This is a genomic window from Amycolatopsis sp. CFH S0740, from assembly GCF_004522315.1.
GTDB lineage: Bacteria > Actinomycetota > Actinomycetes > Mycobacteriales > Pseudonocardiaceae > Amycolatopsis > Amycolatopsis nivea.
Genome location: NZ_SDLS01000003.1, coordinates 56,975 through 285,775, shown reverse-complemented (window position 1 = coordinate 285,775; position 228,801 = coordinate 56,975). Strand labels below are relative to the sequence as shown.

General features: G+C 69.1%; 212 protein-coding genes and 4 tRNA genes (1 of these 216 running past the window's edge). 126 read left to right on the top strand and 90 right to left on the bottom strand.

Translation table 11 applies throughout. The features are described 5' to 3' along the window. The 3 genes in view from EIZ45_RS07575 to EIZ45_RS07565 are tightly spaced (each overlapping or abutting the next) and all read left to right on the top strand, a layout consistent with a single transcriptional unit that may run on beyond the window. Positions 1-298, top strand: partial view of an AI-2E family transporter gene (locus tag EIZ45_RS07575; RefSeq protein WP_134664185.1) — the end only. Its footprint begins 932 nt before the window's first position; 298 of the gene's 1,230 nt are visible here — the last part of the coding sequence; its start codon lies beyond the left edge, outside the window; its stop codon occupies positions 296-298. Further along, positions 295-1,431: a MacS family sensor histidine kinase gene (gene macS, locus EIZ45_RS07570; protein ID WP_134664183.1), complete on the top strand. Its 1,137-nt coding sequence runs from the start codon at positions 295-297 to the stop codon at positions 1,429-1,431. The genes EIZ45_RS07575 and macS overlap by 4 nt, the downstream gene beginning before the upstream one ends. Beyond that, positions 1,428-2,084: a response regulator transcription factor gene (locus EIZ45_RS07565; RefSeq protein WP_037809091.1), complete on the top strand. Its 657-nt coding sequence runs from the start codon at positions 1,428-1,430 to the stop codon at positions 2,082-2,084. Before macS ends, EIZ45_RS07565 begins: the two co-directional genes overlap by 4 nt. Positions 2,085-2,086: 2 nt before the next feature. On the opposite strand, the gene EIZ45_RS07560 is transcribed toward EIZ45_RS07565, so the two are convergent. Continuing rightward, positions 2,087-3,136, bottom strand: a complete 1,050-nt coding sequence (locus EIZ45_RS07560) for a hypothetical protein (protein ID WP_167756369.1) — start codon at positions 3,134-3,136, stop codon at positions 2,087-2,089. 72 nt (positions 3,137-3,208) lie between these two features. Here EIZ45_RS07560 and EIZ45_RS07555 point away from each other — a divergent pair, with 72 nt between their 5' ends. Then, entirely contained in the window at positions 3,209-3,871 is a 663-nt protein-coding gene (locus tag EIZ45_RS07555; RefSeq protein ID WP_134664181.1) for a DUF1707 domain-containing protein, read from the top strand. Between the two features lie 59 nt (positions 3,872-3,930). On the opposite strand, the gene ptsP is transcribed toward EIZ45_RS07555, so the two are convergent. The 3 genes from ptsP to EIZ45_RS07540 are packed head-to-tail and all read right to left on the bottom strand — an operon-like array spanning position 3,931 to position 7,229. Further along, positions 3,931-5,604: a phosphoenolpyruvate--protein phosphotransferase gene (ptsP, locus tag EIZ45_RS07550; RefSeq protein ID WP_134664179.1), complete on the bottom strand. Its 1,674-nt coding sequence runs from the start codon at positions 5,602-5,604 to the stop codon at positions 3,931-3,933. Beyond that, on the bottom strand, positions 5,597-6,328 hold the full coding sequence (locus EIZ45_RS07545) for a hypothetical protein (RefSeq protein WP_134664177.1): 732 nt from the start codon (positions 6,326-6,328) through the stop codon (positions 5,597-5,599). The genes ptsP and EIZ45_RS07545 overlap by 8 nt, the downstream gene beginning before the upstream one ends. Positions 6,329-6,356: 28 nt before the next feature. Continuing rightward, positions 6,357-7,229: a ribokinase gene (locus EIZ45_RS07540; protein WP_134664175.1), complete on the bottom strand. Its 873-nt coding sequence runs from the start codon at positions 7,227-7,229 to the stop codon at positions 6,357-6,359. Positions 7,230-7,571: 342 nt separating this feature from the next. On the opposite strand from EIZ45_RS07540, the gene EIZ45_RS07535 reads away from it, so the two are divergent. Further along, complete coding sequence (locus tag EIZ45_RS07535; RefSeq protein WP_037809097.1) at positions 7,572-8,309, top strand: TetR/AcrR family transcriptional regulator; 738 nt, start codon at positions 7,572-7,574, stop codon at positions 8,307-8,309. Here the strand turns inward: EIZ45_RS07535 and EIZ45_RS07530 are convergent. The 4 genes from EIZ45_RS07530 to EIZ45_RS07515 all read right to left on the bottom strand — a co-directional run bounded on the left by EIZ45_RS07530 (position 8,306) and on the right by EIZ45_RS07515 (position 13,723). Then, positions 8,306-9,043, bottom strand: a complete 738-nt coding sequence (locus tag EIZ45_RS07530) for an SDR family oxidoreductase (protein WP_037809098.1) — start codon at positions 9,041-9,043, stop codon at positions 8,306-8,308. The genes EIZ45_RS07535 and EIZ45_RS07530 overlap by 4 nt on opposite strands. 180 nt (positions 9,044-9,223) lie before the next feature. Continuing rightward, positions 9,224-9,454, bottom strand: a complete 231-nt coding sequence (locus tag EIZ45_RS07525) for a hypothetical protein (protein WP_205670002.1) — start codon at positions 9,452-9,454, stop codon at positions 9,224-9,226. A 51-nt stretch (positions 9,455-9,505) separates the two neighbouring features. Next, positions 9,506-12,394: a leucine--tRNA ligase gene (leuS, locus tag EIZ45_RS07520; protein WP_240690699.1), complete on the bottom strand. Its 2,889-nt coding sequence runs from the start codon at positions 12,392-12,394 to the stop codon at positions 9,506-9,508. Positions 12,395-12,553: 159 nt separating this feature from the next. Beyond that, positions 12,554-13,723: an esterase-like activity of phytase family protein gene (locus EIZ45_RS07515; RefSeq protein ID WP_205670001.1), complete on the bottom strand. Its 1,170-nt coding sequence runs from the start codon at positions 13,721-13,723 to the stop codon at positions 12,554-12,556. 65 nt (positions 13,724-13,788) lie between these two features. Between EIZ45_RS07515 and EIZ45_RS07510 the strand changes: the two genes are divergently transcribed. Continuing rightward, the gene (locus EIZ45_RS07510) at positions 13,789-14,208 is read left to right on the top strand and encodes an SdpI family protein (protein WP_037809107.1); all 420 of its coding nucleotides are present in this window, start codon (positions 13,789-13,791) and stop codon (positions 14,206-14,208) included. Here EIZ45_RS07510 and EIZ45_RS07505 read toward each other — a convergent pair. Next, positions 14,205-14,786, bottom strand: coding sequence for a YqgE/AlgH family protein (locus EIZ45_RS07505; protein WP_037809108.1), 582 nt, complete (start codon positions 14,784-14,786; stop codon positions 14,205-14,207). The genes EIZ45_RS07510 and EIZ45_RS07505 overlap by 4 nt on opposite strands. Positions 14,787-16,073: 1,287 nt before the next feature. Here EIZ45_RS07505 and EIZ45_RS07500 point away from each other — a divergent pair. The 5 genes from EIZ45_RS07500 (at position 16,074) to EIZ45_RS07480 (ending at position 23,392) form a co-directional block, all read left to right on the top strand. Further along, complete coding sequence (locus tag EIZ45_RS07500; protein WP_134664172.1) at positions 16,074-17,372, top strand: MFS transporter; 1,299 nt, start codon at positions 16,074-16,076, stop codon at positions 17,370-17,372. Between the two features lie 80 nt (positions 17,373-17,452). After that, positions 17,453-17,755 (top strand): hypothetical protein, encoded by a 303-nt coding sequence (locus tag EIZ45_RS07495; protein WP_037809111.1) that lies wholly within the window; start codon positions 17,453-17,455, stop codon positions 17,753-17,755. 20 nt (positions 17,756-17,775) lie between these two features. Then, positions 17,776-19,146, top strand: coding sequence for a TNT domain-containing protein (locus tag EIZ45_RS07490; RefSeq protein ID WP_167756368.1), 1,371 nt, complete (start codon positions 17,776-17,778; stop codon positions 19,144-19,146). Then, positions 19,147-21,375 carry an ADP-ribosylglycohydrolase family protein gene (locus EIZ45_RS07485; RefSeq protein ID WP_134736035.1) on the top strand — a complete coding sequence of 743 codons (2,229 nt, stop codon included), beginning with the start codon at positions 19,147-19,149 and terminating at the stop codon, positions 21,373-21,375. A gap of 124 nt (positions 21,376-21,499) precedes the next feature. After that, entirely contained in the window at positions 21,500-23,392 is a 1,893-nt protein-coding gene (locus EIZ45_RS07480; protein ID WP_037809114.1) for a TNT domain-containing protein, read from the top strand. Here the strand turns inward: EIZ45_RS07480 and EIZ45_RS07475 are convergent. The 3 genes from EIZ45_RS07475 to EIZ45_RS07465 form a co-directional block, all read right to left on the bottom strand. After that, on the bottom strand, positions 23,378-24,211 hold the full coding sequence (locus EIZ45_RS07475; protein ID WP_134664167.1) for a class I SAM-dependent methyltransferase: 834 nt from the start codon (positions 24,209-24,211) through the stop codon (positions 23,378-23,380). The genes EIZ45_RS07480 and EIZ45_RS07475 overlap by 15 nt on opposite strands. After that, positions 24,196-25,521: a sensor histidine kinase gene (locus EIZ45_RS07470; protein WP_134664165.1), complete on the bottom strand. Its 1,326-nt coding sequence runs from the start codon at positions 25,519-25,521 to the stop codon at positions 24,196-24,198. The genes EIZ45_RS07475 and EIZ45_RS07470 overlap by 16 nt, the downstream gene beginning before the upstream one ends. Before the next feature lie 112 nt (positions 25,522-25,633). Further along, on the bottom strand, positions 25,634-27,079 hold the full coding sequence (locus tag EIZ45_RS07465; RefSeq protein ID WP_043831411.1) for a CCA tRNA nucleotidyltransferase: 1,446 nt from the start codon (positions 27,077-27,079) through the stop codon (positions 25,634-25,636). Between the two features lie 101 nt (positions 27,080-27,180). Here EIZ45_RS07465 and EIZ45_RS07460 point away from each other — a divergent pair, with 101 nt between their 5' ends. The 9 genes from EIZ45_RS07460 (at position 27,181) to EIZ45_RS07420 (ending at position 38,359) form a co-directional block, all read left to right on the top strand. After that, complete coding sequence (locus tag EIZ45_RS07460; protein WP_037809118.1) at positions 27,181-27,687, top strand: NUDIX hydrolase; 507 nt, start codon at positions 27,181-27,183, stop codon at positions 27,685-27,687. Between the two features lie 14 nt (positions 27,688-27,701). Then, positions 27,702-29,864: a DUF6049 family protein gene (locus EIZ45_RS07455; protein WP_134664164.1), complete on the top strand. Its 2,163-nt coding sequence runs from the start codon at positions 27,702-27,704 to the stop codon at positions 29,862-29,864. 690 nt (positions 29,865-30,554) lie between these two features. Next, a complete protein-coding gene (gene murJ / locus EIZ45_RS07450; RefSeq protein WP_235146700.1) occupies positions 30,555-32,333 on the top strand; it encodes a murein biosynthesis integral membrane protein MurJ in 1,779 nt (592 codons plus the stop codon). Between the two features lie 79 nt (positions 32,334-32,412). Continuing rightward, positions 32,413-34,011 carry a protein kinase family protein gene (locus EIZ45_RS07445; protein WP_037809120.1) on the top strand — a complete coding sequence of 533 codons (1,599 nt, stop codon included), beginning with the start codon at positions 32,413-32,415 and terminating at the stop codon, positions 34,009-34,011. 31 nt (positions 34,012-34,042) lie between these two features. Next, positions 34,043-34,708, top strand: a complete 666-nt coding sequence (gene sigM / locus EIZ45_RS07440) for an RNA polymerase sigma factor SigM (RefSeq protein ID WP_043831404.1) — start codon at positions 34,043-34,045, stop codon at positions 34,706-34,708. After that, positions 34,705-35,502, top strand: coding sequence for a hypothetical protein (locus EIZ45_RS07435; protein ID WP_134664685.1), 798 nt, complete (start codon positions 34,705-34,707; stop codon positions 35,500-35,502). The genes sigM and EIZ45_RS07435 overlap by 4 nt, the downstream gene beginning before the upstream one ends. A 95-nt stretch (positions 35,503-35,597) precedes the next feature. Beyond that, positions 35,598-36,590: a thioredoxin-disulfide reductase gene (trxB, locus tag EIZ45_RS07430; protein WP_037809124.1), complete on the top strand. Its 993-nt coding sequence runs from the start codon at positions 35,598-35,600 to the stop codon at positions 36,588-36,590. Between the two features lie 28 nt (positions 36,591-36,618). Continuing rightward, the gene (gene trxA, locus EIZ45_RS07425) at positions 36,619-36,942 is read left to right on the top strand and encodes a thioredoxin (protein ID WP_009085330.1); all 324 of its coding nucleotides are present in this window, start codon (positions 36,619-36,621) and stop codon (positions 36,940-36,942) included. A 268-nt stretch (positions 36,943-37,210) separates the two neighbouring features. Next, complete coding sequence (locus EIZ45_RS07420) at positions 37,211-38,359, top strand: N-acetylmuramoyl-L-alanine amidase (protein WP_037809125.1); 1,149 nt, start codon at positions 37,211-37,213, stop codon at positions 38,357-38,359. Between the two features lie 795 nt (positions 38,360-39,154). Here the strand turns inward: EIZ45_RS07420 and EIZ45_RS07415 are convergent. Continuing rightward, positions 39,155-39,799, bottom strand: coding sequence for a GNAT family N-acetyltransferase (locus EIZ45_RS07415; RefSeq protein WP_106961273.1), 645 nt, complete (start codon positions 39,797-39,799; stop codon positions 39,155-39,157). Between the two features lie 182 nt (positions 39,800-39,981). Between EIZ45_RS07415 and EIZ45_RS07410 the strand changes: the two genes are divergently transcribed. Both EIZ45_RS07410 and EIZ45_RS07405 read left to right on the top strand, forming a co-directional pair. Continuing rightward, entirely contained in the window at positions 39,982-41,301 is a 1,320-nt protein-coding gene (locus EIZ45_RS07410; RefSeq protein WP_037809126.1) for a PLP-dependent aminotransferase family protein, read from the top strand. A gap of 30 nt (positions 41,302-41,331) precedes the next feature. Then, the gene (locus EIZ45_RS07405; protein WP_009085339.1) at positions 41,332-42,282 is read left to right on the top strand and encodes a D-alanine--D-alanine ligase; all 951 of its coding nucleotides are present in this window, start codon (positions 41,332-41,334) and stop codon (positions 42,280-42,282) included. A 131-nt stretch (positions 42,283-42,413) separates the two neighbouring features. Here EIZ45_RS07405 and EIZ45_RS07400 read toward each other — a convergent pair whose 3' ends face one another. The 8 genes from EIZ45_RS07400 to rpmH all read right to left on the bottom strand — a co-directional run bounded on the left by EIZ45_RS07400 (position 42,414) and on the right by rpmH (position 48,311). Further along, a complete protein-coding gene (locus EIZ45_RS07400) occupies positions 42,414-43,424 on the bottom strand; it encodes a ParB/RepB/Spo0J family partition protein (protein WP_134664683.1) in 1,011 nt (336 codons plus the stop codon). After that, positions 43,421-44,344, bottom strand: coding sequence for a ParA family protein (locus tag EIZ45_RS07395; RefSeq protein ID WP_037809129.1), 924 nt, complete (start codon positions 44,342-44,344; stop codon positions 43,421-43,423). The genes EIZ45_RS07400 and EIZ45_RS07395 overlap by 4 nt, the downstream gene beginning before the upstream one ends. An 86-nt stretch (positions 44,345-44,430) precedes the next feature. Next, entirely contained in the window at positions 44,431-45,111 is a 681-nt protein-coding gene (gene rsmG / locus EIZ45_RS07390; RefSeq protein ID WP_134664681.1) for a 16S rRNA (guanine(527)-N(7))-methyltransferase RsmG, read from the bottom strand. A gap of 539 nt (positions 45,112-45,650) precedes the next feature. Next, positions 45,651-46,190: a R3H domain-containing nucleic acid-binding protein gene (locus EIZ45_RS07385; protein WP_037809133.1), complete on the bottom strand. Its 540-nt coding sequence runs from the start codon at positions 46,188-46,190 to the stop codon at positions 45,651-45,653. Between the two features lie 28 nt (positions 46,191-46,218). Continuing rightward, positions 46,219-47,376: a membrane protein insertase YidC gene (gene yidC, locus EIZ45_RS07380; RefSeq protein ID WP_037809135.1), complete on the bottom strand. Its 1,158-nt coding sequence runs from the start codon at positions 47,374-47,376 to the stop codon at positions 46,219-46,221. Positions 47,377-47,380: 4 nt separating this feature from the next. Further along, entirely contained in the window at positions 47,381-47,707 is a 327-nt protein-coding gene (gene yidD, locus EIZ45_RS07375; protein WP_037809137.1) for a membrane protein insertion efficiency factor YidD, read from the bottom strand. Positions 47,708-47,713: 6 nt separating this feature from the next. After that, positions 47,714-48,145, bottom strand: a complete 432-nt coding sequence (rnpA, locus tag EIZ45_RS07370; RefSeq protein WP_037809139.1) for a ribonuclease P protein component — start codon at positions 48,143-48,145, stop codon at positions 47,714-47,716. Positions 48,146-48,167: 22 nt separating this feature from the next. Further along, complete coding sequence (rpmH, locus tag EIZ45_RS07365) at positions 48,168-48,311, bottom strand: 50S ribosomal protein L34 (RefSeq protein WP_037363527.1); 144 nt, start codon at positions 48,309-48,311, stop codon at positions 48,168-48,170. Positions 48,312-48,911: 600 nt separating this feature from the next. Between rpmH and dnaA the strand changes: the two genes are divergently transcribed. The 13 genes from dnaA to EIZ45_RS07300 all read left to right on the top strand — a co-directional run bounded on the left by dnaA (position 48,912) and on the right by EIZ45_RS07300 (position 63,810). After that, the gene (gene dnaA / locus EIZ45_RS07360; protein WP_134664679.1) at positions 48,912-50,603 is read left to right on the top strand and encodes a chromosomal replication initiator protein DnaA; all 1,692 of its coding nucleotides are present in this window, start codon (positions 48,912-48,914) and stop codon (positions 50,601-50,603) included. A gap of 909 nt (positions 50,604-51,512) precedes the next feature. Next, positions 51,513-52,646 (top strand): DNA polymerase III subunit beta, encoded by a 1,134-nt coding sequence (dnaN, locus tag EIZ45_RS07355; RefSeq protein ID WP_037809143.1) that lies wholly within the window; start codon positions 51,513-51,515, stop codon positions 52,644-52,646. Positions 52,647-52,695: 49 nt separating this feature from the next. Further along, the gene (gene gnd, locus EIZ45_RS07350; RefSeq protein ID WP_134664677.1) at positions 52,696-53,586 is read left to right on the top strand and encodes a phosphogluconate dehydrogenase (NAD(+)-dependent, decarboxylating); all 891 of its coding nucleotides are present in this window, start codon (positions 52,696-52,698) and stop codon (positions 53,584-53,586) included. A gap of 18 nt (positions 53,587-53,604) precedes the next feature. Beyond that, the gene (gene recF, locus EIZ45_RS07345; RefSeq protein ID WP_037809147.1) at positions 53,605-54,759 is read left to right on the top strand and encodes a DNA replication/repair protein RecF; all 1,155 of its coding nucleotides are present in this window, start codon (positions 53,605-53,607) and stop codon (positions 54,757-54,759) included. A gap of 109 nt (positions 54,760-54,868) precedes the next feature. Next, positions 54,869-55,504, top strand: a complete 636-nt coding sequence (locus EIZ45_RS07340; RefSeq protein ID WP_037809148.1) for a DciA family protein — start codon at positions 54,869-54,871, stop codon at positions 55,502-55,504. Positions 55,505-55,701: 197 nt separating this feature from the next. After that, complete coding sequence (gene gyrB, locus EIZ45_RS07335) at positions 55,702-57,669, top strand: DNA topoisomerase (ATP-hydrolyzing) subunit B (protein WP_037809150.1); 1,968 nt, start codon at positions 55,702-55,704, stop codon at positions 57,667-57,669. Between the two features lie 48 nt (positions 57,670-57,717). Next, on the top strand, positions 57,718-60,330 hold the full coding sequence (gene gyrA, locus EIZ45_RS07330; protein WP_037809152.1) for a DNA gyrase subunit A: 2,613 nt from the start codon (positions 57,718-57,720) through the stop codon (positions 60,328-60,330). 35 nt (positions 60,331-60,365) lie between these two features. Continuing rightward, positions 60,366-61,016, top strand: coding sequence for a DUF3566 domain-containing protein (locus tag EIZ45_RS07325; protein WP_037809154.1), 651 nt, complete (start codon positions 60,366-60,368; stop codon positions 61,014-61,016). Positions 61,017-61,066: 50 nt separating this feature from the next. Next, positions 61,067-61,140, top strand: a tRNA-Ile gene (locus EIZ45_RS07320). An 89-nt stretch (positions 61,141-61,229) separates the two neighbouring features. Beyond that, a complete protein-coding gene (locus EIZ45_RS07315) occupies positions 61,230-62,609 on the top strand; it encodes a hypothetical protein (protein WP_134664675.1) in 1,380 nt (459 codons plus the stop codon). Next, on the top strand, positions 62,606-63,376 hold the full coding sequence (locus EIZ45_RS07310) for a phosphotransferase (RefSeq protein ID WP_134664673.1): 771 nt from the start codon (positions 62,606-62,608) through the stop codon (positions 63,374-63,376). The genes EIZ45_RS07315 and EIZ45_RS07310 overlap by 4 nt, the downstream gene beginning before the upstream one ends. A gap of 160 nt (positions 63,377-63,536) precedes the next feature. Then, on the top strand, positions 63,537-63,707 hold the full coding sequence (locus EIZ45_RS07305; protein WP_020663676.1) for a DLW-39 family protein: 171 nt from the start codon (positions 63,537-63,539) through the stop codon (positions 63,705-63,707). A gap of 30 nt (positions 63,708-63,737) precedes the next feature. Beyond that, positions 63,738-63,810, top strand: a tRNA-Ala gene (locus tag EIZ45_RS07300). A gap of 43 nt (positions 63,811-63,853) precedes the next feature. Here EIZ45_RS07300 and EIZ45_RS45995 read toward each other — a convergent pair. Next, on the bottom strand, positions 63,854-64,009 hold the full coding sequence (locus EIZ45_RS45995; RefSeq protein ID WP_167756367.1) for a hypothetical protein: 156 nt from the start codon (positions 64,007-64,009) through the stop codon (positions 63,854-63,856). Positions 64,010-64,444: 435 nt separating this feature from the next. On the opposite strand from EIZ45_RS45995, the gene EIZ45_RS07295 reads away from it, so the two are divergent. Next, positions 64,445-65,140, top strand: a complete 696-nt coding sequence (locus EIZ45_RS07295) for an antibiotic biosynthesis monooxygenase (RefSeq protein WP_205670023.1) — start codon at positions 64,445-64,447, stop codon at positions 65,138-65,140. Between the two features lies 1 nt (position 65,141). Here the strand turns inward: EIZ45_RS07295 and EIZ45_RS07290 are convergent, their stop codons facing one another. Beyond that, positions 65,142-65,573, bottom strand: a complete 432-nt coding sequence (locus EIZ45_RS07290) for an ester cyclase (protein WP_134664671.1) — start codon at positions 65,571-65,573, stop codon at positions 65,142-65,144. A gap of 72 nt (positions 65,574-65,645) precedes the next feature. Here EIZ45_RS07290 and EIZ45_RS07285 point away from each other — a divergent pair, with 72 nt between their 5' ends. Then, entirely contained in the window at positions 65,646-66,278 is a 633-nt protein-coding gene (locus tag EIZ45_RS07285; RefSeq protein ID WP_134664669.1) for a TetR/AcrR family transcriptional regulator, read from the top strand. On the opposite strand, the gene EIZ45_RS07280 is transcribed toward EIZ45_RS07285, so the two are convergent. Beyond that, positions 66,275-67,333: an ankyrin repeat domain-containing protein gene (locus EIZ45_RS07280; RefSeq protein ID WP_134664667.1), complete on the bottom strand. Its 1,059-nt coding sequence runs from the start codon at positions 67,331-67,333 to the stop codon at positions 66,275-66,277. The genes EIZ45_RS07285 and EIZ45_RS07280 overlap by 4 nt on opposite strands. Before the next feature lie 39 nt (positions 67,334-67,372). Next, entirely contained in the window at positions 67,373-67,846 is a 474-nt protein-coding gene (locus EIZ45_RS07275; protein WP_134664665.1) for a MarR family winged helix-turn-helix transcriptional regulator, read from the bottom strand. A 55-nt stretch (positions 67,847-67,901) separates the two neighbouring features. On the opposite strand from EIZ45_RS07275, the gene EIZ45_RS07270 reads away from it, so the two are divergent. From EIZ45_RS07270 to EIZ45_RS07260, 3 genes are all read left to right on the top strand, one after another. After that, a complete protein-coding gene (locus EIZ45_RS07270; RefSeq protein WP_134664663.1) occupies positions 67,902-68,732 on the top strand; it encodes an LLM class flavin-dependent oxidoreductase in 831 nt (276 codons plus the stop codon). Positions 68,733-68,810: 78 nt separating this feature from the next. Continuing rightward, positions 68,811-69,905, top strand: a complete 1,095-nt coding sequence (locus EIZ45_RS07265) for an alpha/beta hydrolase (RefSeq protein WP_134664661.1) — start codon at positions 68,811-68,813, stop codon at positions 69,903-69,905. Positions 69,906-70,010: 105 nt separating this feature from the next. Continuing rightward, positions 70,011-70,658 carry a hypothetical protein gene (locus EIZ45_RS07260; RefSeq protein WP_134664659.1) on the top strand — a complete coding sequence of 216 codons (648 nt, stop codon included), beginning with the start codon at positions 70,011-70,013 and terminating at the stop codon, positions 70,656-70,658. A 69-nt stretch (positions 70,659-70,727) separates the two neighbouring features. On the opposite strand, the gene EIZ45_RS07255 is transcribed toward EIZ45_RS07260, so the two are convergent. Further along, entirely contained in the window at positions 70,728-71,351 is a 624-nt protein-coding gene (locus EIZ45_RS07255; protein WP_134664657.1) for a TetR/AcrR family transcriptional regulator, read from the bottom strand. A 64-nt stretch (positions 71,352-71,415) separates the two neighbouring features. On the opposite strand from EIZ45_RS07255, the gene EIZ45_RS07250 reads away from it, so the two are divergent. Beyond that, positions 71,416-73,479: an AAA family ATPase gene (locus EIZ45_RS07250; RefSeq protein WP_240690715.1), complete on the top strand. Its 2,064-nt coding sequence runs from the start codon at positions 71,416-71,418 to the stop codon at positions 73,477-73,479. Here the strand turns inward: EIZ45_RS07250 and EIZ45_RS07245 are convergent. Continuing rightward, a complete protein-coding gene (locus tag EIZ45_RS07245; RefSeq protein WP_134664655.1) occupies positions 73,461-74,660 on the bottom strand; it encodes a glycosyltransferase 87 family protein in 1,200 nt (399 codons plus the stop codon). The two genes, EIZ45_RS07250 and EIZ45_RS07245, sit on opposite strands and share 19 nt — an antisense overlap. A 21-nt stretch (positions 74,661-74,681) precedes the next feature. Then, positions 74,682-75,500: an AraC family transcriptional regulator gene (locus EIZ45_RS46720; RefSeq protein ID WP_134664653.1), complete on the bottom strand. Its 819-nt coding sequence runs from the start codon at positions 75,498-75,500 to the stop codon at positions 74,682-74,684. 100 nt (positions 75,501-75,600) lie between these two features. On the opposite strand from EIZ45_RS46720, the gene EIZ45_RS07235 reads away from it, so the two are divergent. Then, positions 75,601-76,998, top strand: coding sequence for an amidase (locus EIZ45_RS07235; protein ID WP_167756366.1), 1,398 nt, complete (start codon positions 75,601-75,603; stop codon positions 76,996-76,998). On the opposite strand, the gene EIZ45_RS07230 is transcribed toward EIZ45_RS07235, so the two are convergent. Genes EIZ45_RS07230 through EIZ45_RS07220 form a run of 3 tightly spaced genes read right to left on the bottom strand, consistent with a single transcriptional unit; the run spans position 76,995 to position 80,281 of the window. Beyond that, positions 76,995-79,373 carry an excinuclease ABC subunit UvrA gene (locus EIZ45_RS07230; RefSeq protein ID WP_134736034.1) on the bottom strand — a complete coding sequence of 793 codons (2,379 nt, stop codon included), beginning with the start codon at positions 79,371-79,373 and terminating at the stop codon, positions 76,995-76,997. The two genes, EIZ45_RS07235 and EIZ45_RS07230, sit on opposite strands and share 4 nt — an antisense overlap. A gap of 43 nt (positions 79,374-79,416) precedes the next feature. After that, positions 79,417-79,827 carry a VOC family protein gene (locus EIZ45_RS07225; protein ID WP_037809456.1) on the bottom strand — a complete coding sequence of 137 codons (411 nt, stop codon included), beginning with the start codon at positions 79,825-79,827 and terminating at the stop codon, positions 79,417-79,419. A 10-nt stretch (positions 79,828-79,837) separates the two neighbouring features. After that, the gene (locus tag EIZ45_RS07220; protein WP_009085513.1) at positions 79,838-80,281 is read right to left on the bottom strand and encodes a helix-turn-helix transcriptional regulator; all 444 of its coding nucleotides are present in this window, start codon (positions 80,279-80,281) and stop codon (positions 79,838-79,840) included. Positions 80,282-80,388: 107 nt separating this feature from the next. Here EIZ45_RS07220 and EIZ45_RS07215 point away from each other — a divergent pair, with 107 nt between their 5' ends. Then, complete coding sequence (locus EIZ45_RS07215; protein ID WP_167756365.1) at positions 80,389-81,273, top strand: hypothetical protein; 885 nt, start codon at positions 80,389-80,391, stop codon at positions 81,271-81,273. Here EIZ45_RS07215 and EIZ45_RS07210 read toward each other — a convergent pair. Both EIZ45_RS07210 and EIZ45_RS07205 read right to left on the bottom strand, forming a co-directional pair. Then, complete coding sequence (locus tag EIZ45_RS07210; protein WP_037809175.1) at positions 81,270-81,908, bottom strand: pyridoxal 5'-phosphate synthase; 639 nt, start codon at positions 81,906-81,908, stop codon at positions 81,270-81,272. The genes EIZ45_RS07215 and EIZ45_RS07210 overlap by 4 nt on opposite strands. Before the next feature lies 1 nt (position 81,909). Then, positions 81,910-82,581 carry a hypothetical protein gene (locus tag EIZ45_RS07205; RefSeq protein ID WP_134664711.1) on the bottom strand — a complete coding sequence of 224 codons (672 nt, stop codon included), beginning with the start codon at positions 82,579-82,581 and terminating at the stop codon, positions 81,910-81,912. Between the two features lie 95 nt (positions 82,582-82,676). Between EIZ45_RS07205 and EIZ45_RS07200 the strand changes: the two genes are divergently transcribed. Both EIZ45_RS07200 and EIZ45_RS07195 read left to right on the top strand, forming a co-directional pair. Continuing rightward, complete coding sequence (locus tag EIZ45_RS07200; RefSeq protein ID WP_199817341.1) at positions 82,677-83,204, top strand: DUF2020 domain-containing protein; 528 nt, start codon at positions 82,677-82,679, stop codon at positions 83,202-83,204. A gap of 141 nt (positions 83,205-83,345) precedes the next feature. Then, entirely contained in the window at positions 83,346-83,798 is a 453-nt protein-coding gene (locus EIZ45_RS07195) for a hypothetical protein (RefSeq protein ID WP_037809176.1), read from the top strand. A gap of 109 nt (positions 83,799-83,907) precedes the next feature. Here EIZ45_RS07195 and EIZ45_RS07190 read toward each other — a convergent pair whose 3' ends face one another. Further along, positions 83,908-84,540 (bottom strand): hypothetical protein, encoded by a 633-nt coding sequence (locus tag EIZ45_RS07190; RefSeq protein WP_205670022.1) that lies wholly within the window; start codon positions 84,538-84,540, stop codon positions 83,908-83,910. Between the two features lie 206 nt (positions 84,541-84,746). Between EIZ45_RS07190 and EIZ45_RS07185 the strand changes: the two genes are divergently transcribed. Both EIZ45_RS07185 and EIZ45_RS07180 read left to right on the top strand, forming a co-directional pair. Then, positions 84,747-85,271, top strand: coding sequence for a peptidylprolyl isomerase (locus tag EIZ45_RS07185; protein ID WP_009085526.1), 525 nt, complete (start codon positions 84,747-84,749; stop codon positions 85,269-85,271). Between the two features lie 43 nt (positions 85,272-85,314). Next, positions 85,315-86,277 (top strand): rhomboid family intramembrane serine protease, encoded by a 963-nt coding sequence (locus EIZ45_RS07180; protein ID WP_134664645.1) that lies wholly within the window; start codon positions 85,315-85,317, stop codon positions 86,275-86,277. On the opposite strand, the gene EIZ45_RS07175 is transcribed toward EIZ45_RS07180, so the two are convergent. Together EIZ45_RS07175 and crgA are read right to left on the bottom strand one after the other, a co-directional pair. After that, on the bottom strand, positions 86,263-86,691 hold the full coding sequence (locus EIZ45_RS07175) for a PH domain-containing protein (protein WP_037809179.1): 429 nt from the start codon (positions 86,689-86,691) through the stop codon (positions 86,263-86,265). The two genes, EIZ45_RS07180 and EIZ45_RS07175, sit on opposite strands and share 15 nt — an antisense overlap. 85 nt (positions 86,692-86,776) lie before the next feature. After that, positions 86,777-87,043: a cell division protein CrgA gene (gene crgA / locus EIZ45_RS07170; RefSeq protein ID WP_037809181.1), complete on the bottom strand. Its 267-nt coding sequence runs from the start codon at positions 87,041-87,043 to the stop codon at positions 86,777-86,779. Positions 87,044-87,644: 601 nt separating this feature from the next. Here crgA and EIZ45_RS07165 point away from each other — a divergent pair. The 3 genes from EIZ45_RS07165 to EIZ45_RS07160 are packed head-to-tail and all read left to right on the top strand — an operon-like array spanning position 87,645 to position 89,739. Continuing rightward, positions 87,645-88,598: a class E sortase gene (locus tag EIZ45_RS07165; RefSeq protein WP_200864287.1), complete on the top strand. Its 954-nt coding sequence runs from the start codon at positions 87,645-87,647 to the stop codon at positions 88,596-88,598. After that, positions 88,598-88,756 (top strand): hypothetical protein, encoded by a 159-nt coding sequence (locus tag EIZ45_RS45990; RefSeq protein WP_162836037.1) that lies wholly within the window; start codon positions 88,598-88,600, stop codon positions 88,754-88,756. Before EIZ45_RS07165 ends, EIZ45_RS45990 begins: the two co-directional genes overlap by 1 nt. After that, the gene (locus EIZ45_RS07160; RefSeq protein ID WP_240690714.1) at positions 88,708-89,739 is read left to right on the top strand and encodes an LLM class flavin-dependent oxidoreductase; all 1,032 of its coding nucleotides are present in this window, start codon (positions 88,708-88,710) and stop codon (positions 89,737-89,739) included. The genes EIZ45_RS45990 and EIZ45_RS07160 overlap by 49 nt, the downstream gene beginning before the upstream one ends. 103 nt (positions 89,740-89,842) lie before the next feature. Here EIZ45_RS07160 and EIZ45_RS07155 read toward each other — a convergent pair whose 3' ends face one another. From EIZ45_RS07155 to EIZ45_RS07145, 3 genes are all read right to left on the bottom strand, one after another. Continuing rightward, entirely contained in the window at positions 89,843-90,229 is a 387-nt protein-coding gene (locus tag EIZ45_RS07155) for an SCO5389 family protein (protein ID WP_043831500.1), read from the bottom strand. Positions 90,230-90,321: 92 nt separating this feature from the next. Continuing rightward, positions 90,322-91,047, bottom strand: coding sequence for an ABC transporter permease (locus EIZ45_RS07150; RefSeq protein ID WP_134664643.1), 726 nt, complete (start codon positions 91,045-91,047; stop codon positions 90,322-90,324). A gap of 12 nt (positions 91,048-91,059) precedes the next feature. Next, positions 91,060-91,770 carry an ABC transporter ATP-binding protein gene (locus EIZ45_RS07145; protein WP_134664640.1) on the bottom strand — a complete coding sequence of 237 codons (711 nt, stop codon included), beginning with the start codon at positions 91,768-91,770 and terminating at the stop codon, positions 91,060-91,062. A 167-nt stretch (positions 91,771-91,937) separates the two neighbouring features. Between EIZ45_RS07145 and EIZ45_RS07140 the strand changes: the two genes are divergently transcribed. Beyond that, positions 91,938-93,740 (top strand): sensor histidine kinase, encoded by a 1,803-nt coding sequence (locus EIZ45_RS07140; protein ID WP_134664638.1) that lies wholly within the window; start codon positions 91,938-91,940, stop codon positions 93,738-93,740. Further along, complete coding sequence (locus EIZ45_RS07135; RefSeq protein ID WP_134664636.1) at positions 93,680-94,336, top strand: response regulator transcription factor; 657 nt, start codon at positions 93,680-93,682, stop codon at positions 94,334-94,336. Before EIZ45_RS07140 ends, EIZ45_RS07135 begins: the two co-directional genes overlap by 61 nt. On the opposite strand, the gene EIZ45_RS07130 is transcribed toward EIZ45_RS07135, so the two are convergent. Beyond that, positions 94,329-94,922, bottom strand: coding sequence for a TetR/AcrR family transcriptional regulator (locus EIZ45_RS07130; RefSeq protein WP_240690713.1), 594 nt, complete (start codon positions 94,920-94,922; stop codon positions 94,329-94,331). The genes EIZ45_RS07135 and EIZ45_RS07130 overlap by 8 nt on opposite strands. Before the next feature lie 62 nt (positions 94,923-94,984). Between EIZ45_RS07130 and EIZ45_RS07125 the strand changes: the two genes are divergently transcribed. Then, positions 94,985-95,878, top strand: coding sequence for an NADP-dependent oxidoreductase (locus tag EIZ45_RS07125; RefSeq protein WP_134664632.1), 894 nt, complete (start codon positions 94,985-94,987; stop codon positions 95,876-95,878). Here the strand turns inward: EIZ45_RS07125 and EIZ45_RS07120 are convergent. Continuing rightward, positions 95,875-97,191 (bottom strand): FAD-dependent oxidoreductase, encoded by a 1,317-nt coding sequence (locus EIZ45_RS07120; protein ID WP_134664705.1) that lies wholly within the window; start codon positions 97,189-97,191, stop codon positions 95,875-95,877. The genes EIZ45_RS07125 and EIZ45_RS07120 overlap by 4 nt on opposite strands. Before the next feature lie 111 nt (positions 97,192-97,302). Here EIZ45_RS07120 and EIZ45_RS07115 point away from each other — a divergent pair, with 111 nt between their 5' ends. The 4 genes from EIZ45_RS07115 to EIZ45_RS07100 all read left to right on the top strand — a co-directional run bounded on the left by EIZ45_RS07115 (position 97,303) and on the right by EIZ45_RS07100 (position 99,831). Further along, positions 97,303-97,947: an aminodeoxychorismate/anthranilate synthase component II gene (locus EIZ45_RS07115; protein WP_134664629.1), complete on the top strand. Its 645-nt coding sequence runs from the start codon at positions 97,303-97,305 to the stop codon at positions 97,945-97,947. A gap of 14 nt (positions 97,948-97,961) precedes the next feature. Further along, complete coding sequence (locus tag EIZ45_RS07110; RefSeq protein WP_167756379.1) at positions 97,962-98,765, top strand: ATP-binding cassette domain-containing protein; 804 nt, start codon at positions 97,962-97,964, stop codon at positions 98,763-98,765. Then, a complete protein-coding gene (locus tag EIZ45_RS07105; protein WP_134664625.1) occupies positions 98,753-99,397 on the top strand; it encodes a hypothetical protein in 645 nt (214 codons plus the stop codon). Before EIZ45_RS07110 ends, EIZ45_RS07105 begins: the two co-directional genes overlap by 13 nt. A gap of 104 nt (positions 99,398-99,501) precedes the next feature. After that, the gene (locus EIZ45_RS07100; RefSeq protein WP_134664623.1) at positions 99,502-99,831 is read left to right on the top strand and encodes a hypothetical protein; all 330 of its coding nucleotides are present in this window, start codon (positions 99,502-99,504) and stop codon (positions 99,829-99,831) included. Between the two features lie 69 nt (positions 99,832-99,900). Here EIZ45_RS07100 and pknB read toward each other — a convergent pair whose 3' ends face one another. The 7 genes from pknB to EIZ45_RS07065 all read right to left on the bottom strand — a co-directional run bounded on the left by pknB (position 99,901) and on the right by EIZ45_RS07065 (position 109,250). Then, complete coding sequence (gene pknB, locus EIZ45_RS07095; RefSeq protein ID WP_134664621.1) at positions 99,901-101,892, bottom strand: Stk1 family PASTA domain-containing Ser/Thr kinase; 1,992 nt, start codon at positions 101,890-101,892, stop codon at positions 99,901-99,903. Next, a complete protein-coding gene (locus EIZ45_RS07090) occupies positions 101,889-103,133 on the bottom strand; it encodes a serine/threonine-protein kinase (RefSeq protein ID WP_037809201.1) in 1,245 nt (414 codons plus the stop codon). Before EIZ45_RS07090 ends, pknB begins: the two co-directional genes overlap by 4 nt. 3 nt (positions 103,134-103,136) lie before the next feature. Beyond that, positions 103,137-104,600 (bottom strand): penicillin-binding protein 2, encoded by a 1,464-nt coding sequence (locus EIZ45_RS07085; protein WP_134664619.1) that lies wholly within the window; start codon positions 104,598-104,600, stop codon positions 103,137-103,139. Beyond that, positions 104,597-106,084, bottom strand: a complete 1,488-nt coding sequence (locus EIZ45_RS07080) for an FtsW/RodA/SpoVE family cell cycle protein (RefSeq protein WP_134664617.1) — start codon at positions 106,082-106,084, stop codon at positions 104,597-104,599. The genes EIZ45_RS07085 and EIZ45_RS07080 overlap by 4 nt, the downstream gene beginning before the upstream one ends. Next, positions 106,084-107,460 carry a PP2C family serine/threonine-protein phosphatase gene (locus tag EIZ45_RS07075; protein WP_037809208.1) on the bottom strand — a complete coding sequence of 459 codons (1,377 nt, stop codon included), beginning with the start codon at positions 107,458-107,460 and terminating at the stop codon, positions 106,084-106,086. Before EIZ45_RS07075 ends, EIZ45_RS07080 begins: the two co-directional genes overlap by 1 nt. Further along, positions 107,457-107,918 (bottom strand): FHA domain-containing protein, encoded by a 462-nt coding sequence (locus EIZ45_RS07070; protein ID WP_037718919.1) that lies wholly within the window; start codon positions 107,916-107,918, stop codon positions 107,457-107,459. The genes EIZ45_RS07075 and EIZ45_RS07070 overlap by 4 nt, the downstream gene beginning before the upstream one ends. Positions 107,919-108,020: 102 nt before the next feature. Further along, on the bottom strand, positions 108,021-109,250 hold the full coding sequence (locus EIZ45_RS07065; protein ID WP_037809472.1) for a DUF3662 and FHA domain-containing protein: 1,230 nt from the start codon (positions 109,248-109,250) through the stop codon (positions 108,021-108,023). A gap of 130 nt (positions 109,251-109,380) precedes the next feature. Between EIZ45_RS07065 and EIZ45_RS07060 the strand changes: the two genes are divergently transcribed. The 4 genes from EIZ45_RS07060 (at position 109,381) to EIZ45_RS07045 (ending at position 112,887) form a co-directional block, all read left to right on the top strand. Then, positions 109,381-109,466: transfer RNA gene (locus EIZ45_RS07060), tRNA-Leu, on the top strand. 421 nt (positions 109,467-109,887) lie between these two features. Further along, positions 109,888-110,313, top strand: a complete 426-nt coding sequence (locus EIZ45_RS07055; protein WP_134664614.1) for a hypothetical protein — start codon at positions 109,888-109,890, stop codon at positions 110,311-110,313. Between the two features lie 20 nt (positions 110,314-110,333). Further along, a complete protein-coding gene (locus EIZ45_RS07050; RefSeq protein ID WP_037809211.1) occupies positions 110,334-110,792 on the top strand; it encodes a hypothetical protein in 459 nt (152 codons plus the stop codon). Positions 110,793-110,832: 40 nt separating this feature from the next. Then, on the top strand, positions 110,833-112,887 hold the full coding sequence (locus EIZ45_RS07045; RefSeq protein WP_134664613.1) for a hypothetical protein: 2,055 nt from the start codon (positions 110,833-110,835) through the stop codon (positions 112,885-112,887). On the opposite strand, the gene EIZ45_RS07040 is transcribed toward EIZ45_RS07045, so the two are convergent. Further along, positions 112,849-114,381 carry a hypothetical protein gene (locus EIZ45_RS07040; RefSeq protein ID WP_134664612.1) on the bottom strand — a complete coding sequence of 511 codons (1,533 nt, stop codon included), beginning with the start codon at positions 114,379-114,381 and terminating at the stop codon, positions 112,849-112,851. The two genes, EIZ45_RS07045 and EIZ45_RS07040, sit on opposite strands and share 39 nt — an antisense overlap. 255 nt (positions 114,382-114,636) lie before the next feature. On the opposite strand from EIZ45_RS07040, the gene EIZ45_RS07035 reads away from it, so the two are divergent. After that, positions 114,637-116,646: an NB-ARC domain-containing protein gene (locus EIZ45_RS07035; protein ID WP_167756364.1), complete on the top strand. Its 2,010-nt coding sequence runs from the start codon at positions 114,637-114,639 to the stop codon at positions 116,644-116,646. Here the strand turns inward: EIZ45_RS07035 and EIZ45_RS07030 are convergent, their stop codons facing one another. The 5 genes from EIZ45_RS07030 to EIZ45_RS07010 form a co-directional block, all read right to left on the bottom strand. Beyond that, the gene (locus tag EIZ45_RS07030; RefSeq protein WP_134664609.1) at positions 116,647-118,224 is read right to left on the bottom strand and encodes a hypothetical protein; all 1,578 of its coding nucleotides are present in this window, start codon (positions 118,222-118,224) and stop codon (positions 116,647-116,649) included. 48 nt (positions 118,225-118,272) lie between these two features. After that, positions 118,273-118,608, bottom strand: coding sequence for a hypothetical protein (locus EIZ45_RS07025; protein ID WP_037809218.1), 336 nt, complete (start codon positions 118,606-118,608; stop codon positions 118,273-118,275). Positions 118,609-118,644: 36 nt separating this feature from the next. After that, positions 118,645-119,379, bottom strand: a complete 735-nt coding sequence (locus tag EIZ45_RS07020) for a trypsin-like serine protease (RefSeq protein WP_037809220.1) — start codon at positions 119,377-119,379, stop codon at positions 118,645-118,647. A 124-nt stretch (positions 119,380-119,503) separates the two neighbouring features. Continuing rightward, positions 119,504-120,262 (bottom strand): trypsin-like serine protease, encoded by a 759-nt coding sequence (locus EIZ45_RS07015; protein ID WP_134664607.1) that lies wholly within the window; start codon positions 120,260-120,262, stop codon positions 119,504-119,506. 122 nt (positions 120,263-120,384) lie between these two features. Then, a complete protein-coding gene (locus EIZ45_RS07010) occupies positions 120,385-120,759 on the bottom strand; it encodes an FKBP-type peptidyl-prolyl cis-trans isomerase (protein ID WP_134664605.1) in 375 nt (124 codons plus the stop codon). Between the two features lie 163 nt (positions 120,760-120,922). Between EIZ45_RS07010 and EIZ45_RS07005 the strand changes: the two genes are divergently transcribed. From EIZ45_RS07005 to EIZ45_RS06985, 4 genes are all read left to right on the top strand, one after another. Next, positions 120,923-124,138, top strand: coding sequence for a penicillin acylase family protein (locus tag EIZ45_RS07005; protein WP_134664603.1), 3,216 nt, complete (start codon positions 120,923-120,925; stop codon positions 124,136-124,138). A 146-nt stretch (positions 124,139-124,284) separates the two neighbouring features. Then, the gene (locus tag EIZ45_RS07000; protein WP_134664601.1) at positions 124,285-125,316 is read left to right on the top strand and encodes a PLP-dependent aspartate aminotransferase family protein; all 1,032 of its coding nucleotides are present in this window, start codon (positions 124,285-124,287) and stop codon (positions 125,314-125,316) included. 237 nt (positions 125,317-125,553) lie between these two features. Next, positions 125,554-126,276, top strand: a complete 723-nt coding sequence (locus tag EIZ45_RS45985) for a hypothetical protein (protein ID WP_037809479.1) — start codon at positions 125,554-125,556, stop codon at positions 126,274-126,276. Further along, positions 126,276-126,875 carry a class F sortase gene (locus tag EIZ45_RS06985; protein ID WP_037809225.1) on the top strand — a complete coding sequence of 200 codons (600 nt, stop codon included), beginning with the start codon at positions 126,276-126,278 and terminating at the stop codon, positions 126,873-126,875. The genes EIZ45_RS45985 and EIZ45_RS06985 overlap by 1 nt, the downstream gene beginning before the upstream one ends. Position 126,876: 1 nt before the next feature. On the opposite strand, the gene EIZ45_RS06980 is transcribed toward EIZ45_RS06985, so the two are convergent. Further along, on the bottom strand, positions 126,877-127,614 hold the full coding sequence (locus tag EIZ45_RS06980; protein ID WP_037809227.1) for a FadR/GntR family transcriptional regulator: 738 nt from the start codon (positions 127,612-127,614) through the stop codon (positions 126,877-126,879). 77 nt (positions 127,615-127,691) lie between these two features. On the opposite strand from EIZ45_RS06980, the gene EIZ45_RS06975 reads away from it, so the two are divergent. Genes EIZ45_RS06975 through EIZ45_RS06940 form a run of 8 tightly spaced genes read left to right on the top strand, consistent with a single transcriptional unit; the run spans position 127,692 to position 136,006 of the window. Continuing rightward, positions 127,692-129,182 (top strand): ABC transporter substrate-binding protein, encoded by a 1,491-nt coding sequence (locus EIZ45_RS06975; RefSeq protein WP_134664597.1) that lies wholly within the window; start codon positions 127,692-127,694, stop codon positions 129,180-129,182. Next, positions 129,179-130,123, top strand: a complete 945-nt coding sequence (locus tag EIZ45_RS06970) for an ABC transporter permease (RefSeq protein WP_134664594.1) — start codon at positions 129,179-129,181, stop codon at positions 130,121-130,123. The genes EIZ45_RS06975 and EIZ45_RS06970 overlap by 4 nt, the downstream gene beginning before the upstream one ends. Next, a complete protein-coding gene (locus EIZ45_RS06965; protein WP_167756363.1) occupies positions 130,123-130,938 on the top strand; it encodes an ABC transporter permease in 816 nt (271 codons plus the stop codon). The genes EIZ45_RS06970 and EIZ45_RS06965 overlap by 1 nt, the downstream gene beginning before the upstream one ends. Next, positions 130,935-131,669 carry an ABC transporter ATP-binding protein gene (locus EIZ45_RS06960; RefSeq protein ID WP_037809233.1) on the top strand — a complete coding sequence of 245 codons (735 nt, stop codon included), beginning with the start codon at positions 130,935-130,937 and terminating at the stop codon, positions 131,667-131,669. The genes EIZ45_RS06965 and EIZ45_RS06960 overlap by 4 nt, the downstream gene beginning before the upstream one ends. Then, positions 131,666-132,433: an ATP-binding cassette domain-containing protein gene (locus EIZ45_RS06955; protein ID WP_043831298.1), complete on the top strand. Its 768-nt coding sequence runs from the start codon at positions 131,666-131,668 to the stop codon at positions 132,431-132,433. Before EIZ45_RS06960 ends, EIZ45_RS06955 begins: the two co-directional genes overlap by 4 nt. Then, entirely contained in the window at positions 132,426-133,850 is a 1,425-nt protein-coding gene (locus EIZ45_RS06950; protein ID WP_134664592.1) for an aldehyde dehydrogenase family protein, read from the top strand. The genes EIZ45_RS06955 and EIZ45_RS06950 overlap by 8 nt, the downstream gene beginning before the upstream one ends. Continuing rightward, positions 133,847-134,605, top strand: coding sequence for an SDR family NAD(P)-dependent oxidoreductase (locus EIZ45_RS06945; protein ID WP_037809250.1), 759 nt, complete (start codon positions 133,847-133,849; stop codon positions 134,603-134,605). The genes EIZ45_RS06950 and EIZ45_RS06945 overlap by 4 nt, the downstream gene beginning before the upstream one ends. Before the next feature lie 15 nt (positions 134,606-134,620). Further along, the gene (locus EIZ45_RS06940) at positions 134,621-136,006 is read left to right on the top strand and encodes an amidase (protein WP_134664590.1); all 1,386 of its coding nucleotides are present in this window, start codon (positions 134,621-134,623) and stop codon (positions 136,004-136,006) included. A gap of 5 nt (positions 136,007-136,011) precedes the next feature. Here the strand turns inward: EIZ45_RS06940 and EIZ45_RS06935 are convergent, their stop codons facing one another. Genes EIZ45_RS06935 through EIZ45_RS06920 form a run of 4 tightly spaced genes read right to left on the bottom strand, consistent with a single transcriptional unit; the run spans position 136,012 to position 139,761 of the window. Continuing rightward, entirely contained in the window at positions 136,012-136,683 is a 672-nt protein-coding gene (locus tag EIZ45_RS06935; RefSeq protein ID WP_134664588.1) for a DUF4276 family protein, read from the bottom strand. Continuing rightward, the gene (locus EIZ45_RS06930; protein ID WP_134664586.1) at positions 136,676-137,794 is read right to left on the bottom strand and encodes an AAA family ATPase; all 1,119 of its coding nucleotides are present in this window, start codon (positions 137,792-137,794) and stop codon (positions 136,676-136,678) included. Before EIZ45_RS06930 ends, EIZ45_RS06935 begins: the two co-directional genes overlap by 8 nt. Before the next feature lie 39 nt (positions 137,795-137,833). Next, positions 137,834-138,694 carry a CoA ester lyase gene (locus EIZ45_RS06925; protein WP_134664584.1) on the bottom strand — a complete coding sequence of 287 codons (861 nt, stop codon included), beginning with the start codon at positions 138,692-138,694 and terminating at the stop codon, positions 137,834-137,836. Beyond that, on the bottom strand, positions 138,691-139,761 hold the full coding sequence (locus EIZ45_RS06920) for a CoA ester lyase (protein WP_037809257.1): 1,071 nt from the start codon (positions 139,759-139,761) through the stop codon (positions 138,691-138,693). The genes EIZ45_RS06925 and EIZ45_RS06920 overlap by 4 nt, the downstream gene beginning before the upstream one ends. A 419-nt stretch (positions 139,762-140,180) precedes the next feature. On the opposite strand from EIZ45_RS06920, the gene EIZ45_RS06915 reads away from it, so the two are divergent. The 3 genes from EIZ45_RS06915 to EIZ45_RS06905 are packed head-to-tail and all read left to right on the top strand — an operon-like array spanning position 140,181 to position 142,479. Then, positions 140,181-140,843 carry a hypothetical protein gene (locus EIZ45_RS06915; RefSeq protein ID WP_037809258.1) on the top strand — a complete coding sequence of 221 codons (663 nt, stop codon included), beginning with the start codon at positions 140,181-140,183 and terminating at the stop codon, positions 140,841-140,843. Between the two features lie 41 nt (positions 140,844-140,884). After that, complete coding sequence (locus EIZ45_RS06910; RefSeq protein WP_134664582.1) at positions 140,885-141,535, top strand: SDR family oxidoreductase; 651 nt, start codon at positions 140,885-140,887, stop codon at positions 141,533-141,535. Then, complete coding sequence (locus EIZ45_RS06905; RefSeq protein ID WP_134664580.1) at positions 141,535-142,479, top strand: ribose-phosphate pyrophosphokinase; 945 nt, start codon at positions 141,535-141,537, stop codon at positions 142,477-142,479. Before EIZ45_RS06910 ends, EIZ45_RS06905 begins: the two co-directional genes overlap by 1 nt. 12 nt (positions 142,480-142,491) lie before the next feature. Here EIZ45_RS06905 and EIZ45_RS06900 read toward each other — a convergent pair whose 3' ends face one another. Continuing rightward, positions 142,492-143,793, bottom strand: coding sequence for a D-arabinono-1,4-lactone oxidase (locus tag EIZ45_RS06900; protein WP_134664578.1), 1,302 nt, complete (start codon positions 143,791-143,793; stop codon positions 142,492-142,494). 100 nt (positions 143,794-143,893) lie between these two features. Between EIZ45_RS06900 and EIZ45_RS06895 the strand changes: the two genes are divergently transcribed. Then, a complete protein-coding gene (locus EIZ45_RS06895; protein ID WP_134664576.1) occupies positions 143,894-145,081 on the top strand; it encodes an amino acid deaminase/aldolase in 1,188 nt (395 codons plus the stop codon). 4 nt (positions 145,082-145,085) lie between these two features. Here EIZ45_RS06895 and EIZ45_RS06890 read toward each other — a convergent pair whose 3' ends face one another. Beyond that, positions 145,086-145,745: a TetR/AcrR family transcriptional regulator gene (locus EIZ45_RS06890; RefSeq protein WP_037806876.1), complete on the bottom strand. Its 660-nt coding sequence runs from the start codon at positions 145,743-145,745 to the stop codon at positions 145,086-145,088. A 114-nt stretch (positions 145,746-145,859) separates the two neighbouring features. On the opposite strand from EIZ45_RS06890, the gene EIZ45_RS06885 reads away from it, so the two are divergent. Genes EIZ45_RS06885 through EIZ45_RS06870 form a run of 4 tightly spaced genes read left to right on the top strand, consistent with a single transcriptional unit; the run spans position 145,860 to position 149,353 of the window. Beyond that, positions 145,860-147,182, top strand: a complete 1,323-nt coding sequence (locus EIZ45_RS06885; protein ID WP_134664574.1) for a GH1 family beta-glucosidase — start codon at positions 145,860-145,862, stop codon at positions 147,180-147,182. Continuing rightward, complete coding sequence (locus EIZ45_RS06880; RefSeq protein ID WP_037806877.1) at positions 147,175-148,434, top strand: MFS transporter; 1,260 nt, start codon at positions 147,175-147,177, stop codon at positions 148,432-148,434. The genes EIZ45_RS06885 and EIZ45_RS06880 overlap by 8 nt, the downstream gene beginning before the upstream one ends. A 41-nt stretch (positions 148,435-148,475) precedes the next feature. Then, complete coding sequence (locus EIZ45_RS06875; RefSeq protein ID WP_037806878.1) at positions 148,476-148,940, top strand: MerR family transcriptional regulator; 465 nt, start codon at positions 148,476-148,478, stop codon at positions 148,938-148,940. Further along, positions 148,937-149,353: a carboxymuconolactone decarboxylase family protein gene (locus EIZ45_RS06870; protein WP_134664572.1), complete on the top strand. Its 417-nt coding sequence runs from the start codon at positions 148,937-148,939 to the stop codon at positions 149,351-149,353. The genes EIZ45_RS06875 and EIZ45_RS06870 overlap by 4 nt, the downstream gene beginning before the upstream one ends. 43 nt (positions 149,354-149,396) lie before the next feature. Here the strand turns inward: EIZ45_RS06870 and EIZ45_RS06865 are convergent, their stop codons facing one another. From EIZ45_RS06865 to EIZ45_RS06855, 3 genes are all read right to left on the bottom strand, one after another. After that, positions 149,397-154,559, bottom strand: a complete 5,163-nt coding sequence (locus EIZ45_RS06865; RefSeq protein WP_134664570.1) for an RHS repeat-associated core domain-containing protein — start codon at positions 154,557-154,559, stop codon at positions 149,397-149,399. A gap of 539 nt (positions 154,560-155,098) precedes the next feature. Continuing rightward, complete coding sequence (locus EIZ45_RS06860; RefSeq protein WP_134664568.1) at positions 155,099-155,521, bottom strand: hypothetical protein; 423 nt, start codon at positions 155,519-155,521, stop codon at positions 155,099-155,101. 14 nt (positions 155,522-155,535) lie between these two features. Beyond that, a complete protein-coding gene (locus EIZ45_RS06855) occupies positions 155,536-155,892 on the bottom strand; it encodes a hypothetical protein (protein WP_037806886.1) in 357 nt (118 codons plus the stop codon). Positions 155,893-156,313: 421 nt separating this feature from the next. On the opposite strand from EIZ45_RS06855, the gene EIZ45_RS06850 reads away from it, so the two are divergent. Together EIZ45_RS06850 and EIZ45_RS06845 are read left to right on the top strand one after the other, a co-directional pair. After that, positions 156,314-157,621, top strand: coding sequence for a helix-turn-helix transcriptional regulator (locus EIZ45_RS06850; protein ID WP_167756362.1), 1,308 nt, complete (start codon positions 156,314-156,316; stop codon positions 157,619-157,621). 16 nt (positions 157,622-157,637) lie between these two features. Continuing rightward, on the top strand, positions 157,638-158,528 hold the full coding sequence (locus tag EIZ45_RS06845) for a phosphotransferase family protein (RefSeq protein ID WP_205670021.1): 891 nt from the start codon (positions 157,638-157,640) through the stop codon (positions 158,526-158,528). 170 nt (positions 158,529-158,698) lie between these two features. Here the strand turns inward: EIZ45_RS06845 and EIZ45_RS06840 are convergent, their stop codons facing one another. From EIZ45_RS06840 to EIZ45_RS06825, 4 genes are all read right to left on the bottom strand, one after another. After that, positions 158,699-159,727, bottom strand: a complete 1,029-nt coding sequence (locus EIZ45_RS06840; protein ID WP_134664566.1) for a copper resistance D family protein — start codon at positions 159,725-159,727, stop codon at positions 158,699-158,701. After that, entirely contained in the window at positions 159,724-160,287 is a 564-nt protein-coding gene (locus tag EIZ45_RS06835; RefSeq protein ID WP_167756361.1) for a copper resistance CopC family protein, read from the bottom strand. Before EIZ45_RS06835 ends, EIZ45_RS06840 begins: the two co-directional genes overlap by 4 nt. After that, positions 160,287-161,036 (bottom strand): YcnI family protein, encoded by a 750-nt coding sequence (locus EIZ45_RS06830; RefSeq protein WP_037806894.1) that lies wholly within the window; start codon positions 161,034-161,036, stop codon positions 160,287-160,289. The genes EIZ45_RS06835 and EIZ45_RS06830 overlap by 1 nt, the downstream gene beginning before the upstream one ends. A gap of 72 nt (positions 161,037-161,108) precedes the next feature. Further along, positions 161,109-161,654, bottom strand: coding sequence for a hypothetical protein (locus EIZ45_RS06825; protein ID WP_134664564.1), 546 nt, complete (start codon positions 161,652-161,654; stop codon positions 161,109-161,111). 280 nt (positions 161,655-161,934) lie between these two features. On the opposite strand from EIZ45_RS06825, the gene EIZ45_RS06820 reads away from it, so the two are divergent. The 4 genes from EIZ45_RS06820 to EIZ45_RS06805 are packed head-to-tail and all read left to right on the top strand — an operon-like array spanning position 161,935 to position 165,512. Beyond that, positions 161,935-162,582: an ABC transporter permease gene (locus EIZ45_RS06820; RefSeq protein WP_037806896.1), complete on the top strand. Its 648-nt coding sequence runs from the start codon at positions 161,935-161,937 to the stop codon at positions 162,580-162,582. Beyond that, a complete protein-coding gene (locus tag EIZ45_RS06815) occupies positions 162,569-163,765 on the top strand; it encodes an ABC transporter ATP-binding protein (RefSeq protein ID WP_051728580.1) in 1,197 nt (398 codons plus the stop codon). Before EIZ45_RS06820 ends, EIZ45_RS06815 begins: the two co-directional genes overlap by 14 nt. Next, positions 163,762-164,541 carry an ABC transporter permease gene (locus tag EIZ45_RS06810; protein WP_037806898.1) on the top strand — a complete coding sequence of 260 codons (780 nt, stop codon included), beginning with the start codon at positions 163,762-163,764 and terminating at the stop codon, positions 164,539-164,541. Before EIZ45_RS06815 ends, EIZ45_RS06810 begins: the two co-directional genes overlap by 4 nt. Continuing rightward, complete coding sequence (locus EIZ45_RS06805) at positions 164,541-165,512, top strand: glycine betaine ABC transporter substrate-binding protein (protein WP_134664562.1); 972 nt, start codon at positions 164,541-164,543, stop codon at positions 165,510-165,512. The genes EIZ45_RS06810 and EIZ45_RS06805 overlap by 1 nt, the downstream gene beginning before the upstream one ends. Positions 165,513-165,570: 58 nt before the next feature. Here EIZ45_RS06805 and EIZ45_RS06800 read toward each other — a convergent pair whose 3' ends face one another. After that, a complete protein-coding gene (locus EIZ45_RS06800) occupies positions 165,571-166,050 on the bottom strand; it encodes a DUF6474 family protein (RefSeq protein WP_037806899.1) in 480 nt (159 codons plus the stop codon). A 106-nt stretch (positions 166,051-166,156) separates the two neighbouring features. Here EIZ45_RS06800 and EIZ45_RS06795 point away from each other — a divergent pair, with 106 nt between their 5' ends. After that, positions 166,157-167,803: a TM0106 family RecB-like putative nuclease gene (locus tag EIZ45_RS06795; RefSeq protein WP_167756360.1), complete on the top strand. Its 1,647-nt coding sequence runs from the start codon at positions 166,157-166,159 to the stop codon at positions 167,801-167,803. A 184-nt stretch (positions 167,804-167,987) separates the two neighbouring features. Here EIZ45_RS06795 and EIZ45_RS06790 read toward each other — a convergent pair whose 3' ends face one another. Then, on the bottom strand, positions 167,988-168,326 hold the full coding sequence (locus EIZ45_RS06790; RefSeq protein ID WP_134664558.1) for a MerR family transcriptional regulator: 339 nt from the start codon (positions 168,324-168,326) through the stop codon (positions 167,988-167,990). A gap of 700 nt (positions 168,327-169,026) precedes the next feature. Between EIZ45_RS06790 and EIZ45_RS06785 the strand changes: the two genes are divergently transcribed. Both EIZ45_RS06785 and EIZ45_RS06780 read left to right on the top strand, forming a co-directional pair. After that, positions 169,027-169,662, top strand: a complete 636-nt coding sequence (locus EIZ45_RS06785; RefSeq protein WP_134664556.1) for a PadR family transcriptional regulator — start codon at positions 169,027-169,029, stop codon at positions 169,660-169,662. Positions 169,663-169,817: 155 nt separating this feature from the next. Further along, positions 169,818-170,498, top strand: coding sequence for a class I SAM-dependent methyltransferase (locus EIZ45_RS06780; RefSeq protein ID WP_134664554.1), 681 nt, complete (start codon positions 169,818-169,820; stop codon positions 170,496-170,498). Positions 170,499-170,552: 54 nt separating this feature from the next. Here EIZ45_RS06780 and EIZ45_RS06775 read toward each other — a convergent pair whose 3' ends face one another. Beyond that, positions 170,553-171,311, bottom strand: coding sequence for an SDR family NAD(P)-dependent oxidoreductase (locus EIZ45_RS06775; RefSeq protein WP_134664552.1), 759 nt, complete (start codon positions 171,309-171,311; stop codon positions 170,553-170,555). A 171-nt stretch (positions 171,312-171,482) separates the two neighbouring features. Between EIZ45_RS06775 and EIZ45_RS06770 the strand changes: the two genes are divergently transcribed. Together EIZ45_RS06770 and EIZ45_RS06765 are read left to right on the top strand one after the other, a co-directional pair. Continuing rightward, positions 171,483-172,790 carry a UDP-glucose/GDP-mannose dehydrogenase family protein gene (locus EIZ45_RS06770; RefSeq protein WP_081685096.1) on the top strand — a complete coding sequence of 436 codons (1,308 nt, stop codon included), beginning with the start codon at positions 171,483-171,485 and terminating at the stop codon, positions 172,788-172,790. A 136-nt stretch (positions 172,791-172,926) separates the two neighbouring features. Further along, entirely contained in the window at positions 172,927-173,307 is a 381-nt protein-coding gene (locus EIZ45_RS06765) for a VOC family protein (protein WP_037806911.1), read from the top strand. A gap of 27 nt (positions 173,308-173,334) precedes the next feature. On the opposite strand, the gene EIZ45_RS06760 is transcribed toward EIZ45_RS06765, so the two are convergent. From EIZ45_RS06760 to EIZ45_RS06745, 4 genes are read right to left on the bottom strand one after another with little or no spacing between them, the layout of a single operon-like run. Next, a complete protein-coding gene (locus EIZ45_RS06760) occupies positions 173,335-173,718 on the bottom strand; it encodes a hypothetical protein (RefSeq protein WP_043837928.1) in 384 nt (127 codons plus the stop codon). Between the two features lie 52 nt (positions 173,719-173,770). Then, on the bottom strand, positions 173,771-174,664 hold the full coding sequence (locus EIZ45_RS06755) for a VOC family protein (RefSeq protein WP_134664548.1): 894 nt from the start codon (positions 174,662-174,664) through the stop codon (positions 173,771-173,773). Continuing rightward, a complete protein-coding gene (locus EIZ45_RS06750) occupies positions 174,657-175,181 on the bottom strand; it encodes an RNA polymerase sigma factor (protein ID WP_043837924.1) in 525 nt (174 codons plus the stop codon). Before EIZ45_RS06750 ends, EIZ45_RS06755 begins: the two co-directional genes overlap by 8 nt. A gap of 45 nt (positions 175,182-175,226) precedes the next feature. Then, complete coding sequence (locus EIZ45_RS06745; RefSeq protein WP_134664546.1) at positions 175,227-176,669, bottom strand: MFS transporter; 1,443 nt, start codon at positions 176,667-176,669, stop codon at positions 175,227-175,229. A gap of 103 nt (positions 176,670-176,772) precedes the next feature. Between EIZ45_RS06745 and EIZ45_RS06740 the strand changes: the two genes are divergently transcribed. Next, on the top strand, positions 176,773-177,618 hold the full coding sequence (locus EIZ45_RS06740; protein WP_037806921.1) for a helix-turn-helix transcriptional regulator: 846 nt from the start codon (positions 176,773-176,775) through the stop codon (positions 177,616-177,618). Here the strand turns inward: EIZ45_RS06740 and EIZ45_RS06735 are convergent. Continuing rightward, positions 177,579-178,187, bottom strand: a complete 609-nt coding sequence (locus tag EIZ45_RS06735) for a dihydrofolate reductase family protein (protein WP_134664544.1) — start codon at positions 178,185-178,187, stop codon at positions 177,579-177,581. The two genes, EIZ45_RS06740 and EIZ45_RS06735, sit on opposite strands and share 40 nt — an antisense overlap. Positions 178,188-178,322: 135 nt before the next feature. Between EIZ45_RS06735 and EIZ45_RS06730 the strand changes: the two genes are divergently transcribed. Both EIZ45_RS06730 and EIZ45_RS06725 read left to right on the top strand, forming a co-directional pair. Beyond that, positions 178,323-179,444, top strand: a complete 1,122-nt coding sequence (locus EIZ45_RS06730; RefSeq protein ID WP_107050858.1) for a sensor histidine kinase — start codon at positions 178,323-178,325, stop codon at positions 179,442-179,444. Further along, positions 179,441-180,118 carry a response regulator transcription factor gene (locus EIZ45_RS06725; RefSeq protein WP_037806926.1) on the top strand — a complete coding sequence of 226 codons (678 nt, stop codon included), beginning with the start codon at positions 179,441-179,443 and terminating at the stop codon, positions 180,116-180,118. Before EIZ45_RS06730 ends, EIZ45_RS06725 begins: the two co-directional genes overlap by 4 nt. A gap of 80 nt (positions 180,119-180,198) precedes the next feature. On the opposite strand, the gene EIZ45_RS06720 is transcribed toward EIZ45_RS06725, so the two are convergent. Beyond that, positions 180,199-181,761, bottom strand: a complete 1,563-nt coding sequence (locus EIZ45_RS06720) for an acyltransferase (protein WP_134664542.1) — start codon at positions 181,759-181,761, stop codon at positions 180,199-180,201. A gap of 194 nt (positions 181,762-181,955) precedes the next feature. On the opposite strand from EIZ45_RS06720, the gene EIZ45_RS06715 reads away from it, so the two are divergent. Then, complete coding sequence (locus EIZ45_RS06715) at positions 181,956-183,107, top strand: hypothetical protein (RefSeq protein WP_134664540.1); 1,152 nt, start codon at positions 181,956-181,958, stop codon at positions 183,105-183,107. A gap of 19 nt (positions 183,108-183,126) precedes the next feature. Here the strand turns inward: EIZ45_RS06715 and EIZ45_RS06710 are convergent, their stop codons facing one another. From EIZ45_RS06710 to EIZ45_RS06700, 3 genes are all read right to left on the bottom strand, one after another. Further along, complete coding sequence (locus EIZ45_RS06710) at positions 183,127-186,801, bottom strand: FkbM family methyltransferase (RefSeq protein ID WP_134664537.1); 3,675 nt, start codon at positions 186,799-186,801, stop codon at positions 183,127-183,129. Next, complete coding sequence (locus tag EIZ45_RS06705) at positions 186,794-187,969, bottom strand: hypothetical protein (protein ID WP_134664534.1); 1,176 nt, start codon at positions 187,967-187,969, stop codon at positions 186,794-186,796. The genes EIZ45_RS06710 and EIZ45_RS06705 overlap by 8 nt, the downstream gene beginning before the upstream one ends. A gap of 134 nt (positions 187,970-188,103) precedes the next feature. After that, a complete protein-coding gene (locus EIZ45_RS06700) occupies positions 188,104-189,669 on the bottom strand; it encodes a hypothetical protein (protein ID WP_134664532.1) in 1,566 nt (521 codons plus the stop codon). A gap of 143 nt (positions 189,670-189,812) precedes the next feature. On the opposite strand from EIZ45_RS06700, the gene EIZ45_RS06695 reads away from it, so the two are divergent. The 4 genes from EIZ45_RS06695 to EIZ45_RS06680 all read left to right on the top strand — a co-directional run bounded on the left by EIZ45_RS06695 (position 189,813) and on the right by EIZ45_RS06680 (position 192,161). Then, the gene (locus EIZ45_RS06695) at positions 189,813-190,304 is read left to right on the top strand and encodes a hypothetical protein (protein ID WP_134664530.1); all 492 of its coding nucleotides are present in this window, start codon (positions 189,813-189,815) and stop codon (positions 190,302-190,304) included. A gap of 76 nt (positions 190,305-190,380) precedes the next feature. Next, a complete protein-coding gene (locus EIZ45_RS06690; protein ID WP_037806945.1) occupies positions 190,381-191,001 on the top strand; it encodes a hypothetical protein in 621 nt (206 codons plus the stop codon). Positions 191,002-191,223: 222 nt separating this feature from the next. Beyond that, entirely contained in the window at positions 191,224-191,733 is a 510-nt protein-coding gene (locus EIZ45_RS06685) for a DUF2716 domain-containing protein (RefSeq protein ID WP_078870229.1), read from the top strand. Positions 191,734-191,759: 26 nt separating this feature from the next. After that, a complete protein-coding gene (locus tag EIZ45_RS06680; protein WP_134664528.1) occupies positions 191,760-192,161 on the top strand; it encodes an Imm7 family immunity protein in 402 nt (133 codons plus the stop codon). A gap of 178 nt (positions 192,162-192,339) precedes the next feature. Here EIZ45_RS06680 and EIZ45_RS06675 read toward each other — a convergent pair. Further along, a tRNA-Gly gene (locus EIZ45_RS06675) sits at positions 192,340-192,412 on the bottom strand. A gap of 210 nt (positions 192,413-192,622) precedes the next feature. On the opposite strand from EIZ45_RS06675, the gene EIZ45_RS06670 reads away from it, so the two are divergent. The 9 genes from EIZ45_RS06670 (at position 192,623) to EIZ45_RS06630 (ending at position 202,656) form a co-directional block, all read left to right on the top strand. Continuing rightward, positions 192,623-194,287 (top strand): sigma-70 family RNA polymerase sigma factor, encoded by a 1,665-nt coding sequence (locus tag EIZ45_RS06670; RefSeq protein ID WP_134664526.1) that lies wholly within the window; start codon positions 192,623-192,625, stop codon positions 194,285-194,287. Positions 194,288-194,356: 69 nt separating this feature from the next. After that, on the top strand, positions 194,357-194,797 hold the full coding sequence (locus EIZ45_RS06665; protein ID WP_009085725.1) for a DUF983 domain-containing protein: 441 nt from the start codon (positions 194,357-194,359) through the stop codon (positions 194,795-194,797). A 38-nt stretch (positions 194,798-194,835) separates the two neighbouring features. After that, a complete protein-coding gene (locus tag EIZ45_RS06660) occupies positions 194,836-195,696 on the top strand; it encodes a DNA-formamidopyrimidine glycosylase family protein (RefSeq protein ID WP_037806953.1) in 861 nt (286 codons plus the stop codon). A 1,094-nt stretch (positions 195,697-196,790) separates the two neighbouring features. Then, a complete protein-coding gene (locus EIZ45_RS06655; protein WP_037806955.1) occupies positions 196,791-198,095 on the top strand; it encodes a sensor histidine kinase in 1,305 nt (434 codons plus the stop codon). A gap of 18 nt (positions 198,096-198,113) precedes the next feature. After that, positions 198,114-198,959 carry a S49 family peptidase gene (locus tag EIZ45_RS06650; protein WP_134664525.1) on the top strand — a complete coding sequence of 282 codons (846 nt, stop codon included), beginning with the start codon at positions 198,114-198,116 and terminating at the stop codon, positions 198,957-198,959. 85 nt (positions 198,960-199,044) lie between these two features. Then, positions 199,045-199,878, top strand: a complete 834-nt coding sequence (locus EIZ45_RS06645) for a LytTR family DNA-binding domain-containing protein (RefSeq protein ID WP_037807605.1) — start codon at positions 199,045-199,047, stop codon at positions 199,876-199,878. A gap of 6 nt (positions 199,879-199,884) precedes the next feature. Continuing rightward, a complete protein-coding gene (locus EIZ45_RS06640; protein WP_134664523.1) occupies positions 199,885-200,394 on the top strand; it encodes a hypothetical protein in 510 nt (169 codons plus the stop codon). A 70-nt stretch (positions 200,395-200,464) separates the two neighbouring features. Then, entirely contained in the window at positions 200,465-202,255 is a 1,791-nt protein-coding gene (locus tag EIZ45_RS06635; protein ID WP_037806961.1) for a cation acetate symporter, read from the top strand. Positions 202,256-202,299: 44 nt separating this feature from the next. After that, positions 202,300-202,656 carry a rhodanese-like domain-containing protein gene (locus EIZ45_RS06630; RefSeq protein ID WP_134664521.1) on the top strand — a complete coding sequence of 119 codons (357 nt, stop codon included), beginning with the start codon at positions 202,300-202,302 and terminating at the stop codon, positions 202,654-202,656. Between the two features lie 441 nt (positions 202,657-203,097). Here EIZ45_RS06630 and EIZ45_RS06625 read toward each other — a convergent pair whose 3' ends face one another. Beyond that, entirely contained in the window at positions 203,098-203,487 is a 390-nt protein-coding gene (locus EIZ45_RS06625) for a hypothetical protein (RefSeq protein ID WP_167756357.1), read from the bottom strand. Positions 203,488-203,493: 6 nt separating this feature from the next. Between EIZ45_RS06625 and EIZ45_RS06620 the strand changes: the two genes are divergently transcribed. Continuing rightward, a complete protein-coding gene (locus tag EIZ45_RS06620) occupies positions 203,494-204,432 on the top strand; it encodes a DUF4328 domain-containing protein (protein ID WP_167756376.1) in 939 nt (312 codons plus the stop codon). Here the strand turns inward: EIZ45_RS06620 and EIZ45_RS06615 are convergent. Then, complete coding sequence (locus EIZ45_RS06615) at positions 204,429-205,031, bottom strand: TetR/AcrR family transcriptional regulator (RefSeq protein WP_134664517.1); 603 nt, start codon at positions 205,029-205,031, stop codon at positions 204,429-204,431. The genes EIZ45_RS06620 and EIZ45_RS06615 overlap by 4 nt on opposite strands. Positions 205,032-205,127: 96 nt before the next feature. On the opposite strand from EIZ45_RS06615, the gene EIZ45_RS06610 reads away from it, so the two are divergent. Together EIZ45_RS06610 and mca are read left to right on the top strand one after the other, a co-directional pair. Beyond that, positions 205,128-206,477 (top strand): DHA2 family efflux MFS transporter permease subunit, encoded by a 1,350-nt coding sequence (locus tag EIZ45_RS06610; RefSeq protein ID WP_134664515.1) that lies wholly within the window; start codon positions 205,128-205,130, stop codon positions 206,475-206,477. Further along, the gene (gene mca / locus EIZ45_RS06605) at positions 206,474-207,289 is read left to right on the top strand and encodes a mycothiol conjugate amidase Mca (protein WP_134664513.1); all 816 of its coding nucleotides are present in this window, start codon (positions 206,474-206,476) and stop codon (positions 207,287-207,289) included. The genes EIZ45_RS06610 and mca overlap by 4 nt, the downstream gene beginning before the upstream one ends. Before the next feature lie 51 nt (positions 207,290-207,340). Here mca and EIZ45_RS06600 read toward each other — a convergent pair whose 3' ends face one another. Continuing rightward, on the bottom strand, positions 207,341-208,495 hold the full coding sequence (locus EIZ45_RS06600; RefSeq protein WP_134664511.1) for a cytochrome P450: 1,155 nt from the start codon (positions 208,493-208,495) through the stop codon (positions 207,341-207,343). Positions 208,496-208,571: 76 nt separating this feature from the next. On the opposite strand from EIZ45_RS06600, the gene EIZ45_RS06595 reads away from it, so the two are divergent. The 5 genes from EIZ45_RS06595 (at position 208,572) to EIZ45_RS06575 (ending at position 212,048) form a co-directional block, all read left to right on the top strand. Further along, on the top strand, positions 208,572-209,447 hold the full coding sequence (locus EIZ45_RS06595) for a DUF5926 family protein (RefSeq protein WP_134664509.1): 876 nt from the start codon (positions 208,572-208,574) through the stop codon (positions 209,445-209,447). A 55-nt stretch (positions 209,448-209,502) separates the two neighbouring features. After that, a complete protein-coding gene (locus EIZ45_RS06590) occupies positions 209,503-209,856 on the top strand; it encodes a DUF952 domain-containing protein (protein WP_037806979.1) in 354 nt (117 codons plus the stop codon). A 124-nt stretch (positions 209,857-209,980) separates the two neighbouring features. Further along, positions 209,981-210,544, top strand: a complete 564-nt coding sequence (locus EIZ45_RS06585; protein WP_238603636.1) for a SigE family RNA polymerase sigma factor — start codon at positions 209,981-209,983, stop codon at positions 210,542-210,544. Next, complete coding sequence (locus tag EIZ45_RS06580) at positions 210,541-211,368, top strand: hypothetical protein (protein WP_134664507.1); 828 nt, start codon at positions 210,541-210,543, stop codon at positions 211,366-211,368. The genes EIZ45_RS06585 and EIZ45_RS06580 overlap by 4 nt, the downstream gene beginning before the upstream one ends. Positions 211,369-211,463: 95 nt before the next feature. Continuing rightward, positions 211,464-212,048: a dihydrofolate reductase family protein gene (locus tag EIZ45_RS06575; RefSeq protein WP_134664505.1), complete on the top strand. Its 585-nt coding sequence runs from the start codon at positions 211,464-211,466 to the stop codon at positions 212,046-212,048. Positions 212,049-212,117: 69 nt separating this feature from the next. On the opposite strand, the gene EIZ45_RS06570 is transcribed toward EIZ45_RS06575, so the two are convergent. The 3 genes from EIZ45_RS06570 to EIZ45_RS06560 form a co-directional block, all read right to left on the bottom strand. Further along, positions 212,118-212,669 (bottom strand): ferritin, encoded by a 552-nt coding sequence (locus EIZ45_RS06570; RefSeq protein ID WP_043837874.1) that lies wholly within the window; start codon positions 212,667-212,669, stop codon positions 212,118-212,120. Between the two features lie 320 nt (positions 212,670-212,989). Continuing rightward, positions 212,990-214,186: an arginine deiminase gene (locus tag EIZ45_RS06565; protein ID WP_134664693.1), complete on the bottom strand. Its 1,197-nt coding sequence runs from the start codon at positions 214,184-214,186 to the stop codon at positions 212,990-212,992. 61 nt (positions 214,187-214,247) lie between these two features. Beyond that, on the bottom strand, positions 214,248-215,081 hold the full coding sequence (locus EIZ45_RS06560; protein WP_051728584.1) for a CPBP family intramembrane glutamic endopeptidase: 834 nt from the start codon (positions 215,079-215,081) through the stop codon (positions 214,248-214,250). A gap of 22 nt (positions 215,082-215,103) precedes the next feature. Here EIZ45_RS06560 and EIZ45_RS06555 point away from each other — a divergent pair, with 22 nt between their 5' ends. Beyond that, a complete protein-coding gene (locus tag EIZ45_RS06555) occupies positions 215,104-215,571 on the top strand; it encodes a PPOX class F420-dependent oxidoreductase (RefSeq protein ID WP_037806990.1) in 468 nt (155 codons plus the stop codon). Positions 215,572-215,574: 3 nt separating this feature from the next. Here EIZ45_RS06555 and EIZ45_RS06550 read toward each other — a convergent pair whose 3' ends face one another. Next, the gene (locus EIZ45_RS06550) at positions 215,575-216,375 is read right to left on the bottom strand and encodes a DUF2470 domain-containing protein (RefSeq protein WP_134664502.1); all 801 of its coding nucleotides are present in this window, start codon (positions 216,373-216,375) and stop codon (positions 215,575-215,577) included. A gap of 241 nt (positions 216,376-216,616) precedes the next feature. On the opposite strand from EIZ45_RS06550, the gene EIZ45_RS06545 reads away from it, so the two are divergent. Both EIZ45_RS06545 and EIZ45_RS06540 read left to right on the top strand, forming a co-directional pair. Next, positions 216,617-217,471 (top strand): hypothetical protein, encoded by an 855-nt coding sequence (locus tag EIZ45_RS06545; protein WP_268744717.1) that lies wholly within the window; start codon positions 216,617-216,619, stop codon positions 217,469-217,471. Then, positions 217,468-218,103: an IclR family transcriptional regulator gene (locus EIZ45_RS06540; protein ID WP_043837868.1), complete on the top strand. Its 636-nt coding sequence runs from the start codon at positions 217,468-217,470 to the stop codon at positions 218,101-218,103. Before EIZ45_RS06545 ends, EIZ45_RS06540 begins: the two co-directional genes overlap by 4 nt. On the opposite strand, the gene EIZ45_RS06535 is transcribed toward EIZ45_RS06540, so the two are convergent. Together EIZ45_RS06535 and EIZ45_RS06530 are read right to left on the bottom strand one after the other, a co-directional pair. Next, positions 218,100-218,768 (bottom strand): DUF998 domain-containing protein, encoded by a 669-nt coding sequence (locus tag EIZ45_RS06535; RefSeq protein WP_043837866.1) that lies wholly within the window; start codon positions 218,766-218,768, stop codon positions 218,100-218,102. The genes EIZ45_RS06540 and EIZ45_RS06535 overlap by 4 nt on opposite strands. Positions 218,769-218,875: 107 nt before the next feature. Beyond that, a complete protein-coding gene (locus EIZ45_RS06530; RefSeq protein WP_037807003.1) occupies positions 218,876-219,475 on the bottom strand; it encodes a TMEM165/GDT1 family protein in 600 nt (199 codons plus the stop codon). Positions 219,476-219,648: 173 nt separating this feature from the next. Here EIZ45_RS06530 and cutA point away from each other — a divergent pair, with 173 nt between their 5' ends. From cutA to EIZ45_RS06505, 5 genes are all read left to right on the top strand, one after another. Then, a complete protein-coding gene (cutA, locus tag EIZ45_RS06525) occupies positions 219,649-219,969 on the top strand; it encodes a divalent-cation tolerance protein CutA (protein ID WP_037718964.1) in 321 nt (106 codons plus the stop codon). 132 nt (positions 219,970-220,101) lie between these two features. Further along, on the top strand, positions 220,102-221,601 hold the full coding sequence (locus EIZ45_RS06520) for a cytochrome ubiquinol oxidase subunit I (RefSeq protein ID WP_134664500.1): 1,500 nt from the start codon (positions 220,102-220,104) through the stop codon (positions 221,599-221,601). A gap of 291 nt (positions 221,602-221,892) precedes the next feature. Then, positions 221,893-222,900, top strand: a complete 1,008-nt coding sequence (cydB, locus tag EIZ45_RS06515; protein ID WP_037807007.1) for a cytochrome d ubiquinol oxidase subunit II — start codon at positions 221,893-221,895, stop codon at positions 222,898-222,900. A 44-nt stretch (positions 222,901-222,944) separates the two neighbouring features. Next, positions 222,945-226,487, top strand: coding sequence for a thiol reductant ABC exporter subunit CydD (gene cydD / locus EIZ45_RS06510; RefSeq protein ID WP_134664498.1), 3,543 nt, complete (start codon positions 222,945-222,947; stop codon positions 226,485-226,487). Positions 226,488-226,557: 70 nt separating this feature from the next. Next, positions 226,558-227,739 carry a GAF domain-containing sensor histidine kinase gene (locus EIZ45_RS06505; protein ID WP_134664496.1) on the top strand — a complete coding sequence of 394 codons (1,182 nt, stop codon included), beginning with the start codon at positions 226,558-226,560 and terminating at the stop codon, positions 227,737-227,739. Positions 227,740-228,801: the final 1,062 nt, after the last annotated feature.

Below are 228,801 nucleotides of genomic sequence, written 5' to 3'. Positions count from 1 at the left end.
TGTGCTGCAGCCGTTGCTGCTCGGCCGCGCGGTGCGGCTGCACCCGCTCGCGGTGGTGCTGGCGATCGCCATCGGCCTGGTCGCCGCGGGGATCGCGGGCGCGCTGCTCGCGGTGCCGCTGCTGGCCGTGCTCAACGCCGGGGTCCGGTCCCTGCTGCACGAACACGATCCGGATCCGGCGACCGTCGACGCGCTGCACAGCCAAGCCGCCAACCCGAACGACGATCCGGAAGAGGGCGCGGACGACAAGGAGTCCGGCTCCGGCAAAGACACAGAAAGCACAGAAGACAAGAAGTGACTGTTCGACCTTCCCGAGATCCGGCGGCACCGCTGTGGCGCGGTGTCGTGGTGCTGCGCGTCGTCACGTGGTTGTTCGCGCTGGCAGTGGCGATCGCGCACCACAACGGCTTCCAGCGGCCGTGGCTGGGATGGGTCGTCATCGGAGTGATGGCCGTGTGGTCGGTCGTGTCGAGTCTGGCGTACGTGCGCGAGAACGGACGGCGCCGCTGGCTGGTGATCTTCGACCTCGTCCTCACCACAGCGCTCCTGCTCACGTCGCCGTGGATCCTGTCGGAGGCGCAGTTCGACAACGCGACCACGCCGTTGATCACCACGGTCTGGGCGGCAGTAGCACCGATCGCGGTGGCAACGCGTTTCGGCGCGCGCTTTGGCGTATCGGCGGGCCTCGTCGTGGCAGTAAGCACTGGTGTCGCGCGCGCGAACGTCGACATCGACGTCATCCGTGACGGAGTGCTGTTGTGCGCGAGCGGTCTCCTTGTCGGCATGGCGGCGACGCTCGCGCGTAGCTCCGCCGAAGCGCTCGCGCGCGCACTTCGCACCGAAGCAGCGACAGCCGAGCGCGAACGGCTCGCGCGCTCGATTCACGACAGCGTGCTTCAGGTACTCGCGCGCGTACGGCGTCGCGGTCTCGAAGCAGGCGGTGAAGCAGCGGAGCTGGCGAGGCTCGCGGGCGAGCAGGAGGTCGCGTTGCGCGCGTTGGTGAGCACCGAGCCGACGCGGTCCGGCGACACTGTGGACCTCCGTTCGGCGTTGCAGTTGCTGTCGACCACATCGGTGCAGGTCTCGACGCCGGCCGGAACCGTGGACCTGCCCGCGCACGTCACCGAGGAACTCGTCGCGATCACCCGCGAAGCACTGGCCAACGTGGAGAAACACGCTGGTCCGGACGCGCACGCCTGGGTCCTGCTCGAAGACCTCGGCGACGAGGTCGTGGTGAGCGTCCGCGACGACGGCCCGGGGATCGCGGGCGGCAGGCTCGAACAGGCGGCGGCCGAGGGCAGGCTCGGGGTGGTGAAGTCGATTCGCGGCCGGGTGGACGACCTCGGCGGGACCGCGGTGCTGGACAGCGCTCCCGGACGCGGCACGGAGTGGGAAGTGCGGGTGCCAACCACGATGAGGGACGGGCGATGACGGAACGGACGATCTCCGTGATGGTGGTCGACGACCACCCGATGTGGCGCGACGGCGTGGCCCGCGACCTCAGCGAGAACGGGTTCGAGGTGGCCGCGACCGCCCCGGACGCCCCGGCGGCGATCCGGATCGCGCGCGCGGTGCGGCCGGACGTGGTGCTGATGGACCTGAACCTCGGCGGCACGTCCGGCGTCGAAGCGACCCGCGAGATCACCGCGGCCGCGCCGGACACGCGGGTGCTGGTGCTCTCGGCCAGCGGCGAACACAACGACGTGCTGGAAGCGGTGAAGGCGGGCGCGTCGGGTTACCTGGTGAAATCGGCGTCCGCGGCGGAGCTGGTGGACGCGGTGCGCCGCACGGCCGACGGCGACCCGGTGTTCACCGCCGGACTGGCCGGACTGGTGCTCGGCGAGTACCGGCGGATGGCCGACGTCCCGGACGGCGCGCCGGAGCCGCCGCGGCTCACCGACCGGGAGACCGACGTGCTCCGGCTGGTCGCGAAGGGACTGACCGCGCGGCAGATCGCGGAGCGGCTGGTGCTGTCGCACCGGACGGTGGAAAACCACGTGCAGTCGACGTTGCGGAAGCTCCAGCTGCACAACCGGGTCGAGCTGGCGCGCTACGCGATCGAGCACGGCCTCGACGAGGACTGACCTCAGGAGGTCGCGACCCCGGCCGCCTGCTGTGCCGCGGCGAGTTTCGCCTTCCCCAGTCGCCAGGCCGGTTCTCCTGGATGCCACGCCGCGACCGCCCCGTCGTCGATGACCAGGTCGCCGGCTTCCGTCCAATCCAGACCGGAATGCTTCAGGTTCTCCGTCGAATACGGCATCGAGGGAGCCTGCTGCCAGCTGCCGTCGCGCAGGTTCAGCAGCCACAGGTCCCGGGTCTGCGTACCGGTTCCGGGGAACGACGGGGTGCCGAAATCGACCGCGGCGACATCGCCGCCCCGGCTCGGCAGGACGTACGGGTTGGGCGCGGGCACCGGCAGGGCCACCGGTTTCCGCGCTCCGCTGCGCAAATCGAGCACGGTCAGGTCGGTCAGCCCGCCAAGGACGAGCCGATCACCGGCGGCGGCGAGAATGCGCGGCGACTGCTGCACGGACCGCCCGGTGGCCGGGTCGATCAGGACGTCGACGGTTTCGGCGGTGCCGCTGCCGACGGTGATCAGCAACCCGTGCGAGGTCTCCACCCGGACGAGCGTGTGGCACGACGCCACGGTGCCCCGGCCGAACGAAGTGCCGGTGAGCGCGACGTGCTCCAACCGGCAGAGGTCCGGACCGTCCTCGCGGATCAGCCACACGCTGGTGCCGTCCGCGCCGGGAGCCGCGCTCACCGCTTTGCCGAGCGACCGCGGGGTCGAAAGTCCCAGGTAGACGTACACCTCGGCCGGGTCGCAGGAGGACTGCTGGCAGGTCGGCGCGGTCAGCACGACCGGGGTGTGGCCGACGCGCAGCACGGACACCGTCCGCTGCCCGCCAGGGACGCCAGGCAGGGTTGCGCGCACACCCGAATCGGCGTCGAACACCGTCGGCGGCGACGTGGCCAGCAGCAACTCCACGCCGATGCCGCCGGTGGCGACGAGCCCGTCGAGGCCGGTCGGCGGAGGGGTGGTCGGAGCGGGCCGCGCAGAACTCACCGGGGCGGGCGCGGGAGCCTCGCTCGTACACGAGGTCAGCAGACAGCAGGCCGCGGCAAGGGCGACCATCGCGCGAAGTACGGGTCCGTTCAGGGTTTTTCCCCGATCTGCCAGCGGAAATCGAGTTCTACCATCGATGCCATGGCCGAGGAAGAGACGATCGCCGCGCAGCCCGCGACCGAGACCAAGCCGTTGACCGCGCGCGACATCCGGGTGTCCGACGACGAACGCGAGCACGTCGTGGGCGTGCTGCAGAAAGCCATCGGACAGGGGATGCTCACCCTCGACGAGTTCACCGAACGCACCGACCAGGCGCTCGCGGCCCGCACCCGGGGCGACCTCAACGCGGTCCTCGCCGACCTGCCCGGGCTGGTGCACCCCGGCGCGGCTCCGCAGTACGCGCCGACGCCCGAACCGCCCGGCTACGGGCCCAACTACGGGCTGGGCCAGCGGCTCGAGCTCAACGCCAAGTACTCGTCACTGCAGCGCAGCGGCCCGTGGCAGGTCCCGGCCGCGATGGTGGTGCGCAACAAGTACGGCAGCACCAAACTCGACTTCACCGAGGCCCGCGTCGCCACCCCGGTGGTGCAGATCGAACTCGACTCGAAGTGGGGTTCGGTCGAGCTGATCATCCCGCAGCACGCGGCGGTGGACTACAACTCGATCACCGAGATCAAGTTCGGCTCGCTCGACGACAAGACCGGCAGCAACGGCCGCGCGGGCACCCCGCGCTACGTGCTGACCGGGCGCATCCACGGAGGCTCGCTGGTCATCCGCCACCCTCGGCGGGGCATCTTCGGCTGACCAGCGCCCGGCGCCGGATCCGGTTACCCCATCTCTCACCCGGATCCGGCGTCCCTCGGCTAGGAAAGAGCGTCCGCGACGGCCTTGCGCGCCGCGGCCGGATCGGCGGTGGCGAGCGCCGCCGCCGCGACCTCGCGGGACTTCTCCCTCGACACCGTCGCCAGGCTCGCGCCGACCGCGCGGACCGCCGGTGCGTTCATCGACAGGCTCGTCAGGCCGAGCCCGGCCAGCACCAGCGCGAGCCGCGGGTCGGCCGCTGCCTCGCCGCACACGCCCGCCGGTTTGCCGGTCGCTTCCGCCGCGTCGCCGATCAGCTTCAGCAGGCGCAGCAAACCGGGCTGCCACGGGTCGTTCAGTTTTGCCACCGCGCCGAGCTGGCGGTCGGCGGCGAAGGTGTACTGGGCCAGGTCGTTCGTGCCGACGGACACGAAATCGACCACGCCGAGGATCTCCCGCGCCAGCAGCGCGGCGGCGGGGATCTCGATCATCACGCCCGCGCGCGCGATCCCGGCGGCGCGCACGCGTTCGGCGAACCACGCGGCTTCCTCGACGGTGCCGACCATCGGGGCCATCACCGAAACTTCCGCGCCGGAGTCCTCCGCCGCGCCCGCGATGGCTTCGAGCTGCCGGTCGAGCACCTCCGGCCGGTCGAACGCGATCCGCACGCCGCGCACGCCGAGCGCCGGGTTGGGTTCGTCGTCCGGGGACAGGAACGCGAGCGGCTTGTCCGCGCCCGCGTCCAGCGTGCGCACGATGACCGGCTTGCCGCGGAATGGCGAAAGCACTGCGGCATAAGCTTTTCGCTGCTCTTCGACGGACGGCTCGGCCGGTGCGTCGAGGTAGCAGAATTCGGTGCGGAACAGCCCGACGCCCTCGGCGCCCGCGTCCGCGGCGGCCTGCGCGTCGGCCGGGGAACCGACGTTGCCGTACACCTTCACCCGATGCCCGTCGGACAGTTCGCCGACGCCGTTCCACTCGGCCGGCCCAGACGCGGCGGCGGTGACGATCGGCGCGGACGGGTCGACCGCCTCGATCACGCCGGTGTCGCCGTCGACCGACAGCGCCTTGGCGTCGGAAGCCAGCAGCCCGCGCACCGCGACGACCGCCGGAATCCCCAGCGCCCGCGCGAGAATCGCGGTGTGGCTCGTCGGACCGCCCTCCTCGGTGACCAGCGCGAGCACCTTCGCCGGGTCGAGCCCCGCGGTGTCGGCGGGGGCGAGGTCGCGGGCGACGAGAACGCTCGGCGACGTCAGTTCGGGCACCCCGGGCGGGGCGATGCCGAGCAGTTCGGCGACGAGCCGGTCGCGCACGTCCCGGACGTCGCGGACCCGCTCAGCCATGTACCCGCCCGCGGCCGCCAACGCGTCGGCGAATCCTTCGGCGGCCTGGTAGACGGCGCGGGCCGCGGGTAGGTTCCGCGCCGTCACCAGCTGTTGGGCCTGAGACGCGAGCGCCGGGTCGGCGGCCATCGCGGCGGTCGTGACGAGGATCGTCGCGGCTTCCCCGGTCGCGGCCTCGGCCTGCGCTTCGAGCCGCGCGGCGACCGCCTGCGCGGCGGGTTCGATCCGGGCCGCCTCCGCCGCCGGATCGTCCGGCGCGGGCGTGCTGGCGGGTTCCCCGAGCGGCTCGGCGACCCGGACGACGGGTCCGCTCGCGCGTCCGGGGCTCACCGCGACCCCGGTCAGCGAGGAACCGGCAGCGGACTCGGCCGGAGCGGCAGCACTCTCAGACATGGTCTAGACCATAGCTCACGTAGACCGCGATCTCTCGCGGCGCCGCGACTGATTCCCGATTTCGCACCCGTTCGACCACCGGACGCACCTCCTCGTGCCACCACGCGCAGGCCAGTTCCGCGCGATCGCGCAGCACCCGGCCCCGCAAAGTCTGCCGGAAACCCCAGGCCTCCGCCGAGTCCGCGAGCCGGAACCAGTCCGCCGGGTCGTCCAGCCACAGGTCGGTCCGGTCGGCGTCGGCGAGCGGGACCCGCTCCAGGAACATCCGTTCGGCCCGCTTCGACGGCAGGTCCGCCAGTGTCAGGCAGCGCATCGCGAACGCGACCGTGCAGACCGACCGCACCTCGGCGAGCACCGCCTCCGCCCCGCGCGCCCTGGCCAGCGCGATCCGATGGTGCCCGTCCTCCACGAAGTACATGTCGCCCAGCCGCACGAGCCGCACCGGCGGAAGCTCCCCGACCGCGTCGGCGATCGCGCGCCAACGGTCCCGCAGCGCACGGTTGCGGGGCCGGAACAGCCGGTCGAAATCCTCGGCGCGCGCGAGGGAGCCCACTACGCCGTCGACCGGGACTTTGCGCAGGCCCTCGTAGGTTTCCGCGGTGCGGCCCAGCGCGGCGAGCGTCTCGTCGAGCGGCATCAACGCCAGCGGATCACGCGCTGCCGCGATCCTCCGCAACCGGGTCGCGTACCCCTGCCACCACGCCGAACCGAACGAATCGCCCACGTGACCTGCAACACGGCCCAGACGTGGCTCATTCCAGCTCGGCCGCCGTCGGATACGACGGCTGGGCGCCATGCCGGGTCACGGTCACCGCAGCGACTTTCACTGCCCGATGGGCGGCTTCGACCAGGTCAGCGCCATCGGCGAGAGCCGCCGCCAGGGCACCCGCGAACGCGTCGCCCGCGCCCGTCGTGTCGACCGCTTCCACCTTGGGCGACTCGACGGTTGTCGACTTGTCGCCTTCGAGCACCGCCGCACCCTTGGCCCCGAGCGTGACCACGGCCGCGCGCGGGCCGAGCTCGAGCAGCTTGCGCGGGTCAGCGTCGTCCGAACCGAGCAGGTAGGCGGCCTCGTGCTCGTTGACCAGCAGGACGTCCAGCGCGGCCAGCGTTTCCGGCGACACCTCGGCCGCCGGCGAGAGGTTCAGCAGCACCCGCACGCCGTTTTCCCGCGCCCGCACCACGGCGCGTTCGATCGTCGGCAGCGGCACTTCCAACGAGGCGACGAGCACCCGTACGCCGTCCAGTGCTTCGTCGGTGATGTCGCCGGGCTCCAGCGCGGAGTTCGCGCCGGGGGAGACGAGGATTGAGTTTTCCCCGTCCGGAGTCACGGTGATGTAAGCGATTCCGGTAGGCCGATCGACAGTCCGAACGAATTGCGTATCGACACCCGCATTCGACAACGAATCCCGCAGCAATCGACCGTAGGGGTCGTCGCCGACCGCACCGAGCAACGCGACGTCCGCGCCGAGTTTTCCCGCCGCGACCGCGGTATTCGCGCCCTTGCCGCCGGGGGACAACGCGGTGTCGCCGCCCAGCACCGTCTCGCCGCCGCCGGGACGACGGTCGACCGGGACCACCAAATCGGCATTCGCGGACCCGACTACCAGCACCGCAGCACTCATGCCGCCACTCTGCCATGGCCCTTCCTTTCCGCCGTCGGTGCCCGAAAGTGAAAGCGTTTGTAACTTTCTTGGCGCTCAGTGCGACAATCAGGCGGAACAGCGGCTGTCCGTCACTCGATCGGGGGATCCGTATCCCCCAGGCGTCACTTCTGCGACGGGCTTCGCTCTTCTTCGAGCGTCACCGGACTTGAGCCGATGACGTTGCCCCGACCGGAAGCGCACCGGAGAGGGCATCGGGTCGCCGGCGCCGATCACGTAGCCCCCCGAGTGATCGGCGTCGGCGGCGCCCCGGTTCTCCCGCCAAGTGCCGAAATCGGTGTCCAGACCACCTAGACTGCCCAGATGAGCAGCCCCACACGCAGGGGTCGCGCGCGAGCGGCTACCGAATCCGACATCCGCCGGACCGCGCGGAACCTGCTGGTAGGCCAGGGCCCGGAAGCCGTCACGCTGCGGGCCATCGCCCGGGAGCTGGGGATCACCGCACCGGCTCTCTACCGCTACTACGAATCCCGCGACGACCTGCTGGAAAGCCTCCGCCTCGACGTCTGCACCGACCTCGCCGCCGAGATCGCCGAGGACATCGCGGAACTGCAGGACGAGGGCCTGCTGCAGCTGTTCCAGATCTGCAAGGGGTTCCGCCGCTGGGCGCTGACCCACACCAAGGAATTCACCCTGGTGTTCGCGTCGCCGACCGGGGCCACCGGGACCGCGACCGGCAGCGCGCTGCGCAGGCTCGACGAGCCGTTCGGGAAGATCTTCCTCGCCGCGGCGGGCCACGTGCTCGCCCAGCACGACCTGGTCATGCCGCCGAACGACGTGGTCCCGCCCGAACTCCGCGACGACCTCACCGCGTTCCAGCAGGATCTGCTGACGGTGCTCAAGGAGTCCGGGCGGGAAATCCCGCCGGAGAAGCTGGACCTCGGGCTCACCTACCTGATGATCACCTTCTGGGCGCGGCTCTACGGCCACGTGACCCTCGAGGTGTTCGGCAACTACCCGATCCCGGTGTCCAAACCGGACGTCCTGTTCGAGGCCATGCTCACCGACCTAGCCCGCGACGTCGGCCTCTACCGCGATTAGGCCGCGTGCCCGCCGTCGACCGACAGGGTCGCGGCGGTGATGTAGGCGCTGTCCGGCGACGCCAGGAAGGCCACCGCGTCCGCGACTTCCGCCGGATTGCCGTACCGGCCGGCCGCGGTCATCGATGCCTGGTCCGCCGCGTACGGGCCGTCGGCCGGGTTCATTTCCGTGTCGGTCGGCCCCGGGTGCACCAGGTTCACCGTCACGCCGTTCGCCGCCAGTTCGCGGGCCAGCGCCTTGGTCAGCCCGACCATCGCGGACTTGCTGACCGCGTACAGCACCATCCCCGGACCCGGCACGCGATCGGTCACGCAGCTGCCGATCGTGATCACCCGGCCGCCTTCGCGCAGGTGCTTGGCCGCCGCCTTGGTCGCGGCCAGCACGCCGCGCACGTTCACCGCCAGCACGCGGTCGACGTCGTCCATCCCGGTCTGCTCCAGCGGACCGACGAAACCAACGCCCGCGTTGTTGACCAGCACGTCCAGCCGCCCGAACTCGGCGACCGCCGCTTCCACCGCGGCTTCGACCGCCGCCGCGTCCGCGTTGTCCGCACCGACCGCGAGCGCACGCCTGCCGAGCGCCTTGATCCGGTCGACCACGGTCGCGGCCTGCTCGGCGTTCACCGCGTAGGTGAGCACTACGTCCGCCCCGGCCTCGGCGAGCCGCAGTGCCGTCGCCGCACCGATTCCGCGGCTCCCGCCAGTCACCAGCGCCACTTTGCCGTCGAGGTTCATGCCCGTCCCTTCCGTTTGTTTCGCTTTCAACCATCGAAGCGCGAGCCGACGGGCGAAGCTGGCGTCTTTCGGTCGTGACGGTTCGATTCCGCACCCGGGCGGCCACAGCGTGTGACAGACTCCAGCCAGCGAAAAGGGGGAGGGGGACGGGTTGCTGCACGTACAAGAGCTGGTGAAGGTCTACATCGGCGAACTGCCGCCGAGGGCGCCCAGCAACTCGGGATTCTTCTCGAACTGCGAACAGTCGCCGGGGAACAGCTTCGGCCTGCTCGTGATGACCGGCAGCGTGTCGTAAGCGATCGAATCCGCCGGCAGCCGCGGCGCGGGTTTCCCCGGCGGCGGAGCGGGCGCGACGGCGCACCCCGACAGCAAGGCCGCGGCAGCTATCGCGGTGATCGCTCGGTTACGCACGGAAAGCACAGTACCGGCCCGGGATCGCCTCCCGGGCCGGAACTCGCTTTTTCACAGCACGATGTTGACCAGCCGGCCCGGCACCACGATCACCTTGCGCGGCGTCTTGTCGCCGACCAGCGCGGCGATCTTCTCGTCCGCCAGCGCGGTCGCCTGCACCGCGTCGTTCTTCGCGTCCGCGGCCACGGTGATCCGCGAGCGGACCTTGCCGTTGACCTGGATCGGGTACTCGACCGAGTCCTCGACCAGGTACTTCTCGTCCACGACCGGGAACGGCCCGTGTACCAGCGAATCGGCGTGGCCCATCCGGTGCCACAGCTCCTCGGCCACGTGCGGGGCCAGCGGAGCCAGCAGCAGCACCAGCGGTTCGGCCAGTTCGCGCGGGGTCGCCGCGGCCGAGCCGTACGCCTTGGTCAGGTGGTTGTTCAGCTCGATCAGCTTCGCGCCCGCGGTGTTGAACCGCATCTCCGCGTAGTCCTCGCGGACCCCGGCGATGGTGCGGTGCAACAGTTTCCGGTCCGCCTCGGTCGCCTCGTCCGCGGAAACCCGCAGCTCGCCGGTCTGCTCGTCGACCACCAGCCGCCACAGCCGCTGCAGGAACCGGTGCGCGCCGACGACGTCCTTGGTCGCCCACGGCCGCGACATGTCCAGCGGGCCCATCGACATCTCGTACAGCCGGAAGGTGTCCGCGCCGTAGGTGTCCGACATTTCGTCCGGAGTCACGGCGTTCTTCAGGCTCTTGCCCATCTTGCCGTATTCCTGCTTGACCTCTTCGTCGCCGAAGAAGAACTTGCCGTCGCGCTCGACGACGTCCTCAGCAGGCACGTACACGCCGCGCTTGTCGGTGTAGGCGAACGCCTCGATGTAGCCCTGGTTGAACAGGCGGCGGTACGGCTCCTTCGAGGACACGTGGCCCAGGTCGTACAGCACCTTGTGCCAGAAGCGGGAGTACAGCAGGTGCAGCACCGCGTGCTCGACGCCGCCGACGTACAGGTCGACGCCACCCGGGTCGTCCACGCCGTGCTCGGCCGGGCGCGGGCCCAGCCAGTACGCCTCGTTCTCCGGCGCGCAGAACACGTCCTGGCTCGCCGGGTCGACGTAACGCAGCTGGTACCAGCAGGAACCAGCCCACTGCGGCATGACGTTGGTGTCGCGGCGGTACTTCTTCGGCCCGTCGCCCAGATCCAGGGTGACCTCGACCCAGTCCTTCGCACGCGACAGCGGCGGCGACGGCTCGGAGTCGGCGTCGTCCGGGTCGAAGGTCTTCGGCGAGTAGTCGTCGACCTCCGGCAGCACGACCGGCAGCTGGTCCTCGGGCAGCGCGATCGGCAGGTTGTTCTCGTCGTAGACGATCGGGAACGGCTCGCCCCAGTAGCGCTGGCGGGCGAACAGCCAGTCGCGCAGCTTGTACTGCACGGTGCCCTCGCCCGCGCCGCGGTCCTCCAGCCAGGCGATGATCGTCTTCTTGGCGTCGGCGACGCCCATGCCGTTCAGGTCGACGGTGTCGTTGGCGGAGTTGATCGCCGGGCCGTCGCCGGTGAACGCCTCGCCCTCGAAGCCCTCGCCGGGGTCGACCGTGCGGACGATCTCCAGCTCGAACTTCTTCGCGAAGTCGTAGTCGCGCTGGTCCTGCGCGGGCACCGCCATGATCGCGCCGGTGCCGTAGCCCATCAGCACGTAGTCGCCGACGAAGACCGGGATTTCCTTGTCGTTGACCGGGTTCACCGCGTAGGTGCCGGTGAAGACGCCGGTCTTCTCCTTGTTCTCCTGCCGGTCCAGATCGGACTTGCGGGAGGCGGCGGCCCGGTACGCGGCGACGGCCTCGGCGGGCGTCTTCGCGCCGCCGGTCCAGCTTTCCGGGTGCTCGCCCGGCCACTGCGCCGCGGTCAGCTTCTCGACCAGCGGGTGCTCCGGCGCGATCACCATGTAGGTGGCGCCGAACAGGGTGTCCGGACGGGTCGTGAAGACCTCGATCTTCTCGCCGCCCGCGGCGAACGAGACCTTCGCGCCCTGCGACCGGCCGACCCAGTTGCGCTGCATGGACTTGACCTTCTCCGGCCAGTCCAGCAGCTCCAGGTCGTCGACCAGGCGGTCGGCGTACGCAGTGATCCGCATCATCCACTGGCGCAGGCTCTTGCGAAACACCGGGAAGTTGCCGCGGTCGCTGCGGCCGTCCGCGGTCACCTCCTCGTTCGCCACGACAGTGCCCAGGCCGGGGGCCCAGTTCACCGGAGCCTCGGAGATGTAGACCAGCCGGTGGTCGTCGATGATCTTGCGCTGCTCGACGGTGCTCAGCTCAGCCCACGGACGGCCGTCCGGCGTCGTGCGCTCATCCGCCGCGTAGGCCTTCTCCAGCTCCTCGATCGGACGCGCCTTGCGGGCGTCCTCGTCGTAGTAGGAGTTGAAGATCTGCAGGAAGATCCACTGGGTCCACTTGTAGTAGTCCGGGTCGATCGTCTCGATCGAGCGGCGCTCGTCGTGGCCCAGCCCCAGCCGCTTCAGCTGGCGGCGCATCGTGGCGATGTTCTGCTCGGTCGTGGTGCGCGGATGCGTGCCGGTCTGCACCGCGTACTGCTCGGCCGGCAGGCCGAACGCGTCGTAGCCCAGCGTGTGCAGCACGTTCCGGCCGATCATCCGGTGGTACCGCGCGTAGACGTCGGTGCCGATGTAGCCCAGCGGGTGCCCGACGTGCAGGCCGGAACCGGACGGGTACGGGAACATGTCCTGCACGAACAGCTTGTCCGAGGGCACCGGCTCGCCCGCTTCCGCGAGCGGGCCGACCGGGTTCGGCGCGTGGTAGGTGCCGTGGTCGGACCAGTGGTCCTGCCAGCGCTGCTCGATCTGCCCGGCCAGCTCCGCGGTGTAGCGGAACGGCGGGGCGTGCTCAGCGTCCGCAGCACTCTTCGCCGCGGCCCCGGTGGCCTCGTCAGACCCTGTCATCGCCGTCTTCCTCCGTGTCGAGCCACTCCCAGAAACAACTCGACCCCCCAAGCCAGAAGGCATGAGGGGTCGCCGCGCCGAGCCGGTCATCGGACCAGGTCAGCGCGGCAGGCCAAGGAGCAGCCGAGCCGTGTTCATGCACTCATCGTAACGCGCTGGTCAAAGCCGTTCCGACGGGACCGCCAAAGCGACGACCTGGGTGACTTGCGACGCGGAGAAGTTGTTGTCGCTCACGAGCACGAGCGTGCGTTCCCCGGACGGCAGCGCCGGGCCCCAGGTCATCCCCTCGATGTTGTCCACAGTGGAGAGCGGCAGGTCGGAGAGGTCGGCGAGCAGCTTCTTTTTCACCGGCTTGACGTGCTTCGCAGCGGTCAGGGACGGGGTGTGGAGGACGTTCGTCGCGCCGGTGGTGTCGATCTCGAAGATGCGCACCTTGTTGCCGACGCCGGTGACGAAGGACCGCTCCATCATCAGGAACTTCGTCGGGTCGGCCTGGTTCACCGCGAGCATCGAGGAAACCCCGGTGTCGGCGAACCCGGTGGCGGGCTTGGGCTCGGCGAAAAGCTTCTCCTGCGGGTACGCGTACTGCGCGAGCACGGGCCCGAAGCGGCTCTGCAGGGTGATCCGCGACAACGCACCCGACGTCGGCGTGGGTGGCGGCCCGTCCTGCAGCAGCGGGGCCTCGACCTCGCTGGCCAGCAACGTGCCGAACCCGGTGTAGGCGAGGCCTTCGAGAACGTAATTGCGGCGCGGACCGGCATCCGGCGTCATCCGCTCGTTGGCGGGCAACGGCAGGTCACGGACGTAGTGCCCGTCACGGGTGGCCTCGCGGATCGACGGCTGGATCAGGTGCTGGTCGGCGAGCCGATCGCCTTCCTGCGACCAGACGTAATGCCCGGTCCACGGGTCGACGCGCAATTCCTCGGGGTCGATCGTCTGCTCGTTCTGGGGAGCGGCCGGGTCGTTCTTCGCGAGCGGCGGATACGGCGTGCCGTCCGGGCGCAGCAGCGGATGCGTGCCGGTGAAGGTGACCGGACCCACACCGTCGGCGCCGACGTCGAACTTCGCGGTGTAGAAGCGGGCCGGGTTGATCGCGGACCGGTCGTCGCTGATGAAGGCGTAACCGCCGGTGCGCGGATCGAAGTCGACGGACGACAATCCGCCGACCGTGGTGCCCTGGAACTGCAGATTGTGCGGCACACGCTGCTCGCCGAGCAGGCGGACCGGCCGCTGCGCGGCAGCAGCGGCAGTCCCGGTTCCGGGGACGAGCAAGGACAAGGTGACGATCCCGGCGGCAGCCAGCAGCCGGTGTCGCGTGGACGAAGACATGGCCCGTAGCACAGCCGACGAGGGTATCCGGGACATTGCCGCGAGGTCACGCTTATCCTCAGAGGGTGTTCGCTATCGCGCTCGTTCCGATCGTCCTTGGTGTCGTCGTCGGCTGGGGTGGCTTCCTCGGCGTGCGCGGACGGCTGAGCAGGGCGAGCGGGGCCGGAGTCCGGACCGAAGCCTCGATGCGCAGCGAAGAGGCGTTCAAGCTCGCCAACCGGGTGGCCGGCATCCCGACCCTGGCCGGAGGCGCGGCCGCGGTCGTCTGCGGACTCGCCGGTCTCGCGATCCCCGCCACCGCGGGCCTGGTCGCCGCCGCGATCGTCGGACTGCTCGGCCTGCTGGTGATGGTCGTCGCCGGAGCCCGGATGGGCGCGCGAGCGGCCCTGACCGTGCCCGCCCCGTCGCCGGCCCCGGCCGGCTGCAGCGGCTGCGCGTGCGGCGCCGGCGGCTGCGGAGTCCTGCAGAAGTCCAGCGAGGCCTAGTTCCGCTGCAAATCGCCAGGGTGGGTGGCCAGCAACGCGAGCGGCACCCCCTGGCGGCGCAGCACCTGACCCCACAGGTCACGGCTGGGCGGCGCGAGAATGTCGCTCGGCAACGCGGGGACGATCACCCAGTCCTCGCGCTCGATCTCGCCCGCGAGCTGCCCTGAATCCCACCCGGCATAGCCCGCGAACACGCGCACGCCCCGCACCTTCGGCACGAGCACCTCGGGATCGCTGTCCAGATCGACCAGCGCGACCGGCCCCCGCACGGCAACCACGCCCGGAACGCTGGAAGCGGTCTCCCCAGTCCGCAACGCGGCGAGACAAAGCGCGGTCTTCTTGTCGACCGGCCCGCCGACGAACACCGACTGCGGCTCCGCGACATGCGCGCCCCACCCCGGCAGGACGTCATTCACCGGAACATCGGACGGCCGGTTCAAGACCACCCCGAGCGTGCCCTCCGCCCGATGATCGATCACGAACACCACTGTCCGCTTGAAGTTCGGGTCGAACATCGTGGGTGCGGCGACCAGGAGCGTTCCCGGTTCAACCTCGGCGTCCGCTGGCACGCCACCCATGATCCCATCACCCGCCGAGGGAAATCCTCCCGGCACGGGAACACCAGCACCACCCGCCCCGTTGAGAACAATGAGCCGGCGCACTCGTGTCCCCCGGGCTCACTGAAGAACCGCCTTTGTGGAATACCGGTCCGGCCGGAGCCACACTGCGCCAAGCCGCCGAGAGGCGAAACGAGTGCGCCGGTGTTCTCGAGTCCTGTTCGGTGCTTCGCACCTTCCCCATCCACCGGCGCCGTGTACCCGGGGGGCCGAGCCCCCCGGACCCCCGCGGTGCCTTTGGCTGCGGTTTTCGGGGTGGGCGGGGGCGGAGCCCCCTTTGTTTTGGCAACCGTTGCTGGTCAGGTTTGTTGCTTCCGGGGTGTGGCTAGGACCGTTCGTTGGTCGGCGAGCTGGCTCGGGTGCGGCGGTGGCTTTTCCGGTGGTGAGATGCCGTGGCTCGCTCCGGGGCTCCGGCTCGACTTGGCTGGATGTGGGTTGGCTTTGTTGTCTCGGGCCGTTGCAGGCTGGGCAGGCCAACTCGCCGCCCAATGACCTCTCCCACCAATGTGGGTGGGCCTTTGTTTCTGCGGGGCCGCTCCTGGCTGGACAACCTCGCCCCACCAATGTGGGTGGGGCTCTGTGCTTCGAGGCCGTTGGTGGCTGGGCAGGCCAACTCGCCGCCCAGCGACCTCGACCCAGCCAATGTGGGGGAGCCTCTGTGCTGTGGGTCCGCTGCTGGCTGGACAGGCCAGCTCGCCGCCTCGTGACCTGACCCAGCCAATGTGGGTCGTCGTTGTTTCGGGGCGTTGTTGGCTCGCCGGGCCAACTCGCTGCCTGGCGGTCTGATTCGGTCAGGTGCGGGTGGGCTTTTGTTGCCTCGGGCTGCTGCGGGCTCGCTGGGCCAGCTCGTCGCCCAGCGATCTGGCTCGGGTGGGCCTGGGTGGGCCTTGTTGCTCGGGGCCGCTGTTGGCTGGGCAGGCCAGCTCGCCGTCCGGCGGTCTGATTCGGTCAGGTGCGGGTGGGCCTTTGCTGCCTCGGGGCCGCTGCAGGCTTGCCGGGTCAACTTGTCGCCCGGCGATCTGGCTCGGGAGGGCGTGGTTGGGCTTTGTTGCGTCGGGGTGGCGTTGGCTCGCCGTCCAGCGGCTTGGGTCGAGCGAGTGCGGGTTGGGCGTTTGCTTCGGGGGCGCTGTCGGCTGGGCTAGTTCGGGAGCCAGGGGTGACGCGCCGCGATCTGCCCCTAGCCAGCCCTGCGCGCTTGACTGTCGATTTGTCGTCTTTTTGGGGTACTGGGGTGGTCAGTAGGGTTGTGTGGTGCGGGTGGGGGAGTGGGTCGTTCGGGAGCCGTTGTTTCGGCGGTTGTTGTTTACGCGGTTCGCGGCTCAGTGGGGGGACGGGGTCTTTCGGGCTGGGCTGGCTGGGGCCGTCCTGTTCAATCCGGAGCGGGCGGCTGATCCGTTGGCCATCGCGGAGGGGTTCGCTGCTCTGCTGCTGCCGTATTCGCTGGTGGGGCCGTTTGCTGGGGCGTTGCTCGATCGGTGGGACCGGCGGCGGGTGCTGGTGTTCGCCAATCTGGTGCGGGCCGTGGCGATCTTGGCGTCCGTTGTTGCGGTGGGGGCTGGGGTCGGCGGGATCGGGTTGTTTTCGCTCGCGTTGCTTGCGGAGGGGATCAGCCGGTTTATCGGGTCTGGGTTGTCTGCTGCGTTGCCGCATGTAGTGGAGCCGTCGGCGGTGGTTTCGGCTAATGCGGTCGCGGCGACGCTCGGGTCGGCGATCGCGGTCGTCGGTGGCGGGTGTGCGATCGGGTTGCGGACGGTGTTCGGGGCCGGGGATGTCGGGTCGGCGGAGACCACTGCGTTTGCTGCGGTCGGGGCGTTGGTGTCCGCCGTGCTCGCGCATCGGTTCGCGAAGGGTGTGCTCGGGCCGACTGTGGTTGACGAGCCGACTAATCCGGTGGTGGCGGTCGCGCGCGGGCTGGCTGATGGGGCTCGACATGCGTGGCGGGCGCCTCGGGTTACGGCTGGGTTTGTCGCGTTGTTCGCGCATCGCGCGGCGTATGGGATTTCGTTGCTGCTCAGCGTGTTGCTGATGCGCAATTACTTCGCTGACGACGGGATCTTTCGCTCGGGACTGCCCGGGCTCGGCCAGATGGTCGCTTGCGCGGGGGCGGGAATTCTCGTCGCGGGGCTGGTGACGGCGCGGCTGATTCGGTCGCTCGGGCGGACATGGGCGGTGCTCGGGTCGCTGCTCGTTTCGGCGGTCGCGCAGGCCGCGTTCGGGTTGCCGATGTTGCTGCCGTTGGCGTTGATCGCGTCGTTCCTGATCATGGGGACCGGTCAGGTCGTGAAGCTGTCCGTCGACTCGTCGGTGCAGCTGGATGTCGCGGACGAGGCTCGCGGGCGGGTCTTCGCGCTGTACGACACGCTGTTCAACATCACCCAGGTGGTGGCGGTTTCGCTCGCGGCGCTCTTCGTCAAGGACAACGGGTACTCGCCCGAGCTCATGGTGGTCGCGACCGCGCTCTATCTGCTGGGCGGGGGCGGATACCTGCTGGCCCGTCGGCGGCGCGGCGATTCGCTGCCGCAAACCGTTGAACCCAAACGGGGGTAGTAACTCACCGTTGGGCATTAGGGTGACTTGTGACCCGGTCGAGTTAATCTCGGCACGCGCAACCGACACGGGGGGCCACCGTGAGCACCATCGGCGACGACCGTGCCCGTCTCGACGCCGCGCCGGCTGTCCTGACCTCGCCCGACGGGCTCGTCCGCGCGACCGCGGGACCGGCCGGCACGCTCGGCAGGCTTGAGTTCGCCCCGGACGCCTTCGAGCGGACGACTCCCGCGCAGCTCGCGTCGACCGTCCAGGCTCTCGTGCAGCACCTGGCCGACGCACCCGAACCGCAGCACAGCTCCTCGATGCCCGCCCCGCGGCCGACCCCGCGTCGTGTCCGTCCGCGCGGAACCGTTCCGCAGAACCGCCGTCGCGGGTCCTGATGTCGTCCGCTCCGGACGCAATGATTCACGTGGAACCAACGGGTACCGGTCAGCAGGTGCTCGTCGAGATCGGTCGGCTGATCAAGGCGCACCGGGCCGATCCGGACGCGCTGGCCGGCATCGGATTCGCCCAGCTCGGCGACCATTACGAGGTGCAGGCCCGCAACACCGTCGCCACTACCGAGATGGTCCAGCGGCTCACCGACTTGCGCGCCGAGATGTACCAAGCGGGCCGCGGCACCTGGGTTCAGGCGCGCTACGTGCTCACCCCGGACGGCGCGTTCGACTTCGACTACTTCACCGACGACGAGCCCCCATGGACGACGCCACCCGATTCGTCCGCCTACCTCGCCGAACTCACCACCTTTCCCCGCGACGACGAGCACCTTCCCGACTGGTGGCGGCTGCACGTCGGGCTCCCGCTCGGAGTCGTCTTCCGGCATGCCACCGCCGGAACCGGCGAACCGTTGTCGCAGGAAGAGCTGCCGCTCGTGCTGCGGTACCTCGAACGCGAGGCCGCGGTCGGAGAGAGGCACCGCACTGACGGCACCTGGATTTGGCCGGTCGAGGTGGCCGAGCGCTTGAGAGAACACGGCACAGCTCCCGAGCCCGAACTGCTCCAGCACATCCGTGACCTGGGCTTTCACCCGCCGTACGTCGACCATCTGGTGCGCCGAACAGCGGAAGCCGACCTGGCCGGGAAACCCCGTCCGCGACCCACGCCGGACGACCTCCAGCGGACCGCGGGCGACGTTGCCGCGGAACGGGAAACCAACCCGGACCCGGTCCTGTCCGACGCCGAACTCCTGACCCACCTCGAACACCGGCTCGACTCGTTCGGCGTGTGGGCCGACGTCCGCTGCCTCGGCGGGCGGGAAGCCGGGAAATGGAGCCTCTACCAGGTCAAAGCCGGGTGGGCGGTCGTCGCGCCGGACGGTCGGGAGCAGGTTTTCGCCCGCCTCGAAGACGCCGCGCACCACCTGCTCGGCGCACTCCTGCTGCATCCCGCCCGCGCGACCGGCGGCCGCGAAACCCCGCTGGAAACGGCGCGGGAGGTCGCCGACTGGCCGGTCCAGCCCGTGCCGGGTGACCCTCCCCTCACGCTGCTGCGGAACAAGAGACTCACTCGGTTGGCGGAAGGTACCGTCGTTCTGCGATTCGGCGAAGAACCCGGCAACCTGGTCCACCACCAGGCGGTACGGTTCGCGACGACGTCCCTGCCACTCGAACGGGAGCGCATGACCAGCACTTTTCGCCTCCGAAGATCACTCCACGTGATCACCGGGGTGACGGTGCCCTGGGCGAACCTTCCCGGCGGCGCGGTGGCGTACGTCTTGCCCAAGCCGATCGCGGAGCACGAGTCCGACGGAAGCCTGGAGAGGATCGAGTAGGTGGAAGCGGCGGAAGCGGTGGAGAAGGTCGGGAAGTGGTTGCGCGCCGTGCACGGCCCCGAGGTCTCCGGGCCGGGCGGCCTCCGGGTCGACCACGACCGCGTGCTGCGGGTCCCCGAAGGCTGGTCGATCCCCTACAACACTGTCGCGTTCCTCGACGACGGCCGTCCGGACAAAGAGCTGTTCCCCGCCCCGTCGGTGCTCGTGCGCGAGCCGGACGGCGAACTGCGCCAGGCGCATCCGCATCCGGGCGGGCTCAGCACCCCGGTCGCTTATCCGGGACAGGAGAGCTGGCGCGAGGTCGTCGACCCGGAGTACGCGAAGGCCGGGCTGGGCGAGCTCGGCGTGCCGCTGCCCGCGGTCGCCGGCTGGGTGAAGGTCGACAACGACGGGCACCAGACCGGTGACGAACGCGAAAACCCCGAGTACAAGGCCGGTCCGATCCGCCGCGGCTACCCGAAGCCGGAAAATCCGCTGGAAACCCTCCTCGCGTTCGCGAGCGTCGGCTGGCTCTCGCGCGAGCAGCTGCTGATCGGCCTGCTGCGCTGCGAAGTCTTCGTTCCGTTCGACCTCAAAACCGGCGCGACCGACCGGTTCTACTTCTCCGAGGAACGCAACGAGCTCCGCGTCTTCAGCTCGACCCGGCATCTGCCTGCCCGCGAGCACGCCTGGTGGCGAGTCGACTTGGCGACATTGGCCGAGTTCGAACACCCGCCGAACCTGGTGATCAACGGCGGTCCGGCGACCTTCGAGGACGTCGCCGGCGCCGAGTTGACCACAATCGCGAAGCGGTTTCCCCGCCAGGAACCGCGGGTGGACGAGAACGGCCGCTGCCCGGAGATCGAAGAAGACCTGGAGAAGTTCGCCGTCGAAACGGCCGCCAGGATCGGGCTGGAGAAGCCGGTCGACATCCCGAAGGCGGCCGCGGAACGCGCACGGCGGCACGGGTTCGAGCTGACCGCCGACGAATGCCGCAAGACCGTCCTCGGCCGGTCGTGGCTGCGCCGGTTCGAACAGCCGGAGCCGAGCCGCTCGCGGCCGAACGACCTGCGCGCCAACGGTCTCGTGCCGTCCTGGGACAACGACGGCCGGATCGTCCCGAAGCTCGACACCTTCGGCAAATACCCCGAGATCAGCCTGGAGAACTTCCGTTACGGCTGGCAGCGGGTCGTCGGCGCGTGGGTCGGCTTCGCGCTGGGCGAGGCGCTCGGCTCGGCCGTCGACCGGATGCGGCTGGACGAGATCGTCTCGACCTACGGTCCGGACGGCGTCCGCGACCTGCCGCTCGCGTTCGACCAGCCGGGCCGGATCGGCTCGATGACGCAACGGCTGCTGTTCCTGACCGAGGCCGTGATCCGCAGCCCGCACCGCGAACAGCCGGAATCGCGCGACGTCGAAAAGCTGTTCCCCGGCGTGGTCCGCGGCGCGCTGGGCCGCTGGCTGCACACGCAGGGCGCGGCGATCCAGAACCCCGACGGTTTCCTCGTCAAGGTGCCGGAGCTGCACGCCCGCCGCGCTATCGACGACGCCGAGCTCAACGCGTACCACGCGCTGGTTACCGGCGATCCGCAAGCCGCGCCGATGTCGGGTCCGGCCGCGCTGCTCGGCGCGCTGCCCGCGGTGCTGACCGCGGCGGGTCCGGGCACCGGGTTCAGCGGCGGCATCGGCCAGGTCGTGCGCGATCTCGCCGGAGTGACCCACCAGCCGGACGACGTGGCCGCCGCGACCTACCTGGCGTGGGTGTTCGAGAAGGCGCTCACCAAGGATTCGTTCAGCTATCCGGTGTGGAATCTGTCCCGCGAGGTCCTCGAGGAACACGACGGCCCGGAGTGGGGGCCGGTGCGCGACCTGGTGGCCGAGGCGGTGCCGTTCTTCGGCGAGCACGGCCTGCCGGACCTGCGGATGCCGGAGCTGATCGGCGACGGACACAGCACGCTGTCCGTCCTCGGCCGCTCATTCGCCGCGTTGTCCGGCTTCGAGAATTACCCGGAACAGGCCATGCTGCGCGCGGTGAACCACTCCGGCCGCAGCGCGCTCACCGGCGCGTTGACCGGTGCGCTGCTCGGCGCGCGGGTGGGCGTTCCCGGGTTGCCCCGGAAGTGGGTCGAACAGCTTGAACTGCATCACCTGATCGAACAGGTGGCGACCGACGCGCTGTGGCATTTCGACCGCCATTCAGCGCGGAACGCACTCGGCGACGCCTGGGTGCAGCGCTACCCACGGCACTGATCGGTCACCCGAGCAGGTATTTGTGGGCGCATATTCTCCCGTCTCCGGTGACCGATGGTCGGGTCGTGACACGGTCAGATAGGTTCGTTGCGGCTACACGGGGGACTTCGGGGAGGAACCAGACGTGCGGTACCGGGTGGAATCGGGAGAACGCCCAGACGGCCTGTACGCGACGCTCGACGATCGCACTTTCGCGGCACAACGCTCGACCACCGACGGCACACTGCTGCTGACCGTCGTCGGCGACGAGGAAGCGCCGGAAGGGTTCGACCGCGAGCACGAGGGGAAGCCGGCGCGGGTCGTGCTCGCGAACGAGGTGCCCGCGACGTTCGATCTGCGCACCTACGTCGAATACGACGACGAACTGTTCGAGGTCGCGCCAGGCGACCAGCCGAACCTGACCCTGCGCTGGACGCGGCACGATCCGGTGCGCGCCGCGCAACTCGGACTCACCGATTTCTCGGTGACCGTCCCGGGCAAGCAGCTCACCGGGCTCTGGCTGACCCGGCACGACTACGGCGAGCCGAAGGCCGAGACCGAGGGTGGCGACCAAACCCGGATCCTGCGGGGGATCGGCCGCACGCTGCGTCAGGTGCCCGGCGGGTGGACGCGGGTGGCGGCGCAGTTCCGGCAGGTCGGCGACTACTCCGAGCTGGAGGTCCGCGCGGTCGGCGACGAGAACGGCCCGGTTTCGGTGGCGCTGCCCGGCACGCCGCAGCTGAGCACGCTGTTCTCCCAGCTGCGCGCCGCGATGTACCAGCCGGAGACCGGCACCTGGTTCCAAGGCACCTTCACGCTCGACGCCGACTCGCAGTTCGATTTCGACTTCGACGCCGACCAGGAGCCGGACTGGCGGCTGCCGCCCAACGACGGCGGCGAGCCGGCCCGCGAGTCCTATCTCGTGGAGCTGACCCGTTTCCCACGCCCGGACAAGCACCTGCCGGACTGGCTCGGCGCGAAAGCCGGGCTGCCGCTGACCGTCGGGTTCCGCCAGGCGCGGCCGGTCGACGCGCACAACGAGGGCGAGCGCCCCGTGGTGAACCGCCCGCCGGTGCCGCCGGACCAGGTCCGCGGCGTCCTCGACTACCTGTTCCGCTCGCCCGTCGTGCTGCACCGGCCCGTGCCGCAGCCGGACATCTTCGCGCCCGGCGCGCCGCCGGACGTACCGCAGGCCTTCCACACCGACGGCACCTGGATCTGGCCCGCCGCCGTACCGCACTACCTTCGCAAATACGGTGTTCCGCCGGAGCCGGAGCTGGTCGAGCACATCCGCGCCGCCGGGTTCCGCCCGCCGATCGTGCGCGACCTGGTACGCGCGACCGCCGAAGCCGACGTGCTCGGCAAACCGCGCCCGGGCCGTACCGAGGCCGACATCCCGGACGACAGCTCGCTCGCCCGCGCGGTCCGCGGCGAGCCGACCCTTGGCCTGCGCGGTGCCGAAACGCTGTCGCTGTTGCAGCAGCGGCTCGTCGAACACGGCGTGCCGTCGTCGGCGTACCGGATCGGCGCGAACGAGGTGCCCGCCGAAGGCGTGTGGACGTTGCGCCGCGCGGAAAACGGCTGGGAGGTGTCGCGTCCGCCCGCAGTGGAGCCGGTCGCGTTCGCCAACCTCGCCGACGCGGCCCGGTTCCTCCTCGGCACGCTGCTGATGCTGCCGCCGCAGGCCCCGGACGAATCCGATCAGCCCGCGGACTGGCCGATCCTGCCGATGCGCGGCGAGCCGCCGTTGTCGTTCTTCCGCGGCAAGCGGATCGTCGTGCTGCCCGCCGGAACCACGGTGGTCCGCTTCGGCCCCGAGACCGGGAACCTGGTCCACGCGAATTCGGTGCGGTTCCTGGAAACCTCGCTGACGCCGGACCGCGAACGCGACCGGCACGAGTACCGCGTGCAGCGCACGATCCGGGTGCTGACCGGCGTTACCGCGCCGTGGGCGCAACAGCCCGGCGGGGCCACCGCGTACCTGCTGCCGCGCCCGATCGCGCAGCACCTCGAGCAGGGCGCGCTATCCCGGCTGTGAAGCCGTGATCAGGACGGCGGGCGACCACCAGTAGTCCGCGAGCGGTTCCACTGTCACGTCGGCGAACCCGGCGGCCTCGAGCTGCCGGGTCCACTGCGCGGCCGGATGTTCCCAGTTCGTCCGTGCCGTCCCGGCGGCGACGCCGAGCAGCACCGGCAGCAGAAATCCTTGTGCCACCAGGGAAGCCTGCTCGCCGTATTCGGCGACGCCGCGTTCGTACCGGCGCACGAGCGACTCCAGGTCGGCGGTGTCCGGCACGTCGAATTCGGCCAGCACCAACCGTTCCGTCCGCGTCCGCAACGCACTCAGCACCTCAGCGCGGACGGAGGGCTCGATCGACTGCAGCGCGAACGTCGACTGCGTGAGGTTCCACGTGGAACCATCCGCGGCGAGAAAGTCCTGTGCGGTCAACGAAAACCGGCGCGCACCAGGCACTTCGACGTCCGCGAGCAGTGCCTCCGACGGCTCCACCAGGTCGATCCGCTCCGGCCGGAACGAGGCCCGCGCCAACGCCGGTTCGATCGCCAACCCGTCGCCGCACCCGAGATCCAGCAACGCGGCCGGACGCCAGGAGTCGTACCGCGCGGCCAGTTCTTCGCTCAACCGCCGGTACAACTCGACGTTGCCGCCACCGCGGATGAACGCCGTGAACGCGGCGGGCTGGTCGTACACCGGACCGCTCGAACCCGCCGCGAGATACCTCGCCAACTCGGCGCCCAACGGCGTTCCAGCCTCAACAGCAAGCGCACCCGCTCGCTCGACCTCGCCGTCCCGGTACGCCGCCAGCGCACCCGCCACCCCGCTCACAGCGGCACCCACAACGTCACCCTCGTTCCGCTCCCCGGACTCGATTCGACCAGCGAGGTCCCGCCGACCTCGGACAACCGCGCGGTGATCGACTCGCTGATGCCGAACCCGGCCGGCCGGTCCGCCGGACTGAACCCGGTGCCGTGATCCCGCGTGATCACCGCGATCCCGCCGTTGCGTTCCTCCACGCGTACCACGACCTTGTCCGTCTCCGCGTGCTTCATCGTGTTGCGCATGGCTTCCCGCACCGCGTCGCGGATCGCGATCTGCCGGACCTCGGACAGCGTGTCGTCGTCCAGTTCGGCGATCACCAGCTGCGCGCGCAGCCCGTCCCGTGCCATCTCCGCGGCCAGCGCCGCGAGCTTCTCGCCGAGCGGCCGCGCGCCCTCCTCAGCCCGCTGCGCCGCGGCGGTCTCGATCGTCTGCCGCAGTTCGATCGCCTGCGCCCGGGCCAGCCGCTGCACCTCGACCAGCCGCTGATCCGAATCGCCCGGACCGCCGAGCGCGATCGCTTCCAGCGTCTGCAGCACCGTGTCGTGCAGCATCCGGTGCTGCCGCGCGCGTTCGGCGAGCCGTCCGTTGCGAATCCCGTACGCCAGCGCCAGCCGGATCCCGAGGCCGAGCAGGATCAGCGCGCCGACCGCGGTGAACAGGACGCCGAACATCGTCGGGTACAGCGACGCGGCCTGCGCGAAATCGAACGTGCCGTGGTTGAGCAGGTCCGACAGCAAGCGCACCGGCAGGCTGAGCGCCGCCAGCCCGATCCCGGACGGGATGCCGACGGCGAGGGTGAGCAGGGCGACGCTGCCGAGCAGGTGTTTGTCCGCGACGCCGACCGCGTCGTGGAAGACCGCGGGCGACACCGTCGCGCCGATGAACAGCTCGAACGCGAGCGTGGCGACGAGGTCGATCAGCAGCAACCGGCCCGCGAGATCACTGCGGAACGGGGCTCGGCGCATCATCCAGAACAGGCCGAACGCGCTCAGCGCCACCGAGCACACCGCGACGATCGCGACCGACGCCAGCCCTGCCGACCCGTGCCTGACCGCGTACGACCCGAACGTCGCGGGCACCATCAGCAGCCGGTAGACCAGCGGAACCAGCACCACGTACCGAGCCGCGCGCAGGAGCAGCCCGTCGCGCTGCCGCTCGTCGACCGGACCGGCCATCCGCGAGATCCGCTGCAACGCGCGCACCGGGGTCGGATCGCCGATCTCGTCGGTCAGCCCGGTCGTCGCCGTGGCCAGCGCGGGCGTGCCGCGCCGCAGCAGCATGACGAGAAAGCTGGCTCCGCGCCGGTCCCCGTCCTGCTGCCGCGTCATCGATCCCCCCCGGTTCGGTTCGAGACAGGGAGTATCTCGGCTGCCCGGGCGATGATCCAGAGGCCAAAGGGGGATCGTGGTGAACCCGCGATCCCGAATTCATTTCTTGGGGCTATTCGCCCGAACCGAGGCCCTCCGCCGCCGCCCACTTCTTCAGCTCGGCGACCGCCTCGTCGTGTTCCAGCGGACCGCGGTCCAGCCGCAGTTCCTTGAGGAACTTCCAGGCCTGCCCGACCTGCGGGCCCGGCGGGAGGCCGAGCAGCCGCATGATCTCGTTGCCGTCGAGGTCCGGCCGGACCCGGTCGAGGTCCTCCTGCTCCTTGATCCGCGCGATGCGGGCCTCGAGATCGTCGTAGGTCGCCTGCAGCGCGGCCGCCTTGCGCTTGTTGCGCGTGGTCGAATCGGCGCGGACGAGCTTGTGCAGCCGGGTCAGCAGGTCGCCGGCGTCGGTGACGTAGCGGCGGACCGCCGAATCGGTCCACTCGCCGCCGCCGTACCCGTGAAACCGCAGGTGGAGGAACACGAGCTGGGAGACCTGCTCGATGATCTCCTTCGAGTACTTCAGCGCCCGCAAACGTTTGCGGGCCATCCGTGCGCCGACCACCTCGTGGTGGTGGAAGCTCACGCCGCCGCCCTGGGTGAACTCGCGGGTGGCCGGTTTGCCGATGTCGTGCAGCAGCGCGGCCAGCCGCAGCACGAGGTCCGGCTCGCTGGTCGGTTCGTGCGATTTCTCCAGCTCGATCGCCTGCGCGAGCACGGTCAGCGAATGCTGGTAGACGTCCTTGTGCTGGTGGTGCTCGTCGATCGCCAGCCGCATGCCGGGCAGTTCGGGCAGCACCCGGTCGGCCAGCCCGGTGTCGACCAGCAGCTCAAGGCCCGGCCGCGGGTCGGGGGCCAGCATCAGCTTCGACAGCTCGGTCTGGACCCGTTCGGCGGTGATCCGGTCGATCTCCTCGGCCATCGACGTCATCGCCTCGACCACGCGCGGCGACGCGGTGAAGCCGAGCTGCGCGGAGAACCGGGCCGCGCGCATCATCCGCAGCGGGTCGTCGGCGAACGACTCCTGCGGCAGCGCCGGGGTGTCGAGCACCTTCAGCCGGAGCGCGTCCATGCCGTCGTGCGGGTCGATGAACGTCTTCCCGACCAGGTCGATCGCCATCGCGTTGACGGTGAAGTCGCGGCGGAGCAGGTCGCCCTCGATGGTGTCGCCGAAGGTGACCTCGGGGTTGCGGCCGACGCGGTCGTAGCTGTCCGCGCGGAACGTGGTGATCTCCAGCGTCGTGCCGTTCTTGGTGACGCCGACGGTGCCGAACGCGATGCCGACGTCCCAGACCGCGTCACCCCATTCGCTCACGATCTGCAGCACCCGGTCCGGGCGCGCGTCGGTGGTGAAGTCGAGGTCGTTGGACAGCCTGCCGAGCAGCGCGTCGCGCACGCTGCCACCGACCAGGTACAAGCTGTGGCCGGCGCGGGCGAAGCGCTCGGCCAGCTCGTCGGCCAACGGGGACACTCGCATCAGTTCCGTCACCGCGTTCTGCTGGGCGACCAGGTTGTTCACTCGAATCCCACCACGAAAATGGCGCCGCCACCGCGGACGCCGCCGGACACGGACACGGAGAGCCAGAGTACCCGGGCGACCGTTTGCTCTAGCATCGCAGCATGTCTGGATCCGCCGGTCGCGCCGGGCCGCCGACGCCGCGCCGGCGGCGACGGCGCCACCGCGGCAGGCGGCTGACCACGGTCGACGAGACCTCGGCGGGCGGCCTGGTGGTCGACCCGGAGCGCGAACACGCGGTGCTGATCGGGCGGCTCGACCGACACGGCAGACTGCTGTGGTCGCTGCCGAAGGGCCACATCGAGGACGGGGAGACGGTGGAGCAGACCGCGGTGCGCGAGGTGAAGGAGGAAACCGGCATCTCCGCGCGCGTCCTGCACCCGCTTGGCGCCATCGATTACTGGTTCGTCGCGCAGCAGCGCCGGGTGCACAAGACCGTGCACCATTTCCTGCTCGAAGCCACCGGTGGCGAACTGTCGGACGAGGACGTCGAGGTGACCGAGGTCGCCTGGGTTCCGCTGGCCGAGCTGGAGACCACCCTCGCCTACGCGGACGAGCGCAAGCTGGTTCGCGGGGCAGCAGAACTTTTCGCGCCCGACGAGCGCGGCTGAGAGGGAGCACCCGAGTGAAGCGGCCCGCCGCCTTCTTGCTGTCTTTGCTGATCGTCGCCGCCACCGCGTTGTTCGGTGCGCCGGCGGGCGCGCAGGAGAATCCGTCTCCGGAACCGGCCCGGCTGCGGCTCGACCTCGGCCAGTTGACCCCGCGCGTGATTTCCAGCGCGGACCAGGCGATCACGGTGGCCGGGACGGTCACCAACACCGGATCCCGCCGGATCGTCAAGCCGATGGCCCGGCTGCAGATCGGCGAACGCCTCGCCAGCCCGCGCGCGATGGACTCGGTGCTCGCCGGGACCCCGGTGCAGGACACCCCGCTGACCGAGTTCACCACGCTCGCCGAGGACCTGGAGCCTGGTCAGAGCGCCCGGCTGAACATCACTGTGCCGCTCACCGGGCCGCGCGGCGCTGGCCTCCGGCCGGGCGTGTACCCGCTGCTGGTGAACGTGAACGGCACCCCGGAGTACGGCGGCCCGGCCCGGCTCGCCGCGGTGAGCTTGCTCATGCCGGTGCTGTCGACGCCGGGCCACGCGAACAACCAGGCGACGCAGCGGCATTCGAAACTGGCCGTGCTGTGGCCGATCACCGACAGCACCCCGCACGTCCAGTCCGCCCCGTTCGGCGTGCCGATGACGCTCACCGACGATTCGCTCGCCGACCAGCTGAGCCCCGGCGGACGGCTGTATTCGCTGGTCTCGGCGGCGCGAGCGGCGCAGGAGACGAATCCGAAGATCGGCGGCTCGCTCTGCTTCGCGCTCGATCCGGACCTGCTGCGCACCGTGGACGCGATGAAGAACGGCTACCGGGTCAGCGGCGGAGCGACGGGCAAGGGCGCGGACGCCGCGTCGAACTGGCTGGCGGCGCTGCGTGCGCTGGTCACCGGCCGGTGCGTGATCCCGCTGCCGTTCGCCGACGCCGACCTCACCACGCTGGGCAAGATCCGCGGCGCCGACGGCAACCCGGACGCCGGCCTCATGACCACGGCGCTGAACGGCACCGCGACGATCCGCCAGGTGCTCGGCGTCGAGTCGAAGAGCGGCGTGCTGTGGCCGGGCGGGACGCCTGACGACAAGGCGCTGTCGGCGATTTCGTCGGGCGGTTTCCAGACCGTGCTCACCGACAGCGGCAAACTGCGGGCGGGCGGTGACGACGAGACGGTCACCAGCGCGGCGACCCTGTCCGACGGCCTGCGCGCGCAGCCGACCAACTCGATGGCCACCGCCGGTCTCACCGGATTCACGCCGAGCCCGCAGGCGCCGACCACCTACAGCGGAGCGTCGCAGCGCGCGGTCTCCACGCAGAACGGTCTCGCCTCGGTCGCGTTCGAAGCCGGGCTCGGCCGCACCGAAGGAACCACCGGCGGGCCGCTGCTCATCGCGCCGCCGCGGCGCTGGGACGCCACCACCGACGAGCTGAACGCCTTCCTGTCCGGGCTCGGCAAGCTCACCACCGCGGGCGTGACGGCCGGTTCGACGCTTGACGACCTGCTGGGCACCGCGCCGGAAGGCAGCGCTTCGCTGGCCGCGGACACCCATTCGGACGGCGGCGCGGCGGTCGCCGGCCAGCTGTCCGGCCTCGACCAGGACGCCACCGGCCTGGTGTCGGCGATGCAGGTCGACCAGCGGAACCAGGTCGAACCGAAGGCCGTCGTCGGTCCGGTGCGCGACGCGCTGGTCCGCGGCAGCTCGACCGCGTTCGGCCCGTCGGCGGTGGCGTCCGCCTCGGCGAACGCCACCGCGGAACTCGCCGCGATCCGCGACCAGGTGACCGTCGAACAGCCGAAGCAAACGTTTGCGCTCGCGTCCGGGTCCTCGCCGCTGCCGGTGTATGTGCACAACGACCTGCCGGTCGGCGTCACCGCGCAGATCGTGCTGCGGAACAACATGGGCGTCCGGCCGGAACAAGCGGGCAAGAACCTGCTTTTCCCGGCGAAGGGCGGGCAGACCAAGTACGTGCAGATCGAGGCGCTGCGGGCCGGCCGGCTGTCGGTCGATGTGTCCTTGACCACCCCATCGGGCACGGATCTCGGCGCGACCGCGCGGTTCGAGCTGACCTCGACCGAATACGGCCCGATCACCATCATCGTCACCGTCGTCGCTGGTTGCGCGCTGCTTCTGCTGGCGTCCCGGCGGATCTACCGGCGGATCAAGGAAAGCCGCGGCGGCACGCCCTGACAGGCCAAGGGGCCGGGTGCTCGCGCCCGTTCCCGATTACCCTGAGTCCGCGCTGCCACAATGGCAGGGGCAAGGGGACCGCCGAGGATTGGGCACGCGTTGGACAAAGAGCCGGGTCAACCACCCGAGCGTGCGGGTCGTCCTCGGCGGGACGGCGCGGCGCCGAGGCGGAGCGACCAGCCTCGCCGCGCGGTGCGGGACGCCCGTCGCCAGCCGCCTCCTCCGCCGCCGCCCGCCGACCGCAGGCAGCCGCCGCCCAACGGCACCCGCCGGATGCCGTTGCCCGACGAACGTCCGCCCGCCGACCGCGCGCCCTCCGACCGAGCCCAGCCGCGCCGGATCGACCCGCGCCGCGGCGACCCCCGCGAACCTCGTGAACCCCGCGACCCCCGGGACCGCGCGCCGCGCCGGGTCCCGCCGCCGCCGAACGGCCAGCGTCTGGCCCCGACCAGGGCCGCCATGCCGCCGGTGCGCAGGCCGCCCCCGCCGAGGCAGTCCGGGCCGCCGTCCGGCCCGCAGCAGCTCCCGCCGTCGGGTCCGCAGCCGATCCCGCCGAACCAGCCGCCGAACCGCGGCCAGCTCCCGCAGCCGACCCCGCCGCCCGCGAACGTGCCGGGCCCGCAGGCGCCGGTGCACCGCGGCCGCGGCCCGCGTCCCGGCACGCCGATCCGGCCGTGGCAGGAAGAGGCGATGCGGGACCCGGACGCCACCCGGTTCATCCCGCGCACCGCGGGCGTTCCGCTGGCGGCCCCGTCGCGCTGGCCGACCGCCGACCCGGACGTGCTGCGCCCGTACGACGCGCTGGCCACCCAGGTCATGCCGCGGATCAAGGACGCGCCGCTCGCGCGTCCGGCCGAGGCGCCCGAACAGCCGAAGGACGAGGGTCCTTCGGTCGCGAAGGAATCCGGCCGGATGGCGATCGCGTCGCTGATCAGCCGGATCACCGGGTTCCTGTGGAAGGTGCTGCTCGTCGCGGCGATCGGCAACGGGATCGCGACCGACTCGTTCAACGTCGCGAACACGATGCCGAACATCATCTTCGAGCTGCTGCTCGGCGGCGTGCTCACCAGCGTGGTGGTGCCGCTGCTGGTGCGCTCGCAGGACGACCCGGACCACGGCCAGGCCTACGCGCAACGGCTGCTGACCACCGGCGTCACCGTGCTGTTCATCGGCACCGTGATCGCGGTGATCGCGGCGCCGGCGTTCACGTCGCTGTACATCGATTCGTCCGGCAACGCGAGCGCGGGCCTGACCACCGCGTTCGCCTATCTGCTGCTGCCGGAGATCTTCTTCTACGGCGTGTTCGCGCTGGTCTCGGCGATGCTGAACGCCAAGCACGTGTTCGGTCCGACCGCGTGGGCCCCGGTGATCAACAACCTGGTGGTCATCTTCACCATCCTCGTGGTGTGGCTGATGCCCGGTTCGATCGACACCGGCAACCCGTCGCTCACCGATCCGAAGGTGCTCACGCTCGGCCTCGGCGTCACCGGCGGCATCGCCGCGCAGGCGCTCATGCTGATCCCGCCGCTGCTGCGGTCCGGCTTCCGCCCGCGCTGGCGCTGGGGCCTGGACAGCCGGATGAAGGAGTTCGGCGGGCTGGCCCTGTGGGTCGTCGGCTACGTCGCGGTCAGCCAGGTCGGCCTCACGATCACCACTCGCGTGCTCACCAAGGGCACCTCGGGCGGCGTCACCGCCTACAACTACGCGTGGCTGCTGTTCCAGCTGCCCTACGGCGTGCTCGGCGTCTCGCTGCTGACCGCGATCATGCCGCGAATGAGCCGCGCCGCCGCCGACGGCGACACGAAGAAGCTGGTCAGCGACCTGTCGTATGCCTCGCGGATCTCGACGGTGACCCTCGTCCCGATCTCCGCGGTGATGACGATCGTCGGCTCGTCGATGGGTGTCGCGCTGTTCGCGCTGGGCAAGGGCTCGCTGGAAGGCGCCGAGCGGATGGGCCAGGCGCTGGCGATCACCGCGTTCGCGCTGCTGCCGTACGCGCTGGTGATGCTCCAGATGCGGGTGTTCTACGCGATGAAGGACGCCCGCACGCCGACGTTGATCATGATCGTGATGACCGTGGTCAAGGTGCCGCTGCTGTTCCTGTGCCCGGTGCTGTTGAACCCGGAGAACGTCGTGCTCGGCGTGATGATGGTGAACGCGCTGACCTACGTGATCGGCGCGATGCTCGGCCAGGTGTGGCTGTGGGTGACGCTCGGCAACCTGCGCAGCAAGCGGGTGATCGGGGTGATCCTGTTCACGGTCGTGGCGAGCGTCCTCGGGGTCGGCGCGGCGTGGGTCGTCGGGCTGATCGTGCCCTCGTCCCTCGGCCCGGTTCTGCACGCCTGGATCAAGCTCGTCCTGCAGGGACTCGTCGGGATCGTGGTCTCGTTCGGGGTGCTCATGGCGCTGAAGGTCGAGGAGCTGAAGCCCGTAACATCGAGATTCACCCGATTGATCAAGCGCGGGTAACGATTGATTCACGACTCACGACGCTTCTACGGCTGATGATCCGGGTACCCTCGGTGCCGGGAGCGAAGCGGGAGAGAGCGTGGACACGAGACGAAGCGAGCAGGCGGGGGACGCCGCGGGCATTCGCGCCCGGGGCGGATCGCTCGCGCCCGGACGCGTCGTAGGGGACGGCCGGTATCGCCTGCTTGCCCAGTTCGGGGTAGACGAGCGGGCCGCCGCGCACCTCTGGCGCGCGCGGGACGGGCAGCTCAAACGGGACGTCGCACTGACGCTGCTGGTCGGCGATCCGGCCGATCCGGAGGCGGCGCGGCAGGCGAGGCGCACCCTGGAACGGGCCGCGCACGCGTCGAAGTTCGGGCACGGCGGCGTCGCGCGGGTGCTGGACGTGCTCAGCCTCGGCAGCGGCGTCACCTCCAGCGAGGGACTGCTCGGCGTCGTGGTGGCGGAGTGGACCAAGGGCAGCGACCTGGTGGACCTGGTCGCGCAGCGCCCGGTGGCCCCCGCGGCGGCCGCGCGGATGGTGCAGGCGCTCGCCGAAGCGGTCGACCACGCCCACCAGAACGGTCTCGTCCTCGGCCTCGACCACCCGCAGCGGCTGCGGCTCACGCCGGGCGGCGCGCTCAAGCTCGCCTTCCCCGGCCCGCTGCCCGAAGCCACTCTCCGCGACGACGTCAAGGCGCTCGGCGCGGTGCTGTATCTGCTGCTCACCGGACGCTGGGCGCTGCCGGGCGGACCGCCCGCGATCCCCGCGGCACCGCTCACGCCGCAGGGGCACGTCGTGCCGCCGCGGTCGCTGGTGCCGGCGGTGCCGCCGGAGCTGTCCTCGCTGGCCGTGCGCACGATCGAGGACGGCGGCAGCGGCGGGATCCGCACCAGCTCGGCCATTCTGCGCGTGCTCGGCCAGGTCGCCGAGCAGGAGGAACGCACCCAGCTGATCAACGCGGTCGGCAAGGACGATCCGGCGGCGGAGACCGACGGCACGATCTGGACCACGAAGAAGCCGGTGAAGGACGTCGCGCGGCGGCGGAAGCTGGCCTTCGGCGTCACCGTGCTGGTGGTCGCGACCGTGGTCATCCTCGCGTGGGGCGGGCTGATGCTGATCAACCTGTTCCAGGGCGACGGCAAGCCGACCGGTCCCACGATCAACGTCGCGGCCCCGCCGAGCAGTGCTCCGGCGAAACCGGGCAACCCGGCGCCACCGCCGGGCAACCAGCCGCCCGCGGCGCCGAAGATCGGCGACCCGGTGGCCCCGAAGTCGGCGACGCTCTACAACCCGCAGGGCTCCGGCGACAACGCGGGCCGGGCGAAGAACACGATCGACGGCGACCCGGGCACGGTCTGGAAGACCGACCAGTACCAGCAGCAGCTGCCCGCGCTGAAGCCCGGCGTCGGCATCGCGGTCTCGTTCGACAACCCGGTGAACCTCGCGCAGGTGAAGATCAGCGCGGACAGCCCGGGCACGAAGGTCGAGATCCGGTCGGCGGACAGCAAGAATCCGCAGCTCGACGACACGAAGGTGGTCGGGAGCGGCGACCTGAACGGGCCGGACACCACGATCACCCTGCAGCAGCCGACGCAAAGCCAGTACTTCATCGTCTGGATCACCCAGCTGGGCGACAACGGCGGCGACGGCTTCCTGAGCCAGATCGGAGAGCTGAGCTTCCTGCCTGCGGCGTGAGCTGCGAGCACGACTCAGTAGGCTCTGCCGGGTGACGGCTGCAGCTCCCACGGATGCGGATCTGATCGCGGCGCACGCCGCGGGCGATCCGCATGCGTTCAGTGAACTGGTCCGGCGGCATCGAGACCGCATGTGGGCGGTAGCGCTGCGCACGCTGCGCGATCCGGAAGAGGCGGCGGACGCGCTGCAGGAGGCGTTCATCTCGGCCTTCCGCGCGGCGGGCAAGTTCCGCGCGGAGTCGCAGGTCACGACCTGGCTGCACCGGATCGTGGTGAACGCGTGCCTCGACCGGATCCGGCGGAAGCAGGCCCGGCCGACCGTGCCGCTGCCCGAGACCGGCGAGTACAACGAACCGGCCGCGCCCGGCGACTCGATGGCCGAGAAGGAGACCAGCCTGCTGGTCCGCAAAGCGCTCGACGAGCTGCCCGAAGACCAGCGCGCGCCGATCCTGCTCGTCGACGTCGAGGGCTATTCGGTGGCCGAGACGGCGAAGATGCTCGGCATCGCCGAGGGCACGGTCAAGAGCCGGTGCGCGCGCGGGCGGGGAAAACTCGCGAAGGTTCTCGGGCATCTGCGGAACCCGGACGGGGGTGGCGACGTCCCAACTAACGAAAGCAAACGCAAGCACGCCACTTCGGAGGGGTCCCGGAGTGCCGGGCGAGCCCAGCGCTCGCCGGGGAACGGGGAGGGACGATGACGGACGAGAGCCGGGGGGCAGGCGGAACCATCGGGCCGCCCTGGTCTGTCGACCTGCTCGCCGACCTCCACGCCGGGGTCCTCGACGACCAGGAGGCATCGCAGCTGTGGCCGCGGGTGAACGCGGATCCGGAGGCGCGCGCGATCATCGAGGCCCTGGAGGCGACCACCGCCGACCTGTCCGCGCTCGCCGCGGAACCGGCCCCGCCGATGCCCGCGGAGTTCGCGGCCAGGCTCGACGCCGCGCTCGCCGCGGAGTCGGCGGCCCGGCAGGAGGCGACGTTTCCGGCGGCCGCACCGGAGCCCGCTGAAGCACCGGTCGCGCCGGTGGTGGACCTGTCGGCGGCGCGGAAGCGGCGGAACCGGCAGCTCGGCTGGGGCGCCGGGATCCTGACCGCCGCCGCGGCCGCCGCGGTAGCGATCACGCTGACCGTTCCCGGTGCGACCAAGACCGATACGTCCGGTGTCGCCGCGCCCGCGCCGTCTTCGGCAAGCGGCCCGTCCGTCGGCAGCGACGGCAGCGGTGCGGAAGCGCTGCTGGGCGGCGGTCTCGGCGTGCGGAACTACGGTCCGCTGCAGGACTCGAAACGCTTCGACGCGTGCGTCGCCGCGGCCGGCATGGACCCGGCGGTGCGGCCGGAGGGCGTGCGGCCGGTGACCGTCGAGGGCAAGCCGGGCGTGGTGGCGATTTACACCACCGGCAAGCTCGCGCAGTTCCGGCTGGTCGCGTTCGGCGCGGACTGCAGGCCGGGGAACCCGGACAAGCTGTTCGACAAGGTGGTCGGCAAGAAGTAGCGGGCAGGACGTAGCGGGCGTCACCGCCGGGAACACCTCCACCTACGATCGTGTTGAGCCTGGAGCACAGGTCATGACGAGCGGAGGGTTGACGGGTGGCTGCCGAGGAAATCAGGAACCTGATCGTCGTCGGGTCGGGTCCTGCCGGTTACACCGCAGCGGTCTACGCGGCGCGCGCACAGCTCGAACCGCTGGTGTTCGAGGGCACGCAGTTCGGCGGCGCGCTGATGACGACCACCGAGGTCGAGAACTTCCCGGGCTTCCGCGACGGGATCCAGGGTCCGGACCTGATGGAGGAGATGCGCAAGCAGGCCGAACGGTTCGGCGCGGAGCTGCGCGCGGAGGACGTCGAGTCGCTCGAGCTGACCGGCGACGTGAAGTACGTCGTCGCGAACGGCAAGCGCTACGCCGCCCGCGCCGTCGTGCTGGCCATGGGCGCCGCCGCGCGGTACCTGAAGGTGCCGGGCGAGCAGGAGCTGCTCGGCCGCGGCGTGTCCGCCTGTGCGACCTGTGACGGTTTCTTCTTCCGCGACCACGACATCGCGGTGGCCGGCGGCGGCGACTCGGCGATGGAGGAGGCGACCTTCCTGACGAAGTTCGCCAAGTCCGTCACGATCGTGCACCGCCGCGACGAGTTCCGGGCGTCGAAGATCATGCTCGAGCGCGCTCGCGCGAACGACAAGATCAAGTGGCAGCTGAACTCGCAGATCACCGGCGTCGAAGGCGACGGGACCGTGTCCGGCCTGAAGGTGCGCGACACGCAGTCCGGCGAGGAGAAGACGCTCGACGTGACCGGGTTCTTCGTCGCGATCGGCCACGATCCGCGCAGCGAGCTGGTGCGCGGTCAGGTGGACGTGGACGAGGACGGCTACGTGCTCACCCAGGGCCGCACGTCGTACACGAACCTGCCCGGGGTGTTCGCCGCCGGCGACCTGGTGGACCGCACATACCGGCAGGCGATCACCGCGGCCGGTTCCGGCTGCAGCGCGGCGATCGACGCGGAACGATGGCTCGCGGAGCACGGCGAGGCCGAGGCGAACGAAGCACCGGAACTGGTCGGCGGCGGCTACGGCGCCGGCGAGCACTGACTTTCCCACCGAGTTGAAGGAGCAAGCGATGTCCGAACCCGTGAAGGTGACCGACAAGTCGTTCGTGGACGACGTCCTGACCAGCGAGAAGCCCGTTCTCGTCGACTTCTGGGCGACCTGGTGCGGGCCGTGCAAGATGGTCGCCCCGGTGCTCGAGGAGATCGCGAAGGAAAACGGCGACAAGATCACCGTCGCGAAGCTCGACATCGACGAGAACCCGAACACGGCGCGTGACTACCAGGTGATGTCGATTCCGACGCTGATCCTGTTCCAGGGCGGCAAGCCGGTGAAGCAGATCGTGGGCGCGAAGCCGAAGGCCGCGCTGCTGTCCGATCTCGCCGACGTGCTCTGAGCGGTCCACCTGCTGAGAACCCGGGCCAGCGGCTATCGACTCGCCGGTCCGGGTTCTCGCACGTTCGGGAACCACCCGCACGGGGGTGGGCACGCAGGTGCACTCGGCGTGTCCGCCGCGCGGCGACGCACCCGCCGGTGGCGCACCGACCGGGCCTGCGTCCTTACCGAGAGTTCACAGGGCACAATAGGTGCCTGGGTACACCCCCTACCCGGGTTTCTGTTTCGCATCGAGCCGGTTTCGGTGCCTGAGGAAGAGCGAGGAGTGCATGCGGGTACTCCGCCGCGGTGACGCTGGTCCCGACGTCGCCGAGATCAGGTCGATCCTTGCCGGGATGGATCTGCTCCCGCCGGTGGCGGGGACCGAGCGGTACAACACGTTCGACGTCGCGGTGGAGCAGGCCGTGCGCGCGTTCCAGCAGCGCCGCGGGCTCATCACCGACGGGGTGGTGGGCCCGGCGACGTACCAGGCGCTCAAGGGCGCGAGCTATCACCTCGGGAGCCGCCCGCTCCAGTACCTTTTGTCGTCGCCGGTGCACGGCGACGACGTTTTCACTCTTCAGGAGCGGCTCACCGAACTGGGCTTCGACGCGGGCCGCCCGGACGGCTATTTCGGCCCCCAGACCGAACGCGCCCTGCGCACGTTCCAGCGCGACATGCGGCTGACGTCGGACGGCATCTGCGGCCCGGCCACCATCCGCGAGCTGCACCGCCTGTCCTCGCCGCGTGCTCGCGGCGGACGCCCGGTTTTCCTGCGCGAGCAGGAGCAGGTGCGCCAGGCGGGCCCGCGGCTGCGCGGCAAGCGCATCGTGATCGACCCGGGCCACGGCGGCGAAGACCTCGGTGTCGTCGCAGGGGGCCTGCGCGAGGCGGACATCGCCTGGGATCTGGCGCGGCGGCTCGAGGGCCGGATGCAGGCCACCGGCATGGAGGCCCTGATCAGCCGGGGCCCGAACCACAGCCCGACCGATTTCGAACGCGCCCGTTTCGCCAACGACGCCGGCGCGGACCTGTTCTTGTCGCTGCACAGCGACGGCAACCCGTCGCCGCGCGCACAGGGCGTCGCGAGCTTCCACTTCGGCACCGGCAACGGCACGACCTCCACCGTCGGCGAGCTGCTGGCCGGCTTCATCCAGCGCGAGGTCGCGGCCCGTACCGGCCTGCTGGACTGCCGCACGCACTACAAGACGTGGGAGATCTTCACCCGCACGCGCTGCCCGGCCGTCCGCGTGGAAATCGGCTACCTGACGAACCCGGACGACGCCGCCCGCCTTGGCGACCCCGCCTTCCGCGACGTCGTGGCCGAGGGCATCCTCATCGCGGTCAAGCGCCTCTACCTCCTCGGCGAAGGCGACCAGCCCACCGGCACCTTCACCTTCGCCGACGTACTGGCCCACGAACTGGCCAAGGCCGAATAGCCCTCTCGCTATTCGCCCCCTCCAGTTCTTCCTGCCTTACCCCTAGCCCCACCCTGATTCGCCCTGCCCCGGCCTTTCCCCGCGAAGACCGCCCAGGGCCCCACTCAGCGCGCCCCGCCGCCGCACCGCCCTCTCAGCCCGTGTTTACCCGTGCTGACCCGCCCGCACCCCGAGCAACCACTACCCACAGTCACCACCAGCCGCCGCCCCCTCGGCGACCCCTCCCGAGCACCGCCACCCCCGAACCAACCGCGCCCTCACCCCCAAACAACCGGAGCCCCCACACCGCTTAACCGGCGCCACAAGAACTTGCGCCGAACTGCCACACCACCCACCACACCTGGGGGCAGCCCCCACCCTTCCCGGGGGGCGTCCCCAGATCCATTCTATCCATCCACAGCTTTTCCACGGCCTCTATCTGCAATCTGTGGATAACTCGGGGACTCTTCCACAGTTGTGCACAGGTACCGGGAGTGGGTGTTTTCCCTGCGGATTCGAGGTGGTATGGGGCTCGTCGGACTCGGTCCTGGGGCATCCGAGGTCGACCCCCGGCGGCGGCGAACAGGCCGGGGCTGACCTCGGGCGATGCTGGTCGAGCGGCCGCACAACCCGGTCGGGAATGAGGGCCGCGGTGAGCAGTAAAGCGGGCGAGCGGCGGTAGTTGTCGCAAAGGTGGGCACGGAGAGTGACCGGAAAACCGGGGAGTGATGGAGTACTGCGGGCTAGCCGGGCGGGGCGTTCATGGTGGGTGCCAGCGAGGTCATTCTGGCTGACCTGCCTGAGGCACGAAGCCGGTCAGGCGCGGCCGAGGCTCGGTTCCGCGGTCGTGATCGTCACTTGGCCCAGCAGACGTTCGAGTGCCGCTTCGACGTCTTCCTTCCAGGTGATCGCCGAGCGCAGTTCCAGGCGCAGGCGCGGGTACTTCGGGTGCGGGCGCACCGTTTTGAAGCCCACGCTCTGCAGGAACGCCGCGGGGAGCACGCACGAGTGCTGGCCCAGCGGGTCCTCGTCGTCAGGGGTGGCGTCGCCGAAGGATTCGATCGCGCGGACGCCGCGTTTGGTCAGGTCCTTCGCCACGGCCTGCACCAGCATCCGGCCGAGGCCGCCGCCGCGGAATTCCGGCAGGACCTGGAAGGCGGTGAGCAGGACGGCGTCGGCGCTCGGCGGCGACGTCGGGAAGGCGAGCGAGCGCGGCACCGCGTTCGGCGGGGCGTAGAGCACGAACCCGACCGGCAGCGTGTCGCTGTAGACGATGCGGCCGCAGGAACCCCATTCCAGCAGCACGCTGGACACCCAGGCTTCCTTCTCGACCTCGGTGGAGCCGTACTCCTCGGCCTGCGCCTTCAGATGCGGCGCGAGCTCCCAGTACACGCACTGCCGGCAGTTCTTGGGAAGGTGCTCGAGATTGTCCAGGGTGACGCCCACCACGCGACGTGACACCTGAAACCTCCCTGGACCCCGCAACTCCGGCCATCGCGCCCGCAAGAGCGCAGGCAGCACCGGAAGAACCACCCCGAGGATAGGCCGATGTGACAAGCGCCGGAAGAGCGGGGAGCCGGAAGAGGCCGCGGTTACACTCGATGGATCTACCAGCAGGTACCCACCGAGCCCTCAGGTGTCCGATGACCGAGAACCGCCCCGCCAAGCCGCAGACCGGCCGCCACAATCTCGACCCGCACCTCGACCGGTACGCAGCACGTACCGCCGGGATGACCGCATCCGAGATCCGCGCGCTTTTCGCAGTGGCAAGCCGGCCGGAGGTCGTCTCGCTCGCCGGCGGCATGCCGAACCTCGCCGCGCTGCCGCTCGACACCCTCTCGGCTCAGGTCGGCGAGATCATCGCCGAGGAGGGCCTCGTCGCCCTGCAGTACGGGTCCGCGCACGGGATTCCCGCGCTGCGTGACCAGATCTGCGAAATCATGGCTCTCGAGGGGATCAAGGCGCACCCCGACGACGTCGTGGTCACCGTCGGTTCCCAGATGGGCCTCGACATGGTGACCCGGCTTTTCTGCGACCCGGGTGACGTCGTGATCGCCGAGGGCCCGTCGTACGTCGGCGCGCTCGGCTCGTTTTCCGCTTACCAGGCGAACGTCGTGCACGTCGCGATGGACGAGCACGGTCTCGTGCCCGAAGGGTTGCGGGAAGCCTTGCGCCAGGCTGAAAAAGCCGGGCAGCGGGTCAAATTCCTTTACACGATCCCGAATTTCCACAACCCGGCCGGCGTGACGCTGTCGGTCGACCGGCGGCCGGAAATCGTCGAGATCTGCCGCGAGCACGGCGTGCTGATCATCGAGGACAACCCATACGGCCTGCTCGGTTTCGACGGCCAGACCTACCCGGCGCTGCGCTCGCTCGACCCGGACAACGTCGTGTACCTCGGCTCGTTCTCGAAGACGTTCGCCTCTGGGCTCCGCGTCGGCTGGGTGCTCGCGCCGCACGCGGTGCGCGAAAAGCTCGTGCTGGCAGCGGAATCCGCGACGCTGTGCCCGCCGACCTTCAACCAGATGATCGTCTCGCGCTACCTCGCGACGCACGATTGGAAGGGCCAGATCAAGAAGTTCCGGGAGAACTACCGCGAACGCCGCGACGCGATGTTGTCGGCGCTGCAACAGTATTTGCCTCCCGGCTGCTCCTGGACCCACCCCGACGGCGGCTTCTACGTGTGGGTCACCGTGCCGGAAGGCGTTGACACCAAAGCGATGTTGCCGCGTGCGGTCACCGCTCGGGTCGCGTACGCGTCCGGCACCGGTTTCTACGCCGACGGTTTCGGCTCCCGCCAGATGCGGTTGTCGTACTGCTATCCGACGCCGGAACGCATCCGCGAGGGCGTGCGCCGGCTCGCCGCCGTGCTCGAGTCCGAAATGGACCTCAACCGCACCTTCGGTAGCGTGAAGGCGCGCACCATCCCGGGGCCCGAGACCCCGTCTCCGGACACGGTCTGACCGGCCCAGCAACACTAAGGAGTTCCCACGGTGGTCGACCGTACCGTTGCCGTGCTCGCCGGCGGGCTTTCCCACGAACGCGACGTTTCGCTCCGCTCCGGGCGCAGGCTTTCCGCCGCGCTGCGGGCCGAGGGCCTCACGGTGGAGGAGTGGGACACCGACGCCGGGCTGCTGGAACGGCTGCGCACGCAGCGTCCGGACGCGGTTGTCGTCGCCCTGCACGGCGGTGAGGGCGAGAACGGCTCGGTGCAGACCGTGCTGGAGATGCTCGACGTGCCGTTCGTCGGCACCCACTCGCAGGGCTGCCGCCGCGCCTGGGACAAGCCGACCGCGAAGGCGTTCGTGCAGCAGGCCGGGTTCTCGACGCCGGACTGGATTGTGTTGCCGCACAGCACTTTCCGCGAACTGGGCGCGCAGTCGGTGCTCGACGCGATGGTCGAGCGGCTCGGTCTGCCGCTGATCCTCAAGCCGGATCAGGGCGGGTCGGCGCTCGGCACGCAGGTGGTCCGGGAAGCGGCGGAGCTGCCCGCGGCGATGGTCGGCTGCTTCGCTTACGGCGACACCGTGCTCGCGGAACGGTTCGTAGACGGCGTTGAAGTGGCCGTCACGGTCATCGAAGGGGAGAACGGGGCCGAGGCCCTGCCCGCGGTAGAGATCGTGCCGGAGAGCGGCGTCTACGACTACACCGCGCGCTACACCGCGGGGCTCACCGACTTCTTCACCCCGGCCCGGATTTCCGACGAGGCCGCGAAGGCGGTCAGTGAACTCGCCGTCGGCGCGCACCGGTGGCTCGGGCTGCGCGACATCTCGCGCACCGACGCGGTGATCACGCCGGACGGGGGAGTCCACTTCCTCGAAGTGAACCTCTCGCCGGGTCTCACCGAAACGTCGACGGTGCCGATGGCGGTCGAAGCCGCCGGCACCACGCTCGGTTCAGTTTTCGCGGACCTCGTCGCGCGCGCCGTCGCTCGCGCGAACTGAAAACTGGCGGACGGGGGCGGGCGGCGGACTGCCGCCCCTCCCCGCGCCGATCGATTCCGGCGGCCACTCCGCGTGACCGTGGCCGCCTCGATCCGCAATCATCACCGTGACGAAACGCCCCTGGGTGATCCCTAATCGGTTTCGTCGCTCTGATTCGCCGATTTTTCCCCGGAATTCGCGTCGATGATCCCGACGATCCGCTCAAGATCGTCAACCGACCCGAACTCGAGAACGATGCGCCCCTTGCGCCGGCCGAGGTCGACCTTCACCCGGGTGTCGAACCGATCGGACAGCCGGTTCGCGAGTTCCTGCAATCCGGGCGCCTGGATCTGCTTTCGGGGAGCGGCCTTCGGCTTCGCCGGCTTCTCGCTCTTCTTCAGCGTGACGGCTTCCTCGGTGGCCCGCACCGACATGCCCTCCGCGACGATCCGCGCCGCCAGTTCCTCCTGGCTTTCCGGATCCTCCAACGACAGCAGCGCCCGCGCGTGCCCGGCGGACAGCACGCCCGCGGCCACCCGCCGCTGCACGGGGAGGGGGAGCTTGAGCAACCGGATGGTGTTCGTGATGACCGGACGGCTGCGGCCGATGCGACCGGCCAGCTCCTCGTGCGTCACCGCGAACTCGTCGAGCAGCTGCTGATAGGCCGCCGCCTCTTCGAGCGGGTTCAGCTGCACGCGGTGGATGTTCTCCAGCAGCGCGTCCCGCAGCATCGACTCGTCGGCGGTCTGCCGCACGATCGCCGGGATCGCCTCGAGCTCCGCCTGCTGCGAGGCGCGCAGCCGGCGCTCGCCCATGACGAGTTCGTACTCGTCGTCGCCGAGTTCGCGGACGACGATCGGCTGCATGAGCCCGAACTCGCGGATCGAATGCTCGAGTTCGGCGAGTGCTTCCTCGTCGAAAACCTGACGCGGCTGCTTCGGGTTCGGCTTGACCGAGCTGACCGGGATCTCGCGGTACACCGCGCCGGCGACCTCGCCGCTGGGCTGGCCCGCGGCGCCGTTCGCCGCGAACCAGCCCTTGTCCTCGCGTACCGCTTTCTCCGCGGGCGTGCTGGCCACGGTCGCGGCCGGAGGAGGCGTCGCCGGTCCGGTCGGGATCAGGGCCGCCAGTCCGCGGCCGAGCCCTCCTCTGCGCTCAGTCATGCGGTGCTGCTCCTCTCGTTCACACCCCGCTCGGCGATCTCCTTCGCCGCGTCGAGATAGCTCATGGCGCCACGTGAACCGGGGTCGTAGGAGAGGACGGTCTGGCCGTAGCCAGGCGCCTCGGACACCTTCACGCTGCGCGGGATGACGGTCTTCAGCACCGTTTCGCCGAAGTGGTTCCGGACCTCGTTGGTCACCTGGTCGGCCAGTTTGGTGCGACCGTCGTACATGGTGAGCAGAATCGTCGACACGCTGAGTTCGCGGTTGAGGTGCTGCTGCACGAGTTCGATGTTGCTGAGGAGCTGCCCGAGACCTTCGAGTGCGTAGTACTCGCACTGGATCGGGATGAGCACTTCCTGCGCCGCCACCATCGCGTTGACGGTGAGGAGACCGAGCGACGGCGGGCAGTCGATGAAGACGTAGTCGACGCCGATCTCGTCGAGCGCGCCGGACGACAGCGCCTCCTTGAGCCGCGTCTCGCGGTTCGCCATGGAGACGAGTTCGATCTCGGCACCGGCGAGGTCGATCGTCGCGGGCACGCAGTAGAGGTTGGGGGACTGCTCGCTCTGCTGCGCGGCCTCGGCGATTGAGACCTCGCCGATGAGCACCTCGTAGATCGACGGCGTCCCGGAGCGATGGTCGATGTCGAGCGCGGTGCTGGCGTTGCCCTGCGGGTCGAGGTCGATCACCAACGTTTTCAGCCCGTGCACGGCGAGCGCCGCGGCCAGGTTGACGGTGCTCGTCGTCTTGCCGACCCCGCCCTTCTGGTTGGCGACGGTGAGCACGCGGCGACGAGAGGGTCGGGGGAGTACCCCTTCCTTGGGGTGGAGCACGCTCGCGGCGCGAACGGCTTCTTCAGCGATCGGCGTCCAGCCCATCTCCTGGCTGGCCTCCGCGGAGTCGGACGGCGGGGGATTCACCGGTCTCGACACCTCCTCCTGGTAGACGATTCGGGGGCGTTCACACCGCGATGTTTCACGTGGAACGGCGCGGCTGTTGTCGTTCGCTAGCTCCGCCTGCCGCGTGGCCGGTTCGGCTTCGGCGGCAGGCGACGGATCAGGACCACCGTGCTGGGGACTTCGAGTACTGCCTTCCCGCATTCCGCGACCTGTGGTTCGGCCCCACCGGCCTTGCGCACCGCGTCGCGGTCGCGGGAGATCTCTTCGGCGGCGCTGGCGCCTTTGAGGGCAACCAGTCGACCTTCGGGACGAACCAGGGGAAGGCACCAGCCCGCGAGCCGAGCAAGAGGGGCGACCGCGCGGGCGGTGACGACGTCTGCGCCACTCAGCTGCTCGCGTACGGACCGCTCCTCGGCGCGTCCACGGACGATGGTGATCGGGAGTTCCAGCTTCTCGGCGACCTCGGCCAACCAGTCAACCCGGCGAGCCATGGGTTCCAAGAGCACGATATCGAGGTCCGGTCGAGCGATCGCCAGCGGTACTCCCGGAAGCCCCGCGCCCGACCCGACGTCGACCACGCGCGCCTCGGACGGGATCTGCTCACCGATCACCGCGGAGTTCAGCACGTGCCGCTCCCACAGCCGGTCGACCTCACGCGGTCCGATCAACCCTCGCTCGACCCCATGAGTCGCCAGCAGCTCCACGTACCCGGCGGCTTGCTCGACGCACTCCCCGAACACCTCCACCGCCGCGGTCCGGACCGTCCCGGTGGCGCCGTCCAAGCTCACTACTCGCACTCCTCGCTCCGCGCGTTTCACGTGAAACGCGCTCGATTGATTGTCCCTGATGCCGACGCCAAATCGAGCCGACAGACCGCAACTGTGGACAAGTCCACTCGAGTCGCCGAGCGATCCACAGGTCGTTTCACGTGAAACGCGATCGGCCGGGGGAGGAGGCGGCGAGTTTCACGTGAAACGCCACGCTTGTAATTCGCGGCGGCGTCGAGTCGGAGCGATGACGATCCTCGGGCGACTGCAGGCTCGGGCGTCACTCGTCGCGTGCCGGGGCGCCGGGCGGCGGCTGATGAACATGACGGCAGTCGTCCTTGCCTAACCGCTGCCTAGAACATGACAGGGGACAGGAGCGTCGCCAACGGACGACGCGCGACGCGGCATCGCCCAGAGGCCAGGGTCTGCTCGGCGGGTTCGGCAGGCACGGTGCCGGTCGTACTCGCGGTGCCGAGGGACCGCGTCAGAAGGAAGGCATAAAAGAAGCGGCCCACCGGAGTGAATCCGGTGGGCCGCTTCCGCTCAGTGCTTCCGAGGGCTCAGTCCTCGGGGAAGATCACCACGCGCCGCTTCGGGTCTTCGCCCTCGCTCTCGCTCGTGACGCCCTTGACCGTCGCGACCGCGTCGTGGACGACCTTGCGTTCGAACGGGCTCATCGGCTGCAGGCGAACCCGCTCGCCGCTCGACAGCACCGACTCCGCGGTGGACCGGCCGAGTTCGCGGAGCTCCTCGCGGCGGTCCGCGCGCCAGCCGGCGATGTCCAGCATCAGCCGGCTGCGCGAGCCGGTCTCCTGCTGGACCGCGAGACGGGTCAGCTCCTGCAGCGCTTCGAGCACCGTGCCGCGGGGGCCGACCAGCTTTTCGAGGTCGTCGCCGCCGTCGATGCTGACGATCGCGCGGCCCGCTTCGACGTCCAGGTCGATGTCGCCGTCGTAGTCGAGCAGGTCCAGCAGACGCTCGAGGTAGTCGCCGGCGATGTCGCCCTCTTGCACGAGAGCGTCGTCACCGCCCGCCTTCGGCTCGGCCGCCGCACTCGTCTCTTCCTGATCGGCGTCGATCGTGTCGACCGTCTCCGACATCTTCAGTCTCCTCTCCGAACCCGAAGCGTCAGCGACGCTTCCGGCCCGACTTCCTGTTCGAGTCCTTGAGGAGCCCGGGCACTCCGGTGCCGTTCTCCTTCGATCCGTTCTGGGTCGACGTCTGCTCCGGCGCGCTCTCCGCCGCCTCGGCTGTCTCGGCTGCCTTCTTCGGCGAGGAAGCGACACCGCCGGACTTGCCGCTGGAGGACGAGGTCTGTGCGAAGCCGTGCGCCGAACCCGCCTTGGTCACCTTGCCCTGCTGACCCTGCTGCTGGTTCTTCTTCTGCTGCACCGGCTTCTGCCCGACCTTCGGCGCGGTCGGCTTCTGGCCCGGCTTCGGGCCGAGCGACGCGCGCTTCTCGGCCGCCTCGGCCTTGCGGGCTTCCTCTTCCTTGTCGATCTTCGTGTAGACGAGGCGCTGCTGCATGAGCGTCCAGCCGTTGTTCGCCAGCCAGTAGAAGAGCAGGCCGAGCGGGAAGAACGCACCGAAGACGAGCACACCGAGCGGGAAGACGTACATGGTGAGCTTGTTCATGATCGCGGTCTGCGCGGTGCCCGCGGCCGACGCGTTCTGCCGGGAGACCGAGTGGCGCGCGGTGAGGTGCGTGGCGATCGAGGCGATGATCATCAGCGGCAGCGCGACCGGGAGGACCTCCCAGTGCCACCCGCCGTTCGCGACGTGCCCGGCGACGGCGCCGACACCGTTGTTGACCGCCTCGCCCAGGTTGACGCCGAAGAGCTTCGCGCTGACGTAGGAGTTCACGTCATGGGCGTTGAAGAAGTAGTTCTCGGTCTTCGGGCTGCCGTCGGCGGGCTTCATGGTGAACGCGCGCAGCACGTGGTTCAGGCCGATGAAGACCGGGATCTGAAGGATCATCGGAAGGCAGCTGCCGAGCGGGTTGACGCCGTGCTCGCGCTGGAGCTTCTGCATCTCCTGCGCCTGGCGCTGCCGGTCGTTCGCGTACTTCTTCTGGATCTTCTTCATTTCCGGCGCGAAGTCTTGCATCTTCTTCATCGACCGGACCTGGTTCACGAACGGCTTGAACATGATGCCGCGGACGGTGAACGTCAGGAAGATGATGCCGAGGATCCACGAGATCGCGGTCGCTTCCCCGAAGACGAACCCGAAGACCTTGTGCCAACACCACAAGATGAAGGACACGGGGTAGTAGATGAAATCGAGCACTGAGCTACTCCTCGATCGGTGTTTCAGGCGTGCGGTGCCGCCACGAGAACTTCTCGGGCACCGGGTCGCGGCCGGGCGGGGTCCACGGGCCGCAGCGAAGCAGCCGGCGCAGCGCGAGGTAGGAGCCCTTGGCCGCGCCGTGGCGGGTCAGTGCTTCGACTGCGTACGCGCTGCAGCTCGGGTAGAACCGGCAGGCCGGAGGAAGAAAGGGCGAAATCGCCTTGCGGTAGAACCGCACGGGGAGGAGCAGCACCCACGCGACCGGTCCAGGCCGGGGCGGCGACTCGTCCTCGGGTACTTCGGTGGTGCTGTGTTCGGAGGTGGCGTCCATAGCCGTTTACACCGCTGATCCGTGGTCGGGTGCCGTGCCCTGCTGGCGCGGCTGCCGGGGAGCATCGGCCCCGGCCGGGCGGCCGGACGGCGCGAGGCCGAGCCGGCGCAGTGCGGCGTCGAGATCCGCGGCGAGCTCAGCGCTCGACGCGGACGCGGCCGGAGGCAATGCCCGTACCACCAACGAGCTGCCCGCGGGCAGTGTTCCGAGACGCGCGGAAACCAGGTGCCGCAACCGCCGGGTCACCCGGTGGCGCACCACCGAGTTCCCGACGGCCTTGCTCACCACAAAACCCGCCCTGGCCGCGAACGAAGCGGCCACGGACGGGTCCGTGGTCAACGCGTGGACGACGAGGCGGCGCCTGCCGGCTCGGGACCCCCGGCGGAGGACGACCCGGAAGTCCTCGCTCCGCCGCAGACGTGCGCCAGCGGGCAGCACGACGCGGTCCGGCTGAGCCGGATCAGGCGGACAGCTCGGCGCGGCCCTTGCGACGGCGCGCCGCGAGGATCGCGCGGCCCGCACGGGTCCGCATGCGCAGGCGGAAACCGTGGGTCTTCGCGCGACGACGGTTGTTCGGCTGGAAGGTGCGCTTGCCCTTGCTCACTGCTTCTCCTGTGTCTCGGCCGTCGGGCGACGGCGGATTCCCCGGCGCCCGGCGTGTCGTGCGGGTCGCACGGAAGTTCGTGCTGTCTCCTACCACCGGGTGGCCTCGTCACGACGAGCGACGACATACGTAGGCACGCGAAACGCACCCGTCGCATACGGGAGACCTTACGAGGGTACGCACCCCGGTCGTGAACGCTGCAGGCGCCCCTCCGGCGCCCTCGGCGACCGACCGGCGAGACTGCCTTCCGGCACGGCGCGGCACCGAATGGCAACACGCCGTACACCGTGAAATGCTTGCGCAGCACCACGTCTTGTGGCATCGAGCAGGGCTTGTTAGCGTGCCTCTCTCGGCCTCCGGGCAGGACTGATTCGGCCTCGCCGACGCCGGGGGGTGTGGAGGCGCCCGGGGAGTACGCCGAGCCCGCAGGTCGCGTGGCTGCGGACGGCCGTACATTAGTGCACAGCTGTGGACAACTTTGTGGATATCGCTGTGCCGTCGCGCGGGTGAGTCCGGACCGCGTGCTCGAGGCGAGCTTCCAGGACGTGCTCGGGGCGGGTCCGAGGCGTGCGCGCCGACGAGGGGAGGGGAGTCAGACCGGTGTCGGAGCACCAGCACAATCTGGGCGTCATCTGGGAGCAGGTGGTGCGGGAGCTGTCCGACGGCACCCTCTCCCCGCAGCAACGAGCCTGGATGCGGGTGACCCGCCCGATCGGTCTCCTCGACGGCACCGCGCTGCTCGCCGCGCCGAGCGATTTCGCGAAGGAAGCCATCGAACGCGCGCTGCGCACCTCGATCACCGAAGCACTGTCGCGGCGGCTCGGCCGTCCGGTGTCGCTCGCGGTGAAGGTCGACAGCACCGAACCGGTCGCGCCCGCCCCCCGCTATGCGGCGTCACCCGCCCGGGTGGAAAACGATGTCCCGCGGCCGGAGCCGGTGCCGCAGGCGAGCCCGCACCTGGAGAACGGCCAGGCCGACCACGTGCGCCCGGAGCGCCCGAAGCCGAAACCGCCGCCGCGCCGGCCTCAGGTCGAAGCGGCCGGTCTTCCGCCGGCCCGGGTCGACCCGCCGCCGCCACCGCCTCCTCAGCAGCCGATGCACCCGGTCCACCCCGGCCTGGACGACATCGAGGACCCGGACGAAGAAGTCGACGAAGAGGGCGAAGCGCTGGCGACCGCCAACGAGATCTGGCCCCGGTTCGCCGGGCAGCCGATCGCGGGCCAGCCCTACACCGCTCCCGCACAGCCGCAGACGTCGAAGACGAAGCTGAACGAGAAGTACAACTTCGACACCTTCGTCATCGGCGCGTCCAACCGCTTCGCGCACGCCGCCGCGGTCGCCGTCGCCGAAGCGCCCGCCCGCGCGTACAACCCGCTGTTCATCTGGGGCGAGTCCGGGCTCGGCAAGACGCACCTGCTGCACGCGGTCGGGCACTACGCCCAGCGGCTCTTCCCCGGCATGCGCGTGCGCTACGTCTCGACCGAAGAGTTCACGAACGACTTCATCAACTCGCTGCGCGACGACCGCAAGGTGGCTTTTCAGCGCCGCTACCGCGACGTCGACATCCTGCTGGTGGACGACATCCAGTTCCTGGAGGGCAAGGAAGGCACCCAGGAGGAGTTCTTCCACACCTTCAACACGCTGCACAACCAGAACAAGCAGATCGTGGTCAGCTCCGACCGGCCGCCCAAGCGGCTGGAAACGCTGGAGGACCGGCTGCGGACGCGGTTCGAGTGGGGCCTGATCACCGACATCCAGCCGCCTGAGCTGGAGACCCGGATCGCGATCCTGCGTAAGAAGGCGGCTCAGGACCGGCTCGCGGTGCCCGGCGAGGTGCTGGAGTTCATCGCGTCGCGGGTCGAGGCGAACATCCGCGAGCTGGAGGGCGCGCTGATCCGCGTCACCGCGTTCGCGTCGCTGAATCAGCAGCCGGTGGAAGTCGGGCTCGCCGAGATCGTGCTGCGCGATCTGATCCCGGATTCGCACACGCCGGAGATCACCGCGCCGACCATCATGGGCGTCACCGCCGAGTTCTTCGACGTGACGCTCGACGAGCTGTGCGGCCCGGGCAAGACCAAGGCGCTCGCCACGGCCCGCCAGATCGCGATGTACCTCTGCCGCGAGCTGACCGAGATGTCGCTGCCGAAGATCGGCCAGACGTTCGGCGGCCGCGACCACACGACCGTCATGCACGCGGACAAGAAGATCCGCAAGGAGATGGCCGAGCGCCGGCGGATTTACGACCAGGTGCAGGAGCTGACCTCGCGCATCAAACAGCGCGCTCGGCAGTAGCCGACTGCCGCGTTTGGACACTCGCTTGTAGACGGTCTGGTTTCGACGCCAAGGGCACCACGGATCCCCGTGGTGCCCTTTTTGCTGCCATGACTGGCTTCTCGCGCGTACGCAGCCGAAGCGCGCGTACGGATCAGCAGCGGAGCGAAGCACGCGTACGCATCCACAGACGTCCACAGCCTGTGTACAGAGAATTTCCCAAACTCATTGATACACAAGGGGTTTTCCCCAGGGTGTGTGCAGTTTGCCCACAGTGCCAACGAATCCCAGACCTGCGGCGACCCGGATTTGATCCACATCCCGTTCACACCGGATCCACAGGTTGTCCCCAGGGTTGTCCACGCGGATTCCCCAGGTTGCCCACAGGTCATCCACAACTGTGGGTCGTCACTCACCAGGGCGATCCCGGCCGCTTCGGCTGCCCCCAGAGCCTGGGTACAACTCGGTCCCAACCTGGGGACAACTGTGGGGATAACTGGGGACAACTGTGGATGAATCCGGGACGGCTCGAAACCATCCACGGATCGCCCGAACCATCCACCGATCCGCCACCAGGGCTGCCCACAGGCCGACGCACGCCACGACCAGCGCGAACGAGCGCTGTCCACACAATCCACAGCCCCTATTACTGCTACTGGTTTTTCATCTCTTCTAAGAAAGAACAGAACAAAAACAGGCGGAGGACGAAACTGGGGACAAGCCGAGATTCGTGTCGTCTTGTCGACAAAGTGAAGGGGAGGCCGAGGTGACGGCACCCCTGGCGACGGCCTAACGTGGATGTCTGCAGCTGGTCCGTTCCCGCGCGGGGCGGACCGGACCGGCGGGGACCCGGTCGCGCGCGGTGCTCACGACTGGCGCCCGGCGACCCCTTCACGAGCCGAGGGGCTCGGCTGTCGAAAGGAAGCGCGCATGAAGATCCGCGTCGAGCGCGACGGGCTCGCCGACGCCGTCGCGTGGGTGGCCAGAAGCCTCCCCTCCCGGCCTCCGGTGCCGGTGCTGGGCGGTGTTCTCCTCGACGCGGGCGCGGACGGGGAGTCCGACGCGCTCACGGTCTCCGGCTTCGACTACGAGGTCTCGGCCACGGTCGGCGTTCCCGCGACCATCGCCGACGGCGGACGGCTGCTCGTCTCCGGCCGCCTCCTCGCCGACATCACCAAGGCGCTCCCCGCGCAGCCGGTGGAGATCTCCGTCGACGGCGCCCGCGCCACCATCACGTGCGGCAGCGCCCGGTTCAGCCTCCCGACCATGCCGGTCGAGGACTACCCGCAGCTGCCGTCCCAGCCCGCGCACGCGGGCGAGCTCACCGGCGACGTCTTCGGCCAGGCGGTCACCCAGGTCGCCACCGCGGCGGGCAAGGACGACACGCTCCCCATGCTCACCGGCATGCGGCTGGAGATCTCCGGCGAGACGCTCACGCTCGTCGCCACCGACCGGTTCCGGCTCGCCATGCGCGAGTTCACCTGGAAGCCCGCCGAGGGCCTGTCCGACGCCGCGGTGCTCGTCCCGGCGCGCACGCTCGCCGAGGCGGCCAAGACGCTCGGCGGCGCGGGCACCACCGTGCAGCTCGCGCTCGCTTCCGGCGACGGCCTGCTCGGCCTGTCCGGGGCCGGCCGCTACACGACCACCCGGCTGCTCGACGCCGAGTTCCCGCCGTATCGCCAGCTGCTGCCCGCGAACCACACCTCGCGCGCGGTCATCGAGGTCAGCGCGCTCACCGAGTCGATCAAGCGCGTGTCGCTGGTCGCCGAGCGCGGCACCCAGGTGCGGCTCGAATTCGGCGACGGCTCCCTGCGGCTGTCCGCGGGCGGCGACGACGAGGGCAGCGCCGAGGAAGAACTCCAGGTCGACTACGAGGGCGAGCCGGTCACCATCGCGTTCAACCCCGGCTACCTCGTCGACGGCCTCGGCGCGCTGCACAGCGACCGGGCCGAGCTGACGTTCACCACGCCCAACCGCCCGGCGCTGATCAAGCCAGCCGACGCCGAGGGCAACGTCGTCCCCGGGTATCTCTACCTGCTCATGCCGGTCCGGCTGCCGGGCTGAGCGGCGCGCGTCCAACCGAGGAAAACCGATCCAATCCAAAGGGGATCTCATGGTTCAGCTGGGTCTCGTCGGCCTGGGCAAGATGGGCTTCAACATGCGCGAGCGGCTGCGTGCCGCCGGGCACGAGGTGGTCGGCTACGACCGCAACCAGGACGTCAGCGACTCGACGTCGCTCGAAGACCTGGTGTCCAAGCTGTCCGGTCCCCGGATCGTGTGGATCATGGTCCCGGCGGGCGAGCCGACCCGGCAGACCGTGACCGAACTCGGGCAGCTGCTGTCCGAGGGCGACCTGGTGATCGACGGCGGGAACTCGAAGTTCACCGACGACAAGCTGAACGCTGATCTGCTCGCCGCGCACGGCGTCGGCTACCTCGACTGCGGCGTCTCCGGCGGTGTGTGGGGCAAGGACAACGGCTACGGCCTGATGGTCGGAGGCGCGGCGTCGGACGTCCAGCGCGCGATGCCGATCTTCGACGCGCTCCGTCCGGAGGGCCCGCGCGAGGAAGGCTTCTCGCACGCCGGCTCGGTCGGTGCCGGGCACTACGCGAAGATGATCCACAACGGCATCGAGTACGGCATCATGCAGGCCTACGCCGAGGGCTTCGAGCTGCTCGAAGCCGCGAAGACCGTCGACGACGTGCCCGCCGTGATCAAGGGCTGGCAGCGCGGCACCGTGGTCCGCTCCTGGCTGCTCGACCTGCTGGTGCGCGCGCTGGACGAGGACCCGGAGCTGGACGACCTCGAAGGCTACGTCGAGGACTCCGGCGAAGGCCGCTGGACGCTGGAGGAAGCGGTCAACAACGCGGTGCCCGCCCCGGTGCTGTCGGCCGCGCTGTTCGCCCGGTTCTCCTCCCGGCAGAAGGACTCCGCCGCGATGCGTGCCGTCGCCGCGCTGCGCAACCAGTTCGGCGGCCACGCTGTGAAGAAGGCCGGGAGCTAGCTCCCGCGGTCCCCGCCCGTGTATCTGCGACATCTCCAGGTCACCGACTTCCGGTCCTGGCCGCTGGCCGACCTCGCCCTCGAACCGGGGCCGGTCGTGCTCGTCGGCCAGAACGGCCGGGGGAAGACGAACCTGCTCGAAGCGATCGGCTACGTGGCGACCCTCGGTTCGCACCGGGTCGCCACGGACGCCCCGCTCGTCCGGCACGGCTGTGAGCGCGCGCTCGTCCGGGTCGCGGTCGTCAACGAAGACCGCGAGCTGACGGTCGAACTCGAGATCACGCCCGGCCGCGCCAACCGCGCGCGGGTGAACCGTGGCGCGGTCGGCAAGCCGCGCGACGTGCTCGGCATTCTGCGTACGGTGCTGTTCTCTCCGGAGGACCTCTCGCTGGTGCGCGGCGATCCGAGCGAACGCCGTCGGTTCATGGACGAACTGCTCGTGCTTCGCGCGCCTCGGTACGCAGGCGTGCGCGCGGACTACGAGAAGGTGCTTAAGCAGCGCAACGCGCTTCTCAAGACCGCGGGCAAACGCCGTACTGGTCGCGAAGACCCGTACGCGCTGTCGACGCTCGACGTCTGGGACGACCATCTTTCAGTGGCTGGCGCGCAGCTGCTGGCGGCACGGCTGAACCTCATCGCGGACCTCGCGCCGTACACGGCCGACGCCTATATGGGGGTCGCGCCCGACTCTCGCCCGGCGAAGATCGCGTACAAGTCTTCGCTCGGCGAAGCGCTTCCGCCGTCGTACGGAGTGCCTGGCGGAGAGCGTGCCGAGGCAGAGGTACTGCGCGAGTTGTTGCTGAAGGCGCTGGCGGACACGCGTCGGCAGGAGCTGGAGCGAGGGATCAGCCTGGTCGGCCCGCATCGGGACGAACTGGAGCTGATTCTCGGCGAAGCGCCGGCGAAGGGGTACGCGAGCCACGGCGAGTCGTGGTCGTTCGCGCTCGCGTTGCGGCTCGGAAGTTACGAACTTCTGCGCGCCGAAGCGGGCGAACCGGTCTTGTTGCTGGACGATGTGTTTGCCGAACTCGACCGCAAGCGCCGGGCGCGGCTGGCCGAGGTCTCCGCGAGCGCCGAGCAGGTGCTCATCACCGCGGCGGTGGCCGAGGACGTGCCCGAGGAGCTCGCCGGTGCGAGGTTCACGGTGGCCGACGGGGAGGTGAACCGTGCCTGAACAGCCACGACGACCACGCGGGGTGACCGGGGTCACGCGGGTTGCCCACCGATCTGGGGACAAACCTGTGGACAGTGTGGATAAACCCGGAGCCGCGTTATCGCCGCGAGTGACGAACCGGCCGGATGGCGGTCTTGACACCCCGGCAGCGGGCGACACTTCCGGAAATCCCGCGCGTGGCGCGACTGAGCGTGACAGTTCCACTGGGCCGAACGAGACGGCCGCTGGGGACAAACCGAGCGGCCGCGACCTCGCGCACGCCGCGCTCGAAGCGGCGAAGGCGAAAGCCCGCGAACGCGGAGCCCCGCCGAACCTCCGGCGCGGCCGGATCAACGGGGGCGGCGGGCAGAACCGGGCGCGGCGGCGCTGGTCCGGTCCCGGCGCGGATCCGCGCGACCCGCAGCCGCTCGGCAGGCTCGTCTCGCGGCTGATCTCCGACAGCGGCTGGCAGGACACGATGACGAACGCGCGCGTGTTCGGGCAGTGGGCCCGGCTCGTGGGCGAGGACGTCGCCGAACACGCCCAGCCGGTCGCGCTGAAAGACGGCGAGCTGACCGTTCGCGCGAGTTCCACCGCGTGGGCGACGCAGTTGCGGTTGCTGCAGGGCAAATTGCTGGCGAAGATCGCCGCGGGCGTCGGGAACGGCGTGGTCAAGCGGATGCGGATCCAGGGTCCGACCGCTCCGAGCTGGCGGAAAGGGCCCCGGCACGTGCCTGGTCGCGGGCCGCGTGACACGTACGGCTGACGGGGGTTGCGCTCCGGCGGATGAGTTCCCCGAGGACCGGGCCGCGCAGCTTCGGATACGAGATGACTCAACTGAGGGTGATTTCGTCCCTCTGCGACCGGCTGAGGGGTGTCCTAGCCGCATGTGAGCGCGTGCGGGCAAGTACACTGTTGTAGTAGCGGGCGTCCGCTCGGGCGAGACGAGGAGAAACAACGCCGGTGACCGAGAACAAGAGCGAGTACAACGCGTCGTCCATCACCGTGCTCGAAGGCCTCGAAGCAGTTCGCAAGCGCCCCGGCATGTACATCGGTTCCACCGGTGAGCGCGGCCTCCACCACCTGGTCCAGGAGGTGGTGGACAACTCCGTGGACGAGGCGATGGCGGGGTACGCCACCAAGGTCGAGGTTACCCTGCTCGCGGACGGCGGGGTGCGCGTCGTCGACGACGGCCGCGGCATCCCGGTCGACATGCACCCCAAGGAGAAGAAGCCGACCCTCGAGGTCGTGCTGACCATCCTGCACGCGGGCGGCAAGTTCGACAGCGACTCCTACGCGGTGTCCGGCGGTCTGCACGGCGTCGGCGTCTCCGTGGTGAACGCGCTGTCGACGAAGCTGCTCGCCGAGATCAAGGTGAACGGCCGCAGCTGGCGCCAGGAGTACACCAACCAGGTCCCCGGTCCGCTCGAGGACCTCGGCCCGGCCAGCGACACCGGCACCACCATCACCTTCTGGGCCGACGGCAGCATCTTCGAGACCACCACCTACAACTTCGAGACCATCTCGCGCCGCCTGCAGGAGATGGCGTTCCTCAACAAGGGCCTCACCCTGTCGCTGCGCGACGAGCGCGTCGCTGACGAGGAGACCGAAGAGGACGCCGCGGGCAAGCAGGCCAGGGTCAAGGAAGTCGTCTACTGCTACCCGGGCGGGCTCGAGGACTTCGTCAAGCACATCAACGGCAGCAAGGACCCGATCCACGAGAGCGTCATCTCCTTCGACGCCAAGGGCGCCGGCCTCGAGGTCGAGGTCGCGATGCAGTGGAACACCGGGTTCACGCCGTCGGTGTACACCTTCGCCAACACGATCAACACGCACGAGGGCGGCACGCACGAAGAGGGCTTCCGCGCCGCGCTCACCCGCGTGGTCAACGCGTACGCGCGCGACAAGAAGCTGCTCAAGGAGAAGGACGCGAACCTGACCGGCGACGACGTGCGCGAGGGTCTCGCCGCGATCGTGTCGATCAAGCTGTCCGAACCGCAGTTCGAGGGCCAGACCAAGACCAAGCTGGGCAACAGCGAGGCCAAGACGTTCGTGCAGCAGCAGTCGAACGAATGGCTCGGCGACTGGTTCGAGCGCAACCCGAGCGAAGCCAAGACGATCATCAACAAGTCGATCTCGTCGGCGCAGGCCCGGCTCGCCGCCCGCAAGGCGCGCGACCTGGTGCGGCGCAAGGGCGCGCTGGAGATCGGCGGTCTTCCCGGCAAGCTCAAGGACTGCCGTTCGAACGACCCCGGCGAGTGCGAGCTCTACATCGTGGAGGGCGACTCGGCCGGCGGTTCGGCCAAGGAAGGCCGCGACTCGATGTACCAGGCGATCCTGCCGATCCGGGGCAAGATCATCAACGTCGAGAAGGCCCGCATCGACCGCGTCCTCAAGAACACCGAGGTCCAGTCGCTGATCACCGCGCTCGGCACCGGCATCCACGACGATTTCGACATCTCGAAGCTGCGGTACCACAAGATCGTGCTGATGGCCGACGCCGACGTCGACGGCCAGCACATCACCACGCTGCTGCTCACCCTGCTGTTCCGGTTCATGACGCCGCTGATCGAGCACGGCCACGTGTTCCTGTCGCGGCCGCCGCTGTACAAGATCAAGTGGCCGCGGTCGGAGCCGGAGTACGCGTACTCCGACAAGGAACGCGACGCGGTCATCCAGGCCGGCGTCGAGGCGGGCCGCCGTCTTCCGAAGGACGACGCGATCCAGCGGTACAAGGGTCTCGGCGAGATGAACGCCGAGGAGCTGTGGGAGACCACGATGGACCCGGCGAACCGGCTGCTCGGGCAGGTCACCCTCGACGACGCCGCACAGGCCGACGAACTGTTCTCCGTGCTGATGGGCGAGGACGTGGAAGCCCGCCGTTCGTTCATCACGCGCAACGCCAAGGACGTGCGCTTCCTGGACGTGTAGGCGTCCCCTTCTCACCCGCTTCCCAGGACTGCTCACAAGAAGGACCCCATGACGGAAACCTTGCCGCCGGAACACGACCGGATCGAGCCGGTCGACATCCAGCAGGAGATGCAGCGCTCCTACATCGACTACGCGATGAGCGTCATCGTGTCGCGGGCGCTGCCGGACGTGCGCGACGGCCTCAAGCCGGTGGCGCGCCGGATCCTGTACTCGATGTTCGACTCCGGGTTCCGCCCGGACCGCGGGTACAACAAGTGCTCCCGCGTCGTCGGCGACGTCATGGGCAACTACCACCCGCACGGCGACTCGGCGATCTACGACGCGCTCGTGCGGCTCGCCCAGCCGTGGTCGCTGCGCTACCCCTTGATCGACGGCCAGGGCAACTTCGGCTCGTCGGGCAACGACCCCGCGGCCGCGATGCGGTACACCGAGTCCCGGCTCGCGCCGCTCGCGATGCAGATGCTCGCGGACATCGAAGAGGACACCGTCGATTTCCGCGACAACTACGACGGGCGCACCCAGGAGCCCGACGTTTTGCCGTCGCGGTTCCCGAACCTGCTGGTCAACGGCGGTTCCGGGATCGCGGTCGGGATGGCGACGAACATCCCGCCGCACAATCTGCGCGAGGTGTCCGAAGGCGTCGTGTGGGCGCTGGAGAACCCGGAAGCGACCGACGACGAACTGCTGGCCGCGCTGCTCGTGCGGATCAAGGGCCCGGACTTCCCGACCAAGGCGATGATCCTCGGCACCTCCGGGATCGAGGACGCCTACCGCACCGGTCGCGGTTCGATCCGGATGCGCGCGGTCGTCGAGGTCGAGGAGGACGCGAAGGGCCGCACCATCCTGGTCGTGTCCGAGCTGCCCTACCAGGTGAACCCGGACAACCTGGTGGAGAACATCGCCCACCTGGTGCGCGACGGCAAGATCACCGGCATCGCGGACATCGCGGACGAGTCCAACAGCCGTTCCGGCATGCGGATCGTCATCACGATCAAGCGCGACGCGGTGGCGAAGGTCGTGCTGAACAACCTGTTCAAGCACACCCAGCTGCAGCAGAACTTCGGCGTGAACATGCTGGCGCTGGTCGACGACGTGCCGCGCACGCTGCGGCTCGACCAGATCATCCGGCACTACGTGAAGCACCAGGTCGACGTGATCGTGCGGCGGACCCGGTACCGGCTGCGCAAGGCCGAGGAACGGGCCCACATCCTGCGCGGTCTGGTCAAGGCGCTCGACATGCTGGACGAGGTGATCGCCCTGATCCGGCGGTCGCCCTCGGCCGACGAGGCCCGGCCGGGCCTGATGTCGCTGCTCGAGATCGACGAGATCCAGGCGACCGCGATCCTGGACATGCAGCTGCGCAGGCTGGCCGCGCTGGAGCGGCAGCGGATCATCGACACCCTGGCCGAGATCGAGCTGGAGATCGCCGACCTCAAGGACATCCTGGCGAAGCCGGAGCGGCAGCGGTCGATCATCCGCGACGAGCTGATGGAGATCGTCGACAAGTACGGCGACGACCGGCGTACGCAGATCATCCCGTTCGACGGCGACGTGTCGGTCGAGGACCTGATCGCGCAGGAAGACGTCGTCGTCACCATCACCCGCACGGGCTACGCCAAGCGGACGAAAACCGATCTGTACCGGTCGCAGAAGCGCGGCGGCAAGGGCGTGCAGGGCGCGACGCTGAAGCAGGACGACATCGTCCAGCACTTCTTCGTGTGCTCCACGCACGACTGGATCCTGTTCTTCACGAACAAGGGCCGGGTGTACCGGGCGAAGGCCTACGACCTGCCCGAGGCCAACCGCAACGCGCGCGGCCAGCACGTGGCGAACCTGCTCGCGTTCCAGCCGGACGAGCAGATCGCCCAGGTCATCGAGATCCCGAACTACGAGGTCGCGCCGTACCTGGTGCTCGCCACGCAGCGCGGCCTGGTGAAGAAGACGAAGTTGACCGACTTCGACTCCAACCGCGCGGGCGGGCTCATCGCGATCAACCTGCGCGAGGGCGACGAGCTGATGGGTGCGGTGCTGGCCGCGGCCGAGGACGACCTGCTGCTGGTGTCGGCGGGCGGCCAGTCGATCCGCTTCCACGCCACCGACGAGGCGCTGCGCCCGATGGGACGGCCGACCTCGGGCGTGCTGGGCATGCGGTTCAACGAGGGTGACGAGCTGCTCGGCATCAGCGTGGTCAAACCGGACAAGTTCCTGCTGGTCGCCACGGACGGCGCGTATGCGAAGCGGACGCCGATCGAGGACTATCCGGTACAGGGCCGCGGCGGCAAGGGCGTGCTCACCATTCAGCACGACAGCAAACGTGGCAGGCTGGTGGGGGCACTCATCGTCGACGAGGACGACGAACTGTTCGCCATCACGTCCAGCGGCGGGGTCATCCGCACGCCGGCGCGGGACGTGCGCAAGGCGGGCAGGCAGACCAAGGGCGTTCGGCTGATGAACCTGGGTGACGGAACCACTCTTCTCGCGGTCGCACGCAACGCGGACGAGGGTTCGGACGTCGCCAATGGTGGCGAGGACTCCGCCGAGGAAGCCCCCGAGATTTCGGGGACTCCGGAAGACTCGGCCTCCGAGACGGTTTCGGAGGACGCGGCGGAGGCTACGCCAGAGGAGCCCACAGCAGAAGACGGCACGGCGCCGGAGCAGTGATCGGCGCCCCACGCACGGGTAAGGACTGACTCAACGTGGCACCATCCGACAAGGCCGACGACGCGTCGGCCAACCCGCCCTGGCAGCGCACCGCCAAGGACGGCGGCGGCGACTCCGAGGCCATGGCCACGGCGCGGATCGCGACCGAGGACGTGCCCACCGCGGCTCCCGAACCGGCCGCGCCCGAGAACGACTACCCGGTGACCGGCTCGGCGGCGCCCCGGCTCTTCGGAGGCGAGGCGCCACCGCCGGCGGCGGACGTGCCGGCCGCGGGCCGCACCCGGCCGACGCCGAGCGCGCTGCGCCGCCCCGGCCGGGGCCCGCGGCGGGCGAGCCTGCAGATCAAGCGGTTCGACCCGTGGTCGGTGCTGAAGCTGGCACTGGTGCTCGGCGTCGCGATGTTCTTCGTCTGGCTGGTCGCGGTCGGCGTGCTCTACACGGTGCTCGACGGCATGGGCGTGTGGGACAAGCTGAACGGCACGTACTCGTCCCTGGTCGGCGGCGAGGGCGCGAACGCGTCCGCGGAACCGCTGATCAGCGCCGGTCGCGTGTTCGGCATCGCGGCTATCCTCGGAGCGATCAACATCGTGCTGGTGTCCGCGCTGGCCACGGTGAGCGCCTTCATTTACAACGTGTCGGCGGACCTGGCGGGCGGCCTGGAGGTCACGCTCTCGGAGCGAGAGTAACCCGGTTGCAAGGGCGGATGGGGAGTCCGGTAGAGTTCTCCTCGTTCGACGGGCCCATAGCTCAGGCGGTTAGAGCGCTTCGCTGATAACGAAGAGGTCGGAGGTTCAAGTCCTCCTGGGCCCACATTTCCGGAAGGCCGGTTCGCAGTCGCGGACCGGCCTTTCTGGTATTTCGGATGACTGCGCGGCGGGGTTCTCGCCAGAATCAGCGGCATGCAGACTCCCGCGCAGATCCGTGCGCAGCTGAGCCTCGGCCGTGATCAGTCTGGTCTGGCCGAAACCGAGGCATGGCTCGCGTCGGCGACCGCGCGCGAGCTGCTGCGGATCGACCACTACGCCCGCCAGGCTCGTTATCCGGTGCCTCTGCTGGGACGGGCAAGCAGCTGGAAGCTGAAGAATGCCGCCCCGGTGGTCGCGGCGCTGGCTTCGATGCATCCCGACGGTCGTCTTCGCGAGCAGGCCGTTCGCGTGTTGTGCGAGTTGGCTGGTGCGTTGAGCGATCGGGCGTTGACGATCCGGGTTGCCGATCACGTCGAGGTCGTCCGCTCGGTGGCCGAAGAAGAGGTGTTGCGGCGTACGACGTTGGCGCAAGCGGAGCGGATCGTGCCGGTGGTGCAGCGGATTTCGCAGCGCGGTCGGGGTTCGCAGGTGCAGGCGCGCTATCTGCGGGCGCTGGTCGACGCGCATGGCGAGGCGTCGGTGTGGGCGTGCTTGCGAGGTTCCGGGGACGTCGATGTGCGGCGGAGCGCGTTCCGGCACAGTTTCGAGACTGGGTTGCTCGGCTCGGTGGATGCGGTCCGGTTGCTGCCTCGGGAACGGGACCAGGGCGTTCGTCGGAAGTTGATCCAGGTGATTGCCGAGACGGCGACGCCGGAGGTCATCGCCGAGACGTTGCTTCCTGGCCGGTCCGCGGAAAGCCGGGTGCTGGGGTTGGTGAAGCTGACCGCGGCGCAGCTCGATCCCGTTGCGGTGGAACAACTTCTGCTCGACCGGTCGGTGCTGGTGCGGTTGTGGGCGCGGTTGCGCTGGCAGGAAATGGGCCGGGATGCGGGCGAGGTTTATGCCGCGGTCGCGCGTTCTGCTGCCAAGCCGGTGGTGCGGGCTCGTGCGTACGCCGGGCTCGCGGAAACCGGGGCTGAGTTTGACCGGGCCGAGGTTGTCGAACTCGCGCAGAGCGCGGATTTGGCGTTGAAGAAGACCGGGTTGTCGTTGCTGCGCGGCAAAGTTGTCGCAGCGGACGTGCCTTGGCTGCTGCGGGAGATGACCGGGGAGGACTCCCGGGTGGCCCGGCTGGCGGGAGACGTGCTGAGCGGTAGTCCGCAGTTGTGGTCGTTGGCGGATTTGGGTGTGCTGAAGGATTCCGCGGATGTCGTGATTCAGCGTCGGGGATGGTGGCTGCACCGCAGTCTCGGCGGTTGGGAGGCGGTGATCGCCGACCTGGAGTCCGGAGCGTTCCGGGATCGGCTGGAGCTGCCGATGTATGTTCGGCCGACTGTCGCGCAGCAGCAACGGATCGCGGACCTGCTCGGCACGCTTTCCCTTGGCCTTGATCAGGTTTCGGGGATCGCGTTCGCGGCTGGGCTTCCGCGGTGAGCGGCGAGGAACTGGGCGAGGGCTGGGACAGCGTCGCGACGCTCGTCGACGGGCGGTGGGTCGAGCGACGGCCCAAACGGGACGAGGTGCGCGCGTGGCTGCTGCGCGAGACGCGGGTGCTGCCCTGGCTGGCTCCGCAGTTGCCGTTGACGGTGCCGATTCCGTTGGTGTGGCGGGAAAATCCGTTGGTGATCCGGCATGAACTGGTGCCGGGCGAGCCGGGTGAACTGACCGCTGACGACGGTCGGGTGCTCGGCCGGTTCCTCCGCGCGTTGCACAGTGCGGACGTCGCCAAGGCGCGTGAACTCGGTGCCGCGACGGAAGTACTGGCGCTGGACGCGGTCCCGCCGTTGCTCGGTCCGCTCGCTGATCGCGGGTGGGCGCTGCTGGCGGAAGTCCGGGGTTATCCAGCAAACACGGTCATCCATGCCGACCTGGGACCGGAGCATGTGCTGAAGCAGGACGGCCGGGTGAGCGGGGTGATCGACTGGACCGACGTGTCTGTCGGCGACCCCGCGCGGGACCTGGCGTGGCTGCTGCACGGGACCTCGGCGGAGTGCGTCGCGGGGTTCTCCGCGGAGTACGAGGTCACGCCGGAACTGCGCCGGCGCGCTGGGGCGTGGAACCGGCTGGGACCGTGGTACGAGGTGACGTACGGGCTGGAGAACGACCGGCCTGACCTGGTCGAATCGGGCCTCGCCGGCACCCGCGCGCGGCTCGCGGAGACGAGTCAGCCCTGCCGGGAAGAGAAGGACCGGCAGGGCTGAGTTGTGCGTGGCCGCTGGGACCGCCTGTTTCAACGGACCGCTCACTCCGGATATTCCCCGGTGTTCCACGTGGAACGAGCGAGACGGAACCGCTGGACGGGAAGCGCGGCGGGTCCGGTAGCATCGTGGGGTAGCGCAAGCACTCAGAAGGGGGCTTCAGGTGAAGAAGCTGTTGGCACTCGCGGTCGTCGCGGGCGGCGTCCTGTTCGTCGTCAAGCGCAACAAGGCGGCCAAGGCCGAGGCTGACCTGTGGCGGGAAGCCACCACGCCTGCCGCCCCGTCGGCGAACGGCAGCGCGCCGGCCAAGGCCGCGGACGCGTCGCGCAACTGACGTAGTACTTAGCGGACCTCGGTCCGCGCCGGGCCTGTAGCTCAATTGGTAGAGCACCGCCTTTGCAAGGCGGGGGTCAGGGGTTCGATTCCCCTCAGGTCCACCCGCACTCCCCGTTCGGCCGAAGCTGGACGGGGATTTGTGCGTCAGAGGCTCTGCTTCAGGCGGTCGATGATCTTGAAAATGGCCTCGCCGAACACCTGGTTGAGCGCCGGCTCCTGGTGGTCCTCGCTGCGGAAAGTCGAGTTCGTGACCACGCGGCGGCCCACTTTGAACGACAGATCCTCGTGACCCGGGGGCATCGGAATTCAGCAGATCTCGCCGTCGCCCACCTTCCTGTTCGAGGTGGCTTCCTTGGGCTGACCGCCCGGACCGGCGACGCGGGTGGCAGTTGCCGTGGTTCGTGCGGAAGCAACCGCTCCACTGCCAAGGTCCCTTGCCGTGCTCGCCGGGATCGGCGCTCAACTGGGACGGCTGTACGGAGGATTGTTCCTCGGCCCGGCCGGAAACCGTGTCGTTGGTGAACGAAAGTCCCCAGTCCTCGGCTTTGTAGATCTCGTAGATCTGCAGGTCGCCGCGGGGTTAGCCCGCGACTACGGATGCTGCATCCGGCTGCCAACAGTGCCGACACCGAGACAGCCCATCATCTTGGCGTGCTTGGAAACTATCAAGAGCCCCTGCCCTCGTAGCCGTCAGAGTAACGAGAGTCGTGGTTGATGGCTTGACTTCAACTTCCCTTGAAGTTCGATCCTTCAAGAGTCGTCATCGATCTTGGAAGGACCCTTATGACTGTCAATCGCGTTGCGCGCCCTGACTTTGTGCGCACGGACGTCGACGCTGTGCTGGTTGCCGAAACGACCGTCGAGGCGGCGGAGGTGCTTGCCCGGCTGGAGAAAGAACCATGGCCGGTCGGGCTGATTTCGTTCAATACCTTGGCCAGTACCGAGGGCGAGGGCACGCTGGTCTATACCCAGTGGGCCGAGGGAGCAGCTGATCCCGGTCTGGTGCAACGGGTTTCCGCGAGTGATCCGGTCGAATATCGGTTGTATCGCAGCGGAAATCGGGACAACGTGACCGTTCCGGGGTGCATTGTCGTGGTGAGCGTTGAGTTCGACGGTGCGGACGCGCAGCGCCAGCGGCGTTGGGTGGATACCGTGTTCGGCGCGTTGGCCAGTGAGGAGAAGCCCGCGCCGGGCGGGCTGTCCGGGCACTTCCATGTCAGCACCGACGGGACGCGAGTGCTCAACTACGCGGAGTGGACCGACGAACAGTCGCATCGCGACGCGTTGGCGCGGTCCGGCCGGGGGACGGTCGGGGTGTCCGACGAATGGCAGAAGGTGCAGGAATTCCCGGGCGTGCGCGGCGGCGGGTTCCGCCGGTATCGGATGGTGCGCAGTCTTTCGCTCGGACTGTCCGCGAAAGAGCCAGCCTGATTCAGGCGTCTTGCGGAGCGAAGTCGGGCGCGGGCAGCGTGCCGAGCTGGATGCGGGCGCCGAGTTCGTCCCGGACGCCCCAGTGTTCGGCGAGCAAAGTGCCTTCGGTGCGGTAAATGTGCACCGTGGTCATCTGGTACGGCTTGCCTGCGCTGCCCGCGCCGTGCACCGCGTCTACTCCGGTTCCGGTGGCGGTCGCGCGGACGACGATGCGGTCGTCAGTGTCGAAGATGTCGTCGATCGCGTATCTGATGTTCAGCACGTGGTGCACGAAGGTAAGGATCTGCCGGTAGCCCGCGGGTCCGGGCGGCAGCGGGAACGGGGACCCGTGGTCGACGAAGTCCGGGGTGACCAGGTCGTCGAGGACGGAAAGCTCTCCGGTGTTGATCGCGTCGAACACGGCAAGGGCGGCGGTGCGTGCGGGGTTGGTCACGACTAAGCTCCTCTTCGAACTTGACTGGAACCTAAATCCAGTGGAATCAGAATCTAGCGGATTGGGAGGGCTGTGGCAAGGCAATACAGCGCCCCGCAGCGCGAGGAGAAGGCCCAGGCCACCCGCGCGCACATCGTGCGGACGGCGCGCGGGCTGCTCCTCGGCGGTGGCGGTTACGCGGGCATGACGATCACTGGCCTCGCCGAGGCGGCGGGGGTCAGCCCCCAGACGGTGTACAACTCCGTCGGTGGCAAGGCCGAGGTCATCAAGGCGGTCTATGACGTGATGCTCGCCGGCGACGAGGACCAGACGCCGATGAGCGAACGTCCCGAATTCCGCCGGGTGGCCGACGCGACCGACGTGCCGTCCTACGCGGCCGCGTATGCCGCTTGGGTACGCGCTATCTCCGACCGGGTCGGGCCGCTGCTCGGGGTTCTGGTCGAACACGGTCCCGGCGGCGACAAGGTGCTCGAGGACTTCGTGGCGACCATCGACTCCGAACGCAGAAAGGGCAACACGAACAGCCTGCGCGGCCTCGCGGAACGCGGGCACCTGCCGTCGCAGCGATTCGACGAGGCGGTCGACGCGGTCTGGACGCTCACCGCGCCCGAGGTGTACGACCGGCTCGTCCGGCGCTGCGGATGGACATCGGCCGCCTTCGAACGATGGCTGGCCAACCAGCTGGGCGCGGTGCTGTCCGGTTAACGGTGGTAGTCCGGCGAGGTCATCGGCAACGGGGTGGGGTTGAGCCGGACCCACGCGACGGCGAGTTCGGACAGCCGAGCCAGTTCGTCGTCGGTTCCGTTGCCGGAGCGGATGCGCTTGGCGAGGGTCTGCGCTTCCTGAAGTTCGGGCAGCGGGGTGCCCGACGCGAAGCAGGCGGGGAGCGCGTCGGCCATCGCGCGGAACGAGTGGTCCCAGTTGATGCTGCCGTTGTCGAGGATCTCGTGCGCAACTTTGCCGGAGAGGCGGATTGCTTCTCCCTGCACGGTTTTCGCCGCGCCGGAGGGCGGTACGAGCAGCTCCCACAGGTGGTCATGCTGCTTCTGCCAGGTTCCGTCGGGCACCGCGATCGGGGAGGTTCCGTCGTGGATCAGCCGCGGCGGGACCGGTTCGACGTCGAACAACCGGTACAGCTCGTGCAGTCCGGCGTCGGTCGCGTCGAGGAGATCGTGGCTGAAATTCGGGCGGTGGAACTCGAATTTGGCTCCGATCCGGCGGACCAGCTCTCGCGCCTCGTCCGGTACGGGAGCGCCGGCTTCGAGGAGCAGCGCGGCAGTTTCGGCCATCCCGGCGATCCCGATGTTCTCGGTGAGCCGCAAGCCGTGCAGGAGCGGGGTGCGGCCTGGTTTGCCGTCGATCGTCGCGTGCACATCCGCGCCTTGCTCGATCAGGACTCGCACGGTCTCCGGTCTTTGCCTGCCGGCCGCGCCGTGCAATGGAGTACCGCTGTGCGCGCGTGGCCGTTCGATGTCCGCGCCGAGTGAAAGCAGCAGCGGGATTTGCGCAGCCGCGCCTCTCGCGGCTCGTGTCCACAGTGGAGTCTCGCCGTACTGGTTGGCGGTATCCACGTCGAGGCCTTGCTCGACTAGCCAGACGATGAGTTCGTCGGGACACTCGAGAAAGCCGATCGCCGTTTCCTTGCCGTATCCGCCGCGCGCGGCCAACTCGGTGCGCTGGAACACTGCCTGGAGTTCTGCGAGCGATGCGGAGGACAGCAGTTCGCTAAAATTCTTCGGCAGCGTTTTTCGCTTGCGCATCGAGGGTTTCTCCTTGGCGTGGCATCCGGCGACGCCAGCTTAGGCCAGTTCGGACCGCAGACGATGGCGCAGCTCGATGAGCGTCTGCCGGGCCAGTTCGAGGCGTTCCAGGTCCAAGCCGTCGGTGGTGCGGAGGGCCAGATCTTCGTACGCCGCTTGCATTCGGTGCAAAGCCGTACGTCCGGCTGGGGTCGCTTCGAGCAGTTTGGCGCGTTGGTGCGCGGGGTTCGGGCGATAGCAGGCGAGGTCGTCGTCGACGAGCAGGTCGGCGACTCGTTGGACGCTTTGTCTCGTGTGGCCCAGCTGCGAGGCGATGGTTCCGACCGGGGCGGCTTCCGCTTCGACCGCGGCCAGCACCTGGTACCGCGCGACGCTCAACCCCGTCGGGCGGGCGATGCCGTTGCCGACTGCTTCCAGGACGTCGGAGAGCCGGATGACCTCGTCCATCAGGTCGTTGTAGGAGTCGCAGGCCTTCTTGACAGCATGCTGTCGTATCGCTAACTTATCGGACATGACAGCATGCTGTCATTGAGAGCCGGGTCAGGCAACAGTTCGAGAGGATCATCGAGTGCGAATCGGCATCGGGCTTCCGAATCAAGTGCGCGACGTCGACCCCGCGGTCGTGCCGCGGTGGGCGGCGAGGGCGGAGGAGGCGGGCTTTTCCTCGCTGGCGACGATCGGCAGATACGCGTATCCGGGGGTGAGCGACACGGTTTCGCTGGCCGCCGCGGCCGGGGCGACGACGCGGATCGGTCTGCTGAGCGGTGTGTTGCTCGCGCCGACGTGGCCCGGAGCGTTGCTGGCCAAGGAAATCGCGAGCATCGACGGGGTTTCCGGGCATCGGCTGACATTCGGGGTCGGGGTGGGGCTTCGGGAGGAGGAGTTCACCGTGCCTGGGCTCGGCGCACGGGGCCGGGGCGTTCGGTTTGATGCTGACCTGGAGACTTATCGGGAAGTCTGGGGCGGCAAGAACGCGGCGGTGCCGAGCGGGACCCGGCAGGTGCCGATGTTGTTCGGCGGCTACACCGAGCAGGCGTTGCGGCGGATGGTGCGGTGGGGCACCGGATATATCGCCGGTTCGGGCTCGGTGGCAGCGACCGCTCCTCGGTTCGAAGCGGCGAAACGTGCTTGGCGCGAGGGCGGCCGGGCCGGGGAGCCGCGGCTGGTTTCGTTGGCGTACTTCGTTTTGGGAGACGTCGACGCCGGGTTGGCGAATGTCCGGGACTTCTATCGGTTGGCTCCTAAGGAAGTCGCGGACAGTGTCGTGCCCTGTGTGTCTCCGGAGATGGTTCGGAAATGCATCGCGGAGTTTGCCGAGTTGGGCGCGGACGAGCTGGTCTTCGTGCCGACGACTGACGACGTCGACGAAATCGCCCGGCTGGCGGACGTCGTCAGCTGAGCATCGTCCTGGAAGATGACTTCGCTATCGGGGGCATCACCGATGCTGCCGGGGGTCGCGCGGCTCCAAGCTGGAGTCATGAGACTACGCGTAATTGCGATCGTCGCGGCGATGCTCGCCGTGGTCGGGGCGGGGACAGCGCAGGCGGCACCGAGATTGGCGTTGCCGCGGCCTGGCGGGGCCAGCCCGGTCGGGACTACTGCCTTTCACTTCACCGACACTTCCCGCGCGGATCCGTGGGTTCCTTCGCAGCGGCGGGAAATGATGGTGACGCTGTGGTATCCGGCGCAGTATCCCGGATGGCGGCCCACGCAGTACCTCACTCAGCGAGAGTCGGAGCTGATGGTGAAGGAGCTGGGCGATAAGTCAGTGCCGGAGGACGCGCTGACGAAGGTGCGGACACATTCCACTGTGGACGCTCTGCCGCAGTTCCGGCGGATGCCGTTGGTGGTGTTGTCGCCTGGGTTCACGTTGCCGCGCGCGACGTTGTCGTCGTTGGCGGAGGAGCTGGCCAGCCGCGGGTATGTCGTGGCGGGGCTCGGGCACAACTACGAGTCGACGGCGATCACCTTCCCGGACGGGCATACGACGGAATGCGTGGCATGCGCTGCGAAGGACTGGGTGAAACTTGTTCAAACCCGGGCGGCGGACGTGTCGTTCGTACTCGATCGGCTCGTGGGCCGGAATCCGGTGTGGGGCGGCGGGCGGCTGATCGACGCGCGGCGGATCGCGATGGTCGGGCATTCGATCGGCGGAGCCAGCACGGCACCGGCGATGCTGGCCGACCGGCGGATCCGCGCCGGGGCAATGCTGGACGGCATGTACTACCTCCCGGTGACCGGGCTGGATCGGCCGTTTCTGCAGTTCGGAGCGCCGGTGCACGAGCCGGGCGGGACGGTCGATCCGTCGTGGGACTCGGCATGGAGAGAGATGACCGGATGGAAACGGTGGATCACCGTCGACGACGGGGAACACAGCATGTTCACTGATCAGCTGCTGCTCTGCCAGCAGGCCGGGGTGCCGGTGCCGGGACTGAAGATCGATCCGCTGCGGGCGGTCCGGGTCAGCGAGGCGTACCTGACCGCGTTCCTGGACGAGCACCTGCGCGGGGTGCCCCAGCGGCTGCTGGACGGGCCGTCGCCGCGGTACCCCGAAGTGCGGTTTTGGGGCTGAGGCGCTTTCCCGACGAAGTCCGCGGAATTTCTTCGCAACCCCCTCCAGCGGTGTGCGTCTCTATAGGCAAAGGGAAAGCCAAGCGCTGGTCAGGGGAGAATTGAAATGCTCAGGAAGACTGTCAAATTGGCCACCGTCGGAGCGGCTCTCGGTGCGGTCGCACTGCTTTCCGCGTGCTCTGGCCAGAATTCGGCAGCCCCGGCGAGCAACCAATCCGCCCCGGTCAACGTCGCGGCGAAAAGCCAGGTGCAGCAGCCGGAAACGCCAGTGAAAAAGGGCGGCAGCGGCGGTGGCGGGGCCAGTGCGGAGGACGTTAATTGCAGCACCCTCGGTGGACCGGTCGGACCGCGCAAGGTTGATTTGATCGCGGACGAAACCAAGGCAGGTACCGTTGGTTGCGTCGAAGCGTTCAATGTCATCACCGAATACTTCGACAATATCGACAAGGCCGTCGGATCCAACTACATGCTGACTGTCCGGGGCTGGCAGTGCCTGACCGACACCGGCGCGGAGGGCACGCACGAGATCCGCTGCGCGAAGGACGGTTTCAAGCTGCACACCACGCCGCTCAAGGACGAGAACACTCCGGACCCGCAGGACCAGGGCACGGGGTACAACGGGGTGCCGATCGACCCGCCCGCCGACCAGGACCAGGGCACCGGCTACCACGGGGTTCCGGTGGACCCGCCGAACGCGCAGGACCAGGGGACTGGGTACCAGGGCGTGCCGGTCGACAGCCCGGATCAGAACTGAGCGAGCGCGAGCTGCGGAAGGGGCCAGGCCTTGCGAGGTCTGGCCCTTTCGCGCGGCCCCCGGACTGAGTCACAGCACCGAAGCCAGACCCTCCCGCAACATCCGATACGCCGCCTCCGCCCGGGCAACAGCATCCGGATAAGTCTCATCAGCGCTTCGCCCACCGCGGATCTCCCGGGCGTTGTGGAAGCCCAAGATTCGCTGCGCCCCGAAGATCTGCGCAGCCACCAGCCGTGCGGTGAACTCGTCCGAGACACCGCACGACGCGCGCAGTTCCTCGACCAGCTCCTGTTCCTTCTCCAGCAGGTACGTGGCAAGCCGCGCCAGTAGCGCAGGCGTTGAGTACAGCAGCGTGTGGCACGTGATCGCGTCCGGCGAGTCGTTCAGGCCGGTCAGGGGGTCGCGAGCGGCCAGGCGGTCCAGGAAAGACCGTTCCAGCGCGGACAGTGCCGACACCTCAGGCAGCCGCGCACGGACGATTTCCGCGGGGCCGTTTTCGTCGACGAACTGGTGGATGACCAGGTCTTCCTTCGTCGGGAAGTACGCGAACAGCGTCGGCTTCGAGATCTCGGCCTCGGCGGCGATATCGGCCACCGACACCCCGTCGAAGCCGGATTCGCGGAACAGGCGCAGGGCCGCCGAGGCGATGGCTTCCCTCGTGCGGCGGCGTTTGAGCTCGCGCAGTCCTGACACGGCCGCCAGCCTAACCGGAACTCGAACCAGGATAAAAACTTGACTCGGTTGTATATTTAACCCAGTGAAGATACTGGAACCAGAGATCCGGGTAGAGCGCGAGTTTCTCCAGGCCTGTCACGCCGAGCTGGACCGCATGCGGGCAGAGATCAAGACCGCGATCGCGACGGGAATGGGCGAGGGCGACGCGGTCGACGACAAGTACTTCAACCACGTCCTCAGGCAGTTTCGCATCGAGATCGCCGAGGAGCTAGCGGATATCGACGACGCGCCGCTCTTCTTCGGCCGCCTCGACTATCCGCCGGGCGAGGTCTACGAGGCGGCGCGCGGGTCGCATACCCGGTCGCCCGAACATGACCTCGTTTACCTGGGCCGCAGAGGGATTCGTGACGACGACGGCGAACCTCTGGTGATCGATTGGCGGGCGCCGCTCGCGAGGGCGTTTTACGAAGCCGATCACGATCATCCGATGGGCGTGCGGGTCCGGCGGCGCTACGGATTCGACCAGGCCGGAGTGCTCAGCGCGTACGAGGACGAGCCGCTCGATCGGCCAGGCTCGTCAGAGAATCGGCTGCTCACCGCAGAGATCGAGCGGCCTCGGCAGGGGCCGATGCGCGACATCGTCGCGACGATCCAGCCGGACCAGATGCGGCTCGTTCGCGCGCCGGTCGACCGGACGATCTGCATCCAGGGCGCACCGGGCACCGGCAAAACCGCGGTGGGGCTGCATCGGCTGGCGTACCTGCTCTACACCGAGCGGGTGCGGCTGCAGAAGGCCGGCGGGGTCGCGGTGATCGGGCCGAACCGGTCGTTTCTCGCGTACATCGCGGGCGTGCTTCCGGCCCTCGGCGAGGTGGCGGTTTCCCAAGCCACGATTGACGAACTGACCGGGGCGGGCCAGTCAGCCGAGTACGTCGACGATCCGCGGACGGCGCGCATCAAGGGCGACGTCCGGATGGCGGAGGTCGTCCGGCGGCACGTGTGGGCGCGGATCCGGCCGGTCGACCGGACGCTCGAGGTGAAGTACCAGCACCGGACCTGGCGGTTGTATCCCGAGGACATCGCCGAGGAACTCACGGAAATCCTCAGCCGCGGCGCGGATTACAGCGCGGGGCGCGAATTGCTGGCCCAGCGGCTCGCCCATCGGGTCCTGCGCGAGATGGAGCGGTCCGGCGGCACGAGCGCGACCCTCCATCAGCTTCGCCGCAATGCCGCGATCAACAAGGCGGTCCGGGACATGTGGCCTGCCGTCGAGCCCGCGCGGTTGGTCTACGACTTGCTAACCGATAACGCACTTCTCGCCGAAGCGGCCGACGGAATCCTTAGTGCTGAGGAACAGGAAGCGCTCATCCGTCCGCGTCCGCGCAGTCGCAAGGCGATGACCTGGTCGACGCTCGATCTCGCGTTGCTGGACGAGGTCGCGGCGCTGATCGAGCGGCCGGCGAAGCTCGGGCACGTCGTGGTCGACGAGGCGCAGGACCTCAGCCCGATGCATCTGCGGGCGATCGCACGCCGGCTGGCTGGTGCGTGCACGGTTCTCGGCGACGTCGCACAGGCGACCAGTCCGTCCGCGGTCCGCGATTGGACGACCGTGCTGACCCATCTAGACCGGCCCGGCGGGCGGATCGAAGAACTCACGCACGGCTACCGCGTTCCGGCGGATGTCCTCGACTTCGCTGCCCGGCTGCTCCCGCACATCGCGCCGGAGCTGCGGAGTCCCACGTCGTTCCGGCATTCCGCAGATGCCTTGCACCTGACCGAAACCGACGAGACGATCGCCGCTGCGGCCGATGCTTGCGAGACGGCCCTGCAGCAGGAAGGGTCGATCGGGCTGCTGGCCGCCGACGCGGACATCCCCGAATTGCACCGCGTCCTCACCGAGCGCGGGCTGGACCACACGGTGTTGGGTACCGAGGGGACAGCCCGGATCACGCTGGCACCGGTGAGTTTGGCGAAGGGACTGGAGTACGACACGGTCCTGGTGGTCGAACCGGCGCGCATCGTGGCGGCGGAAGAGCGTGGGCTGCAACGGTTGTACGTCGCGCTCACCCGGGCGGTCAGCACCTTGCACGTACTCCACGCGGACCCGTTGCCGGAGCCGTTGCTGGCTCAGACCGCGGCGGTCTGACGGCGCGTCGAGTAGCACTGCCAGCCCAGAAAACCCAGGGCCAGCAGCAAGTAGCTGTTGCCGATCACGTGCTCGACCGGTCCCCAGGACAGCTCCAGGTATCCGTTCTTCGGCAGCCACGAATGCGGGGCGATCACGAAAATCGCCGCCACGGCAGCCAAACCGGCGACCGCGGTCCGGGTGTGCGCGCGAGCGGCGAACAGCACGATCGCGGGCACGATCCACACCCAGTGGTGCGACCACGAAATCGGCGAACACACCAGAATCGCCGCCGCGTTGAGCAGGAACGCCATCGACGGGTCGGCGCGCAGCATGGCGGGAACGGTCAGCGCGAGCGCGGCCAGGGTCAGCACCGCGACCAGGATCAGCGTCGGCGTTTCGGCGAGCCCGAACCGGTGCACCGCGCCCTGGATGGTCTGGTTTGTCGCGAAAATCGATCCGCTCATCCCGGACGCGCCGGTCAATCCGCCGCCGAACCAGTACTTCATCGACGCTTCCGGCGCGATCACGAACCCGGCCGCGCCGGCGAGCACGAACGTGACCACCGTGGTCAGTGCCGCCCGGAAGTCCCTTTTCAGCAGGAAGAACAGCAGGAATCCGGCCGGGGTGATCTTCATGGCGGCGGCGAGGCCCAGCAGGACGCCGCGGGGCAGCCGGGTCCGGGGGCCGAGGCAGTCGATCACCACGAGAGCCATCAGCAGGAGGTTGATCTGCCCGAACCACAACGTCTCGCGGACCGGTTCGAACGCCAGCGAACCAGCCCCGATCACGAGTGCCGCCAGCATCGCGGTCCGCCGCCCGGCATGGGGCCGGACCACGACGTAGACCGTCCCGCACAGGCACGCCAGTGAGACGGCGAGCATCAGCATCGCGCCCAACGGCAACGGCATCGCGGCGAACACCAGGAACACGACGGCCGCGAACGGCGGGTAGATGAACGGCAGGATCAGCCCGGCGCGGGTCGGCGGGAGCGGACCGTAGACGTCCTCACCCTGGGCCAGCGCCCGCGCGCCGGACCGGTAGATCTCCAGGTCGAGCGGCCACATCGTGCAGACGAGCCACAGAATCGTCACTGCCACCGCCACCGAGGCGAGGACCAGCAGGAACACCGCCGGACGACGGGTGCCGGCGTCGTCTAGCCACCGGCGCAGCGCGACAGCGGGGGGCCGGATGGAAGTCACTCCGCGATCATGCCGGTGCGATCACCCGTTCGCGCAGTGGGGGCGAGACCAGGCGACCTCGTCGACCGCGAGCCACGGCGCGTTCGCGGCGGCGGAGGGGGTGACCCCGGCGAAGGCTTTGACCTCGTGGTGCAGGTGCGACTGGTCGACGTAGCCGCTCTCCGCCGCCACCAAAGCGGGACTTTCGCCCGCGGCGAGCCGGTGCACCGCGTGGTCGAACCGGACCAGTTGCGCCGCGCGTTTCGGGCTGAGCCCGAACTGGCTCCGGAACCGGGACCACAGACGTTTCCGGCTCCATCCGGTCTCGTCGGCCAGCTGCTCGATCCGCACCTGACCGTGGTGCGCGTCCATCCGCCGCCAGGCGAAGGCAACTTCCGGATCGACCGTGCGACCGGCCTCGTACCGCTTGCCCAAAGCGGCTTCCACCAGGGCGAACCGGTCGTTCCAGGAGTCGAGCGCGCGCAGCTGGCCGGACAGTTCGGTGGGCCAGACGTCCTCGAGGGACACGACCTCGCCGCTCAACTCCGTCCCGAGCACCGCGTGTGCGACCTCGGGCGACAGCCGGATCTGCACGCATTCGATGTCCTGCCCGCGCACGCGCATCCCGTGCGGCACAAGTCCGGCGACAACGCTGCCGCGCGCCACGTCGTTGACGAGCAGCTTTTCGCGCAGGTTGAGAAACAGCGTGACGGCCGGGTACGGGACCACTGTCAGGTCCACCTGGTCGACGGTGTCGCCGACGAATCCGGCCATCCGCACCCCGGGGAGCCGGAGCGGCCGGGACGGCACGGCGATGCCCCACACCGCTGGTCCGTCGCGAGCCCACTCGGCTGGTCGCATGCCGCCATCGTAGACAAATTCGCCTGCGCGACATTTCTCCAAGACCGGCCGCCACTGCCCCGACCAGGCTGAACGGGTACCGGAAAGGGGATCCGTGATGATGAATTCCGCTGTTGAACTCGCCGCCGCGATCCGCGCGAAGGAGGTGAGCCCGGTCGAGGTCGCCGAGTGCTACCTCGCCCGCATCGCCGAGCTGGATCCGAAGTTCAACGCCTTCTGCTTCCGCGCCGACGACGAGGTCCGCGCCGCGGCGAAAGCCGCCGCCGACGCTGTGGTGCGGTGCGCGCCGGAGGAACTGCCGCCGTTCCACGGGGTTCCGCTGCCGATCAAGGACCTCGTCAACGTCGCCGGCTGGCCGACCACTTACGGTTCGCTGGCCACCGACCGTTCCCCGCAGCCCAAGTCGGACCCGATCGTGCAGCGGTTCACCGACGCGGGTTTCCTCCCGCTCGGCAAGACCACGACGTCGGAATTCGGCGCGGTGCCCTTCACCGAGAGCGAGGCGCAGGGCATCTCGCGCAACCCGTGGGACCCGGACCGCACGCCCGGCGGTTCGTCGAGCGGCGCGGGGGTCGCCGTCATCGCCGGAATGGCCCCGGTCGCGCACGCGGAGGACGGCGGCGGGTCGATCCGCATCCCGGCGTCGTGCACCGGTCTCGTCGGGCTGAAGCCGACCCGCGGCCTGGTCACGAACGCCGTGGTGGAGGTCGAGGGCTTCGCGACCAGCGGCGTCGTCAGCCGGACGCTGGCCGACACCGCGGCCGCGCTGGACGTCCTCACGCGGCACGACCCGGGCGCGTGGTGGTCGCAACCGACGCCCGCCCAGTCGCTTGCCGACGCGCTGAACACCGAACCCCCGGCTCGCCTGCGGATCGGTGTCCTCACCACCTCGCTGATCGACGGCATCGAGGTCGACCCGGCCTGTCTGACCGCGGTCGACAAAACCCTTCGCGCGCTGGAGGAAGCCGGACACCACATCGTCGACAAGCCGCTTCCGCTGCCGACGTCCGCGGAGCTGCTTTCGACATTCCTGAAAGTCTGGAACGTCGCCAGCGCAGGTGTCCCGGTAATCGACCCGGACCGCATCGAACCGCACAACCGGGCACAGCGCGAAGCCGCGAAGTCGGTCGATTCCTGGACGTACGCGGAGAGCGTGCACCAGACCCAGGTGTTCTCCCGCCGCATTGTCGAGGCCTTCGTCGGCAGCTTCGATCTGCTGGTCACGCCGACCATGGCGTGTCTCCCGCCGAAGGTCGGCGCGTGGCGAGCGAGCGGAAATCCGGTGGTGGCCGCGTATCCGATGGGCGTGTTCACGTCGCTGTTCAACGTGACCGGCCAGCCCGCGATCTCCCTCCCGCTGCACCACGACGCGGCCAGCGGCCTGCCGGTCGGCGTCCAACTGGTGGCCGCGCCCTGGCGGGAAGACCTGCTGCTGCAGGTCTCCCGCACCCTGGAACAGGCGCTGCCCTGGACCGACCGGCGGCCGCCGCTCGACTAGCCCACGTAGGCGGCCAGGTGCTTCCCGGTCAGCGTCCGCTTCTTCTTCACCAGCTCGGCGGGCGTCCCCTCGAAGACCACCTGGCCGCCGTCGTGGCCGGCCCCGGGGCCGAGGTCGATGATCCAGTCGGCGTGCGCCATCACGGCCTGGTGGTGCTCGATGACGATCACCGACTTGCCCGATTCGACGAGGTGGTCCAGCAGCCCGAGCAGCTGTTCCACGTCGGCGAGGTGCAGGCCGGTGGTCGGCTCGTCGAGGATGTAGACACCGCCGTTCGACCCCATGTGCGTGGCCAGCTTCAGCCGCTGCCGCTCGCCGCCGGACAGCGTGGTCAGCGGCTGGCCGAGGGTCAGGTAGCCGAGTCCGACCTGTTCCATCCGTTCGAGAATCCGGTGCGCGGCCGGGGTTTTCGCGTCGCCGTCGGCGAAGAACGCGGTGGCCTGGGCGACCGACATCGCGAGCACCTCGCTGATGTCCCGTCCGCCGAAGTGGTACTCCAGCACCGAGGCGTCGAACCGCTTGCCCTCGCAGACCTCGCAGGTGGTGGCCACTCCGGCCATCATCCCGAGGTCGGTGTAGATGACGCCGTTGCCGTTGCAGTTCGGGCACGCGCCCTCGGAGTTGGCGCTGAACAGCGCGGGCTTCACGTTGTTGGCCTTGGCGAAGGCCTTGCGGATCGGTTCGAGCAGCCCGGTGTAGGTCGCCGGGTTGCTCCGCCGCGAACCGCGGATCGGGGCCTGGTCCACCGACACGACGTCATCGGATTCCCGGATCGACCCGTGGATCAGCGAGCTCTTGCCGGATCCGGCGACCCCGGTGATCACGCACAGCACGCCGAGCGGGATGTCGACGTCCACGTCCTGCAGGTTGTGCGTGTTCGCGCCGCGGATTTCCAGCACGCCCGTGCGCTCCCGCACCGACGGCTTGAGCGAGGCACGGTCGTCCAAATGCTTGCCGGTCAACGTCTTGCTCGCGCGCAGACCGTCCACAGTGCCCTCGAAACACACCGTGCCGCCGTTCGTGCCCGCGCCCGGCCCGAGGTCGACCACGTGGTCGGCGATCGCGATCGCCTCCGGCTTGTGCTCCACCACGAGGACGGTGTTTCCCTTGTCCCGCAAGCGGAGCAGCAGGTCGTTCATCCGCTGGATGTCGTGCGGGTGCAGGCCGATGGTGGGCTCGTCGAAGACGTACGTGACGTCGGTGAGCGACGAGCCGAGGTGCCGGACCATCTTCACCCGCTGCGCCTCGCCGCCGGACAGCGTGCCCGCCGGCCGGTCCAGCGACAGGTAGCCGAGACCGATCTCCACGAACGATTCGAGCGTCTCGTGCAGCGATTTGAGCAGCGGCGCGACCGACGGGTCGGACAGCTTCCCGACCCAGTCGGCGAGGTCGCTGATCTGCATCGCGCATACGTCGGCGATGCTCATCCCGTCGATCTTGGACGACCGCGCCAGCTCGCTCAGCCGCGTCCCGTCGCATTCCGGGCACGTCGCGAAGGTGACCGCGCGGTCCACGAACGCGCGGATGTGCGGCTGCATCGCCTCGACGTCCTTGGACAGATACGACTTCTGGATCCGCAGCACCAGACCCTCGTAGGTCATGTTGATGCCTTCGATCTTCATCCGCGTCGGTTCCTTGTACAGGAAGTCCTGCAGCTCGCGCTTCGTGTACTTGCGGATCGGCTTGTCCGGGTCGACCAGCCCGGACCCGGTGTAGAGCCGGTAGTTCCAGCCGCCCGGGGTGTAGCCGGGGATGGTCAGCGCGCCCTCGGCGAGCGACTTCGAGTCGTCGTACAGCTGGGAGAGGTCGATGTCGTTGATCGAACCGCGGCCCTCGCAGCGCGGGCACATGCCGCCGGTGACGCTGAAGCTGCGCCGCTCCTTGATCTCCTTCCCGGCGCGCCGCACGGTGACCGCGCCCGCGCCGCTGATCGAGGCGACGTTGAACGAGAACGCCTGCGACGACCCGATGTGCGGGGTGCCGAGCCTGCTGAACAGGATCCGCAGCATCGCGTTGGCGTCGGTGGCGGTGCCGACCGTCGAGCGCGGATCGGCCCCCATCCGCTGCTGGTCGACGATGATCGCGGTGGTCAGCCCGTCGAGCACGTCGACCTCGGGACGGGCCAGCGTCGGCATGAAACCCTGCACGAAACTGCTGTAGGTCTCGTTGATCAGCCGCTGCGATTCGGCCGCGATCGTGCTGAACACCAGCGAGCTCTTGCCCGAGCCGGACACCCCGGTGAACACCGTCAGCCGGCGCTTCGGGAGTTCGACGCTGACGTCCTTGAGGTTGTTCACGCGGGCGCCCTGCACGCGGATCAGGTCATGGCTGTCCGCGGCGTGCCCCGGCGTGGTCTTCCCCTTGGCCTTGGTCATCTCTCTCCCAGTTTCTTTTCCCGGCGGTCCGGCTCGGACTGCTTCAGCTCGCTTGCTGGATGCGGATGAGGTTCCCGGCCGGGTCGCGGAACGAGCAGTCCCGGACGCCGTAGGGCTGGTCGGTGGGCTCCTGCACGACCTCGGCGTCGCTGGCCTGCAACCGGTTGAAGGTCGCGTCGACGTCCTTCGTGGCCAGGTTCAGCGCGGCGTAGGTGCCCTTGGCCATCATTTCGGTGATCATCCGGCGTTCGTCGTCGGTGAGGCCGGGGAACGCGGCGACCGGCTGCAGCACGAGCGAGGTGTCCGGCTGCCCGGGCGGGCCGACGGTAATCCAGGCCATGTCGCCGTACTTGACGTTGTTGCGCACCTCGAAGCCGAGGACGTCGCGGTAGAAGGTCAGCGTCGCTTCCGGATCGGTGTGCGGGAGGAAGCTCGCGTGAATCGTCATGTCCATGCCGATCACACTAGGTTCGCGCCGAACGGGGTGCTTCTCGATTCCTGATCGGTCGGGTGACCTGTTTGGCGACGCACGGTGCCATGCCCTCGGTCGCCCCGGTCTCCTCCTGGCGGTACACGCTCGGCGGCTTTCCGACCAGCTCGGTGAAGCGCGTGCTGAACGTCCCCAGCGACGAGAACCCGACCTCGAAACACACCTCGGTGACGCTCAGGTCGCCGCGCCGGAGCAACGCCATCGCGCGCTCGATGCGGCGGGTCATCAGATACGAATACGGCGACTCTCCGTAAGCGGCGCGGAACTGCCGGCTCAGGTGCCCGGCGGACACGTTGACGCTCCGCGCGAGCGCCTCGACGTCCAGGGGACGCGCGTACTCGCGGTCGATCCGGTCGCGCACCCGGCGCAACCGTGCGAGATCGGCCAATCGCTGCGCGTCGTCCGGTTTGCTGGTCACTTCCGAATCGTGCCACGGCGATCGCCCGAGCCCCAGCAATCCGCTCTTTCGGGCTGGTGGCCGATTCGTTCAAGACCCGCGCGCCGGACTCGTGCGACGGTTTCCGGGTGACTGTGAACTTGGAGGCCGTCGCCCCGTTCCTCGCCGGGCACGGCAGGGTGCTGGACCAGCGGCGGTTCGAGCTGCTGAACGGAAACGGACGGGCCGAGGAGGTGCTCGCGGCGGTCGCTGCCTACCGGAATCCGGACGGCGGATACGGCTGGGGTCTGGAACCGGACTTGCGCGCGCCGGAAAGCCAGCCGGGCGGCGCGCTGCACGCGTTCGAGGTGTTCGCCGATGTCGCGCCGGTGACCACGCCGCACGCGGTGCAGTTGTGCGACTGGCTGGAATCGGTGTCGTTCACCGACGGCGGGCTGCCGTTCGCGTTCCCGGTCGCGGACCCGGCCGCGTGCGCTCCCTTTTGGACCGGAGCCGATCCGACGGTGTTCTCCTTGCAGAGCACCGCGTTCGTCACGTCCGCGGCGTGGCGGGTCGCCGAACACGACCCGTCGGTCGCGGCGCATCCGTGGCTCGCGCGGGCGACCGAGACGTGCCTGCGGGCGATCCGGGAGCTCGAGGAGATGCCGCACGTCATCGAGTTGAGCTTCGCGATCCACCTGCTCGACGCCGTGCACGGCAGGTATCCGGAAGCCGATGAACTCCTGACGAAGCTGGGGAAGTTCTTGCCGGAGAGCGGAATCGTCCCGGTGCAGGGCGGTTCCGAAGGCGAGGTGCTGCGTCCGCTGGACTTCAGCCCGGTGCCCGGCCCGTCCCGGCGGCTGTTCACCGCGGAGGCGGTCGAAGCGGATCTGACCCGGTTGGAACAGGGCCAGCAGCCCGACGGCGGCTGGACGGTCGACTTCGCCAGCTTCTCCCCGGCGGCCGCGCTGGAATGGCGCGGTTACGCCACCGTCGGCGCGATCGCCAAGCTGCGCGCCAACTCGCGGCTCTAGGGCCAGAGGCGTTCGCGGACCCAGCCCGCGGGTTCGCGGCGGTAGCGGACCCGGAGGTGCTGCCGGTCGTGCGAGGCCTGCCAGAACTCCACCGATTCCGGCTGGATCAGGTAGCGCGTCCACGTTTCCGGTGCCACATCCGGGTTCTCCGCTACCCAATCCGCAGCCGCCGCGGCCGCTTCGACGAGCTTCGCCGGATCGGAAAGCACCTCCGACTGATGCCCGACGTACGCCTCGGCCCGCGACGCGGGCGGCCGAGCGAGGAAGTCGTCGGCGGACACCTCGGGCGCGGCCGGCACCACCAAGCCGCGCACCCGGACCTGGCGTCCGCGGCCAGGCCAGAAGAACGTCAGCGCCGCGCGCGGATTCGCCGCCAGCTGCTGGCCCTTCGGGCTTTCCGAACTCGTCGCGACCGCCCAGCCGTCCGCGTCGACGTTCTTCAGGATCACTACGCGAGCGTCCGGAGCCCCGTCGGCGTCCACTGTGGACAGAGTGACGGCGTGCGGGGCCAGCACGTGCTCGCCCGCCTCGGTCAGCCAGGCGAGGAACAGCTCCTCGGGCGTTTCCGGGGTGTGGTCCGGGTCGAATTCCGGGAGCTGTTCGGGAAACGACTGCCAGCCGCGCAACGAAACCATGTCACCGACCGTACGGCGGTTGCCCCGGCGGCGGGTAGTGCGGCGGCTGCGGCCCGGCCGGTCCGGCGGCGGGCGGGGGACCGGTCTGCGGCATCGGCCCGGACGGGATCTGCCCCGGGAATCCGCCGGGACCCGGTTGCGGGGGCTGACCGTAGGCGGCCTGTTGCTGCTGCCATTGCACCTGCTGGAGAGCCTCGCCCGGCTGCGGGAAACAGAACGTCAGCTTGGCCCTGATCGCGCCGTGCATCGCCGCGCCCCAGAGCTTCCCGCCGGTGAACGCGTAGGTCGCGCCCGCCTGCGGATCCACCGCGACCATCCGGGTTTCGCCGCCGAACTGGTTGCTCGTCTTCGCGCTCGCCAGCTGCGCGGCGTCCGGGTGCACGCGGCCGACGAGCCCGCAGATCACCACCGACGCGGCGGTCCAGCCGATCGTGCCCTGCACGTTGGCGCGGGCGTGCTGCGTCGCCATGCCGGTGAACTGCTGCAGCGTCGCCGCGTCGATCTCCGGATAGGCCCCGGCGACCACGCAATAGTTCATGGTGGACAGCATGATCGACTCGGTGAACAGGCCGACCGCGCACGTCACCGGTCCGATCTGGACGGTGTTGAGCCTGCCGCCGCTGCGCACCACGCGTTCGGCGACCACCTGCAGGTACTGCTCGGGCGTGAGCACGTCCGCGACCTCCCCGGGCTGAGCGGAATCCGACGTCATCGTCGCACGCGCCGCCTTCGCACGGACTTCACCGGGCATGGTTGACTGTGCCCGCCATGCGCCGACTTCTCGTTCTCGCCCCAGCCCTGGTCCTGCTCGCCGGCTGCAACCCGTCGAGCCCGGCGAAGGAGACTCCGTCTTCGGCGCCGGCGAGTTCCGCTTCGGCCTCCGCGGCGCTGCCGCCGGATCCGCAGCCCGCGCGCACCGCGGAGTGTCCGTACCTGTCCAACGAGACGGTGCAGGACGCGAACGGACAGCACGTCACCAAGGTGAGCGTGTCCGACGACGAGCCGCATCCGACGTGCTTTTTCTACCGTCCGGACGGCAGCCTCCAGCTGACCGTGCGGGTGTACGTGGGCAAGAGCGACGTCGCGACCGCGCTGGTCAACAAGGCCGCGCCGGTCGACACGTCGAACCCGGCTTCGGAGCCCGCGGGGTGGAAGGGCGGCTACCAGCCGGCCGGGGACGGAGTGGTCTACGCCGTCGCCAAGGGCGAGGCCGCCGTCATCGTGACGAGCAACCAGAAGCAGAGCATCAAAGCACGCACAGTGGCGAAAAAGGCTATCGCTGCCCTGAAGCTCTGAGTAACGGGCTCCGCACGGGTGAGTGAAGTTGATCTTGTATTACTCTAAGCAGCACGCGCGGTTCCCCCAACACTCGCGCGGCGGGTGCCCGTCCGGCACCGAATACTTTGGTTACCCCTTTTCGACGACAAGGACAGATTCGTGGCTGACACCCTCAAGGAAATCCTGCTTGACTCGAGCCGTCGCCCCACCGTGGTCGCCGACTTCGCGGAGCTCGTGGACGCCGAGGTCGCCGACAAGGGCGGGGTCTCCGGCGCGGTCGTGAAGACCGGCTTCGCCGCCGTGAAGAAGATCAAGCCGGGCATCATCCCGTCCGCGATCGACAGCCTCCTGGACGACTTCTCCGCCGCCCTCGAGCCGTTCTACAGCGACTTCCGCGCCCAGGGCGGCAACGACTTCGGCGCCTACCTGACCAGCCGCTCGGACGAGGCGTCGGACGCGCTGCTCGGGGTCACCGACGCCCGCGCCGAGCGCAGCAGCCGCGACAGCATCAAGAAGGTCTACTCGAAGCTGCGCCCGAACGGCAAGAAGAACGTCGAGGAGGCGCTGCCGCGTCTCGGCCAGCTGATCGACAAGCACGCCGCCGCGGCCTGATCCGGCCAGGCTCCGCCCGGCTTCCGGCCACTGGCCGGATCGGCGGAACCGCTTAAGCGATACGAAAAAGGGCCCCGGGACGCACTTCCCGGGGCCCTTTTTCGCGCGTTCAGTTCTTCTTCTCGGCGGCCGACGGGCTCGGCGCCTTGCCGTTCGTCTTCGGCTCGCCCGGCTTGGCGTCCTTCGCCTCGGCGGCCGGCTTCGCGGGCGGAGCCGGGGGAGCAGGCGGGGTGGCCTTCGGCGGCGCCGGGGCGACCGGCGGCTCCTGCTGCCGCGACTTCAGCGCGACGGCGGTGCCGACCGCGACCGCGCCGAGACCGAGGATCCACGGCCAGCGGCGACGCTTGCGGGTGCCCTTGGCCGCGCTCTTCGCCTCCTCCAGAGCGGCGCGGAACTCCTTCTTCGCCGCCTTGAAGTCCTTCTTGCCGCGGCGCTTCGACTCGCCCGCCGACGCGGCGGCCTTGATCGCGGCCTTCTTGGCCTTGCGGCCCGGCTTCTTCATCTCGGCGATGCGGGCGAGCGCTTCCTTGCGCGCCGCGGCGGAGCTCTTCTTCAGCTCCTTGCGGGTCAGCTCCGTCTTCTTCGCCAGCTTGCGCCGGGCGCGGCGGCTCCGCTTCCCCAGCTCCTCCGCGCCGGCCTCGGCGGCCTTCGCGCCCGCCTTGCCCGCCTCGACGACCAGCTTCCGCAGGTCCGCCGAGCCGGACTTGGCCGACTCACCGACCGATTCCACGGCCCGGGTCATGGTCTTCACCTCATCAATCGTTGTGAAACAGATCTGTTGCTTGACATCTATCCTGCCCTTTTTCCGCCGACACCGCTGCGGCTTCCCGCTGCGGGCCTCGCGGAAACCTCGGGAAAGTGCCTTCTTCCTGGGCCGGTGTCCAGCGCGACGGGCCGGGGACGCCCCCTGAACCCCCCATTTGTGCGAAGGGGTGGCACGATGGCGGCGTGACTGAAAGCGCCCGCAAGGCCACCCTGCACACCAACCAGGGTGACATCCACGTGAACCTGCTGCCCGACCACGCGCCGAAGACCGTGGCGAACTTCGTGGGGCTGGCCACCGGCTCCAAGGAGTACACCCAGCCGAACGCGAAGGGCGGCAACTCCGGTCCGTTCTACGACGGCTCGATCTTCCACCGCGTCATCGACGGCTTCATGATCCAGGGCGGTGACCCGACGGGCACCGGCCGCGGCGGCCCCGGCTACAAGTTCGGCGACGAGTTCCACCCCGAGCTGCAGTTCTCCAAGCCGTACCTGCTGGCCATGGCGAACGCCGGGCCGGGCACCAACGGCTCGCAGTTCTTCATCACCGTCGCGCCGACCTCGCACCTGAACTTCCGGCACACGATCTTCGGCGAGGTCGCGGACCAGGAATCCCGCAACGTCGTCGACGCCATCGCGACGACCGCGACCGGACCGGCGGACCGCCCGCTGTCCGATGTGGTCATCGAGAAGATCACCGTCGAAGACTGACGCGCCGCAGGCAGGGATGGGGTTTCGGTAGGTTGGAGTCATCGTGAGCCAACCGCCGAACCCGTCCGCGCCCTCTCTTCCCGGTTGCTGGTGGCATCCGAACCGCCCGACCGGCCTCAGCTGTGCCCGCTGCGGACGTCCGGCCTGCCCGGACTGCCTGCGCGAAGCCCCGGTGGGGTTCCAGTGCACGGACTGCGTCCAGTCCGGCGCGCAACAGCAGAAACAGCAGCACCGGCAGTACCGCGACGCCGGAATGGGCTCCCGCACGATCGCCGGGGCCCGGCTGTCGAACTCTTACACCGTCACGGCGACATTGATCGCGGTGAACGTGGTGGTCTTCCTGATCACCGTCATCCAGGCGAAGAGCCTGTTCAACAACCAAGTCGCGTCCGTCGAGCAGGCTGGCGTCCTCTGGCCCTCGGCCACGCTCGGCGGCGGTGAGCTGTGGCGGATCTTCACCTCGGGCTTCCTGCACTACGGGCCGATTCACATCGCGGCGAACGCGTTCTCGCTGTGGATGATGGGCCGGGCGCTGGAGCAGGTCTTCGGCAAGATCCGGTACCTCGCGCTCTACTTCGTGTCGATGCTCGGCGCATCGACCGCGGTCCTGCTCTTCCAGGACATCGACGGCGCCACCGCGGGCGCGTCCGGGGCGATCTTCGGACTGCTCGGCAGCTACGCGGTCATTGTGCTGAAGCTCCGGCTGAACCCTTCCGCGCTGCTGATCAACCTGGTGATCAACGCCTACGTCACCTTCGCCATCCCCGGCATCTCGATTTACGCGCACGCGGGCGGGCTCGTCACCGGGGCACTGGTGACGGCCGCGATGCTGTACGCACCGGCCAAGAACCTGGCCCGGTGGCAGGCGATCGGCACAGTCATCGTCGTGGTCGCGCTCGTCGGGCTGATCAGCTGGCGAGCCACGCAGATCCCCACGGTGTCGTGCGATTTCCACCAGTTCCAGAGCAGGACCGATTACGGCTGCCAGCCGTCACGCTCCAGTTGAGCGGGCCCGCAGTTCGGTAAGCACGTCCAGCACGTCGCGAGGATCCTCGCCGAGGTCGGTCTGCCCGAAGATGAACAACTGCTCGTCGCGCTCCAGTTCGAGCGTCACGCCGTCGCGGCCGAGGCGGCGGGTGCTGCGCAGCCGGACCGTCGTGCCGGTCCAGGGGAGCCGGTGCGTGCCGGAGAGCGTGCGGGCCTGAAGTCCGTGCTCGTCGGCGGCCAGGCGCGGCCGCACGAGCGTCCAGTGGCCCGCGAACGCGCCGACGGCCAGGGTCGCGAGGCCGGTGAGCACCGCGCCCTTGCCGTCGCCGAAGAACGCGTCCGCGACGGTTCCGACCAGCAGCAATGCGGTCAGGCCCCACGCCACTACCACGAGGTTTCGGCGCGGAGCCCAGGAGGTCGGGTGGTTATCCACAGGGGTTATCCACACTGGGGATGAGTCACACCGGTGTGATTCGGTGTCAATCGGCCGACCGGAGCAAAGCTGATCCGGCGGATGGTCAGCGCCACCGCATCGTCATCAGCAGGCCGGCGATCATCGCGGCGAATCCGATGGCGAAATTCCAGTTTCCGAGCTCGCTGAGGAACGAAACTTTGTCGCCGGCGATGTAGTTCACGACCAGCCACACCAGCCCGAGGAGCATGAGGCCGAACATGACGATCTTGTAGAACAGGTTCGACGGTCCCGCGGCCTGGACCTTCACCGGGGTGCGGCGGTCGACAGGCGGGGTGTACGCGGTCTTCTTGCGGACCTTCGACTTCGGCATCGTTTCCTCGCGTGCTCTCGGGCATTCCTGGTGGCGGCATCCTGGACGAGGTCCCGCTGTCGGGGTGCGCAACCAGCGCCACGTGCACACGTTAACGTAAAGGACGGCTCCGCAGCACCGGGCGGGAGCGGTCGGGTTTCTCAGACTGTGACAATAGCGCCACCTGGAGTGCCGAGGAGGCCTCCGGCCGGGCGCGGGAGGAGCTTGCGTGACGCCGCAAGATTGGCCGGGCGAGGACGACCGCCGCCCCGGCACCGGACCTGACCGCCCGGTCCGCCGTCAGCCGCCGCCGCCGAGAAGGCAGCCAGGGGAGACCCCGCCGCGGCGAAGAGTGGCCGGGAACCCCAGCGGCAGATCACCCGAACAGCGCACGCCGATCGACCGGGGCGGACCGCGCCGGGACGGCGGCGAAAACCGGCCTGTGCAGGGCCGGCCGGGCGAAGGCAGGCCCCGCGAGGGTGACCCCCGCGGCGGTGATTTCGGCGGTCCACGCGATCCCGGACCCCGCCGTACCGCGGAGTTCCGCGCCGAAGGCGGTCCGCAACGACGTCAAGGCGACCCAGGCGGACGTCCTCGCCGCCAGCCGGAAGAAGGCCGTCAGATGCCGCGCCGGGTTGGCGCCGCGGCCCCGGACCCGTCCCGGCGGCGGATGACCGGCCCGGAGTTCGCCGAGCAGCCGACCGAGGTGTTCTCCGCGGTCGCGGTGGAGGACAAGGACGACAAGAAGGCGAAAAAGACCCCGCCGCCGCTGGGCAAGGGCGGGCTCGCGATCCGCACCGCGGGCGAAATCTTCATCACGCTCGGCGTGGTCGTGCTGCTGTTCATGGTGTACGAGGTGTGGGTCACCGACCTGTTCTCCGCCGAGAAACAGCACACCGCGAGCGATCAGCTCGACGGCGACTGGGCGAAGGACCGCACGCTGCACCCCGAGCTGATCGACGGCAAGGCGTTCGCGCGCATCCACATCCCGTCGTTCGGCGCGGACTGGAACTTCACTATCCAGGAAGGCACCGGCGAGGATTCGCTGGCGATCGGCCCCGGCCACTACAAGGGCACCGCGCTGCCGGGCGAACCGGGCAACTTCGGCGTCGCCGGGCACCGGGTCGGCAAGGGCGCGCCGTTCAACGACCTGGACAACCTGAGTTCCTGCGACCAGATCGTGATCGAAACGCACACCGATTTCTTCATCTATCAGGTGCTGCCGTACGACGACGAGGTCAAGGGCTGGAGCAGCGGCAAGGGCGCGCAGCCGGAGTGCAAGGGCGTGTCGACGCTGCGCAACTCGAGCATCCCCGGCGGCGGACCGTACGACGAGACGTTCGGCCGCAAGGTCGTCCAGCCGAGCCAGGGCGACGCGGTGAACCCGGTGCCGTACAAGCCGGCCGGGGCGCTGCCGAAGGCGCAGCAGGCTTCGCTGCTCACGCTCACCACGTGTCACCCGCAGTTCTCGGCGAAGGAACGGCTGATCATCACCTCGGTGCTGACCCGCCAGGTGCCGAAGACGCAGGTGCCGGATTACACGACGTTGCTGAAGAAGATCGGAGTCGCGTCCTGATGTACGGCTGGCTCTGGCGGCATCTGCCCGGACCGTTCGCGGTGAAGTTCGTGATCGCGCTCGTGCTGGTGCTCGGAATCGTGGCGCTGCTGATGTTCGTGGTGTTCCCGTGGCTGGACCCGCTGCTGTGGTTCAACAACGTGTCGGTGAGCAACTGAGGTTCGGGGTCTTCCTGGTCTCGGGCCGCTTCCCGGGCCAGGACGACGCCGCCGTACTGCGCCGCACCGTCCACGCGGCCCGCGCGGCCGAGGTCGCCGGTTTCGACGACGTGTGGCTGGCCGAGCACCACTTCATGCCGTATGGCGTGTGCCCGTCGGCCATCACGCTCGCTGCGCACGTGCTCGGCCAGACGTCGCGAATGAGTGTCGGGACGGCGGTAAGCGTGCTGTCCACGACGCATCCGGTGGCGTTGGCAGAACAGTGGTCCATGCTCGACGCGGTTTCTGACGGCCGCCTGCGATTGGGCGTCGGCCGAGGTGGGCCGTGGCAGGACCTGGAGGTATTCGGGACCGGATTGCCGCGCTATGAAACGGGTTTCGCCGAGTCGCTGGACCTGTTGCTGACTGCCGCTAGTGGTCGAGTCTCGGCCCGGGGCGCGCATTTCTCCTTCCGTGAGGTACCGCTGCGCCCGACTCCGCAACGCACCCCACAAGTCGTGGTGGCCTGCGGCGGCCCGACTTCTTCCGCGGTCCGGTTGGCTGCGAAACGTGAGCTGCCGTTGTTGCTGGGCCTGCACGCGGATGACGCGGAGAAGGCGGCCACTGTCGCTGCTTACGGTGCTCCCGCGGCCCACGTGTCGACGGTGCTGTGCCAGGTCGGCGACGATGCTTCCGCCGTGGTGCGCCGCGCTTTGCCTGGGTGGCTGGCGGATGGCTTAGCCGCCCATGTGCCGGTGGACGATCGACCTGGACCGGCGCGGGATCCTTGGGAGTACACGGAAAAGCTGTGCGCGATCCATCCGGTGGGGTCGGTTGAGCATTGCGTCAAGACTTTGCGGACGAGTTTTGCGCGTACTGGGGTGTCGCACGTGATCATGTTCGTGGAAGCTTCCGGCACGGAGGAAGGCACGATGACAAACATCGCGCGGATCGGTGCCGAGGTGTTGCCCGCACTGCGGGGGCTTGAGCCTTCTCATCTTTAGATCGCAGGTTCGGCCCCGTCACGCCTGGGACGCGGTCATCAAAACGCGGGCCCAGCTCGGGGGGCTTGCCGAAGCACCGGGCAAACCCCCGAGCCGTGCTCGGTTAGCAGTCCCGCAGTTCAGGGCTCTGGTTCAGCAACTGCCCCCGAGGCGAAACGAACGCCCGGTACCGATCCCCGTCCGTGTCGCGGAACACGGCTACCCGGTGGCAGTTCTGGAACGCCAGCTTCACCCCGAAATGCCGCTCCAGCCCGCCCCGGATGGCGTCTGAGGCCAGTGCTCGCAGCAGCTGACCGCGGGCGGTCTCGTCCGGCGGCGGGGTTTCGTTGTCCGCGAATCCGTCCGCGGCGGTGTCTGCTTCCGCGATCACTCCGGTGATGACCTCCCACGCGTACGGCAGCGATTCCCGCACGCAGGCCACGAACTCGGCGTCGGAGACCTCCCCGCGTTCGGCCTTTTCCAGCAGCGCGGGCGATACGTCCAAGGACAAGACAACCTCCATGGTCAGCGGTACCCCTCAGAGCTACCGGCCCTCCCGACCCGGCCACAAGAGAAAACGAGTTTCATCACCACTTTGGTGGATCACTCCCACCGGAACAGCCGCACGGCGAGCGCCGTTCCGCCCAGCGCGAAGGCGGCCAACACGACGAATTGCAGGGGCTGCCCGCCGTTGCCGACCCAGGCGTCCTGCAGTGGTTGCGTGCCCGGTGGCACGTAGGCGCCGATTTTCTGGATCGCCACGGGCAGCAGCGGTCGCGGCAGGTAGACGCCGCCGAGGAACATGATGGGGAAGAAGGCGATCATCGCGAGGCCGCCCGCGGCTTTTCCGGTGCGGGCGAGGGACGCGGCGATCAGGCCCAGCGCGAACACCGAGACAAGGCCGAGCAACAGGGCCAGCAAGAAGAGCCCCGGGTGCTTGGGGATCGGTACGTCGAAGGCGATTCTCGCGGTGACGAGCATCAGCGCGACCCCGGCGAGGGCAACGGCGGCGTGGATCAGCACCTGCGCGAGCAGGAGATAAGCGGGCGGCACGGGGGTGGTGGCGAGGCGGCGGAGGATGCCGTGCTCGCGGTAGGTCGCGACGGCGGCCGGGATCACCTGCAGACCCAGCATGGCGAGCGCGATCACGACCAGCGACGGCACCCACAGGTCGACAAATCGGTAGCCGCCGGTGACGGGGCTCGGCTCCCGCATTCCGGGGATCGAGCCGACGCCCAGCAGGATCGCGGTCGGCAGAAAGACGCCCAGAATCGCCCACAATGGCGTGCGCAGGAACAGTTTTGCTTCGGTGAGCAGCAAGATGCGCATCAGAAACCTCCTTCAGCCGCGCGAGGTGAGGGCGACGAATGCCTCGTGCAAGGTGGGCTGGCCGGTGCCGGCGAGCAGTTCGGCGGGAGTGCCGGTGGCGACGACTCGGCCGTGATCCAGCAGCACCAGGCGATCGCACAGCCGTTGTGCCTCGTCCATGAAGTGGGTGACCAGCACGATCGTCACCCCGGAAGCGCGCACGTTCTCGACCAGTCGCCAGGTTTCCTGCCGAGCGTGCGGGTCGAGACCGGTGGTCAGCTCGTCGAGGATGGCCAGTTCGGGGTTGCCGACCAGGGCGAGTGCGATGGACAGCCGCTGCCGAAGGCCGCCGGAGAGCTTGCCGAAGGCGATGTCGCGGTGGGTGTCGAGGCCGAGCTGGGTCAGCAGCGTATCGATGTCGGCTGGGTCCGGATAAAACGACGCGAACAGCGAAAGCGCTTCGCGGACCCGCAGTTTCTCCGGTAGCCGCGCGTCCTGCAGCTGGGCGCCGACGCGCCGGCGCAGTTCGGCGGTGTCGTGCGTCGGATCCAGGCCCAGTACGGAAATCGTGCCGGAATCGGGCGAACGCAGGCCCTGAAGGCATTCGACCGTGGTGGTCTTGCCTGCCCCGTTCGTGCCGAGGACGCCGAAGACCTCGCCGCGTTCGACGGAGAACGAGACGCCGTCGACCACGGCGCGGCCCGCATAGGCCTTGCGTAGTTCGGAAACTTCGATGAGTCGCATGCGAACGACGCTAGAAGCGTGCGCAGTCCGGCAGAATGAGCCGAAAACCCCGGTTGAGGTGGGGTTTTGCGGGCAATGAGGTGGGGCTAGGGCCACCCCGGTCCGGGGGCTGGGGCCAGGGTCGGCGAAGGCCGTAGCGGCGAGACTGGGTCGCGAAAGGGGGTGCCATGACGTCGGTGCGGCGCGCGTGGGCACTCGCCGGTCTCGCGGTGGTGAGCTGGGTTGACGTTCTGCTCGAACTGATCGCGTTCGCGCTCTTGTGCGTCGGCCTCGTGTTCTTCTTCTCGCCGGCGATCGAACTCGCGCGTGCCCGATCGCGGCGCACCCGGGAGCTGGTCAGCCGGTGGACCGGGCGGGAGATCCCGAGTCCGTACCGGCCCGCGCCGCCGGAACCGGAACGCGAGCGCGACGGCTGGTATCGCGACGGCACCCAGCTCTACCGGCGCGCATGGTGGATTCGCTGGAATCGACGTTTCACGTGGATCATGGAGGATCCGGCGACGGGCCGGGAGCTCGGCTGGCAGCTGCTGAACCCGGTGGTGGCGCTGGCCTTCGCGGTGTTTTCGCTGGTCGCCGGTCCGGTCGCGCTGCGCGGGTACGCCCGATGGACCGGGTACTGGCTCGGCCCGCACGCGCCACGCGGGAAGAGCTGGCTGAGCCGCCGGTTCGAGACGCTGGGGTATCAGCTCGGGTTGTGGGCGATTTCCCTGGCACAGCTCGGCATGGCGGTCGCCCAGATCATCGTGCTGACCGGTGCTGTGGTGGTGTTTCCGACTCTCACGCTGGCCAGTCGCTCGGTCACCGACACTTTCCGCCGTGAAGCGGAGCGCTGGACCGGCGTCCGGATCGCCCAGCCGTACTTGCCGCCGCCCGCGTTGCCGGTGCCCCGTGGCGACGGGCTGTACCAGTTCGGCAAGCAGTTGTACGAGGAACCGTGGTGGCCGATGCTGCGCGCCCGGATCCACTGGGTGCTCCACGACCGCGCGACCTGGCGGGACATCGCGGCCGCGGTGGTGTTGCCGGTGGTGACGCCGGTGCTGTGGGTGCCGCCGGCGGCGCTGGTCTTCTGGGGGATTTACGGCCTGGTCGCATTGTGGATCACCGGCCAGCACGGCTGGTTCGAGATGGTGGGGCTGCCCGCGGCGACTAGCACCGGAGGCGCGTTCACGATGACGCCGGTGGCGCTGGCGGCGGTGTTTGCCGGACTGCTGCCGACGCCGTGGCTCGCCAGGCGGCAGGCGAAACTCGGCCGGTGGCTGCTCGGTCCGACCGAGACGTCCCGGCTCGCACAGCGGGTGCACCGGCTGGACCAGACTCGGGTCGAGGTCAACGTCGCACAGGCCGCTGAACTGCGCAGGATCGAACGCGACCTGCATGACGGCATCCAATCGCGGCTGGTCGCGATGGGGATGAAGCTCGGCGCGGTGGAAGCGTTGATCGACCACGACCCGGATAAGGCGAAACAGCTGGCCGCGGAGTTGCGAGAGGCGTCGTCGGAGGCGCTCACCGAGTTGCGGTCGCTGGTGCGCGGCATCCACCCGCCGGTGTTGTCGGAGCGCGGGCTGGTCGACGCGGTGCGCGCGGCGGCGCTGGACAGTCCGCTGAAAGTCGAGGTCACGGCGTCGGTGCCGGGTCGGCTCGAACAGCCAGCGGAGGCTTGCGCGTACTTCGCGGTGTGCGAGCTGCTCGGCAACGCGGCAAAACATGGCGAGACCAGACGCGCGTCGGTGGTGCTCGAGTACCTCGATGGACTCCTGCGCGTGACTGTGACCGACGACGGCAAAGGCGGTGCCGACGCCGCGCGTGGCACGGGTTTGCGCGGGATCGAGCGGAGGGTGTCTGGATTCGCCGGTAGGTTGGCGCTGACCAGCCCGCCGGGCGGCCCGACGGAGGCGACTGTGGAGGTGCCGTGCCAGCTCGACCCCGGACCGTCGTCGCCGAAGACCAGTACCTTCTCCGAGACGGCCTGACCCACCTTCTCGTCGCGCACGGCTTCGACGTCGTCGCAGCTGTCGGCTCCGGTCCTGAACTTGCTGCCGCGCTTCGCGAACACCAGCCTGACGTGTCCATTGTGGACGTGCGGATGCCGCCGACCAACACCGACGAGGGTCTCCAAGTCGCGCTCGCTGCTCGGCGAGAGATGCCTGGGCTGCCGATTCTCGTGTTGTCGCAACATGTCGAGCAGCTGTACGCGCGCGAGCTCCTGGCGGACGGCACCGGCGCGATCGGCTATCTGTTGAAGGATCGCGTATTCAACGCGGAGCAGTTCATCGACGCGGTTCGCCGGGTCGTCGCGGGCGGTACGGCGATGGATCCGGAAGTGATCGCGAAACTGGTGGCCGGCAACGCTTCGGACCCGTTGGCGGCCTTGACGCCGCGGGAACGCGAGGTGCTCGGCTTGATGGCGGAAGGCTGTTCGAACGCCGCGATCGCCAGCCGGTTGCACTTCAGCGAGGGCGCGGTCGGCAAACACACCGCGAATATTTTCGCCAAGCTGGGCATCTCCGCCTCGGACGACACGAATCGCCGGGTGCTGGCCGTGCTGAAGTTCCTCGGTTCTAGCTAAGCGGCACCCGCACAGCTGGTGGCAGAGGTCCGGCATCCGGATGCGCCCGGAACGACTGGATCAGCAACGCCGTGAACCGACGCACCGCTGCGACGCGAGCAGAAGCTGGTTCCACCCGGATCCCCTCGTTGGCGACCAACGCCAGCACGAGGTCTTCCAGCACGAAATCCGCGCGCAGCTCGCCGGTGTCCTTCGCTCGGCGGATGAGTTCGAGCAGCAGCCGCAGGGTGTGGGCTCGGTCGGCGGCGAAGTCGAGTCGCCGGGGCAGTTGGGAGACGAACGCGCGGAAGCCCTGGTCACGGGCATGCGCCTCGGTCAGCTTCTCCAGCACCAGGACGAAACCCTGCCATGGATCAGCCTCCGCCAGGCCCTCTTCGACGATTGACGAGCACAGTGCCAGTTCCTCGGCGAACGCTTCGGCGATCAGTGCGTCTTTGGTCGGAAAATGCCGGTAAACCGTCGCGACGCTCACCTCGGCCTGCCGGGCGATCTCCCGCATCGGTACGCCGTATCCGCGGACCGTGAAAGCCACCCGCGCCGCCGCGAGGATGCGGACTCGGTTGTGGGCGGCGTCGGTCCGTCTCACTTCGGCCGCCACCTCTCTCACTTCCGGCTGGATCGCTGACCTGCTGGAATACCTTCGGGCACATGAAAGCCGTCCAGTTTGATCAGTATGGCCCGCCCAGCGTCGTGCACGTCGCCGATGTCCCCGAACCGCACGCTGGACCCGGGGAGATTCGCGTTTCCGTGCGCGCGTCCGGGTTTTCCGCGGGCGAAACCGCCATCCGGTCTGGGGTGCGCAAAGGCGCGAGGCTCCCGTTCCGGACGGGCTACGACGCTGCTGGCGTAGTCGACGAGGTGGGCGACGGGGTCACCGGAATAGCGCCCGGCGAGCACGTCTTCGGCATGACCGACGCGAATCGCCGGGGAGCCAACGCGGAGTACGCCGTCTTGGTGCATTGGGCTGCCAAACCGGAGGCCTGGAGCTGGGCTGAGGCGGGCGGTGCCGCGGGCGCGATCGAAACGGCGACCCGGGTGTTGGACCAGCTTCCTGGCGGAAGGATCCTGGTGAACGGCGCGGCGGGCGGCGTCGGCACGGTCGCGGTTCAGTTGGCGATCGCGCGCGGGGCCACCGTTATCGGCACGGCGAGCCCGCGTAACCACGATTTCCTGCGTTACCTCGGGGCTGAGGCGACGACGTATGGTCCAGGGTTGGTCGAGCGAGTCGGCAGCGTCGACGCGGTCTTCGACTGTGCCGGGGGAGCATTGCCGGACCTGATCCAGATCGCCGGAGATCCCGCGCGGGTCGTGACGATCACCGACACCACCGCGCCACAGCACGGCGTGCACTTCTCGCACGGCGCAGCGCTCCCTGGTGCGGATCCGTTGGCAGTACACGGACTTGCCCCAGCAGTAAAACTCGCGGAGGAAGGACGGCTAAAAATCCCTGTCGCAGCGACCTTCCCGCTGAGCGAAGCCGCGGCCGCGCACGAGCTGAGCGAAGGCAGGCACGCGCGCGGGAAGATCGTCTACGTGAACTAGGCGCGCGAAACCCGCACCATCTCGTCGCGTTCCACGACCTTCACCCGCTCGCGTCCCTCGGCCTCGCCGAGCGACTTCTCGTGCGCGTCGAGCTTGCCCCAGCCTTCCCAGGTGGTGAACGAAATCCCGCGCGCGGCAAGGAATTCCAGGATCGCGTCCGGCGACGAATGCCGCGGCGCGGCGAGGGTGTCCGCGTCCGCCAAGAGGTTCGCGACGGTCTCGGCCGCGTCGCCCTTCGTGTGGCCGATCAGGCCGACCGGGCCGCGTTTGATCCAGCCGGTCACGTACACGCCGGGGACCTGGTTCTCGTCCAGGTCCAGCACCCGGCCGCCCTGGTTCGGGATCACGCCCGCGGTGTGGTCGAACGGGATTTCCGGCAGGTGCGACGACAGGTACCCGACCGCGCGGTACACCGCCTGCACGTCCCAGTCGTGGAACTCGCCGGTGCCGACGACCTTGCCGTCGCGGTACTCGGTGCGCTCGGTGCGCAGGCCGACGACCTTGCCGTCCTCACCGAGCACCTCGACCGGCGCGTGGAAGAAGTGCAGGTGCAGCCGGCGCGGGCGGGTGCCCTCGTCGCGGATCGCCCATTCCTGCAGCGTCTTCACGACCATGTCGGTCTGCTTCGAGGACCGCAGTTCGGCGACGCTGGCCTCGTCGAACTCCATGTCCTCGGGGTGCACGATCACCTCGACGTTCGGCGAATGGTCCAGTTCGCGCAGCTCCAGCGGCGAGAACTTCGCCTGGGCCGGACCGCGGCGGCCGAACACGTGCACGTCGGTGACCGGGCTGGCCTTGAGGCCCTCGTAGACGTTCGCCGGGATGTCGGTCGGCAGCAGTTCGTCGGCGGTTTTGGCGAGCACGCGCGCCACGTCCAGCGCGACGTTGCCGACGCCGAGCACCGCGACCGACGACGCGGTGAGCGGCCAGGTGCGCGGCACGTCCGGGTGGCCGTCGTACCAGGACACGAAGTTGGCGGCGCCGTGGCTGCCGTCGAGGTCGATGCCGGGAAGGTCGAGCGCGCGGTCGGCCATCGCGCCGGTCGCGAAGATGACCGCGTCGTAGAACTCGCGCAGGTCGTCCAGCTTCAGGTCGGTGCCGTAGTCGACGTTGCCGAGCAGCCGGATGTTCGGCCGGTCCAGCACCTTGTGCAGGGCGTTGACGATGCCCTTGATGCGCGGGTGGTCGGGCGCGACGCCGTAGCGGATCAGCCCGAACGGCGCGGGCATGCGCTCGAACAGGTCGATCTCGACGTCCGCGTCGGACTTGTCCAGCAGGTCGGCGGCGTAGATGCCGGCGGGGCCGGCGCCCACCACGGCGACACGAAGGATTCGGCTCACCCGCTCCACGGTAAGTTAGGTGATCCTAACAATCACTGTGATCTGGCGTACGGTCCAGCAGGTGGGAGCCGCTAAGCTGGCGGCATGCGCGTTCTCGTCGTCGACAACTACGACAGCTTCGTCTACAACCTCGTCCAGTACCTGGCGCAGCTCGGCGCCGACTGCACGGTGTGGCGCAACGACGTCGTCGACCTCGATCGCGTGCCGGACTTCGACGCGGTGCTCGTCTCCCCGGGTCCCGGAACGCCGGAACGCGCAGGTCAGAGCATTGAAGTGATCGCGAAATGCGCCGAGACGCGCACGCCGATGCTGGGCGTCTGCCTCGGCCACCAGGCGTTGGGCGTGCACTTCGGGGCCACCGTCGACCGCGCGGACGAGCTGCTGCACGGCAAGACCAGCCAGGTGCGGCACACCGGCTCCGGCATCCTCGCCGGGCTGCCGGAGGAGTTCACCGCCACTCGGTACCACTCGCTCACCGTGTTGCCGGACACCATCGATCCGGACATTTTCGAGGTCACCGGCACCACCGAAACCGGCATCGTGATGGGCATGCGGCACCGCGAACTGCCGCTGGAGGGCGTGCAGTTCCACCCCGAATCCGTGCTCACCGAATGCGGCCACCGGATGCTGGCTAACTGGATGGCCTCGGCGGGCCACCCGGTCGCGCCGACCGTCGTCGACGACCTGGAGCGGGCCACCCGCACCCTGCAGAAGGCCGCGACTGCGTGACCGCGCCGACCCCGCTGATCCGGCTCAGCGGAGTCGGAAAACGGTACGGCAGCGGCGAACCCGTCCTGACGCACATCGATTTCGAGGTGCCCGCCGGACGGGTGGTCGGCATCCTCGGCACCAACGGATCGGGCAAATCGACGCTGCTGCGGATCCTCGCCGGGGTGTCGCGGGCGTCGTACGGCGACATCACCGGGAGCCCGGCGGTCGGCTACCTGCCCGACCGGTTCCCCGGCGGCCAGCGGCTGAGCGCGCGGGCGTACCTGCGGCATCTGGCGCGGATCCGCGGGCTGACTGACCTGTCCGGGATCGATCCGCTGCTGAAACGGCTCGCGCTGGTCGGCAGTCCGGACGCGCAGCTGCGCACGCTGTCGAAAGGCAACGCGCAGAAGGTCGGCCTCGCCCAAGCCGTGCTGGTGCGGCCGGACCTGCTGATCCTCGACGAACCCTGGTCCGGCCTCGACGTCGGCACGCACGCGGTGCTCGGCGAACTGGTCGCGGAAACCCGCGCACGCGGCGCGAGCGTCGTGTTCACCGACCACCGGCCGGACGTCGTGCGCGAACACGCGGACGAGGTGTACCGGCTCGCGTCTGGCCGGGTCGCGCCGCTGGAAACGCATCCGGAGCGCAAGCGGATCACGCTGCTGCCGGTGTCGTCGAGCGTCGACAACTGGTCCGCCGAACCAGGCGTGCACGCGGTCGCCGACCAAGCGGGCGGCGTGGTCCTGACGGTCGACGCTGAACACGCCGACGCAGTGCTGCTGCGCGCGCTGTCCGGCGGCTGGTCGGTGCGGGAGGTGGCGCCGTGCTCGCAGTGAGCCGCTATTACCTGGCGCTGCTCGGCCATTCGCAACGCTATTTGCCAGCCGGGCTCGCGTACCTCGCGTTGTGCTCAATCCTTTACGCAGACCCGAGTTCGCCAGTGCTTCCGCTGTTCGGCGTGAGCGGCGCGGGGGTTCTCGTACTCGGCTGCTGGCTCACGATCGCGTTGCTGGACATCGAAGATCCGGTGCAGCGACTGATCACGCTCAACCACGCCGGCGGCAACCGCAAAACCATCGGCGGCGCGGTGCTGACGGTGTTCGGCTGCACCTTGGTGTGCACGCTGGTGACCGTCGGCTGGGCGGCGACGCATCGGAATCAGTTGCAGGCACAGATCATCGGTGCCGGGCTGGCGACCCATCTCGCGTGCGCTCTGGTCGGCATCGCGATCGGCCTGCCGTGCTCGCGGCTGCTGGTGTCGCGCATCGGCTGGACGGTGCTCGCCGCGGTTCTCGTGCTTGGCGTGGTGCTGCTGGGAAAGTGGGTTCCGCTGGTGCATCCGCTGCTGCAAGCGCTGATGAACGGCTCCCCGTACGGCGGCCCGCTCGGTTTGGCGACAGGCACGTCGGTGGTGCTGCTGGCGGCGAGCATGACGGTGGTGGGCACGGTCTCGACCCGCCGATCCTGACCTTTCTGCAAATTGCATTCGGCAAATGCCGATTTGGGGGTTCCGGGTCGGGCTGCGAGTCGGTTACCCTCGCGCCGTCTGTTGGGCCCGGGAGGGGAGCATCCGTGACGGCAGGGATCGCCGCGATCACCGTGGACGGCTCAGCGGACGAGGTGCGGCACCTCGTTTCCTGGCTCGGCGCCGAGGACGAACTGGCCGGGCGCGTGCGGCTCGCCGGGCCGGGCAGCGGCGTGGTCGTGATGGTGAGCAGCCGGTCGGCGGGCACCTTCTGCCGGTCGCTTTTCGGCTGGCTGCACCGGCAGCGCGACGGACGGCAGGTGTCGCTCACCGTGAAGCGCTCCGGGGCCGTCGAAGAGCTGGACGTCGACTGCGGCGGCGGGCACGACGTCGACGAGGTGCTCGCCAGCGTGCGGAATTTCCTCGACCAAGACTGATCGGCCGGCGCGAAAAAAGGGCCCGCACGGTGCGCACCGTGCGGGCCCTCCTTATGCGCTGCGAGCGGGTCAGCCGCCGTTGTTGTTGCGGATCCCGCCCGGCGGGAAGATCCCGCCGGAGCTCGACGTCGGCGAGCCGCCGCTGCCGTCGTCCTCCTTGATCGTCAGCATGATCGGCTGGGTCGGGCTGATCTGGCTGCCTGCCTGCGGGTTCTGCTTCACCACGGTGTTGGCCTTGCCGCTGCCGGACGAGGTCGACTGCGTTTGGATGCTGCCCGACCAGCCAAGGCTCTGCAGCTTCTGCGTCGCCTGGTCCGAGGTCATCCCGGTCAGGTCCGGCATCTGGATCTGCTGCGGACCGGACGACACGGTCAGCTTCACCGTGCTGTTCGGGGGCAGGTTGCCGCCGTTCGGCTGCTGGTCGATGACCTGGTCCTTCGGCTGGTCCGAGGCCTGGTCGACCCGCTGGGCCTTGAAACCGGCGTTCTGCAGGATCTGCTTCGCCGTCGCGTAGTCCTTGCCGACCGTGTTCGGCACTTCCTTCTGGTTGACGCCGGACCCGACGACGATGTCCACCGGCGTGCCTTCGGTGGCCGAGGAGTTCGCGGTCGGGTTCTGCGACACGACCTTGCCGACGTCGTCCGGGGTGTCGACGGGCTGCGAGGTCGTGTTGCCGAGCTTCAGCTTGGCCTGTTCGAGCGCCGTCTTCGCGTCTTCCGCCGACTTGCCGTGCAGGTCCGGCACGGTGGTGTTGCCCGGCTTCTGCCCGACGGTCAGCGTGATCGTGGACGTGGTCGGCACCGTCTTGCCGACATCCGGGTCGATCGCGATGACCTTGCCGATCTGGTCCTCGGTGCAGGTCTGCCCGCCGGGGTTGCTCGCCTCCGGACCGCACACCACGTTCTTGTTCGGCGCGAACGACGAGAAGCCCGCCTGCTGCAGCGCCGCCTTCGCCTGGGTGACCTGCTGGTTGACCACCGGCGGGATCTGCGCGGTCTCGTTCTTGTCGCGGAACGATCCGCTCAGCCAGAAGATCAACAGCACCACACCCGCCACGAGCAGCGCGGCGATCACCCCGAAGATGATCCGGCGGCGGCGCTTGGCGCGCGGGTCCTCGTCCGGCTCGTCGGCGTAGTCGTCGTAGGCCACCGGCTGGCGGCGGTCGGCGTTCATCACCTGGGTGCGCTCGTCGTCCGACATCACCATCGGGGCCGACGGACGCTGCCCGGACAGCGTCCGGACCAGGTCCGACCGCATTTCGGCGGCCGACTGGTACCGGTTCGCCGGGCCCTTGGCCAGTGCCTTCAGCACGACCGCGTCGAGCTCCGGCGACACCGCCGGGTTCACCGACGACGGCGGGTTCGGGTCCTCCCGCACGTGCTGGTACGCCACCGCGACCGGGGAATCGCCGGTGAACGGCGGCTCGCCGGTGATCAGTTCGTACAGCACGCAGCCCGCCGCGTAGACGTCCGACCGGGCGTCCACCGACTCGCCGCGCGCCTGCTCCGGCGAGAGGTACTGGGCGGTGCCGATGACGGCCGCGGTCTGCGTCATCGCCGACTGGCCGTCGTGCATGGCGCGCGCGATGCCGAAGTCCATCACCTTGACGGCGCCGTTCTTCGTGATCATCACGTTCGCCGGCTTCACGTCGCGGTGCACGATGCCGTGCCGGTGCGAGAAGTCGAGCGCGGCGCAGACGTCGGCCATGACCTCCATCGCGCGCTTCTGCGACAGCGGGCCCTCGGTCTTGACGATGTCCCGCAGCGTCCGGCCTTCGACGTACTCCATCACGATGTACGGCAGCGGACCGACGTCGGTGTTCGCCTCGCCGGTGTCGTACACGGCGACGATCGCGGGATGGTTCAGCGCGGCCGCGTTCTGCGCCTCGCGCCGGAACCGCTCCTGGAACTGCGGATCGCGGGCGAGGTCCGCGCGCAGGACCTTGATCGCGACTTCCCGGCCCAGCCGCACGTCGTGCCCGTGGTGGACCTCGGACATACCGCCGTACCCGAGCGTGTCGCCCAGCTCGTACCGATTGGAGAGCAGTCTGGGTGTCGTCATCGCTTCGTGCCGTTCCATTCCGTCCAAGGTGTGGTCATCATGCCTTGCAGGCCCTGGGCCTCGCTCGTACCGGCCGGGGTGGCTGAGGTCGGTCCGCTCCCGCTGTCCACGCTTCGCGGCGGTCCTCCGTTGCCGGAGGACACCACTCTCGCGATCAAGAACGCCACGGCCACCAGGACCACGACGATGACCACCGCGAGCAGCACCCACCAGCCCCACTGGTTCCGTTTCGGCGGCGGGACCGGCGGACCGGGCGGGCCCGGCGGAGCCGACAGCGGCCGGAACGCCGGGTTGGAACTGGGTCCGACCGGGGCACCGGCCGCCTGCGGCACTGCGGGCGGAACCGGTGGCACGGGCGGTGCCTGACCTGCCGCGTAGGCGGCGTTGACCAGGCCGAGCGGGGTGGGCAGCGGGCGGCCGGCGCGGACCGCGGCGATCGCGCCCGCGAACTCGCCGCCGCTGGCGTAGCGCTGCCGGGGGTCCTTCACGAGCGTCGCCTCGATCACCGCCCGCGCGCCCGGCGGGACGTCCGGCGGCAGCGGCGGCGGGACGTCGCGGATGTGCATCATCGCGACCGTCACCGCGTTCTCGGACAGGAACGGCCGGTGCCCGGCGAGGCATTCGTACCCGCACACCGCGAGCGAATAGACGTCGCTGGCCGGTTCCGCGTCCTGGCCGAGCGCCTGCTCCGGCGCGATGTAGTGCGCGGTGCCCATGACCATGCCGGACCGGGTGACCGGGGCCGCGTCGGCGGCCTTGGCCACGCCGAAGTCGGTGATCTTCACCTTGCCCGCGGGGGTGACCAGGATGTTGCCCGGCTTCACGTCGCGGTGCACCAGGCCCTGTTCGTGCGCGGCCTGCAGCGCGGTGCCCGCCTGCTCGAGCAGGTCGAGCGTGTAGTCCGCGGTGAGCCTGCCGTGCTTGGCGAGGATGCCCGCCAGCGGATCGCCCTCCACGTACTCCATCACCAGGTACGCGATGGACAGGTCCTCGTTGACCGTCTCGCCGTAGTCGTGCACCGCGGCGATCCCGGCGTGGTTGAGCGAGGCGGTCATCCGCGCCTCGGTCCGGAAGCGGTGCAGGAATTCGGCGTCGCCGGACAGTTCGGCCTTCAGCACCTTCACCGCGACGATCCGGTCGAGCCGGGTGTCGCTCGCCTGCCAGACCTCGCCCATCCCGCCGACGGCGATCCGGTTCGTCAGCTTGTAGCGCTCGGCCAGCAGCTGACCCGAGGACAGCATCGGCTATCCACCCCCGAGCCGGGCGGCGATGGCGGCACGGCCGATCTCGGCGGCCACCGAGCCGCCGGTCGCGGCGAGACCGCGGTTGCCGCCGTTCTCGACGATGACCGACACGGCGATCTGCGGGTTGTCCGACGGCGCGAACGCGGTGTACCACGCGTGCGGCGGGGTGTTCTTCGAGTCGGCGCCGTGCTCGGCGGTGCCGGTCTTCGACGCGATCTTCAGCGCGTCGTTCTTGCCGCCGCCCTTGGTGAAGGACTCCGACGCGATCATCATGTCGGTGAGGATCTTGTCGTTCTCCGGCGACAGCGCGGGCTTGCCGGTGAGCTGCTCCGGGTCGACGTTCTCGACCGTCGACAGGTCCGGGGCCAGGATCGACTCGATCAGCTGCGGCTTCATCGCGTAGCCGTTGTTCGCGACGGTCGCCGAGAGCAGGCAGTCCTGCAGCGGGGTGAGCCGGACGTCGCGCTGGCCGATGCCGCTCTGGTAGAGCGCGCCCGGCGAGTCGAGTGCGCCCACGGTCGAGCCGACGACTCGCATCGGCACGGTCAGGTCGTTCTGCCCGATGCCGAAGTTGGTCGCGGCCGCCTTCATCTTGTCCGCGCCGAGCTGGCCGGCGAACGTCGCGAACGGGACGTTGCACGAGTGCGCCAGCGCGTCCTTGAACGTGTTGCCGGGGCAGGTTTCGCCGCCGTAGTTCTCCAGCGTCGTGTTCGTACCCGGCAGCTGCACGTTCGGCGCGGTGCTGATCTGGGTGTCCGGGCCGATCCCGCTCTCCAGCGCCGCGGTCGCGGTGACGATCTTGAACGTCGACCCCGGCGGGTAGTTCTCCGAGATCGCCCGGTTCAGCATCGGGTTCTTCGGGTCCTTGGAGTAGGCGTCCCAGGCCTTGTTCTGGTCGGTGCCGTGCGTCGCGAGCTGGTTCGGGTCGTACGACGGGGTCGAGACCATCGCCAGGATGCGGCCGGTCTTCGGCTCCATCGCGACCACCGCGCCGGTGTAGCCGCGCTGCGTCATCAGGTCGTAGGCGGCCTTCTGCACCTTCGGGTCGATGGTGAGCTTCACGTTGCCGCCGCGCGGATCGCGGCCGGTGACCATGTCCGACAGCCTGCGCACGAACAGCCGCGGGTCCGACCCGTTCAGCACGTCGTCCTCGGCGCGCTCGAGCCCGCCCGCGCCGTAGTTGATCGAGTAGTACCCGGTGACCGGGGCGTACATCGGTCCGTCGGCGTAGGTGCGGAAGAACTTGAACTTGTCGGTGGAGGGCTTCACGCCGGCGAGCACGGTGCCGTCCGGCGTGACGATCTGCCCGCGCTGCCGGGAGTACTCGTCGTAGAGCACGCGCTGGTTGCGCGGATCGGTGCGGTACGTGTCGGCCTTGATGACCTGGACGTAGGTGATGTTGGCCAGCAGCAGCACGATCATCGCGAGCATCGCCATGCCGACCTTGCGCAGGGGGGCGTTCACGCGGTCCTCCCGTTCGGGTCGCCTTCGGCGGGCGGACGCCGCACCATGACGGTGTGCGCCTCGGCGATCGGAGCCTGCGGCTGCTGCGGCTTCGGCCGGGAGGCCGGCCTGCGCGCCGCGTCCGAAATGCGCAGCATCAGGGCGACCAGGATGTAGTTCGCCAGCAGCGAAGAGCCGCCGTAGGACAGGAACGGCGCGGTGACGCCGGTTTCCGGGATGAGCGCGGTGACGCCGCCGACGACCACGAAGATCTGGATCACGATGGTGAAGGCGAGCCCGCCGCCGAGCAGTTTGCCGAACGTGTCGCGCACCGCCAGCGCGCTGCGCATGCCGCGCATCGCCAGCAGCATGTACAGCATCAGCACCGCGGCCAGGCCGATGAAGCCGAGCTCCTCGCCGATCGCGGCGGTGATGAAGTCGGTGCTCGCGGCGGGCGGGATGTCCGGACGGCCGGCGCCGAGCCCGGTGCCGCCGACGCCGCCGGTGCCGAGCCCGAACAACGCCTGTGCGAGCTGGTAGCTGCCGCCGAGCACGTCGTAGCGAGGGCCGAGCGGGTCGGTCCAGTTCTCGACCCGCTGCTGCACGTGGCCGAACAGGTTGTAGGCGATGACGCAGCCGCCGATGAAGAACGTCAGCCCGACGACGACCCAGATCGCGCGTTCGGTCGCGACGTAGAGCATCACCAGGATGATGCTGAAATACAGCAGCGACGTGCCGAGGTCCTTCTCGAACACCAGCACGCCGATCGCGACGGCGGCGGCGATCAGGATCGGGCCGAGGTCACGGGCGCGCGGCAGCTCCACGCCGAGGAACTTCTTGCCCGCCACCATGAACAAATCGCGTTTGGACACCAGGAACGACGCGAAGAAGATCATCAGCAGGATCTTCGCGAACTCGCCCGGCTGGATCGAGAAGAACGGCAGCTTCAGCCACACCTTCGCGCCGCCCGCCTCGGACAGGCTGGCGGGCAGCACCGCGGGCAGCGCGAGCGCGCCGAGCCCGACCAGTCCGGCGATGTAGCTGTAGCGGGTCAGCGTGCGGTGGTCGTTGACCACCACGAGCACGATCACGAACAGCACCAGCGAAACCGCGGTGAACAGCAGCTGCTTGGTGATCTCCGGCGAGTACTCCTTGCCGCGCTGCATGAACGATTCGGCCTTCGCGAGATCGAGCCGGTGAATCATCACCAGCCCGATCCCGTTGAGCAGCGCGACGCACGGCAGCAGCACCGGGTCGGCGTACGGGGCCCACCGGCGCACGGCGAGGTGCGTCGTGGCGAGCACGCCGAGGTAAGCGAGTCCCACCCACAGAATCGAGAGCGTCAGCTCCTGCTCCTGGTTGGCCTCGACGATGACCAGCGCGAGCGTGACGATGCCCGCCGCGAACGCCAGCAACGCGAGCTCCGTGCCCCTGCGTTTGGGGAGGTCTCGCGGCGGATTCGTGGCGAACTGGGCGGACGTCGGGTCGGCCAGCGGCTGGCCCATCAGTTACCGCCCCCCGTCGGCGGCGTACCCGCCGTCGAGCAGTCCCTCCCCGCAGGCTGGTTCGCCGACGAAGGCGTGCCCCCGGGAGGCGCCACGCTGGACGAGGGCGCGCCCGACTGCGGGGTGCCCGGAGGATTGGCCGGCTTGCAGTCCGACAGCTTCTTCTTGAGACGCAGGAAATCGTCGATGTACTTGCGCGCGTCGTCGAGGCTTTCGCGCTTCACGCCGTTCTGCACGGCGATGCGCGCGTCCTCCTGCAACGCGGAGACGCGGAGCTTGTCGGTGCACAGCTGGCCCGGCGGGCACGAGCCCTGCTCGAGCGAGTGCAGGTCGATGCCGAGGATGCTGCCCGGGACGCCGCGGTAGATCACGACCTCCTGATCGGGGCCTTCTCCGACGTAGTACTGGCTGAGCACGAAGTATCGAGTCGCGATCGCGGCGGCGCCCAGCACGATCAGCACCACGACCGCCCCCACGAGCCAGCGGAACCGTTTCCGCCGTTTCGCTTTCGGGTCTTCCGGCGGGGGCTGCTGCTCCGGTCGCGGCTGCGGCGGCGGCTGGGTCAGCGCGCGCGCCCTCGCCGCCGGGGAATCCCCCTGATGCATCTCGTCGCTGCCGTCGCCAGCCGCGCCGCCCACGATCGGGGCGTCGTCGCCGAAATCGACGTCGACCACGTCGGCGATGATGACGGTCACGTTGTCGGTGCCGCCACCCTTGAGCGCCAGCTCGATCATCCGGTCGGCGCAGTCCTGCGGGTCCGGGATCTGCACGGCCTCGGCGAGCGTTTCGTCGCTGACCATTCCGGACAAACCGTCGGAGCAAATCAGGTACCGGTCACCGGGACGCGCCTCGCGCACGGTCAGGCTCGGCTCGACCTCGTGTCCGGTGAGCGCCTTGAGCAGCAGCGACCGCTGCGGGTGCACCGCGGCCTCTTCCGGCGTGATGCGGCCCTGTTCGAGCAGTTCGTTGACGAAACTGTCGTCGCGGGTGATCTGGGCGAACTGGCCGCCGCGCATCAGATACGCGCGCGAGTCGCCGACGTGGACCAGACCAAGTCTGCTTCCCGCGAACAGGACGGCGGTGAGCGTGGTGCCCATGCCGTCCAGGTCGGGGTCCTGGGAGACCAGTTCGGCGATCGCCGCGTTGCCGTTCTGGACGGCTTCGCGAAGCTGGGCGAGCAGGTCGTCGCCCGGCTCGTCGTCGTCGAGCGGGGCGAGCGAGGCGATGACGACCTTGCTGGCCACCTCACCTGCGGCGTGCCCGCCCATGCCGTCGGCGAGCGCGAGGAGACGCGGGCCGGCGTACACGGAGTCCTGGTTGTTGGAACGCACCAGGCCCCGGTCGCTGCGGGCCGCGTAGCGGAGGACGAGAGTCATGGGCGAAGCTCGATCACCGTCTTGCCGATCCGGATGGGGACTCCGAGCGGGACCCGGAGGGGTGCAGTGACCTTAGCCCGGTCGAGGTAGGTCCCGTTCGTCGAGCCCAGATCTTCCACGTACCAGTCCTCCCCGCGCAGCGCGATCCGGGCGTGCCGGGTCGATGCGTAGTCGTCGTCGAGCACCAGCGTCGAGTCGTCGGCCCGGCCGATCAGGATCGGCCGCCCGTCGAGCGCGATGCGGGTGCCCGCGAGGGCCCCGTGCGTCACGAGCAACTGCTGCGGGGCCTTGCTGCCCCGCGGCTTCTTCTCTTTGTTGCGGCGGAAGGACGGCACCTGGACCCGAAGGCCCGACGCGGCGTAGAGGTCCGAGCGCACGACTCGGAGCGCGGCGAACACAAAGAGCCAGAGCAGCACGAGAAAGCCCACTCTGGTGAGTTGAACGACCAGCTCTGGCACTTGTTGTGTCCGCTCCCGCCTGTGCCTGCAAGCCGCGGCGCCACGCGCACCGCGGTTCCCCCCGCATGACAATTCTGCGGGAACCCCGTGGACGGTCTGCGATCAGCCCTGGGTTCGGAACACCAGAGACGAATGACCCACCCGGATCACGTCGCCGTCCGCCAGCTGCCACGTCTGCACCGGAGTGCCGTTGACCGTGGTCCCGTTGGTCGACCCGATGTCGGCGAGCGTCGCGCTCTGCCCGTCCCAGGTGATCTCCAGGTGCCGCCGCGAAACGCCGGTGTCCGGAAGCCGGAAGTCCGCGTCCTGCCCGCGGCCGACGACGTTGCCGCCCTGCTTCAGCGAGTAGGTGCGGTTGGAGCCGTCGTCCAGCTGGAGGCTCGCCTGAAGCTGCCTGCCCGCGGCCGGGGCGCCCTGCTGCGCGTACGGGTCCTGCCCGTAAGCCGCCTGCGGCTGGCCGCCGTACTGGTCGTACCCGCCCTGCTGGCCGTAACCCTGGTCGTAGCCGGCCTGCGGGGCCTGGCCGTAACCCTGGTCATAGCCCTGCTGCGGCTGCCCGTAACCCTGGTCGTACCCGCCCTGCGGAGCCTGGCCGCCGTAACCCTGGTCGTAGCCGCCCTGCTGGCCGTAACCCTGGTCGTAGCCCTGCGCGGGCGGCTGCCCGCCGTAGCCCTGGTCGTACCCGGGCTGCGGAGCCTGTCCGCCGTACTGGTCGTAGCCCTGCGCGGGGGGCTGGCCGCCGTAGCCCTGGTCGTAGCCCTGCGCGGGAGGCTGGCCGCCGTAACCCTGGTCGTACCCGGGCTGCTGGCCACCCTGCTGTCCGTAGCCGTACTGGCCCTGCTGGCCGTACGGGTCACCCTGGTCGTATTGGCCGTAGCCGGGGGGCTGGCTCATTGGTGGGTCTCCTGCGTTGCTGGGTCGTGCCGACCGTGACGGCCCTTCTCCCGCAGTGTCGCGGGCGTCGGGATCGACGGACGAACGGGTCTTGAACTGTCCAGTATGCAGCGCCTCGTTGCGCTCGAGTGATACGACGACGTCACCATAGGTGTCCCAGCCCTGCGCGGCGAGGTGTTCCGCCACCGCCCTCGCGAGAACCCCGGTGACCCGCTGCTCATCGCCGGCCATGCGATCGTGGTCAGCCGCCCCCAACGACACGATGTAGTGATTCGGGGCGAGCTGCCGACCGCCTGCCAGCTCACGAACGTTCTCCTCGCCTTCCCTCTCGAGCGCAACCGCCACTTCCTGCGTGACGACGTTGCCGCCGAACATGCGCGCGAAAGTATTCCCCACCAGGTTCTCGAGTCGCCTGTCAAAGCGCTCAACGCGACCCACCGGGGACAACCTCCTCACACGTGTGCTTCCGCATCGATCCTATCCGGGGGAGGAAGGGTTGGGCATGCCCCCGGTGAAACCCGTCAGAAGGCCCTGCTAAGCTTTGCTGGCTGCCTCAAGGAAGCAACTCGGGCGAGTGGCGGAATGGCAGACGCGCACGGTTCAGGTCCGTGTGTCCGAAAGGACGTGAGGGTTCAACTCCCTCCTCGCCCACCATGGTCAGAGCCCCAGCCGCTTGCGCGACTGGGGCTCTTTTCCGTTGTCGGTCGTTCCCTTGCCCAGGGGCCGAGCCCCCGGACCCCCGCGGTGCCTTTGGTGCGGTTGGCGGGCATGGCCGGTTTCGACGGGGCCGGTTGGGTGGGCTGGTTGGTTGGGTTGGGGTGTGGGCCAGGGCACATTTTGTGTGCTTGGGGTGGGGGCGGAGTTCGGGTTTCGGGGTTGTTGTGTTGTAGCGTTGGGTGGTTCTTGATTACGGACAGCTACCGTGCTCAGGTCTGGGGAGGGCTTGGTGGGTCCTTATTTGTATGGAGCGTTGTCTGGGCGGTGGCTTCCTCCTGCTTTGGTCAGGAAGATTCGTGGTGTCACGATCCCCTGGGGTTGCGCGAGTGCCGGGATCGGCTTGCTCATGGTTGTCGCGGTGCCCGTGTTCGGCTACCGCCTGCCCACGTCCTACGACGTGACAACTCCGCTGACGGTTGTCCTGGGGATCATCGCGGGGTGTTGCCTGATGCTTTCCGGGGTCGGCCTGATGGTGTCGCGTACCTATTTCGCGGCTGGGCAACTTCGGTACCGCAAGGAGTACACCGTCCTGGGAGTTCAGCTGGGGACGGCAATTCCCGGATGGCTGGCAACCATCGGATTCGTTTTCTGGTACGTCATTATCGTGACGACGTCCGGCGGCTACTCCGGAGTCGGACAGCTGCACTTCACCGCGCCCATCGTGCTCTACCTGAGCATCCCGGTCGTCGCGGCGCTCCTCAACTCCGTCAACTTGATCATGGTCTTTTTCCTTTTCTTCCCCTCGCCTCGCAGGCTGAGTCTGTACGGTTCCAAGGCGGCATAACCGAATCGGACGGATGACTGATGGGCCAGGATTTGGGCTCCCGGGTCGGGCAGTACTTCGAGGGCGCCTGGCGGGAGCCCGTCCACGTCGTGGTGCTCGGCCGGGTCAAGGCGGGGCGTGATCGGCGGAAGCGGGCTGATCGGTCGCTGGGGTGTGTCGCGGAAGCGGTCCTCGAAATTCTCGCCAATATCGCCTGGCCATTCATGGTGCTTTGGGAGTTCGTGACAGTTCCCAAGCGCCGCCGGAAACCGGTGGCGGTGCCCAGTGGGCCAGCGCGCGGACAGGCGTTCGAAGCGGCTTCGATGTTGAAGGGGCGAAGCGGCGAGATAGCCGTGGTGCGCGGGGCGGCGCGGGTCGCGTTGGTCGAGATGGGGGAAGCCGCACCGGTGGTGGTGTGGCAGGGGACTGCGCAGTGGAGTCCTTCGCCTGCCTGTTTGTACTGGGAAGACGGCTCGATGTTGATGCTTGCTCCCCGGTGAATCGGTAAGCTTGCGGTGACTCGGGGTGAGGGGCGGACTAGTGCACAACGAAGTCAGATCGGTCGACGGCGGCAGTTCTCTCGTGCAGGCGCAGTACATCGGCACGGTCAACCAGCAGCTGCCCGGACCCGAACGGGTGGTGCCGCACGAAACGCCACGAGCGCTGCGGCGATTGGTCGGGCGAAACGAACAAATCGAGGCCTGTCTTGCCGATCAGCGTGTACCGCTCGTCGTGTTCGACGGATTGACTGGGGTCGGTCGGCGCGCGTTGGCCCGGTATGTCGCTGAGCAAGTAAAGGATCGCTATCCCGGCGGGGCCTATTACACGGATTACGCGACGCACACGGTCGACGGTGAGTCGGTGATTTCCGCGGCCCTGCGTTCATTGCTGCGCCGCGACGGGGTCCGCGACGAAGTGATGCCCGCCGAACCTGGGTTGGCGAGTCTGTGGCGAAGCCGGTCGTCCGGGGCGGCTGCCGTGCTGTTGCTCGAGAACGTCACGGAATCCGAGCAGTTTCTTCAATTGATGCCTGGTGGACGGGATTGGCTGGTGCTCGTCGCGGGCCGCGTGGAGTCGCGGCTTGAGGTGCGCGAGGTCGGCGGCGAGACGATCCCCGTCGAGCCGCTTGACGACAAGCAGGCTGCTGAGTTGTTTCACGAGCTGAGCGGACTGGACGCGGACCCAGACGATCCGGTGGTAGCCGAGATCCTCGGCTACTGCGGCGGATTGCCGTTGGCCCTCCGGAACGCCGCGACGCTCGTCGTGGTCGGGCGGTGTCCTTCGTTGCCGGAGCTGGCTGCCCGGCTTCGGCGTTCACGCGCCGAGTTGATGCGATCCGACCGCGGGCCGAACAAGGGGAACCCGGTGTTCGAAGCGACGTACCAGGAAGCGACCGAACCTGCCCAGCGCGCATACCGGTTGCTCGGCGCGTACCCGGCGATCGACTTCACCCCGCCGGTCTTCGATCTGCTGATCGGGCTGGACGAGGCCACGTCGAGGGACATTCTCGCCGAGTTGGTCCTGCTGAAGGTGCTCCAGGAAGAGCACGGCCGGTACTCCATGCATCCGCTCGTCCATGACCACGCGGCATCCCTTTCGGGACTGGACGACGAGGAAACGCACGAGGCGCTCGCCCGGGTGGTGCGCGGGTTCCGCAACGCCGCCTACTACGCGGACGCGGCGATGATCGGCGTGGAGCGGTACCGGGTCGCGGACGCGCCGGAGATCGCGGACCCCTTCAGCGGCGATCGCCGGGCCAACGGACTGGCCTGGTTCGAGGAGAACCGGCGCGCGCTGCACGAATTGCTGCCGGTGGCCGAGAAGATCGGCCTGGTCGACGAGATTTGGCAGATCGCCGAGTCGCTCGCGGCCTACTACTTCGATCGCAAGCGGCAGGCCGATTCGCTCAGCAGTCTCCGGCACGGCATTAAAGCCGCGGAAGAGGCCGGTAATCGCGCGGCGGAGGCGCGGTTGCGGAGTCTGGCGTCGCGTCCGCTGACGGATCTCGAGCAGTTCGAGCAAGCCGGGGACTTCGTGCGACGTTCGATCGAGCTGGCGGATCAGGACGGGCACCTCGTGTTGCGGGCCTCGGTGCGAGAGTTCGCCGGTCGATACCACGATTTGACCGATCAACCGGAGCTGGCGCAGCAGAGGTACCGCGAGTCGATCGAGTTGAACGAGGCGGCTGGGGAGGCGCGGGGAGAGGCGCTGAGCCGGATGTTTCTCGGCCAGTCGCTCGGCGATGCGGAGGGCCTGCGTGAGTTGGAAACAGCGCATCGCGCGTTCGGCGAGCTTGGCGACAGTCGCTCGGCTGCGCGCGCCTTGCTGATCACCGGTCAGGTGCGCGTACGCACTGGGCTGCCGGGCGGCGTTGACGCGTTGACCGCGGCGGCGGAGGCTTTCCAAACGAGCGGGGCGACTTTCTACGAGGCCCAGGCTCGGGAGGCGCTGCACGGTGCGCTGGTCGTGGAGAATCCGGTGGAGGCGCGCAGTCACCTGGATCGGGCGATTCAGCTGTATCGAGAACTGGGCAGCCCGCGGGCGGAGAAGCTGGCGTCAGAAAACGACGGTGGTCTCGACGGAGCCGAGTCGTAGGGACAACGGACGCCCACCCTCTCGACTGGTCGCCAGACACGCGTGCAGCGTCGAAGCCAGTGCGGCGACGTCAGCTGAGCCGGTGACGGTGAACATCTCGCCGTCCCTTGTGCGCGCGACACATCCGTCCGGGACGGCGGCCGCGGCCAGCGTGCAGGCAGGATGGAGCCGCAATGCGTTGGCACACCAGTCTTCTGGTGCAGGACGCAGTGCGGTTCTGGTGAGCACGGTGGCGTTGCCGATCCGGCCGAGGTTGTCGTCGCTTTCGTCGGCGACTACGTGTCTCAGTCTGGTTGAGGCCCGCTCGACGTCGGGTCGCCATTCTTCTACCGAGCGGGGAAACCGGTGCAAGGTAAGGGAATCCGGGCCGGTGAACTCTGGGTACGCGGTGAAAGCGAGCGGAATGATGGGATTCGGTTCCGGGTCCGGTGCGCGAAGGAGTTCGAGCGGACGGGGTTCGAGATCCGTCAGACGGAGTACGAGCGCGTGCAGTTCCGCCGTTGCTCCGTGCGGGTTCGCAAAGGTGCGCTCAGCGAGATCCTGCTGCCACGGCTGGGTTTCGGCCTCGTCGATTTGGTCACGCAACGGCCGGTCCCAGGTGAGCCGGGACGCGTGCTGACCGAGCAGTTCGGCGCTGGTGCCGGGCACGACCTCGCTGCCGAACGTGCCAAGCAGCAACGGCCGTCCCGTCGCGGCGGCCAGCAAAGAGACCGATCCGTGGTCCCCGACGACGACATCCGCGGCGACGATGGCGGCTTGCCATCCGCGTTCCGGCGGGAGGAGGAGCAGCCCGGCGTCCTGGGCCGCGGCGAACCAGGACCGGATCTGGAACGGCCGGTAGCGCGACCAGACGTTGGGATGGAGCACGAGACCGACGGCCGCGGAGTCATAGTCCAGTGACGCCAGCAGCTCGGCCGGGAGCCGAGGACGGCGGCCGATCAACGAGGTCTTCCCCCAGGTAGAGCTGACCAGCACGAATGTGCGATCAGCCACGCCGAGCGCGGCACGGTAGTGCTCGCGGTGCGGTTCGCTCCGGAGAAGCTGCTCGAACTGCGGATCGCCGACGAGCACGGTCTTGCCGTCGGTCAGCGGGTCGGCGTCGCGCAACTGCTTCTGCTGGCTCGGATGCGACACCGCCATCAACACCCGCCCGGACCGCAGCGCGGCGGACGGGATCAGCCCGGAAAGCCGGGTGCCGGCCGAACCGGAGTCGGGAACGTACTTGTGGAATCCGACGCCGTGCGGAAGAACGAGAACCGGTCCGGAGACGTGGTCGAAATCGATGTTTTCGCTAGCCGTGATCGCGAGTGCGTAATGGAGCTCCGGAACGTTCTCCCACGGCGTGCAATGCGCTTCCGCGCGGGCCAGCAACTCCTCGACGCCCGAGCTGAACCGAGACCCGCGGTCGACCGTGAACGTGAAGCGAATCCGCTGGTCATCCTGAAACAGACGGCAAACCTCGAGCAGCTTGATCGCCGAAGTCCAGGTGCGCACGACCCCGAGCACGACGACCGGGTCGAAGGTCCGCCACCTGCTTTGCTGCTTTGCTGCTTTGCTGCTTTGCTGCTTTGCTGCTTTGCTGCTTTGCTGCTTTGCTGCTTTGCTGCTTTGCTGCTCAATTCAATTCTACCAAATCCGTCCTGGAATTCCTGGGCAGAACCTTACCCGGACCCGATCGTGGTGAAAGGCTGGACACGGACCGTGACGTTTCCGGTAGCCTGAGCCGGGATCAGCTGGGCGGGGGAAACGGTGAGCGACGGCAACTACTTCGACGGCGAGGCGGACAAGGTCTTCCAGGGGCGCGACGTGTACGGCGACGTGCACTTCCACGGGCCGCGGGAGCCCGCGGCGCCGGCGTTGCAGGTCCAGGCGCCCCCGGAGCATTACCGGAACAACGAGCGTCAGCTGGCCGCGCTCACTCGCATTCATGACGAGGTGCCGGACCGGGTAGCGATCGCGATCGTGCGAGGTGCGCCGGGCAGCGGGCGGACGACGCTGTGCGAAACCTGGCTGCACCAGCATCAGGACCGCTTCGACCGGTTTTACGACGTGCGCGTGGGCCACCGGGCCGGCGCTGATGTGCTGGCCGAGTTGCTGTCCAAGCTGGGTTACGGGCCGGACGAGATGCAGGCGAGTCTCGAGGGGCGCGCGGCGATGTGGCAGTCGCAGACCGCCAAATTCAAGGTCGCGTTGCTGGTCGACGACGCGTTGAGCGCGGCGGAAGTCAAGGCGCTGCTGCCGACGCATCCCGGCTCGTACGTGCTCGTAGTCGGGTCTGGGCTGGAGGCGCTGCGCGCCCGGTATTCCGCTCGCGAGGTCGAGTTGGAGCCGTTGAGCGATGAGGCGGCGCTGGGTGTGCTGGCGGCACTGGTGGGTGACGAAAAGCTCGCCGCGGAGCCAGAACAGCTGAAAGAACTGCTGCGGATCTGCGCGGGATCTGCCGCGGAACTCAACGTCGCGGGCGTGCTCCTGGCGCGGCCGGGTGCGACGGTGCGGCGGCTGGTCGGGCGGATCCGAGCGAAAGGTGCACTGGCCAGCGCGGTGTACGACGTTGCCTACGAGCAGATGGGCGAGCGTGAGCAAGCGGCGTACCGGATTTTCGGCGCGCATCCGGGCGACGGCACCGTTCGGCTGGAAACTGTGGCGGCGCTTCTCGCCCTCGACGAGTACGACACCGAGGACACCCTGCAGAAGCTGGTCTCTGCCAAGTTGATCGAGGTCATCGGGGGTCGCTACCGGATGTCCGAGCTGGCGCGCATGCACGCAGCGACGCTGGCCGGTGAGCTTTCCGACGCCGTGGTCGTTTACTACGCCGAGCACGGGCTCCGGATCGCGGAACGCGCGCTGTCTACTGGCTGGCCGAAGAAGATCTGGCCGGGCTTCACTCCGGTGCCAGCCAACGTGGATGCCTGGGAGTGGTTGTTCGACGAGCAGGGGAACCTGGCTGCCGCGGCGGAGGTCGCGTTGCAGGAGGGGGCGCACGAAAACGTCATCCGGCTGGCGAGGGCGTTGTGGCCGGTCTACAAAGACGGCGCTTACCCCGTCGAGCTGTTGGCGGTGAGCCAGGACGCGGTCCGGGCCGCGCAGGCCGCCGCGATGCCGCTTGCCGAAGGATTGGTCCGTACCCAGCTCGGGTTCGCTCAGCTGCAGCGGCGGGATTGGGCGGCGGCATTGGAGCAGTACGCCGCGGCGGCCGAGTTGGCCACGACGCCGGAGGAGCATGCGTCTGCGCTGGAGGCGCGCGGGCTCGCGTTCTTCGAGCCGGGGTTGATCGCGCAGCAGCAGGGGCGGCCGGACGACGCGGTTCCGTTGCTGGGCCAGGCGGAAGTCTGCTTTCGGGAAAGTCTCGAGCTTGCCGAGCAGATCGGTGATCCTCGTAGGCTCGCGTTGATCCGGATGCATCTGGCCAAGGTCGTGCCGCCGGAGGAAGCGGCCGTCTTGCTGGAGCAAGCGGAGCAGGGCCTGAAGGACGAACCGGGCAACCTGGTGAAGATCCGGCTGTGGCAGGGGCGGAAGCTGATCGAGGCTGGTTCGTACGAGGAAGGCGCGGCTCTGCTGGCCGAACTCGATGCCGCGGCGGAGAAGGCCAAGCTGCAGCGAGAACGTATCGCGGCGTTGCGGTCTCGGGCGGAGGCCGCGTTTGCTCGTGGCTACCGTGACCAGGCGAAGGCGCACGCGGAGGACGCGTTGGGCATCGCACAGCTGCACGGATTCACGGCCGAGGCGACCGATCTGCTGATCTGGATCGAACAGCTCTGACTATCCATAGTGGACAGTAAGTCGCACCTCGTGCTTGCGGCCGCCCGCGGTGTACGGAAGCTGTTCGGGGAAGTCGAGGCCCAGTTGGTCGCGCGTGTACAGCAGCGACGGCACGGCTTGTGGCAGGTCGGTGCCAGTGAAGGAGACGACCAGGCCGTCTCGGCTGCCAGCTAGCCAGCCTGGTCCGGCTGGGCAGGCGGCCCATTCGCAGCCGGGGAATTCGGCGAGGGTGACGGCGATCCAGCGGCCTGGGTCGGGAAAGCGGTCGCCCAGAATGATGTCGGCGCGGCGTAGCTGGCGTGGGTCGGGGGCGTCGACGTGGACGACTAGGTGAGCGTCGGTGGTGGCTCCGGCGAATCTGGTGACTTCGTCGCCGCGGATCCGGATCCACTGTGCGCCGGGTTCTGGGCGTTGGACGCGCGGCAGCGGGAACGCGGTGAATCCGGCTGGTTGGGCCGGGAGCGGGAGGTTGAGCGTGCGGTAACCGAGTTCGGTCAGCAACGCTGCGGATTGGCCGGGGACGCTGGTGGCGAGTTCGGTCGCGGAGATCAGGGCTGGTGGCTGGGTCGCGGTGCGCAGTTGGGCGGCCAGGTTTTCGTCGGTGAGCGCGGGGGCGGCGCGCAGCAGGGCGGCTACTGGGGAATCCGGATCGACGGCGTCGTATGGTGCGGCGGCCAGCAGGACTGGGGTGCCCAGACAGGCGGAGTAATACGTGACGGAGCCGTGGTCGCCGATGGTGACATCGGCGGCTACGGCGGCTGGTTGCCACAGATCTTCTTCCGGCAGGACGATTACGCCCGCTCGTTCGCATTCTCGCAGCCACATTTTCAGTTGCCACGGGTAATGGCCCTGGCCGATGTTCGGGTGCAGGGCCAGGACGACAGCGAATTCGTCCAGCGGCAGTTGCCTGGCAATCTGTTCGGGGAGGTCTGGACCGGAGCCGTACGACGAGAGTTGGCCCCACGTAGACGAAATCAGTACCAGGGTTTGTTCGCCGGTTACGCCGAGAGCTTGGCGGTAGGACTCGCGGAGTTCCCGAGCGTCGCGCAGGCGGTCCAGGCAGGAGTCTCCGGCGATGACGGCGTGGTCAGCGGCTTCCGGACAGTACTGCCGCAGCCGGGTGAGCTGTTCGGGGTGGGAGAGGACGTGATGTTCGGCGATCACCTCGCCGTTGTGCATCAGCCATTGCTCGGACAACCCGAAAACCGGTTTCCGGTTTGCGGTTTCCAAGAATTTATTATACCCCATTCCGTGCGGCAAAACCGTCAACGGAGCGCGCAATTTATGCAAATCCCCGCCGTAACTGGCCGCCAGCGCCCAGTCGAAGTCCTCCGTCACGACGTCTTCCCAAGGCTCCAGCGGGATCCCGCGCGCGGCGAGGTACTCCTGCGTCCCCCGGGTGAACGCGCTCGAATCCGGGCACGTGAACACCACCTGCACCCGGGGGTCCCCGGCGAACAGCGGCAGCACGTCCAGCAAGCGGGTCGCGGCGGTGACGTTGTGCACGACCGCCAGCAGCGTCCGTTCCGTGGGCACGGTGCGCCATCGGCGCGGCACGGGGTAAGACGACGACGGCACGGAGAGCGATCCTACCGATCGCGCTCCGTGCCGGTCGTCGGAAAAGGCTCAGAGGCTGATATTGCCTTGTACGTCACGCAGCTGGACGACCTTGGCCCCTTCGGCCACGGTGCCCACGTGGTTCGTCACCCCGCCGCTGCGTGCCTCCTGGTGCACCTCGAACTCGGTGCGCAGCGCCGCGCCGAAGTCCGGGTCCTGGCGGCTGGCCTCGTCGAGGCGTTCGGCCAGTGCGGTGACAGTGGCCGGGTTGTCGGGGGTGGCCGCCTCCAGTTCCGCGGTTGCCTTGCTGTTGCCGGAGAACTTGCGCTTGACCAGGTCATACAGCCCGGTCGCGGCCTTTGTGGCCAGCGCGGTGGCGACAGCGGTCAGGATCGGCTCGGGCATGCGACTCTCCTCAGGTCGGCGGCCCCTCCACCGTACTCACTTCGCGTGCTCGTCGATCCAGTCGGCGATCACATCGATGCGCGACGTCGTCTCCGCGCCGGTGTGCGGGCAGTCCGGGCCGTTGTTCTCGATCGAGATCAGCTTGCCGTCGGTGAAGTACGGCGCGCCCGTGTCGTAGGTGCACGCGCTGGTGGACGCTTGCGGTGCGACGCCGTGGATGCCGACTGTCGTGCCGCCGACCGACGAGATCTTCATGGTGCCCTGCTGCAACTGCTTGGACGGCACCGGATTCTGCGCCGTCCGGCTGCCCCAGCCCGCCAGCGTCACCTGCTGTCCGACGCCGGGCACCAGGTGGTTCACCGTGAGCGGCTTGACCTCGGAGACTGGGCTGTCGAGCTGGGCCAGCGCGACGTCGTTCGGGCCGGCTTGCAGGACCTGGGTGACCTTGCGCTGGACGCCTTTCTCCTTGGTCTCGTCGACCAGCCCCAGCGACACCGTCGTCGGGTACGGCACCGGGCCGGACACCCGGTTCTTGTTGGCGTCGTGGAAACAGTGGCCGGTGGTGACGATCCACTGCGGTGCGACGAGTGCTGCCGAACAGAAGCTCGAGTACGTGCTTCCGTTCGGCAGCGGGATTCCGGTCATGCTCAGCTTCGCGGCGAAGCCGAATTGGCCTGGCGGGACGTCAGAACCGTTGGCGACGGCCAAGGCCGGGCTCGCGGTGAGGATGGGCAGGAGTACTGCTGCGGAGATCGCGGCGCGGACGCGCATTCTGTCCCTTCGTCCGGGTCACCGGCGGACGCCGATGAACTCGGCCTTCCACGCTAACGACACCGTCCGCGATGCGGAATTCCCTTGATGGGCGACGAAAACCGACCGATCTCGCGACTTGTCCTCACTGGGTGTGCGAGGCGATCCAGTCCTTGAGGATGTCGACGCGCGCGGTCGTCTCCGGCGTGGAGTGGGGGCAGTCCGGGCCGGTCGACTCGACCGAGATGAGCCGGCCGGTGTTGTCGCCGTCGTCGACGAAGTACGGCGCGCCCGAGTCGTAGCTGCACGCGCTGGTGTCCTTCTTCGGCGAGACGCCGATGATGCTCGCGGTGGTGGCGTCCGAGCCGACCACCTGCATCTCGCCCTGCTGCAGCTTGTCCGACGGCTTCGGCGAAACCTCGGTCAGGCTGCCCCATCCGGCGAGCAGCACCTTCTGGCCGTTGGCCGGCGCGGCGGGCGAAACAGTCAGCGGCTTGATGTCGGTGACCGGCTGGTCGAGCTTCGCGAGCGCGACGTCGTTGACGCCCGCCTGCTGCACCTCGGTGACCTGCCGACGCTCGCCCTTGCCCGGCTCGTCGGTGGTCGCGCCGAGGAGCACCGAAGTCCCGTACGGCACCGGGCCGGAAACCGGCTTGCGGTTGACGTCGTGGAAACAGTGCCCGGCGGTGATGATCCACTGCGGCGCGATCAGGGAACCCGAGCATCCGCTCGAATAAGTGGTGCCGTCCGCGCGCGGGATGACGGGCATCGACAGCTTGGCCGCGAACGGATACTCGCCGGGCGCCACATCGTTGCCGTTCGCGACCGCGGACGCGGGAGCCGCGACGGCGAGTGCGGCACCGGCGGCGAGGAAGGCAACGGAAAGGGCAGCACGCAAACGCATGAAATATCCTCCGGAAGACGACTACTCAATGCGAACGTTAGGCGCCTTCCGGTTCCCCCGAAAGGGGGATCAGCCGGGGCTGCCCGTTCGGGCTTTCCCGGCTGCCCGCGTTTTCGTGCAGATCAGCTCACGCCGACGAGATCGACGACGAAAATCAGCGTTTCGTTCGGGGCGATCACGCCGCCCGCGCCGCGTTCGCCGTAAGCCAGGTGCGGCGGGATGACCAGCTGGCGGCGGCCGCCGACCTTCATGCCGGTCACGCCCTGGTCCCAGCCCGGGATGACCTGGCCGGCGCCGAGCTGGAAATCGAGCGGCGCGCCGCGGTCGTAAGAGGCGTCGAATTGCGCGCCGGTGGAGTGCGAGACGCCGACGTAATGCACGCTGACCGCATTGCCGGACTTGGCTTCGGGGCCGTCGCCGACCGTGATGTCGTTGATCTGCAGCTCGGCGGGCGGCGGTCCGTCCGGGCGCTCGACTTGGGGCTTTTCCACGCTCATGGGGCTCACCGTACCTATCGGGCAAACGCTGCGCCGGATGGAGTACCGCCAGACGGACTACTCCCAACGAGGGGATAAACGCGAAAACTCTTCACATGTGCGCTACCCGTCGGTAGCGTGCGCTGGGTCACCCTGGGGCATCCTTCGTGGACGGAGCTGTGGCATGCGACGACGCATTCCCATCCTGGCCGCGGGCGCGGTAGCCGTGCTCACGGCCGGGCTAGTGCAGATCGGGACCGCGGCACCGGCTTCCGCCGCGTTGCCCGGCAACGACTATTGCGCTGGCCAGTGCAACGACATCCTCCCGCCGGGCGAGAACGGCAGCGCGACGCTCGCCGAAATCCTCGCCAACAAGGCGTTCGGCACCCAGCCCGGGCACGCCGACGACCAGCTCGGCAAATACGCCGACCTCGCGGGCGGGTACCAGACCCTGACGACCGACACGATCGGCAAATTCTTCAACGACTCGTCCTTCGGGGTGCCCGCCGACCAGGTCGCGAGCACGATCAAACCGCGCGACGACGTGACGATCACGCGCGACAAGGCCACCGGCGTCCCGCACATCCAGGGCACGACGCGGTCCGGCACGGAATACGGCGCGGGATACGCCGCGGCGCAGGATCGCTTGTGGCTCATGGACATCATGCGTCGCGTCGGCCGCGGCCAGCTGACGTCGTACGCGGGCGGCGCGGAAGCGAACCGCGAGCTGGAGCAGTCTTTCTTCGCCTCCGCGCCCTACACCGAGGACGAGCTGCAGCAGCAGATCGACGCGGTGGCGGCGAGCGGCCCGCGCGGCAAGCAGGGTCTCGCAGACGCGCAGGCGTACATCGAAGGCATCAACAAATACATCACCGATTCGCACAACGGCCGGTACTTCCCCGGCGAGTACGTGCTGACCGGGCACGTCGACGCGATCACCAACGCGGGCACCATCGAACCGTTCAAGCTCACCGACCTCGTCGTGCTCGCCTCAGTGGTCGGCGCGCAGTTCGGCGCGGGCGGTGGCGGCGAGGTGCAGAACGCGGTCGCGAAGCTGGCGCTGCAGGAGAAGTACGGCGTCGAGCAGGGCGAAAAGGTGTGGCAGAGCCTGCGTGCCGCGGATGACCCCGAGGCCGTGAAGACCCTGCACGACGGGCAGAACTTCCCGTACGGCAACACTCCGGCGAACCCGCAGGGCGCGGCGTTGCCGGACAAGGGCTCGGTGACGAACCAGCAGCTCGTGTTCGACCCGACCGGTTCGGCCGCCGCCGCGCAGCCGAAGGTCAAGGTCGCCGCGCCGAAGGACCAGGAGTCCGCGCGCGGCATGTTCGACAACGGCGTGCTGCCGGGCAACATGCTCAAGGAAAAGCACGGCATGTCCAACGCGCTGCTGGTGTCCGGCGCGAAGACCGCCAGCGGGCATCCGGTCGCCGTGTTCGGTCCGCAGACCGGGTACTTCGCGCCGCAGCTGTTGCTGCTGCAGGAAATCCAGGGTCCGGGCATCAGCGCGCGGGGCGCGTCGTTCGCCGGGCTCAGCATGTACGTGCTGCTCGGGCGCGGCCAGGACTACTCGTGGAGCGCGACGACCGCGGCGCAGGACATCATCGACACCTACGCGCTGCCGCTGTGCGACCCGAGCGGCAAACCGGCCACAAAGGACTCGAACTACTACCTCTACCAGGGCAAATGCCTCCCGATGGACACCGTGGAGCGCAAGAACGCCTGGTCGCCGACGGTCGCGGACGGCACCGCCGCCGGGTCCTACACCCTGCGCAGCTACCGCACGAAGTACGGCCCGGTGACCTCGCGGGCGACGGTGGACGGGAAGCCGGTGGCGTACTCGTCGCTGCGGTCCTCGTACTTCCACGAGGTGGATTCGCTGATCGGGTTCCAGGAGTTCAACGACCCGGGCTTCGTCAAATCGGCCGCGGACTTCCAGCGCGCCGCGAACGACGTCAACTTCACCTTCAACTGGTTCTACGCGGATTCCAAGGACATCGCGTACTTCAACTCCGGTGCGAACCCGGTGCGCAATTCCACTGTGGACCCGATGATGCCCGCGTGGGGCGATCGCGGGTTCGACTGGAAGGGCTGGAACCCGGCGGGCAACAAGGCGGACTACACGCCCGCGTCGGAGCATCCGCAGTCGGTGAACCAGGACTACTACATCAGCTGGAACAACGCGCAGTCCAATGGCTACGCGTCCGGCGGCGCGGACAAGTCCGCCGTGCACCGCGGCGATCTGCTCGACGCGCGGGTCAAGGCGCTGCTTTCCAGCGGCACCAAGGTGACCCGGGTGAACCTGACCCAGGCGATGGAGGATGCCGCGCTGGCCGACCTGCGGGCGGAGAAGGTGCTGCCGCTGTTGTTGCAGGTGCTGGACAAGGCTCCGCTCACCGGTGCCGCGGCGGACGCCGAGGCGAAGCTCAAGACGTGGATGCAGCACGGACACCAGCGCGTCGAGTCCAGTCCGGGAAGCAAGACCTACAACGACGCGGACGCGATCCGGATCATGGACGCGTGGTGGCCGCTGCTGGTCACCGGCGAGTTCAAACCGGCGATGGGCGACGACGCGTTCGGCGCGATGACGAACGTGCTGCAGATCAACGAGAGCCCGTCCGGCTTCCAGAACGAGACGCCGGGCAAGCACGTCGGACAGCCGCACCAGGGTTCGGCGTACCAGCACGGCTGGTGGGGGTACGTCAGCAAGGACATCCGCACCGCGCTCGGACAGCCGGTCGCGGGTCCGCTCGGCGCGAAGTTCTGCGGCGGCGGCGACCTGACCGCGTGCCGCCAGACCCTGGTCGACTCGCTGACCGCGGCCGCCGGCCAGCCCGCGAACACGGTGTACCCGGGCGATGCCGACTGCTCGGCGGGCGACCAGTGGTGCGCGGACACGATCATCCAGCGTCCGCTGGGCGGCATCGCGCACGGCAAGATCAGCACGCAGAACCGGCCGACGTTCCAGCAGGTCGTCGAGTACCCGGCGCATCGCGGCGACAATGTCTCGAACCTCGCGGCGGGCAAGCCGGTGAACGCTTCCAGCGCGGAAACCGGCTTTTACCACTCCCCGGCCTCGAACGCGGTCGACGGCAACCCCGGCACCCGCTGGGCGAGCGACTGGAGCGACAACCAGTCGATCACCGTGGACCTCGGCTCGGTGCAGCAGGTTTCGCGAGCGGTGCTGTCGTGGGAGAAGGCGTATGCGAAGGGATACAAGATCCAGCTGTCCACCGACGGCACCGACTGGCACGACGCGGCTGTGGTGACCGACGGGAACGGCGGCGCGGACAACGTCTCGTTCGCGCCTTCGGATGCGCGGTTCGTTCGGATGCAGGGAGTCACGCGCGGGACCAAGTACGGGTATTCGCTGTATGAGTTCGAGGTTTACGCGCACTGACCGCAGTCGTTGCGGAACCGCCCCGGCCAGCAGGATCGGCCGGGGCGGTTCTTGTGCTCTGGGTATCGCCCACGTTGTGGAACGGCTGACCACCTGGTGACATTCGTCGCCTGCCGTTTCGGCGGTCGCGAAGTTACCGTGTCCGCATGGACGACTGGACTCCGCGGACCCGCGCGATCGCGGCGGGCCGGCCGCACGGCCCTGGCGAGCCGCTGAACACGCCGATCGTGGCCACGAGCACCTTCGAGGCCGGCGGTGACGCGGTGTATTCCCGCTCCGACGGCACCGCTACCTGGGATGCCTTCGAAGAGGTCGTCGGGTCCCTCGAAGGCGGCACCGCGGTCTCTTTCGCGTCTGGCGTCGCGACGTTGTCCGCCGTGCTGGATTCGTTGCCGGTCGGGTCGACGGTCGCGGTTCCGTCGTTCAGTTACGCCGTCACGCGCGGAGCGTTGAAGCACGCGCAGCAGCTCGGTCGGCTCACGGTCACCGAATTGGAGCCGACGGACACGCAAGCGTGGCTCAACTGCGACGCCGATCTGTTGTGGCTCGAATCGCCTACTAACCCGACGCTCGACGTGATGGAGATCGAGACCATCGCGCGCGGCACTAGGGGACGCGTAGTCGTCGACAACACCTTCGCGACTTCGCTGCACCAGCAACCGCTGTCGCTCGGCGCGGACATCGTTGTGCACAGCGCGACGAAGCTCATCGGCGGACACAGCGACCTTCTGCTCGGCGTCGCGGTCGCGGCCGATCAGGACATTGTGGACGAACTTCGCGCGGCGCGGACTCGGGTCGGCGCGACGCCGGGTGCGCTTGAAGCGTGGCTCGCGTTGCGCGGTTTGCGGACGCTTCCGGTTCGTCTTGCCGAGCAAACTCGCACCGCGCAATTGCTCGTGTCCCGGTTGGCGGAACACCCGGCGGTAACCAAGGTCCGCTACCCCGGTTTCGGGATGATGGCGGCGTTCGAGGTCGCCGATGCCGACGCCGCGGACAAGGTGTGCGCGAGCGTCCGGTTGATCCGGCCCGCGACCAGCCTTGGCGGGGTGGAAAGCCTGGTGGAACGGCGTGCGTGGCTGCCCGGCGAGGAACGCGTGCCGCCGGGGCTCATCCGGTTTTCGATCGGTTTGGAAGACCCGGAAGACCTGTGGCGGGATTTGCTGACCGCGCTCGGCTGATTTCCGCCATTCTTTAACGAGGGCTGTGCGGGTTGCCTCGCAACTGTTACGGTATGGGCACGACGGGCCGGATTCCCGGCGATCGGGCGGAATCATCGCTACCGAGAAGGCGTTCGTTACCGCTTTCCCTCGTGTCATTAATCACCAGCTAAAGGGTTACCCCTATGTGCTGAATGTTCGGCAGGATCAGCACGCGCGGTGGGGGTCATCGCGCTTTTCCTCAGAGGGGTAATCATCTTGAAGAAGACCCTGGGCAGACTCGCGGGCGCAGTGCTCGCGGGCGCCCTGATCAGCCTCACCGTCGTGCCCGCCGCGAACGCACAGGAGGCGGGTACGGCTCCCTCGGCCTCGGCTCCGGCCACCTCGGGCGAGACGGCTCCCACCTCGGAGGCCCCGGCCAGCGAGACCGGCAAGCCGACCGAGACGAGCAAGCCGACCGAGACCGGCGCGCCGACGGAGACCGGCAAGCCGACCGAAACCGGTAAGCCGACTGAGACGGGCAAGCCGACCGAGACCGGCAAGCCGACTGACACCAGCAAGCCGACCACGCCGACCTCCTCGGAGACCTCCACTCCGGAAGAGCCGCCGTACGTCGACGACACCGGCTACGGCGTCGACCTCGACGAGAACCTCGGCGTCGTCGTGATCGCGTGCGCGGCGGGCGAGCCGACCGGCCTGCGCTCCAACGACTTCGACCTCCTCGAGGGCCCGCACCAGGACGAGACCGACGGTCGCTACTGGGAGTGGCTCGTCAAGCGCCACGACGGCGTCTCCTTCGACAGCGGCACCGTGCGCGCGGAGTGGACCTGCGGCGGCAAACCGACCGATGGCGGCACGCTTCCCCCGGCGGGCGGCGCGGGCGCTGGTTCGGCCGGCACCACCGGCGGCCAGGGCGGCTCGCAGGTGAAGTACGCGCCGAAGCACGGCATCGAGACCGGCTTCGGGGGCATGGCCGCCTGATGACCAGGAAGTACGGGCAGGGCGTCGCTCTCGCGGGCGCTCTGCTCCTCTCCCTCTCGCTGAGCGCGTGCGGCGGTTCAGACGCCCCGGCGGCGCCCGCCGCGCAGGCCCCGGCCAGTGCGGCGGTCCCGGTGACCAAGCCGTTCACCGGACTGCGGCCGACCTCGGTCGAGATCCCGAAGATCGGCGCGAAATCGTCGCTGATCACCGTCCTGCCGAACAAGGACGGGCAGATTTCGGTGCCGTCGGTGAAGAACCCGATGCAGGCCGCGTGGTACCGGCTCTCGCCGGTGCCGGGCGACGTGGGCCCGGCGATCGTGCTCGGGCACGTCGACGGCAACCACAAGCCGGGCATCTTCTACAAGCTCAAGGACGTCAACCCGGGCGACGAGATCGACATCGAACGCAGCGACGGCAAGAAGCTGAAGTTCGTCGTGGACCACAAGGACCAGGTCCCCAAGGACACGTTCCCGACCCAGGCCGTCTTCGGCAACACGGACAAGCCGCAGCTGCGCCTCATCACCTGCGGCGGCGTGTTCGACCACGCCGAGCACAGCTACAAGGACAACATCGTGGTGTACGCGAACCTGGTCTCCTGACTCAGGTCAGCAACGGGGTGAGCAGCGTTCGCTGTTCCTTCGGCACGTACTCCGAGTAGTTGTCATACAGCGCTTGCCGCGCCAGCCGCGCCGCCGACTCTCCGTCGGCGGCGCGGATCGCGTTCAGCACCTCTTCGTGGTGGCGCAGCCAGGAACGCATCAGCGTGCCGCGGTCGTTGGCGTGGCTGAGTTTGTCCTCGATCAATTCCAGCACGACGCCGCGGACCACTTCGCCGCTCACCACCAGCAGCGGATTTCGGGACACCCGGGCAATGACGTCGTGGAATGCGACGTCCGCGCGGCTGAATTCGGCGTATCCGTCCGCCTCCGCCATTCCTTCCAGCGCGCCGTCGAGCGCGGTCAAATCCTCGGCGGTGCGCAGTTCCGCGGCCAGCAGGTGCGAGGAACCGTCGAGCACCATCCGGAATTGCAGCAGTTCCGCCAGCCCGACGTGTTCCGCGCGCGCCAGCCGGTGCATCGACCGGTGCAGCGCGCCCGGGGACGCGGCCAGCACCTCGGGTCCGCGCGGATCGCCCGGTCGCGACCGGATCAGCTCGGCGGCCTGCAACACCCGCAGCGCCTCGCGCACGGTCGAGCGGCCGACGCCGAACTGCGTCATCAGCTCCCGTTCGCCGGGCAGCCGTTCGCCGGGCTTGAGGCGGCCGCTGACCACGGCCTCCTCGATCTGCTCGACGATCCGCTCGTAGGCGCGGACCGGAGCCACCGGTTCGAACTTCATCTTGACCTCGGTGTCTTCCGGATGCGAGTCTGCTGTCCGAGTTACTGGTCAGACCAGTGTACTGAGCAGGAGGCGGAATGAAAGCCCGGAGCCTTGCGGCGGCATTGGCACTGCTGCTCGTGACGTCCGGCTGCTCGGCAGGCTCCAGCGCGAGTGTTTCCCCAGGTCCGGACACGCTTTCCGTCGGGTACACGGCGGAACCGGCCAACTTCGACTTCACTCATTCCGACGGCGTGGCCATCCCGCAGGCGCTGCTCTACAACGTCTACGAGGGCCTGGTGAAGCTCGATCCGCAGGGCCGGATCGTGCCGCTGCTCGCGAAGTCCTGGACGATCAGCCCGGACCGCAAGACCTACGATTTCCAGCTTCAGCAGGGCGTCAAGTTCAGCAACGGAGCGCCGTTCACCGCCGCCGACGTCCAGTTTTCGCTGATGCGGGTGAAGACCGACTGGACGATCTCGATCAAGTCGGCGATGGACGTCGTGGACCATGTCGAGGTCGTCGCGCCGGACCACGCACGCGTCGTGCTGGCGAAACCGAGCAACGGCTGGCTGTTCAGCCTCACCAGCAGGCTCGGCGCGATGTTCAGCCCGACCGGTGTCGCGGATCTGGCGAACCATCCGGTCGGGACCGGACCGTACGAGGTGGCCTCGCGTCGTCGCGGCGATTCCATTGTCCTGCGGGAGAATCCGCGGTACTGGGGACGGAAACCGGCGTATCGCACGGTCGTGCTCAAGTACTTCGCCGATCCGACCGCGCTCAACAACGCCTTGCTGTCCAACGGGATCGACGTGATCTCCAATCTCACGTCGGCCGATTCGATCCCGCAGTTCCAGGGCGACGACCGGTTCACCGTGCAGCAAGGAACCACGAACAGCGAGGTCACGCTGGCGTTCAACGGCCGGCGCGCGCCGCTGAACGACGTGCGCGTCCGCCGCGCGCTCACCTACGCCATCGACCGGAAAGCCGTTCTGGACCTGGTGTTCAGCGGTCGCGGCACGCTCATCGGCAGCATGGTCCCGCCCACTGACCCGTGGTACGAGGACCTGTCGAAGGTCTATTCCTACGACCCGGAGAAGGCGAAACAGCTGCTCGCCGAGGCGGGCGTGCACGATTTGAAGCTGCGGCTGCGGATTCCGAACCTGCCGTACGCGGTGTCGGCGGCGCAGGTGGTGCAATCGCAGCTGGCGGACGTCGGGGTCATCGCGACGATCGAACCGCTCGACTTCCCGGCGGTGTGGCTCAAACAGGTCTTCACCGATCACGACTACGACCTGTCGATCATCCAGCACGTCGAAGCCCGCGACATCTCGACGTTCGGAAAACCCAAGTACTACTGGGGTTACGACAACAAACGGGTGCAGCAGTTGCTCGCCGCGGCGGACAGCGGCACCCCGCAGGAGCAGGTGAGCGACATGAAGGAGGTCGCGCGGCAGCTGAACGCCGACGCGGCCGCGGACTGGCTGTTCTTGTTCCCGAACGTCGTGGTCGCCAAGAAGAAGGTGACCGGGCTCGCGCGCAACCAGGTCAGCGAGTCCTTCGATCTGACCGGGGTGAGGCCGGCATGACCGCGCGCGTGCTGCGGCGGGTGGCCGTGTTCGCGGTGAGCCTGTTCGTGGCGTCCATTGTGGTGTTCCTGTTCATGGCGGTGCTGCCGGGCGATCCGGCGCAGGTCGCGCTCGGCGTGAACGCGACGCCCGAACTGCTCGCGAAGACCCGCGCCGAATTCGGCATCGACCGGCCGCTGGTCGAGCAGTACCTGAGCTGGATGGGCGGGGTGCTGCACGGCGACTTCGGCCGGTCGTACGTCACGCGCGAGGCGATCAGCCCGCAGTTGCTCGACCGGCTCGGCGTCACGTTGTGGCTGGTCGGCGCGGGAATGATCGTCGCGCTGGTGATCGCACTCCCGGCTGGCGCGTTCGCCGCGGTGCGGCATCGGAAGGCCAGCGGTTTCGCGGTTTCCGGGCTCTCGCAGGTCGGCGTGGCGATCCCGGCGTTCCTCGCGGGGATCATCCTGGTGCAGATTTTCGCCGTGCAGCTGCGCTGGCTGCCGAGCGGCGGATGGACGCCACCAGACCAGAACGCGGGCGAATTCCTGCGCGGACTGATCCTTCCGGCGTTGTCGCTCGGTCTCGTGCAGGGCGCGGTGCTCACGCGCTACGTCCGCTCGGCGGTGCTCGACACGCTCGGCCAGGACTACCTCCGCACCGCCCGGTCGAAGGGACTCTTGCCTGGTCAGGCGCTGTTCCGGCACGGGCTGCGCAACGCGTCCGTCCCGGTGGTCACCGTGCTTGGCCTGCAGTTGACGACGCTGCTGATCGGCGCGGTCGTGGTGGAGCGGGTGTTCGTGCTGCCCGGGCTCGGCAGCATGCTGCTGGACGCGGTCGCGCAGCGCGATTTGCTGACCGTGCAAGGGATCGTGCTGGTGCTGGTGGCCGGGGTGCTGCTGGTGAACTTCGTGGTCGACGTGCTCTATTCGGTGCTCGACCCGAGACTGCGGGGGTCCTGATGCGCCGCAACGGAAATCTCCTGCTCGGCGGGATACTGGTCGCGCTCGTCGTGGTGGCCGCGCTGGTGTCGTTCGTCTGGACGCCGTACGACCCGGTGCAGGTCAACGCGGCGGACCGGCTGCTGGGCTTCTCGGCCGAGCACCTGTTCGGCACGGACAAATTCGGTCGTGACGTCTTCAGTCAGATCCTCGTCGGCGCACGAACGACGTTGTACGTCGGCGTCGTCGCGGTCGGCATCGCGGCGGTGATCGGCACGCCGCTGGGCGTGCTGGCGGCGATGGCCCCGCGGTGGCTCGGCGAGTTCGTGATGCGGGTGAACGACCTGGTGCTCGCGTTTCCCGCGCTGCTGCTGGCGATCATGTTCGGCGCGGTCTTCGGCGCGGACACGCTCACCGCGATGGTCGCCATCGGCATCGCGACCATCCCGTCGTTCGCCCGGATCGCGCGGTCCGGCTCGTTGCAGGTGATGAGCAGCGAATACGTGCTGGCTGCTCGCGCCGGCGGCCGGTCGCGGACGCGGATCGCCTGGTCGCACGTAATGTCGAACATCGGCGGGCTGCTGATCGTGCAAGCGTCGGTGTCGTTCGCGATCGCGGTGCTGGCCGAAGCGGCGTTGTCGTTCCTCGGTTTCGGCACGCGGCCGCCGACGCCGTCGTGGGGCCGGATGCTGCAGGAGTCGCAGGAGCTGCTCACCGCGCATCCGCGGCTGGCGCTCGTGCCCGGTGTCGCGATCGCGGTGGCAGTGCTCGGTTTCAACCTTCTCGGCGACGGTCTGCGCGACCGTCTCGACCCCCGATTGGCGGCGCGGGTATGACGCTGACCGTGGAGAACCTGCAGGTCGCGGACCTGGTGCGCGGGGTTTCGTTCGAGCTGGGCGCGGGCGAACGGGTTGGCCTGATCGGCGAATCCGGGTCCGGGAAATCGCTCACCGCGCTGTCCGTGCTGGGCCTGCTGCCGGAAGGATTGTCGGCCACCGGTTCGGTGCGGCTGGACGATCGCGAGCTGCTCGGTGCGTCGGAAAAGGAGCTCTCCCGGTTGCGCGGCAACGGGATGGCGATGGTGTTCCAGGAGCCGATGACGGCGCTGAACCCGGCGATGCGGATCGGACGGCAGGTCACCGAGCCGTTCCGGGTGCACGGCCGTCGCGGGCGTCCGGCGGAGGAACTGCTGGCCGCGGTCGGATTGCCGGACGTCGCGCGGGCGTATCCGCATCAGCTGTCCGGCGGGCAGCGGCAGCGGGTGGTGCTGGCGATCGCGCTGGCCAACGACCCAGCACTGCTGATCTGCGACGAGCCGACCACCGCGCTGGACGTCACCGTGCAGGCGCAGATCCTCGGGCTGATTCGCGAGCGACTGTCGGCGGAGAGCTCGCTGCTGTTCATCACGCACGATCTGGCGGTGGTGGCGCAGATGTGCGACCGGGTGCTGGTGATGCTCGACGGGTCCATTGTGGAGCATGGCTCGACGCGGGAGGTTTTGACCGCGCCTCAGCATTCTTATACGCAGCGGTTGCTCGCGGCTTCCGATCTGGAGGGGGCGCGATGATCTCCGTCCGAGATTTGGAACGGCGGTATGCGCGGCGGGACGTGCACGCGTTGCGCGGCGTGAGTTTCGACGTTTCCGCTGGTGAGCGGTTCGGGATCGTCGGCGAATCGGGGTCCGGGAAGTCCACGCTGGTGCGGTTGCTGGCCGCGTTGGACCGGCCGACCGCGGGCTCGGTGTCGTTCCAGGGGAAGCGGATCGACTCGCTGCCCGAACGTAAACTGCGGTTCCTGCGCAGCGAAATGCAGATCGTGTTCCAGGATCCGATGGGCTCGCTCGATCCGCGGATGCGCGTGCGGGACATCGTGTCCGAACCGCTCGGCCGCCGGTCGCCGGAGCGTGTCGCGGAGTTGCTGACCGCGGTCGGACTGCCCGAGGACGCGGCGATGCGGTACCCGCACCAGTTCTCCGGCGGGCAACGGCAACGGATCTCGATCGCCCGCGCGCTCGCGCCGAACCCGAGCGTGCTGATCGCGGACGAACCGGTGAGCGCGCTGGACGTTTCGGTGCGCGCGCAGATCCTGGACCTGCTGGCCCGGCTGGTCGAAGAGTTCTCGCTGACGTTGATTTTCGTCTCGCACGACCTCGGCGTGGTGCGGCACGTGTGCGATCGCGTCGCGGTGATGCGGAGCGGCGAGATCGTGGAAATCGGTGCGGTCGAGCAGGTTTACGCCGCTCCGGAGCACGAATACACCCGGGAACTGCTGGCCGCCGCGCCGAATCTGCGGACCGAGCTGGCCCGGTTGAAGGGAGAAACGGATGCCTGACTACCCGGACGGCCTGCCGGTCGGTCCCGGCTGGGTGTCCACAGTGGATACTGCGGACGTCGTGTTTCCCTACGACGGCAGCGTGATCGGCAACGCGCCGGTCGGCACTGCCGCGCTGGCTTCGCGTGCTGTGGACGAAGCGGTGGCAGTGGCTCGCGAAGTCGCTTCGCTGCCCTCACGAACTCGCCGCACCTTGCTCAACGACGTGGCTTCGGCCGTGCGCGAGCGTCGGGCGGAGTTTGAGCAACTGCTCGTGCTGGAGACCGGGAAACCGCTGGTCGACTGCCAGGTTGAGGTCGCGCGCACGATCGTCACCTGGGAGGCCGCGGCCGAGGAAGTGTCGCGGCTGCACGGCGAAACCGTGCCGCTCGACCTGCTGCCGTCCGGCGACGGACTGGTCGGGTTCTGGAAGCGCAAGCCGATTGGAGTGGTCGTCGGCATCGCCGGGTTCAACTACCCGCTGCTGCTCGCGTCGCACAAGATCGCCCCGGCGATTGCGGCGGCTTGTCCGGTGGTCGTGAAACCGGCGCCGCAAACCCCGCTGGCGACGCTGTGGCTGGTGCACCTGGTCCGCTCGCTAACCGATCTTCCCGCGATGGTCCAGCTGGTCACCGGAGACGCTTCGGTCGGATCGGCGCTGGTCACGGACCGACGGATCGGCGCGGTGTCCTTCACCGGCTCGGCCGCCGTCGGCCACCAGATCGCCCGCGACGCCGCGCCGACGAAGACCCTGCTGGAGCTGGGCTCGAACGCCGCACTGGTGGTCGCCGAGGACGCCGACCTCGACGCGGCCGCGGACGCCGTGCTGCGCGGCGGGTTCTACGCGTCCGGGCAGGCCTGTATTTCCGTACAGCGCGTGCTGGTGGTGTCTTCCATAGCTGAAGAATTCACCTCCAGAGTGCTTGCGCGGCTGGGCGAAGTGACCGTTGGTGACCCGCGCTCCCCGGACACGAGAGTGTCCGCGCTGATCGACGAACGCTCGACCGCCCGGGTCGCCGAGTGGGTCGACAAAGCGACCGCGGCGGGTGCCCGGCTGCTGGCGGGCGGTTCGGTGCGCGACGGCGTGCTGGAGCCGACGGTGCTCGCGGATGTCCCGGACGGCGTCGAATGCTGGGACGAGGAGATCTTCGGACCAGTCGTCTGCCTGCGCACAGTGTCCGATGTGGACGAAGCCTTCGCCGTGGTCAACGCGTCGCGGTACGGCTTGCACGCGAGCGTGTACAGCCGCTCGTTGAAGACCGCGTTCCGCGCGCTGGACGAGCTGGAGGTCGGCGGGGTAGTGGTGAACGAGGTGCCGGGTTTCCGGTCCGACACGATGCCGTACGGCGGGGTCAAGGACTCCGGGATCGGCCGCGAGGGGCCGCGATTCGCCGTCGAAGAGCTGACCGTGACCAGGATGGCGGTGCTGCGCCCGTGAACTACGCCGAACTGTTCCGCATGGACGGCCGCCGGGCCGTCGTGCTCGGCGCGGGCAGCGGGATCGGCCGCGAAGCCGCCCGAGCCCTGGCCGCGCACGGCGCGTCGGTGATCTGCGCGGACCGGGACGTCGCCGCCGCGCGGGAGACCGGCGTCGGCGAAGCGTACGAGATCGACCTGCTCGCCCCCGGTGCCGTCGAAGCCGCTGCTGCTGAACTGGGTCCGCTGGACGCTGTCGTGCTGACCGCAGCTACCAACGTCCGGAAACGCCTTCTCGACTACACCCGCGAAGAGTTCGACCGCGTGGTGGAGCTGAACCTGGGCGTCGCCTTCGAGGTGCTGCGCGCGTTCGGCGCCCCGATGGTCGAGCAGGGCCGGGGAAGCATCATCGGGTTTTCCTCGATCCGCGGCACCACTGTCGAACCCGGCCAAGGCCCGTACGCAGCGACGAAGGGCGGCTTAGTGCAGCTGTTCCGCACAGCCGCCGCTGAGTTCGGACCGTCCGGCGTACGCGTCAACGCCATCGCCCCTGGCGTTGTCGAGACGCCCTTGACCGCACAGATCAAAGCGCGCCCCGACTGGTACGACGCCTACGCCCAGAAAGGCGCCCTCGGCCGCTGGGCGCGCGCGGACGAACTGGCCGGCGCCGTCGTGTACCTCGCTTCGGACGCTTCGACCTTCGTCACCGGCTCCGTCCTGGCCGTCGACGGCGGCTGGACCGCAGTCGACGGCCGCTTTGACCCACCCGCTTCGTGAATCGGAGGTTCCGCGATGACCGAATTGGCTGACCTGACCGCTAACGAGCTGGTAGCCGGGTACCGCGCGCAGACGTTCTCGCCCGTCGAAGTCACCGAAGCCGTCCTCTCGCGCATCGACGCCCGCGAACCCGAACTGCGTGCCCTGTACGCGTACGACGCCGCTTCAGCGCGCGAAGCAGCGAAGGCGTCCGAAGCCCGCTGGCACGCCGGTGAGCCTTCCGGTCCCATCGACGGCGTCCCTCTGACGCTGAAGGAAAACATCGCCTCCGTCGGCGTCCCCACGCCCCTAGGCACTGCTGCCACGGCCTTGAAGCCCGCCGCTGCAGACGCCCCCGCCGCAGCCCGCGTACGCGAGTCAGGCGCAGTACTGCTGGCAAAGACGACCATGCCCGACTACGGCATGCTCACCTCAGGTCTCTCGAGCTTCCACGCCGCTTCGCGCAACCCGTGGGACGTCACACGCACCCCCGGCGGCTCCAGCGCCGGTGCCGCCTCCGCAGCCGCCGCGGGCTACGGCCCCTTGCACGTAGGCACCGACATCGGAGGCTCGATCCGCCTCCCCGCCGGTTGGTGCGGCTTGGTCGGCCTGAAACCCAGCTTCGGCCGCGTCCCGGTGGACCCGCCCTTCCTCGGCCGCGTCGCCGGGCCCCTGACCAGGACCGTCGCCGACACCGCCCTGCTGATGAGCGTCCTGGCCCAACCCGACTCGCGAGACCACCTCAGCCTGCCGCCCGAGCCCATCGACTGGCTTTCCCTGACGGGTTCGCTAAACGGTCTCCGCGTCGGCCTGCACCTCGACCCCGGCGTCGGCCTCCCGGTGACTCCAGCTGTCGCCGACGCGGTCACCGCAGCCGCCGATGTGTTCGCCTCCGCCGGTGCGATCGTGGAACCGGTCGCCCCGTTCCTGACCCGCGAACACCTGAACGGCCTGGACACCTTCTGGCGAGTCCGCGCCTGGTCGGACCTGGCCGCGCTGTCGGAGGAACAGCGTGCGCAAGTCCTGCCGTACATCGCGGAGTGGGCAGCCGGGGGAGCGAATGCGTCCGGTGTGGACACTTACCGAGGTTTCGCCGCCATCGACGCGATCAGCGTGGCAGCCCTGCGAGCGACGGAACCGTACGACGTCGTGCTGTCGCCGACCTGCCCCGTCCTGCCCCCGCCCGCCGACTGGCCATCCCCGACAAACGACCCGACGCGGCCGTTCGAGCACATCGCTTTCACCGTGCCGTACAACATGTCCGGCCAGCCCGCGGTGTCAGTGAACTGCGGCTATACGACGGAGGGCTTGCCGATCGGGCTGCAGATCGCGGGACGCCGGTTCGCGGACCTGGAGGTCCTGCGGGTCGCGGCGGAGTTCGAGAAGCTGCGCGGGGAACAGCGTCCTTGGCCGGTCAGTTGACCCGGCTAGCGTTTCGCCTGCTCCTCGAGTTTGGTTAACCACGCCTTGAAACGCGGGCACTTGCCTTTCAAACCGACTACGCCAAGATCGGCGATCGCCAGCGGTCCTTCGATCACCTTCTGGTAGCCCGCACAGTACTGGAGGAGGCGTTTGGAAGGTGCTGTCTTCGCTCCTCCATTGATCAGTTCCGGGCCTCCGGCGGCGTCGCAGTCCGCGCGGAGACGCTCGGCCAATTCCGGCTCGCCTCTCAGCTCGCTGAGCTGATCAGCAGCCGCGAAAACCCACGATTCGAGTTCGTGCAAGACCAGATTCGGGAGAAAGCGGCGGTCGGGGATGGCCGCCGCGATCTCGTGCTCAACGTGTTCCACCTGGAGTTCCGCCGAACCAGCCGGACGATCGGAGACTCCAGGTGCGTCGGAGGGAAATCCGTAGAAATCTAAGATCGTGGTCAGCGTGGTGAGGGACTTCTGCCCAAGCAGGTGCTGGATCTCCCGGCGGATCTTCGCCCAGGAAGAAACGCCGCCGCGGTGGGTAACCGACGAGGTCTGTGTTCGCACGACCGACACGGTTACGGTTGCCCAGCCGGCCTCCCGCAAATGGTCGACCAGGAGTTCCTGCGCGACTGTCAGTTCCGACTGCCCTTCGACCAACAGGTGAAGGCGTTTGGGGTCAGTCATTCAGGACGCTGCCCCTCGAACCGGGCTGTCCTCCGATGAGGTTCTTCTCCCACAGTTCACCAAGCGAGTAATCCTCGAGCCAGGTCCGCAGCGCGTCGGGATTCGGCTTCCCGAAGGAAGAACTGCCGTCGTGTTGTTCGACCACGATGAGGTCGTCGACAGTGAACTGGTTCATGAGCGTGACCGATTGAGTGGCGATCAGCACCTGGCTGTGCGCCGCCGCTCGCCGAAGCATGTCCGCCAGCACGACGATCGCGTAAGGGTGCAGGCCAAGTTCCGGCTCGTCCAGGACGACCAGGCCGGGCAGCTGCGGCTGCATCAGCAAGGTGGCCAGGCAGACGAACCGCAAAGTGCCGTCGGACATCTGTTCGGCGGAGAAGACCCCGTCGAGGTCTTTGTGGATCCAGCGGAGCCGGACGCGGTCGGTTCCGTATTCGTCGTCGAGGACGAAGTCCTTGAAGAAGGGCGCGACCAGCCGGACTGTGCTGGTGATCCGGCGGTAAGCCGCTTTGTCCTCCGGCCGGTCGCTCCGTCGCAGCCTCAGGAGAACGGGCGCGAGGTTGGCGGCGTCGTCTCGCAGCGCGAGGTTGTCCGCTGTCGGGGCTTGACGTTTGACTGGCGCGTCCCGGCTCGTGTCGTCGAAGTGATAGACCCGGCAGCCCTTGAGCACGGTGTGAATGAGTTCAGCGGCCTCGTCGTGCTCGTCTATCGCTTGTTCTAGGCGCGATTCGCGGTGCCCTTGACCGAGCTCTCGTCGGTACTGCGATTCAGGAGTCGCGCTGCTGATCTCCTCGAGATCGAAGATCAGTTCGTCGTTGGCCGCGGGCACGAGCCGGATGCGGTATTTCGCTGGTGACAGATCGAGGGCCAGTCCAATGCTGGACAGGGCGCTTCCCTTGTAGCCCATTTCGGCGGCCCCGCCGTGGAGACCGACGTACAACCCGAGGTCGCCGTCGACAACGCTGCTCAGCAGACCCAGCGCCTGGATGAAGTTGCTCTTGCCCGCGCCGTTCGCACCGACCAGCACATTCATGCTGCCGAGAGGCACACGTGCCGAACGGATCGAGGTGAACCCCTCGATGGTGATCGCGCTGAGCGAGTGCCGAGCCATGCGCACACTGTACGGCCGGGCCCCGGCACCCGGCCCGCGTTACTGCGCCCCGATCGCCTCCGCCAACGCCAGCACCCGCCGCGCGTTCTCCACATGCAAGTTCTCGATCATCCGCCCATCCACCGTCACCACGCCGCGTCCCGCGGCCGAAGCCTCCTCGAACGCCGCGATGATCCGCCGTGACCGGTCGATCTCTTCCTCCGACGGCGCGAAGATCCGGTTGCACGGCTCCACCTGCGAAGGATGGATCAACGTCTTCCCGTCGAACCCGTACTGCCGCCCCTGCAAGCACTCCGCCTCGAAGCCCTCAGCGTCCTTGACGTCGTTGTAAACCCCGTCCAGGATCACCTTCCCGGTCGCCCGCGCGGCGAGCAGGCACAGCGAAAGCCCGCCCAGCAACGGGCCCCGGCCCGGTACGAACTCCGCGTGCAGTTCCTTCGCCAGGTCGTTCGTGCCCATCACCAGCACGGTCAACCGGTCCGACGCCCCCGCGATCTCCTCCGCGTGCAGCATCGCGACCGGCGTCTCCACCATCGCCCAGATCTTCGTGTGCTCCGGCGCTCCGCCAAGCTCCAGCGCGCGCTCGATGTTGTGCACCTCAGCCGCCGAGTTCACTTTCGGCACCACCACCGCGGCGGGGCCGGCGGCAGCGGCGGCGCGCAGGTCGGCGTCGTGCCATTCGGTGTCCAGGCCGTTGACTCGGATCGTCACCTCGCGCGAGCCGTAAGTGCCAACAGCGGCGCACACCCGCTCCCGCGCGGCTTCCTTCGCATCGGGGGCGACGGCGTCTTCCAAGTCCAGGATCAACGCGTCCGCCGGAAGGCTCTTGGCCTTCTCCAGCGCGCGTTCGTTCGCGCCGGGCATGTACAGCACGGACCGCCGCGGGCGGAGTTCGGTCATGACTGGATCTCCTTCGTCGCGGCGTCGTACGCGGCGGCCAGTTCGGGGTCGGTCGCGGCCAGTTCGTCAGCCAGTTCCACGACCACCCGGCACTGCTTGACCGAGGCGTCGTCCTGCATTTTCCCGTCGATCATCACCGCGCCGGTGCCGTCGCCCATCTCGGCGATCACGCGCCGGGCCCAGGCCACGTCGGCGGGGGACGGCGAGAAAACCTTCTTCGCGATGTCGATCTGCACCGGGTGCAGGCTCCACGCGCCGACGCAGCCGAGCAGGAACGCGTTGCGGAACTGGTCCTCGCAGGCCACCACGTCGCGGATGTCCCCGAACGGCCCGTAGTACGGAAGGATTCCGTTCATCGCGCACGCGTCGACCATCCGCGCGACCGTGTAGTGCCACAGGTCCTGCTGATACGTCGAGCGGCCTTCGTTCAGGTCCTCGCCGACCGGGTCGGTGCGCACCAGGTAACCCGGGTGACCGCCGCCCACGCGGGTCGTCTTCATCCGGCGGCTCGCGGCCAGGTCGGCCGGGCCCAGCGAGATGCCCTGCATGCGCGGCGAGGCGCCGGCGATCTCCTCGACGTTCGCCACGCCGCTCGCCGTTTCCAGGATCGCGTGCACCAGCAGCGGTTCGGTCAGCCCGGCCCGCGCTTCCAGCTGCGCCAGCAACCGGTCGACGTAATGAATGTCCTGCGCGCCTTCGACCTTCGGGATCATGATCACGTCGAGCTTGTCGCCGATCTCGGTGACCAGCGTGATCAGGTCGTCGAGCACCCACGGCGAGTCGAGGCTGTTCACCCGCGTCCACAGCTGCGTGCGGCCGAAGTCCGTCGCCTTCGCGATCGACACCAGTCCGGCGCGCGCGGCTTCCTTGCGGTCCGCGCGGACCGCGTCCTCGAGGTTGCCGAGCAGCACGTCGGTCTTTTTCGCGAGGTCCGGGACCTTCGCGGCCATCTTTTCGTTGCCCGGATCGAAAAAGTGGATCATGCGCGACGGGCGCACCGGGATTTGCCGCGGCGGTTGCGGCGCTCCGACGGCGAGCGGGGCGAAGAAGTCCTTCGGCGAGCGCATCCTGGTCCTCCCGGCGGGTACTTGACCGACGGGTAACCCTAAACCGGAGACGCGAACCCCCGCTGCGGCGAAGCTCACCCGCCAACCGGGTGACGCCCGTGACCAGCGGAAGTCCACTGTGGAACCGCGTTGATTAGGCCGATCGGAGTAAGGAACTGCGCCGCTTGCCCTGCCCCGCGAGGGGTGGCGCGACACCCGGCGGAAGCGCTCCGTGCCCACCACTCACCCCCGTCTCACTCGGTTGGCCGCACGGTCGGGCTGAAGTCGAACGACCGCCCACCGACCGGTCACCGACCGCTGAGCGCCGCCGATCGCACGCGGCGGGGCAACCCGGAGACCTCGCGTCTTTGCCCTGGTACTCAGTTCATGTACCGGTTTTCGCCGGTACATGGGAACAGGTGCTTGAAGGAGGCGGACTCGTGGCGGCTACCCCACAGAACACCGAGCGCTCGACGGTCGCCGGCGGTGCGAAGCGCAGCCGGACGACGGCGAGCCGGGTGCTGCCGCCGATCGAGCTCCCCGCGAGCGTCGACGAGCTGGCGCGCAAGGCCGCGGCCCTTCTGGGCTGGAACGGCGTGGTGCTGCCCGCGACGACCCTGCTCGGCCGCAAGGTCAGCATCGTCGCGAAGCTCAAGACCGACGTGCACGCGGAGCGGATCGCGATGGGTGTCGGTCCCGTCGCCGATCGCGCCCTCGTCGACACCTGGACCTGGCCAGAGCTGGCCGCGACCGCACCCGCGCCGGCCGCCGAGATCATCGGCGTCCTCGCGGTCGCCCGGCACTGGCGGACCGCGATGGCCTCCGCGGTGCCCTTTTCGCGCTACGGCGAGGCCGCGATGGTGCTCCCATCGCCTGCCGTGCTGACCGATGACTACGTGACGAACTGCCTGCCGCGCGCCCGCGCGTACGGGCTCGCGGTCGTCACCGCCGACCCGTACGCCACCGCCGACCTCGACCTCGACACCCACCACGACCGGGTGCTGCTGCAGGAGGACCCGGTTTCGCGCTGGGTCAACGAGATGGCCTACGACCTGCTGCTGCGCGAGGACTCCGACGCCCCGGTCCCCGCCGAGGCGGACTGAAGCACCGGCCTCGGGCCGCGCGCGGCGATAGAGTCGGGCTCATGCGAGTCGTCATTGCTGGCGGACACGGCCAGATCGCCCTGCACCTGGAAAAGCTGCTCGCGCAGCGGCACGACGCGCCGGTCGGCATCGTGCGCAACCCCGAGCACGAAGCCGACCTCACCGCCGTCGGCGCCGAGACTGTCGTGCTCGACCTCGAAAAGTCCGATGTGGACGCTGTCGCCAACGTGCTCGAGGGTGCGGACGCCGCGGTGTTCGCCGCCGGGGCCGGCCCGGGCAGCGGCGAAGGCCGCAAGGACACCGTCGACCGCGGCGCGGCAGTGCTGTTCGCCGACGCCGCGCAGCGGGCGGGCGTCCGCCGGTTCATCCAGGTCGGCTCGATCAATGCGGACAAGGCGGACGACCCCGGCTTCGAACCGGTTTTCGCCGCCTACCTGCGGGCCAAGCGCGCCGCCGAGGAGGACCTCAAGGCCCGCGACCTCGACTGGACGATCCTGCGCCCCGGCCGCCTGACCAACGATTCCGGCACCGGTCAGGTGAAGATCGCGGAGAAGGTCGGCGGCGGGGAGATCCCGCGCGAGGACGTCGCCGCGGTGCTGCTGGCGCTGCTCGACACTCCGGCGACGGCCCGGCGCACGCTGGAGCTGGTCTCCGGCGACGCTTCCATCGCCGACGCGCTGTCCCGGATCTGATGCGCGACATCGCGGTTTTCAGCGGCAGCGCACACCCCGAACTCGCCGCGGAAATCTGCGTCAACCTGGGCGTTCCGCTGCTTCCGGTGGAGATCGACCGGTTCGCCAACGACTGCCTCCAGGTCCAGCTCCAGGCCAACTGCCGCGAGCGGGACGTCTTCCTGATCCAGCCGCTGGTCAAACCGGTGCAGGAGAACCTGGTCGAGCTGCTGTTGATGCTCGACGCGGCCCGAGGCGCCTCGGCCGCGCGCACCACCGTGGTGATGCCGCACTATTCGTACGCGCGCTCGGACAAGAAGGACGCGCCGCGGATCTCCATCGGCGGTAGGTTGGTCGCCGATCTGATGGTCACCGCGGGCGCGAACCGCGTGCTCACCATGACCCTGCACTCGCCGCAGGTGCACGGGTTCTTCAGCGTGCCGGTCGACCATCTGCACGCGCTGCACGAGCTGGCCCAGTACTTCCGGCAGTACGACCTCTCCGAAACCACGGTCGTGTCGCCGGATTTGGGCAACGCCAAGGAAGCCGCGCATTTCGCCCGGCTGCTCGGCACCAAGGTCGCGGCGGGCGCGAAACAGCGGTTCGCCGACGACCGCGTCGAGATCACGTCGGTGATCGGCGAGATCGCCGGACGCGACATCATCGTGCTGGACGACGAGATCGCCCGCGGCAGCACGGTGCTGGAACTGCTGGACCGGCTGCGTGAGATGGGCGCGCGGTCGATCCGGGTGGCCTGCACGCACGGGCTGTTCGCCGACGGCGCGCTCAAGCGGATCGGCGGCCAGGAGGACGTCCTGGAGATCGTCTGCACGAACACCGTGCCGGTGCCCGCCGAGGAACGCACGGAGAAATTGCGGATCCTGTCCATCGCCCCGGCGCTGGCCGAGGCGATGCGGCGAATCCACAATGGAGAGTCGGTCAGTTCGCTGTTCGAGCCGAACTGATCCCCGGGCTGATCAGACGCTGCCGAGTACCCGGTCGAGATAGGTGTTGGTGAACGTCCCGGCCGGGTCGCACTCCTTGCGGATCCGCAGGAAATCGTCGAAGTGCGGGTAGCGGGTGCGCAGCACGGACGCGTCGAGGTCGTGCATTTTGCCCCAGTGCGGCCGCCCGCCGACCTGGCCCACGACGTTCTCGAACGCGGTGAAGTACTCGCGGTAGGGCATGCCGAGGAACTGGTGGATCGCGATGTAGGCGGAATCGCGGCCGTTCGCGGTGGACAGCCAGATGTCGTCCGCCGCGGCCACTCGCACCTCGACCGGGAACGCCACCGGGTCTTTCAGCCGCGGCACCACCCCGCGCAGCTCGGCCAGCACGTCGAGCACGGATTCGCGCGGCACCGCGTACTCCGACTCCACGAACCGCACCCCGCGATGAGTCACGAACACCCGGTGCGACAGATCGCTGTACTCCCGCGGCGACGACACCTGCGAGGCGAACGCGCCGAGCGGCCGCACCAGCTTCGGCACCGCGCGGCCGAGCCGGCACAGCCCGCCGAACGCGATGTTCTCGGTGAGCTCGTAGTCCACGAACTGCTTCAGGCGGGACAACGGTTTCCGCTCGGCGTGCAGCGGCAGGCGGTTGTTGCGCTTCACCAACGCCTTGCTGCCGTAGGGAAACCAGTAGAACTCGAAGTGGTCGTTGTTCGCCGCGTTGTCGTCGAAGCCGTCGAGGACCTGCTCCAGCGGCTCCGGGCGTTCCTGCGCGGAGAGCACAAAGGACGGTTCGCACTGCAGCGTCACCGTGCTGATCACGCCCAGTGCGCCAAGACCGACACGGGCGGCGTGGAACAACTCCGGACGCTCGCCGGCCGAGCAGCGGACCACCGAACCGTCCGCGAGCACCAGTTCCAGCGCGACGATCTGCGTCGAGATCCCGCCGAACCGCGCACCGGTGCCGTGCGTGCCGGTGGAAATCGCGCCCGCGATGGTCTGCGCGTCGATGTCGCCGAGGTTCGTCATGGCCAGCCCGAGCGCGTCGAGAGCGGCGTTCAGGGTGCGCAGCGTGGTCCCGGAACGGACCGTGACCTGCTGCGTTTCCAGGTCGGCGCGTTCGATGCCCGTCCACGCGGTCAGGTCGAGCGCGTCGGAATCAGCGGCGGCGATCGCGGTGAACGAATGCCCGCTGCCCCACGCGCGGACGCGGCGCCCGGCGTCGGCGACCCCGGCCACGACCTCGGCGATCTCCGCCGTGCTGCGCGGCCGGTGCACCCGCTGCGGGGTGGCCTTGGCCGTTCCGGCCCAGTTGCTCCACGTCATTGCGGCACCTGTTCTTCGCTGGAAGGTTCCCACGATAGATGCCGGAACCGTAAGTGAATAGTATTCGCGTTTCAAGCGTTGTTGTCGTACCGTAAGTGGTGTGACCACCTCAGCGCACGGGTACGACCTCGCGACGAAGGACCTGGATCCGCCGCTCGCGATCGTCGACCTGGACGCCTTCGACGCCAACGCCGACGACCTGCTGCGCCGGGCCGCGGGCAAGCCGATCCGGGTGGTCAGCAAGTCCGTGCGCTGCCGTGCGTTGCTGGAACGAGCGCTCGCGCGAGAAGGCTTCGAAGGCCTGATGTGCTACTCGCTCGCCGAGGCCGTTTGGCACGCTGAGCTGGGCACTTCCGACGACATCGTGGTCGCGTACCCGACTGCCGACCACGAAGCGCTCCGCCGGCTGGCCGCGAGCGAACGCGCCCGCGCGGCGATCACGATCATGGTCGATTCGACCGAACACCTCGACCTCGTCGACGCAGCGCTCGGCCACGGCCACCCGGACATCCGCGTGTGCCTCGAACTCGACGCGTCCTGGCGGCCGCTGCCCGGCGTGCACGTCGGCACCCGGCGTTCTCCGGTGTTCAAACCGGCGCAAGCCGTCGCGGTGGCGCGGAAGATCGTCGCACGGCCGGGGTTCCGGCTGGTCGGGATGATGGCGTACGAAGGCCAGATCGCCGGACTCGGCGACGCCGCCGGAAAAGGCCTGCAAAACCGGGTGATCGGCTGGATGCAGCGCCGGTCCGCGGCTGAACTCGCCCGTCGCCGAGGGGCGGCGGTGCGGGCCGTGCGCGAGGTCGCTGACCTGGAGTTCGTCAACGGCGGCGGCACCGGAAGCATCGAGACCACCGGCGCGGAGGACGTGGTCACCGAGATCGCCGCCGGTTCCGGCTTCCTCGCCCCGACGCTGTTCGACGGCTATTCGCACTTCCAGCCGCGCCCGGCCGCGCTGTTCGCGCTGCCGGTGGTGCGCCGCCCGGCGAAGAACGTCGCGACGCTGTACTCCGGCGGATACATCGCCTCCGGACCGACCGGCCCATCGCGCGAACCGTCGCCGTACCTGCCGGAAGGCTTGCGCCTGCTGGGTTTCGAGGGCGCCGGCGAGGTGCAGACCCCGGTGACCGGCGAGGCCGCGCGCACGCTGCGCCTCGGCGACCGGGTCTGGCTGCGCCACGCGAAAGCCGGGGAACTGGCCGAACGGTTCCTGGCGTATCACCTCGTCCGTGGCAGCCAGGTGGAGCGAACCGTCCCGACTTACCGCGGCGAGGGCCAGAACTTCGGTTAAGCGTTCAGTCGCCGAATTTGCTTGCCAGGTAACCCTTCACCACGTGCTTGGCCTCGGCGACGATCCGCTCGTCCCCGTTCGGGTCGCGGCGGAAGGCGAGTTTCAGCAGCGCGTCCGCCGTTTCGTTGGCGATCGCGATGGCGAACCGGAGTTCGTCGGCGGGGCGGTCGACGTGCCCGCGCAGGATTTCGACCAGCGAATCCGCGATGACCGAGTTGTTGTCGCGGTCGTCAGCCAGCAGCCGGACGTCGATGACGTCTCCGAAGTGGACCTTCGAGAATCCCGGCACCTCGCGGTGCATCTGCAGGTAGATGTCGAGCACCGAGTCGACGATGTTCCACCAGTGCTCCGGGCTCAGCTGCTGCAGCCGCTCGTTCACCGCGGCCACGAAGCGTTCCAGGTTCCGTTGCGTCAGCGCCTGCACGACCGCGCGTTTGTCCGGGAAGAACTGGTACAGCGACCCGACCGCGACGCCCGCGCGTTTGGCGATCAGCGTGGTGGTGAGCGCGTCGTAGCCCAGCTCGTCGATGAGCACGGCGCTCGCGTCCAGCATCTGTTCCACCCGCCGGGCGCTGCGTTGCTGAACCGGCTTTCGCCGCAGCGGTGTGGGTTCAGCCTGGGTCTCGGCCACGTCGTTCCTCGGAGTCTCTCGCGATTCACTCATCTGATCTGGGACTTTAGCGCCCCGCGGGGCTTCCCCCGAGACGAGTGACGACCTAACATATGAGAACTTTTCACGTTCACCCGCGAGGGTGTCCGAAGGCAAGGGGTGCTCAGCGTGGACCATCCGACCTTCCCGCCCGACTTCCTGTGGGGTGTCTCGACCTCGGCGTTCCAGATCGAGGGGGCGACGGCCGAGGGCGGTCGCGGACCGTCCATCTGGGACACGTTCACCGCCGCCGAAGGCAAGATCGCCCGGGGCGAGGACGCCAAGGTAGCGGCCGACCACTACCACCGCTACTCCGAGGACATCGCCCTGATGGCGGAACTCGGCGTCGGTGCCTACCGGATGTCGATCGCCTGGCCGCGCATCCAGCCGGACGGCACCGGCAAGCCCAACGCGGAGGGACTTGCCTTCTACGACAAGCTGATCGACGAGGTCTGCGCCGCCGGAATCGCCCCGGCGATCACGCTGTACCACTGGGACACGCCGCAGGCGATCGAGGACAAAGGCGGCTGGCGCTCCCGCGACACCGCCTTCCGCTTCGCCGAATACGCCACGATCGTGGGGGAGCATTTCGCCGATCGGGCGAAACTCTGGATCCCGCTCAACGAGCCGATGGTCATGTCGATCTACGGCTACGGCGTCGGCGAGTACGCGCCCGGCGAGTTCCTGCTGCTCGACGCGCTCCCCACCGCGCATCACCAAAACCTCGCCCACGGACTGGCCGTGCAGGCGCTGCGCGCGGCCGGCGCGACCGGCATCGGCTCCGCGAACAACCACTCGCCGATCTGGCCCGAGCACGACACCCCCGCCGACCGCGAAGCCGCGGACTGGCTCGACGCGCTGATCAACCGCACCTTCGCCGACCCGATGCTGCTCGGCAGCTACCCCGAACAGGTCCACCCGCACCTGCCGGAGAACTTCGCCGACGACCTCGCCACGATCGCGCAGCCGCTCGACTTCTACGGCGTCAACTACTACGAACCCCAAGGCGTGACGGCTCCCGGCGAGGGCAACCCGCTGCCGTTCGAACTGCGCCCGATCGTGGGTTATCCGATGACGACCAACGACTCGCCGATCGTCCCGCAGGCGTTGCGCGAACTGCTGGTGTCCTTCCACGAGCGCTACCGCGAGCACCTGCCGCCGGTCCAGATCACCGAAAACGGCTGCAGCTTCGCCGACGAACCCGCCGCCGACGGCACCGTCCCCGACCCCGAACGCATCGAATTCCTCGCCAGCCACCTGCAAGCCCTGCGCGAAGCGATGGATGCCGGCGTGGACGTGCGCGGATACTTCGTCTGGTCGCTGCTGGACAACTTCGAATGGTCCAAGGGCTACGCGCCCCGCTTCGGGCTCGTGCACGTGGACTACGAGACGCAACGCCGCACGCCCAAGGATTCCTTCGCCTGGTACCGGAAGCTGGTCCGCCATGAGTGACACCGCCGCCGCTGTCCCGGAGGTCTTCGCCGAGCCGGTCAAACGCGTCCGCGCCGGCTGGATGACGCTGCTGTTCCTCGCGAACATCGCGCTGTGGCTCGGCGTTTACGCGCCGATCCAGGTTCTGCTGCCGCAGCAGGCCGAACTGCTCGACGCCGCGCACAAGGAAGCCGTCTTCGGCATCGTGACCGGCATCGGCGCGGCCGTCGCGCTCGTCGCGAACCCGGCGATCGGCCTGCTCTCGGACCGCACCTGCTCGCGGTTCGGCAGGCGGCATCCGTGGACGATCGCGGGCGGCGCGCTCGGCGCGGCCGGGCTGCTGGTGCTGGCCGAGGCCCCGAACGTCGTCGTGATGACGATCGGCTGGTGTCTCGTGCAGGCCGGGCTCAACGGCATGCTCGCGACGCTGATGTCCGGCATCGCCGACCGGGTCCCGGTCGGGCAGCGCGCGCAGGTCGGCGGGCTGGTCGGCATCGCGCAGATGCTCGGCACCGTGCTCGGCGCGGTGGTGGTCGTGGTGATGCTCGACCTCGCCGGGCTGCCGCTCGGCTACGCGGCCTGCGCCGCGATCGTGCTCGCCGGCGCGGCGGCGTTCGTGCTGCGCACGCCGGACGCGCGGCTGCCGGTGGAGTTCCGGCCGAGCGGGCGGATCCGCGAAATCCTCGCCGACCTGTGGGTCTCGCCGCGGCGGCATCCGGACTTCGCGTGGGCGTGGGCCTGCCACTTCATGATCAACCTCGGCAACGCGTTCGGCACGCTCTACCTGCTGTTCTTCCTCAAGGACGCGGTGCATTACCCGGATCCGGACAGCGGCCTGCTGATCATGATGGGCCTGTACGGCGTGGCTTTGGTGATCGGCGCGGTGCTGGCGGGGCATTTCTCGGACAAGTCCGGCAAGCGCAAGCCGTACGTCCTCGGCTCGGCGGCGATCATGGCGCTGGCCGCCCTGCTGCTGGTGATCTGGCAGAGCTGGCCGGTGGCGCTGGTGGCGTCGCCGCTGCTGGGAGTCGGCTTCGGCACGTACATGGCGGTGGCGCTGGCGATGCTGACCCAGGTGCTGCCCGCGGCGCAGAACCGGGCGAAGGACCTCGGCGTGGTCAACATCGCGAACTCGCTGCCGCAGGTGGTCGCGCCGCTGCTCACGACGTTGATCCTGCAGTGGCTGGGCGGGTATCCGGGACTGTTCGCGGCGTCCGCGGCGGCGACCTTGCTGGCCGGGGTTTTGGTGACTCGCGTGCGGTCGGTGGGCTAGCGCTTGCGTTTGAGCGCGCTCACAGGCTTAGCGTCTTCGGCATGGAGAAGGAAGACGCGCTGACCGAAGCGCTGCGGCTGGCGATCGACCCGCCGGGCACGGTATCGGTCGAAGCGCTGCGGGAACTGGCCCGGGACGACGACGCGAACGAGTGGGACATCGCGACCACGGCGGAGCACCTCGGGCTGAACCCGCACACGCTGCGGTACTACGAGCGGATCGGGCTCGTCCAGGTCGCCCGGGACAGCGCCGGGCACCGCGTTTACGACGCCGCGTCGGTGCGCCGGCTGGTGTTCCTGACGCGGATGCGCGTGTCCGGCATGTCGATCAGCGACCTGCGCCGCTACGTCGAGCTGATCGAGTCCGGCGCGGACACCGTGCCCGAACGGCGCGAAATGCTCCTGGAGCACCGCGACACCTTGCGCGCGCAGATCGCTCAGCTGCAGCTCTCCCTCGCCGCCACCGAATACAAGATCGCCACTTACCAGGAAGGCCCCCTGCCGTGACCCAGTACGACATCGACAGCCCGGAAAACCTCGCCCGCCGCAAGCACGGCATCGAGGTGCTGTCCCGCATAGACGGTCACCAGGGCGAAGCCGTCATCGATTCCCTCGCCGACATCAACCCCGCGCTCGGGCACCACGTGGCCGCGTTCGCCTTCGGCGACATCTACGACCGGCCCGGCCTCGACCCGCGCAGCCGCCAGCTGGTCACCCTCGGCGCGCTGACCGCGCTCGGCGGCTGCGAAGCGCAGCTGAAGGTGCACATCGGCGCGGCGCTGAACGTCGGGCTCAGCCGCGAGGAGATCACCGAGGCGCTCACGCACTCGGCGGTCTACGCGGGATTCCCGCGAGCGCTGAACGCCACCTTCGCCGCGCGCGAGGTGTTCGCCGCCCGCGACGCGGAGGAAACCGCCTGACGTCCGCGGAGCCCGGCCCGGTTCTCGTGCCGGGCTCCGGAGATCACCAGCCGCGGTTCTTCCGCGCGTCCTCCGCCAGCTTGTCGGACTTGGCTTTCGCCTCCGCGGCGGCGTCCTTGACGTCCTGCTTGCTGGGCTCGCCGACCTCGTCCAGGTACTTCTTCTTGTCCGGGTCGTTCCACCCCTCCGGGTCGTACTTCCCGTTTTCGAGGTCGTTCCAGTCCTTCTTGGTCGGCCCGATGCCCTGCTCGTTCCGGTTGCCCCATTCGGTGCGCGACTGGTTGCCGTCGAGCGGCTTGTCCGGGCGCTTCCAGTCCGGATCCGAGTCCTTGTCGATGTCCTTGACCGGGTTGCCCTTGTCGTCGAACCGGTACGGGTTGCCGTCCGGAGCCTTGTTGTACTCGTCGATCGTCGGATGCCGCCCGGACGGCGAGGGCAGATCGTGGAACCGCTTGATCATGTCGTCCACGTCTTTTTCGGTGTAGTTCTTCGGGTTTTCCTTGAGATCGGTGAAGTCGAGGAAGGACTTGTGCCACTTCTCGAATTCTTCCTTCTTGCCGCCGGGCCAGTCGAAGTCCGCGCTGTCGCCGATGTCGCGGGTGGCCCGGTTCATTTCCTTCGGATCGGTGATGCGGTCCGCCTGCTGCCCGATCGGACGCCAGTTCTTGTCGAGATCCGGGTGGTCCTTGTGCTTGTAGCCGCCGCTCTTGTCCAGCGAATCGCTCGGCCACTTCGGGTTCTCGCTCTTGATTTCGTCGTTCTTGCCGACCTTGAGCTTGCCCGCGATCCCGTCCTCGATGTTGCCGATCCGGGTGGAGACGCCGCCGATCCCGGCGTTGGTGTGCTGCGGGCCGAGCGGCAGGTTCTTCGGCTGGTTGTGCAGCTTCGGCAGTTCTTCCTCGCCGTATTTCTTCGTCAGCGCGCTCTGCTTGTCGACCGGCTGTTCGTGCACCCAGTTCTTCAGCCCGTCCCGCATTTTCTGGAACGAGATGATGTGCCGTTGCGCCACGTCGCTGCCGGCCTTGTGGAACGGATCGTTCTTGTCGCCGGTCTGGTTCTTGCGCGCGTTCTTGGCGTCTGAGTTCCACGCCATCCGGTCCCAGACGTCGTCCTTCTTTTTCTTCGCGTCCGGCTTGCTGCCGGAGCCGCTGGAGCCGTCGTCGTCGGCGTCGCGCTTGCGCTTGCCTTTGCCCTTGCCGGTCGACGCGGAACTGGTGCTGCCGCCGCCGTTGCCGGCGTTGTGCTTGGCCGTGGAGTCCGCGGGCGGCGGGTCCGTCGCCTTGCCTTTGCCCTTGCCTTTGCCACAGCCTTCGAGGCCGAGCGGGTCGTAGGCGGCGAACGGGTCGGGGACGTAGGAGACCGGGTTCGGCCCGCCCTCCAGCCCGAGCGGGTCCTGGCTGAGGTAGCGCGCGGCGGCCGGGTCGTAATAGCGGAACACGTTGTAGTGCAGGCCGGATTCCGCGTCGGCGTACTGGCCGGGGAACTGCAGCGGGATGCCGCCGGGCTGGACCCGGCCCCACAGCGAACGGCGCGCGCTCCAGGCGAGGCCGCCGTGCTCGTCGATCAGTTCGGTCGGCGTGCCGATGGCGTCGGTGACGACGGACGCGAACCGGTCGCCGCCGGGGCCGCGTTCGAGCTGGGTGACCGGTTCGTCGCTGCCCGGCCTGCGTTCCCAGGTGGTCGTACGGCGCACTCCGGCCGGATCGGTGTGCACCTGCTCGATGAGCACGAAGCCGTCCCACACGAACCGCGTCGATTCGGCGACCGAACCGTCGGCGAGCAGCCGTTCCTTGGCGATCCGGCGGCCGAGCGGGTCGTACCGGTAGCGCCACTGCGCGCCGTCCGGCGTGCGCAGGCCGGTGAGCAGATCGCCGGTCCAGGCGTACTCCCACACCCGCACGCCGCCCGGGTGCACCTCGCGGTGCCGGATCCGGCGGCCGAGGGAGTCGTAGTCGGCGGACAGGCCGGGGCTGCCCGACCAGGCGGTCAGTTCCCCGGCCGGGTTGTAGCGCAGTTCCTCCCGGCCCGTCGGGGAGGACACTGTGACCACGCGGCCCGCCGGATCCCGGGTGAAGGCGGTCTTCCCGGCGAGACTGTCCTGCACCGCGGCGAGGCTGCCGTCCGCGTAGTACTCGAGACCGCGCCGCTGCACCGGCGTTGTTCCACGGGAAACCTGCTGCGCGGTGACCAGCCCGCGCGGGCCGAACGCCTGCTGCAGGATGCTGATCCCGTCGGTGTCGCGGGCGAGCACGCGGCCCTCGTCGTCCAGCCGGTAGCGCACGGTGTGTCCCGCCGTGGTCAGCGAAACCGGCCGGTCTTCCTCGTCGAAGCTCCACACGCTCTCCGCGCCGGACGGCGTGCGGCGGCGGATCGTCTGGCCCTGCTCGTCGTAGGCGAAACGCACCTCGACGCCGTCGATCGCCTCGCGCACGACCCGGCCGTACAGATCGCGGTCGAACTCCACCACCGAATCCGCGGACTCGACCCGTACGACGTTGCCGACCGGGTCGTAGGCGTAGCGCACGGTGCGGTGCGGGCCGCGGACCTCGACCCGGTTGCCGAGCAGGTCGTACTCGTTCTCGGTGACCGAACCGTCCGGCTCGGTCACCCGGATCGGCTGCCCCGCCGCGTCGTAGGCGTAGGTGCGGGTCCGGCCGTCGAAATCGGTCTGCGCGACCAGCCTGCCGAGCGGGTCGTAGGTGTAGGTCCAGGTGCGGTTCAGCGGATCGGTCACCGACGTCAGCCGGAGTTCGGTGTCGTAGGTGTAGCTGGTGCGCGCGCCGGAGGGGTCCACGACCGCGGTGACCACGTCGAACGGGCCGTACTCGCGCCGGGTCACGCGGCCGAGCTCGTCGACGTGCTCGATCTCGTTGCCCTCGCGGTCATACCGCCACAACGCGCGCTCGCGGCGCACCCCGATCCGCGACGCGGGTTTGCCGTCGACCGTCCAGCCCAGTTGCGTCCGCCCGCCGCCGACCTCGGGCGCCGAACGCGGCCTGCCGAATTGGTCCAGTTCCGCGGCCGGGTCGGCTGCCTCGGGCTCGGTCGCGAAGAACTCCGGCAACTCGAGCGCGGACCCAGGCTGGTCGTACCGGCGCTGCCAGCTCCTTCCGTTGCCGTACACCGTGATCGCGGCCAGTTCGGCGCCGTCGTGCTCCAGCTCGGCGAGGCTGCCGTCGGGACGGGCGATGGTGAGCGGCGTGCCGTCGTCGGCGTAGGTGTACTCGGTGACCCGGCCGAGCGGATCGACCCGGCGGAGCAGATTGCCGTAGCGGTCCCATTCCGACAGCGTCACGTTGCCCAGCGGATCGGTCTCCCGGACCGGACGGCCCTCGAGATTGTACTCGTACTCCGAAACGTGGCCGAGCGAGTCGGTGAACCGGGTGATGCGGGCGGCGGTGTTGTACTCGAACGCGCCGTTGTAAAAGCCTTGCGCGCCTTCGGTGCGCACGCAGCGGCCTTCGGCGTCGTAGACGTAGCGGTAGCTGACGCCGTTGCGGTCTTCCCAGCTCGTGACCCGGCCGTCGGGGTCGTAGGTATAGCGCTTCGCGGTTCCCGAGGAGTTGACGATCTCGGAGAGATGACCCTGGTAGTTGTAGCGGTAGCCGCGCACGACGACGTCCGGAGCCGGGCCGGCGCCGATCATCCGCAGTTCGGTGATCCGGTGCCCGTTGGTGCGGAAGCCGACCTGGATCCCGCTCGAATGCGTGAGCAGTACGGGCGCGCCAGTGTCCGAATAGGACAGTTCGGTCCGCGAGCCGTCGGCGTCCTCGATCGAACGCAGCGGCAAGGTCTTGCCCTCGCCGGAAAACCGCATCGTCCGGTCTGGCCGCACCTGCTCGATGGTGCAACTGCCGTCAGCATGTTTGGTCAACGGCCAGCGCGCGCCTTCGAGCGGCAGCACCGATTCGTCCCCGGCGGGCATCGGGTAGTAGAGGATGACGCCTTCCGGCCCGTAGTACCGGAGGTATTCCTCGCCGTACTCCAGCCGCTGGTCCACAGTGGACGCCCACGTCGGGCCGAACCAGCGCCCGGAGCGGTAGGACGAGCGATGCGTCCGCCGCACCAGCAGGTGCGCCAGTTCGAGGTCGAAGTCCTCGACGAGCACCTCGCCGCTGGAGATGACGACCGGGTCGGTCAGGCAGGGCGGATCGCCGTCGCCCTCGTTTTTCGCGTTGGACGCTTCGGTCTTGTCTTTGTCCTTCGCCGGATCGGAACGCTCGTTCCCGCCGCGGTCGTTCGTGCCCGCTCCGCCACCGGATCCGCCCTCGTCTTTCCCCGGTTCGCGCGGCGGCGGCTCGTGGTTCGCGCCGCCCTTGTGTTCGCCCGGACCGTCGTGCGCGCCGGAAGTGTGGGTGGATTCGTCCTTGCCGGGCGGCGGTTTCTCGTTCGGCGTGTCCTTCGCACCGGAGGTCTTGATGTCCTTCGGCGGGTGCGTGGCGTCCTTGCCGCCGGACTTGATGCTCTTCATCGACTTGGCGACATCGTCGAACAGACCGCGCGCCTTGGTGAGCAGCTTGCCGAGTTCCTTGAGCGCCTTGGTGAGGTTCTTGACCAGTTCGGCGATCTGCTTGGCGGTCTTGGCCACCAGGTTGACCACCTGCGGCACCACCCAGGCCATCCCGATGCCGAGGGTGAACAGCACCTGCAGCGCCCACGAGATCAGGTGCGCCACGACCTGGGCGATGATGTCGCGCACCAGCATCCGCACCGCGCCGACGACGTCGCCCGCGGTCTTCACCCCGCTGCCCGCGCCCTCGCACGCCTGCGCGGCGCCTTCGAGCGTTTTGGCGACCTCCTCGGCCTGTTTGCGGTAGGCGTCGGCGCTGCCGCCCTCCCAGGACTCGATGTCCTTTTTGACCTGTGCGGCCAGATCCTGCGCGACGGAACTGACCTCTTTGGAGACGTTCTTCCAGGTCTCGGAGTACGCGTGGACCTGATCCGGGTCCCCGGCCAGCTTGTCCAGCGCTTCCTTGAGCGGACCGACGTGCTCGATCAGCCAGCCGACGCCCGCGGCGAGGATCGCGCCGAACGGGTCCATCACCGCGGCGAGCGCTTCCATGCCGACCCCGACCGCGCCCATCACGGTCGCCGCCCAGTCGCCGGACTCGATGCCGTCCTTCAGGCCCTTTCCGGCCTCGAGGATCGAGATGCCGGAGATCGCCGAGGTCGAGTCCTTCTTTTCGGCAACCAAAGGATTCGACATGCCCGGCCTTTCTCCCTGCGCACCACGATCTCGGGCGCGCGGCCGAATGCGAACGCGCGCCCCCGCAGCAGATTACCGACGGCCGGAGAACGTTTGCCGTGGTGTTGCGCGGAATTACCGCCCCGGTACCCGTGCGCGCCGCCGCGAACACGACAAACCCGCCGCGGGCTCCGAGGAGACGACGGCGGGTCTGGGAAGTGGAACCGCGGGCCGGTGCCGGTCGGGGGAGGGGAGTGCAACGGCACCGGCCCGCGGAGTTCTGGGTCGCGACCGGCGCGGGGCGGCCGGTGCGATGATCTTCAACCTAGCGTCCGATTACTGCGTCCGCTAGGTGTTCTGCCGGACATTTTTCGATTAATCGCGTTAAGACTGGGGGGGGGTGGCCGAGGGCGGTCCGTCGCGCTCGGGGGGACGGACGGACCACCCTCGGCCGGGCGAGGATGCCGGGCGACCTGACCGGTCGGGGAAGCCGGACGATCGCGCGCTCGCCAGTCGAACCCAGGTGGGGTGATCCGCCCGGAAGCACCCCACCCGAGAGGTCAGGCGCTGACCGGGCGCGGCTTCACCAGCGCGTGCCTGCCGGTGGTCTCCACCGGGGATTCGGCTCGCCGGTTCTGTCCGGGAACCGCCGGGACCGCGGCGCGGCGGCGCGCCGGGCGGTGTCCGGCAGCCGACAGCGCCTGCGGGGCCAGCCCGCCCGCGACCAGGTGCTCGTGCGCTACCTGCCACACCGAGCACGGGGCCTTGCAGCGGTGCCAGCGCGTCGAGCAGGTGGGGCAGTCGCCGCGCTCGTCGGGCTCGTGCGCCTGCAGCATCGCGCGCCAGCCCTCGGCGAGCCGGGGCAGTTCGGAGCGGGCGACCGAGACCAGCGACGGGGCGTCGGCGCGTTCCGCCAGGTCGGACAGCATGTCGAGGCGCTCCCACACGGCGTTGCGGAGAACCTGACCGAGAACCTGATCCATGGGGAAACTCACCGTCACCTTTCCGCCATAGTGGCGGCTTCGTTGAGCGCGGCCCGGAGCTGGCCGAGCTGGCCGGACGTGAGGCGGGCGGTCTCCCCGGGCGGAGAAACCACGACGACCTCGTCGTCCTCGACGAACACCGTGACAGCGCGCTCGCGGCTGATGAGATCTCCGCACTGCACGCGCCACACGACCTGGCCGCCCTCGAAATGCCGCACGCCCGCGGTACGCGGGTCAGCGGACACCGAGGCGGCGACGGCGGAAGCGACAGTAGGCGGCACCGGACGTGCCGTGGCGATTCCCGGTGCGGGCCGAACGGACCGCACCGCGGTCCCGGCTTGTCCTCCACCGAGCGAATCCACGAACTCCACTGTCCCTCCACGCTTTCTCGTCCCGGGCCGCTGCACCTTGCGGGATGCATCAGCGCCGGCAGATCTGTGTCGTCGGGTCCATCGCTCTCCGTGATCGCCGCGGGTGACCGGGCGCTGACGGAGATCTGGCAACTACAGTGAAGTGAAACCGGGTGCGAGAGAAGGTCGAAACCGCGTCATAGCGGTGACCGGACCGCGTTCCACGGTAAGCGGTCAGCGGAGTTCGGCCCTGCCGATCAACGCGTGCGTCCGCGCGTTTCACAAGGTTCTCGCGTGTGCTTAGGGTGCTGATCAGACGCCCAGGAGACGGTGAGGGGGCGCAATGGCAATGGATGCCAGTGCTGGCAGTGGTTCCGGAGTCGCTAACACCGACAACCGGTCAGGCAATCCGGTTCCGGCCGATGCCTGGGAACAGCCCGAAATGCGGGAGGCGCTCGCCTCCCGCGAGGTCAGCGCCGTGTACCGGCTGTTGCGCAAACACGGGGTATCGCAGCGCCAGATCGCCGCGATGACCGGCCAGTCGCAGTCCGAGGTGTCGGAGATCCTCAAGGGTCGCCAGGTCATGGCCTACGACGTACTCACGAGAATCGCCGACGGCCTGGGTGTCCCTCGTGGATACATGGGTCTCGCCTATGACGAGACCACGGCGATACGGGTCGTCGGCGCGTCCGACGGCCGGCAGGCTGAGGAGGACGAGTCCGTGAAGCGACGGAGGTTCCTCGCGCACGCCGCCCAGGTCACGATGGGTGCGGCGGTGTTCGGTCCGGAATCCGGCGCGTGGTCGGAGGCGCCCGCGCGCACTCCCGCCCCCGGGCGCATCGGGACGACCGACGTGCGCCAGGTCGAGGCGGCGACCAGAGCGTTGCGCGCGCTCGATTACCAGTACGGCGGCGGATTCTGCCGCGACGCCGTCGTCGCGCAGCTGTCCTGGGGCCAGCAGATGCTCGACTCCAGCGCGGCCGAGCAGGTGAAGAACCGGCTGTACACCGCGATCGCCGACCTGCACAGCCTCGCCGGATGGACGTCGTTCGACACCGGTCTGATGGACTCCGCGCGCGGCCATTTCGCGCAGGCGCTCGACCTGGCCAAACAGGGCGGCGACCACCACCTGGTGGCGAACGTGCTGTACCGGATGGGACGCGTCTACCTGCACCAGGACGCCGCGAACGACGCGCTCAAACTGTTCCAGCTCGGCCAGATCGCCGCGCAGGAATCCGGTTCCGAGCTGGCCGTCGCCGTGCTCTGCGCCAACGAGGCGTGGGCCTACGCGATGATGGGCAACGAGGAGCAGTCGGTGAAGCTGCTCGGCCGGTGCAAGGACGAATTCGCGCGCGCCGACCTGGCCACGGCCGAATCGTGGGTCAAGTTCTTCAACGAGACCGACGTCTACGCGATGACCGGCACCGTGCACACCGTGCTGGCGATGAAGAACCCCGAGCACACGAAGTACGCGATCCCGGCGCTGAGCCGGGCGGTCGACACCTACACCGACGACATGGCGCGCAGCAAGGCGTTCATGCTCAGCGCGCTCGCCACGAACCACCTGCTCGAGGGCGATATCGACCACGGCGTGAAGATCGGCGGCAAGGCCATCGAATGCGCGGAGAGCATCAAATCCGCGCGGGTCAAGGACCGGATGCGGCCGCTGCTGGCCGAAGCCGAACGGCGGCGCAACAACCCCGACGCCCGCGACCTCGCCGACCGGCTCAAGATCTTCTACGCGGCCTGAGCCGACCGGATTCGCCTTGCCCGAAGGCAGGTTCACCCCTGCGAAACTGCGCCGGGTGCTGGCGGATGTCTGCGCTCGGCTCGGCTTCGACCCGGCGGGCGCGCGGCTGCTGCGGTTCACCAACAACGCGGTGTTCGCGCTGCACGGGGCTCCGGTCGTCGTGCGGATCGTCGGCTCCACCAAGCTGCGTCACCGGGTCGGCACGGTCGTGCGCGTGGCCGAGCATTTCGCCCGGCACGACGTGCCCGCGGTCCGGCTGTTGTCCGGGGTCGAGCAACCGCTTGACGTGCACGGACATCTGGTCACGGTCTGGGATCTGGTGCCGTTCGCCGGCCCGCCGCCTGCCCCGGCCGACCTGGCCGGACTGCTGCGGCGGGTGCACGCGCTGCCCCCGCCGGCCGGCCTTCCCGCATGGGAGCCGCTGCGTTCGATCGAGGCCAGGGTCGCCGACGCCGAGGAACTCGCCCCGGCCGACCGGCGGTTCCTGCTGGAGCGCTGCGCCGAGGTACAGGACCGGCTGGACACCCTGGATTTCCCGCTGGCCAGGGGATTCGTGCACGGCGACGCGCATCCGGGAAATGTCCTGCCCGGCCCGGACGGCCCGGTGCTGTGCGATTTCGATTCCTCCTGCGTCGGCCCGCCGGAATGGGACCTGACGCCGCTCGCCGTCGGCCGCGAACGGTTCGGCGATCCTCCGGCCCGGTACGCGGAGTTCGCCGCCGCCTACGGGTTCGACGTGACGGTTTGGCCGGGGTTTTCGGTGCTCAGGGCGGTGCGGGAGTTGAAGCTGACGACGAGCGTGCTGCCGATCCTGCGCAGTCATCCGCCGGTGCGGGCTGAACTCCGCCGTCGGCTGGCGGACCTTCGCGCCGGCCGGACGGCCACCGCGTGGACGAGATACCGCTGAACGGCATTCTGCACGTGCATTCGCCGACTGCAGATGACCGTTCGCCGCTTTCCGTCGATGGCTGACGAGGTATCGCTGCGCAGCGATAATTCGGTCCGGCAGATCGCCCCGGATAGCGTACTGCTAGTCCCATTGTGCAAGTTGCGGCTACCCGCCGTCACCTCGGCCGGTCAGGACACCGCGACCGGGGCCCGGGTGAGCACCACGGCGAACCCGAAGGCGAGCCCCATGACGGTCAATTCCAGCGTGGCCCACGAGGCGAGCGCCGTCCGCTGGTGTCGCACGATGCGCGGCATCAGCCGCCACCGCAAGTTGGCGGCCAGCAGCGCGATCGCGCCGGTGCACAGCACCTTCAGCACCATCAGCTGGCCGTACGGCGTGGTGAACACGCCTGCCCAGAAGCCGATCGTCGGGTTGGCCAGGATTTCCACGATGCCGTTGAACAGGCCGGTCACCGCGGAGAGCGCCAGGCACAGCGTCGCCAGTTTCGAGAACCGCGGCAGCGCGTGCGCGAGCAGCGTCCGGTTGGCCGCCAGCAGCACGATCATCGCGCCGAGGCCGCCGCACCAGGCGACCGCGCTCATGACGTGCAGCTCCATCGAGATCATCGTGTAGTCGTGATAGGCCCAGTTCGACGCGTGGCCGGTGACCGGCAACGGCAGCAGCGCGAACATGCCGAGACCCACCCGCACCTCGGCGGGCACCTTCTCGCCCTTGCGCAGCGCGACAAACCCGAGCACGGCGTGCAGCAGCGCGAGCACGGCCACGATCACCAGCGCCTTGCCCGCGCCGACCTCGGCGATGTAGCTGCCGATGTCGCCGCCGGTCAGCATCCGCTTGCCCGGCTTGTACTCCGCTGTCTGCAGGATCAGCGCGACCACCGCGGTCGCCGCCCAGACCAGCGCGGCGGCGACGGCGGCGGGACGGGCCCGGCGCATGACCGGTTCGGTGAGTTTCGGCCGGTCGTACCCGACCAGCACGGACAGCAGGGCCAGCCCGATCGTCGCGACGGCCGCTAGGTCCAGCAGCACGCGCACGATCGGGATGGCCGCCGAGACCACCTCGCTGGGTTCCACCACGCCCGGAATGGGCGAGGATGCGGTGAGCGCGATGCCGATCAGCGCGCCCAGCAGTCCCGCGACGACCACGCAGGCGAGCGTGGCCCAGCGGACCGCGGAGGTGGTCTCGGCTCGCGTCACTGGTCCGCCTTGTCCGATCCGGGGTCGCGGCCGGTGCGCAGCGCGACGGTGAGGCCGATCGCGAGCAGCACCACCGCACCGGCGATCCACACCCAGATCGGCACGCCGCTCGACGACGAAGACGCCGCCGGGGCCGACTGGGCCGGAGCCCCGGCCGCCTTGGCCGCGTCGCCCTTCGCCGGGGTGCCGTTGCCCGCGGTGGTGAGGGTGAACGGGATCTCGCCGGACACCGGGTGCCCGTCCGCGGAGAGGATCCGGTAGCCGACGGTGTACTTGCCCGCTGGGCCGAGCGGCCGCAGCGGCGCGCTGATCACGTTGTTCTCTACGGAAACCGGACCCTCGGCCCACTGGCTGCCGTCCGGTCCGGTCACCGCGATCTGGTTGACGTCGGCGTTCTGCACGTACTGGTCGAACGTGAGCGTGACTTTCGCCGGGCCCTTGGCGAGCGACGCGCCGTTCGCCGGGTCGGAGTTGATCAGCACGTTGTGCGCCAGCGCCGGGGTGGCCGTGCCGAGCAGGGCCACCCCGGAAATCGCCAGCGCGAGAAGCGCTTTACGCATTACTTCGTTCCTTCGGTCTTTCCTGCGGCGGGACGGCGGGAACGGAGCACCGCGCCCGCACCGACGCCGAGCCCGAGCGCGCCGACGACGAGGCCGGCCCCGCCGAGCCAGCGCGCCGTGTTGTCCGACGACGACGCGGCCTCAGCGTTCTCTCCGGCAGCTGTGGTCTGCGTGTGGCCGCCGTGCTCCGAGGATTCGGCGGCGGCGAGCTTGATGGTCGGGGCCGGGTGCTCCGGCTCCTCGCCGCTGGGCGGGGTGGGCTGGTTCCAGTCCACCACTTTGCCACCCTCGTACGTCTGGATCGCCGGGAACTCCAGCTGGTCGACGTTGGACGGCAGCGGGCCGCCGCTGATCTCGAACTCCTGGAATTCGGTCGAGCCGATCTTGGTGCCCGGCTGCGCGGTCCAGACGACCTTCGTGACCGCCTCGGTGATCTTCGTGCCGGACGCGGTGGTCACCGGCTGCGGCAGCTTCGACTTGGTGACCTCGGCGGTCCAGCCGGGGATCGGCTTGGTGCGGATGTTGCCGATGCCGTAGTCCGGTTTGACGTCGATCTCGACCTTGATCGTGCCGAGTTTCGCGTCCTCGTTCGGGACGCGGAAGAAGATCGTGCCGTAGCCGCCCTTGGCCGGCTGGTCGCCGTAGACGTTGGCGGTCACGTGCGCGGACGCGATGCCGGCGCCGAGCAGACCGGTGGCGGCGACGGTCGCGGCGAGCACGCCGGCACGACGGAAGACATGGTGGGACACAAGTTCTCCTGAACAGGGAAGGGCCGGCGGAGGACGAGGCCTGCGCCGGAAAAGGGGAAAGAAGGTGCGGGTTCAGGAGAGCCAAGGAGGTCCGCGTCGGCCCCGGACGCGGCGAAGTTCCACGGTCAGCAACGGCATCGCCCCAGCCGCACGCGACCGCGCGATCCCGGCAGCCGCCACCGGAACCGGCAACGGCCGGACCAGCAGCGGAAGAACGACCCGCAGGACGTGCAGCACCGCGAGCAGCATCGCGTCCGCCCGCGCCAGCACGAGCGCGGTGAGCAGCGTCGCGACTGCGTGCGCGACGGTCATCGCCCAGCCGTCCGGCGCGGCGGGCGCACCGGACGGGTCGTGCCCGCCGAGCGTCGTCAGCACCAGGTGCATCACGAGCTGCCCGCCGCCGAGCACGGCGATCGTGCCGAGCGGTCCTCGGGCGCGCCCGGCGAGCGCGGTGGCGGTCCAGCCGAGCAGTCCGGTGAGCAGGAGAGTGAGCGCGGGATCCGGCAGCCCGCCGTCGGCGACCGCGTGTGCGGTGACGGCGAGTGACGCCGAACTCAGCGCGAGCAGTCCGCCGCGGACAGCGGCGAGTGCGCCGCGATGCCGGGCTGGAGTGCTCATTCGGGCAGCTTAACGGCACTCCGCTGGGTGACTGAAGCGTCTCGAATGGTGAGCACCTGCGGAAAACGCACAGGTAGGCGGGTCTCGATCCGGTAAAAACCGCTCGGTGGAGCGCTGTGCTTCGGTTGCCGACCCCTCGCTGATGCGAAACGGTGGGTAATCACAACCGAGAAGTGGGGGTTTCGACCGTATCCGTTCCGGGTAGTCACCCTGCCGATTGATGGGCTACTCCGAACGGGTGACGTCCGGGGCTCGCAAGCTGGCGGGAGAACGAATACGGATGAACCTCTTCGAGTACATCTCGGACCGGTGGGGAAGGCTGCTGCTCCAGGCGTGGCTGCACACCAGCATGGTCGTGCAGTGCACGATCCTCGCCGCGATCCTTGGCGTGCTGATCGGCATCGCCGTCTATCGCAGCCCCATCGGCTCCGCCGTCGCCACGGCGCTGGCCAGCACGATCCTCACCGTCCCGTCGTTCGCCCTGCTGGGTCTGCTGATCCCGCTTTCGGGCCTCGGCTCGACGACCGCGGTGATCGCGCTCGTGCTGTACGGCCTGCTGCCCATCGTCCGCAACACGATCGTCGGCCTCGACGCGGTCGACCCGGCGATCACCGACGCCGCCCGCGGCATCGGGATGAGCAGGCTCTCCGTGCTCACCCGGGTCGAACTGCGGCTGGCCTGGCCGGCGATCCTCACCGGGATGCGGGTCGCCACGCAGATGCTCATGGGCATCGCGGTGATCGCGGCCTACGCCAAGGGCCCCGGCCTCGGCGCGGAGGTCTTCTCCGGCCTCACCAACGCCGGGAGCACGAACTCCCTCAACCAGGCCCTCACCGGCACCGTCGGCGTGGTCATCCTCGCGCTGGTGCTCGACGGCATCTACGTCCTGATCAAGCGATTCACCATTTCTAGGGGTGTCCGTGGCTGAGCACACTGCGACCGAAGAAAACGTCTCCGGCGTCGAGATCGAACTCGACCACGTCACCAAGCGCTACTCCGGCACCCGCGCCCCGGCCGTCGACGACTTCTCGATGGTCGTGCCCGCGGGCAAGATCGTGGTGTTCGTCGGCCCGTCGGGCTGCGGCAAGACCACCACGATGCGGATGATCAACCGCTTGATCGAGCCGACGTCCGGCCGGATCACCATCGGCGGGCAGGACGCGCTGAAGCTCGACGTGGACACCCTGCGCCGCCAGATCGGCTACGCGATCCAGCAGGCCGGGCTGTTCCCGCACTTCACCGTCTCGCAGAACATCGCCGTCGTGCCCGGCCTGCTCGGCTGGGACAAGAAGAAGGTGACCGCGCGGGTCGAGGAGATGATGGACCTGGTCGGGCTCGACCCGGCCGATTTCCGCGACCGCTACCCGCGCCAGCTGTCCGGCGGCCAGCAGCAGCGCGTCGGCGTGGCCCGCGCGCTCGCCGCCGACCCGCCGGTGCTGCTGATGGACGAGCCGTTCGGCGCGGTCGACCCGATCACCCGCGGCAACCTGCAGGACGAACTGCTGCGGCTGCAGACCGACCTGAAGAAGACCATCGTCTTCGTCACGCACGACTTCGACGAGGCGGTCAAGCTGGGCGACCGGATCGCGGTGCTCGGCAACCAGTCGAAGATCCTGCAGTACGACACCCCGGAGTCGATCCTGGCGAACCCGGCCGACGACACCGTCGCCGGTTTCGTGGGCGCCGGCGCTTCGCTCAAGCAGCTGACCCTGCTGCGCGTGCGCGACGTCGAACTCCAGCAGGACGCGCTCACCACCACGATCGACGAAGCGCCCGCTGACCTGCGCGAGAAGCTGAGCAAATCGCGCAAGCCGTTCGCGCTGGTGCTCGACCAGCGGCGACGGCCGATCCGCTGGGTGCACGTGCGCGAGCTGACCAACGCCACGTCGCTGGGTTCGGTCGGCAAGCCGCTGCGCGACATCGTCAGCCTCCAGTCGACGCTGCAGGACGCGCTCGAGGCGATGCTCGCCGAAGGCGGTTCGGTGCCGGTCACCGGCGCGCGCGGCGAGTACGCGGGCACGATCAAGCTGGACACCGTCATCGCGACCATCCAGCAGCTGCGCGACGAGCACGCCGACGACCACGTCGACGAGGACGGGGCCACGGCATGACCGCTGCCGTCGATACCGGATTCAGCACCGAGTCAGGCTCCCGCCGCGCGGAACGCGTCCGCCTGTTCGCCCAGCCCGCCGTGGTCGTGCTGATCGTCGCGGTGACGCTGATCTGGGTGTTCGCCAGCGGGCTCACCGCGACCGAGAAGGAAACGCTGAACGCGGAGTCGCTGCTCACCGCGCTGCGCGACCACGTGGCGATGACCGTCGTGGTCACCGCGATCGTGGTGCTGGTGGCGGTGCCGCTCGGCATCATCGTCACCCGGCCGTGGGCGAAATGGCTCGCGCCGATCTTCCTGGCCATCGCGAACATCGGACAGGCCGCGCCGGCGCTGGGCGTGCTGGTGCTGTGGTTCATCTTCACCGGCGCGGTCGGCGGGCTGTGGGTCGCCGCGCTGCCGCTGGCGTTCTATTCGCTGCTCCCGGTGCTGCGCAACACGATGGTCGGCATCCAGCAGGTCGACCCGTCGCTCATCGACGCCGGCCGCGGCATCGGGATGTCCGCGCAGAAGGTGTTGTGGCGGGTGGAATTCCCGCTCGCGGTTCCGCTGATCCTGGCCGGCCTGCGCACGTCGCTCGTGCTGGCGGTCGGCACCGCGACGTTCGGCATGTTCGTCAACGCGGGCGGGTTCGGGCTCCTGATCGACACCGGCTACAAGCTCAACCTGACCAAGGTGCTGATCACCGGTTCGGTGCTGGCCGTCGCGCTGGCGCTGCTGGTGGACTGGCTGGGCGCGGTCGCCGAGCAGTACTTCGGACCGAAGGGACTGCGCTGATGAACGTCCTGAAAAAGGCGGGCGCGCTGGTCGGCGCCGCCCTGCTCGCCGGGACGCTCTCGGCGTGCGGGCTCGACGTCAACACCTCGATCCCGTTCAAGATCGAACCAGGGTCCATCCGGCCGATCCCGTCGCTCGAAGGCCAGCGCGTGGTCGTCGGGTCGAAGGACTTCACCGAGAACATCATCCTCGGCTACATGGCCGAAATGGCGCTGAGCGCGGCGGGCGCGGACGTCATCGACCTCACCGACATCAAGGGGTCGAACTCGTCCCGGCAGGCGCTGCTCAACGGGCAGACCGACGTGACCTGGGAATACACCGGCACCGGCTGGATCAACTACCAGGGCAACGAGCTGCCGGTGCCGGGCGGGGAGAAGGCGCAGTACGAGGCCACGAAGAAGGCCGACGCGGAGAAGTACGGCGTCACATGGCTGAACTACTCGCCGCTCAACGACCAGTACGCCTTCGCCACCACTGAGGCGTACGCGGCGAAGAACAACCTCAAGACCACGTCGGACCTGGCGAAGTTCCTCACCACGCATCCGGACCAGAACCGGTTCTGCCTGGAGACGGAGTTCACCAGCCGCCAGGACGGGTTCCCGGCGGCGGTCAAGGCGTACGGGTTCAAGAACCCGAAGATCGAGAACTTCGGGATCGGCACCATCTATTCGGCGGTGGCCAACGGGACCTGCCCGGTCGGCGAGGTCTTCACCACCGACGGCCGGATCTCCGGGTTGAACCTGCGCGTGCTCGAGGACGACAAGAAGGCGTTCCCGCAGTACAACGCGGCGGCGACGCTGCGCACGGACTTCCTGAACCAGCACCCCGAAATCCGCGGCCCGCTGGAGACGGTGGCGGCGGCGCTCGACAACAAGCAGATGGTCGAGCTGTGCAAGAAGGTCGACGTCGACGGCAAGGACGCGGGCACCGTCGCGCACGACTGGATGCTGCAAAAGGGCTTCATCAAGTAGCGCTTCCCGGCAGCGCAAAGGGCCCCTTGAGTTCGCTCAAGGGGCCCTTTCGCCGGGTTCAGATGCCCAAGCGGTGCAGCAGCTGCTCTTCCAGCCGTTCGAGCTCGCCGGTGACCGCACGGTGCGCGGCCTTGCGCCGGCCCGCGGGCATGCGCTCGGCGGCGCGCACCGTGGCCGACAGCTGCTCCAGCGTCGACTGCGTTTCGGCGGCGAACTTCTGGTCCTGCTCGGTCGCCTTCGCCGACTTCTTCAGCTCGCCGAGCCCCTGCACGAGACCCGCGATCCGGGCGTGCAGCGCCGCGCCGCGGCCGGTGTACTCGCCGAGCTGGTCGACGGCGACACCCAGCTTGCGGGCCTGGTAGCGGTCGTACGCCTCCCGCGCCGCACCCGCCGCGCGGACCGCGTACGGCGCGAGCACCGGCAGCACCGCCGGGCCGAGCACCTTGGCCACCGCGACCGCGTTCTTCGCCTTCTTCGGGGTGATCCGGGCTTCACCCTCGTCCTTTTTGGCCTTGTCTTGCTTGGCCTTGCGCGCCATGGCCGTTACCTCCCACGCCTTCTCCGGATGAACTTACTGGTCCCCGACCTGACGGGCATGTCGGCTCGCGCGGGGAATGTCGTACCCACGATCTATTGTGATCGCTATGGGAGACGAGGTGTTGCTCGACGCGGGAGCAGTGAGTCGTTGCCGCCGCCGGGTGCACCTGGAACACGACCCGGCGATGCGCGACGTGCCGCTGCCGCCGCCGGATCCGACCGCACAGCAGCGCATCGACGACGCGACCGCGCACCGCGAGGAAATCCTCGAACAGCTGGTCGCGGCGTCGGGGCCGGAGGCGACCTGGGCTCGGGTGCCGCGCACCGCGTCCGCTGGCGAGCGGGTGCGGCTCACCGAGCAGGCGTTCGCGGACGGCACGCAGTACATCTGGGGTGCGCTGCTGCCCGCCGACCCGGTCGGGCACCGGCGCGGCGGCATCGACCTGCTCGTGCGCGTCGACGACGGGTATGTGCCGGTGCTGGTGGTCCGGCACCGGATCACCGACCGCGGCCAGGGCGCGCCCACCACCGCGATGACGGAGCTGGATCCGGCGCGCCGTTCGCCGGACGAACTGCGCAAGGTGCGCTCGCAGCCGCGAGACCAGCTGCGGCTCGCCCACCTGCGGCGAATGCTGGAGACGCGCGGCTTGGCGGCCGGCGGGCGCGCGCTCGGCGGCGTGATCGGTCTGGACGCGGACGTCGTCGTCTGGCACGACCTCACCGCGGGCACCTGGCCGGGCGGCCGCAGCGCACTGGACGAATACGACGCACGCTTTGAGGATCGACTCGCCGTCGCGACCGCTGCCGCCACCGGTGCCGAAGCGCTGGCCGCGCCTTCGCGGGTGCTGGAGTGCCGGCGGTGTCCGTTTTGGGCCACGTGCGAGGTCGTCCTCACCGAAACACGTGACGTGAGCCTGGTCGTGCGCGGCGAGGACGCGGGCGAGCTGCGCCGCGTCGGAGTGTCCACAGTAGACAAGCTGGCCGCGCTGGACCCGGCCGCCGAGATGCCGCCGATGAACTGGACGGGCGGCACGTTCTCGGACGCGATCATGCTGGCCCGGGCGTGGCTGGCGGATCTGACGGTGGTGCGTCGCACGCCGAAGATCGAGGTGCCGCGCGCGGACGTCGAGGTCGACGTGGACATGGAAAGCTTCGGCGATTCCGGCGCTTATCTGTGGGGGACGCTGCTGTCCGGAGTGGACATCGGAGTGCCGCAGGGGTACCGGGCATTCGCGACCTGGGAGCCGCTGCCGACCGTGGACGAGGCGCGGTCGTTCGCTGAGTTTTGGGCGTGGTTCACGGATGTTCGCGAGCGGACCCTGGCCGCGGGGCTGACTTTCCGGGCGTATTGCTACAACGCGCTCGCGGAGAACCGGTGGCTGTTCGGGTCGGTCGAGCGGTTCGGGGAGTACTCCGGGATCCCGGAGAAGCGGACTGTTCAGTCCTTTGTGGACTCAGATGAGTGGGTGGATCTTTTCCGCAGTGTGACGGATCAGTTCCTGTGCTCGCGGGGCAAGGGCTTGAAGGTGATCGCCCCGGTGGCCGGGTTCGCGTGGCGGGATCCGGAGGCTGGGGGCGAAGCTTCGATGCGGTGGTACCGGGATGCGGTCGGCATGGACGGCGCGGTCCCTGATGACGAGCAGCGGGAACGGTTGTTGCGGTACAACGAGGATGACGTGCTCGCGACTAAGGCGCTGCGGGAGTGGATGAGCGGGCGGGCTCAGGTTGAGGTTCCGTACATGCTGGACCTCTGAGTCCTCCGGAAGCCGCGGCGGCCCCGGAATTTCGGCGCGGAAACGGCACGAGTCCTGGCGGATCCGAAGGGGGTCGCGCGGATCCTCGCGGCAGGGGCAGGAGTCCGACCGCCGCGAGGAGAGGTGCGAAGGCGCCGGGGGGTGTGCTGCGGTGTCCGGACAGCACACTTGACCCCGCAGAAGGTTATTCGCCCGCGCGCAGTTTCTTGTTCTCCCGCTGGGCCTCGTGGAGCTGGTCCTCGAGAGAGACGATGCGGCAGGCGGCGTCGACAGCCGTGCCCTGGTCGACCAGTTCGCGCACGCGTGCGGCGAGGCGCAACTGCTGGCGGGAGTAACGGCGATGCCCGCCGGACGAGCGCTGGGGCTCGATCAACCCGGTCTCGTCCAGGCTGCGCAGGAAGTTCTGGCTGGTGCCGAGCATTTCGGCGGCCCGGCCCATCGTGTAAGCGGGGTACTCGTCGTCGTCGAACTTGTCCGTTCCGCCGGAACCGGCGGACGGGGTATCGCGTGGGTCAGGGATCATTCCACCTCCACATCACAAGGGACCCCGGGTGCCACGCGGCACCCGGGGTCCCAGGGTTGGGTTTCATCATTGTCAACCGGCCGTGAAGCCGGCTTCTGGTATCCGCGGGGTCCGTTCACCGGACATGCCGCGCGGAGATCGCTGATTCGTAACCGAGAACCACCTGCCAATCTGATGGGACTGCGGTACCCGCGCGGCATTGCTGCTCCGCCGCCGCGGGCGATCCAATGATGTGCCCGTTCCCTTCTTTCCGGTGTTTTCCTCTTGCGGTGTCGCACTTCCGGTACTGCGTTTACTGCTTCGAACGTCACCGGCTGGAACCCTTCCGCTGATCGGCCCCAGCACGCGTAACGCCGCTGGTCACTGGCCGGAGCCCCGTCGGAAATCGGCTCCGGCCACCTGACCGCTCCCGCACTGCCTGGCCTGCCAGTGCGGTTACTGCACCTGCGTTCACTGCACGGTCCCGGCCGAAACCCGTTCGTTCAGCGGCTTCGCCCTGCCTGACCGTCTGTCTCACTTCACGGGCAGTTCGTCATCTCCCGTGCCTGATTGACGTTGTCTCTCTTGTACAAGAAGGATGCTACCCATGATCGAAACCGAATGTCTACCCCAGTCGCCATAGATTTTCTCCAAGCTGGGCGCGCGACCGCGTTTCCGCTATACTCGTCCACGAGTACTCGCCCACGAGGAGGTCGAAAGCGTGAAGCGGCGAAAGGTCTCCAACTTGCTGGGCCTCGCCGTGCTGGCCACCGTGTTCGAGCGGCCGATGCATCCGTACGAAGTGGCCTCTCTCCTGCGGGAACGCGGCAAAGAAGGCGACCTGAAGATCAAGTGGGGCTCCCTCTACACAGTCGTCGGCAACCTCGAAAAGCACGGGTTCCTCGAGGCGGTCGAGAACGTGCGGGACGGGGCTCGGCCGGAGCGGACCGTTTATCGGATTACCGACGCGGGTCAGGCTGAGCTGGAGGATTGGGTCGCCGAGTTGCTCGCGGTGCCGGATTTGGAGGCCACGCGGTTTCACACGGGGCTCTCGGTGATGCTCGCGCTCGGGCCGGACGTGGTCGATCAGCAGTTGTGGCATCGGGTCGGCGAGCTGGACCGGCTGATCGGCGACCGTGTCGAGGCGTTGGCGAAGATGCGGGCTGAGCTGCCTCGGCTGGTTCTCGTCGAGGCGGAGTACCAACTGGCGATGTGGCGCGCGGAGGCCGAATGGGTCCGTGGGCTGCACGAGGAGCTGGCCACCGGCGCGATGCCGGGGGTCGAGGAGTGGCGGCGTTACCGGGAGACCGGGGAGCTGCCTGACATGGCCGCCTTCGTCGAGAACGAGGGCGAATAAAGAGGCCCCGGAGGAGGTGCTGGCACACCGCCCCCGGGACCGGGAACCGTCGAACTGGAAACCGCGAGGTGCGGGAACCTGTCTTCAGGCTGCGCTGACAAGGATACGGCCCCGCGGCGAACCGGTTCGGACTCAACCGAACAGGGAGAAACACGATGGGGAACACCCAGGTCAAACGCCACCGTACGAAACTGCTGCCGGAGATGGAGGGGCCGGTCGCCCGGGCGTACGCGCGGGGACGCGGTACTGAACCGCAGCGAATTCAGTATCGCGAAACGGCCGAGATGCTGGCTTCGGAGCTGACCGAAGGCTCCGACGTGCTCGAGGTCGCGCCCGGTCCGGGCTTCTTCGCGGTGGAGCTGGCACGCACCGGGCGGTGCACGGTGACGGGGCTGGATGTCAGCCGGACGTTTGTTCAGCTGGCCAGGGAGTACGCGCACGAGCAGGGCGTCTCGGTCGACTTCCGTCGCGGTGACGTGGCGGCGATGCCGTTCGTGGACGGCTCGTTCGACTTTCTGATCTGCCAGGCGGCGTTCAAGAACTTCGCCGACCCGGTGGACGCGCTCGACGAGATGCACCGGGTGCTGCGGCCGGGCGGCGTCGCGCTGGTGCAGGACTTGAGCAAGAGCACGACCGATGCGGAGCTGGACGCCGAGGTCGCGCGGATGAATCTCGGTCCGGTGGCCACGTTCACCACCGTTCGCACGCTTCGCGGGCTGCGGCGGCGGGCGTACACGCCGGAGCAGTTCCGCGCGACGGTCGCGGAAAGCAAGTTCCGCACCTGCGAGGTGACCCCGGACGGGATCGGCCTCGAGGTGCGGATGCGCAAGGAGTGACCGGGCGAGTGGCTGTGCCGCTGAGGGGGCGGCACAGCCACTCGCGAGGCAGGGTCAGCGCGGGGCCATCCGCAGCGAGCCGTCCATGCGGACGACCTCGCCGTTGAGGTAGTCGTGGTCGATCAGCGACAGGGCGAGCTGCGCGTACTCGTCCGGCCGCGCCAGCCGCTTCGGGAACGGCACCCCGGCGGCGAGGCCGGCGCGGAATTCGTCGCTGACGGTGGCGAGCATCGGGGTGTCGACGATGCCGGGGGCGATCGTCAGCACGCGGATGCCGTGCGAGGCGAGGTCGCGCGCGGCGGGCAGGGTCATCCCGACCACGCCGCCCTTGGACGACGCGTACGCCACCTGCCCGATCTGGCCGTCGTACGCGGCGACGGACGCGGTGTTGATGATGACGCCGCGGGCGTCGTCGGCCAGCGGTTCGGTCTTCGCGATCGCCTCGGAGGCGATGGTGACCACGTTGAACGTGCCGATCAGGTTGATCTGGATGACCTTCGCGTACAGCGCGAGGTCGTGCCTGCCCTTGCGGGACAGGATGCGCGCGGACGGTCCGATGCCCGCGCAGTTGACCACCGTGCGCAGCGGTACGCCCGAGCCCGCCGCGGTGTCGACGGCGGCCTGCACCTGGTCCGGGTCGGTCACGTCGGCCTCGACGTAGGTGATGCCGTCGATCTGCTCGGCCTTCTCGATCGAAGGCGCGAGGTCGAGGGCGAACACCCGCGCGCCTTTCGCGGCCAGCGCCTTGGCGGTCGCGCCGCCGAGTCCGGACGCGCCACCCGTGACGAGCGCTGCGGTGTCGGTGATCTGCATCTTCAGCCTTCCTCCTGCTCTCGGTGCCGCGGTGCACCTCCGCGCCCAGGTTAACGCTCGTTCGCATCCCTGTCGGAGTGTGTCGCCTCACCCGCTGTCGTCGCGAGGAGTATTCGGCCGCGACCGCTTCCGTTAGCACTGAGGTCAACTCCGGCTGTCACCTTCAGCGTCATGAGCTCAGCTCGGATCGTGGTGGTAGGGACGGGATACGTCGGATTGACCACGGGGGCTTGTCTCGCGAGCCTCGGGCACCGCGTCACCTGCGTTGACGTGGACGTGGCGAAAGTGAACCGGCTGTCGGCCGGGCGCGTGGACATCCTCGAGCCAGGACTGGCCGAACTGGTCTCCCGCGGACTGGCGAACGGACGGCTGTCGTTCGTCGTCGGCGCGCGGGAAGCCGTTCGCGGCGCGGAGGGCGTGTTCCTCTGCGTGCCGACGCCGATGGGCGCGGGCGGGTCCGCGGATTTGCGCGCGGTGGAATCGGTGACCGCCGAGATCGGCGACGTGCTGCCGGCCGGCTGCGCGCTGATCACGAAGTCGACGGTGCCGGTCGGCACCGCGAAACGGATCCAGGCGATGGTCGGCCGCGCCGACGTGCCGGTGGTCTCCAACCCCGAATTCCTGCGCGAAGGCACTGCGGTGCAAGACTTCCTGCACCCGGACCGGATCGTGGTCGGATCGGATTCGCACGCGGCCGCCGTGTGGGTCGGGCAGTTGTACGGCGACCTCGCAGCACCGGTCGTGGTCGCGGACGCGGCGAGTGCGGAACTGGTCAAGTACGCGGCGAATTGCTTTCTCGCGCTCAAACTGTCCTATGTGAACTCGATCGCCGAACTGTGCGAACGGCTCGGCGCGGACATCGACCTGGTCACCGAAGGCATGGGCTACGACCGGCGGATCGGCCGCACCTTCCTCAAACCCGGCCCGGGCTGGGGCGGTTCGTGCCTGCCCAAGGACACCAGCGCGCTGGTCAAGGTCGCCGAATCGGTCGACTACGACTTCCGGATGCTGACCTCGGCGATCGACGAGAACATCGCCCAGCGCGACCGGATCGTGGCGAAGATCGCCGGAGCCTGCGGCGGAACGCTGGCCGGCGCGCGGATCGGCGTGCTGGGCCTGGCGTTCAAGGCGGGCACGAACGATCTGCGCGATTCTCCCGCGCTGGCAGTGTCTTCGGTGCTGGGCGCGCTCGGCGCGGAGATCACCGCGTACGACCCGGCGGTCTCCGGCGGCATCGCCGGGATGACCGTGGTGGACGACCCGTATCAGGTCGCCAAGGACGCGGATGTCGTTGTGGTGCTTACCGAATGGGCCGAGTTCCGCAATCTCGACTGGGTCGCGATCGCGGACGCGATGGAAGGCGACGACGTCGTCGACACCCGCAATCTGCTCGACCCGCGGATGATTCTCGACGCCGGGTTGTCCTGGCAGGGAGTCGGGCGCCCGCGCGCGGCCCGGCGGCGAGTTCCGGTTTTCTGATTGGCGACGAGCCGCGGTTGGGGTATGTTCGACGGCGGCATCGCGTGTCGGTCACCGGCTGGGTGAGGCATGGAGGTGCTGGGATGCCTTGTGGAGGCATTGCTTCGTGTCACTTTCTCTTGAACTGAATCACCTGATGGTCCCGTCCCGGAACAACCGGGAATCCGCCGAATTCTTCGCGCACCTGCTCGGGTTCGAGATCGGCGAGGAATGGGGCCCGTTCATCCCGGTCGAAACCAGCAACGGCGTGCGGCTCGACTTCGCGACGGTGCCGGACGCCGATCGCAAGCTGCAGCACTACTGTTTCCTCATTCCGGAAGACGACTTCGACGCGTTTTTCCTGCGGTTGAAGGAAACCGGGGTCGACTACCACGCCGGACCGGGCGGGCAGGGCCCCGGCGAGATCAACCACAACCACGGCGGACGCGGCGTGTATTTCCTCGATCCGGGCGGAAACGGGATCGAGGTCATCACGCAGCCGTACGAGCCGGAGCGGAAACGGCCCGCCAGCTGGTAAGTCCTTTGTAGACGGACGGCGGGCGGGTCACAGCGGAAGCGAGGCCCACCCGCCGCCCGCGGCAAGCAAGGTCCGCACGCTCTCCGCGTGGTCGGAGAACGCGGCCAGGTCGGCGTGCAACAGCGCGGCCCGCTCGGAATCGAGCGGGTCCGCGTCGTCGCGCCACAATTCGAGCGTCCAGTTGGCGGCCAGGATCATCGACCGCACCAGTCCGGCGACCGCGGAATCCGGCCGGTCGTACGCGGCGAGGATTTCGTCGCACGTCGTGAAGCAGCGTTCCAGGCCGCGGACGGCTTCGGCGGGCGTGCCGTCCCAGTCCGGTCCCGGCCAGGCGCACGAGCCCAGCGCGAGCCACAGCTGCCAGCCGGCGGTCAGCTCGGCTTCGTCGCGGGGCGTCCAGTGCGCGGCCATCCCTTGAGTGTGCGCCCCGCCGGCCGGTTTGCCGCCGGGGTTTTGGCCGAGGTCACGTGCGTGGCTGTTCCCACAACCAGAACTCGATCCCCTGGTCGTCGGCACAATCCGCCGTTCGGCCGTACGGCTGGTTCTCCACCTCGCCCGCCCGGCCGCCCCCCTCGCGCACCCGGCCGAGCGCGGCCTCGAGGTCGTCGACGGCGAACATCAGTTTCCAGCCGGTCTGCAGTTCCGGTCCGCCCCACAGCCCGCCGGGCAGGCCGTCGCCCTCGATGCGCCACGCGGTCGGCAGGCTGCCCTGGTTGAACTGCCAGCCGAGCACCGCGCCGTAGAACGCCTTCGCCCGGCCGTCGTCAGGCACCTGGAAGGTGAAGTACCCGGCCTCGCCGTGCCGGTACGTGCGTTCCCCGGGCGTTTTCGCTTGTGGCGCGGCCTTTCCGACCAGCCAGCGCTGGCCGTAGGGGTCGCGGATCACGCCGTTCAGCCCGTAGCCGCGGTCCTCGACCGGACGCAGCAGTTCCGCGCCCAGCTCCACGGCCCGCCGCGCCGCGCCTTGCGGATCGGGCACCTCGACGCGCACCAGCGCGCCGCCCTCCGGCGCGACGACATTGCCCAGCTCGGGGAACTCCTCGGCCAGCATCAGCACGCTGTTGCCGATGTCCAGTTCGGCGTGCCCGACCCGGCCGTCGTCCATCACGATCGGCTCGGCTCGGCGTCGCGCGCCGAAGACCTCGACGTAGAAGTCGAGCGCGGCGCGCGCGTCGGTCACGACCAGGTACGGCGTCAGCGCACCCGCTCGGGCCTGCTGCGGCGTGGTTTCGGTGGTGGTCATCTCCGCTCCGTTCAGGATCAGTCGGCGGAGGTCGTCCCGCAGCTGCTCGGCGAAGGCCGGATCGGGGTCGGCCGGAGTCGAAGGCAGTGCGAGCGCGTCGAACGGTTCAGGCATCGCGTCCCTCCTTCTCCTGGTAGCCGCGGCGGAACGCGGTTTTGGCCCGCGTCAGCAACGCCTCCGTCGCGTGGATGGTCCGGCCGAGATGCGCCGCGACGTCGCGCACCGGAAGGCCGTCGACGTACCGCAAGGTGAGCACCGCCCGATGCGAGACGGCCAGCGTTTCGAGCACCTGCCGCGCGCGCAGGGCGTCGAGCTGCTCGTCCCAGGGATCCTCGACGTCGCATCCGGCGTCGTGCACGAGCCGCAGCCCGCGCTGTTCCCGTTCGGCGCGCCGCCAGTGGTCGGCCAGCTTGTGCCGGGCCACCCCGATCAGCCAGGGCGTGCTCACCGGCGGCGCGTGCTCCTTGCGGCAGGCGGCGACCGCGCCGAGGAACGTCTCCGACGTCAGTTCCTCCGCCAGCACGCGGTCGCCGCACCTCGCGAGCAGGTACCCATAGACCTCCGGCAGGGCCTTCTCGTAGAGGCCGAGCAGCGCGAAGGCCGGGTCTGGCTGCACCCGAGGTTCCGTCACATCTCCATCGTCGTCCGGGAGCGGGGTTTTCCGTCGGTCGAATTCTCAGCGAGGATCGGGAAGTTTGCGAGCCAGCCCGCTCACGAGCAGCGCCAGCACCGCCAGAATCCCGATGACCAGCACGAACGCACCCTGGTAGCCCATCGCGCCCGGCACGCTCAGGCTGGCGAACAGGCTGCCCAGCACCGCCACGCCCAGCGCCAGCGACGTCTGCTGGGTCGTGGTCAGCACGCCGCCGCCGACCCCCGCCAGGTCGGCGGGCACCCGGGACAGCACGACCCGGAACAGCGTGCTCATCGCGAGCCCGTTGCCGACGCCGATCAGCACCATCGCCGGGGCCAGCTGCCAGATCGACAGGTCGGGCCAGTCGAGCAACGCGGTTCCGGCGAGCGCGAGCAGCCCGACGGCGAGGATCACCCCGCCGATCGGCACGATCTTGCGGCCGAAGCGGGCGACGAGGCGGCTGCTGACCAGCGAGGTCGTGAAGTACGCGACGGCCATCGGGGTCAACGCCAGGCCGGCGCCGAGCGGACCGAGGTGCAGGCCGTTCTGCAGGGTCACCGCGTAGACGAACATGAACGAGCCGAAGGTGCAGAAGAACGGCACCGCGACGGTCAGGCCGTGCCGCACGCTCGCGGTGCGCAGCAGGGCAGGCGGCAGCAGCGGGGTGCCGCCCGCGGCTTCGAGGTTCCGTTCGGTGCGGGCGAAGCCGAACGCCGCGAACGGGAAGAGCACCAGCAGCGCGATGCTCCACCACGGCCAGCCGAGCGCGCGGCCCTCCATGATCGGGATCAGCAGCGACAGCAGCGAAACGGCCAGCAGCACGGTGCCCCAGCGGTCGACGCCGAGCGGGTTGCTCGCCCGGCTGTCCGGCACCGTGCGGCGCGCGAGCAGCAGCCCGACGATCCCGATCGGCACGTTGACCAGGAAGATCGGCCGCCAGCTCAGGTCCCACACGTTGGCGGCGACCAGCGCGCCGCCGAGCAGCTGGCCGACCACGGTGGCGATGCCGCCGGTCGCGCCGTACATGCCGATCGCGCGCGAGCGGCGTTCGCCGGAGGTCCCGGCCTGGATGATCGACAGCACCTGCGGCAGCAACAGCGCCGAAGCCGCGCCCTGTGCGACGCGGGCGATGACCAGCGTGGCGGCGTCCGGGGCGACGCCGCAGGCCAGCGAGGTGAGCGTGAACAGCGTGAGGCCGAGCAGGAAGAGCCTGCGACGGCCGAAGGTGTCGCCGAGCCGTCCGCCGAGCACCAGCAGCACCGCGTACGCGATGCCGTAGCCCGCGACGACCAGTTCGAGCGTCGCGGTGGACGCGTGGAGGTCGGTATCGATGGTGGGCAGGGCGACGTTGACGATGAAGAAGTCGATGATCGGCAGTGCCGCCCCCAGCAGCACGGTGATCAAGCCGGCGGACGAGAGGCCCGTCCTCTCCGACGTCCCGACAGCGGCGGTGGCCGTCGCCGGGGCAGTGGTGGTAGTCGTCATGAGTACTACGTTCCGCCGCCGCAAACCCTGGTACCAGGTGTGCTTCTATCCTGGTACTGGGACTACCTGGTAACAGGCTCGGCACTGTGCTTACCTGGTACTCGTGACCAGTGGCATCGAAGACCGCCTGCGCCGGACCGAGCTGGGGGAGTTCCTCCGCAACCGGCGCGGACGCATCACGCCCGAGCAGGTCGGCCTGCCGCTCGGCGGCCGCAGGCGCACGCCGGGGCTGCGCCGCGAGGAGGTCGCGCAGCTCGCCGGGGTGGGGGTCACCTGGTACACGTGGCTCGAACAGGGCCGCGACATCAACGCGTCCGAGCAGGTGCTCAGCGCGATCTCCCGCACGCTCCGGCTCGACCCGCACGAGCACGTGCACCTGTTCACCCTCGCCGGCGCGCCGGAGCCGGTGACGGAGAAGAAGCACTGCTCCGCGATCACGCCGTCGATGCAGGACATGATGGTCCAGCTGGAACCGTTCCCGGTCGCGGTCCGCAACGCGCGCTTCGACGTGCTCGGCCACAACGCCGGCTACGACTGGCTGATGGGCGGCGTCGACGCGATCCCGTACGAGGAACGCAACACGCTCGTCCAGTGCCTGCTCAATCCGCAGTGGAAAGAGCGGATGGTCGACTGGGAGCAGAACGTGCCGCGGATGGTCTCGTCCTTCCGCGCGGCGATGGCCGAGCACGTGGGCGAGCCCGGCTGGAAGTCGCTGGTCAAACGGCTTCGGGCGGAGTCTCCGTGCTTCGAGGAACTGTGGAGCCAGCACGACGTGAACACCGAGCTGGCCAAGAGCAAGCGCTACCTGCACCCGGACGCGGGCCTGCTCACCTTCGACTTCACCTACCTCTACGCCGGCCGCCGCTCGGAGATCCGGATGTCGGTCTACACCCCGGCGAACGACGAGACTCACGCGAAGCTGCTGGAGTTCGTGCCCAAGACGCGGTAGTGCAGGTGGGTCACGCCCTCGCCAGGCGTGACCTCGGGCGTGCCGAGCCGCACCGGACCGAAGCCGAATTCGCCGAAGAACGGCACCCCGCCGCCGAGCAGGACCGGCACGAGGTCGATCCGCACCGCGTCGAGCAGCCCGGCCGCCAAGCACTGCCGCGCCATCTCGCCCGCGTTCACGCCGACGTCGCGGCCGTCGGCCAGTTCTTTCGCCCGCGCCACCGCGACCTCGATGCCTTCGGTGACGAAGGTGAACGGCGAGCCCTCCCAGCCGGCAGGCGCCTCGTGCGTCACCACGACCACCGGCCCGCCGAACGGATGCGTCCCGCCCCAGCCCGAGGTCAGGTCGAACAGCCGCCGGCCGACGAGCAGCGCCCCGGTCGACTCCAGTTGTGCGCGCATGACCTTCGCGCTCGCCGGGGACATGCGCAGCGAGCGTCCCGGCTGCGCGGTCGGCACCTCCTCGGTGCCGCTGCCCAGCCAGCCGAAGAGCAGATCGAACCCGGATTCGCCCGGCCCCGCCACGAACCCGTCCAGCGACATGCTCGCCCCGGCCACTACCTCGCCCATCACCGTCTCCTTTTTTCGCCGTTTGCCTGGTGAACGGAGCCGGATGAGAGTTCTCGACATACCGCGCCGCGCGTAGTCCGATCCCGCGCTTCACGACGGACGCGCCCGCCCGGCTTCCCCGGTAGCTTTCGCACCATGCACTACTGGTGGCGGGCGCAGAACCCGTGGTTCGGGCGGGTGTTCCGGACCTTCGTGGTGCTCGCCTTCGTGCTCGGCGGCTCGAGCGCGTCCGGCCGCTGGCAGCACGCACTGCATCCGCTGAGCCCGCTCGGCGCCGCCTGGCTGGCCGCGACCGTGCTCACCTTGCTGCTCGTCCACCGGTACCCGCTGCCGCTCTTCGTGCTCACCGCGGCCTCGGCGTACGCGTACTACCTGTCCCCGGAGCCCGGTGGTCCGGTGATCATCGTCCCCACCATCGCGTTGTTCGTGCTTACGCGGCGGAAGGGTCCGGTGGTTGCCGGAAGCACCGGTGCGGCGGTGCTGGTGGGGGCGTACGTGGTCCACATCATCACCGCGCAAACGTTTGCGGTCAGCGCCTGGGCACTGTTCGCCGTGGTCTGGATGGCCGCCGTGATCGGCATCGCGACCGCGGTCCGGTTCCAGTTCGCCGCCGTCGCCGCCCGGCGCGAGCAGGCCGACGAGCACCGGCACCGGATGGCCGAGCAGGAGCGGCTCCGGATCGCCCGCGAGGTGCACGACGTCGTCGCGCACAGCCTCGCGATGATCAATGTCCAAGCGGGCGTCGCCGCGCACGTCGCGGACCGGCGGCCGGAGGAGGCGAAAGAGGCACTGCTCAACATCAAGGCCGCCAGCGCGTCCGCGCTCAACGACCTCCGGGCGACGCTCGCCGTGCTCCGTTCCGGTGAGAACCGCGCGCCCGCGCCGAGCCTCGCGCAGGTCGACGAGCTGCTCGACCACGCGCGCGCCGCCGGGTTGGCAGTCGAACTGCACGGCGAAGCCGGCGAGCTGCCCGCGCCGGTGGACGGCGCGGCGTACCGGATCCTTCAGGAGTCGCTCACCAACGTCGTCCGGCATGCCGACGGGGCACAGCGCGTCGAGGTCCGCTTCGAGCGGAAGCCGGGCACGCTGGTCCTGATCGTGCGCGACGACGGCCGCGGCACCGTCCAGCCGACGCCGGGGCACGGTCTGCGCGGCATGCGGGAACGCGCGACCGCGCTCGGCGGCAGCGTCGAGGCGAGCGTCACCGGGCAGGGTTTCCAGGTGCGGGCGGAACTGCCCGTGGAGGGGGAGAAATGACCATCCGCGTCGTACTGGCCGACGACCAGGCTCTGGTCCGCGCCGGATTCCGGCTGCTGCTGGACACCGAGGACGGCTTCGAGGTGGCCGGCGAGGCGAGCGACGGCGAGCAGGCCGTCGCGCAGGCGGTCGAGCACCGGCCCGACATCGTGGTGATGGACATCCGGATGCCCGGCACCGACGGTCTCGAAGCGACCCGCCGGATCACCTCGCACCCCGATCTAGGCGGGGTGAAAGTGCTGGTCCTGACCACGTTCGACGTCGACGAATACGTCTACGAGGCGCTCCGCGCCGGGGCCAGCGGGTTCCTGCTGAAGGACACCGAACCGGTCGAACTCCTGCACGCGCTGCGCGTCGTCGCGGCGGGGGAGGCGCTGCTCGCGCCGACCGTCACGCGCCGGTTGATCGCCGAGATCGTCGGACGGCCGGAGCACCGACGGATCGACACCTCAGCCGTGCAGGAGGTGACCGAACGCGAACGCGAGGTGCTGGCGCTGGTCGCGGGCGGGCTGTCGAACGACGAAATCGCCGCCCACCTGGTGATCTCCACGGCGACCGCGCGCACGCACGTCAGCCGCATCATGACCAAGATCGGCGCGCGCGACCGGGCGCAGCTGGTGGTGCTCGCGTACGAATCCGGCCTCGTCACCCCGCGCCGCGGCTCGCACGAATGAGCTAAGCCGGGAGTGTGAGTTACGCCGTGTCGGTGAACGTCGTCCCACCGTCGCACGCCTTACCGGAAGAGCATCACTGCTCAGCGAGGGGTGTGGCGGAAGGAGTTCCCGTGGCGTGGGAGATCGTCGTGGTCGCCGCGCTGGCCCTGGTTTTCCTGGTCCGGCTGGTAGCGCAGCTCCGGCGGAGCTGACGGACGCCGGCGCGGCGGCATCGGCCGGCGCACCGGCGGTTCGGCGGTGCGGTCGACGGCTGATTCGACAGGACGCGCCCGGTGCGCGCCCCCGTTCGCGCGCGGCGGCATCGCGCGCGGAGCGTCGTTCGGCGGCGGAGCGCCGTTCCTCGGCATCCGCCCGTTCTGCACCGGACGCGGCCGGGGCGCCGGACGACGCGGCGGCAGCGGTTCGGCGGGAATCTTCGGGATCTCGGCGGTCACTTCGGCGTCCTCGACGAGCTGAGTCGTTTCGCCAGGAGTTTCGACCGGCGGCTCCACCGGGGGCTCAGGCGTTTCCGGCGCGGGCGGAGGCGGCTTCGGCTTGTGCGACAACCGTCGCGCCAGCGAGTGGCTCGGCCGTTCCACGAACCGGTAGCTCAACTCGACCACCCCGAACACCGCCGGGATCACGATCAGCAGCGCGATCGGCAGCGGCACCGCCGGGCGCAGCAGTTGCAGCAGCACGAACGTGACCAGCATGTGCAGCAGGTAGATCGAATAGCTGCGCTCGGACAGCATGGTCCAGATCTTGCGCTGCTTCAGCCGGTCCTCGGCGAACATGCCCATCAGGAAGCAGGCGACGGCGAACGCCAGCGCTAGGTTGTACGAGCTGTCCACGCGGCCGACGTTGATGACGTCCGCCAGCACGTACAGCGACCAGGCGCAGCCGCCGTACAGCGCGCCGGTCCAGAGCGGGATCTGCTTCTTGGTCGTCGCCCAGACGACCTGGCCGATGACCATCGCGGGCAGGTACGAGACGTTCACCGCGAACAGCGACCACGACGGTCCGAGCTGGGAGCGGCTCATCATCACCACGAAGATGAAGGTCAGTTCGACCGCGATCGCGAGCCACACCCATCGGCGCAGCAGCGGCAGCACCGCCATGAGCAGCAGGTAGAAGATGACCTCGACGATCATCGTCCAGGCCACCGGCACCAGCACGATCTGCGGGTAGATCAGGTAGTTGACCAGCGTGGTGTTGGTGAAGACGGTGAGCGGGTTCAGCGTCTGCGCCTGGCCGGTTGACGGCGGGTGCAGGTTCACCAGCAGCAGGAACGCGGTCAGCAGCACCACGAACAGCATCGGCGCGTAGACCCGGATGAACCGGTTGAGCGCGAACCGGCCGGTGCCCTGGCGCAGCGCGATCGGCGTCACGACGAAACCGCTGACCAGGAAGAAGAACGGCACCGCGATCTGCCCGATGCCCTGCTTCGACATGTGCATCGGATCGCTCGTGAGCGCCTCGATGAAGTCGACGTACGGGGCTTTGTCGTTCTTCGCGATCACCCACGGATGGGCGATGTGGCTGTAGAAGACCAGCAGCGCGCCGAGGCCGCGGCCGATGTCGATGAAGACGATCCGGGTTTTCTTCGCGGGCGCGGACGAAGGGTCGGCCAGGGCAGCGGAATTCGGCTCGGCCAGCGTGCTCACCCCCGTCTTCCGCTACCGACAACCTCGTGCAGGTTACCGCCTCGCACCCCCGCCCCGGACGTACTCCCCGCAATTGGCGGTAAGCAGGGGATTAGTCACAACACCCGTTCTGGCCTCGGATTATGTGGTCGCCAGGTACGATCAGGCAGGAATTCGTCCGGTTTCACGCTAGGTAGTTCAGGAGTTCGGGGAGCGTGCAGCAGTCCAGTCTCGACGGTCCCGTCGAGCCTTCGCCGACCCTGCGCGCCGCTTTCCGCCAAGCCGCCCCCGCGATCAGCCTCTACCTGCTGTTCCAGCTCGTCGCGTTCGGCGTGCTGTGGATGATGAGCTGGAAGGCCGACGTGTCGCCGGGCCGGTTCATCGACAACTTCGACGCCAACTGGTTTCTCTCGGTCTCCCAGCACGGCTACGACCAGCCGGTCGTGCACGGCGCCGACGGGCTGCCGGTCGAGAACAGCCTCGTGTTCTTCCCGCTGTACCCGGCGACGGTGGCGCTGCTGACCCTGGTCGGGATCCCGCCGCTGGCGGCCGGGATGACGATCTCGCTGCTGGCCGGGTGCGCGGCGGCGTGGGGCCTGTTCGTGCTGGGCCGCGACCTGGCCGGACCGCGGGTGGGCCTGCTGGTCGCGGTGCTGTGGTCGATCGGGCCCGGTTCGACGGCACTGCACCTGGCGTATTCGGAATCGCTGCTGATGGCGCTCGTGTCCTGGACGTTCGTGATGCTCGCCCGCCGCGAATGGCTGGTCGCGGGCGGGTTCGCGGTGCTGGCCGGGCTGACGCGGGCGAGTTCCGGTGCGTTGATCGCCGCGGTCGGCATCGCCGCGCTCATCGCGGTCTTCCAGCGGCGCGACGGCTGGCGCCCGTGGGCAGGCGGGCTGATCGCGCCGCTCGGCCTGCTGGGCTACCTCGGCTACGTCTGGATCCAGACCGGCCGCCCGGACGGCTGGTTCTGGCTGCAGAACGCCTGGCAGATGCACTTCGATTTCGGCGTTTTCACCTGGACGCAGGTCCGCGAAGGCCTCACCTCGGACAACGCGAGCTGGATCACCGTGACCGCGCTCGTCGTGCTCACCGCGGTGGTGCTGCAGTTCTGGACCTGGGCGACGAAGCTGCCGTTGCCGTGGCAGATCTACGGCACGCTCACCGTGGTGATCGCGCTGTGCTCCTCGAACTTCTTCCAGTCCCGCGCGCGTTTCCTGCTGCCGGCGTTCGTGCTGACCGTGCCGGTCGCGCTCATGCTGGCGAAGCTGCCGAACCGGGTGCTGGCGGTGCTGCTGCCGGTGATCACCGTCGGAAGTGCCTGGTACGGCGCGTTCCTGCTGACCATCGCGCACGTGGCACCGTGAGGAACCACGTGCGCGATGGTCAGGGCACCAGCCACAGCGTGACGAATTCCTTCTCGTCCGCTTTAGCGGCGGCGATGATCGCCGAATCTTCGAGCACCTGGTCGGACGGACCGTCGTCGGTGACCACCTTCAGCGTGTAGCCGAACGAGCGGTACCCGGCGAGCACGGCGGCCGGGTCGTCGCCCAGTTCGGCGATCGCGCCCGGGTCGAACTCGCACACCACGTGCGGCCGGTCGCGGCGCAGCACCTCGGCCAGCCCCGCCAGCGCACGGTGGTCGCGGCCCTGCAGATCGACCTTCACCAGGCTGATCCGCTGTTCGGTCACCTCGGGCACGGAATCCAGCCGCACCGCCGGTACCTCGACGCCGGAACCGTCCACGGTGACCCGGTTGTCGCCGCTGTTGCCGGGGGTCGCCTGCGCCAGGTGCACGGTGCCGGGCTCGTCCCACGCGGCCGACTCGACCACGGTGACCAGCTCGCCCGCCGCCGCGGGCAGGTTGACCTCGACGTTGCGGCGCAGGTACGCGGCGTTGACCGGATCGGCCTCCACCGCGATCACCCTGGTCACTTCCGGAGTGGCCCGCAGCAGCCGCAGCGTGTGGTAGCCGACGTGCGCGCCGATGTCGAGGAACGCGCCGTCCGCCAGCGAAGCCATCAGCTCGGCCTCGCTGTCCTCCCAGGACCGGTGGAACAGGATCCACGGCAGCATGACCTCGTCGACCGGCATCAGCAGCGCGCCGACGTCGCACTGGACGACGTCCGCCCCGCGCGGCACCGGAGCGTGCCGGAGCCGCGCCGCGTCCCGCATCGCGCTGACGTCGAGGGTCACCCGCTGGATGGCCTTCTCGTCGGCGTCGAGCCGTTCGTCGCGCCGCGCGAACATCTTGTGCACGGTTCCCGCGGCGGCTTCGACCTCCGCGCCGACGCCGTCGTAGCCCTCGGCGAGCTTCGCCACGTCCGCTTCGAGATTGCGCAGCGCCAGGTCCGTTTCCGGAGCCTGCCGACGCAGCTCGTTGACCGTGCCGCGCAACGCTTCGAGCCGTTCGCCGAGCGTGCGCGTGGACAGCGCGGCGCGGCGCGATTCGTCGATGTTGCGTTCCAGGCCTTCGATCCGGTCCAGCAACCGCCGGTTGCTGTCTTCGGTCGCCGCGAGCAGCGCACCCATCACCTGGCGCTGGTGCACGTCGTAGTGGTCGATCGCGCGCAGCACGGCCTTGCGCAGCGCGGGTGCGAGCGGCAGCCGCGACGGCGCGCTCGCTTCCGGACGCCAGCGCAACGCCTCGGTCGCCTGCTGCAGCGGGCTGAGCGGGTGCTCCGGCGGCGGGGTCGCGGCGCGCTGCCGCTCCTGCCACGTCTCGTGCGCCTGCTCCAGTTCACGCCGCATCCACTCGGCCGCGGTCGCCATCGACCGCTCGCGCAGGACGACCTCCCGCGCGCGCCGGCCGCGTGCGGTCGCCTCGTCCGGGTCGTCGGCGATCTGCACCATCGCGGCCGCGGCGGCGTTCAGATCGGGCTCCGCCCAGACCGCGTCGGCGTGGTACGGGTAGTTGCCCTCGCCGACCGGGACCAGCCGGTACGGGATCGGCCAGCCGGTGGACTCGTCGAGGAATTCCGTGGTGCTGGAGTAATCCGTCGAAATCACCGGCATCGCACGGGCCATCGCCTCGGCGACGGTGAGCCCGAAACCCTCGCTGCGGTGCAGCGAAACGTACGCGGTGCTGGTCTCGTACAGCTCGTGCAGTTCGGCGACGCTGAGGTAGCGCTCGACCAGTTCGATCCGGTCGTCGCCGCGGACCACCGCGCGCAGTCGTTCGGCGGCCTGCGGGTGCAGCTTCGCGTTGATCGCCTTGACGGTGAGCCGGACGTCCTCGCGCCCCGGGAACGCCCGCTGGAACGCTTCTACCGCGCCCCAAGGGTTTTTGCGCTCCGCGACGCTGTTGAAGTCGAACGCGAACAGGAACCGCACCGGCTCGCCCTTGTCGCGCGCGGGCGGCGACGGCTCGCCCGGATCGCGCACCGGCACCGGAATCGTCTTGACCGGGATCGTCGAATGCGCGGCGAACGCACGGCGGCAGAAGTCGCTGACCGTCCAGACCTCGTCGAGCATCCCGAACGCTTCGTGCTGCCACTGCGGGAAGTCTTCGAGTTCCCACGCCCACAGCCCGATCCGGTAGCGCCCGGCGCCGACCTCGGGGTGGTTGGTCAGGATCGTGCGCGTCTGGTCCGCGTTCACCGCGAACACGCTGACCGGGAACCGCGGATCGCCGACGGTCGCGGGCCGCTCGATGCCGGTGCGGTTCGAGACCGCCTTCTCCTCCAGCACCGTGGCCACCGGCACGCCGCCGGTCTCGATCGCCTCGAGCACGATCCGGCCCATCTCGCCGAGCCCGAGCTCCGCGGTCAGGTAGCCGAGCAGGTTCACGCCGAACTCGTCGTGCGGCGGACGGGTCGAGACCGGTTCGGACGGCAGCGCCCACTCCGGCAGCCCGGCCTCGGAGACGCCGGATCCGGCGCACCAGTGCCGGAAGCCGTCCGCGTCGTCGCCGTAGGGGTGCGGGAACGCCATCTGCAGGTCGATCCGCGACGCCCAGATCGCGTGCGTCAGCCGGTTCAGCCCGGCCGCGGCCTGGCCCTGGTCCTCCGGAGTCGCGAGCCATTCGCGCAGCGCGAGCCCGCCGTCCTCGGCGTACGCGTGCGGCGGCGCGGGCTTCTTCTTGCGCTCGGCCTTGATCCAGCCCTCGCGGAAAACGCGCCGCGCGAGCTTCGGCACCGGCGTGCCGTCCTGGAAGTCCTTGAAGCCGTACGGAATCGAGTCGAGCGACTCGGCGTACCCCGCTTCGCGCAGCTTCGTGCCGTACGAATCGCAGATCGCGCGAAGGTCGTCGTTGTGCGACAGCAGCACCCGCGGCTTGCGCGCGCAGTGGAAGCTCAGCAGCCACGGCTTCTCCGGCCGGTAGCCGCTGAAGTGGAAGAACCGCAGCTTCGCGCCGCCCGCGGTCAGTGCGCCGTCCTTGTCCCGGCCGATCGGCCGCTCGTGGAGGTTCCAGTACGCGACGTCGAATCCGGGGTCGGTGACGACGTGATGCCGGAACAGCGACGGCACCTGGTCGACCCAGCGCTGGTCGGTGAACAGCTGCTGCTCGGGCGCGACGATCGCGTCGTGGCGCAGCCTGCCCGCCCAGAAGTCGAGGAACGGCCCGGCGCCGCGGCCGACGCCGATGAAGCCGAGGTTGAACATGCCGGTGCCCATGATCACCGCGTCGTCCGGCTCCATGCCGTCCTGCGGCAACGGGGTCAGGAAGTGCGGCGCGAGCACGATGTCGTGCGTTTTGGCGAGCTCGGCGACCTCGGGGATCGGCGCGAACAGCTCGATGTCCGGGTCGAGGTAGATCGCCGCCTCGGACTCTTTGAGCAGCTCGCGCAGCAGATACGGCTTGACCGACGTGGCGAGTTCGGTGACCGAGTACGCGGTCGCCATCCGCAGGTAGTCGTCCTCGTCGATGCCGAACGCGGCCGGGCCGACGACGGTGAGTCCGTCGCCGGCCCGGTCCGACTGATCGCGCGGGGCGTCGATGACCGCGATGACGAAGCGGCCGCCCGGATGGTGCTCGAGGTAGGAGCGGGCCAGCACGCGCGCCGCGGGCACGTAGTTGCGGGCGACGATCGTGCAGGCGGTGGTCCCGGGCTCAGGCATCGGCGGTCAGCACCGTGAGCTGCTGGTTCAGCGCGGTGGTGAAGTCGGTGGAGGTCTGGCTCTTGCCGGACACCTCGACGCGGACGACCACGTTCCCGTGCGCGTAGTGCCCGCGCGACTGGGCCGACTGGCCTTCCTTCGCGTCGATCGAGGTCGCGTACACGCCGTTCGGGGCGGTGGTGTCGCGCTTGGCCCCGTTCGTGACCTGGACCTCCATCAGCTTCTCGGCCGCGGTCTTCGCCGCGGTCGGGCTGCTGGCCTGGGCGAGGAACAGCGTGATCACGTTGCCGTCTTCGAGGTGGTACACGACGAACTTGACCTTGGAGACGCCCGCCGCCTGGTAGGCGCTCAGTTCCTGCGGGTTGAGGTACTTCAGCGTGTCGACCTGCGAGAACGACGTGATGTCGTCGTGCGTCTCGGCCTTGCCCGGCATGGTCGCGACGCCGAGCGGGTCCGGCGGCTTCGGCGCGGCCGAACTCTGCGAGTGCTGCGCGGTGGTCTGCTCGGTGCCGCCGCCTCCGCTGTCGCGGCCCCACAGCCAGTACGCGCCGAACGCGATGCCGGCCAGCACGACGACGGCGCCGACGATCGCGCCGATCTTCTTGCCGTTGCTCTTCTTCGGCTTGTCGCTGAAGTACTCCGGACCCTGGCGGACCCATTCGGAGTCGCCACCGGACGGGCCGAGCGGCGGGAGATCGCCGCCGCCCCACGGTGGGGTCTGGTCGCTCTCGGCGGCGTTCCACGGCTGCTGCTGCGGGAAGCCCCCGGGCGGCGAGGACGGCGTGCCCTGCGGGAACCCGCCGGGCGGGGAGTAGTGCGCCTGCGGCTGGTGCTGCTGCGGCTGCACCACCTGGGTGCGCTCGGGACCGGCGTCCGCGGGCGGCTGCTGGGTCTGCCACGACTGGACGACCTGAGTGCGCTCGGCGCCGCCGTCGGCGGGCGGCTGCTGCGGAGCCTGCGGCTGCTGCTGCGGGACGCCTCCAGGCGGGCTGACCGGCGCGATCACCTGGGTCGAGTCCGCGCTCTGGTTCTGCGGCGGGGCGGGCTGGTCCTGCTGGCCGACGGCCGAGGACAGCACCTGATCACGCCGGATGCGATAGTCGTCCGCGGACAGTCGCCCTGACGCGAGCTCCTCGTCCAGCCGGCGCAGCTCCTCCTGCCAGGACACCAGGGCCCCCCTTATCTGTCGGCATGGCGACGGTCAATGCGTCGTCGCTACCCGATTGTGTGTGACGACGTGGACATTGTGCACGGGTCCGACCCCGCGTGACCTGGCGGGTGGCCTTGTGCGCCGGGGTGTGTTCAGCCGGCGGGCAGCGCGGCCGCGACCTTCGCGCGGATCTCTTCCATCCGCGAGCGCAGCACCGCCGGATCCTGGCCGACCGGGCCCGACACGCCGATGCCGACCGACACGCCGCCCGAGGTGTACCAGAAGGCCATCACGCGTCCGGCCGGGCTGCTCCCGGTGTAGAGCAGATCGGTGGCCGCCGGGCCGAGCGGGCTGCTGTCGAACCCGCCGGTGACCAGGTTCTGCCGCAGCCCCTGGACGAGCTGACCGGCCTGCGCCTTGGACGGTGCCGGGACCGCGATGAGCGTCGTGCCGCCGTCGGTGCCTGCGTAGGCGTGGTAGACGAGCTGGTCCGCGCCCGCCGCGCGCATGAGGTTCGCGTCGGCGTCGGAAACGGCCTTGGCCTGGACCGCCTTGTCCAGCGCCATGGTCGAGTTCTCCGGGTTCGGCGTGCCCGGCAGCGTGGGCAGCTTGTCCTCGAGCGACGCCGGCTGGGTGTTCGGCGCGGACGACGCGGCGGGCGGCTGCGCGGCCGTGTCGTTCGAGTCGTTCTTGTTGCCGAGGAACCAGATGCCGCCGACGACCAGCGCCAGCACCACGAGCACGGCCAGCGACAGGAACAGCCAGGTCGGCTTGCCGCGGCGAGGCTTGGCGTCGTCCTCCCAGAGCCGGCGCGGCTCCGGCTGGCCGTTCGCCGGGATCGCGCCGAAGACCGCGGTGGGCCGGTCGTCGGCGGGGCTCGGCGCGGTGGTCGGCCGGTCGGTGGAGAACGGGGTGCCCGGGGTGTGCGAGAAGGCGGGCTGCGGCTTCTCGGCCGACGGGACCGCGGCCCCGGAATTCAGGAACGATTCGACCGCGGGCGGTTCCGGCGCGGGCATCGCCGGGTTGGTGCTGGCCCAGCCGACGACCGGCTGACTCTGCCCTTGCTGGCCCGGTTGCTGCTGGCTCGGCTGCTGCTGGCCGGGGGTGTGCCACTGCACGGGAGCGACGCCCGGCCAGGTTCCCGGCTGGGCTGGCAGCTGCGGCTGCGGCTGGTGCGGCGGAGGCGGTCCGGCTTGGCTCGGCGGCTGCGAGAAGAAGGGCGCTGCCGCGTCGGTCGTGGCTGCTGAGTTCGGCGTGGCCGCCGGGCTGGTGGTGGCTGCTGAGCTCGTCGTCGCAGCTGAGTTGGCGGCGGGCTGCTCGGGTGCCGCAGTGCCTCCGGGCGGGGTGCCCAGCCGGAGCGTGCTCGTCGGGTCGTGCTCCGGCATGGTCGCCACGACCTGCGTAGTGCTGGCGCTGTTGTCGACGGAAGCACCCGTGGCCGAGGCGCTCGCGCTGCCGGTGGAGGTGCTCGGCTCCGCTGCCGCCTGGCTGTCCGATCCGGCAGGCGTAGCGGTGGCCTGGGCGGCCGGTGTGCTCCAGGTGGGTGACTCAATCGCAGACGGCGCGTCCTGCCGCAACGGGGACGCCACTGGCGAAGCCGCCCCGCCGCCCGACGCCTCGGCGAGCAGTTCGTCGCGCTGGCGGCGATGTTCGGCGTGTCCGAGGCGGCCGGCGGCCAACTCCGCGTCCAAGCGCCGGAGCTCTTCCTGCCAGCTCATCACGCAACCCCCTGTCACCGGTTCGGGCGACAGTGTTCCACGCGCTCTGGCTCCGTGGGGCTCAGGTGCACAAGATCAGCCCAGATCAGGCGTCCGCTTCGCGAGACCGCCAGGAAAACCGGCGGGTCCGTACGATCGGGAGCATGTCCTCCGCGCGCGGTGCGCTCGCCGCCCTTGCCGTGGATCGGCTCGCCGGTCTCGACATCACCGCTGCCGAACTCGTCGAGGCCGGGGCGCGGGCCGTCGGCGAGGGCCTCGAAGCGCCCTCCCTTCCCGAACTGGCCGGCCTCGACCACCGGAACCACCAAGCGGTTTCCGCCGCGTTCTCGCACGTGGTCGAGGAGCTGGGCATCGAACTCCCGGCCGACGCCACCGCGGCCCAATGGCAGCTGCTCGGCGAACACCTCGGCGAGATGGTGCGCGGCGACGTCCGGCTCGCCGTGGCCGCGAAGAGCGTCAAGGCGCTCGACGGTCGGCTCGGCCATCCGGTCGCGCTTGCCGAGCTGCGGCAGTGGCTGGCGATGCTCGCGACCTGGATTCCGACCGATGTCACCCCGGTCAGCTACTGCGAGGACCAGGTTCTGCAGCAGGCGCGCGCGGTACTGGCGGGTCCGTGGCCCCCGGTCACCCGTTAAGCGGCAAAAACTGTCGTACATATGTTCTAAAATTAGCCGTGTACTGGGGAAACCATCCATCGGAAGGCGGCCGCCCATGACCAGTTCTCAGTCGGCATACGTCACGCTGCCCACGTTCGTCGGGTACAGCGCCAGCAAGGGCCCGTCGCGTTCGTCGTTCGTCCGCAGGCAGCGCCGGCTGTACGAGGACCCGGCCCGGGCGGCGTTCAACTACTACCGGCGCGCGGCGAACGCGGTGCGGGCCGGCCGGGCGGCGCGGCAGGACGAGGTGGCGATGCGCGCGCTGGTCAACAACGCCGACGAGCGCACGCGTCCGCATTACGCCGCCATCGCCGAGGGCTGGCTGCGTTACCTCGGCAGGCGCGATCCGAAGCTGATCGAGGTCGGGCGGGCGCGGTTCGCGCTCGGCGAGCTGGAGATCGGCATCAGCCCGCAGCTGGGGCTGCGGAAGTCGAACGGCCGCCGGTTCGCCACCTGGCTGTACTTCAAGGAGGAGCCGCTCACCCGGGACGCCGCGCAGCTCGCGTTGTGGCTGCTCACCGAGGGCATGCCGGATCTGCTGCCGGGCGGGGAGGCGCTGGTCGTGGACGTGCGCCGGGCGAAGGAGTTCACCTTGTCGGCGCGGGACCGGGAGCGGCTGCGGCCGTGGGCGTTCAGCGAGGCGTCGGCGTTCGTCACGCTGTGGCGCGCCGCATAACTGCTCCGTGCATGACCGGCACGGGTCTCGGGTAAGGAACCTGCGGACCGGGCGCTGTTTCCCGGTCCGCGGGCCACCCGGTCGAGTGACAGCTTGGCGCTCGGCTCCGGTGGACTGGACAATCCCGGTCCCGGACACGAAGCTTTCGGCAGTTTCGAGCCCGGCCGATGACTTCGAGGTCGACAAGTGAACGCTGCTGCAGCCTGGGAGCCGCTCTCGCGAGTGGCTGACGAACCCGCTTGGTATTGGGTGCACGACAAGCTCAGGTTCTGGCCGAGCACCTTCGCGCACGATTGGCCCGGCTTCCATGAGCCGAGCCCGTCGGCTGCCTGGGATCTCTCCACCGGCGAGTACGACCGCGCCTCGGCCGAGTTCCGCCTCGGCCCGTACGCGGTGGAAGAGCACGACGTGGCCCGTGCCGTGCTGGCCGCGCTCCAGGAGGTCACCGCCGAGGACGACTGGCTGTGGGTCCTGCATTGGCAGCACCAGTCGTTCAAGTTCTGGCCGCACCGCATGCAGCAGAACGCACCGTGGCCGGTCTCGGTCTTCCCGCGCGGCGACTACCACCTGTTCCTCGCCGCCGATTTCAGCTACGGCACGCTCGGCCACCCGTGGGAACGCACCCTGTGCGTCTTCGGCGAAAACTTGCTCCCCGCGGTCGAAAAGCACGCCGACGGCATCCTCACGAACCAGCTCCGCCGGGACGGCCAGCCCTCTGCGCTGACTCGCTGATCACCGCCGCTGCTACCGTCTCGCACGTGTTCGAATACCACGGCTGGGTGACCATCGCCGCCACCGCGACCGGCGACGACGACGCAGCTCTGCTGGAGCGCCTGGTGGAACGGGTCCACCGCTCGCTGAACAACACAACCATGCTGGACCTGGTAGACCTCCGCTGGAGCGCGGGCCTGCCCATGCTCCATCTGGGTGGTCTGGACAAACACGGCGGAGCCATCACCCCGCAACTGCTGGAAACCTTCGCCCGAGTAGGAGAACTGGCCCCAGGCTCTTACGGCCTCCTGCACATCTGGGACGACCAACACCCAGAACACGACAACGAGTTCCAGGTGTACCGAATGGCAAGAGGCCAACTAACGGAACAAAAAGACGCACACCTGTCCCCCATCGCCCCCACAGTCCTAGACACCTACGAGCTGTAAGAGGACAGGCCCCGGAAGGTCGCGACGCACCTTCTCCGCTTGCTCCGCAAGCTACAAGGCCGCCCACGCACACAACCGCAGCCGAAGGCACCGCGGGGGTCCGGGGGCTCGGGCCCCCGGGTGAAATGGCGAAGGCCCTGTATCCACGCTTTTTGTGGATACAGGGCCTTCGGGACTGAGCGGATGACGGGATTCGAACCCGCGACCCTCACCTTGGCAAGGTGATGCGCTACCAGCTGCGCTACATCCGCGTTAACCGCTTGGTGCTCGGTGTTGAAGACACTCTATACCGTCGCCTCGGTGACACTTTCGGGGGCCCCGTAATTGGCGTGGACCTGCTGAGATGTGGTGCTTGCGCGTCACGTCGAGCGCACAAGGGGTGACGACGGGCGCTCTGCTCCGTATGGTGTCCCCAATCGACTTCAGTGGTGAGTCCTTCGGGGGAGGAGGTGCCTTGCCGGATGACCGAGCTGGGCACGGCGCCGCCACCAGCGGCCTCGGAATCCGACGAGCAGGCACTTTTGAAGCGGCTGCGCGACGGCGAGGATGCCGCGTTCGGGGAGTTGTTCGAGCTGCATGCCGCGGCCGTGCGCAGATTGGCGCAGAGTCTGGCGGCGGATCGTTCCGAAGCTGAAGACATCACCGCGGAGACCTTCTTCCGCGTGCTGCAGGCGTTGCGCCGCGGCGCGGGTCCGCGGGATTACATCCGGGCTTATTTGCTGACGGTCGCGCGCCGGGTGTCGTGGGAGTGGCATGGCGCTCGGCGCGATGTCCCGGTGACTGACGACGAGTTGACGTTCCGGGCGGGCGCCGGGGTGGACACGCCCGCGCGGACGGCTGAGCACACGTTGATCACGACGGCGTTCACGAGTTTGCCGGAGCGGTGGCGGACGGTGCTGTGGCAGACCGAGGTCGAGGGCGAGCAGCCGGCGATGGTGGCTCCGCATTTCGGCTTGTCGGCGAACGCGACGGCGGCGTTGGCGCGGCGGGCGCGGCAGGGGTTGCGGGCGGCGTATCTGCAGGCGCATTTGTCGGTGAACCGGGGTCCGGAGACGTGCCGCGCGGTGGTGGAGAAGCTGGGCGGGTTCACCGCGGGCAGTGTCACCGGCGCGGAGGCGGAGCGGATCAAGGCACATTTGCTGGGGTGCCCGTCGTGCCGGGCGACGCAGGACGAGCTGCGGGATGTGTGTTCGTCGTTGCGGGCGCATGCCGGGGTGCTGGTGCTCGCGGTTCCGGCGCTGGCCGGGGTCGGCAAGGCCGCTGGCGCGGTCGCGACGGTGAAGAGCGTGGTGTTCGGCTCGAAGGTGAAGGTCGGGCTGGCGCTGGCGTCGACCGCGGCGGCGGGTGCGGTGAGTTTGACCGCCGGTCCGCTGGTGTTCGGGTCGCATCCGGTGCAGGACGTCGGGTTGGGCGGGGGCGCGCCGGAGCTGGCGTTGCAGCCGCCGCAGCCGCCTCCGCCGCCGGCGCAGCAGGGTCCGCGGGTCATTTCCGGGCAGCTGAACGGCAGCGCGCGGCCCGCGCACGTGGGGGTTCATCCGGGGGTTTCGCAGCATTTGGGCGTGGCCGAGGTGCCGCATTTGCCGCCGGTGCATCAGGCGGCGTCCGGGGAGCAGTCCTCGTCGGCGTCGGATTCGGCTGGGTCGACTGGTTCGACGCCGCGGGATGATCTTCCGAGCCAGGACGGCAGTCGTACGGAGTCGCCGATGACGAGCCGGTCTTCGAGCACGGAGTCGCGGTCGGATCTGGACACGTCCACGAACTCGTCGAGCCCGGGCGTCCTGAGCACGACGACGGACGACACGAGTCCTTCGTCGTACGCTCCGCCGCCCTCCTCGTACGTGCCTTCGCCGGATTCGTACGTGCCGCCGTCGGTCACGACCACGCCGACCGGGTCGCGGCACGACGCATCTGCTGCTCCGCGGTCTTCCAGCTCGGCTGAGTCGTCCGACTGCCCGAAGTCTTCCAAGCCGGTCGAGTCGACCAAGTCTTCGAAGTCCGCCGAGTCCTCGAAGTCGGCCAAGACGGACTCCACGTCCGGGAACGATGTCACCGGTTCGGCCGATTCCTCAGCGGACGCAAGCTCCCGAACAGCCAAAACCCGGCAAACCGCCAGTAACTCTCAGTGAGCGCCTCGCGCTGGACGGCACGGTCACGGTAACGTTGAGCGAGTTCGACGTCGCCCGGGAGGCAACAGGATGAACCGGCTGGTGCGCGGCGAAGACGGTCGCCATTGGGTGGTCCGTGCCCAGATGGAGTGGCGGGCTCCCGCCACCGCTGACGATTTCGAACACGACGTCGCGGGCAGTTACGGACCTGGCATCGCGATGATCGTGGTCATGGGGTTCCTGGTGATCGCGCTGGTGGTCTGGACCCCGGATGTCGTGAAGGTGCCCGCGTGGGTGCTGCTGGCGTTGCTGCTGGTGGTGTTGTTCTTCCCGCTGCGGTGGATCCTGCGCCGCCCGTGGACGGTGGTCGCCGAGACCGAGGGCGACGTCGCGGGCGACCGGCCGTCGGAGCGCTGGGTCGGCACGATCCGCGGCATGTTCACCGTGTCCGGCGAGGTGAAGCGGATCTCGAAGACGATCCAGAGGCATTCGCTGCCGGACTTCGACGGTCCGCTGCACCCGGTCGAATAGACCTGGCCGGAACCGGGCCGGCGCGCGAGACTGGTGCCATGCCCGAGTTGCCCGAGGTCGAAGCACTGGCCCACCACCTGCGCGAACACGCCGTGGGAAGCACCGTTTTCCGGCTCGACGTCGCGTCGCTGAGCGTGCTGAAGACCGCGGTGCCGCCGTACACCGAGCTGCACGGCCGCGAAATCACCGACGCGACTCGGCACGGCAAGCATCTGGATGTCGTGCTGGGCGATTTGCACCTGGTGGTGCACCTGGCGCGCGCTGGCTGGCTGCGCTGGTCGGACGGGCTGTCCCCGGCTCCGTTGAAGCCGGGCAAGGGGCCGATCTCGCTGCGGGTGCATCTGGAGTCGGCTTCCGGTCCTGGCTTTGATCTCACCGAGGCGGGGACGAAGAAGGGCCTGGCGGTGTGGATCGTCGCGGACCCGTCCGAGGTGGCGAGCGTGGCGCGGCTGGGGCCGGACGCGCTGGCGATTGACGCTTCGCAGTTGCGGGAGTTGTTCCAGGGGAAGGGGACTCGGCTGAAGTGGGCGTTGACTGATCAGTCGTTGATCGCGGGGATCGGGAACGCTTATTCGGACGAGATCATGCATCGGGCGAAGTTGTCGCCTTATGCGACCGTGGGGAAGCTGGACGAGGGCGCGTTGGAGGTCCTGGCCGAGGCGATCCGCGAGGTGGAGACGGACGCTGTCTCGCGGTCGGTGGGGCAGAAGGCCGCGCGGTTGAAGGGAGAGAAGCGGTCTGGGCTGCGGGTGCATGCTCGGACTGGGCTTCCCTGCCCGGTTTGCGGGGATACTGTGCGGGAGATTTCGTTTGCGGATAAGTCGTTTCAGTATTGCGCGACTTGTCAGACTGGCGGGAAGCCGTTGGCTGATCGGCGGATGTCTCGGTTGTTGAAGTAGTTCTGCGTCTGTTGTGGGCGGCTCGTCGCCTGGCGGCGACATTGCGCACGGGGGTTGCGTGGGGCACCCCGAAGCTTGATTGTGATGACGGTCTGGGGGTGCTTGTCAAGGCGGGAAAGATGCCTTGACAAGCACCCCCAGACCGCATTTGGGCTTCGTATCGGGGTGCGGGGGTGGTGTGGGTGCACCGATCGTTGGGTGCATCGGCTGCGGTTGGTTCTCTGAATGCTTCGACGTCCGCATGGCGGGTCGTGGCACGGAGAGACTTCGCGGCGGGTGGTGGGGCACCTGGTCTCGCGAGTGAAGGGCTACTCCGGAGGGATTCTCGGCGTGATTCGCGCCAAGATCATCGCGGTGTCGTGAGGGAACGCGGTGTCGTGAGGGAACAAGGTGGTTGTGAGGGAGTTGCACGGGTTGCGAGGGGCGCAGCGCGGGTGTCGTGAGGGGCCCCTTCAGGGAATCAGATTCCGTGAGGGTTCCCCTCACGACACTTGGCCGCACGCTCCGCGTGCGAGAAGCCGCTGACGAGGCAGCCAGCACTCGGCATTGCCGGGAGGGCCGCCCGGGCCCGAATTGCCGAGAGGGCCGCCCGCGGTTGCCGGGAGAGCGGCCCCGGGGTTCGAATCGCCGGGGGACGCCAGGCGAGCAGCCCGGGGGTCCGAATTGCCAGGAGGTCCGCCCGCGGTTGCCAGGACAGCCGCCCCGGGGCCCGAATTGCCGCGAAGGCCGCCCCCAGTTGCCAGGACAACCGGCCCCCAGGCCCGAATTGCCAGGAGGGCAGCGCCGAGCCATTGCCAGGTGGGCAGCGCCGAGCCCAAATTACCGGAAGGGCCGCCCCGCGAATCCATCCCGAAACCACTAAGAACCCTCATCCGCACTAGCAAGCAATGAAGGGTCCCTTCACCCCTAACGTTCCGTAGTCATGAAGGGTCCCTCCACTCCACCCATCGGCGCCCCACAGCCACCGCCACCACTCGAATGGCGCAAGATCCTCACGCTCACCGGGAGTGACGGTAGGGTTTGCCCACTCTCGGCGTCGCTACTGGACAGAAAGTGGGGAGCAGACCTTGCACCCGGTCGGTCGAGCGCAGAGCATGGACGTCGTGTCCGACTTCCCCTATGCGCTGGTCGTCCCGTGGGTTCTGGTCGGCATCCTGGTGATCGTGGTGCTGGTCCTCGCCTTCCGGGCGCGCCGGCCCAAGGGGGTCATCCAGGACGCCGTTCTCCAGGCCGTTCACCGGATGTCCAAGGCCACGCCCAACTTGCGGGCGGGGCTCGACGAGGAGGCCGCCAACCGGATGACGGCGGAGCTGCTCGAGGTGCTCGATTGTCTCGCCGTCGGCATCACCGACAGTGAAGGCACGCTGCTGTCCTGGGCGGGCGAGGCCACCGATCATTACCTGGACGTCGTCGAGGACATCGGGACCGCGTTGCGCAAGCACCGGCGCGCCGTCGCTGATCACAACAAGATGCCCTGCAATCACCGGGGCACCTGCAAGATGAAGACCGCCGCGATCGTTCCCATTCTTGTTGAGGGCGAGGCCGAGGCGACGCTGATCGTCGTCGGGCGCACGCGCGGCAAGCTGGTGCAGATGGCTGAGGCGGTGGGCCAGTTCGTCTGCACGCAGTTCGAGCTCGCGCGGCTTGAAGAATCGCGCAATCAGCTGCAGCAGGCGGAAATCAAAGCACTGCGCGCGCAGATCTCGCCGCACTTCGTCTACAACGCGCTCAACACCATCTCCGCGCTCATCCGCACCGATCCGGAGGAAGCGCGCGAGCTGCTCCAGGACTTCGCGGACTTCACGCGCTACTCGTTCCGCACGTCCGGCATGTACACCACGCTCGCCGAGGAACTGCGCAACATCGACCGGTACCTGACCATCGAAAACGCGAGGTTCGGCGGCCGGCTCGAGGTGCGGATGAAGATCGCGCCCGAGGTGCTCAGCGTCGTGGTGCCGTTCCTGATCATTCAGCCGCTTGTCGAGAACGCCGTCAAACACGGTCTGGCCAGCAAGCCGAGCGGCGGGTGCGTCACGGTGATCGCGCGGGACGACGGGCACGAAGCGCTGATCACGGTCGAGGACGACGGCATCGGCATGGACCCGCGGCAGCTCACCGATCTGCGCAACGCGCACCGCACCGGTGCGCACGTCGGGCTCGGCAACATCAACCAGCGCATGCGGCAGGTGTTCGGCGAGGATTACGCGCTCACCGTCGAAACCGCGCCGGGGGCGGGGATGAAGGTCGCGTTGCGGGTGCCGAAGTTCAAGCTCGGCGTGCGGCCGAACATGCCGGACTACTCCGCTGACGTGCCGCAGCAGCCGATGGCTCCGGTCGAGCCGGAACCGGAACCCGACGGAGTGCACGGCTCGCGTTCGGGAATGCTGCCCGCGCACTGAACTGGTTAGCCTGGGCAGATGAGCGTGACCGACAAGCTGACTTCCCGCCTTCCCGTGCTCGGCGACCGGGGCGACCGCAAGGACGTGGTCGCCGTCGTGAAGCTGCACGGGGTGATCACGCCGTCGCCGTCGCCGCTGGCTCGCGGTGCGATCAACCTCGGCGCCGTCGAATCCGCGCTCACCAGGGCGTTCGCGCACGACCGGCTCAAGGCCGTCGCGTTGCAGATCAACTCGCCCGGCGGTGCGCCGACGCAGTCTGGGCTAGTCGCGGAGCGGATCCGGCAGCTGGCCGACGAAAAGGGCGTGCCCGTCCTCGCCTTCGCCGAGGACATCGCCGCTTCCGGCGGGTACTGGCTGGCCTGCGCGGCCGACGAGATCTACGCGCACCGGACGTCCATGGTCGGCTCGATCGGCGTCATCAGCGGCGGCTTCGGGTTCACCGGGCTGCTCGAACGCTTCGGCATCGAGCGCAGGCTGCACACCGCGGGCGCGAACAAATCGCGGCTCGACCCGTTCAGCCCGGAGAAGCCCGAGGACGTCGAGTGGCTGAAAAACATGCACAGCCAGCTGCACGAACTGTTCGTCGAATGGGTCAAGGAACGGCGCGGCGACCGGCTCACCGATTCCACCGATCTGTTCACCGGGGACGTCTGGCTAGGACAAAAAGCCGTCGACCTCGGGCTCGTCGACGGGCTCGGTTCGCTGCGCGAGATCGTCCGCAAGCGGTACCCGGACGCCGAGATTTCCGTGGCGGAGCCGAAGAAACCGCTGCTCGCCCGGCTCGGGATCGGGGCGCCCGCGGCGGCGAGCGCGCTGCTGGACGCGGTGACCACGAAGGCGGCCTGGTCGCGTTTCGGACTCTGACCGGAGGTGAGCGGCGACTCCGGTACGCCACTCACAAGCGGTACTCTCGGCTGGGGTCTGGACAATGCACCTCGCAATCGGCAGGATGCGTCTCACTGTGAGTGCTCACGACGACACCCGGAAACTCATCGTCCTTGCCGTGGACGACGAGCTGGCCGGGCTGGACGAACTCAGCCACGGACTCCAGAACAACCCGCACATCCACCGCGTTTTCCAGGCCTCGGACGCCTCCGACGCGCTGCGGCTGTTCTCGCACGACGACCCGGAACTGGCTGCCCGGCGGGCAAGCGGCCTGCCGACGGTCGACGCCGTGTTCGCCGACATCGACATGCCCGGCCTGTCCGGCATGGAGATGTCGCGCGTGATCGCGGCGATGAACCCGTCGCCGGTACTGGTGTTCGTCACCGGGCACGCCGAGGAAGCAGTGAACGCGTTCGACCTCGGCGCGGTCGACTACGTCCTCAAGCCGTTCCAGCAGGACCGGCTCGACCGGTCGGTCGCGCGGGTGCGCGAGAAGCTGGCCACGGTCGCGGGCCCGCCCGCCGGCCAGGGCGGGGCCGAGCCGGTGAAGACCGACGACGAGGTCATCCCGGTCGAACTGGCGGGCACCACGAAGCTGATCCCGCGCTCGTCGGTCCGCTGGGTGGAAGCGCAGGGCGACTACGCGCGGCTGTTCACCACCGAGGGCAGCCACCTCGTCCGGATCCCGCTCGCCCAGCTGGAAGAACGCTGGGAGAAGGCCGGATTCGTGCGGATTCACCGGTCCTTCCTGGTCGCGCTGCCGCTGATCACCGAAATGCGGATGGGCCAGGGCGGCTACCAGGTCGTGATCGGCAACGAGGAGAAAGTGCTGCCGGTCAGCCGCAGGCACACCCGGGCGCTGAAGGACCGCATCGTCGGTTCCGGCCGGGGCGGCTAGCCGTCGATGTCCTCGCCCGAAGACCCCTACCACCGGCTCGAGAACGGAGTCCGCAAACCGGACCCGACGCTGGGCGTGCGGCCGGAGGACCGCGCGGTGGTCGAACCGGTGCCGCCCGCTCCCGAACCGGTCCCGCGCTCCAGCGAACCCGCGCACGTGCGGCCGAAACGGGAACGCGTGGTGCTCGCCGATTCGCGGCAGTCGTCGGCGCGGATGCGCGGGCGGATCGAGCTGGAGGAACAGACCAGCTGGGGAAAACTGCTGGTCCGCGACCTGGTGAAGGTCCAGTTGCGCACGTCGGTGTGGCTGGCGGTGCTGGTGCTGGTCGTGCTCGGGATGCTGCCCGCGCTGTTCTATTTCCTCCCCGCGGTCGCGCGGTTCACCGTGATCGGCATCCCGATCCCGTGGCTCGTGCTCGGCCTGCTTCCGTTCCCGTTCCTTTTCGCCGTCGGCCTCTGGTACAACCGGCTCGCCGAGCGGCACGAACGCGACTTCGTCGACATGATCGAGAACTGACCCGCGCGGGGGATGCGTTCGCTGGTGGCGGCGCGTCCCGGAAGCGTGTGGTCGTGCGAGGATTCACGCCGTGCAGCTGACCCCGTGGACGTTGACCGGCCTCGCGCTGGTCGCCTTCGCGACTTACTACCTTGGCTTCCGTTCGTCGCGCGGGGCCACCAGCACGCACGACTTCCTCGTCGCCCGCCGAACCGTGCGCTCCAGCCGCAACGCGGCGGCGATCTCCGGCGAATACCTGTCCGCGGCGTCGTTCCTCGGTGTCGCGGGCATGGTGCTCAAACAGGGCGCCGACGCGACCTGGTACCCGATCGGCTTCACCGCCGGGTACCTCGCGCTGATGCTGTTCGTAGCCGCGCCGCTGCGCCGATCCGGTGCGTACACGCTGCCGGACTTCGTGGAGGCCCGGCTCGGTTCGCGGGGCCTGCGCCGCTTCGCGACCGCGGGCGCGGTGTTCATCGGGATTCTGTACATGGTCCCGCAGCTGCAGGCCGCCGGTTTGACGCTCGCGCAGATCGTTCCGGTGCCGGCGTGGGCGGGTGCGCTGCTCGTCATCGTCCTGGTCGCGGTCAACGTGATCTCCGGCGGGATGCGCGCGATCACCGTGGTCCAGGCGTTCCAGTACTGGCTGAAGCTGTTCGCGATCGCCGTGCCGACTTTCGTGCTGTGCATGGTTTTCTTCGCCGGTGGCGGCCCGGGCGGCGTGCGTGCGCTCGGTGCGCCCGCGCCGCCGGTGTTCCCGTCGGACACCAAGGTGACGGTGCAGACCGACGTGACCGTGAAGGTCACCACCGAGACGTTCTTCTACGCACACGGCCACATCGACGACGGTCCCGCGGGCGGCATGGCGCGCTGGTCGCCGCTCGTGCCGCACAAGGTGTCCGCGGGGACGACGCTGGAATTCGCCGCGGGCACGCCGGTGCCGGTCGTGAGCGACGCGCCCACGTCGAACGACGCGTGGCTGCATCCGGCGTCGAACGGCATCACCGACCTGCTGCAGACGTACTCGCTGATCTTCGCGCTGTTCCTCGGCACCATGGGCCTGCCGCACGTGCTGGTCCGCTTCTACACCAACCCCGACGGCAAGGCCGCGCGTCGCACCACCGTGCACGTCCTCCTGCTGCTCGGGCTGTTCTACCTGTTCCCGACGATGCTGGGCGCGCTCTCCCGGATGTATGTGCCGCAACTGCTGCTCACCGGCAACACCGACGCGGCCGTACTGTTGCTGCCGACCGCGGTGCTGCCGGGCTGGCCAGGGCAGATCCTCGCCGCGGTGACGGCCGCGGGCGCGTTCGCGGCGTTCCTCTCGAGCTGCTCGGGCCTGCTGGTGAGCGTCGCCGGGGTGGTGTCGACGGACCTGCTGCCGGGACGGGTCAAGGACTTCCGGGTCGCGGCGTTGCTGGTCGCGATCTGCCCGATGGCGCTCACGCTGATCTTCCGCACCGAGGACATCTCGCTCTCGATCGGAATGACGTTCGCGCTCGCCGCGTCCACGTTCAGCCCGCTGCTGCTGCTCGGCATCTGGTGGCGCAAGCTCAGCTGGCCGGGCGCGCTGGCTGGAATGGTCGTCGGCGGCGGGATGGTGCTCGGCGCGCTGGCGTACAACATCGTGTGCGAGTACACCGGGGACAAGATGCCGTGGTTCACCATTCAGCCCGCGCTGATCTCGGTGCCCTCGGCGTTCCTGGCGACCTACGTGGTGAGCAGGCTGACCAGGTCCGGCCGCCCGGAACTGGTGAACGACATCATGCTGCGCCTGCACGCCCCCGACCCGCTCGGCCTGATGCGCGACCGCGCGGTCGCCCGGTTCGGCCAGGCCGACGAGAAACTGCGGGCCGGCCGGGGACGCCACCGCAAGGCTTAGCGGTTAGCGTTCCTCACACGCGTACAACGTCCTGACATGGGAGCATGGAACCTGTGGTGAGCCCTGCTGAAATTCCGACCGCTGAAGTCCGCGACCTTCCCGCGGACGTCGCACTGCTCGACGTCCGCGAGGACGACGAGTGGGCCGCCGGGCACGCCCCCGCCGCGGTGCACATCCCGCTCGGCGAACTGCCCGCACGGGTCGGCGAACTCGCCGAATTCCCCGAGGACAACCCGGTCTACGTCATCTGCCGCTCCGGCGGCCGCTCGGCACGCGCCACGGCGTGGCTGAACGCGAGCGGCTGGGACGCGGTCAACGTCGCGGGCGGAATGGGAGCCTGGGCGCGCGAAGGCCGCCGCATGGTGAGCGAAAACCCCGACGCTGAACCCGAGGTTCTCTGACGGATGCCTGCCCAGTCTGTTCCCGAGCCGCCGGAATCCTCGGATCCGGCGTCGTTCGTGCCTGGCTTCGGCCGGGACGAGGGGGACGGTGCCCCGCCGGGTGATGCAGGTCACGGCGGGGTTGGGCACGGTTCTCCTGGCACTGGCACTGGCACTGGCACTGGCACTGGCACTGGCACCGGGGCTGGGGTTGGGGTTGGGGTTGGGCACGTCGGGCCGGGCGCTCCGGCTGGCGGACCTGTCCCCGGTTGGGCTGGCTCGTCGCCGCAGTTTGGCGCGCCATCGCATGCTGGCCAGCCGAATGGCGGGCAACAGGGGGCGCAGTCGTATCCCGGCGAGCAGGGCGGTGCCGTACCGCCTGGGGGGCAGCCGGGCATGGTGCCGCAGCCCGGTGCCGCGCAGCCTGGAGAGCCGGGTCTGGCACCGCAGCCTGGTGCCGCATCACATGGGCAACCGGGCCTGGCACCGCAGCCCGGTGCCGCGCAGCCTGGGCAGCTGGGCGTGGCGCCGCAGCCAGGCCAGCCATCGCAGCTCGGCGAGCAGGGTGGTGTCGCGCAGCTTGGGCAGCCCGGTCCAGCGCCGCAGCCCGGCCATCAGAGCGGTGCCGCACAGCCCGGGCAGCCAGGCCAGGCACCGCAATCCGGCCAGCAGGGCGTTCCCGCGCCGCATGGGCAGTCGGGCCCGCCACCGCAACCCGGCCATTGGGCACCGCAGCAAGCCGGGGCGGTGCATCCTGGCCAGCAGTTCGCCCAGCCGTACCAGCAGCAGTACCCGGCGCAGGTCTACCCGCCGCACCCCGCGTTCGCGCGCCCGTTCACCGCTGCTCCGCAAGGTCCGATCCACCGGCCCGCGCCGCAGCAACCGCAGGCGAGTCCGCCGAAGCGGGCGGCCAAGTTGCGTTGGGTCGCGTCCCCGCCGCCGAGTGTCGTTCGGCGTCGGCGTGCCGTGCCCGCGACGCCCTACTCCGGTCCGCCGTCCTATCCGGTGCCGCCGCGCTGGGGCTTCCCGAACCTGACCTGGCGCCGGCCGACGAACGTGCCCGGCACCGCGTCCGGCGAAATCCGGCCGATCGACCGGATCCCGGTGCTCGCGCGGAGCCTCACCACGATCCTCTGGACGTTCGCCGTTCTCGCCGTGATCGCGGCGGGGGCGGAGATCTGGCGGTACGCGCTCCTCGTGGAGAGCCGCGATTCCGCGCTGAACAGCAGCGTCGTCGGGTTCTCCGACGCGTTCGTCATGCTCGCCGGCCTGCTCACCACGATCTTTTCGCTGCTCCCCGCCGGACTCTCGGTCTGGTGGCTGCTAGTCGCCCGGCAGGCGGCCGCCGACGAGGCCGATGAAGCGCCGCCGCGGCCGGTCTGGCAGGTGCTCGTGGGCGTGCTGGTGCCGATCGCGAACCTGCCGCTCGCGTTGTCCGTGGTCAGCGAGCTGGAACACGCCGTGCTCCGCCGGTCCCGCGACAAGCGGCCGAAGCCGTCGCGGCTCGTGCTCGGCTGGTGGGGTGCGTGGGTGGCGAACTGGGTCCTGCTGATCATCACGATCATCTGGCGGATCCGGCCGGGCGTGCAGGCGATGGCGGACAGCGTCCTGCTGGTCGCGTTCACCGACCTCGCCGCGGCCGTGCTCGCGATCGGCACCGCGCTGGTGATCCGGCGGTTCTCGGATCTGCTGATGCCGATCGCCCCGGAACGTCTGCGCGACTTCCGCGTGCTCAAGATCGAGGGCGCGCCGGAGCCCGAGCTGCGGACCGCGCGTCCGGTCGGGGCCGCGCGTTAAAGGTCGCCGAGCGCCGGTTCCAGCTGGCCGAACGCGACCGCCGCGGAATCCCGGATCTGCTCCACCAGATCGTCCGGCTTGACGTCCTGCCAGGTCAGCCGCCAGACGTCGTCGAGAAGAAGCCGCAGCACCGACGTGAGGTGCGCCCCGGCAGTCCGCGACAGCATCTCCCGGTCCGGATGCCGGTCGAGCAGCGCGGCGGAGAGCTCGAATTCCCGGTCGACGTGCATGTCCCGGAGCGCGGACGTGAGGCGTTCGCTTTGCCGCACCATCCGCACGAAGGACACGTCCGCGAACCCGAGCAACGCGCTCGCCTGGTCCAGCTCCGCGAAGCACCCGTCCCGTACGGCGATCAGCGCCGGCGTCTCCGGGGCGGCCCGGACCAGGTTCGCCGGCCAGTCAACGAAATCGTTCCGGATGTCGAAGACCAGGTCTTCCTTCCGGCTGAAGTGATTCGTGACGGTCATCTTGGCGACCCGCGCCGCCTCCGCGACCTCGGCGATCGTCACCTGGTCGAACCCGCGCTGGATGAACAGCCGCGTCGCCACCGCCGAGATCGTCTGCCGCGTCTCCAGCTTCTTCTGCTCCCTGAGGCTCACCCCGCCCAGTGTACTAGGTCCGACCTAAAATTGTGCTTGACCCATTAACTAGGTTCGACCTAATCTCAGGTCCGGCCTAATGAAGGGGGTGAGGCAATGACCACGCAGCTTCCGGCGGCTCCGGTCTCCGATGCCGGGCTTCGCCGGCTCGGCGGGGTGCTGATCCTGGGCGCGGTGCTGTCGATCCTCGACGCGACGATCGTGTCGGTCGGGATCGGCGTGATGGCGCGTGACCTGGACAGTTCGCTGCCGACCGTGCAGTGGGTGGCCAGCGCGTACCTGCTGGCCGCCTCGCTGACCATTCCGCTGTCCGGCTGGCTTTCCGACCGGTTCGGCGGCCGTCAGGTGTGGATCGCGGCCGTCGCGCTGTTCACACTGGGGACGGTGCTCTGCGGGTTCGCCTGGTCGGCTCCGGCGCTGATCGCGTTCCGCGTGCTGCACGGTCTCGGCGGCGGTCTCATGCAACCGGTCGGCCAGGCGATTTTCGCGCAGGCGGCCGGTCCGCGGCTAGGCCGGATGATCGGCGTCGTCACGCTGCCCGCGACCGTCGCGCCGGTGCTCGGCCCGATGCTCGGCGGTGCGCTCGTCCAGGACCTCGGCTGGCGCTGGCTGTTCTTCGGGCTCGTGCCGTTCGGCGTCGCCACCTTGCTGCTCGCCGTCCGGGTGCTGCCGCGCGAGGAACCCGCTGGCACGCGCGATCCACTCGACGTCCGCGGTCTCCTGCTGCTCCCGCCGGGACTCGGTGCGCTCGGCTACGGCCTAGGCGAAGGTTCCAACACGTTCGCCATCGCCGGTGCCGTGCTGCTGATCGCGTACGCCTGGCACGCTCGGCGCACGCAATCGCCGCTGCTTGACCTGAAGTTGTTCGCGCACAAGGCTTTCACTGTCGCGAGCGCGAGCACCTTCTTGCTGGGTGCGTCGCTCTACAGCTCGATGTTGCTGCTTCCGCTTTACTACCAGCAAATCCAGCACACGTCCGCTCTCGCCGCTGGACTCCTGCTCGCGCCACAGGCATTGGGATCAGCCGTCGTCCTCATTGCGGGCGGAAAGTTGTTGGACCGCTTTGGCTCGCGAACCGTCATGCTCACCGGCATCGCGTTGTCGCTCGTGGGTACCATCGCCTTCACTCAGCTCGGCGATTCCCCCAGCCCGACCCTGTTGACAATTTCGCTGCTGATCCGTGGGTTCGGTCTAGGCGCGACCACCACGCCCGGGATGACGATGCTCTACACCTCGTTGGAGCGCAGCCAAATTCCGCGTGCGGCGAGCGCGATCAACGTCGTCAACCGCATCGGCGGCTCGCTCGGCACAGCGCTTCTGGTGGCGGTTCTGCATGCGCAACCACCCGGTGCCGCCGCGTTCGGCACCACGTTCACCTGGGCACTTGGCCTTTCCCTGCTGAGCTTTGTCCCCGCTCTCTTCTTCCCGAAAGGAACCCGCGCATGACGCTCCGCCTCTTGGCCGTGCACGCCCATCCTGACGACGAATCAAGCAAAGGCGCCGCGACCCTGGCCCGCTACGCAGCCGAGGGCGTCGACGTCCTGGTAGCCACCTGCACCGGCGGCGAACGCGGGGATGTGCTCAACCCAACTTTGGACCGAGAGGACGTCCGGGGGGATCTGCCTGCCATCCGTCGCCGGGAAATGGCTGACGCGGCAAGGATTCTCGGCATCCGCCAGACGTTCCTCGGACATGTCGACTCGGGGTTGGCCACGCCTTCCCCGGCTGGCAGCTTCGCGGAGATTCCCTTGGCTGAAGCGACAAAACCGTTGTTGGAGCTGATGCGGGAATTCCGTCCACAGGTGGTGGTCACCTATGACGAGACTGGCGGTTATCCACACCCCGACCACATCCGCACGCATGAGGTCACCACCGCGGCGTTCGCCGAATCCGACGACGGCAGTCCGCGCAAGCTCTACTACCTCGCCACCCTCAGCCGATCCTGGTTCGCAGCCATGCACGAGGCGACGATCGCGGCTGGTGAGGAGTCGTTGATGGGCCCGGTTCTGGACGAACTGCCGCCGACCGACGTGCTCACCGTGACCGCCCGCGTCCGCTGCGAAGAACACTTCGCGACCCGGGATGCGGCGTTGCGCGCGCACGCCACGCAGATGGATCCGGGGCATCCGTTTTTCGCCCACTCGCGCGAGATCGAGCGAAAGACTTGGCCCTGGGAGGATTACCACCTTGCCCGCACGAACGGTTCCGTCGCGCCAGCCGCCGGGTTGGAGGACGACTTGTTCGCGGGCTTGCGCTGAGGTGTTGTCGTGAGCGACGTTGCCGGTTAGATGCCGCTCACGAGCCCTGCCTCAGGCGGTCACCGGCAAAGTCCGCAATCCGCGGATCACGAACTCCGGCCTCCGCTCCGGCTCCGCGGCCAGCCGCAACTCCGGTAGCCGCTTCGTCAACGCCGTCAACGCGGCCGCGATCTCCACCCGGGCCAGCGGTGCCCCGACGCAGTAATGGATCCCCATCCCGAAACCGAGGTGCGCGTTCGGCGACCGGCCCACATCGAGGGTGTCCGGGGCGTCGAACACCTTCGGATCGCGTGCTGCGGCACCCAGCAGCGCGCCGATCTTCGAACCCTTCGCGACCCGGTGACCAGCGATTTCCACATCCTCGGTCGCCGTGCGCTCGAACAACTGCAACGGAGAGTCGAAGCGGATCAGTTCTTCCACAGCTGAGTCCAGCAACGTTGGGTCGGACCTAAGCCGCTCCCATTCCAGGTAATGGGTGAGCAACGCGGTCACCCCGTTGCCGATCACGTTCACCGTCGCCTCGTGGCCCGCCATCAACAACAACACCGCGGTGGCGACGACCTCGTCGGGGGTCAGTTCGCTCGCGGTCAGGTCCCGGACGATGCCGCGAGGGGAGCCAGCGACGACCTCGCGCAGGTATGCGACGAAATCGGCCGCGGCCTGTTCGGCGGCGTCGCGGCCGTCCTCGGAGAGGCCGTACTCGTACATCTTCACGATGGCGTTGCTCCACGTCACCAGCTGCGCGCCGTCCGACGTCGGGACGCCGAGCAGTTCGGCGATGACCGCGACCGGCAGTGGTTGCGCGAGGTGTTCGAGCAGGTCCGCGCTGCCGTCGGCGGCGATTTTCGCGGCCAGGGTGTCCACCATGGACTCCGCGAGTTCCGCGACCATCGGACGCAGCCGCTGCACGTGGCCCCGGCCGAATTCGCCCGCGATGACGCGGCGCAGGCGGGTGTGCGCCGGCGGTTCGTTCTCCAGCAACGAGTTGCGGTGCAGCAGGTTGAACGACGCGAACCGTTCGAGCGGCTGCGCGTCGGTCCAGATGCGGCCGAGCCCGCGGTGCCGGAGCACGGCGGCGGACGCGGCGTGCGAAACGGTGATCGCGATGCCGAGGCCGTCGTGCTGGTGCACCTCGCCTTCGGCGCGCAGCGCGGCGAACGCGGGGTACGGGTCGGCGAGGAAGGCGGGATCGCGAGGGTCGAACACGAGCTGACTCTAACCCGCGAGCCTGGACGGCCGGTCCCTTCGATAGCGTCTGACATCGAGTTCCGAGGAGGCTGAAATGGGTAAGGGCGCGCGTAAGAAGGGTCCCAAGCCGGACCGCAAGCCGAAGGTGCGCGACGTCTTCGTCGGGCAGCCGTTCGAGGGTCTGGCCGCGGAGCCGGAGCTGATCGCGTTGCGCGAGTTCGTCCCGTCGGCCACGGCGAAGCTGACGCTCGCCGACGGCGGCGACGTCACGCTCGGCACGGTGCTGCCCATGGCCGCCGCGGCGTTCGTCCGCTCGGACGGCGAGCGGTTCCTCGGTCTTCAGGTGCAGACCCGGTCCTCCGACATCAGCCGCGACCTCGGCCGCGCGCTGCGCTGGCTGCTCGACGCCGAACCGGGCGACGTGCTGTCGGTGCCGGACACGACGTCGCCCACCGACCCGGACGAGCACAACCGGCTCCAGGACCTGCTCGTGCCGAGCGCGGAGCTGGAGGTCGCCCTCCACACCGACTTCGCGTGGTGGCTGCCCGAGGACGCGGACGCGACCGGCGACGTCGCGGTCTCCCTCGAGCGCGCGAACGCCGCGATCATGCCCACCGACCGGCTCGGCTCCGGCGCGTACTGGGTGCTCGCCGGCGAGAAGGCGCACCTGCGCTGGGTCCGCCCGGAACCGGAGAACCTGCTGCTGCAAGCGCTTGCGCGGCTGTCCGCGGCCGGCACGCTCGGGCTCGGCGAGGGCACCCGGTACGCCGGGTCGTTCCGTGCGCACGGCCTGCTCGTCCCGGTGTGGGACCTCGACCCCGAGGCGCACGCCCGGGAGTGGGCCGAGCCCAAGGACCAGCTCGGCGCCCGGCTGGACGAGGCGCTCAAGTCGCTCGACGCCGAGCCGCTCAACGCCGCCGAGCGGCGTGCCCGAGACGGGCTGATCGGACGCCAGCTCACCATTCGCTGAGTTGTCCACCTGTGGACAACTCGACCTGAGTTGTCCACAGGTGGATGATCGCCGCGTGATCCTCCACATCTGCACCCGCGCCGAGTGGGCCGCGGTGCCCGCCGACGGCGAATACCGCGCGTCCTCGCTCGACGACGCCGGATTCATCCACTGCTCGGACCCGGGCACCGTCGCCCTTCCCGCCAACGCCGTCTTCCGCGGCCAATCCGGCCTGGTCCTGCTGGAAATCGATCCCAAGCTGGTCGACGCGCCCGTCCGCTGGGAGGACGGCGACCCGCCGGACCCGCGCGGAATCCAGTTCCCGCACATTTACGGGCCGATCCCGCGAAACGCTGTGGTCGCGGTACACGATTTCCCCACTGACGCGGACGGCGCCTTGAAGCTGCCCGAGTCGCTTTCCGTGCGCTGACCTCAGTTGTCCACAGCTACGGAAAGTAGCGACGGAGACGGGACAACCCTCGGGGGCGCTCATGCGTGGTGGGGATGACGAGGAACCGTCGCTCGACGCGGTCATCCGGGGAGGGGGCGATACGGTGACGGCAGCCGCATTGCCTCTGACCAGCGGGGATCCGCCCTGGGCCGGTCAGCAGGCGGAGACGGTCAACGCCATCACGGATTTCGGCGACTTCGTGCGCGAAGCCCTGCCCGGGCTGCTCCGCTACGGCCACGTCCTCACCGGGAACCCGCACGACGCCGCGGACCTCGTGCAGACCGTGCTCGAAAAGATCGGCGCACGCTGGTCGTACGTGCAGCAGAAGACCGGCGACCCGCTCGCGTACGTGCGGCGTTCGATGGCGAACGCGCACGTCAGCCGCTGGCGCCGGACGCGGCGGGAGAACCTCGTCGCGGATCTGCCGGACACCAGCCCGTGCGCGCCGAAGGACCCGTTCGAGCACGAGCCGCTGTGGCAGGCGCTGCGCGACCTCCCGCCGCGGCAGCGCACGGTGATGGTGCTGCGGTACTACGAAGGACTGTCCGAAGCGGAGATCGCCAAGGCGCTGGACATCAGCCAGGGGACGGTGAAAAGCCAAGCGAGCAAGGCGATCGCGTCCCTGCGGGCGAAAATGAGGAACCAGGAAGGAGGCGACGCCGGGTGAGTCAGCCCGACGATTTGGAACAGCGGCTCCGCGCCCTCCTCGCCGACGACCGGCTAGCCGTCGAACCAGCCGAGGACGCCGCGTCGGCCATCGTGGCCGGCGCGCGCAGGCGGCGGCGCAGGCAGCGGGTCCTGACATCCGCGGCCGGGGCGGTGTGCGTTCTCGCGGTGGGGTCGGCCGGGCTGGTGGCGATTCAGTTGCGCACCCAGCCCGCCGCGACCGGCGTCGCCGCCCAGCAGGTCGCTTCGGCGCAGCCCACGCTGCCTTCTTCGGTGCCCGAGCCCCCGTCGAGCGCCGAATCGACGCAGGTGCAAGCGCCGCCAGTGCCGATGGAGCCCACCGTGGCGGACCCGCCGGTGCCGCCCGCGCGTCCGCATCACACGAAGCCGGCACCGCCGAAGACGACGCCGCCGAAAGCCGTGTCCGGAGCGCTGGTGACCGCGGACGGCCTCGGCGCGGTGAAGCTCGGCATGACCGAGCAGCAGCTCACCGACCAGGGCATGAAGCTCACGACGGTGAAAGAGTCGGCCGGCTGCACTTACTACGACGTCAGCGGTGCCGGGGTGCCTGCCTCGACGGCCGTCGTGTCGGCGGAGAACGGCGTGGTCGCGGTGAAGCCCGACGGTGCCGCGCACACCCCGGAAGGCGTGGGCGAAGGGTCGCCGAAGGACCAGGTCACCGCGACCTATCCGGGCACGTCGGAGTCGGGGAGCGCGCTCGTGTCGCCGACCGGTGACCAGGGTGCGTACCACTTCACGCTGGATTCGGACGGGGCGGTCCAGGCCATCGAGGTCCGGGCGAAGACGCAGGACTGCGCCAGCTGAAAAATTCCGCGAGCCGATGTCGATCTGGCTCCACGCCGCTCGTGTAGCGGGTGACGGGCCGATTGGCGGCCCGCGGAAGCGGAAGGACATCCCCGATGCGCTCGATCAACGTCACCCTGAGCGTCACCCTCGACGGCGTCGTCCAAGGCCTCGGCCGCAGCGACGAGGACACGCGCGGTGGGTTCGACCTAGGCGGCTGGGGCAATGGCTACAGCGACGACGTCATGGCCCGCGAGATGGGCAAGGGCATGAGCCGACCTGGGGACATGCTGTTCGGCAGGCGCACCTGGGAGGACTTCGCCACGGCCTGGGGGCCGCGGACGGACGGGAATCCGTTCACCGCGCACATGAACGCCGCGACTAAGTACGTCGTCTCCACCACCCTCGACAACGCGGAGGCCTGGCAGAATTCGGTGCTGCTGCGCGGCTCCGCGGTGGAAACCGTGGCGGAGCTGAAAGCCTTGCCGGGCAAGGATCTTTCGATCATCGGCAGCGTTTCGCTCGTGCACGCGCTGCACGCCGCCGGGCTGGTCGACCGCTACACCTTGCTGATCCATCCGCTGACCCTCGGCCGCGGCGCGCGGCTGTTCGAAGGACCGGCTCCGCTGACCGAGTTTTCGCTCGCCGGCAGCGTCGCGACCACCACCGGCGTGCTCATCGCGCACTACGAGCGGCGCTGAAGTTATCCACATGGGGAAGCCCGGTTGTCCACACTGGGGACAACCGGGCTTCCGGCAAGCATCGAGCGCTTACAGCGCGCCACCCGCGACCGGGGGCATCCCGGCGTCCGCGCCGGCGTCGCCGACGGCCTCGCGGTGCAGGAACTTCTCGATCTCGTAGACGTTGTCACCCGCGCGGCGCGCGACCGTGACGAGCGTCGACATCTGGGAGATCTCTTCGACCTGCTCCTTGAGGAACCACTGGGTGAACTGCTCGCTGATGTAGTCCTCCTCGGCTCGCGCGGCCTTCGCGAGCGCGGAGATGTCGGCAGCGACCTCCTTCTCCTGCTCCAGCGCGAGCTCGAGCAGCTCGAGCGGAGCGGAGAATTCGTTGCGCACCTCGCCGGTGCCGGGGACTTCGACGTGGTGGTCGCGGTCGAGCATGTACTGGACGAGCGCCATCGCGTGATTGCGCTCCTCGACGGACTGCTTGTAGAAGTGCTTCGCGAGCTGCGGCAGGTCCTCGTTGTCGAACCAGACCGCGAGCGCGATGTACTGCTGGGAGGCATTGAACTCGTTGTGAATCTGCGCCTGCAGCAGTTCGTAGAACTTGGAGCGCGGTTCTTTCTTCGTGAGGGCCATGTCCGTCACAGTACGTCAATACCCGATTGTTTTCCACTTTTGGCTGGTGATCTCCACCCTATTAGGGTTACCATTCCTCAAGAAGGAAACACTTATTTTGGTTAGCCTTCCCTTAATATGTGCGCCCTTATTAAGGAGAGGCTAACTTTCTTCACCGGGCTTTCTCTGTAGCACGGTGCGCGGCGGGGGCCGCGTGGGTCCTGCGGAAGTCCGTGAGGGGAACCCTGAGGGAATCAGATTCCCTGAGGGTTCCCCTCACGACTGCAGCATCGCGCGGCGAAGGGGAGAACCCCTGTGCGCTACTGGGAAACCTCCGCAGGTCAGCGCCGCCTCGCCGGAGGGTCGCGGCGCACCGGGCACGACATGCAGCGCGGGCCGCCGCGGCCGGACCCCAGTTCGGACCCGGTGATCGGCAGCACCTCGATGCCCGCCGCGGTGAGCCGCTCGTTGGTCTTCGCGTTGCGTTCGTATCCCACGACCACGCCCGGGGCCAGTGCCAGCGTGTTGTTGCCGTCGTCCCACTGTTCGCGCTCCGCGGTGACTGGGTCGAGGCCGGTGTCGATCACCCGCAGCCGGTCGATCTCCATCGCTTCCGCGGCGGCTTCGAGAAACGGCGTCGGGCCGGCCACTTTTACGCCGCCGTCGCCAGTCGGCTTGATGGTGAACGCGGTCAGGGAATCGCGTGCGAGCGGATACATTACGACGGCATCGACATCGACCATCGTGCATACAGTGTCGAGATGCATTGTCGCGCGCGATTGTTCGATCGGCACCGCGAGGACGGTATGCGCGAGTCCGTCGGCGAATACGGAACGGGCGAGCGATTCGGCGCCGGCCGGAGTCGTCCGTTCTCCGACGCCGATCGCGACGACGCCGGGGGCCAGCAGCATCACGTCGCCGCCTTCGATCGGCGCGGAATGCGCGCCGTAAGCGCGGGCGGCGTGGCGGAATCGCGGATGGTAGGCGTAAATGAGGTCGAGCAGCGCCGTTTCCCGCCGCCGCGCGGGCATGGTCAGCGACGAGATCGCGACGCGGTCGCCGATCCACGCGGACGAATCCCGGGTGAACAGCAGATTGGGCAGCGGATCGACGGCGAAGTCGCGCGGATGGTGCATCATCCGCACCAGGGACGCGCCCTCGGCGGACGGCAGCTCCTCGAACGTCATACCCGCCATCAGGACCTCGGCGAGGGTGGGCGCGTCGACACTCGTGAGATGCGACCTCAGCGAGTCCGCGAGGTCGCTGCCGAGCCGCCGGTCGTCCACCGCCGCGTGGACCCCGGCGGCGTGCGCGCGCGGATCTTCCAGCGCGGTGCGGAGAACGTCGGCCAGCAGGAGCACTTCGACGCCGCGTCCGCGCAGGACGTCGGCGAACGCGTCGTGCTCCTGCTGGGCCCGGCTCACCCACGGGATGGAGTCGAAAAGCAGCTTGTCGTTGTTGCGGGGCGTGAGCCGTTTCAGCTCGTTTCCCGGCCGGTGCAGCAGTACTGCCCGAAGCGGCCCGACTTCGCTGTCCACCCTGGGAGGTGCGGTGCTTTCGCTCGTCTCGCTCACGAAGTGCGAGCCTAATGAGCGGGCATCACGGGAGCCAGGAAAGACGGCCTTTCAGCAACGAATAGCCGACGAAGGACACCACATCGAACAAAGTATGCGCGGCGATGAGCGGCCACAGCCGGTTGGTCCGCTGCCACACGCGGCCGAACACCAGTCCCATCACGAGGTTGCCGACGAACCCGCCGAACCCTTGGTACAGGTGGTAGGAACCGCGCAGCACCGCGGCGCCGAACAGCGACGCGTTCTCGCGCACGCCGAGCTGCCGCAGCCGCGTGAGCAGATAGCCGATCACGAGCACTTCCTCGGCGAAAGCGTTGCCGAACGCGGAAAGCGTCAGCGCGATCGGCCGCCACCAGGTATCGCCCAAAGTGGACGGTTGCACCGCGAGGCTGAACCCGAGGTGATAGGAGACGAAGTACAGCGCGAGCCCGGGAATGCCGATCAGCGCGGCGATCCCGACGGTGATGAGCGCGTCGGAACGGATGCGCCTGCTCAGCCCGATTTCGCGCAGTTTCATCCCGGCCCGCCACAGCAGGTACAGCCCGAGCCCGCCCCAGCCGATCAGCTGCGCGGCGCTCAGCAGCTGCTGGAGCAGGTCCAGCAGGCTCGCCGCCGCGCGTGGGACGTTGAGCTGCACTTGCTGCTGTGCCAACGGGGTCGGCCGCAACAGTGAGTCCACAAGGGACAGCAGGCTGCGCGCGCCGGACAGCCCGAGGGTGATGCCGAAGACGAGGACCAGCTCGATCTTGACCGCCCGCCGCTCGCGCGGATCGGTGAGCTGAGCCGGGAACGCCGGAAGTGCCGGGTTGAGCCAGGATCGCAGGCCCGACGGCCGTCCGGAACGCTCTGTGGTGCGCATGAACGCACGCTACCGTCGGGGTATGCCGAGGACTATCGCCACCAACACGAAGGTCGAGCGCGCCGAACTGGTCGCGTTCCTGAAGCCGCGTCACCGCGCGATCCTGGTGACCACCCGCGCCGACGGGCGGCCCCAGCTGTCCCCGAACACCTGCGGCGTCGACGACGAGGGCCGCATCGTCATCTCGACCTACCCGAAGCGCGCGAAGGCGGTCAACCTGCGGCGCGAGCCGAAGGTGTCGGTGTGCGTGCTGTCGGACGAGTGGAACGGCCCGTGGGTGCAGGTCGACGGGACCGCGGAGGTGCTCGACCTGCCGGATTCGGTCGAGCCGCTGGTCGACTACTTCCGCAGCATCTCCGGCGAGCACCCGGACTGGGACGAGTACCGCGAGGCGATGCGCAAACAGGGCAAGAGCCTGATCCGGATCACGATCGACCGGTGGGGGCCGATCGCGACCGGCGGCTTTCCCCCGGAGCTGGCCGAGGACTGACGGTCAGTCCTCGCCGTGCTGGTGGCGCAGGAACGGGCAGCCGAGCAGCCGGCGCAGTTCCGCGGCCAGCTGCGGCGGGCTGTCGACGGTGCGGGAGAACGCCAGCCGGACGTCGTGGTCGCCCGCCGGTGATTCGACGCGCAGGCGCAGGCCGTACCGGTCGAGGCCGAGCGGGCGGATCCGGCCGCCGCGCAGGTCCGCGGGCAGGTGCCGGCCCAGCTGTTCCACCACGTCCGGATGGTCGCTTTCCAGGTGCCGCAGCCATTCGGCCTCGTAATCGTGGAACGGGTCCGGCGGGGCCGCGCTGAACATGTGCGGCCGGAGCGAATGCGTGCCCTCCGCGTCGGCGAGGACCAGCGACGCCGGGGTCAGCCGGAGCAGCGTGAGGCCGTGGCCGACGTCGAGGAGCCGGTGGTCCGGCCGCTGCTGCGCGATCGACACCGCGCGGGCGCGGGCCGACACCTCCGTCAGCGGCCGGAGCCATCCGGTGATCCACAGCAGGCCGCGGACCGGTTCCCGCAGCGCCACTGGGGCGTGGTCGGCGAGCTCGACCATGACGGCGAGCTCGCCGCGCTGAGCCTGCCGGGACGCGCGCACCATCGGGTGCTCGTCCGGCAGAAGAATGCTGACGCTTCCGCTGTGGTGCACGTGATGCAGGACGGGCTCGACGCGTTCGGCTTCGCAGCCTGCGCTCTCGACGGTCGGCATGATCGTCGCCGGGCCGCCGCGGGTCGCGATCGTCTTGGCGCGTTCGGCGGGATTCGGCGCGGGCGGGCGGCGCACGGATACGGGTGCCTCGGTCACGGCTCACCTCCTACTTAGGTGAGCCTAACCTGAATTGCCGCGCGAAGGGAAGAGCGCGCGCGAAGATCACCCACGGGGCGGGAAAATGCTGGTCAGCGGATCGGCTTAAAGGTGGGACCGCGTGGAATCGGCTCATTCGGCCGGTTGGTCCCGTGTCAGGAAGGCCGTGAAATGCGTCCGCAGAGCGAACGATTTTGTCCCCATGCCGTACGCTACTAGCGTGTCAGTCGTGTCAAGCGCTGTGGAACTCACGCCCCCCGGCCCCCGTGGAATTCCTCCCCTGTTCGCGCGGCTCGTCGACGACTCGGCGCTCTTCCCGCCCGCGGACGTCGCGATGCCGGAGGCGCTGCGTGCGCACTTCGAATCGCGCGGCGGGGAACACGCCGGGGTGCTCGGGGTTTTCCTGTGCCAGGCCTCGCGGCTGCCGGAGCTGATCACCGAGCTGATCAAGATCAAGCCCAAGGAGCCGCTGCCGCTGTCGCTGATCATCGACACCGGGCTTGGCGGCGTTCCGAAGGCGATCTCGATCGTCGAATCGCGCAGCGAGCTGCTGTCGCTGCGGATGGTGGAGATGCCCGCCCCGTCCGACGTCGACGAGGTGTGGCTCGAACGCGTCTCGGAGTTCGTCCCCGAGGACGTCATCCGGGTGGTCGAACCGCGCCGCGGCGTCGGCTGGCTGGACGGCGTCCGCAACGTGATCGAGCACGGCAGCTGGCCGAAGATCCGCTGCGGCGGCAAGGCGGGGGAGAACTTCCCCAGCGTGGACGAGGTCGCCGACTTCCTGTCCGTGGTCAGCGGCTCGCCGGGAGCGTCGTTCAAGGCGACGAACAGCCTGCACCGCGCGGTCCGGCACGTCGACCCGGAAACCGGCTTCACGCATCACGGCTTCCTGAACCTGCTCGTCGCGTCGGCGCGCTGCCTCTCCGGCGGCGACGTCCGCGCGGCGCTGGAGTCGACCGACGGCAAGGCGCTCGCGGACGAGGCGCGCGCGCTGCCGGAGCCGGCCGCGAAGGCGGTACGGCAGCTGTTCGGGTCGTACGCGGCGGCGTCCTTCGCCGAGCCGGTGGCCGACCTGGGTGAACTCGAGCTGTTGTGAGCACGGAGGGGTCGCTGACCCTCGACCGCGGCCTGGCGCTGCTGCAGGCGGTGGCCGATTCGGGCGAGCAGGCGGCGACCATCTCCGAACTCGCGGTGACCATCGGCGCCAGCCGCGCGGCGGTGTACCGGCTGCTGGTGCCGTTGGCCGAACGCGGCCTGATCTGGCGGGACGGCACGAAGGTGCGGCTCGGCGTCGGAGTGCTGCGGCTGGCTGGTCAGGTGCTGCCACAGCTGCGCGAGGCCGCGCGGCCGGTGTTGCGCGAGCTGGCCGAGAAGGTCGGCGCTACCGCGCATCTGACGGTGGCGCAGGGCGATCACGCGCAGGCGGTCGCAGTGGTTGAGCCGTCGTGGACGAGCTACCACGTGGCGTACCGGGTCGGCAGCAGGCACGCGCTCGCCGCGGGTGCGGCGGGACGGGCGATGGCGTTGCGGCCCGGCGGCACTGACAAGTGGGCCGTTTCGACCGGCGAGATCGAGGCCGGTGCTTCTGGCGTCGCCGCGCCGGTGCGTGGGGTTCCGGGTCTGCGGGCGAGCGTCGGGGTGATCTCGTTGGAGCCGTTGGCTTCGGACGAAGTGGGGCCGTTGGCGGTGGAAGCGGCTCTGAAGCTTGCCGAGGTGCTGCGGACCTAGCGGCGGGACGCGGCGACCAGCGGGCGGACCATGGTCAGCAGCAGCGCCAGGTCGACCGTGAACAGCAGTCGTTCGAACAACCCGAGCGTCACTTCCTGCTGCGCGGGGCCGGTGAGCAGGGTGAACACGAAACCGCCCAGCACCACCGCCACGCTGGCGAAACTCGCGAGAGCCAGGCGGCGGATCGTCGTGCGGCGCGGCTCCCACGGGCACGATCGACCGCCGCGGCGGGTCAGCAGCCAGGCGGCCGCGGGGAGCGCGAGAAAAGCGGTGAGGGCGGCGGCGTTGTGCAGCTGGCCGTCGAAGGAACGGGCTTCGCCGTTGGGGTCGACGGGGACCGTCGCGCAGATCGTGAGGCCGGCGCACCACACGCCGAGCAGGATGACGACCGCGGGCGAGCGGCGGGCCTTGACGAGCCCGGCCAGCAACGCCAGCGAACCCAGCGCGAGCGCGAGGCACATGACGGCGAACAGCCGTGCGGCCGAGTGGTCGCCGAGCCTGCCGTAGACGTACTCCGACAGCGTCTGCCAGACCGGGCTGATTTGCGCGGAGAGCCGCAGGTGCAGGTCCGTCGCGATGACCACGGCCGCCCCGATGCCCGCCAGCGCGAGCCTGCCGTGCACCGGCGACACCGGCGACACGGCGGCGCGGGAGGTGGTCGGCACGGGCGCTCCTCGGCGGTCATGGCGGAGGCCATGGCGTCACCGGGGGTTCACCTGGTCCTCGTTCGGGGGTTCCGAAGAGGTTACCCGGCGTTCCTGTGAAACGGCCGTTACCAGAGCAGCTGGGCCAGCGCGAACGCGGCGAAACCGGCGAACACGAACCCGGCGACCCGCTGGATCAGCTTCGGCCGGATCCGGTCGCGGATCTTCGCGCCGATGAACACCGCCAGCCCGGCGACCGACACCAGCGCGACGAACGCGCCGACCCCGACCGCGAACGGGTTGCCGAGACGGGCGACGAGACCCGCGGTCGCCAGCTGCGAGGCGTCGCCCCACTCCGCGGCGAAGAGCACGCCGAAGGACGTCAGCGCGGAACGCAGGAACGACACCGGCCCGGGTCCGGACCGCGACGCGTCCTCGCCCGCTTCGCTGCCTTCGCTGAAGCCCTCGCGCAGGAGCAGGAACGCGCCGACGCCGAACATCGCGGCGACCAGCACCGAAACAAGAGTTTCCGGCAAGAGAGTGAGCAGGCTTCCGAAAGCGACCGCGATCACGCATTGCACGGCGAACGCCACGCACACTCCAGCGAATACCGGCCAGGCGCGGAAACGAGTGGTGAGCACGAGGGTCGCCACGAGCGTCTTGTCCGGCAGCTCGACGGCCAGTACCAGGCCGAACGCGCTGAACAGAGCGATCAATGCGGGAGACATGGGTTCGTGCTCACCCCTTTCACTGCAACGATAAAGGGGAGGTTCAGAAAACCGCAAGCTGATGGGTTTCGCGAATTGCCTGATAAGGTCGGCAGAATGCTCGCCGCTGGTGGGCCGGAATATTTTTTTCGGTGCGCCGAATTCTGTTTTCCGGCTGCGGTACGGTGCGGGTCATGTCTGCTGACCACGTCGTCGTCACCACCACCGTCGACTCCGAGGCCGCCGCGCGCACCATCGCCGCGAGCGCCATCGAGGCCCGGCTCGCCGCGTGCGCCCAGATCGTGGGGCCGATCACCAGCGTTTTCCGGTGGGAGGACGAGGTGCAGACGGCGGCCGAATGGCGGGTCGAGTGCAAGACGGCCGCGGACCGGTCCGGCGCGCTGGAGGAGTTCCTGAACGTGCGGCATCCGTACGACCTGCCCGAGGTCATCGTCACGCCGATCGTCGGCGGCAGCCCGCGGTACCTGTCGTGGCTCGTGGAGGAGACCCGCTGAGCACCACCTGATCGGGGGTAGCTCGGTCTGGGGCCGGACCCGGATTCCAGCAGGTCGGCGGGACGTTGGTCCCGGCGAGTTCAGGACGTGTTGAACTGGCTCGCGCGACTGCGCGCGCGGAGGATCGGACACGTGGATGTCCTTGAGCTCGCGCGGTGGCAGTTCGGCATCACCACCGTCTACCACTTCCTGATGGTCCCGCTGACCATCGGACTTTCGGTGCTGGTCGCGGCCATGCAGACGGCGTGGGTGCGCACCGGCAAGCTGCGGCACCTCAAGATGACGAAGTTCTGGGGCAAGCTGCTGCTCGTCAACTTCGCCATGGGCGTGGTGACCGGGATCGTGCAGGAGTTCCAGTTCGGGATGAGCTGGAGCGCCTACTCCCGGTTCGTCGGCGACGTGTTCGGCGCGCCGCTCGCGATGGAAGGCCTCCTCGCGTTCTTCGTCGAGTCGGTCTTCCTCGGCCTGTGGATCTTCGGCTGGGACCGGCTGCCTCGTCGCGTGCACCTGGCCTGCGCGTGGGCGTTCTCGCTGGCCACGATGGCCTCGGCGTACTTCATTCTCGCCGCGAACTCCTGGATGCAGCATCCGGTCGGCGTCGAGTTCGTGAACGGCAAGCCGACGATGAACTCGATCGGCGCGGTGCTCACGAACAACACGGCGCTCGCCGCGATCCCGCACACGCTGGCCGGCGCGTTCTCGGTAGCGGCGGCGTTCCTGGTCGGCGTGGCCGGATGGCACCTGTGGCGGCGACGGTCGACGTCGGACGAACACCGTGAGGTCTGGCGCTCGTCGCTGCGGCTCGGCGGCTGGGTCGGCGTGGTGGCGTTCGCAGTACTGGCGATCACCGGCGACATGCAGGGCAAGCTGATGTTCGAGCAGCAGCCGATGAAGATGGCGTCGGCGGAAGCGTTGTGCCACACGGAAAAGCCGGCGAGCTTCTCGATCATCGCGATCGGCGACGTCGCTAACGCGAACTGTGAGGACGTCAAAACGTTCAACGTGCCCGCGCTGCTGTCTTTCCTGGCGCACAACGACTTCTCCACCGAGGTCAAGGGCGTGGAGAACCTGGTTTCGGAATACCAGGCGAAATACGGCACGAACTACCCGGACGACCCGGCGCTCGGCGCGCTCGCGGGCAAGCCGATCGACTACGTGCCCAGCCTGCCGGTGACGTACTGGGGCTTCCGGATCATGATCGGCTTCGGCGCGATCTCCGCGGGCATCGGCCTGCTGGCCCTGTGGCTCACCCGACGCGGCCGAATCCCCGGCGGACGCTGGTTCCCGCTGCTGGTGCTCGGCGGCATCGCGACGCCGTTCATCGGCAACAGCGCGGGCTGGATCTTCACGGAGATGGGGCGGCAGCCGTTCGTGGTCGCGCCCAACCCGACCGGCGTCGAGGGCATGTGGATGTTCACAGCGCAGGCGGTGTCGAGGCTGACGGTGGGCGAGATCCTGACGTCGCTGATCGCGTTGACGCTGCTGTACGCGGTGCTGGGCGTGGTGGAGCTGTACCTGATGCGCAAGTACGTACGGGGCGGCGTGGACGCGGTGATGCCGCCTGCCGCTGCTTCCTCTTCTGACGAAGGTTCGGATGATTCCGATGACCAGGCGCTTTCGTTCGCCTACTGACCCGGTGGAGCGGGCCGGGGTGCCGCCAGAAGACCCGGAGGGCCGGGTCTGGGCGCGGCCCGCTCCACTGGCCTGGACCGGCTGGCGAGACCAGCCTCCCGCCGAGAACGCAGCCCCCGCCCTCACCGGGGGGACGCCCCGTACCCAGCGTAATCGGTTCGTGGCTCTCGCGGGTTACCCACAGCGAATCTGTGGACAACTCGGCGGGTTGTGGATAACTCAGGGCCATCGTGGGGGCAACCCGGTGGCCGACCGGATGACGCCGGCGCACGCCGGACGAGGTGAGTGGGCATGACGCTCGAAACGCTGTGGTTCGCGATCGTCGCGTTGTTCTGGCTGGGGTATCTCTTCCTCGAAGGATTCGACTTCGGCGTCGGGATGCTGCTGCCGGTGCTCGGGAAGACGAACACCGAGCGGCGCGTCCTCGTCAACACGATCGGGCCGGTCTGGGACGGCAACGAGGTCTGGCTGATCGTCGCGGCCGGGGCGACCTTCGCGGCGTTCCCCGGCTGGTACGCGTCGCTTTTCTCCGGCGCCTACCTCCCGTTGCTGCTCGTCCTCATCGCGCTCATCGGGCGCGGCGTCGCGTTCGAGTACCGCGGCAAGGTCGACTCCGAACGCTGGCGGCGCGTCTGGGACCGCGTGATCATCATCGGTTCCTGGATCCCTCCGCTGGGCGTCGGGCTGCTGCTCGCGACCACCGTGCTCGGCCTGCCGCTCGACGCGCAAGGCAACCGCGTCGGGTCGCCGTTCGAGTCGGTCCGGTGGGACACGCTGCTGGGCGCGGTGGCGATCGTCGGGTTCTCGCTCGTGCACGGCGCGGCGTTCCTTGCCCTGAAAACGACCGGTGACCTGCGGGAACGGGCACGCACCATCGCGCTGCGCATCCTCCCGGTCGGGCTGCTGCCGTTGGTCGCGTTCCTCGTGGTCGTCCAGGTCCGCGAAGGCAAACTGTGGACGCTCTTCTCGCTGGTGATCGTCGTCCTCGCCGCCGCGGTCGCGTGGCTGCGGCTCTACGTCGACCGCGACGGGCAGGCGTTCGCCGCGCTCGCGGTCGTCATCACGGCCGCCGCGGTGACCTTCTTCGGCGCGCTCTATCCGAACGTCCTGCCGTCCACGCTCGACCCGGCGCACTCGCTGACCATCATGAACAGCGCGGTCAGCCACTACACGCTGACGGTGATGACCTGGGTCGGCGCGTTCGGGGCGCCAGCTGTGCTGATCTATCAAGGCTGGACCTACTGGGTGTTCCGCAAGCGCATCGGCGTCCAGCACATCCCGGCGGTGCACGCACCATGACCGAGCTTCCCGGCCGCGCACCCCTTTCCGCCACCGGGTCCCCCATGGACCCTGTGCGGCCGGGCAAGGGTCCGCTCGGCGCGCTCTCGGCCCTGGGGCCGGCCGCGCGCCGAGCGCTGATCCTGGTCGCGGTGCTGTCGTTCGGGAACGCGGTTTTCCTTGTCGGACAAGCTTTTCTGCTGGCGGACATCCTCGCGGACGTGGTCTCCCGGGGGCTGGGGGAAGGGGGCCGCACCGTCCAGTTGGCTGTCCTGTTCGCGCTCGTCGTGGGCCGCGCGGGCACCAGCTGGGCGGTGCGGGTGGTCTCCGCCCGCGCCGCCGCGAGCGCGCAACGCGACCTGCGCGCCCGCGTCGTCGACCACGCGTTGCGCCTCGGCCCGGAATGGCTCGCCCGCCGCGGCCACGGCGAACTCACGACCCTCGTGACCCGCGGCCTCGACGCACTCGATTCCTACTTCCGCGAGTACCTGCCCGCGCTCGTCACCGCCGCGGTCGTCCCCATCGCGGCAGGCGCGGCGATCCTGTGGACAGATTGGCCGTCGGCGGTGATCATCGCCGCGACGGTCCCGTTGCTGCCGATGTTCGCCGTCCTGGTCGGAAAATTCACCGCCGACCGCGTTTCCGGCGCGACGGACGCGGTGCACCGGATGTCCGGCCTGCTGCTCGAACTGGTGCGGGCGCTGCCAGTGCTCACCGCGTTCCGGCGTGCCGATGCCCAGGCCGAAACCGTCCGGAAACTGTCGGACCGGCATCGTCGCGCCACGCTCAAGACGTTGCGTGTCGCGTTCTCCTCGGCATTCGTGCTCGAACTCGCGGCGACGCTCTCGGTCGCCTTGGTGGCGGTCGTCATCGGCGTTCGGTTGGTGTCGGGATCGCTCCCGCTGGCGATCGGACTCGGCGTGCTGATCCTCGCTCCCGAGTGCTACCAGCCGATTCGCGCGGTCGGCGCGGCATTCCACGCGAGCGAGGACGGCGTGGAAGCGGTCCGCCGGGTGACCGCGGTGCTCGCGGAGCCGGTCCCGGCCGAAGGAACGCGGACCGCGCCCTGTGGATCGTTGGTTGTGTCCGACCTAAAAGTCGCTCGACGCGGTGGATTCGCTCCCGACGGCGAGAGTTTCTCCGTCCGGCGCGGCCAGATCGTGTGGCTGCGCGCGCCGAGCGGTGGCGGTAAATCGACCACGCTAGCGACCTTGCTGGGCTTCGTGCCGTCCTACGACGGGTCGGTGCTGGCCGGAGACGTACCGCTGGCTCAGGCCGACCTCGAACGGTGGCGCGCGGGGATCGCCTGGGTCCCGCAGTCGCCGGTTTTCAGCGGCGGCACCGTGCGGGAAGAACTCGCGGTCGCTGGACCGGACGTCGACGCGATGCTCGGCGAACTCGGCCTGCACGGCCTCGCCGACCGTCCGGTCGACCGGCTTTCCCAAGGACAACGCCAGCGCGTCGCCGTGGCTCGGGCATTGTTGCGAGTTCAGTCAGGCGCGTGGTTGCTCCTGCTGGACGAGCCGACCGCACACCTGGACGACGTCAACGCGCGCCGGGTCATGGACGCCGTCGAGCGAGCCGTCGAAAACGGTGCGGCGGCGGTCATCGCTGCGCACGAACGTTCAGCCGCAGTCGCTGTTCAGGACTCGGCTCCCGCGGCGGTCAGTGAGTCCACTTCGGACAGTTTTGATGCCCGACCGCTTCCTTGGCGGATGCTGCTCGACCGACGGCTGTTCTCGGGAGCCCTGTTAGGTGCCTTGGCACTCTTGGCCGGGATCGCCCTCACCGCGACCTCTGGCTGGTTGATCGCCAAAGCTTCGTTGCAGCCGCCGATTCTGACCTTGACGGTCGCGGTCGTCGGGGTGCGCGCGTTCGGACTCGGCCGGGCCGGACTCCGGTATGTCGAACGGCTCGTGACGCACGACGCCGCCTTCCGGATCGCCGGACGGTTGCGTGTTCGGCTATGGAATGCGTTGGTGCGCTTGGGTCCTGCGCGCAGTCTCGAAGCCGGGGAGAGCCAGCGGCGGTTGGTGACGGACGTCGACACGGTGCGCGATCTGCTGCCGCGAGTCGTGTCGCCGCCGATCGTGGTCGGGCTGGTCGCGGCCGGGGCTGTCGCGGTGCAGACGTTGGTGCTGCCGTCGGCCGGTTTGGTACTGGCCTTGACTGTGCTGGTCGGCTTGGCGGCACCGGCGGTCGCGTTGCGGTTGGAGCGACGGGCGACTTCGGCCCTGGCTGCTGGACGCCGGGACGTCGCTGCGCGGGTGCTGGTGCTGTTCTCGTCGGCGGCGGAACTGCTCGCTTACGGCGGGGCGGCTTCGCGTCGCCGCGACTTGGCCTCGACGGACACCCGACTGGCCGCCGACACCCGACGGCAGGCCTTCGGCGCAGGCGCGGCGGATGCACTGATCACGCTGGCGACCGGGGCGGCCGCAGTGGTCAGCACGATGCTGGCGGCGGGCGCGGTCGGCCGTGGGGAGCTGGCGGGGGTGATGGCTCCGCTGCTGGCGTTGGTGCCCTTGGCGCTGGCCGAGGTGTTGGCGCTGTTGCCGCAGGCGGCGGTGCATTGGGACACCCTGCGAGCGGCTCGGATTCGGCTTGGCGCGGTGGTCGGCGAGTCGGAGGTCGGGCGTTCTCAGAGTGCGGCTGGTTTTGCCGGGGGTGTGTGCGAAGCGGATGGCCGAGCGCGCGCTGCGGTTGGTTCCACTGGCGGCATCCACGAAGTAGCAGGTCGCGCGGGAGCGGGGAGGTCGCGGGGTGTGGCTGGTTTTGCCGGGGGTGCGTGCGACGCCGACGCCCGAGCGCATGCTGCGGTTGGTTCCGCTGGGGACATCCACGAAGTAGCAGGTCGCGCGGGAGCGGGGCGTTCGCGGGGTGCGGCTGGTCCCGCCGGGGACGTTGACGAAGAAGCCCGTCGTGCTGAACCGGCGGGTTCCCTTGTCGCTCAGTCCGTCGACGAGCCGGACTTGGAGCGTGCAGCTGCGGTTCGGTTGCGGGGTGCCGAGCTGGGGTGGCCTGGCGGCGAGGCGGTGCTGAAGGACGTCGAGTTGAGCGTGCCGACCGGGGCTTATGTGGCGGTCGTCGGGCCGAGCGGGGCTGGGAAGTCGACGTTGGTGGCGGCCTTGCTGGGGTTCCTCGAGCCTCGTCGCGGCGAGGTCGTGGTGCCGGCGAAGGTGGCTTGGGCACCGCAGGAGCCGATGCTCGTCTCGACCACTGTGGCGGAGAATTTGCGGCTCGCTGATCCGTTGGCGGAGACGTCCGATTTGCGGCGGGTGCTGGATCAGGCGCAGTTGCCGGAGCTGGATTTGGCGACGGTGCTCGACAGCGCCGGGGGCGGGTTGTCTGGTGGGCAGGCGCAGCGGGTCGCGTTGGCGCGGGCGTTGCTGGCGGCTTCGTCGGCGGAGTTGGTGTTGCTTGACGAGCCGACGTCGCATCTCGACGAGCCCACGGCGCGGGCGTTGCGGGCGACGTTGCGTACAGAGCTTGCTGGACGGACGGTCGTGCACGTAACGCACAATGCGGATGAAGAGCTGCAAGCGGACATCGTTTTCGAGGTCCGGGACGGGCGCGTCGTGCGGCGGGCGTTGCCGCGGGTGGCGGCGTGACGGAGGGTTGTTGGTGACGGTCACGATTTCGGGTCTGGGGCAGGGCTCCGCGCTAAGGTCGGAGTTGCTTATGGACCCGACACTCGCCGCACGCGCCCTTTCCGCGGCTACGGAGATCACCAGCACCGCGCTGTCCGGGGACGACCCGGAGGGGGTGCTGGAAACAGTCGTGGCCAGAGCCGTCGAGCTGGCGGACGCGGACCTCGGGCTGGCGATGGTCAGCGCCGATGACGGGCGCGTCGTGGTCGAGGCGGCGTATGGGGTCGACGGCTTTCTCGCCGAGGTGCAGACGGGCGACGGTGACGGCGGGCCGGTCGGGGAACTGCGCGGGCTGACCCTCGGGACGGATTCCGCGGCGGGCCAGGTCGCGCGCGGCAGTGAGCCGATCGCGGCGGAGGACTTCATCGTCGACCCGCGCACGGCCCCGTATGTGCCGGACGAACTGCGCGGGTACGGACCGTTCGCGGCCGCGCCGTTCGGTTCCGGCGGGCGGGTGCTTGGTGCTCTCACGGTGTACCGACGACAAGGTCGCGAGCCGTTTTCCGCGGGCACGGTCGAGATGCTCGCGGCGTTCGCGGCGCAGGCCGGGGTGGTGCTCGCGCTGGCGGAGGGCGCGAACGCGCGGCATCGCGTCACCCTCTACCAAGAGCGCGAACGCATTGCCCGCGAGCTGCACGACGTGATCGTGCAACGGCTCTACGGCACCGGCATGCAACTGGACCGGGTCCGCCGCAACATGCGCAAACGCTTCGCGCAGGCCGACGGGGCCCGGCTGTCCGACGCGATCGACCAGCTGGACCAGACCATCGAGGAAATCCGCGGCACCGTGCGCGCCCTGCGCTCGCCGGAGCCACGACACGACCCCGGCACCCCGACCGACCTCGCCGAATCCGCGCGCGGCGAAGTGCGCATCGCCGGCGAGTTGCTCGGGTATCCGCCGACGCTGGAGCTGTCCGGCGAGTTCGCCGACATCCCCGCCGAGCGGGCCGACCACATCCGTGCCGCACTGCGCGAGGCGCTGTCCAATGTGGTCCGACACTCCGGTGCGAGCGAAACCCGCGTGACCCTGACCCGCGACGCGGAGGGTGTGAAGCTTCGCGTGCGGGACAACGGATCCGGCGTGCCGCAAGGGGTCGCGACCCGGGGGCTGCGGCATCTCGCCGAGCGTGCTGATGCTGCTGGTGGCCGGTTTTTCCTCAATTCTTCGCCGAGTTTGGGGACGCTGGTCGCGTTTGACCTGCCGCTTGAGTGAGTGGTTCGGTGGTTGGGTTGTTGCGCAGGGTTCAGTAAGTGCAGCGGAGCGACGGCAGCCGCAGTGTGGCGATGGAGAACTGCGGTTGGCGACGAGAATCGCAGTGCGGCGACGACAAATCGCGGCGCGGCGACGACAGCCGCAGTGCGGCGACGGCAACCGGTGGCGGAGCGATGACAACCGCGGCGCAGCGCCGAACAACCGCTGTGCGGTCACGAACAACGGCAGCGCGGCGGCGAGAACCGCAGTGCGGCGACGACAACCGCGGCGCAGCGCCGAACGACCGCAGTGCGGTCACGAACAACGGCAGCGCGGCGACGAGAACCGCAGTGCGGCGACGACTACTGTGGCGCAGCGACGAACAACCGCAGCGCGGCGATCGACGCTGAAGCAGCCATGCCGCAACGTCGACACCGCACGCGCGACCGCGCTCCTTGCAGCTGTGACGGGACGCCCGCCGCGTAGCCACCGCGTACCCACCACGCTGCGACTCCACCGCACGGCAACTCCACCGCATCGGTGACAGTTCGCGTTGCACCGACCGCCGTGACCGGATTGCCTTGGCTGCCAAGGCAATAAGGCAATAACCCGTCCAGCGTCGAGTCCTGAGCGGACTCCGAAGCGGCAGTTACCGCGCCGCGCGCGCACGTCGCGGTAACCACATCGCGTCGAGCTGACATCGGACTCGTCAGGGGCAGCCGCACAGCACGGCGTAGCTCTGCACTGTGTCGTCGACCCCGCGTCGCGGCGACCTAGCGCAGTACCGAAACGCCACCTCGACCTAGCACTGTTTCAAGCCAGCCACCTAGAATCCGCCGCCTCGGATCGCAGGAAACGCGCTGTGTGTGCGTGTCTGAATCGCGTTTGTCCTGAATCGTCGCGGCAAACACGCCGCATCGACCTCGCGCCGTTGTGAACCCACCGCTGTGAACACACCGCGCATCAAGAGATTCAGCCTTCACGAGTCATCGAACACACTCCTTCCTCGAATTCGCTCTGCCACCGAGCCGTTCCCCATGGTAGCGAAGAATCGAACATCCATTCGGCACTCAATTGGGTGAA

Coding starts and splice junctions, on each gene's coding strand:
- EIZ45_RS07565 (WP_037809091.1), top strand. CDS start 1,428: ATGACGGAACGGACGATCTCCGTGATGGTGGTCGACGACCACCCGATG.
- EIZ45_RS07560 (WP_167756369.1), bottom strand. CDS start 3,136: ATGGTCGCCCTTGCCGCGGCCTGCTGTCTGCTGACCTCGTGTACGAGC.
- EIZ45_RS07555 (WP_134664181.1), top strand. CDS start 3,209: ATGGCCGAGGAAGAGACGATCGCCGCGCAGCCCGCGACCGAGACCAAG.
- ptsP (WP_134664179.1), bottom strand. CDS start 5,604: ATGTCTGAGAGTGCTGCCGCTCCGGCCGAGTCCGCTGCCGGTTCCTCG.
- EIZ45_RS07540 (WP_134664175.1), bottom strand. CDS start 7,229: ATGAGTGCTGCGGTGCTGGTAGTCGGGTCCGCGAATGCCGATTTGGTG.
- EIZ45_RS07535 (WP_037809097.1), top strand. CDS start 7,572: ATGAGCAGCCCCACACGCAGGGGTCGCGCGCGAGCGGCTACCGAATCC.
- EIZ45_RS07530 (WP_037809098.1), bottom strand. CDS start 9,043: ATGAACCTCGACGGCAAAGTGGCGCTGGTGACTGGCGGGAGCCGCGGA.
- leuS (WP_240690699.1), bottom strand. CDS start 12,394: ATGACAGGGTCTGACGAGGCCACCGGGGCCGCGGCGAAGAGTGCTGCG.
- EIZ45_RS07515 (WP_205670001.1), bottom strand. CDS start 13,723: ATGTCTTCGTCCACGCGACACCGGCTGCTGGCTGCCGCCGGGATCGTC.
- EIZ45_RS07505 (WP_037809108.1), bottom strand. CDS start 14,786: ATGGGTGGCGTGCCAGCGGACGCCGAGGTTGAACCGGGAACGCTCCTG.
- EIZ45_RS07490 (WP_167756368.1), top strand. CDS start 17,776: ATGATTCACGTGGAACCAACGGGTACCGGTCAGCAGGTGCTCGTCGAG.
- EIZ45_RS07470 (WP_134664165.1), bottom strand. CDS start 25,521: ATGACGCGGCAGCAGGACGGGGACCGGCGCGGAGCCAGCTTTCTCGTC.
- EIZ45_RS07460 (WP_037809118.1), top strand. CDS start 27,181: ATGTCTGGATCCGCCGGTCGCGCCGGGCCGCCGACGCCGCGCCGGCGG.
- murJ (WP_235146700.1), top strand. CDS start 30,555: ATGCGGGACCCGGACGCCACCCGGTTCATCCCGCGCACCGCGGGCGTT.
- EIZ45_RS07435 (WP_134664685.1), top strand. CDS start 34,705: ATGACGGACGAGAGCCGGGGGGCAGGCGGAACCATCGGGCCGCCCTGG.
- trxA (WP_009085330.1), top strand. CDS start 36,619: ATGTCCGAACCCGTGAAGGTGACCGACAAGTCGTTCGTGGACGACGTC.
- EIZ45_RS07420 (WP_037809125.1), top strand. CDS start 37,211: ATGCGGGTACTCCGCCGCGGTGACGCTGGTCCCGACGTCGCCGAGATC.
- EIZ45_RS07410 (WP_037809126.1), top strand. CDS start 39,982: ATGACCGAGAACCGCCCCGCCAAGCCGCAGACCGGCCGCCACAATCTC.
- EIZ45_RS07400 (WP_134664683.1), bottom strand. CDS start 43,424: ATGACTGAGCGCAGAGGAGGGCTCGGCCGCGGACTGGCGGCCCTGATC.
- EIZ45_RS07385 (WP_037809133.1), bottom strand. CDS start 46,190: ATGTCGGAGACGGTCGACACGATCGACGCCGATCAGGAAGAGACGAGT.
- yidD (WP_037809137.1), bottom strand. CDS start 47,707: ATGGACGCCACCTCCGAACACAGCACCACCGAAGTACCCGAGGACGAG.
- dnaN (WP_037809143.1), top strand. CDS start 51,513: ATGAAGATCCGCGTCGAGCGCGACGGGCTCGCCGACGCCGTCGCGTGG.
- gnd (WP_134664677.1), top strand. CDS start 52,696: ATGGTTCAGCTGGGTCTCGTCGGCCTGGGCAAGATGGGCTTCAACATG.
- gyrA (WP_037809152.1), top strand. CDS start 57,718: ATGACGGAAACCTTGCCGCCGGAACACGACCGGATCGAGCCGGTCGAC.
- EIZ45_RS07315 (WP_134664675.1), top strand. CDS start 61,230: ATGCAGACTCCCGCGCAGATCCGTGCGCAGCTGAGCCTCGGCCGTGAT.
- EIZ45_RS45995 (WP_167756367.1), bottom strand. CDS start 64,009: ATGCCCCCGGGTCACGAGGATCTGTCGTTCAAAGTGGGCCGCCGCGTG.
- EIZ45_RS07280 (WP_134664667.1), bottom strand. CDS start 67,333: ATGCGCAAGCGAAAAACGCTGCCGAAGAATTTTAGCGAACTGCTGTCC.
- EIZ45_RS07275 (WP_134664665.1), bottom strand. CDS start 67,846: ATGTCCGATAAGTTAGCGATACGACAGCATGCTGTCAAGAAGGCCTGC.
- EIZ45_RS07265 (WP_134664661.1), top strand. CDS start 68,811: ATGAGACTACGCGTAATTGCGATCGTCGCGGCGATGCTCGCCGTGGTC.
- EIZ45_RS07260 (WP_134664659.1), top strand. CDS start 70,011: ATGCTCAGGAAGACTGTCAAATTGGCCACCGTCGGAGCGGCTCTCGGT.
- EIZ45_RS46720 (WP_134664653.1), bottom strand. CDS start 75,500: ATGCGACCAGCCGAGTGGGCTCGCGACGGACCAGCGGTGTGGGGCATC.
- EIZ45_RS07235 (WP_167756366.1), top strand. CDS start 75,601: ATGAATTCCGCTGTTGAACTCGCCGCCGCGATCCGCGCGAAGGAGGTG.
- EIZ45_RS07230 (WP_134736034.1), bottom strand. CDS start 79,373: ATGACCAAGGCCAAGGGGAAGACCACGCCGGGGCACGCCGCGGACAGC.
- EIZ45_RS07225 (WP_037809456.1), bottom strand. CDS start 79,827: ATGGACATGACGATTCACGCGAGCTTCCTCCCGCACACCGATCCGGAA.
- EIZ45_RS07210 (WP_037809175.1), bottom strand. CDS start 81,908: ATGGTTTCGTTGCGCGGCTGGCAGTCGTTTCCCGAACAGCTCCCGGAA.
- EIZ45_RS07200 (WP_199817341.1), top strand. CDS start 82,677: ATGCGCCGACTTCTCGTTCTCGCCCCAGCCCTGGTCCTGCTCGCCGGC.
- EIZ45_RS07190 (WP_205670022.1), bottom strand. CDS start 84,540: ATGACCCGGGCCGTGGAATCGGTCGGTGAGTCGGCCAAGTCCGGCTCG.
- crgA (WP_037809181.1), bottom strand. CDS start 87,043: ATGCCGAAGTCGAAGGTCCGCAAGAAGACCGCGTACACCCCGCCTGTC.
- EIZ45_RS07165 (WP_200864287.1), top strand. CDS start 87,645: ATGCCGCGCCGGGTTGGCGCCGCGGCCCCGGACCCGTCCCGGCGGCGG.
- EIZ45_RS45990 (WP_162836037.1), top strand. CDS start 88,598: ATGTACGGCTGGCTCTGGCGGCATCTGCCCGGACCGTTCGCGGTGAAG.
- EIZ45_RS07150 (WP_134664643.1), bottom strand. CDS start 91,047: ATGCGCATCTTGCTGCTCACCGAAGCAAAACTGTTCCTGCGCACGCCA.
- EIZ45_RS07145 (WP_134664640.1), bottom strand. CDS start 91,770: ATGCGACTCATCGAAGTTTCCGAACTACGCAAGGCCTATGCGGGCCGC.
- EIZ45_RS07140 (WP_134664638.1), top strand. CDS start 91,938: ATGACGTCGGTGCGGCGCGCGTGGGCACTCGCCGGTCTCGCGGTGGTG.
- EIZ45_RS07125 (WP_134664632.1), top strand. CDS start 94,985: ATGAAAGCCGTCCAGTTTGATCAGTATGGCCCGCCCAGCGTCGTGCAC.
- EIZ45_RS07115 (WP_134664629.1), top strand. CDS start 97,303: ATGCGCGTTCTCGTCGTCGACAACTACGACAGCTTCGTCTACAACCTC.
- pknB (WP_134664621.1), bottom strand. CDS start 101,892: ATGACGACACCCAGACTGCTCTCCAATCGGTACGAGCTGGGCGACACG.
- EIZ45_RS07090 (WP_037809201.1), bottom strand. CDS start 103,133: ATGCTGTCCTCGGGTCAGCTGCTGGCCGAGCGCTACAAGCTGACGAAC.
- EIZ45_RS07080 (WP_134664617.1), bottom strand. CDS start 106,084: ATGGGCCAGCCGCTGGCCGACCCGACGTCCGCCCAGTTCGCCACGAAT.
- EIZ45_RS07075 (WP_037809208.1), bottom strand. CDS start 107,460: ATGACTCTCGTCCTCCGCTACGCGGCCCGCAGCGACCGGGGCCTGGTG.
- EIZ45_RS07050 (WP_037809211.1), top strand. CDS start 110,334: ATGGGCCAGGATTTGGGCTCCCGGGTCGGGCAGTACTTCGAGGGCGCC.
- EIZ45_RS07025 (WP_037809218.1), bottom strand. CDS start 118,608: ATGCCCGAGCCGATCCTGACCGCTGTCGCCACCGCGCTGGCCACAAAG.
- EIZ45_RS07020 (WP_037809220.1), bottom strand. CDS start 119,379: ATGCGCGTCCGCGCCGCGATCTCCGCAGCAGTACTCCTGCCCATCCTC.
- EIZ45_RS07015 (WP_134664607.1), bottom strand. CDS start 120,262: ATGCGTTTGCGTGCTGCCCTTTCCGTTGCCTTCCTCGCCGCCGGTGCC.
- EIZ45_RS07010 (WP_134664605.1), bottom strand. CDS start 120,759: ATGAGCGTGGAAAAGCCCCAAGTCGAGCGCCCGGACGGACCGCCGCCC.
- EIZ45_RS07005 (WP_134664603.1), top strand. CDS start 120,923: ATGCGACGACGCATTCCCATCCTGGCCGCGGGCGCGGTAGCCGTGCTC.
- EIZ45_RS07000 (WP_134664601.1), top strand. CDS start 124,285: ATGGACGACTGGACTCCGCGGACCCGCGCGATCGCGGCGGGCCGGCCG.
- EIZ45_RS06985 (WP_037809225.1), top strand. CDS start 126,276: ATGACCAGGAAGTACGGGCAGGGCGTCGCTCTCGCGGGCGCTCTGCTC.
- EIZ45_RS06980 (WP_037809227.1), bottom strand. CDS start 127,614: ATGAAGTTCGAACCGGTGGCTCCGGTCCGCGCCTACGAGCGGATCGTC.
- EIZ45_RS06975 (WP_134664597.1), top strand. CDS start 127,692: ATGAAAGCCCGGAGCCTTGCGGCGGCATTGGCACTGCTGCTCGTGACG.
- EIZ45_RS06970 (WP_134664594.1), top strand. CDS start 129,179: ATGACCGCGCGCGTGCTGCGGCGGGTGGCCGTGTTCGCGGTGAGCCTG.
- EIZ45_RS06965 (WP_167756363.1), top strand. CDS start 130,123: ATGCGCCGCAACGGAAATCTCCTGCTCGGCGGGATACTGGTCGCGCTC.
- EIZ45_RS06960 (WP_037809233.1), top strand. CDS start 130,935: ATGACGCTGACCGTGGAGAACCTGCAGGTCGCGGACCTGGTGCGCGGG.
- EIZ45_RS06955 (WP_043831298.1), top strand. CDS start 131,666: ATGATCTCCGTCCGAGATTTGGAACGGCGGTATGCGCGGCGGGACGTG.
- EIZ45_RS06950 (WP_134664592.1), top strand. CDS start 132,426: ATGCCTGACTACCCGGACGGCCTGCCGGTCGGTCCCGGCTGGGTGTCC.
- EIZ45_RS06940 (WP_134664590.1), top strand. CDS start 134,621: ATGACCGAATTGGCTGACCTGACCGCTAACGAGCTGGTAGCCGGGTAC.
- EIZ45_RS06935 (WP_134664588.1), bottom strand. CDS start 136,683: ATGACTGACCCCAAACGCCTTCACCTGTTGGTCGAAGGGCAGTCGGAA.
- EIZ45_RS06930 (WP_134664586.1), bottom strand. CDS start 137,794: ATGGCTCGGCACTCGCTCAGCGCGATCACCATCGAGGGGTTCACCTCG.
- EIZ45_RS06925 (WP_134664584.1), bottom strand. CDS start 138,694: ATGACCGAACTCCGCCCGCGGCGGTCCGTGCTGTACATGCCCGGCGCG.
- EIZ45_RS06920 (WP_037809257.1), bottom strand. CDS start 139,761: ATGCGCTCGCCGAAGGACTTCTTCGCCCCGCTCGCCGTCGGAGCGCCG.
- EIZ45_RS06910 (WP_134664582.1), top strand. CDS start 140,885: ATGCGAGTCGTCATTGCTGGCGGACACGGCCAGATCGCCCTGCACCTG.
- EIZ45_RS06905 (WP_134664580.1), top strand. CDS start 141,535: ATGCGCGACATCGCGGTTTTCAGCGGCAGCGCACACCCCGAACTCGCC.
- EIZ45_RS06900 (WP_134664578.1), bottom strand. CDS start 143,793: ATGACGTGGAGCAACTGGGCCGGAACGGCCAAGGCCACCCCGCAGCGG.
- EIZ45_RS06890 (WP_037806876.1), bottom strand. CDS start 145,745: ATGAGTGAATCGCGAGAGACTCCGAGGAACGACGTGGCCGAGACCCAG.
- EIZ45_RS06880 (WP_037806877.1), top strand. CDS start 147,175: ATGAGTGACACCGCCGCCGCTGTCCCGGAGGTCTTCGCCGAGCCGGTC.
- EIZ45_RS06875 (WP_037806878.1), top strand. CDS start 148,476: ATGGAGAAGGAAGACGCGCTGACCGAAGCGCTGCGGCTGGCGATCGAC.
- EIZ45_RS06865 (WP_134664570.1), bottom strand. CDS start 154,559: ATGTCGAATCCTTTGGTTGCCGAAAAGAAGGACTCGACCTCGGCGATC.
- EIZ45_RS06860 (WP_134664568.1), bottom strand. CDS start 155,521: ATGGATCAGGTTCTCGGTCAGGTTCTCCGCAACGCCGTGTGGGAGCGC.
- EIZ45_RS06850 (WP_167756362.1), top strand. CDS start 156,314: ATGCGGGAGGCGCTCGCCTCCCGCGAGGTCAGCGCCGTGTACCGGCTG.
- EIZ45_RS06835 (WP_167756361.1), bottom strand. CDS start 160,287: ATGCGTAAAGCGCTTCTCGCGCTGGCGATTTCCGGGGTGGCCCTGCTC.
- EIZ45_RS06825 (WP_134664564.1), bottom strand. CDS start 161,654: ATGAGCACTCCAGCCCGGCATCGCGGCGCACTCGCCGCTGTCCGCGGC.
- EIZ45_RS06820 (WP_037806896.1), top strand. CDS start 161,935: ATGAACCTCTTCGAGTACATCTCGGACCGGTGGGGAAGGCTGCTGCTC.
- EIZ45_RS06810 (WP_037806898.1), top strand. CDS start 163,762: ATGACCGCTGCCGTCGATACCGGATTCAGCACCGAGTCAGGCTCCCGC.
- EIZ45_RS06805 (WP_134664562.1), top strand. CDS start 164,541: ATGAACGTCCTGAAAAAGGCGGGCGCGCTGGTCGGCGCCGCCCTGCTC.
- EIZ45_RS06800 (WP_037806899.1), bottom strand. CDS start 166,050: ATGGCGCGCAAGGCCAAGCAAGACAAGGCCAAAAAGGACGAGGGTGAA.
- EIZ45_RS06795 (WP_167756360.1), top strand. CDS start 166,157: ATGGGAGACGAGGTGTTGCTCGACGCGGGAGCAGTGAGTCGTTGCCGC.
- EIZ45_RS06790 (WP_134664558.1), bottom strand. CDS start 168,326: ATGATCCCTGACCCACGCGATACCCCGTCCGCCGGTTCCGGCGGAACG.
- EIZ45_RS06780 (WP_134664554.1), top strand. CDS start 169,818: ATGGGGAACACCCAGGTCAAACGCCACCGTACGAAACTGCTGCCGGAG.
- EIZ45_RS06775 (WP_134664552.1), bottom strand. CDS start 171,311: ATGCAGATCACCGACACCGCAGCGCTCGTCACGGGTGGCGCGTCCGGA.
- EIZ45_RS06770 (WP_081685096.1), top strand. CDS start 171,483: ATGAGCTCAGCTCGGATCGTGGTGGTAGGGACGGGATACGTCGGATTG.
- EIZ45_RS06765 (WP_037806911.1), top strand. CDS start 172,927: ATGGTCCCGTCCCGGAACAACCGGGAATCCGCCGAATTCTTCGCGCAC.
- EIZ45_RS06760 (WP_043837928.1), bottom strand. CDS start 173,718: ATGGCCGCGCACTGGACGCCCCGCGACGAAGCCGAGCTGACCGCCGGC.
- EIZ45_RS06755 (WP_134664548.1), bottom strand. CDS start 174,664: ATGCCTGAACCGTTCGACGCGCTCGCACTGCCTTCGACTCCGGCCGAC.
- EIZ45_RS06745 (WP_134664546.1), bottom strand. CDS start 176,669: ATGACGACTACCACCACTGCCCCGGCGACGGCCACCGCCGCTGTCGGG.
- EIZ45_RS06735 (WP_134664544.1), bottom strand. CDS start 178,187: ATGGGCGAGGTAGTGGCCGGGGCGAGCATGTCGCTGGACGGGTTCGTG.
- EIZ45_RS06730 (WP_107050858.1), top strand. CDS start 178,323: ATGCACTACTGGTGGCGGGCGCAGAACCCGTGGTTCGGGCGGGTGTTC.
- EIZ45_RS06725 (WP_037806926.1), top strand. CDS start 179,441: ATGACCATCCGCGTCGTACTGGCCGACGACCAGGCTCTGGTCCGCGCC.
- EIZ45_RS06710 (WP_134664537.1), bottom strand. CDS start 186,801: ATGCCTGAGCCCGGGACCACCGCCTGCACGATCGTCGCCCGCAACTAC.
- EIZ45_RS06700 (WP_134664532.1), bottom strand. CDS start 189,669: ATGAGCTGGCAGGAAGAGCTCCGGCGCTTGGACGCGGAGTTGGCCGCC.
- EIZ45_RS06695 (WP_134664530.1), top strand. CDS start 189,813: ATGTCCTCCGCGCGCGGTGCGCTCGCCGCCCTTGCCGTGGATCGGCTC.
- EIZ45_RS06690 (WP_037806945.1), top strand. CDS start 190,381: ATGACCAGTTCTCAGTCGGCATACGTCACGCTGCCCACGTTCGTCGGG.
- EIZ45_RS06670 (WP_134664526.1), top strand. CDS start 192,623: ATGACCGAGCTGGGCACGGCGCCGCCACCAGCGGCCTCGGAATCCGAC.
- EIZ45_RS06665 (WP_009085725.1), top strand. CDS start 194,357: ATGAACCGGCTGGTGCGCGGCGAAGACGGTCGCCATTGGGTGGTCCGT.
- EIZ45_RS06660 (WP_037806953.1), top strand. CDS start 194,836: ATGCCCGAGTTGCCCGAGGTCGAAGCACTGGCCCACCACCTGCGCGAA.
- EIZ45_RS06655 (WP_037806955.1), top strand. CDS start 196,791: ATGGACGTCGTGTCCGACTTCCCCTATGCGCTGGTCGTCCCGTGGGTT.
- EIZ45_RS06650 (WP_134664525.1), top strand. CDS start 198,114: ATGAGCGTGACCGACAAGCTGACTTCCCGCCTTCCCGTGCTCGGCGAC.
- EIZ45_RS06645 (WP_037807605.1), top strand. CDS start 199,045: ATGCGTCTCACTGTGAGTGCTCACGACGACACCCGGAAACTCATCGTC.
- EIZ45_RS06640 (WP_134664523.1), top strand. CDS start 199,885: ATGTCCTCGCCCGAAGACCCCTACCACCGGCTCGAGAACGGAGTCCGC.
- EIZ45_RS06630 (WP_134664521.1), top strand. CDS start 202,300: ATGGAACCTGTGGTGAGCCCTGCTGAAATTCCGACCGCTGAAGTCCGC.
- EIZ45_RS06610 (WP_134664515.1), top strand. CDS start 205,128: ATGACCACGCAGCTTCCGGCGGCTCCGGTCTCCGATGCCGGGCTTCGC.
- mca (WP_134664513.1), top strand. CDS start 206,474: ATGACGCTCCGCCTCTTGGCCGTGCACGCCCATCCTGACGACGAATCA.
- EIZ45_RS06595 (WP_134664509.1), top strand. CDS start 208,572: ATGGGTAAGGGCGCGCGTAAGAAGGGTCCCAAGCCGGACCGCAAGCCG.
- EIZ45_RS06575 (WP_134664505.1), top strand. CDS start 211,464: ATGCGCTCGATCAACGTCACCCTGAGCGTCACCCTCGACGGCGTCGTC.
- EIZ45_RS06570 (WP_043837874.1), bottom strand. CDS start 212,669: ATGGCCCTCACGAAGAAAGAACCGCGCTCCAAGTTCTACGAACTGCTG.
- EIZ45_RS06560 (WP_051728584.1), bottom strand. CDS start 215,081: ATGCGCACCACAGAGCGTTCCGGACGGCCGTCGGGCCTGCGATCCTGG.
- EIZ45_RS06555 (WP_037806990.1), top strand. CDS start 215,104: ATGCCGAGGACTATCGCCACCAACACGAAGGTCGAGCGCGCCGAACTG.
- EIZ45_RS06530 (WP_037807003.1), bottom strand. CDS start 219,475: ATGTCTCCCGCATTGATCGCTCTGTTCAGCGCGTTCGGCCTGGTACTG.
- cutA (WP_037718964.1), top strand. CDS start 219,649: ATGTCTGCTGACCACGTCGTCGTCACCACCACCGTCGACTCCGAGGCC.
- cydB (WP_037807007.1), top strand. CDS start 221,893: ATGACGCTCGAAACGCTGTGGTTCGCGATCGTCGCGTTGTTCTGGCTG.
- cydD (WP_134664498.1), top strand. CDS start 222,945: ATGGACCCTGTGCGGCCGGGCAAGGGTCCGCTCGGCGCGCTCTCGGCC.
- EIZ45_RS06505 (WP_134664496.1), top strand. CDS start 226,558: ATGGACCCGACACTCGCCGCACGCGCCCTTTCCGCGGCTACGGAGATC.